This is a genomic window from Nocardiopsis baichengensis YIM 90130, from assembly GCF_000341205.1.
Lineage (GTDB): Bacteria > Actinomycetota > Actinomycetes > Streptosporangiales > Streptosporangiaceae > Nocardiopsis_A > Nocardiopsis_A halophila.
On record NZ_ANAS01000006.1, the window covers coordinates 115,119 to 324,349 of the forward strand.

A 209,231-nucleotide genomic window follows, 5' to 3' on the forward strand; every position below is an offset into this window, starting at 1 on the left:
GCTCGCAGTCCTGCAGCCGGCGGGGTACATGGCGATGAGCGGCCTTCAGTGCTCTTCCGACCCCGCAGCGCAGCAGGCTCAGAGCAGCGGATATGCGGAGGACTCCATCCCGCAGAACTACCTGGAGCTGTACAAGGAGTGGGGCGACGAGAAGGGGATCCCCTGGAACATCCTTGCCGGAGTCGGGCAGGTGGAGAGCAAGCACGGGCGCTGGGACGGGCCGGGGATCACGGAGGGGCACAACGACTGGGGCGCTGCGGGGCCGATGCAGTTCGGCGCCTTGGACGGGTCCGCCGCCGGCAACAGCTGGGGCGGCGAGCCGATCATGGACGCCGATGACCGCCCGGAAGAGGGCTACGGCCAGGACGGGAACGAGGACGGTGTCGTCAGTGTGTACGACCCTGAGGACGCGATCCCTGCGGCCGCCGACTACCTGATCGCTCACGGGATCAAGGACGACGTCCGCGAGGCCATCTACGGCTACAACCACGCGTGGTGGTACGTGGACGATGTCCTGGAGTGGGCTGAAAGGTACGCCGATGGCGACTTCAATGCCAGCGGAGCGATCGAGACCGCGGTGAACTGCACGGTGGACGCCAAAGGGGCTCCGATCGGCGAGGCTCCGGACGAGGCTTCGCAGGCCGTCGTCGATTGGGCCCTGGCGCAGCGCGGCAAGTCCTACGTGTACGGAGCGACGGGGCCGGACACCTTCGACTGCTCCGGTCTGACGATGAAGGCTTATGCGAGCATCGGCGTTTCCATACCGAGGATCTCCCAGGACCAGTGGACGTTCGGACCGGAGATCCCACAAGGAGAGGAACAGCCGGGAGACCTCGTGTTCTTCGACGTGAGCCGCTCCAATGAGCCCCCGGGGCCGGGGCATGTCGGAATGGTCATCGGCGATGGCTTGATGGTGGAGGCATGGTGCACCGACTGCGGACCGATCGCGACGCGTGAGTATGATGACCCGAATCGTGCGGACATCCTCGGCTTCACGAGGCCGTTGGAGCACCCGGACGTGAAGGCGCAGTTGGAGCAGCAGAACCCCTAGGTGAGGTTCAGAGAGAACATGGCCGAGGAGACAGCGAGCAGGCGCCCGCGGAAGAAGGGGCTGCACGGTTGGAAGGCGTTCCTCGTCGTCTTCGTTTCGGGAACCGCGGCCGCTTTCATCGTGATGGGCGTGATCGTCGGTGTTCTCCGCCTTTTTGTCTCCACGATCACTGGAGGGGAAGAGGAGACACCGCCGAACGCCGGCGGAGGAGCCGTCAGTGACGAGACAGGTGAGCCGGTTGCAGATCTAGAGCCAGGCGAGTTGGATCTCTGTGTCAAGTCGGTCCCCACGATCTCCGGGCTCAGCGTTGAGCGTACTGACACGGACGACGATTTCGTGGATACTGCCCAAGATGGTGATGGGGGTAGGCGTACCGTCTCGGACAACTGTCAGTGGCTGCTGAACCCTGACTTCAATTCGATTGAACGGTGGGACTTCTCTTTCTCTTACAATGCCATCATCGATGGTGAAGGTGGCGACTCTCCGGATGACGTGGCCTCCGGGGACCTTAGGGAGCAGAGAAGCGGGCTTGAAGAAGGTCTGGAAGAGGTCGAGGTGGCGGAGCCCGCTGACTACTCGGATGAGTCGTACCACGTCTATGGTTCTCCCGGCCCAGGAGAGACCGCGTACAGGGCATTGGTGAGGACCCGTGGCGCGGTGTACGAGATCCAGCTCACGGCGAAGAATAATGGGGAAGAACTGGTCCCGCGGAAGGCCTTCGAGCATGAGGTCGATAAAATCGTGAGCCGTCTCGATATCGACCTTGGGCTCTGGATTCCGGAATACTGACTATTTGAGGAACTCGGTGAAAGCGATCCAGGCGTGTTTCGGGAAGCACAGGATCGTCGCTGAGGGGGCCTTGGAATCTCGGACTCGGACGAGTTCGGTCGGTTGATCGCTGGGTCTCCACGGGCCTGTGACTTCGACGCACTCTTGTCCTTCGGGGCTGCTGTAGGAGCTCTTGTGCCATTCGGGTGTGAAGTAGGTGTGCACCTCATCCCCCTCTGAGATCGTCCACGATCCGGGCCAAGTGGCCATTCGTCTCCTCGGGCGTCAAGGCGAGCGATGACAGGCCGTCGAACTTCGCTTCGTAACGCCCGATCTCTTCCGGTTCCTCCATGAAGATACCGTCTCGCGAAATATCGATGAAGACGACGGTGGACTGTTGGGCAGCGACGAAGTCGAGGATCGCGAACTGACCGGTCACCCCAGGGTGACCTCCGGCGCTGTCGGGGATGATGCGTACTTCCGCCGTCCCCTGCTCGTTGAAGAGCATGAGGTGGAGGAGCTGCTCGCGCATCGTGAGGGCACCGCCGACGAGCTTGCGCAGGGCCGCTTCGTCGATGATGGCCTGGACGGCGGGACCGTCTGAACGCTCCAGCAGCTCCTGTCTTGCCATGCGCGCCTCCACGCGGCGTTTGATCTCGGATGGTTCCGAGAACCCACCGGCGCGGATCAGAGCGCGTGCGTACGCCGGCGTCTGCAGCAGTCCGGGGATGACGAGGGCGCCGAAGAAGCGGATGGTGGATGCCTGTGATTCGAGGCTCACGTAGGAGCCTGGCCCTAGGACGTCGTGGTACCGGACCCACCAGCCCTGCTCCTTGGCCTGCTTGGACATGGCGATGAGTGCGGCGATCCGACCTTCGTCGGTGAGTCCGTACAACGCGCACAAACTTCGGATATCCGCCTCTTTCAGGCGCTTCCACTGGCTGCGCTCGATGCGGTTCACCTTCGACCGGTCCCAGTTCAGCGACCGGGCCACGTCGAGAGTGTCGAGGCCGGCCGCCTCCCGGAGCCGCCTCAACTCGTTCGACAAGCGGCGGTGCCGCACCGTCGGGCCGTGCTCTTCGATCACACCCACCTCCAGTCGCTGCCGTGACGTGATCATACGGGGGCAGGGTGCCGTGAGAATCTACCTCCGAGTTGACAGAATCGCTTGAAAAATACCTCGGAGGTAAATCACACTCACAGTGAGAGGTCGACCAACCACGGAACGGTCGGCCCTGCACCTCAGGTGGTGACCTCATGCCCGTTTCCGTCTACACCGGCTCGCCCCTCCACCCGCTCTTCGCTCTGGCCAAGGAGATCGAAGCCCGCGGCCTCGGGGCGGCCGTCGACACCTCCGTCTCCGTCGTCGATGCCTACATCCTCGACCCCGACGGCGGCGACTCCGCACGCATCCGCAACTGCCCCTTCGGCTTCCAGCGGGCCGTCCTCCGCCCGGACGCCGTCTCCGCCCGCCCCTGGTGGTGGCTGCTCTGGCCCGGTCAGCGCTTCGAGCGCGAGATCGCCGAGCCCGAGATGACCCGCCTCCTCCCGGTCGAGGAGTACGCCGACCTCGCCCGGCGGATCGAGTCCATCCTGGCGGCCTCCCCGGACCGGCCCACACGAGCCGCGAAGTAGCCGCCCCCGAAACGCGCTCCGCCCGGAAGGAGGGGGCCGGGCGGAGCGCCCCCAGAGTCGTACGAAGCCCCAGGGCCCGCGCCCCTCGGTGACGACACCTCTCCCCGCCGGGACCTGTTCCCTCCCGGACATGGGGACGACCGCCATCACCCGCGGGTCCCTCCCGACCGCTCAGCTCGGAGACCCCCCCATGAGCAACAGCCACCCGGCGATACCCGCCGGCTCCAGCCCACTCGCACAACAGACTTCCACCAGCCCGACAACGCCGGCCGCCAGCCGCGTCCGCCTGGTCCTCTCCCGGGACCACGGCCGACGCTTCAACCGTGCCCCAGCGCCCACACGGCAGGACGGGGCGAGCCCCCCACTGCCGCGCCCACCATCGACGCCTCCGACCACCGCGCCCCGCCCGGGGTCTGCCGGAGACGGGCCGCCGCTCCTCCGCTCCCCGCACGCCCGTGCGAGCCACGACATCCCGGAGGCCGACCTCCCGCCCTGGCTCCTGGAGACGACCCGCCAACTCAACCCGGCGGCCCGAGCCGCGACACCGACCACCGGCGACGTCCGCATGACCCACGCCGACAGGCGTGCCCGCAGGATCGACACCGGCGCACTGGACCTGCGCAACCTCCCGCCCACAAGGCCGGCGCCCCACCTGGAGGCCACCCCTGGACGGCCCCACCACAGAACACGCCGCCCCCGCCTCCTCCCGCCCGGCCGAACCCACGGCGAATGGATGCTCTTCACAGCAGGCGAGGCCCTGCCCTACTCCTGCACGGTCATCACCGTCGTCCTCCTGGCCCACCTGCTCGGCCTCTTCGGCTGAGGAGTAATCTCGGGGTCGGCTCTACACGCCGACCCCGAGAAGTGTTTCCGGAAATCCCCTCCTTAATTATTAGGAGCCTACTTTGTTGGGTATCGAGAGGAGATGGTTTTCCGTTATGGAAATATATTTCCCTGAAAATTTGGTCCGGTGTCACTGACCACTTGATTCCGGAGGTGATTGAAATAGCGCTCCTAATTTCATATCAATACGGTGGTTCAAAATCACTGGTATGCGTCAATTCTCGCAATCAAGGTATGCGGGGATGTCTTCTATGTAAAAATTCTCGTCTTTGTTTCTGTCGTAATTTGTGTCAAGGTACCGAAAAGAGAGGTCAGTGGCGCTCATGTCTTCACCGCAATGCTCTAGCTGGGTCGTTGACGTGAAATCATATAGAGCTTGATCAAGTTGGTTTAGACGCTCATTATCACTCCACTCTTCGCGAAAAATATCCCAATCGCTTTGTTTTGTGACGATGGAGTAGTCAGTCCCGTCTACGTTGATCACACCTGCCTCGGACAATATATTTCCGTATATTTGCTCGAGGTTCTCGATACTGTCGATTGAATCCTGGTCCTGCTCGACCTGAACCTCTCTGTGCATGATCTGTACTTGTACCTGTCTAGTCACCCACTCACGACCAGGGGAATCTGCCTCGGAAGCCGAGTTATATGGAGGGGAGGGCTGGGGATCTCCTTGACTTGCGTCCGGTTCGGAACAAGAGTTCAGGATCAGGCCAGCTATTGCAATAATTACTCCCCGGAAAACAATACAGGCTTTCATCTCAACTCCCCGAAGCCGGCTTCCGCTTTTCTAGGAATCCATTTTTCATATCCGACTCTGAGTACTTGAGGTTCTCTGTGACCTCTTCGTACCTGTTGTGATAAAATCTCGAGTAGTCGCCAGATACGGTGTCCCCTGATTTTTGGGTCCCGTCAACGGTGAAGTTCAAGTCCCCAACTACCGCATTGACAGAGTCGTCCAGATCCGATCTTTTATATTTGTCTCGGTCCCAATTACTTGGATCGGTATCAACGTGTAGACGGCCATCCTCCCCTTCCACAATGACTTCAGCATCAATGAGGTCTTGGGTTTCCTTTGGGCGTTCCTTCCTTATCGTTTCCCATTCTTCTTCGTTGATGTAGCGGTCATCACCATCCCGTAGCCCTTGGTCCAATGTTCGGGCCTGCATTCTACGGAGTACTTCTTCGTTTCCTGTGCTACTACTATATGACGACGCCGGATTGTAATCTCTCTCGAATACCTTATCCAGATCTTCGCTGGTGGCATAGGAGATTGATTTCTCCAGAGCGAACCCGATGACTGGAATCCTGCCTGCGAGTCCGCTGACTTCTGTGGCAGCAATCTTGGCAAGTTTCTGATCACGCTTTTCTGCTGCGTCTACATCGAGACTTCTCGAGGTGTTTTCATTGCTTATTGCTGAATCGAGCAGCCCTTTGACGGAACCTCCATCCCGACTTGGCTCGATGTTCCTTCCTGTCTCGAGGTGAACATCGAATAGCGCCGAATCGTATCTTTCGGAGAATGCGATTGCCCTCCCTGCCGTTTCATCATCGGCCACAACGTACTGCAAGAAGGAAACGGCCTCGTACCCTCCCATTCCAATGAGATGCCTATCGGAATCGTAGCCGGTCATGCCGTCATCTTGGAGTGAAGAATCGTCATCAATATAAGGGGCCCGAGCGAAGCTCGTAATGTAATTCTCGTAAATATCGGCCAAGCCTGGAGCGAGTTCCGAGTTGTAGTATGTGAATGTTGCGTCTGGATACTCGTTCTCGACTTCTTTTCCATCCTTACCTTGTTCTGTTTCAGTAACACTCACCCCCGTGTTGGTTAGAGATTTGTACATTTCTGGAGAGGTGATGCTATTGATTAGGCCGGCGCTCGCTTCCCCCGCGCGTTGGCGCTCTTCTAGGTCGTCACTTTGAGCATCATGATCGATCCATTCATAGAGACCTGATACGACTTCACCTTCGTCCTTCCATTCGTATGTGAATAGGCCCTCGAGAGTGTCGTCAAGGTCGTGTTCTGGGTGTTGTGGGCCGTTTCCGGTGAGCAGGTTGTAGTTGGCATCTTCATTGCGAAGAGAGACATCCAAAATAGGGCCGACTGCCTCATCAACGTCAAAATCCATGGCGCCAATTATAGGCTTCCCGTTTACTCCATCGAGCCCCGCCCCCAGGGAGGCAGTCAACCTGATGGAGAACTCCTCGCCCGCTTCTGAAACGGGACGCACGTTGCCCATCAGGTAGGAGAGGTCTTCGATGTCCTCCTCCCACGCATCAACTGAGTAGTCTCCGAGTTCATCCTCCCCCAAAGAATGAAGGATCATGTCGTCCGTCGAAGGCCCGGTAGCGGCTAGCTGGACGTCTTCTGGAAGTCTCTCGAATGATCCACCGTATTCTTCGTTAGACAAAACGAGAAGACCCTCGCCAATTATTTGTGCGCTGGTCGGGTCGTCCGCACCGCCTACGAGGTAGGATAGTAGGCTTGAGTCACCAGACAACTCATCGAGACGGGCAAAGAAGTTGTCAACATAGTCTATTGCGGGGTCGCTCGTCTTGTTGTTGGTTAGCAAGCCAGATCCAGCCCCTGTAATGAGTTGAAGTGTGGCCATTGCCTCCCAGTATTCGCTATCCTTCTCTTTCGCTCCAGGCCCGTAGTATTCTGCGACCTTTTCAGCATCTTCCTCGGCTTTTTCGGGATCCAGTGGAATCAACCCATGGTCCAAAGACCACTCGGGCTTCAGGTTATAGGCGCTCCATCCCATGTATCCTGAATCAATCAATCGGCGGACATTTTCAGGTGTCAGTCCCTCTGAAAGCCTGTTTCCATGAGCTTCGGCTTCATCGATCAGCTTTTCGTGATTCTTTTGCGCTCTCTCGATCAAGTCACTGCGCTTCTCAGTGACTTCATCAATGATTTTTTGAACTCTACTTCGATCGCTTTCGTGGTAGTCGTCCAAGTATCCACATGCGGGATCGTCTTCACCAAAGCTAATCAAAGGCTTTTGTTTTTTTAGGGGAAGCTGAGAAAGTTTAGCCTGTACGAAGGTGCACCACTCGTCCACTTGGTCAGATCGTTTCTTTTTGAAAGCTCTGACTGCGTCCGCCCAGGATTTCGTTTCTCCTGAACAGTACTTGACTGCAAGAGCAGTGTTGCACCAGAGGCCACGGTTATAGCTACTTTCACTTGTAATCTGCCATGCGACGGACGCTGTCACGTCATAGATGGTACTGTCGAATTCATCACTCAGTTCTTCGGAGTGGCCGAGAATTCTTTCCTGGAATGTTTCAAGATCTTCCGCGTAATCTTCAATGGTACCCGCCTTTGCGCCAGTCTTTTCTGGAGTGAAACCCATGAGCCCGAATTCTTCGGAGACTCGCTTATTTGCCTCTTCGAGATCCATCTTTATTAACCTCTCCTAATCATGTGCAGCGTTGTGTATGTCAGTTCATGTATGACCCGCGTCCCGGCCACGCGTCAGAATAGGAATCTTCAGCTTCCGCATCTGTGCGGCCGATTTCAGCACCGGCGGCGTCGATATTTTCGGCTATGTCCAGCCCCTGCTTTTCTATTTCTCTGACGTTTTCTTCGTAGGTTGACCAGAAATCTGAATAGCCTTTTTGGACATCATCCTCGCTCGCCGCTATTTTTGCCCCCTCTAGGATTGTGAAAAATGAATCTTTCAATCCCGACATTGCATTCGCCAATTCTGCGGCGTTCTTTCCTGTTTGATGTAGGGCTCCAGGATTTCCGCCGGCTTCTTCCATTGATTCTCCTGGTGAAATGGTGGCTATTTTTGGAGTGTGTGAAAGGTTGACGCCTTGGTTGTTCTGGCGCCACAATGCTAAACTACACCTTGAGTCGATGTGGTTACGCCTCGCGCTCACTCGGCTGAAAGGCCAGATCCGGCCAATGCACGTCCGTCTAGGAGACTCGCCCTCCGGTTGGCCTGCACGGCGACTGTCGGGCACGTGGAAGAGGGCCACAAAGCCGCACCGTGGCGACCATGTACTAGCGCACATGTTGAGTCAGCCGAGGCGGTCTAGGGGCTAAATGGGGGGCGTACGCAGCATCCTTCTCCAATGCTTCGCTGGAACGTCAGCTGGCCGTGATCACGGTCAGGATCATGACTGTGGTCAGGCTGTGGCGGAGCGACCAGCTCCACGTGCGCGCTGTGGCCGGGATGGCGGCCTCGAACTCTCCCGTGACGGCCGTGCTCAAGAGCGCTCCGTCCCACCTCGCCGTGCTGAGCGAGGGGAATGGAGCCGCGAGGAGCGCGACCGCGAACACCGGCCATAGCGGGAGTCGGCTTATGCTCGCCGCCGCCGGTGCTTGAACGGCTTGAGAAAAGCCACGGGGGAGGGCTAGAGCAGTCGCTCTTCTTGCACCGCATCGTTCTGTCTCTGGTGTGGGGCCCTCATGTGTCACATGAATCCGACCGGGTTCGTCAAGGGAGTGGACCCGAGCGGGGCGCGACGGCTGCCCTCAGGCCTGGGTGGGCCGGGGAGTGTGTCTGATCGCGTGGTCGACTCGCCGACTCTGATCCTACGGCGCGTCGATCGACACGTCGGCAGATGAACGAGACGGCCCTGAGGAACGGAGCATGTCCATGACCGCACATGACATATCCTGAGGTCCCTTACGACGACGAGAAGGGCGAGGTCAGCGCGACCGTCCGTCCGGCGTGTACTCCGCCCGATCTGACGGCTCCAGGCGGCGGGCGCTTCCACCCAGTGACCTGACGAGCGGCGCGGACTCGCGGCCCGGTCCAGCGGCTTCTTCAGGACTCCCATGGGCCCGTCGGCCGCACGCGCCCTCACCGCGTGGTGCGCGTCGGCCGTCGGAACGCAAGCCAGCCGGCCGCGATCACGGCCAGGATCATGACCGTGTTGTGGGCGTACTTCGGCACCGGGGCGACGTCGCCGAGGAGCGGGAAGTAGGTGAACGCCAGCGCTCCGCGGCCCAGGAGGAAGGCGAATGCCACGGTCGCGCTGTGGCGGAGCGACCATCCCCAGGTCCTGGCCACGACCAGGATGGCGATCCCGAACCCTCCGGTGACGGCCGCGCTCATGAGCACTCCGCCCCAGCTCTCCGTGCCGAAAGAGGGGATCAAGCCCGCGAGGAGCGCGACTGCGAACACCGGCCAGAGGGGCAGTCGGCCCGCGGTCTTTGTGATCACGTGCGCCTTGGAGGATCGCCGCCGGCCGACCAGCGTGGCGGCCACGATGAACGCGGCGACGATGCCGGCTGAGACCAAGAGCTGCGCCGGTGTGCCAGAGCGTGACTCCGGATCGGACAGGATCATCGCGGCGGCCCCTCCGTAGGCCAGTACGGCGACCACCGTCCCGATCGGCCCGAGCCACGGCTTCCGCGCGCGCTGCGGGGCCCACGCCTCGGCGAGGGCGACCGGGGCCGCGAAGCTATAGATCACGTGGCCGGTGACGAAGTTGTAGGCGTTGGACGCGCTGATGCCCAGAGCCGGGATGAGGGTGCCCTGCCGCATCTCCTCCCAGCCCTCGTATCCCTGGTAATCGACGCTGAACATCGACTGGTCGATCAGACAGGCCTGGGCCGTGCCCAAGGCCGCGAACACCAGGAGCAGGCTGGGCCAGCCCCATCCGAGCCTGCGCACGAGATCGCGGGCCACCAGCGCCGGAGCGCCATAGAGCGCACCGAAGAAGACCAGCGCGAATGCGACGGCGCCTGGATCCCCGGTGTTGTCGCTGTAGGCGGTGAGGAGTTCCGCACCGATCCCGCACATGCAGAGCAGGCCGACGATCTGGGCGGGGCGGGTCCAGTCCCGGCTCGGGCGGTCGGTGTCCGGCCAGCGCGTGATCAGCTGCCGGACTCCCGCGAAAGCGGCAACGCCCAGTGCGGCGAACTGGATGACACGGATCCCGAGCACGATCGCGGTGCGTGCGCCGTCCGGCTCCGTGCTGAGTGCCGTGATCGCAGCCGCGACGGCGATGGCGACCGCCAGGAGCGCGATTCCCGCGCCGATCCGGCTCGGTAGCACCCGAGCGGCCACGGCGGCTGCCAGCAGCACTGGTGCCGTCAGCGGGAGGCTGATCGGACCGTCGAGCGGCGGACCGACGACGACCAGCATCCCGCTGGCAAGCGCGGCGATCACCAGGCATGCGGGCAGCAGCCAGGCGGCTCGTACTCCAGCAGTGAGACTCATGAGCGCCAGTTTGACACATCAATGTCGCAAAAAATGACGCGCAGGTCCTGCTCCGTGGTCACGGCGACCTACAATCGCCCCATGTCCCGGACCAACACCGACCCGTCCCCGACTGCGCGCCGGACCCGCAGACTGATCGTTGAGGCCGCGATCGAGACGCTCGCGGGGAACCCTGCGGCCACGCTCGCGGAGATCGCCGACGCCGGCGACGTCAGCCGGTCCACCCTGCACCGGCACTTCACCGACCGGAGCGACCTGCTGGCCGCGATCGACGAGGAGTGCCGCGTCCGGTTCGCGCATGCGGTCGAGGCGGCACGGCTGGGTGAAGGAGGCGCGCTGAACTCGCTGGACCGCCTGGCGCAGGAGTACCTGGGACTCGGGTCGGTACTCGGGCTGGTGTTCGCCGACAACGCGCCCGTCGACCCCGACGTCTGGGAGGACAGCGAAGAGCGCGATCAGACTCTGAGCGCGGTGATCGAACGCGGGCAGCAGGGCCATGAAATCGACCCCGAGGTCTCCCCGACCTGGGTGATCACCACGTTCTGGGTGATGCTCTTCGGAGCCTGGCTGGCGCAGAAGAGCGGGATGAGCCGTAGGGACGTCAGCGTCCAGCTGTCACGCACGTTCCGCAAGGCAGTGGGGCCGGGCGAGCCCTGAGGTTGGTCCTGGAACTCCGACTCCACTTGAGGGTGCTTCCCAAGAATCTTATGGGACATATTTGCGGTGGCACGAGGATGTAGCCGGATCCTTGAAGTGTGAAAATTATGAGGATCTGTCTACTTGTCTTCCGGATGGGGAATCCGCTGATGATAGAGCCGAGGGCGAGGGATGAGAGTCGAGCAGGAGCGCTACGGACTACTTGAACGAGGGCTTGCTCTGGCGTGCGCAATGTTCGTCGCGGGCTGCACGCCCCTTGATGTGGGGAACGGGCAACACGCCCCTGCAAGCCCGGCCGAAGAAGAATATACCCCCCTAAAGAATGTCTGGTTCACTCGGCAGATTAAAGTTCAGATTCTTGAGTATGAGCTTGTGGAGATTGGTAGCCCAGAATGGAGGAAGAGGCTGTCGTACGCAACGGATGAACACCGGCGGTACTTGGAGCGTGCAGGGATCCTCGCCGTGGAGGAGGGTGGGGTCAACGTTGAAGTTGATCAGAGTGCGTGGAGGGATATGGGGAAGTTGGCCGAAAAGGAGGATATTCCTTACTCAGTGCTCCTGTCCAGTATCGATCAAGGACTGTCGGACATAGTTGATTCCGGCATCGTTGAAGTGTGCGGTAATGAAATGACCGGAAAAGAACTTGTGGATGAGTACCTAGAGGGGCGGAAGGGGTTATTCGACGAGAGAAGTGACTATATTGCAGATATAGATGCATTCATTTCCTGTGATTACTCTGAGGAAGTGATGGGCGAGATCTTTTGAGCAGCAGATCTCGACGTCGGCGAGCTGGCAGATATCGCTTCTGTTCGTTCCGTTGTGGGGAGAGAGGAAGGTGATCTTCTGCCTTCCGGATCCCTTCCACTCTCCGACCAGATCATTGCGTTCGGTCCTGTCGGGCACGACGATATTCGTCGTAGTGGAGGTCGAGACGTTGCCCGCCCCTCCTTCTAGGGCCCCTATTTAAGACACCCACCAGGCTGATCGGCTCCGGCAGCTCCAAGGGCCATCCTGTGGTGTCTGCCTTCTAGCTCTCTCCTGACACGGGTTCGATCACGATCCCTGTGATCTCAGTCGTCTGGACGTCTCCTTGGGGAGTATATTCGCCTCGCGTGCCGACCAAGAAGGACACATCGCTACTCGCAAATTCGCTCTGATTGCCAAGCGGATGAATCTCTCCTTGAACCTCTAGAGAACGTGTGAGAGAAAGTGATTGCCTGTCGAAGACTGACACTGTGAGGTCAGTGTTCTTCTGGTCTTCGGAGGCTCGAGGGACGACGACGTGGTCAGAGGACAGGTGTATGCCATTTGAAATGTAGCCCTTCACGTCACCGATCGATGCACTTCCATCACCACTGAGGCTCTTGATGTGAATCTCTTTCGTTTCCGTTCGTTCTACTACTGTCTGCCTTGAGTCGAAGTCAATGATGTGTTCCCCTGCAGATTGACTCCTCGCCTGTCCCAGTACCTCCCCCTCCTCGGGGGAGAAGACCGGCGCTTGACGTTGCCCCTTGAAACTCTCCAGGAGAAACTGCGATGGATCGTAGCCGAGGAGGCTTGCCTCGTCGGAGCCCGTCAGGACATTGAGTCCACTGCCTTCGGAATCGAGGCCGGTCGCCCAATCGTCGGTCCACATGGTCCTTCCACTGCCCGCATCTAAAGCGACTATCTGTACTGTCCCGGATTCTGACTCGGTTCCACTCATGGAGGTGGAATCCCGAGTGCAGTAGAGGGAGACGATCACCGTATCCGAAACCGCGGCTATCGGACTGCTCTCATTCTCCTCGGAAGGAAGCATGCAACCTGCTGGGATTTCGTAGCGCCAGTCACCCGAACCGGACGATGAAGCTATCGGATCGGAGGATATGATCCGGCCTTCCTCCGCTGTCGATATCACACCATGCGGGGTCAGAGGGGCAGATGGTCTTTCCAGTAATGCTCCGAGAGCACGAGCAGTTCCCGTATCCTTCATAATTCCAGATTTGGGGTCCAAGACCCTCAGCTCCCAGCGGTCTTCGTTCCTGCGTTCCGGAAATGCTAGATCAGTGCCGTCGCTACTCAAAGCAGGCATGGCTATTTCCGATGAGCGATACTGCCACTCGACTTCGCCTGTCGCTGAATCTACACCGAACAATTCTCTGATTTCTAGGCCGTCCCCGACCCCAACGACCATGGTGCGTCCGGCCGACCATACATCTGAAATGTATTCGCCATCCGGTGTTTGCCAAGTCCATGTATCACTGTCGATCGTCTGTCCCGAGGAGCCGGCAGAGGAAACCACATGTTTGGGGAGATCATCGCGGAGGACGAATACAGTTGATCCCCCTATGAGCATGATTGCGACAGCGCATCCCCCGGTTAGTAGAGCTGCCCGGCCTAACGGGAGGCTTGAGGCTGGGATTCCGACTATAGCAACGAGGAGCGACGTAGTCAGTACCGTGCAAAGGCCGACTGATGTAAGCGCAGTGGGATACATGTAAATGTCTCCTGGCGTCGCCGCCTCAAGAGGCGGACCCGTAGGAAAACAAACGAATAGGAAGCAGGTCGCCCCGATTGCGCCCATCACCCCCGCAAGGACGACCCTCCAGCCCTTAATATCCCGACGGTGTCGGCCTGAGTAAATTGCTCCCCAGAGAAGACCGCTAGAGAAAACTACTCCGAACGCGTTGGCAAGGAGATATGGTGCGGCATCCTCAATAAGGACTGTAAAAAGAAGAGCAAGTGTGGCGCTTCCAAAGAAGATGAATTGCGCCAAGGCTGTCCCCAGGAGAGTCCCGCGTAGGATTATGGGGGCCAACATCATAAACCCATCTCTCTAGCCCTGGCCTTCGGTTAGGCTGTTTTCCCTCTTCCGGTCGTTAGGCTGATGTAGTCTCTGTCCGCGGAACGGCAAGGCATGGCGATATGAATACATTGAAGGGTGAGTCTCTCCTGGATGAATAGCTTGAAGCTCAAGCGACGTCTTTCTATTGTATCGTCGATCGCGGGTGCCGTGATAATTGTTTACCTCTTGGCATTTCCTTCTTCTGGTTTTCAGTCGAATCATGCAGAATGGGGGTGTCTGAGTCTAAAATCACGTGCTCGTCTGCGATGATGGCCGGACCGGGGTTGCATGAAAGCCGGGTCTGAGACGTGGACGACGGAGTGTCTGGAGATGGAGCATATGCGGATAATTTCTGTATCGCTCGTCGAGTTCAACGGCTATCCCTGGCATTGCTAATTATGATCCCGACTATATTCACCGGTGTCCTGGCTCTGACCCGCTACAGGGGGGATCCTGGCGGGAGATAAAGGGGGTCCGAGCCTCTGGTGGCGGGTCCGGGGAGGACTGAATCGCGACCTTGGGACGCTGATACGGGAGTTGCTGAGGATAAGGGGTATGTTCACAATCTGTGTGACGCGCGCCGTGTGCAGCGATTGTCGATCGCTGTCATTGTCGTGATTCCAACAATCTTCGCTGGAGTCGTGGCGGTGACTCGTTATAAGGCGTTGCCCCACGAAGAAGCGGGGAGCGGCGGGAACGGGTAGTTTCCAACTGTCCGGGGTGTCGCGTTGGTCGGATTAAGGGTGGCGAGTTGCCAGGACGCAGAACTCATTGCCCTCGGGGTCGGTGAGGACGGTCCAGGTTTCCTCTTTCTGGCCCATGTCGGTGTGCCGGGCGCCGAGGGCCTGTAGGCGGGTGACTTCCTCTTCCTGGGATCTGTCGGTGGGGTTGACGTCGATGTGCAGTCTGTTCTTGACGGTCTTGCCCTCGGGGACGGCGGCGAGGGTCAGTGCCGGCGGGATCGGGCCGGGGCGCTCTTTGAGGTCGGGCTGTGTGCTGGGGACGATGGTGACGACTCCGTCCTCTTCGTCCAGCACCTCGTAGTCGAGCACCGCGCACCAGAAGCGGGCCAGGCTCCCGGGGTCGGCGCAGTCGATCGCTAGTTCCGTGAACCTGCTGGCCATGGCAGGACCTCCCAGGTGTACAGACGGTCGGAACGCGGGTTCAGTGTTTCGGAGAGGGGCCTGGTGCTCCAACGGTTTTCGGAGTGGGTGGCGCCGGAGCCAGGGGCGGAGTGAGGGATGGACGCGTATCCGCGGCGCGTGGCACACTGCCGACGAAAATTCAGGACAAGCATTGTCAGCGCCCGGTGGTCGGTGGAGCGCGCTGGCCTGCTCGCTCGGTGCGGGCTCGGCCAGTGACCCCCGGGAGTGGGATCGCGGTCGTGTGCGTGCCGAGCCGTACACGGAAGGACCGTCATGTCCACTGACCAGTTCGGGCTCGCCGAGGACACCTACGTCCCCGACCCCGACCGCGATACGACGCTGCTCCTCGACGCCTTCTACGCGGCCCTGAGGGAGCACACCCGCCCCCGGGACCTCACCTCCGCCCTGCGGGCGCGCCAAGCGTCGCTCGAAGAGGCGAACCGCTCCCTGATCGTCGATGCGCCGGCCCGGCAGAACCTGCGCTTGGCGACGGCACTGGTGGCCGCCTATGAGGTGCTCCGGCCCGGGGTCGGTCGGGAGGCGGCCGTCGAAGCGGTCGGCGCCGCCCTCAACGAACCGTTCGGTGACGCCGTCAGGGAAGGCACCAGGGCGCGCCTGGACGAGGCTGAGGACGCGTTCCTGTCCATTGTCGAGATGAGCAAGGCCCGCGAAGAGCACGCCTTTGGGAAGGGCTTCGTCTTCGACCGCACGGTCGACGATGACGAGCGCTACCACGTGGAGGTCCGCCGCTGCTTCTTCCATGACGTGATGGCGGCCAACGGGACACCGGAGCTCACCCCGATCCTGTGCGCCTTCGACGCCAACTGGATCGACGCCATCGACCCGGACGAGCACGGGTTCCGCTTCGAACGTCCCACCACCATCGGCACGGGAGGGACGCACTGCCCCTTCCACTTCGAACGGACCGCACGGTAGGGCGGCCGGGTCGGTGCGTATCGGCTTGTTGAGGGCCGGGGGAGGAACCGTGGGGTGTCGCCCTGCCGAATGTGCGGCTGAGGGGTGGTGCCCCATCCTTGCTCAACCCATGAGGGGCTCCCAGATGTGGGTTGGCGGGTCCTGCCGCGCGCGGGCCGTCGGGGAGACGGTGCCGAACGTGCCTCACCCCTCTGGCTCAGCGCCCAGACTGGAGGGGAGCGTGTACTGGAAGCCTTCTGGGCCGATCGCAGCGTTTGGGCATGGGGCCTCGACTCCAGGCTCCCCGCGACGACCAGGTCCCGGAAGAAGGAGCGTCCCCACCCCGCGCCATGGGCCCGCGGGCGCTCGCCGAAGAAGTGGTCCCCCTGCTGGGCCGGCCACCGGAGGAGCGCGAGGCCCTGATCGAGGGCGTGGCGTCCGAGGACGGCGGCTTCACCGGCGAGCCCGGTGCCCTTCTCCCCGGTAACGAGGTGCTTCGGCTGCCCGGTGGCCCGAGCCACCCCTTCACGCCCCCGTCGCTGGGGGTGCGGCCCGACGCCCCCAAGGTCGCGGCCTCTCGTGCGGGGCTGCGTGACTGGGAGGTGCCCGCACTCGTCCTGCATCCCGGCGACGCCGCGCCCCTCCTGCGCACCTTTCGCACCTCGGCCTCGGGGGCGGGGAGCGTCTCCCTGCCCCATGTGGAGGTGCTGCTGCGCGCGGCCGAGTCCTTCGCTGCCGCGCGCCGGGTCGTGCCGCAGTGGGTGGAGGAGGCCGATGAGGACATGGGCACCACCTCCTTCGCTCCCCGGGCTCGGTGGCGCCCCGTGCTCGACCCGCAGGCACTGTCCTGGCTGCGCTCCTACGCCGGGGCGGTCCCTCCGCTGCTGCGTGCCCACCATGCCCCAGAGGACGATGACCCCTGGGAGGCGGGTTCGGCCGTGGTCGTCGACGCGTTGGAAGCGCTGTGCGCCTTCACCGACCAGGCGGTGCGCGAGCGCCTGCACGGCCGGGAGTTCCGCCTGCCGGCCGGCCCGCGGCTGTACGCGGACTGGGTGAGAGGGCTGCTCCTCGATGACGGGGCGGTCCCCGAATACGTCTGGGGGCGGGAGCAGAGCCTCTTGAGCGAGCGGCTGTCGGAGTGGTTCGGCGTCGTTCACCGTCAGGCGGGGGCGGTGCGGCCGGCCCTGCGGCTGGTCGAGCCCTATGCCCTCCTGACGGACGGGGACGGCGAGGAAACAGAGGGCGCGGAGCCCGGTGGCGAGCCGGAGCTGCTCATCGCCGATGAGGACGCCTCATGGAGGCTGGAGGTCTGGGTCCAGTCGGTCGATGAACCCTCCCTGATGCTCACCTTGGAGGATGCGCGCGCCGGAGAGGGCGCCGACTGGCTGCCCCGCGACCACGCTTCGGCCCTTGAGGCCGCGCTGGTACGGGCGGCGGACCTGTACCCGCGCCTGGAGCGCGACGACGTCCGGGAACGCGGAGTCTGCACGCTCGACACGGCACAGGCCTGCGAGTTCCTCACCCGGTTCGCCCCGTCCTTGGGAGAGGCCGGTATCGGTCTGCTGCTGCCCCCGTGGGCGGGCACCCGGGAGACGGCGGCCGTGCTGCGCCTCGATGAGCCCCATGAAGGGGCGATCGACGGCGACCCGCTCCTGCTCCTGGGGTGGCACGGGGTCTCGCCTTCGCTGCTCATGGAGGAGCTGGAGTCGGCCCTCGGCGGTCGCGTCCGCCCACGAAGGGAGCTCGAGGTCGAGCTGGTGCCGCTGCCGGAGCAGACCGCGGAGTTCTGGGCCCCGTCGGAACCGCTGCCCTTCCCCGCTCCGGTTCGCCCGTTCACCCCGCTCGCCCACTGGGAATCGCCCATCCCCGTGTTGGCGGAGGCCTTGGAGCCGATTTATGAGGCGATGGGCGAGACGGTTCCCGGGGACGAGGACCGTGCCGTTCGCCCCGGGGCCGGCCGCTCGGGGGAGAGTGGGGCCGGTGTCGGGGAGTGACCGACGCCCCTCTGGGCGCGGTTCCACGGCGGGGGTGTCCGCGACGTGGCGGCGGTCGGTACGGGATCGGTGCCGGCCCGGCGCCGAGTTGCCTGTTTCGAGAGTGGTCGAAGGGCATTGCCGGGCGGGTACAGGGGCGACGACCATGGGATCGCTTCCGGCCCGATGCGTCGCTGGATGGCGCTGAGGTCACTGCCGTTCGTCACCCTGGCGGTCCGTTCCCGCCAGGGCGGCGATCCCCCGTTCCCCGGTCGCGCCCTCAGCCCATGAAGGACTCCGGCCCGAACCGGCCCCAGGCCACGAAGGCCGCCACCGCGAGGTAGAAGACGTTGCCTACGATGCTCACCGGCTCGCGGCGGCGTGCGTGCACGATGATCGCCCCGATCATCACCAGGGCCAGGCCGACGGCGGCCAACGGAACGAAGACCGTCCCGAACCCCACCAGCGGAGGCACGACGAGTCCCACGGCGGCCAGGACTTCGAGTGCGCCGATCGTCTTGATCGCGGACGGGCTCCAGTTCTCGGCCCACCTTCCGAAACTGAGCGCAGTGATCTTCTCCTTGGGGACGACGACTTTGGCCGCGCCTCCGATCGCGAACGCGAGGGACAGGAAGCCGGCGGCGATCCACAGTGCGAGGTCCATGTCATCTCCTTGAGGGCGGATGAGGTCCTTCACCGTGATGACGGAGGGCCGGCGGTGTGTGTGACAGCTTCGCCGTTCCGCCGTCGCCAGGGCGCGTCACACGGCATTGGGGTGCCGCGTCTAGAGGAGGAGATGGCCGCCAGGCGAGAGGAGCACGCAATGGTCGACCCCCGACCGGACCCCGCGACGGAGTCCTTCGTCCGCCACCGCAACCTGCTCTTCACCGTCGCCTACGAGATGCTCGGCTCTGCGGCGGACGCGGAGGACGTGCTTCAGGAGACCTGGATGCGGTGGTCCGGCGTCGACTTGGCGGAGGTGAGGGATCACCGCGCATACCTGGTCACCATCACCACGAGACAGGCGCTGACGCGCCTGCGCATTCTCGGCCGCCGCAAGGAGACCTACGTCGGCCAGTGGCTGCCCGAGCCCCTTCTGACGGCGCCCGACGTTGCCGAGGACGTGGAACTGGCGGACAGCATCTCGACGGCGATGCTGCTGGTCCTGGAGACCCTCGGCCCGACCGAGCGCGCGGTGTTCGTGCTCCGCGAGGTTTTCGACGTGGGGTACGCCGAGATCGCCGAGGCGGTGGGCAAGTCCCAGGCCGCGGTGCGGCAGATCGCCCATCGGGCGAGGGTGCACGTGGCCGAGCGGCGCCCGCGCGGTATCGCTTCCCCCGAGGAGACCAGGAGCGTGACCGCGGCCTTCCAACGGGCGGTCGAGACGGGCGACCTCCAAGGACTGCTCGACATCCTTGCCCCGGATGTCGTCGTCCTGGCCGACGGGGGCGGAGTGAAGCAGGCGGTCCCCAAGCCGGTCGTCGGCGCCGATCGGGTCGCACGCCTCTTCAAGGCCGGCCTGAACCGGCTGTGGGCCGAGGTGTCCGTGGAGACGTCCTGCGTCAACGGGCGGACGGCACTGCTGCTCCGCGTGGACGGAGAGGTCGACAGCGTCGTGACACTGCGGATTGAGGACGGCCTGATCACCGGCATCTACACCGTGCGCAACCCGGAGAAGCTGTCCCACATGGAGCGGGAGTTCACGGTTCAGCGCTGAGGGCGCCCGCTCTCGTGGAGGACGCCGCCGTCGCGGTCGAGGACGTACATCGCGTCGACGTTCGGCGATTCCTCAAGGTGTGCGGCGACGTCGGGGATGTTCGCGTAGAACTCGTCGTGGAGTTCCGGGGGCACCCAGCGTGCGTAGCCTTCCCGGTCCCGCTGGCGCTGGTAGCGGTGCAGGATCCCCAGGCGGCTGTTCGCCTCATGCGTCGACACGAAGGCGACGCTCACGTGGTATCCGTGCCGCTTGAACCCTTCGACCCAGGAATCGGCCCACTCCCTCCGCCCCAGAGGGTGACTGGCGATGACGTCGTACTTGACCTCACCGGCCCTCAGGTGCTCCAGGCACCTGTCGTGGAAGTCCTCGGGCAGCTGATGCGCTGCGGTCGTGTGGCCGAGATGGGGGTCCTGGCGGACGATCTCCTGGAAGCGCGGATGGAAGAGCGCGTTGTCGTCGCCGTCGTAGACGGCGGTGTGGTCGGGGAAGGCGCGGCGTGCGATGTCCTGGGTGAGGGTCTTGCCGGAGCCGGGCTGCCCGCCCAGGATCAGGGCGCGGGGCGGTGAGCCGTCCGGGCGCTGGGGGCCGCTGGGCGGGGTCAGATCGCGGATGCGCAGGTCCAGTGCCCGGGCCATTTCAGCCGGTTCAACGGGGGAGGGGGCCGTCGGTGCCGCGTTCTCTCCGCTGGGCGCGTAGCGGCGTTGCAAGGCACCGCAGATCCCCGTGTAGTCCTGCACGGTTCCGATCAGCTCGTCCCTGCTGAGGAACGGGATCCGGCGTCTGGCAGCCAGGTGGGGGAGCGGGTCTGCGGCGAGAGCGTTCGCGAGTGTGAAGGCCTGGGAGATCATGGCGCGGGCATCTTCGCGGAGCTGCCAGTCGGGGAGCTCGACCAGTGGGTGGCCCCAAATGTCGGAATCAGCACTCATACGCATTCGCTCCCGCGTCGGAATTGGTGGGTGAGGACGCGCTCAGCGTGGCGAGGGGTGACAAGGGTGTCAATGCTCAGGCCACAGGTGGCCCATGGGTCAGGTGGTCGGGTCCCAGAGGCCCTCGGCTTCTCCGCGGGACAGGTGGTCGGTGTAGATGCCGACCTTCCAGGAGATGAGGGAGCGGCACTCTTCGAGCGCCTGGATGCGGGCCTCGACGCGGCGCTGGTGGGCGTCCAGGAGGTGCAGGCGTTCGGCCTCGTTGCCGGGGCCGGCGCGGACCAGTTCGGCGAAGCGTTCGAGGTCGGCCAGGGGCATCCCGGACTCGCGCAGCTTGACGCAGATCCGCAGCCACTCGACGTCGGCCTCGGTGTAGCGGCGCCGCCCGCCCGCGGTGCGGTGGACGGGGCCGACCAGCAGGCCCTCGCGCTCGTAGAAGCGCAGCGCGTGCACGCTGAGGCCGGTCCGCTCGGCCACCTCGCCGATGCCCAGGGAGCCCGCCCGGGATCCGGTCGTCGCCATGCCCGCCACCTTAGGGCTTGATCTAGAGTTCGCTCTAGTTCCTAGGGTCGCCGGCATGACCACTGGACATCAGCGGCCGCTCGGGTCGCCCTTCTCCGCCGACAGCACCGCCGAGGACGTCCTGGCGGGCCTGGACCTCACCGGGACCACCGCCGTCGTCACCGGGGGCTCCTCGGGGCTCGGACTCGCGACCGCGCGGGCCCTCGCCGCGGCCGGCGCGCGCGTCATCGTCCCCGCACGCCGCGAGGGCGCAGCCCGGGACGCTCTCGCGGGCCTGGGGTCCTGCGAGGTCGTCCCGATGGACCTGACCGACCTGGCGAGCGTTCGATCCGCCGCAGCGCGGATCGGTGAGGCCGTCGAGCGCGTCGACCTCCTCATGGCCGTCGCCGGCGTCATGGCCACCCCCGAGCGGCGTATCGGCCCCGGCTGGGAGGGCCAGTTCGCCGCCAACCACCTCGGCCACTTCACGCTGGCCTGCGAGCTCTACCCCCTCCTGGCAGCGGGCGGCGCGCGCGTCGTCGTCAACAGTTCGGCCGGGCACACCCTGACCGGCATCCGCTGGCGCGACCCGCACTTCCGTGCGGGTTACGACAAGTGGCTGGCCTACGGGCAGTCCAAGACCGCGAACTCCCTGTTCGCCGTGGGGCTCGATGCCCTGGGGCGCGACGACGGCGTGCGTGCCTTCGCCCTGCATCCCGGAAAGATCATCACCGGACTCCAGCGCGAGATGTCCGTCCGGGAGCAGATCGAGCGGGGATGGATCGATGAGCGGGGCGAGGTGGTCGGAGACGGTTTCAAGACGCCGTCCCAGGGTGCCGCCACGGGGCTTTGGGCGGCGACCTCGCCCATGCTCAAGGGGCGGGGAGGGCTCTACCTGGAGGACTGCGACGTCGCACGGGTCTCAGAGCCTGAGGAGCCCATGGACGACGGCGGGGTGCGGGAGTACGCCATCGCCCCTGAGGCCGCCGCGCGCCTGTGGGAGGTGTCGTGCGCGGCGACCGGGGCGCTCCCCGTTCCCTAAGCGCCGGTGGCCTCGCTGCCGTAGCGGTAGTCGGAGACCAGAATCTTGCCGGTGTCGCGCAGCTCGGCGACGTCGCCCTTGTCGTTCCAGATGGCGCGCCCGCTGCCGAAGGACAACCCGCCCCATTCGGGGCGGACCTCGTTGGTGTAGACCCGGAACCGTCTGCCGGGACCCACGATGTACTGGGGGAGCGTGAGCTCCTGGCCTGCGTCGCCGGCCGAGACCGTCCAGCCTTCGACGTTCACGGCGAGCGCACTGGAGTTGAGGATCTCGACGTACTCGTCGGACTGCATGCGCGCCACCTCACCCTTGTACTGCACCGTGGTGATGCGCAGCTCGGGGCGGTCGGCCCGGAGCGCCACCGCCATCAGCCTGGCCGTGGTGTCCCGGCCCTCCGGGCAGGGGAAGTGCGGTGTCCACGGTGCCACTTCGGAGGCGTCCTTGTGCTCTGGCACGCACCTGGAGAGGAAGAAGCGGTAGGGGAGCCCCTCGACCTGTACCTCGTCCTCGATCATGTCCCACACGGTGACGACGTCGTCGACCGGGCCGTTCAGGTCGGGGGTGTCCTGTCGGGAGAACCCCCACCGGAAGGTCTGGGCCGACGCCCCCTCGAACGCGATCGTCATTTCCAAGGGCAGGGTGAAGCCCATGGTGTGCTCGCTGAGACGGTTCTCGTGGGTGAAGGTCGAGAGGAGGAACTCCGAGCCGTCCAGAGGGACGTCGCCCCTGCGGCCGTGGAACTGCAGTGCGCTCTGAGGGCCGGACGGGTCCGGAGCCCCCCAGGCGATTCGATCCGTTCCGAACCCTTGGAAGTCGATGGTCCGGTAGTTCATCGATGGATCCTGCCAGGTCCCTGAGATCGCGGCGATCGGCATCGGCAGTCCCTTCCCAGCGCGCATGGCCTGTGAGGCCGGCAGTGTCGGTCCGCGATCCGGCCACAGGCCCGACTGTGAGGGAGGGGCGGAGCACTGGCAACGGCCGGTGGCGGGCCTGCTCCGGCCACGGAAGGAGACCAACGGCCCACGACATGCGTGCGGTGATCTGCTCCGCTGAGCGGCGGCCTGTGGAGCGGTCAGTGGAATTCAGGTCGCCGCTTGGCGGTGAAGGCGGCGACGCCCTCGGCGAAGTCGGCGCTGGCATAGCCGGCGTCGTAGAGCCCCCGCACCTCGTCGTCCTCCTCGTCGGCGCCGTCCTCGATGCGTTCCAGGATGGTCTTGGCGGCGCGGAGCGTCACCTGGGAGCGTTCGGCGATGGTGCCGGCCAGCTCGGCGACGCGGGCGTCGAGGTCGTCGGCCACCTCGTTCACCAGCCCGATGCGCAGGGCCTGCCCGGCGTCGAGCTGCTCCCCGGTGAACAGGATCTGCTTGGCCCACGCCGGCCCCACCAGGTCCGCGAGGCGCTTGGTGGGGCGGTGGGTGTAGACCACCCCGAGTTTGGCCGGAGTGACGGCCATCCGGGCGTCGTGTGCGGCGATGCGCATGTCGCAGGCGACGGCCAGCTCGCACCCGCCCCCGATGCAGAAGCCCCGCACCGCGGCGATCGTGGGCTTGGGGAAGGAGGCCACGGCGGCCTCGGCCGCGTCGGTGACCGCGTTGAAGCGGCGGCCGTCGGCGGGGCTTCGGACGGCGCCGAGTTCGCCGATGTCGGCTCCGGCCGAGAAGTGCCTCCCGCCGCGGAGCACCAGGACCCGGACGCCGTCGTCGTCGGCCGCCTTGTGGAGCAGTTCCGGGATCAGCGACCACATCTCGACGGTCATGGCGTTGCGCTTGGCGGGGCGGTCGATGGTCAGGAAGGCCACCGGGCCGTCAACGTCGAGGCGCACGTTCTCACTCATCGGGACGCTTTCATGATCGCGGACTGCGGTCCCGTCAGTATGCCGTCGTGCCGTCCCCACGGAACGCCCAGGGCCGGGTCAGACGGTCTCCCGCCGGGCGGCCTGCTCCTTGAGGGCGGCGACCAGCGTCCGGACGTGCGGAAGGTCATGGCGGGCGCGTGTGACGACCCCGAAGAGGCGGGTCGGCGCCGGCGGCGCGATCGGTACGGTGCGCACCCCCGGGACCGGCGGTGCGAGGGCGATGGAGGGGACCAGCGAGATCCCCGTGCCGGCGGCCACCAGGGAGCGGGCGAAGAAGTAGTCGGTGGTGGTACCGCGGACCTCGGGGGCGAACCCCGCCTGCTCGGCGAAGCGGCGCAGGTAGGCCTCGGTCTTCAGACACCCCAGCACCCAGGGCTCGCCCGCCAGTTCGGCCAGGTCGACCTCCTCGCGGGCGGCCAGCGGGTGGTCCTCGCGCAGCACGGCGTGCAGCGGGTCCTCCAGCAGCCCCTCCCAGGCCAGCCCCGAGTCCGGCCCCAGGCGCCCGGGCAGCGGACCGTCGAAGCGGTAGGCGAGCGCGAGGTCCGCCGTGCCCTGGCGGACCAGCGGCAGGCTGCTCTCTGGCTCGGCCTCCCTGATGTGCACCTCGGTGTCGGGGTGGGCCGCCGTGAGGCGCGCCAGCGCGTCCGGCAGCAGGAGCCGTCCCCCGCTGGTGAACGTGGCCACGGTGAGCCGGGTGCGGCCGCCGGCGAGCCGGTCGACCTGGCGCCGGGCGTGTTCGAGCTCGGCGGCCACCGATTCGGCGGCGCCCACCATGACCCGCCCCGCGCGGGTGAGCGTGGCCCCGCGGGTGCTGCGCGCCACCACCCGGGCGCCCAGGCTCCGCTCCAGGGCGGCGACGTGCTGGGAGACCGCTGAGGGGGTGAGCCGCAGGGCGTCGGCCGCCCGGTTGAAGCTGCCGTGCTCGGCCACCGCCCGCAGCACGCGGAGCCGCTGGACGTCGATCAACAGTTCTCCTTAATACCCGTGCAGTGAATGGGCACTTCTGCTGATGACAGTAGGCGGCCACGATGAACGCGTGCACAACATCTGTGTCATCGGCGGAAGCCGCTACTTCGGCAGGCTCATGGTGGAACGACTGCGGGACGCCGGGCACCGCGTCACCCTGGTGAACCGGGGGTCGGCCCCGGCCCCCGCCGGCGTCGAGCACGTCGTCGCCGACCGGAACGACGGGGCCGGGCTCGCCGCCGCGCTCGGCGGCCGCACCTTCGACGCGGTCGTCGACCAGGTCTGCTACACGCCCGTGCAGGCCGCGATCGCCGCGCGGGTCTTCGGCGGCCGGACCCCGCGGTACGTCATGGCCTCCACGATCGAGGTCTACAACCCGGCCGGGGGCGCGCCGGACGCGGGGCCGGTCGGCGGACTCGTGCGGGAGGGCGCCGTCGACCCGGCGGCCTGGCCGGTCCACCCGGACCGGCCCTGGCACGACACGGCCTACCTGGAGCCGAACTACGGCGAGGGCAAGCGGCAGACGGAGGCCGTCCTCACCCGGTCCGGCGCGTTCGACTTCGCCTCCGTGCGCTGCGCCCACGTCCTGGGCGGCGGCGCGCAGGAGTTCACCGGCCGCCTGGCGCACTACGTCGAGCGCATCGCCCGGGGCGAGGAGGTCGCCGTGCACGCCGAGGCGCTGCCGTCGGTGTTCATCGACTACCGGGAGATGGCCGACGTGATGGTGTGGGCGGCGACGGACGCGGGCGTCACGGGCCCGGTCAACGCCTGCTCCGACGGCCTGCTGGACGCCCGGGACCTGGCCGGGGCGATCGCCGGGCAGCTCGGTCGCGAGCCGGTGTACCGGGTCGTGCCCGCAGGGCAGGAGGCGTCCCCGTTCTCCTTCGACCGCCATTACGCGATGAGCAACGCGCGCGCAAGGGAGCTGGGATTCGCCTTCTCCCACGCCGACGAATGGCTGAACCGCGCCGTCGCCGAGGCCCTCGACGCGTTCGCGGCTTCCACCGCCTGAGCCCGACGGAGGATCACCAGCCATGCGGTACCGCAGCATCGGAGGCCGGATCGTCAGTGCCGTCGGCCTCGGGGCCATGCCGTTGTCCATCGAGAACCGGCCGGACGAGAGGCGTGCCCTCGCCACGGTCCACGCGGCCTTGGACGCCGGAATCACCCTCATCGACACCGCCGACAGCTACTACTGGCACGCCGACGAGACCGGCCACAATGAGCTGCTCGTGGCGCGTGCCCTCGCGCGCTACGGCGGTGACACCTCCCGGGTCCTCGTGGCGACCAAGGGCGGCCGCGGCCGCTCCGGTGACGGGGGCTGGACGGTCACGGGAACGCCCCATCACCTCAAGCGCGCGGCCGAGGCCTCTTTGAAGAGGCTGGGGACCGAAGCGATCGGCCTCTACCAGCTGCACAAGCCGGACCCGGACGTGCCCTGGGCGGAGTCCGTGGGAGCCCTACGGGAGCTGCTGGATGCGGGGACCATTCGCGCCGCAGGCATCTCGAACGTGACCACCGGACAGATCACCGAGGCCCACGGCATCCTGGGCCCGCACCTGGTGTCCGTACAGAACCGGTACTCGCCCGCGGTGCGCGCCAGCGAACCGGAACTGCGGCTGTGCGAACGCCTCGGCCTGGCGTTCCTGCCGTGGAGCCCCCTGGGCGGCATCTCCCGCAGCTCCCTGGAGGGGCCGTCGGGTCCGGCGTCCGAGGGCACCGCATTCCACCGCATCGCGGCCGAGCGCAGGGTCAGCCCCCAGCAGGTCGCCCTGGCCTGGCTGCTGTCCCGCTCCACCGCGGTGGTCCCGATCCCGGGCGCCGGCCGCCCGGCGTCGATCCGGGACTCGGCCAAGGCGCCCGGTCTGGACCTGAGCGGGGAGGAGCTGGCGCGCCTGGAAGAGGCGGTCCCGCGGTGATCAGTTCTCCGACCGGCGGTCGGCGGCCCCGGCCGCCTCGGCGCGCCGGTTCAGGATCGTCTCGAACACCTGGGCCAGTTCCGCGGCGTCCTCGCCCGCGTGGTGGGTGTGCGGGAGTCCGGTGAGCCCGAGCGACTGCTTGATGTCGCTCTTGCGGGAGGAGGACCATTCCCGGCCTGTGAGGCCCATCCAGTAGCTGCGCAGGTCGACGCCGGCCCCCGTCACTCCGAACGGGCTCTTGCCGATGTAGCGCATGAAGTACCAGTGGAGGAACATGCCGTCCCATACCGCTGGGCCGGCGAGGAAGACGGGGCGGCCGACCGTGCGCAGCCCCTCGACCCACGTGGCCGCGCGCTCCATCGCGTCCTCAGGGGCGGGCGCCTCGCGCAGGAGCCGGTCCCGGTCGAGCCCTGAGACGGCGAGCGCTTCAGGGACGAAGTCGTCGGAGATCGGACGCAGCTCGGTGTAGAAGGAGTGCTCGGGCCGGGAGACGACGGACATGCCCAGGGAGATCATGCTGTAGGGGCCGGGGATCGGTCCGTCGGCCTCGATATCGACGGCGACGTAGAGCTCGGGGGGTCGTGGTGGCTTGGCCATGGGCGACAACGTAATCGCCCACGGCGCGCACCACCACCCTTTTCCGGCAGAGGGGTGCGCGCGGCCGTTCAGGGGCCGGGGGCCGTCCTGGTGCGGGGACGGCGGGGCGAGTGGAAATGTCATGGGGCCGTGGGAGAACCGTGGGGAAAGGTACGGCTCCCGCGCCTGAGAGGACCCCCGAGATGACCATCGCCGTCACGACTCCGACCGGCCGTGTGGGATCGCGTGTGCTGCGGATGCTGTTGCAGGCGGGCGTGCGGCCGCGGGTGCTGGTCCGCGACCCGGCGCGGCTGGACACGGCGGTCCGGGAACGGGTCGACGTCCGCCAGGGCGACCTCACCGACGGCGCCTTCGTGCGCGAGGCGGTGGCGGGTGCGCGCTCGGTCTTCTGGGTCGACCCCACGCCGCACACCGACGCCGAACCGGTCGCGACCTCGCGCCGGACCGCGGCCCCCGTCGCCGACGCCGCCCGCGAGGGCGACATCGCGCGGCTGGCGCTGCTGAGCAGCATCGGCGCTGAGAAGCGGCACGGGGTCGGCCACATCGACGGCCTGGCCGGGATCGAGGAGGACTTCGACGCCACCGGGGCGGACGTGCTCCACCTGCGCTGCGGCTACTTCTTCACCAATCTGGCGATGGAGGCCGGGTCCCTGGCACAGGGGGTGCTCTCCACCACGGCCGACCTCGACGCGCCGCTGGCCTGGGTGGACCCCCGCGACATCGGCGACGTCGCCGCCGCCCGGCTGCTGAACGAGGAGTGGAAGGGGCGCGTGGTCCAGGCCGTGCACGGCCCGGAGGACCTCAGCTTCCGGCGCGTCGCCGAGATCCTCACCGGCGTGCTCGGCAGGACCGTCCGGGCCGAGGCGGTGGCCGACGACGATGTGCGGGGCGCCCTGCGCGCGGCCGGCCTTCCGGAGGGTGCCGTCGAGGGCATCGTCGGGATGATGGCGGGCACCCGCGACCTGGTCCGTGAGCAGCCCCGGGACGTGGTCACGACCACCCCGACGACCCTCGCGGAATGGGCCTACGCGCACCTGCGCCCGATCGTGCCCGGCAGCGCGTGAGCCGGGCCGTGCGGGCCTGCTGGAGGCACTGCTAGAGGCATTCGTCGAAGTCGGTCGAGAAGACCTGTTCCGGGAGGTCGTAGCAGATGCCGACGGTGGGGAAGCCGACGATGTCCTCGCGGAAACCGGGATCGGAGATCGCGAGCAGCCCCTGGTCGGGCGCGTCCGCGAAGGAGACCTCGTACGGCGAGAAGGACGTCTCCGACGCCGGCGCGAGCCCGGAGTCGTACGGTGCCTCAGGAGAGACGTCCCCCTCCCCGGTGGCGATGGTGAGAACGGCCCCGGTGTCCCCCAGGGACCCGCGCCCGGTCCTCTGCAGGGTGAAGGTGAGTGTGTCCCCGGAACGATCGGCTTTGAGGACGTCGATGTAGGAGTAGTCGATCGTCGATTGGGAGAGCATGAACTGGGCGGGCTCGGACCATGCACCGCCCACCTCTGTCGTCTGGGCTTCATCGCGGAGCCCCGCTTGGGCCGTAGCGCGGTATCCGGCGTTCTCGCCTTCCGCGAGGGCTCCCGGGGGCGGTGCGGAACCGCTCTCGGCGCCGTTCCCCGCGTCTGCTCCGTCTCCTGACCCGCTGGAGGCCGCGTCGGAGGCCCCACCGCGCCCGTCAGCGCCCTCGTCGCCTTCCCCGGTGCCGTCAGCCCCGCCGTCGGTTCCGTTCTCTTCCCCGGCCACGTCACGGGGGGCCCGCGCTTCTCCGTCCAAGGCGTTCACCGCCACCACGGTGCCCGCCGCTCCCAGGGCCAGCGCGGCGGCCGCTCCGGCCGCGACGAGCAGCGGGCGGCGCAGGCGCCTGGGGGACCTGAGCATCTGCTCCGGGGGCTTGTCCGGGACGAATCCCGTCCAGGAGCGGGTGACGACCGACGTCGTGAGCTCGGTGTCGTCGTCCGCTTCTCCGCCCGGTGTCCGGTCGCCCGTGGAGAGCCGGAGGGATGCCCGGAGGACGGCGGCCGCGGTCGGTCGCAGATCGGGATCTTTATGGAGGGCAGGGATGACGAGGTCGTGGAACGCGGGCGGGAGCCCGTCCACGTCGGGTGCGGATTCGGCGACCCGGTGGGCGAGCACGGCCGGGTTGCCCGTACCGAACGGAGGGCGTCCGGTCCCGGCGAAGGCGACCAGGCCGCCCCAGGCGAAGACGTCGGAGCGGTCGGTCGCGGAGGCGCCCCGGTAGCGCTCCGGGCTGGTCCACCCGGGCGTCCCCACGAGGCCGCCGGTGCGGGTGAGGCCGGTCTCGTCGGGCAGGTGCGCGATTCCGAAGTCGAGGATCTTGGGCCCGTCCGGCGACAGGATCACGTTGCCCGGTTTGAGATCGCGGTGGACGACCCCTGCCCCGTGGATGGCCCGCAGCGCCTCCGCAGAGGCGGCGGCGAACGCGGCCAGGCGCGCCGGGTCGAGCGGCCCGTTCTCGCGCACGTGGGACCTGAGGGTGGGGCCCGAAACGTACTCGGTCGCGAGCCAGGGCGTCGGTGATTCCAGATCGGAGCCGAAGAAGAGCGGGACGTAGGGACTCCGGACGCGGCGGATCAGAGCGATCTCCCGCGCGAAGCGCGCGCGGAACTCGGGATCGCCGGCGTACTCGGGATGGACCGTCTTGACCGCGATCAGCGGTCCGCCGTTCGTCCGTGCGGCGTAGACGGTCCCCATGCCGCCCGCGCCGATACGCGCGACCAGCCGGTGGGGCCCAAGGGCCCGCGGGTCCTCCGAGTCGAGCGGCTTCACTGCGAATCCTCGGGTTCCGCCCAGGTGTGCGAGTCAGCCGGGTCGCGGTCAGGGCCGGCGTGGTCGGGGCTTCCCGGCACGGCGGTGGCGTCGCACATGTATCCGCCGTGCAGGTGCGTCAGTCCCCAGCTCGACCCGTCATCCGTGTAGCACAGGGCGGACGGGATGTCCGGGTCGGGGGTGAAGCCCCAGAAGTCCATGCCCGCGATCGAATAGTGGATCTCCCCCACCGGGGGCGCTTCGGGAACGGTGAAGGAGAATTCGGCCTGAGGGGCGTCGGCCGTGACCACCGCCAGCGGTTCGTCCTCGGCGGCCGGGTACTCGTCGTACGACCCCGAGAAGAGGTGCACGTCCGCGTCCGGGTCCGATTCCGGGGAGCCCTCCAGGTCGCGGGGCCACATGAGGCGGAAGTCGCTGCCGTGCACGGTGTAGCTGCCGGCATCCGCGGCGAAGGTGACCGTGCCGGTGAACCGGATCCCGGCCCCGGTCGCCTCGGCCGAGTCCAGGGTGATCGAGGCGAGGATGGCGTCATTCTGGAAGAGCCCGTCCTCCGCCCCCTCGACTGCGCGGACGGTGAAGACGCCCGGTTCCTGATGCGCGGCGGCGAACGTGATGTCCCTGTCCGGCTCCGGGACCTCCCCCACGAGGCCGGGGCCTCCGTGCCCGACGTCGGACGCGGTCGGACCGGGGACGTCCGGCGGCCCTGCCTGCCCGCCGTCCGTACCATCGGCGGCTTCCTGCTCGGAGGCCGTTCCGGGGGAGCGCTCAAGCATCCCTGAGCGCTCCCCGACGATCCAGCCGCCGGCGACGGCGAGCACGAGCGCCGACACGGCGGCCGCGGAGACCAGGAGGCGCCGTTTCCTGCGTGGCGCTGGAGCCCCCGCCGGTGCGTACGAGGGCCACCGGGAGGTATCGGCCGTGGTGTGGTCCGGCAACGGCCGCCAGTCCTCGGCGAGGGTCGCGGTGAGGGCTGTGAGGGTCGGCTCCGGGGCAGCGGAAGGCGGAGAGCCCAGAACGCCCTCCAGCGCCTGGAGCGCGGTGGGCCGCCGCTCCGGGGCCTTGTCGAGGGCGGCGGAGACCAAAGGGGCCAAGGCCCCGGGAAGGCCGCCGGTCTCCGGTGGCTCGCTCATGACCCGGTAGGCGAGCACATCCGGTGGGCCTGACCCGAAGGGCGCGTTGCCCGTCGCCGCGAAGGCGATCAGGCCGCCCCAGGCGAAGACGTCGGCGGCGGGGGCGGGAGGAGCGCCCGCGTACAGCTCCGGGGCGATCCACCCGGGTGTCCCGAACAGCGCACCGGTGGAGGTGATCGCCGTCTCCTCAAGGGCACGGGCGATACCGAAGTCGAGCACCTTGGGACCGGTGGGCGCGAGGATCACGTTCCCGGGCTTGAGGTCGCGGTGGACGATGCCCAGGGCGTGCAGGGCCTGGAGGGCCTCGGCGACCCCGGCTGCGAACGCCCGCAGCGCAGGGCCCTGGAGCGGGCCGTGCGTGCGGACATGGGCGCGCAGGGTGGGACCGGCGACGTACTCGGTCGCGAGCCACGGGCGCGCCGCCTCGGTATCGGCGTCGAAGAAACGCGGGATGCAGGGGCTTTGCGCACGCCGGACCAGGGCGACTTCGCGGGCGAAGCGCGCGCGGAAGTCGGCGTCCTCGGTCAGTTCGCGGTGGACGACCTTCACCGCCGCAGGCTGGTCCTGGGGGGTGAGCGCGGCGAACACGGTACCCATGCCGCCGGCTCCGAGGCGGCCGAGAAGACGGAAGGGGCCGATGGTCCGAGGATCGTGCGGACCGAGCGGGGGGATGCCGGGGGGAGGGGCCACGGTCGACTTTCGTGCGGGGTTGAGTTGTCTGTAGGGATGATAGGGCCGTGGGGCCCCTAGCGCGATCCCTTCACTCATGCGTGCTCTCCCCCCGCTCGCGGACGTAGGCGCGCCGCTCGGTTCCGGTCGACGCCGCTCGGCGCGGTCGGGTACCAGGGCCGGTGCGGACGGAGAGGGGTAGGCGGGCAAACGCTTTCCGGTTATGGTGTGGCCTCCGTGCGTCGTGAGGAGGCAGGCTCGTGACCGTCGTGCAACGGACCCTGGGGAGGGTCACCGCCGTCGCCGCAGGGGTTTCGGTGCTGTTCCTGGTGGTCGGGATGGGGGGTGTCGCGGCTGATGGGAAGCCGGGCGGCCCTCGGGCGGAGGTGCTGGACCGAGGGCTCGTCGCCGTCGACACTAAGGAAGGCGTTTTCCTGAGTTGGCGCCTGCTCGGAGACGAGGTCACCGGGCACTCCGATACGGGGATGGTGGGCCCCTCCTTCGCCGTGTACCGGGACGAGGAGAGGATCGCCACCGTCGACGACAGCACGAACCACCTCGACGAGGACGGCGATCCGGACGCGCGCTACACGGTCGTGCCGACGGGGCAGGACCGGAAGGGGGCGCCGCAAGGGCAGGCCTCGGTCCGGGCCGACGGGCACTACGACATCCCCCTGCAGAAGCCCGAAGGCGGCGTCACCCCCGCCGGCGAGGAGTACGAGTACAGGGCCAACGATGCGAGCGTCGGGGACGTCGACGGTGACGGGCGCTACGAGTTCGTCGTGAAATGGGACCCGACCAATTCCAAGGACGTCTCGCAGGTCGGCTACACCGGCAACGCCTACGTCGACACCTACACGCTCGACGGTGAGCTGCTGCACCGCATCGACCTCGGGGTGAACATCCGCGCCGGGGCCCACTACACCCAGTTCGTCGTGTACGACCTCGACGGTGACGGACGGTCCGAGATCATGCTCAAGACCGCACCGGGCACCAGGACGCTGACCTACGACGAGCAGGGCGGGCAGGCCGCCGCCGAGTACGTGACCATGCCGAAGAAGGACCGCAAGGCCGGGTACTCGCACGAGGACGACTACCGGCTGAGCGCCGAGGGGTACCGCGAGCACCTCGTGGAGACCTTCCTCGGCTGGCATGAGCACACCGAGGTCCGGGCGGGCCACTGGCCGGAGACGGTGGAAGAGGGGCTGGGGGAGGACCCCCGGTACGGCTATCCGCTGAAGCGCGAGGACGCCGAGGCGCTCGCGGACTTCTTCATCGACGAGTACGCCCCCGGGCGCAGTGAGCGGAACGATCTGAGGGCCTTCGAGGGCTTCATCTTGGACGGTCCGGAGTACCTGACCGTCTTCGACGGCGAGTCCGGCAAGGAGCTCGACACGGTCCGGTACGAACCCGGCCGGGGCGACGACGGCCTCATGTGGGGCGACTATGCGATGTCGCGGATCGAGCCCGGAAACCGCGTGGACCGCTTTCTGGCCGGCGTCGCCTACCTGGACGGGGAGTCGGCCTCGGCCGTCTTCGCCCGCGGCTACTACACCCGCTCGGCCATCGCCGCCTATGACTTCAACGGCAAGAAGATCCGGAAGCGCTGGCTCGCCGACAGCGGCCATGTCCCGATGGAGAACCCGTTCAACGACTCTCCGCACAATAAGGACGGCACCGATCCGAAGATGGGGGCGCTCGCGAGCCAGGGCTTCCACCACATGAGCGCGGCCGACGTCGACGGCGACGGACGCCAGGAGATCGTCTACGGCTCGGCGACCGTGGACGACGACGGGACCCTGCTCTACTCCTCCACCGGTGAGGGGCACCCGGACAGCGAGGTGTCCGGGGAGGAGGTCAAGTTCGGCCACGGCGACGCGATGCACGTGGGCGACTTCGACCCCGACCGGGACGGCTTGGAGATCTGGACGGTCCATGAGAGCGGTACGGCCCCCTACGGCTATGCGATGCGCGACGCGGCCACCGGGGAGTTCCTCTTCGGCGGCTACACCGGGACGGACACCGGGCGGGGCATGGTCGGCGACATCGACCCGGACGTGCCCGGCGTCGAGGCGTGGTCCTCGGTGACGCACACCGGCGAACGGACGGGCCTCTGGAGCGCGAAGGGCGGTTACCTGGGAGAGGAGACGCCCGGCACGAACATGGGCATCCGCTGGGCCGCGGACATGACCACTCAGGTGATCGAAGGGATCGACACTGAGGACAGGACGGAGGCTCCGCGGATCGAGGGCTGGCGGCGGGGCACGCTCCTGACCGCCGATGGGACCCTCACCAACAACGGCACCAAGGGCAATCCCTCGCTTGTGGCCGACGTCTTCGGCGACTGGCGGGAGGAGCTGGTCCTCCGCACGGAGGACAGCTCCGCGCTGCGGATCCACACCAGTACCGAGGTGACCGACCGGAAGCTCTACACGCTCATGCACGACCCGCAGTACCGCGTCGGTGTGGCGACCCAGCAGACCGCGTACAACCAGCCCGCCTATCCGAGCTTCATGCTCGCCTCGGACACCGACTGGTCGGCGGTTCCGGTGCCCGAATGAAGGGTGGCGCCTGAAGGGCGGTGGAGGGGGGCGCCGGGGAGTGCCGGTGAGCGTCCTCGGGCCCGTGCCGCTGCGCGAAGGCGCACGGCGCGGGCCTTCCGCATCTCGGGGGCCTCGGGCCGGGTCTCGGGGGCGGGCCGGAACCGTGCGGATACGGACGCTAGGTGGCGGGTTCCTACTGCCCGGCTTCGGTCCCGGTGTCGGAGGGATCGGCTTCGGAGCCCGCGGCCCGGCCTCCCCTGTGCTTGCGGGCGTAGGCGCGGGCGGCGCGGACGCGGTCGCCGCAGCGGGTGGAGCACCAGTGGCGGCGCGGGTGCGTCCGCAGGAGGTAGCGGTCGCACGGGGGCGACCCGCAGGCCGCCAGGCGATCCGCCTCCGGGGAGGTGAGCAGTTCGGCGGTGTTGTCGGCCAGCGCCGCCAGGGCGTGGTCGACCGCCTGGTCGATCGGGTGCACCGCGGTGCGGTGCAGGCCCCGCACGGGGTCCCAGGCCAGGGGGGCGGCGGAGGCCACCTTGGTCATGGCGGCGTTGACGGCACTGAGCGCATCGCCGGGGGCGGGGCCCCGCTCGATGCGCGCGGAGAGGAGGGCGCGCACCTGTCCCCGCAGCGACCGCAGTCGTACGGCGCAGGGCTCGTAGAGCACGGTGTCCGCGGGGACGAGCCCGCGCTCGATCAACCACCGCGCCGCATCCCCGGGCTCGGCGAGCAGGTCGATCCGCCGCCCGCCGGGCAGGGCGAGGGTGCTGTCGGCGAAATCGAGCGCCGGGTACAGCTCCGCCCCGGGAGCGGGCGTGACGTCCGCGACGTCCGTGCGAGCGGCGTCGGCGGTCAGGGCGTCGTCCATGCCGCTCATGTTAGGAGGCCTGTCCAGCCGTGAGAGGGCGGGTGTGGGCGCCGGTGCCCCAGGGGTTTGTGAACGACATCCTCAACCCCAAGGCGCTGGTGTTCTACATGACCTTCATGCCGCAGTTCATTCGGCCGGACGGCCCGGTCGCCGCACAGACGTCGGTGCTCGGTCTTCTCGTGGTGGGGTGTGCCGCCCTGTGGTGGGGGCTGTACGTCACGGCCGTCACGAGCCTGAGCGGCCTGCTCGCCCGTCCCCGGGTGCGCCGGGGCATCGACGCCGGTGCGGGAACGGCCCTGGCCGGCCTCGGGCTGTGGATGGTCGGCGGTCCGGCCCTCGGCTGAGCGGGGCGGGCCGTGCGGGGAGCAGGAGGAGTTGACAGTCCACTATGGACGGTTCATTCTTGAGTTATCCGTCCACAGTGGACACTCGGAGGTCGCCATGAGCCGTACCCCTTCCAGCGCCGGGTCGCCCGGCCGGTCCGACCTGCGGGTCGGCGACGCGGAGCGGGAGCGGACCGCCGCGGCCGTCAGCGACGCCGCTGCCGCCGGCTACCTGCGCATCGACGAATTGGACGGCCGCCTCGAAGCGGTGTGGTCCGCGCGTACCGCGGGCGAGCTCGAAGGGGTGGTCGCCGACATCCCTCCGGACCGGGCCGAGCGCCCCGCCGAGCCCCCGGCGGAGGACCGCGGCGAGGCCGGGGAGCGCCGCCGCGCGCCCGGGACCACCGGCTTCCGCGCGCACCTTTCCTCCTACATCGGGGGGATGACGCTGCTCGTCGGAATCTGGCTCGTGGTCGGCATCACCGCCGGCGCCTGGTACCCCTGGTTCATCTGGCCCGCTCTCGGCTGGGGGATCGGAGTGGCGGCGAAGGGCATGGGCGTCCGTCGGCGCGAACGGGGCGGAGAACCGCACCGGTCGCGGTGCGGCTCGCGCGCCCGGGCATGGGAGCGGCACCACGTCGCCGCCGACCGCCACCGCGCCGCGGCCATGCAGCACGCGCTGGGGCAGAGCAGTCCGATGGACCGGGGAACAACGGTGGAGCGGAACTGACCGGCCCCTCCTCACCAGTGCCGAATCCTCACCAGTTCCGGGGCGAGCGCGGCGACGAGCGCAGCGCCTCGGCGATCGCCTTCACCGCCTCTTCGAGGTCGAGCAGGTCCCTTCGGCCGAAGCGCAGGAGGCGGATCTGGGGGTGCGCGTCGAGGACCGCTTTATGGCGATCGCAGTCGGCGCGTCTCAGCGGGGTCGATGACGCCTCGACGGCCAGAGGCCCCTTCTCCCACCAGAGGTCGGCGTAGGCCCGGCGTCCGTTCGGCAGGGGGAGGGCATGCTGGAGGTCGTCCGGCGGGATGCCGGTATCGCTGCACAGCAGGCGGAGCCGGGTCTGCAGGGGGTTCCGGGACCGGCCGTCGCTCAGTGGCCACCACGGGCGCGACTTGCGGCTGCCCGGGCGGGCGGTGTTCTGGTCGGCAAGGACGGGCAGGCGGTCCGCATGCACCAGCCCTTGGTGGACTGCGGAGTCCATCAGGCTGACGGCGGTCTCGCGGTCGGTCTGCAGGGCCGCGTCCCTCAGTGTTCGTCCAGGGCAGGTGACACGGACGCCGTGCCGGACGACCACGTCCCCTCGGTCGATCCGCCACCTGTTCGTCCGGACGCCCCGCACGGGGCGGGATCGCAGGGAGCGGGGGAGGGTGAACTGCAGCGGCCCCGGCTCCGCCGGGTGGGCGAGTCCGTGCAGGCCCCACAGGCGGGCGGCCGTGAGGCCGGAGGCCACCGCGTGCGGGCCGAGCGCCAATTGCGCCGCCTGGGCGTGCCGGAACAGAGGGAGGAGCGGCGCCCGCTCGGCGCACGGGAACGGGCGGACGCTGTAGACGCCGGGGACGGCGAACGCGGGCCGCCACCGGTGGCTGTCGACCAGGGTGCGGATGTCGGTGCGGGACAGCCCGCAGGCGCGGGCTTGGGCGGTGGTGATCAGGCCGTACTGGCAGGAGGCGGTGCGGTGAACGCGGCGGAGGTCCGTCCGGAGCAGTGCCATGACCGCACTGTGGACCGCCGCGGGGCGGAGCGGGGGAGCGTTCGCCCGCCTGTGGACGGGGCGGAGGACCGGGGACCTCTGGGGCTCGGACCCGGTGTGCAGGGCCGGGCCCGAGCCGGCGGGATCAGGCCGCGGCCGCCGCGAACTGGGCGCGGTGCAGGCGTGCGTAGGCGCCGTCCGCCTTGAGCAGCTCCTTGTGCGAGCCCTGTTCGATGATCCGCCCCTCCTCCATCACGAGGATGACGTCGGCGTCGCGGATCGTGGACAGCCGGTGGGCGATGACGAAGCTCGTCCGTCCCTGCCGCAGGGTGGCCATGCCCTGCTGGACCAGCATCTCGGTCCGCGTGTCCACCGAGCTGGTCGCCTCGTCGAGCACCAGGATCGACGGTTCGACCAGGAAGGCGCGGGCGATGGTGATCAGCTGCCGCTCGCCGGCGCTGAGACCGTCGCCCTCATCGTCGACCACCGTGTCGTAGCCGTCGGGCAGCGTGCGGATGAGGTGGTCGGCCTGGACCGCGCGCGCGGCGTCGACGACCTCCTCGCGCGTGGCGTCCGGCCGTCCGTAGGCGATGTTCTCGGCGATCGTGCCCCCGAACAGCCAGGTGTCCTGCAGCACCATCCCGATGCGCCGGCGGAGGGCGTCCCGTGCCATGGACGCGATGTCCGCGCCGTCCACGGTGATCGTGCCCGAGCGCAGCTCGTAGAAGCGGAGCAGGAGGTTCACCAGGGTCGTCTTCCCCGCGCCGGTGGGGCCGACGATCGCCACGGTGGTCCCGGGCTCCACGGTCAGCGACAGGTCTTCGATCAAAGGCTCGTCCTCTTTGTAACGGAACGAAGCTCCATCGAAGGCGACCCGGCCGGCGGTGGGCGACGCCTCAGGCCGGACCGGTCGGGCCGCGTCGGGCTCCAGCTCCTCGGCGTCGAGCAGCCCGAACACGCGCTCGGCCGAGGCGACCGCCGACTGGATCTGTCCGGCCGTGGACGCCAGGGTCGTGATCGGCTGGTTGAACTGCATGACGTACTGGATGAACGCCTGGATCTCGCCGATGGTGAGAGCGCCCGAGGCCACCCGCAGGCCTCCGATGACGGCGACGAGGACGTAGGCGATGTTGCCCAGGAACGTGGTCGCCGGCGCCATCAGCCCCGAGACGAACTGCGCCTTGACCGCGGAGGTGTACAGCTCCGTGTTGTGCTCGTGGAACTCACGGGCCGACTCCTCATGGCGGCCGAACGCGGTGACCAGCTCGTGCCCGGTGAAGGTCTCCTCGATGTGGCCGTTGAGGCGGCCGGTGGCCGCCCACTGGCGTTTGAAGTGCGGCTGGGCGCGGCCACCCACCCAGCGCACCGCCCACAGCGTCACCGGAACCGTCGCCAGGACCACCGCTGTCAGCAGCGGGGACAGCACCAGCATCATGGTCACCGACCCGACGAGCCCGAGCGTCGATCCCAAAAAGCGCGTCATGATGCCCTGCGCCGTCTGGGACAGGTTGTCGATGTCGTTGGTGACCCGGGACAGCACCTCCCCGCGGGTCCGGGTGTCGAAGTAGGACAGGGGGAGCCGCGCCAGCTTGGTCTCGGCCTCCTCCCGGAGCCTGAAGGCCGCGCGCTGGGTGACCGCCGTCGTCGCCCGCCCCAGGAGGACCTGGCACAGGCCTGCCACGAGCGCCATCGTGCCGACCGCGCCGAGGATCCACCAGGCGGTCGCGGCCGAGGGGGCCTCCCCGCGGGCGAAGGCGAGGAAGGCGTCGGTCGCCTTCCCCAACAGCATGGGGGTCGCGGTGCTCAGCACGGACACGGCCAGGACCAAGGTGAGGACGCCGATGACCGGTCGGCGTTCGCGGCCCAGGCGGGCGAGGAGCCGCCGCGCCGTGGCCGAGAAGTCGGCGGGGCGCTGTCCGGGCGCCTGCTGCATGGTCACACGGCCTCCTCGGTGACGAGCTGGGAGTCGACGATCTCGGCGTAGGTGGCGCTCGCGGACACCAGCTCCTCGTGGGTGCCCACCGCCTCCACGCGGCCGGCGTCGAGCACGACGATGCGGTCCGCGTCGCGGATGGTAGAGACCCGCTGGGCGACGATGAGGCGTGCGGCCTGGCCGAGGTGCGCGTCGAGGGCGGAGCGCACGGCGGCGTCGGTCGCGGTGTCCAGCGCCGAGAACGCGTCGTCGAACAGGTAGATGCGCGGGCGCGCGACCAGCGCGCGGGCGATGGCCAGCCGCTGGCGCTGGCCGCCGGAGACGGTGGTGCCGCCCTGTCCGACGACGGTGTCCAGGCCGTCGGGGAACCCCCGTACGAAGTCGGCGGCCTGGGCGGTCTCCAGCGCCTGCCAGAGCCGGGCGTCGTCGGCGCGGGGGTCGCCGTAGCGCAGGTTCGAGGCGATCGTCCCGGAGAACAGGTGGGCGCGCTGGGGGACCAGGCCGACGGCGCCGGCGAGGGCGCGGCGGTCCATGTCGCGCACGTCGGTGCCGTCGATGAGCACCGACCCCGCGTCGGGGGCCAGGAGCCGGGCCGCCAGCCTGACGAGGGTCGTCTTGCCCGAGCCGGTGGAGCCGACGACCGCCGTCGTCTCGCCGGGCCGGGCCCACAGGTCGACGCCGTGCAGCACCGGCTGCTCGGCCCCGGGGTAGGAGAAGACGACGCCGCGGAGGTCCAGCCGGCCCGGGCGGGGCCCCGGTGCGGCCCCGACGCCTTCCGCGGTCCTGTCGGTCCTGTCGGTCCTGTCAGACCTGCCAGACCTGTCGGGCCGTGTGGGCGCGACCGGCCGCACGGGGTCGGCGATGGCCGGCTCGGCGGCCAGGACCTCCCGGATCCGACCGGCCGCGACGCGGGCGCGCGGGGCCAGGATGAACACCGTCATCGCCATCATCACCGCGACGAGGATCTGGGCGAGGTAGTTCAGGAAGGCGATGAGCGCGCCGACCTGCATCTCGCCCTCGACGACGCGCGGCCCGCCCAGGGCGACGACCGCGACCGAGGCCAGCGTCGCCACGGTCATCGCCGACGCCCCGAAGTAGGCCTGGAGGCGGCCCAGCCTCTGGGCGACCTCCATCAGGTCGGTATTGGCCCGCATGAAGCGCTCGTGCTCGCGCCGTTCGCGGACGAAGGCGCGGATCACCCGGATGCCGGTGATCTGCTCGCGCAGCACCCGGTTGACCTCGTCGATGCGGCCCTGCATGAGCTGCGAGGGCGCCGTCATCGCGGCGATGACCAGGCCGACCGCGACCACCAGGACGGGGACGGCCACCAGCAGGACGCCGGTCAGGGCGACGTCCTGGCGCAGCGCCATGACGATCCCGCCGACGCCCATCAGGGGAGCGGAGACCAGCAGGGTCAGCAGCGTGAACAGCAGGAGCTGGATCTGCTGCACGTCGTTGGTGGTGCGGGTGATCAGGGAGGGCGCGCCGAAGCGGCCGAACTCCTCGGCGGAGAAGCGCTGGACGTGCGCGAAGAGCGCGGCGCGCAGGTCCCTGCCCAGGGCCATGGACACGCGCGATCCGAGGTAGACGGCCGCGGTGGCGGCGGTGACCTGCACCAGCGTCACCGCCAGCATGGCGCCGCCCAGCCGCAGGACGGTACCGGTGTCGCCCGAGGCGACCCCGCGGTCGATGATCGCGGCGTTGAGCGCGGGCAGGAGCAGCATCCCCAGGGCCTGGACCAGCTGGAGAACGAGCAGGAGGGCGATCGGCACGGCGTAGGGCCCGAGGCGGCCCCGCAGGAGGGGGACCAGCGCCGGGGGCGAGGCCGTGCTGGAGCGGTTCGGCATGGGCCCGAGCCTAGCCGAGAGGGTACTCCGGGTGTAATTTTTTATTCGGTTGAATCTTCGCCTTGGTAGAGTGCCGTTGTGGACGAGCCCCTCACCCTGCGCGAACGCAAGAAGCGAGCGACCCGCACCGCCCTCGGCCTCGCCGCTCTGGACCTCTTCGAGGAGCGGGGGTTCGACGGCGTGTCCGTGGCCGAGGTCGCCGACCGGGTCGAGGTCTCCAAGAAGACCGTGTTCAACTACTTCGAGGTCAAGGAGGACCTCATCCTCGGCTTCGGGGCGCACCACATCGACGAGCCGGCCGAGGCCGTCCGCAACCGCGGGCCGGGCCTCACGCCGCTGGACGCGATGCGGGACTACGTGATGACCGCCCTGGAAGAGCGCCAGCCCTTCCTCGGCATGAGCGACGCCCCCGTGGCGATGCGCGTTCAGGAGCTGATCAGAAGGACGCCCGCGCTCCAGGCGCGGCACATGCAGTACATGGAGATGACGCGCGCACGTCTGGCGGAGGCCCTCATGGAGGAGAAGGGGTCCCGCCTGTCGGCGCGCCTGGTGGCCGCACAGCTCCATGCGGCCCAGCAGGTCCTCGCCGCCGAGAACGCCCGGCGGCTCCTGGAAGGGGAGTCGCCCGACGACATCTACCCCGACGCGGTGGCCAACGCCCGCCACGCCTTCGACTGGCTGGAACGGGGGTTCGGGGACCTGCTGCGCCGCCCGGTCGAAAAAGGTGCGTCACGGCATGCGGAACGCAGCGGGGACAGGGCGTAGCGTGGCGCCGACGCCACTTACCCCCTCATCGGAGGACCCTGTATGAAACTCGGCTTCTCCCTTCCGCAGTTCGGTGCGGCGGCGCACCGGCCCCAGGACATCGCGCGGTTCGCCCGGCAGGCAGAGGAGATGGGCGCCGACAGCCTCTGGGTCGGCGACCGTCTCCTCGCCGCGGTGGACCCCCTGGTCGGATACGGCGGCGGCGACACCATTCCCCGGCAGTTCCGAGCCGCGCTCGACCCTTTCACCGTCCTCACCGCCGCGGCGGGCGCCACCGAGCGCGCGCTGCTGGGCACCAACGTCATCAACGCTCCCTGGTACCCGCCGGCGCTGCTCGCCCGCTCCTTCGCCGGGATCGACCTGCTGAGCGGCGGGCGGCTGCTCCCCGGGCTGGGCACCGGCTGGTCGCCCGAGGAGTACGAGGCCGTGGGCGTGCCGATGGCCGAGCGCGGACGCCGACTGGACGAGACCCTCGACGTGCTCGACGCGTTCTGGTCCGACGGGACCGTCGCCCACAGCGGCCCGCACTGGTCGGTGGCGCACAGCCACGTCGAGGTGAAGCCGGCCCAGCGCCCCCGTCCGCCCATCTACCTGGGCGGCTTCGCCCCCGCCGCTTTGGAGCGCGTGGGACGGCGGGCCGACGGCTTCCTCCCGATCACCACCGTCCCCGGAGGTCCCGACCTCGGCCGGGCCGTGGACCGCCCGCTGGCCGCGGTCCGCGAGGCGGCCGAGCGCCACGGGCGCGACCCGAACGCGCTGGACGTGGTCCTGCGCATCAACCCCGACCCCGAGGCCCGGGTGGAGGACATCGCCACCACCGTGCTGGAGGCCGGGCGCGAACACGGAGTGGGCCACGCCTTCGTCGACCTGATGTACCTCGCCGAGGACGTCGACCGGACGCTCGACCTGGCCGAGCGGATCCTGGAGAAGGTGCGCGGACGCTGACGGCAGTGGAAATCCCCCCCCGGCAAAGGCTGGGGCGGGGGATCGCCGGTCCGTGCCGCACAGGTGAGAAAGGTGGGAATGGCGCGCCAGAGGAAACTCGGGCGTGACGCGCTTCACCTTTCTTTCGAGTGCGTGTCCACACTGGGATTTCGCGCCTTCGGACAGGTGGAATCGCTCTTGTGGGTGCTGGCACGGGTCGATAGCTTCCGGAAGTGTCGTTTCCCTTCAGGGGGACAACCGGTCCCGCCCCTAGGCGCGAGGGGGCGGGACCATCCCGTCTGCGCTGGCAGAATGGACGGGTGGCCGCCTCGGGGGAAGAAGTACGTCCATGACCAATGCCGGGCAAGGCGAGCAGGTAGATGCGCAGAAGGCCTCAGAGCTGATCGGTTCCGCGGTGCAGGGTGTGCACGGCGGTGACGAGGCGGCCGTCGATGCCGCGGTGGCGCAATTGGCGGAGTCCTCGAGTCCTGGATGGAAACGGGCCGTGGACCAGGCCCTGCTCGGACTTCTCACCGCCACCGTCGCCCATGCGTGGCGGCTGTACTGGCAGCCGGCCGAGCTGGTCCGCCACGCCCGTCGTGTCCAAGGCGAGGACGCCGGGCGGATGTGCGCCGAGGCGGTCCTCGCAGAGCACCAGGGGCATGCGCCGGACGCGCTCGATCCGCGCTGGCGGGAACAGGTCCGGGTGCTCGGGCAGGACCGGCCCGACCGGGGCGGCGCGTTCACCCTGGACCACCGGCCGATCCGCTTCGAGGCCGTCGAGCTCGCCGTGCACCTGGGCGCGCTCCTGGAGAGCCTGCCGCCGCTGCAGCGCCTGTGCCCCCGCCCCGGTGAGGCCGCGGCCCAGGATCCGGGCCCGACCGGGTCGCCCAAGCTCGACCGGGTGCGCGCGCTCCTGGCCAAAGCCGAGTCGACGGACTTCCCCGACGAGGCCGAGGCCCTCACCGCGCGGGCCCAGGCCATCATGGCCCGGCACAGCATCGATGAGGCGCTCCTGGCGCCGGGCCGGGCCCCGTCGGAGGCGGTCGGTATCCGGCTCCCCGTCGACGCCCCTTACGACGACCACAAGGCCGCGCTGTTCAACGTGGTCGCCGAGGCCAACCACTGCCGGGCCGTGTGGCACCAGGAGCTCGGGCTGTGCACGGTCGTCGGCCGCCCCGCCGATGTGGAGGGGGTCGAGCTGCTGGCGACGTCCCTGCTCGCGCAGGCGTCCTCGGCCATGGTCGCCACCGGCCGCAAGCGCGACCGGGCGGGGCGCGGGAACCGGAAGGCGTTCCGGGCCTCGTTCTGGGCGGCCTTCGCCGACCGCATCGGCGAGCGCCTGGAGCGCAGCGCCCAGGAGGCGGAGCGGGAGGCCGCCGCCGAGCACGCCGCGCAGGGGCGCGACCTGGTGCCGCTGTTCGCCGAGCGCAAGCGCGAGGTGGACGCCGCCGTGGACCGCATGTTCGAGGAGCTGACCTATTCGAGGGTCCGCGGGCCGGCCGACATCGAGGGCTGGCACGCCGGGCGTGCCGCGGCCGACAGCGCCGCCCTGCGCGCCCGCGAGCGGGTCTCCGACGGATGACCCGCAGGTGCCGGGGGACCGAGCGGCCGAGGGGCGAGGGCGAGGGGACGAATCGCCGCCTGACCCTGTGTACGTCCCGCGGTCGCCCCTGGTTCACCCGTCACGCGTACTAGGGTTGTCCGGTCGTCGGTGAGGAGAGAAGGGCGGGACGGGCGTGGGACCGGCTGATCTGGACACCGCACTCGGGCGCAGGGTGGCCGGTGCCGCGGACGCCGCGGTCTCCCGGCGCGGGGCCGTGTCCGTGCTCGACGTGTTCGCCTCCCTGGGGTGGGTGACCGACAAGGCGGTCGACCGGTGGCGCCGCGAGCAGGTCCCGGCGCTCCAGCACGTGGCCCAGGCCCCGCCGGAGAAGCTGCGCACGGCCGTCGCCCTTCTGGAGGCATGGGCGCGGGGCCGGGGCATGGAGTGCCAAGAGGGCGGCTACCTTGCCGCCGCCCGCGGACAGCGGCCCCTGCGGTTCATCGAGGGCGCGGACGGCGCCGAGGAACGGGCGTTCCGCGCGCACTGGGTCGCGGCCGAGGCCACCGCGGCCCAGCGCAGGCGGGAGGAGAACCGCCGCACCAAGGTCCCCGACCTGGTCGTCGGGGAGGCCGTGGGCGCATGGGAGTGCGCGGACTGCGGGGCCGAGAGCCAGGCCCTGCGGTTCATGGAGGGTGCGGCCGCGCACTGCCTGGAGTGCGCGGACATGGACCACCTCGTCTTCCTCCCGTCCGGCGACGCGGCGCTCACCCGCCGGGCCAAGAAGGAGAGCGGGCTCTCGGCGGTGGTCGTGCGCTGGATCCGGTCCCGCCGCAAGTTCCGGCGCATCGGCCTGCTGGTGGAGGAGTCGGCCCTTGAAGCGGCGGAGCGCCAGTGCCTCGCCGACGAGGACGCCCGCGCGCTCCGGAGGGAGCGCGACGCCGAGCGCAGGGCGCTGCAGGACGTCGACTTCCAGAAGCGCTTCGCGGCGGAGATCCTGGACCGCTTCCCGCGCTGCCCCCGCGACCGCGCCGAGCGCATCGCCCTGCACACGGGGGCGCGGGGGAGCGGCCGCGTGGGGCGTTCGGAGGCCGGACGCGACCTCGACCCCGGGGCCGTGCGCCGCGCCGTGGTCGCCTCGGTCCGTCATGAGGACACCCCCTACGACGACCTCCTGATGAGCGGGGTCCCCCGCGAAGAGGCCCGCGCGCGCATCGCCTCCCAGATCGATCGCGTCCTGGAGTCGTGGGCCTGAGGGCCCCGCTCATCGGCCCGGGGCAGCGCCCGGGGGACGGCAGGCGGCCCCCGGGCGGCGAATGGTCTTCCCGGGGGCGCCCGCGGGGTGTCAGCCGCGCACGGCCAAGGCGTCGATCTCGAAGAGCATCCCGGGAAGCGCGAGGGAGGCCACGCCCAGCAGGGTCTGCGGGGGCGGCCGGTCACCCCAGATCCCTGTGATGTGGCGGGCGAGGGTCTCCAGCCTCTCGGGTGAGTGGTCGACGATGTAGGTGTTCAGCTTGATGACGTGCGAGTGGTCGACGCCTGCAGCCCGCAGTGCCGTGCCGAGGTTGGCCAGGGCCAGCTCGACCTGGGCCGCGAAGTCCTCGGCGGCCACGCCTCCCTGGGCGTCCGAGGCGTACTGGCCGGCGATGGCGACCACTTCGCCGCGGGCGGTCGCCACGTGGCTGTAGCCGAAGCGCGTCGGGGCGTGCAGTCCGTCGGGGTTGGTGATGGCGATGGTCATCCGGGGTCCCTTCCGTTCGTTCTTTATCTGGATGTCGAATATCCAGGATTACTGTCCAAGGAAGGCCCCTCCTTTAGAGGGGCCGCCGGCGTCGCTGGAGTGCCGTCAGCGCTGTCAGCGCTGTCAGCGCTGTCAGCGCTGTCAGCGCCGTAGTGCCGGGTGCGCTGGTGCTCAGGCCGCCAAGTGCCTGCGCGCATGGGCCGGGACGTCAGGGGCGGTCCGTTCGACCTGTTCCTTGACATCGGCCAGTGTCTGTGCGGCCAGCTCCTTTCTCCAGGCCAGTTCGGCCCTGCGCATGGACTGGTCGATGAGGCAGGGCCCCCGGAGGGAGGAGGGGGATGCGTCGGGGGTGCGCTTGCGGATCTCGGCGCACCGGAAGGCGTCCTCGGGGCCCTCGATCGCCGCTACGACGTCCATGAGGGTGATCTGCTCCGGCCGCCGGGCCAGACGGAACCCGCCGCCCGGGCCCGGGGTGGAGAAGACGAGGCCCGCGCGCGCGAGCGCCTGGAGCTGCTTGTTCATATAGGCGGCCGGCAGGTCGTAGTACGCGGCGAGCCGCGTCGCGGTCACGGCCTTCTCCGGCCCCGTCCACGCCAGGTTGAGGCAGCTGTGCAGGGCCCACTCCACGCCTTCCGCCATCCGCATGGAACTGGATGCTAGATGTCCAGAATCGCATCGGCAAGGGGAAAGGGGGCGGCGCGCGGTGGCCGCACCCGGCCCCCGAACCCTCGCCCCACCTCGTGCCGTACCCCTTGCTCTACCTCCTGCGCTACCTCGTGAAGGGGGTCCGCCATCTCCGGCGCGGCCGGGGCTCCGGGTCCTCCTGGGGCGGCCGCATCCAAGGGCCGCTCTCGGCGCAGACCACGGAGGCGAGCCCCGAGGCCTCGGCGATGTCGGCGGCGCGAAGCGGGGCGGGGTCGTCTTCGGGGACGTAGGCCAGCTCCTCCGGGGAGCCGACGATCCGGGCCCCGCAGGCGCGCAGGTCGTCGAGGTCCTCGGCGCTCCACCGGGCCACCTGTTCTCGGAAGCGGGGAGGGACCGCGGGTCGGGGGCCCCGTTCCTCCCGCTCCCGGAACGCTTCGACGATCCGGTCCCGCAGGAGCGCCCCCTCCTCGTGCGTCCACCCCCTGGCGGACAGGTTGGCGTTGAGCGCCCGCAGGACCTCCACCTCAGGGCCGGTCACTCCGCCGTGCACCGTCGTGCCCTCGGAGGGGGCGGGGAGCCGCTCGGCCTCCTCGGAGAGACCGCAGGCCTCCATGAACCGGCGCCACAGGCTGCCCGACCCCGACCCCGGATTGCAGACGACGGCGACGTCGTCGGCGCCCACCAGAGAGGCCCAGCGCTCAGCGAGCCGACCGAGGCCGAAGGCGCGCCACATGTGGGCGTCGAGTTCCTTCTCGATCTCCTCCCATCCCCGAGCGCGCTGGCCGGCCAGGCTCTCGATGAAGCGGGGGAAGCCCGCCGAGCGGCCGTTGCGCACATGCTGCTGCCACGACGAGGGGAGCAGGCGACCGAGGCTCCGGGCGGTGACCACCACCCGGACCTCGTCGGCCTCAAGCTCGTCGATCACCCGCTGCCCCGCGTCGGACCGCAGCACCGACAGGGCCTCGGCCGAGACCACGGCCGTCCCGGGGCATGCGCGCACGCGGTCGCGCAGGCGGATCCACCACTGCTCCTCCGCGGCAGCCCTGCGCGCGCCGACCCACGGGTACTCGCCGCCGAGAAGGCCGTAGGTGGCCGCCTCATGGGCGTTGACCCGCACGGGGCCTTGGTCGTCCGGCAACGGGTAGACCACCCCCAGCTCCTCAAGGGCGGCCGCGCGTTCCTCCAGCATCCGCTGCAGGTAGGTGGTGCCGGACTTCTGGACGCCGATGTGAAGGACGAGGCGCTGCGCCAAGGCCGGTCACTCCTGTCGGGGCGTGTGGCGTGCGGGGGTCGGCGCAGAACCTACCGGCGGCCAAGGGACGCGCAGGCGAACGCCGGGCGAATTCCCCGGACCCAAGGGGAGGGGGAGACGGGGAGGGGAGACACCACGGGCGGGAGTGGTGTCAGCGTCATCGGAGGGGGCCGTGCCCCCGGTTTAGCGTCAGGCCATGCATCGAACCCCCGAGCACCCCCGGTACCGGGCCTTGGTCGCCGCCGCGGCGGGCGCGGCCGTCGTCCTCACCGCGGTCGCCCCGCCCGCACACGCGGCCCCCTCCGCCCCGGACGAGATCACCTACGAGCTGCCCGCGCCCACCGGGCCCTACGACGTCGGCACCGCCGACCTCCGCTTGGTCGACGACGAGCGCACCACCCCGTGGACCGACGACGAGCGGGAGCTGGCGGTGAGCGTCTGGTACCCCGCCAAGCCGCGATGGTGGGACGAGCCCGCGACGCATGTGGACCAGGACGTCGGCGACCTGTTCACCGAGTACCAGACCGGGCAGCGCTTCGAGGGCGTCGACGGGGAGGGCGCCCCGGTGTCGGCCTTCACCGGGGCCCGTGCGGACCGGAGCGCGGGCCCCCTCCCGGTACTCCTCTACTCGCCGGGCGCGGCGGTCCCCCGGGGCTTCGGGACGTCGATCGTGGCGGACCTGGCCTCGCACGGCTATGCGGTGGTGACCGTCGACCACACGGGCGAGGCGCCGGTCCGGTTCCCCGACGGGCGCCTCGACGACGGGGAGCGCCACTGGGAGGACGAGCCGGACGTCATCCCCACCCTCCTGGAGACACGCCTGGCCGATACCCGGTTCGTCCTGGACACCGTTGAGGAGGCGTCGGAGAAGGGATGGCGCGACGCCGACGGGCGCAGGCTGCCCAAGGGGCTCGCCAAGGCCCTCGACCCCTCGGCCGCCGGCATGTTCGGCATGTCGCTGGGCGGGGCGACCAGCCTGCACGCGATGTACGCCGACGACCGCATCGACGCCGCCGCGGACCTCGACGGGAGCGTGGAGTTCACCGGGGACGAGGACTTCCCGGAGCGCTTCCCGGCCGCGCGGGAGGGGCTGGACCGGCCCTTCCTGTTCATGGGCGGGAGCATGGAGCGCGACGGCGGCCTGACGCCGAACACGCACCGCACCTTCGACGACTGGGGCCGGATGTGGGACAACTCCACCGGCTGGAAGCGGGACGTGAACCTCCCTGAGGCGCGGCACTTCTCCTTCACCGACTTCCAGGCCGTCCTGCCGCAGGTCCAGGACGGACTGGGGATGAGCGACGAGCAGGCGGAAGGCGCGATCGGCACCGCGGAGGACCCGTTGCGGCTGCACTCCTCCCAGCGGGCCTACGTCCAGGCCTTCTTCGACCGCCATCTGAGGGGCGAGCCGCAGCCCATCTTGGAGGCCGACTCCCCAGAGCACCCCGACGCGCGCCTCATCTTCTGAGCGGACCCGCTGCGGGACCGTTCAGTGCTCCCTCTCCTGCGCGGTGCCCCTGGTGTCCCCGGCGTCCCCGTCCTCTCCGGTGGCGTCGGGGCCGTCGGAGTCGTCGCGCAGGGCCTCCTCGGCCAGGCGGAGGACCTCCGGGTCCATGTCGGGGACGGCACGCACCAGGTGGGCGAAGGAGTCGAGGACGGTCACCGCCCGGGTGCGGGCCGCCTCCATGGCGAGCAGGAACCGCCACGCCACCAGGCCGGCGACGTCCTTCCGGGCCTCCGGGCGTACCCAGGCCGTGGCGGCCATCGACAGCAGGGCCGCCTCGGCGGCCCAGTCCTCCGGGCCGAAGGCCAGGTCGATCAGGGCGGAGCGGCGCTCGGAGCCCTCCCAGGGCTGGTCGGCGCGGTGGTGGGCGATGCCCAGGCAGGCCCAGGCCTGCACCCGGCGGATCCAGGCCGGCCATACGCCCGCGGCCACGTTGGGCGGCGCCGGCGGGTGCGCCATCACGCCCAGCAGGTCCTCCAGCGGCAGCGCCGACAGCCGTACCGCGTCGTCGTAGGCGGCGGGCAGGTGCCGCCACGGGTAGGAGGCGAGCGTGCGCAGCGCCTCCTGGGCCTGATCGGACGGCGGCCCCACCGCGGGCTCGGCCGTGGTCCCGCGGTAGCGCCAGAGCCGCCGCTCGACGGCCCGGACCGGGCCGCGGTCGGCGACCTCGGGCACGGTGAGGCGCGGGTCGGGTTCGGGTACCGCGCCCACCTCGACCGTGCAGCCGGGCGCGGCCAGGCGCAGCGCCAGGAGCGCGCTGGGCGGCTCCGGGGCGGAGACGGTGAGCGCGAGCCGGGAGCCCTCCGGGGCGCCCCCCTGCTCCTGCAGCCGGTGGAGCACGTCGACGACGGCCTCGGTGGGAGGCGGGATCGGACCCAGCCAGTGGCGGGACTGCGAGCTCTGGGTCAGCACCCGGTCGGGGTGGTCGCCGCCGGGCCGTTCGCGCAGGTGGTCGGCGAGTGCGACCAGGTGCTCCAGCCGCCCGTCGAGCGAGAACCGCATGCCGCAGGCGGTGGGGAAGGCCGTGGGGTCCTGCGGGTCCTGCTCGAGCGCGCGCTCGACCCAGGCGAGGCCGTCGCGCGGCCGGCCCGCGGTGGCCAGGAGCTCACCGATGTCGGTGTGCAGGGCCAGGTTGCCCGGGTCGAACTGCAGGGCCCGCAGCCAGGCCCTCTCGGCCTCCTCCCAGCGCTTCTCGGCGCGGAAGGCGTAGCCGGCGGCCATGGCCGCGTGGAAGGAGGGTTCGACCGCCTCGGCCCGCAGGGCGAGCGCGACGGCGTCCCCGGCCCTGCCGCAGCGGCGCAGCAGCATCGAGGCCGCCCAGAGGAGCTGCGGCTCCTCGGGGCGGGCCTCCAGGCACAGGTCGACCAGGGCGAGGTAGGGGCGCAGCGCCGACAGCACCTGCTCGCCGACGGGGTCGCCGAGCGCGCCGGCCAGGCGCAGCAGGCTGTTGCGCACCAGCTCGGGCTCCAGCCGCTCGGCCGTCCGGCGCTCGTACATCCACGCGGCGTCGGCCCAGGCCCCGTCGGGGCGGTGGCACTGGGCCGTCACCAGCAGCGGGAGCGCCTGGTCGGGGTGGTCGAGCACGGCGAAGGTGTGCGCCCGGGCCACCACGTCGCCCAGGTAGGCGGGCTGGTCGACGGGGTAGAGGCCGGGCCCGCCGTCGGGGTGGACGGCGAGCCGCGCCAGCAGTTCGTGGACTTCGGGCAGCCGCGGGTCGAAGGCGAGCGCACGGGCGACGTGGCCGGCGGCGTGCCGCAGGTCCCCGCCCTCCAGCGCGAGCCGCGCCATGCTCAGCTCGCCCTCGGCCTCAAGCCTCGGATCAGCGGTCCCCTCGTGGCCCTCGGCCATGTTCCCTCCCGCACAGTGCGCGGAAAGCCTCTGAGACGAGGCCCCCTAATGCCGGAGACACTGCCACAAACCGGTGACGCCGGGCTAATCCCTGTGCGTTTCGACCGGTCAGGGGGCGGGAGGGAGCAGCGACGCCAGGTCAGCGCGCGCGAAGCGCCCGAACCGTCCGGGCGCGAGGCCGGCCCGCTCGGCGGCGACCTCGAACCGGCCCACCGACCATCCGGCCTCACGGGCCGCCTCCTCGGGGGCCAGGCTGTCGGCCAGCCAGGCCTCCCGCTCGGAGACGACCGCGCGGACCGCCTCGCGGGGCAGGGCCTCCAGGGCGCCGCGCCCGAACATGGGGTGGCCGCGGAACTCGCCCACCGGGGCGAGGAGACCGCGGTCGTGCAGGTCGAGGACGTCGTCCCGGCGCACGTCCAGCCCGGTGCGCTCGGCCAGGACCTCCGCGGCCCGCACCGACCCGTGCCCGGGATGGTCGCCGATCTCGGCGCGCAGCACGGTGACGCGCTTGAGCAGCGCCTGCGCGGTCGGCCGCGACCACTTGCCGTCCTCGGTGTCGGGCGCGGGGAGCAGGCCGCGCTCGGCGGCGCGCTCGACCTGCCAGCGCTCCAGGCCGAGGAAGCGCGCGAGCTGTACGGGGCCGAAGGGGCGGCCCTTGTTGGCCCGCTCCTGCGGGTCCTCGGGCGGAGGGGCGGGCGCGGTGCGTTCGGCCAGTTCGGCCTCGATCTCCTCGACGCGGTCGGGAAGGGTCTTGGCCAGGGACTCCGACCAGTAGGTCCCGCGGATGTCGGGCGGCGGGACCAGGGCGAGCATGCAGGCGCGCTGGAAGTCGCCGTAGCGCATGCCCAGCCACTTGGAGAGCTGCATGGGACCGAATTCCCGTTCGGCTGCCATGGTTCGGCTCCTCTCATGGGGGCGGGCCACAAAGCTAGGCCGGAGGAGCCGCCGCCGGGGGCGCCGTTCACCGGGCTGTGGACGACCGCCTGCGGGCGGGAGCGGGGCCGGGGCGGTGAGCGTCGAACGTGCCGTGGACGGGGAGGGGAGGGCAGAGGAGCCGGCGGGGAAGGAGTGGACCGATGCGCACGGGCACCGCGAAGGGGACCGCGGTGGTGTGGGTGGAGAGTCTGCGGTTGCAGTGCTGCGGGGACCCGTTCTCGGTGGGGGCGCAGGTCGAGTGGTACCTGCTTCCCGCCGAGCCCGGGGACCGCGCCTGGCTGGGCGAGATCCTGGACCGGCGCACGCTGGCGGGGATCACCCATCGGCAGGAGCACCACGCCGGCAGCCAAGAGCCGGAGGCGGTGGCGGGGACGGTCAGGAGGATCCGCGTCGTCCGCTGCCGCTATGCGGAGGTGCGCGGGAGCGCCCCGAGGGCCCTGCGCCCCGTGCCCGAGAGCACGGAGCTGGCCGAGGCCTCCCACGTGCACGGCTGGGAGTCCTCGGCCGAAGGGGCGCAGGTGGTCGGCTACCTGGTCGACCTGGAGACGCCCGACTGACGGCGGCGCCCGCGCCGGGGGTTCCGGCGCGGGCGCCCCCGGGGGGGGATCAGCCCAGGACCGCGAGCGCGTCGACTTCGACCAGCAGGCCCTTGGGCAGCCCCACATAGACGGTGGTGCGGGCGGCCGGGGCCTCCTGCAGGCCGGCGAAGAACTCGTCGTAGATCCGGTTGAACTCGGGGAAGTGCGCGGTGTCGGTCAGGTACACCCGCACCATCATCACGTCCTCCCAGGAGGCCCCGCCCTCCTTGAGGATCGCCTCGACGTTGGCGAAGGTCTGCAGCGTCTGCTCGCGCAGCCCCGGCCCGACCGGCTCGGGCGCCTTGCCCTCCTGGGCCGGGCCGAACCCGACCTGCCCGGCGACCTGCAGGATGTTGCCCTTGCGGACGCCGTGGGAGAACCGGGCGGGCGGGGTGGTGTGGGTGGCGGGGGTCAGGGCGGTCTTGGGCGTGGACGCGCTCATGCGTTCGGCCTCCTGGTGTCGGTGCGGTTCGGTCGGTGCAGTCGGTTCGGTCGGTGCAGTCGGTGCAGTCGGTACGGAGTGCGGCCGGTTCGGGGCGGTCGGGTCGGTTCGGGCGGTGCGCGGGTCAGCCCCCGCCGGGGGCGCGTCCGCAGTAGTCGGCGCTGACCGCCTCGGCGGTGCGCCGCACCTGGGGGAGGAGCGCCACCAGGGCGTCGGCGCCCACGACCACGTTGGGCGCGGACAGCGACATGGCCGCCGCGACGCGCCCGTCGGGGCCCCGGACGGGCGCGGCGACGCAGTTGATGGACTCCTCGTGTCCCCCCAGGTCGGTGGCCCACCCCTGCTCGCGCACCCGGGCGAGCTCGGCCAGGAAGGCCTGCGCGTCGGGGGTGGACCGGGGCGTGTAGGCGGGGTAGTCGAGCCGCTCGGCCAGCGCGCGGCGCTCGTCCGGGGGCAGGTCGGCCAGGAGCAGCTTGGCCACGGCGGCCACGGTGATGGCGACCGGTCTGCCGATCCGGGAGTACATCCGCACCGGGTAGCGGCTGTCGACCTTGTCGATGTAGACGACCTCGCCCTCCTCGTACACAGCCAGGTGCACGGTGTGGCCGGTCTCCTCGTTGAGGGCGACCAGGTGCGGGTGGGCGATCTCGCGGACGTCCAGCCCCTCCATGGCCTCCTGGGCCAGGGAGAACAGCCGCGCGCCCAGCCGGTAGCGCTGGTCGGGGCGGCGGTGGACCAGCCCGTGTTCGCACAGCGGCCGGAGCAGCCTCAGGGCCGTCGACTTGTGCACCCCCAGGCGCCGGGCGACCTGGTCAAGGGTGGCCGGCCCTTCGGCCAGCAGGGGCAGGACGCTCAGCGCGCGGTCGACGGTCTGGCTCATGGTGCGGCGGCCCTCTCTGCGCACGGTCGGGCCCCCTCGGTCCAACCGGGGGCGAGACGCAGTGTGCCCCAGGCGTCGTCGGAGAGCCCCGCCAGGGTGTCGGCGTGCCGCCGGGACGGGGGTGCCGCGAGGTCGCCGGGAACGGTGAGGGCGGCCGCGGCGGTGAGGTGGCCGTGGCGCAGCCGGGCCGCAAGCTCCAGCCCGCGCAGGGAGGCCGAGAGGAACCCGGCCGCGAACGCGTCCCCGGCGCCCACGGGGGTGACGACCTCCACGGAGGGCGCTGGGGAGAAGACGCCGGTCGGCGCGTCGCCGGTGAAGGCCGTCGCGCCCGCGGGGCCCTGCTTGACGACGAGCGCCGCGGGTTCGGGCAGGGCCGAGCGGATCGCCCGCGGGCCGCCGGTGATGCCCCAGGCCGCCTCGGCCTCGTCCTCGCCGACGAAGACGAGGTCGCAGCCGCGGGCCAGCTCCAGCAGGACGTCGGGGGTGTCCGGCGCTTCGCGCCACAGTCCGATGCGGAGGTTCACGTCGAACGAGACCAGGGGCCGCCCTGGGCGCGGGGCGGTGAGCGCGCGCATCAGGGCCAGGCAGTCCTCGGACAGGGCGGGGGTGATGCCGGTCAGGTGCAGGACGCGTCCGGCGTCGGTGTCGGCGGTGTCGGTGTTCTGGGGTGATATGGCCGAGGCGGCCGACCCGCTCCTGTAGTAGAGGACCTCGGCCTGCCGTGCGCCGGAGGCGCCGGGGACACTCGGGACACTGGGGGCGATCCCGGTGGGGCGTTCGCCTCCGGTCCTGAAGTAGACGCCGGTGCGGCGCTCCGGGTCGCGTGTCACCGCGGAGGTGTCCACGCCGTAGGAGGAAACGGCCTGGACCAAATAGTCGCCGAAGCCGTCGGCGCCGACGCGGCTCACCCAGCGTGCGCTGTGGCCGGCCCCGGCGAGGGTGCAGGCGACGTTCGATTCGGCCCCGCCGAGCGCGCGCTCGAAGGAGGGGACTTCCGCGAGTCCTCCCGGCCGGGAGGGCAGGAAGGTCACCATGGACTCGCCGAGGCAGACCGCGTCGAAGCGCGGGTCCGTCGCAGGCGAGGCGGAGGCAGCCGTGAGGGGGTGCATGGGCGAGCCGCTCCTCGTCCACCGGCGGGGCCGGGATCGTCAGGTCGCACGGGCGGGCGGTCCCAGGGGCGCCGTTGACCGCCGTTCCCCCGGATGGTAGACAGCCAGATGCGCTACGCGCAACGCCCATTGCACATGTTGCAACGCATGACCCGGGAGCCGCGATGACCCCCTCGCCCCAGCACCGACTCAGCGGCCTGGACCGCCTGGCCGACGAGGTCGTCGACTTCCGGTTCAAAGGGCTCCCCCCGGACGCGGACGGCAGGAGGGCCGGTGAACTCGCGGCCGAGAAGCGCAACCTGTTCACCGGCGGTTTCACCACCCCGGTCCTGGCGCTGTCGGCCGAGCGCACCGAGCACAACCTCGCGCTCATGGAGGAGTACACCCGGCGCCACGGGCTGGCGTTCGCCCCGCACGGCAAGACCTCCATGGCCCCGCAGCTGTTCGACCGCCAGCTGCAGCACGGCGCCTGGGGCATCACCCTGGCCGTCCCGCACCAGGTCCGCGTCGCGCGGGCCTTCGGCGTCCGGCGCGTCTTCCTCGCCAACGAGCTCACCGACCCGGCCGCGCTGCGCTGGCTCGCCGCCGAGCTCGACGCCGACCCCGGCTTCGTCTTCGCCTGCTACGCGGACTCGGTGCGCGGGGTGGAGCTGATGGACCGGGCCCTGCGCGAGGCGGGCGCCCGCCGCCCGGTGGACGTGGTGGTGGAACTGGGCGCCGGCGGGGGCGCCCGCACCGGGGCGCGCGGTGCGGCCGCGTGCGCCGAGGTCGCCGACGCCGTCGGTGCCGCGCCGGCGCTGCGCCTGGTCGGGGTGGCCGGGTACGAGGGCGAGGTGCCCGGTGCCGACCGCGAGCGGGTCGCCGCCTGGCTGCGCCGGCTGACCGCGCTGGCCGCCGACTTCGACCGGGCCGGCCGCTTCGCCGGCCTGGGGCCCGACGAGCCGGTCCTGGTGACCGCCGGGGGCAGCGCCTGGTTCGACGCCGTCGCCGAGGTCTTCGCCGAGCTGGAGGGGCTGAGCCGGCCGGTGCTCAAGCTGCTGCGCTCGGGCGCCTACGTCTCCCACGACGACGGCCTCTACCGTGAGCGCACCCCCTTCAACCGGATCCCCGAGGAGGGCGCGCTGGAGGCGGCCTTCACCCTGTGGGCGCAGGTGGTCTCCCGTCCCGAGCCCGGCCAGGCCTTCCTCAATGCCGGGCGCCGCGACGCCGCCTACGACCAGCACCTGCCCCGGCCCCGCCTGGTGCGCCCGTCCGACGGCGGACCGGTGCGCGCGGCCGAGGGGATCGAGGTGACCTCCCTGTCCGACCAGCACGCCTGGGTGAGCGTGGCCGAGGGCGTGGAGCTGGAGGTCGGCGACTGGGTGGGGATGGGCCTGTCCCACCCCTGCACCATCTTCGACAAGTGGCCGATGGTGCCCATGGTCCGCGAGGACGGGACCGTCACCGACCTGATCCGCACGTTCTTCTAGGGGGCCGCCATGGACCTGGTCATCAGAGGCGCTCGGGTCGCCGACGGCAGCGGCGCCGCCTCCTTCACCGCCGACGTGGGCATCAGCGAGGGGCGGATCGCCGAGATCCGCCGCCGGAGCGGCGACGCCCCCCTCAGCGGCGCGCGCGCACTGGACGCCGACGGTCTCGTGCTGGCGCCCGGCTTCATCGACATGCATGCCCACTCCGACCTGGCCCTGCTGCGCGATCCCGACCACTCGGCCAAGGCGGCCCAAGGGGTCACGCTGGAGGTCCTCGGGCAGGACGGACTGAGCTACGCCCCTGTGGACGAGCGCACCCTGCGGCAGGTGCGCAGCGCGATCACGGGCTGGAACGGCGACGGATCCGACATCGACTTCGACTGGCGGTCCGTGGGCGGGTACCTGGACCGCCTCGACCGGCAGGGCATCGCGGTCAACGCCGCCTACCTGGTGCCGCAGGGGAACGTCCGCATGCTCGTCATGGGGTGGGAGGACCGCGAGCCGACACCGCAGGAGCTCGACCGGATGCGCCGCCTGGTCGCCGAGGGGATGGACCAGGGCGCCGTCGGCATGTCGTCCGGACTGACCTACACACCCGGCATGTACGCATCGCGGGGCGAGCTCACCGAGCTGTGCAAGGTCGTCGCCGAGTACGGCGGCTACTACTGCCCCCACCACCGCTCCTACGGAGCCGGAGCGCTGGAGGCCTACGACGAGATGGTCGGCCTGTCCCGGGAGGCCGGGTGCGCCCTGCACCTGGCCCACGCCACCATGAACTTCGCGCCCAACAAGGGGCGCGCTCAGGAGCTGCTGGACCTGCTCGACCGCGCGCTCCGGGACGGCGCCGACATCACCCTGGACACCTATCCCTACACGCCCGGGAGCACGACCCTGGCGGCGATGCTGCCCAGCTGGGCGAGTGAGGGCGGACCGGAGGCGGTCCTGGCGCGCCTGGCCGACCCGGACCGGACGGCGCGCATCCGCCACGTGATGGAGGTGGACGGCTCCGACGGCTGCCACGGCGTGCCGATCGAGTGGGACACCATCGAGATCTCCGGGGTGTCCGACCCGGCGCTGGCCCCCTACGTGGGCAGGACGATCGCCGAATCGGCGGCCGAGCGCGGGGAGGAGCCCTTCACCACCGCGCACCGGCTGCTGGTGGAGGACCGGCTCGGGTCCACGATCCTCCAGCACGTCGGGCACGAGGAGAACGTGCGGGCGGTCATGGGCCACCGGGTGCACACCGGGGGCAGCGACGGGATCCTCCAGGGCGACAAGCCGCACCCGCGCGCCTACGGCACTTTCCCGCGCTACCTCGGGCACTACGCGCGCGATGAGGGGGTGCTGTCGCTGGAGGAGTGCGTCGCCCACCTGACCTCGCGCCCGGCGGCCCGGCTCGGCCTGGCCGACCGGGGGCTGGTGCGCGAGGGGTACCGGGCCGACCTGGTCCTGTTCGACCCGCGGACCGTGGCGGCCGGGTCCACCTTCGAGCGGCCCCGGGCCCTGCCCGAGGGGATCCCGCACGTGCTGATCGACGGCGCGTTCGTGGTGCGGGACGGCGTCCGCACCGGCGTCCTCGCGGGCCGGGCGGTGCGCCGCGGCTGACCCGCCCGGCCCCGTGGCCGGATCCGGCCACGGTCCGGAACGCGGCGTCGGGGCCGTTTCCGGGGCGCGGACGCCCGTCCCGGTGCGCGATCGGCGCGAACCGGTCACCCGGCCGTGGTTGGCTTCCCCTGCGAGGAGGTGGTGCATTTGTGGCATGCGCCCCCGAACGGGGAAAAAGGTGCGGATGCAATTCCGGAAAACCGCCTGTCCGAATCCGGGCGGCCCCTCGCCGCGCACATGGTCGCGGCGATGGACGCGGCCGACGCGCTCTGGGACGGCCGCCTCTCCCCGGCCTTTCGCGACGGACTCGCCGAGGGCATCGGCGCGGCGGCCGGCGGCGCGGGCGGCCACGACGCCGCCCGGGCGCTGTTCCGCTGGCTGGCGGCCCTGTCCGGCCTGGGGCGCTGCACGCCCGGCTACCAGGCCCTGTGCGGCGCCCGCTTCTCCGGGGGCGGCGCCGCACCGGTGCCCATCGGCCCCCGCCTCGCCCGGCACGACCGCGCAACGTCGCTCCTGACGGCCTGGTTCCTCAGACAGGAAGGGTGGACGAGTGAAGCGGCGGAGTGGGCCGGATATGCCGCCGGAGGGTGGAAAGCCGATTCCGCGTACGCCTCTGAGCACGCCTCTGAGCACGCCTCTGAGTACGCCTCTGACCCCGGGGTGGATTCGCGGGCCGAATTGGGCGGTGAAGGATGGCGCTCCGTCCAATGGGAGCTCTTTCAGAGCATGACCAGTGCGGCGGGGGTCCCGCTGGAAATGCTCGCCCGACACGTTCCTCCTGTCGGCGTGCAGCTCGCCTGTTCCGGGGCCGTCATCCTCGCCGACCGGCTCGCCGCTCAGGAGGAGCCGCCCACAGTATTCGGCGCCTCCCCGGGTCCCCCGTCGTACACGCCGCGTCCGGACGCCCGCGCGGATCGGTCCCCGGTCCGGGCCGCGGCCCTGGAGGCCGCGTTCGAGGCCGAGTCCCCGTTCTTGATGGTGGTCGACCTGCCCGCGGACGAGGGCGCCGCAACGGCCTCTAAGACCGCCAAGACCGCCAAGGCCTCCGTGCCTTCGGACGCCCTCGCGGGCTCTGAGGTGTCCGAGGGCATCGATGCGGCCTTCGCGGCCGCAGAGGTCATGGCGGCGAAGTTCGGACTCGACGGCTTCTTCTATGCCCTGCCCACCCGCACGGCCCTGGAAGCCGCGGTCGATCGCGCTTTAAGGGAGCACCCGGGGAGTCTGAAGGGGGTGGGCACCCTCGACCAGCTCAGGCTGGACCAGGCCGACACCGGCGACCCCCGCGCGATGCTCCGCCAGCTGACCCTGGTGACCCGGGCGGTGATCATCGACGCGACCGCCGTGCCCCGCGGACCGCGGTCGGTGCCCTGGGGCGTCCCACCGGTCCTGGGATGGCTCGGACGCAACCGCGTCCCGGCGGTCCTCATGGTGGCCGGCCTGCCCGAGGGGGCGAGGGGCGCGCTCTTCGCCGCCTACACCGGCGACGGGCGGGTGCGCCCCAGGAGGGCCGCCCCCTCGCCGGTATTCTGGGCGCCGGCGTCACAGGGCGGGGCGCGTGCCGCCTGAGCGCCGCACGGTCACGGGAGCGGCACCGTCAGCCCGGGGCGGGCGACGGTCGTCGGGCCCTGGAACCCCTTCGCCGCGGCCCTCTCCGCCTCGATCGCGGGCGTCCCCGGCCACAGATGGGTGAGGATGAGGCGGGCCGCGCCGGCCTGGGCCGCGTACCGGCCGGCGAGCTCCGCGGACAGCAGGTAGGGCGCTTCGAGGACCGGTACGCGGTCGATGAAGGTCGCCTCGCACAGCAGGAGGTCGGCCCCTGCGGCGAGCTCGCCGATGTGCGGGCTCGGCCCGGTATCGCCGGTGTAGGCCAGGACCGTCCCCGAGGCGGTCAGCCGCATCCCGGCGTTGGGGACGTGGTGCGGCAGCCGCCGGGTCTCGGCCAGGAAGGGGCCGACGGTGAAGTGCTCCCCGGGCTCGAACGCGCGCAGGTCGTAGGCGGTGTCCACGGCGGTTCCGCGGTCCAGCGCGAGGACGGCGTCGACCGCGCCGTGCGGGGCGTGCACGGCCAGCGGCGGCGCGGGCGGGTCGGCGTAGGCACGGGCCCGCAGCAGCGGGGCGAGGTCGGCGCAGTGGTCGGGGTGGCCGTGGCTGACCAGGACGGCGTCGACGCCGCCGGGCGGGACGTGCCCCAGCAGCCGCGGAAGGACCGCGAACCCGGGGTCGATGAGCAGGCGGAACCCGGCGTGCACGAGCAGGTACCCGCTGCAGGCCTGGGCGGCCGTCGGCCAGGCACCGCACCCGCCCAGAACCGTGAGCCTCATGCACCGCGACCCTATCCCGCCCGCGGGTCCGCGGCCACGGCCACGGACCGGGGCGGCGCGTCGGGCACCGGGCCCTCGACGGCGCAGCACCGGGGGACGCAGTACCGGCGGCGCAGCGCCCGACGGCCCCGACGGTCCGGACGGCCCCGTCGGCCCGCACGGCCCCGCCGGTTCAGCCCTCGATCACGGCCAGGCGCGCCAACTCCGGGTGGTGGAGCAGGTGGCCCGGACCGTGGGCCAGGTAGGACACGGCCACCGACAGCCACGGCACGGCCGGGCCCTGCCAGCGCAGCGGCTCGGTGTCGTTGAACAGCTGCACCAGGGCCCATTGGTCGAGCACCGGGTTGACCTGCATGTTCCCCGCGTGCCACCAGGAGAGCCACCGGGTGCCGTCGATGAGGGCCAGCAGGCGCCGACTGGTCACATAGACGGTGACGCGCTGGAACTCCCGCCACTGGGGCGCGGCCATGGCCTGGGCGCGGGAGCGCGCCGAGGCGTTCCCGATGGCCTGCGCCGTGAGCCCGGCGGCGACGAACAGCGGCGAGCCGAAGTAGAGGCCGTTGGACTGCTGATAGGTCACGTCCATGGCGTAGAAGCGCGAGTAGTCGGCCACCACCTCGGCGTGGGGCACCTCCCCGGGCTCCAGGCGGACCGGGACGAACGGCAGCTCCGGCAGCTCCATTCCGGACAGCAGGGCCTCACGCAGGTCGACGCCGCTCTCCCAGCCGGTCTGCCACATGTCCGACGCCTGCCGCCCCTGCGGCGCGTAGGGATCGCTCACCGGCGCTCACTCCCAGACGGTGGCCTGCACGGTCGCCGTTCCGGTTCCGCCCGGCGATGACACGGCCTCGATGTAGGCCACGCGTCCCTGGTCGGTCTGGACGCAGAAGCGGGAACCGTTCGAGAAACCGGTACCGGTGCTCCCGTTGGTCTCGACGGCGTCCAGGCAGGCCGCTCGGTCCGGAGCCTCCCCGCCCTCGGGGAGCGGAGCGATGCCGCCGCCGGAGTTCTCGAACGCCACACCGTTGATGTTCGGGCGCAGGACGAAGTCGTACCCGTCGACCCTGTCCTCGACCACGAGGGGCGGATCGCCGTCCAGGTCCACGTAGGTCTGGGGGCTGACGACCTCGATGCTCAGCTCCTCATCGGGGCCGAACACCACGGTGTCCTCCTGGGGCTCCTCGGCCGAGCCCTCGGCCTCTCCTTCTCCGGCCGCGGCGTCCTCCGCGCCGCCCGCGCCGCCCGCGCCGCCCGCGCCGTCCCCGCCTCCCTGCGCGCCGGCGCCGGCGTCCTGGGAGGCGGACCCTTCATCCGCGCCCCGCCCCGCCACGACGAACACCACTGCAGCGGCGACGAGCACGGCGAAGCCGAGGAAGACGACCGCCACCACGAGCGCCTTGTTGCCGCCGCTCCCGCCGCTCGTGCCCTTCGGCGGTGCGGATCCCGGAGGGGGAGGCGGCGCGGGGTAGGAACGGCCGCCCTGGCCGGAGGAACCGGTGGAAGGGGGGTAACTCAACGGGATCTCCAACCCAGATCTTCGAGAGCGGCGCGTCCGCTCGCCCGCAGTCGCGGGCATTCTACGCAGCACGCCGTGCGGGGCCGAACCCGTGTCCGACGCCGCATCCCCGGCCCGGACACGGTCTCTCATCGTCCGAACACGGCGCTTGAGGGGGCGATACCGTACGGAACATACCGTTGCGGGCGTGCCGGTCCCCGGTGGCGGTGAAGCGAACCTGTTCCCTCGGGAGTTCATGCATGTTCACGGTCCACGTATCGAGGTCCGCCCGGGGGGCGGCCTCCGGACTCGACGAGATCCTGCGGCACCCCTCGTGTGCGGGCATGGACCTCTACCTCCACGTGGACCCGGGGCACTACACGGCCGACGGCGCGCACCTCATCGACCGGCATGTGATCGTGGTGCCGACCCAGGGCCCGGGGACGGTGTCGGTCTCAGTGGCCGACGACTCGGTGTTCGAGGTGCGCAGCGGGCGCCTGGAGCTGTACGGGGTCGACGTCGCTGGCCCCGCGCCGGGGCGGCCCGGGATCGAGCTGTATCCCGGGACCTCGTTCAAGGCCATGGACTGCACCCTGGACCTGGCGGTCGGGGTCATGGCGGACGCCGCCCCCGTCGACATCGAGAACTGCCGGATCACGGGCGGCACGGTACTGCTGCGCGGCGGGGGCGGCCGCGTGGTCGGCACCGAACTGGACAAGGCCTCCCTGGAGGTGGCAGGGGAGGCCCGCGCCGAGCTGCACCGCCTCCGCTTCACCGGTGCGGCGCCCGGCCCCGCCCTCGCCGCCGCCGACCGCGCCGCACCGGACATCACGGAGTGCTCCTTCGTTTCGGCAGGAGGAGAGGAGGCCCCGGCCCTGGCCGCGGTCGGAGGATCCTCCCCGTCCGTGTCCGACTGCTCGTTCGAGGACCTCCAAGGGCGGGCGGTCTGGGTGGGGCAGAAGTCGTCGGCGGCCTTCGCCGGACTGCGGATCACCGGGGGCGCCCCCGAGTCGGAGGTCCTGCGCGTCGCCGAGGACTCCAAGGCCTCCTTCCGGGACTGCCGGGTCAAGGCCGCCAAGAGCACCGTCCTGCACGTCGACTCCGGCGAGGCGCGCGTGTCCGGCCTGGAGGTGGAGGGCGCCGCGGGGGACGCGGTCCAGGTGGCCGGAGGGCGCCTCACCGTCGAGGGCGCACGGCTCCGAGAGGTGTCCGGCGTCGGGCTCAACCTCTACAACGCCCGTGCCGAGGTGCGGGACTTCGATATGCGCTGTGCCCCTGCGCCGGCGGGGCAGGAGCCCAGCCCCGCCATCCGTCTGGCCGGAGCGCGCGCGGACATCGAGCGGGCCACCGTCACGGGGACCGGCGCGAACGTCGGGGTGATCGCCCGCGACGGCAGCGCTGCACTGCGGTCGGTGGAGATCACCGGGGTACTGGCCGGGGTGCGGGTGCTGGAGGACGCCACGCTCAAGGCCGAAGAGCTGACCGTCTCCCGCTGCCACCGGAGTGCGCTGATGGTCGAAGCGGGAGGCTACTGCGAGGTCTCCGGAGCCGACCTGAGGGTCCTGGGCGGAGGGACCAACGGGGTCACCGTGGGCGAGGGGGGACGCGCAAACGTCAAGGACTCGATCGTCGCCGGGGGCGAGAACGGCCTCGCGGTCATGGACGGCGGCACGGCCACCGTCGAGGACACCACCATCACCGGTGCGAACCGGGTCGGCGCCGGCGTCCAGGGCGGCGGCCGCCTGAGGCTCCTCCGCTGCACCCTGCGCCGCAACGGCGAGCGGGACCTGTACGCCGACTCCGGCGCCGTCCTCCAGGTCGATGACACCGAGTACGAGAAGGGCCCGCCCGAGCGGCCGGTGCGGGCCGCGGCCGACCCGGCGCGGAACGCGCCCCCCGCGCAGGCCGCGCCGCCCGCCGAGGGCGGCGTGCGCCCGCTTGAGGACGTCATCGCCGAGCTGGACGCGATGGTCGGGCTGGAGGGGGTGAAGAAGGAGGTGCGCGCGCTGGTGGACCTGCACCGGGTGAACGCCAAGCGCGCCGAGGCCGGTCTGCCGAGCCTCGACTTCAGCAGGCACCTGGTCTTCTCCGGCCCGCCCGGCACCGGGAAGACGACCGTCGCCCGCATCTACGGCCAGGTCCTGCGGTCCCTCGGGGTGCTGGACAAGGGCGGGTTTATCGAGGCCTCCCGGGCCGACCTCGTCGGCGAGCACCTGGGCGAGACCACGCGCAAGACCACCGAGCTGTTCCAGCGCGCCCGCGGCGGCGTGCTGTTCATCGACGAGGCCTACGCGCTCTCCCGCACTTTCGGCAGCGGCGCCGACTTCGGCCAGGAGGCCATCGACGCCATGATCAAGCTGATGGAGGACGCGCGCGACGAGGTCGTCGTGGTCTTCGCCGGCTACTCCGACGAGATGCGCGGGTTCCTCGCCGCCAACCCGGGGCTCAAGTCGCGGGTCTCGCGCACGGTCGAGTTCGAGAACTACACGCCCGAACAGCTGGCCACCATCTTCACGGCCGCGGCCGAGGGCAAGGGCTACGTCCTGGGCCGGGGGGTGCGGGACCTGGTGGTCCGGCACTTCCAGGGGCTCACGCGGGACGCGAGCTTCGGCAACGGGCGCGAGGCGCGGCGCATGTTCGAGCACGTGGTGCAGCGCCAGGCGAGCCGGCTGGTCGCCGACGGCACCACGTCGGCCGCCGACCTCACCCGGATCGTGCCGGGGGACCTGGAGGGCGCCGTCGACCCGGGGCTGACCGCCCGGGTGGGGGCCCCGCGCGACGAGCGGCAGGCCCAGGCCCTGATGGGACGCCTGGAGGCCATGGTGGGCCTGGAGGGCGTCAAGCGCGAGGTCGCCGAGGTGACCAGCCTGATCTCGGCCGGGCGGCGCCGCCAGGCCGCCGGCCTGGAGGCCCCGCTGCCCTCGCGCCACCTGGTCTTCGCGGGCCCGCCCGGCACCGGCAAGACCACGGTGGCGCGCATCTACGGTGAGCTGCTGGCCGCTTTGGGCGTGCTCGCCCAGGGGCAGGTGGTGGAGGCCGCCCGCGCCGACCTGGTGGGCCGCTACGTGGGGCACACCGCGCAGCAGACCCGCGAGGTGTTCGAGAAGGCCCGCGGCGGGGTGCTGTTCATCGACGAGGCCTACGCCCTGGCGGGCCGCGGCGGCGGGAACGACTTCGGGCACGAGGCCGTGGAGACGCTGCTGAAGCTGATGGAGGACTACCGCGACGAGGTCGTGGTGATCGCGGCCGGCTACACCGACCGGATGCGGGACTTCCTGGCGGCCAACCCGGGGCTGGCCTCGCGCTTCTCGCGGACGGTGGACTTCGCCCCGTTCACGCCCGCCGAGCTGGTGGAGATCTTCGCCGCCACGGCGGCCGCCGCGGACTTCCTGGTGCCCGACGCCACGCGCGAGGCGGTCGCCGCGGTCGTGCGGGCGGGGCGGGAGCGGTTCTCCACCGGCAACGCACGCGAGATCCGCAAGCTCTTCGAGGACGGCGTCGCCCGCCACTCGCACCGGATCGAGCAGCAGGCCTCGGACGGACGGGAGCCCACACTCGAAGAGCTGCAGAACCTGCTCCCCGAGGACGTCGCGCCCGGTGCGGGGGCGACTTCGGACACCGCCGCCGAGGGGGGTCCGTACACGCTCGGGCGGCGATAAGGTGGCGTTCCGTCCCCAGCACGACCACTCACAGAGAGCAGGCGGAAGAGGTGCGGGCGTCGAGTCTTCGCCGAGGTCCCCAGAGGTGCGGCCCTGAGCGGCACGGCCCCGAGCAGCACGGATCCGGTCCCCCGGCCGGGGGCGGGGTGCGCGGGCGGCCCTGGCGGGTGCCGCTGGCGGTGTGCGGTGCGGGCCTTCCCGCCGCGGTGCTCGCCGCCGCCTACCTGCGGGGCCACTCCGCCCCCGGCGCGCCCCTGGTCACGTCCGTGCTCCCGGACTACATCGAGACCCTGCCCTGGTTCGCCCACGGACTGTGGGCGGGATGCCTGATCCTCCTGGTCAGCAGCGTCCTGGTGTCCCTGCACGAGCGTGCGCGCATCCGCTGGCTGATGTGCGCGGCGGCCGGGGCCGCCGTGCTCGCGACGGCCCTGGCCGGCGCCATCACCTGACCGGGGCCGCCGCGGACGCCCCGTCGTCGGGCCCGTGGCCGCCGGACCGGTCACCCCGGACCGGCCGCCGGGCCGGTCACCAAGGCGGTCACCGGGCCGGCGGCCGGATCAGCCGCAGGGCGGCCGTCGGATCAGCGGTCGGACACCGACAGCACCAGCTTGCCCTGGACGCGGCCGGTATCGCCCTCGCGGTGGGCGTCGGCGGCCTTCTCCAGCGGGAAGACGCCGGCGATCTCCGGGCGCAGGGCGCCGGAGTCCGCAAGGGCGCCGATGGCGCGCATCCCCGCCTGGTCGTGCTCGACCACCATCTCCGTGCCCCGCACGCCGCGCTCGCGGGCCTCGGAGGCCAGACGGTCGGTTCCGGTGGGCAGGATGCTGACCACGATCCCGCCCGGCCTGAGGACCTCCAGCGACCGCGGCGCAGTGTCCGCGCCCACCGTGTCCAGGACGACATCGGCCCCGCTCACGGCCTCGGCGAAGTCCTGCTCCCGGTAGTCGATGACCTCGTCGGCGCCCAGGCTCTTGACGAAGTCGTGCTTGGGCGCGCTGGCGGTCCCGACGACGTAGGCGCCGCGCGCCTTGGCGATCTGGACCGCGAAGTGTCCCACCCCTCCGGCGGCGGCGTGCACCAGCACCTTCTGCCCGGCCGTCAGGTCGGCGGTGTCGACCAGGGCCTGCCAGGCGGTGAGCGCGGCCAGCGGCACCGCCGCGGCGTGCACGTGGTCCAGCGAGGACGGCTTAGGGGCGAAGGCCCGGGCCGGCCCCACCGCGTACTCGGCGTGCGAGCCCGCGCCGTAGGCGTAGGGCAGCATGCCGAACACCTCGTCGCCCGGCCGGTACAGGGTCACCCCGATACCGACCGCCACCACGACGCCGGACACGTCCCAGCCCAGGACGTACGGCGGATCGCCGAGGAACCGCCGGCCGCTGCGGTGCTTGTAGTCGGTCGGGTTCATGCCGGCAGCGCGCACCTTCACGAGGACCTGGCCCAGTCCAGGGGAGGGGACCTCCTTCTCCACAAGGTGCAGTACTTCCGGGTCGCCGTGAACGTCCTGGGAGACCGCCCGCATGGTCGCCGGGATCTCCGGCCTCGTCGTCGTTTCGTTGCTCATGGACACCAGAGTGGCGCAGGACGCGGGAGAAGGGAATGGCGGAAACGCCAACATCCGATACGATCCTGCCATGCACCACGTGGCCGTTCTCGCGCTCCCCGGCGTCTACCCCTTCGAGCTGGGGATCCCCGCGCGGGTCTTCGGCGCCTTGGGCCGCCTGTACGAGGTCGTCACGTGCGGCACGGGCGCCGGGAGCGTCCCCACCCGCGAGGACTTCGCGATCGCCCTGGAACACGGCCCTGAAGCGGTCGCGGAGGCCGACACCGTCATCATCCCGCCCTTCGACCTGTCGTCCCTGCTGCAGACCGGCGAGCCCCCGGCCGGGGCGGTCGAGGCGCTGGACAGGATGCGCCCCGGGGCGCGGCTGGTGTCGATCTGCACGGCCTCCTTCCTGCTGGCCTCGATGGGGCTGCTCGACGGGAGGCGCGCGGCCACCCACTGGCACCAGGCCGACCTCATGCGCCGCCTCTACCCGCGTGTGGAGGTCGACCCCGACGTGCTCTTCGTGGACGAGGGGCGCGTGCTCACCTCAGCCGGGGCGGCCTCGGGGGTCGACGCCTGCCTCCACCTCCTGCGCCGGGACCACGGCGCCGAGGCCGCCAACCGGGCGGCGCGGGCCTGCGTGGTCCCGCCCTGGCGCGACGGAGGGCAGGCCCAGTACATCGAGCGCCCCGTCCCCGAGGACGGCGAGGCCGGCACCTCGGCGACCCGCGAGTGGGCGCTGCGGCGCCTGGACCGGCCGCTCTCCGCGGCCGAACTGGCCCGGCACGCGCGGATGAGCGAGCGCACCTTCGCCCGCCGCTTCCGGCAGGAGACCGGGACCAGTCCGGGGCGGTGGCTCACCGCCCAGCGCGTCGCCCGCGCCCGGGACCTGCTGGAGGGCACCGACCTGCCGGTGGACCGGATCGCCGCCGATGTCGGCTTCGCCACCGCCGCCTCCCTGCGGCGGCACCTGCACGCCGCCATCGGCGTCGCGCCGCTGGCCTACCGGCGGACGTTCCGCGCCGCCTCCCCGGGCGGCCCCGAGCGGGACGGCGCCGCCCCGGGGGCGGGTCCGGCGCGGCGGACTATCGTGGAGGCATGAGCGCCGCGCCGCCGCCCGCCGACCCCGTCCTCCGCCGCCGCGATGAACTGCGGGGGTTCCTGCGCTCCCGCCGCGCCCGCCTCACCCCCGAGGACGTGGGGATGCCGGCGGCGGGCCGGCGCCGCACCCCCGGGCTCCGCCGCGAGGAGGTGGCCGTGCTGTCCGGGGTGGGGGTGTCCTGGTACACCCGCCTGGAGCAGGGGCGCGACATCAACGTCTCCGGCGGGGTCCTGGACGCCCTCGCGCGGACGCTGCGCATGGACGCGGCCGAACGCGAGCACCTCTACCTGCTGTCCGGGCTCAACCCGCCGCAGGCCGCGGCCGAGCCGGGCGCCCGCGTCCCCGACGAGCTCGTCCGGGTGCTGGAGTCCTGGTCGCCCCGGCCCGCCTACATCCGCGACCGGTACTGGAACCTGGCGGCGATCAACGACGCCACCGCCGAGGTCCTGGGGTACGGCGACGGCGACCACAACTGCCTGGTCACCTTCTTCACCAGCGCCCGCTACCGGGCGCTGGCCCGCCAGTGGTCCGCCGCGGCGCCCCGGGTCGTGGCCCGCTTCCGCGCGGACGCCGCGCGCCACCCGGACGACCCGGAGTTCTCCAGGATCGCCGCGGACCTGATGTCGGTGAGCGCGGAGTTCGCCGAGCTGTGGGAGCGCCACGAGGTCGCCGCCGCGACCCGCGCCGTCAAGGCGCTGGTCCACCCCGACGTCGGCGACCTGGTGTTCGAGGCGACGATGCTCGGTGTACCCGAGCTTCCGGGGCATTTCCTGGTGCTGTACAACCCCCGCCCCGGGACGGGCACGGAGGAGGCGCTGGAACGCCTCGCGGCATCCGGGCGCCTTGCCACGGCGGGGCGGGCCTGACCGAACCCGACCGAGCCCGACCGAGCCTGACACTGCCAGTGTCAGGACCGCCAGGGGCTACCTGGCACACGGGGGCCGCGCCATGCTGAACCCATGAACGACACGTCCGCAATGCGCACGCGAGGATTCCAAGGGCACGACGTCGGGGCGGTCGGCCTCGGCCTGATGGGGATGAGCTGGGGCTACTCGGCCTCGGAGCGGGATGACGCGGCGTCTGTGGAGCTCATCCGCAACGCCGTCGGCATGGGGGTCTCCTTCATCGACACGGCCCAGGTCTACGGCTCCGGCCACAATGAGGACCTGCTCGGCCGGGCGCTGAAGGGGATCCGCGAGCAGGTCGTCCTGGCGACCAAGACCGGCCTGGTCGTCGAGGACGCCGCGAGCTACACGCTCAAGCGCGACGGGCGGCCCGAGCACGTCAAGCGCTCCGCGGAGGAGAGCCTGCGGCGCCTGGGGACCGACACCATCGACCTGTACTACCTGCACCGGATCGACCCCGAGGTCCCGCTGGCCGAGACCTGGGGAGCGATGGCCGAGCTGGTGGACGAGGGCAAGGTGCGCTACCTGGGGCTCTCGGAGGTCACCCGGGCCCAGGCGGCGGAGGCGCAGGGGATCCACCCCGTCGCGGCCGTCCAGTCGGAGCTGTCGCTGTGGACGCGCGACGCCCAGGGAGCCGAAGGCGGCACGGCCGGTGGCGGGGGCGGCCGCGCCGGGAGCGACGGGCCCGGAGACGTGGTCGGCTGGTGCGCCGAGAACGGGGCCGCCTTCGTCCCCTTCTCCCCGTTGGGGCGCGGGTTCCTCACCGGTGCCGTCAGCACCTCCTCCATCGAGGACGGGGACTTCCGGTCAGCGCAACCGCGCTTCCAGGAAGAGGCCATGAAGCAGAACATGCGCATCGTCGACGTGGTCAAGCGCGTGGCCGGGCGCAAGGGCGCGACGCCGGCGCAGATCGCGATCGCGTGGACCCTGGCCCAAGGGGAGCACGTCATCCCGATCCCGGGCACCAAGAAGATGCGCTACCTGAAGGACAACATCGGCGCCGCCGGCGTCGACCTCACCGAGGAGGACCTGCGCGAGCTGGACGCCGTCCCCGCGCCCGTCGGATCCCGGTACTGACCGGCGGTATCCGGGGGCGGCCCGGCCCTTTGGGGCCGCTCCCGGCACCGCCTCAGCGCCATCCGCGGACGATCAGGGCCAGCGCTCCGGTAAACCCCGCGCCCACGGCCGCCAGGTAGGCTGGGTAGTGGCGCCGCCGGCCGCGGGCTGCGGCGCCGAAGGCCGCCAGGGCCAGGCCGGCGGTGAGGATCCTGGTGCCCCGGGCCCGGGCGCTCGCCTTGGCGAATTCGGCCGCTCCGAGGCCGTCGCGCCCGGCCCGGGCCGCGTACAGCTTGTAGGGGATGCCCGCCAGCGGCTGGTGGCGTACCCCGTGCGGGCCTTCGGCCGCCATCTGTTCCGCAACGGCCGTGCGCATCCTGTCGGTGGTCAGCGGCGCGGGGACGTCCACGCCCGCGCGCGCGAGGCTGTAGGCCACGGCGCCCCCGGCGACGCTTCCCGCGGCGGCGGACGCCGCCAGCCGCGGCCCCGACCGGGGGTCGGCCACGCACAGCGCCGCCAGGGCCACCTCGGGGAGCACCGGCCACGACAGGGCTTCGGCGAAGCCCCACCCCGCCGCCAGGGCGGTTCCATACGGCGAACTGGCCAGCCGCGCCGCCCGCACGCGGAGCGCGGAGTCGTCGGCCGCACGGGCGCCCTTCTTCAGCGGTTCGGCCTTCAGCGGTTCGGCTGCACGCGGCTCACGCATGGGTCCGGTCCCCTCCCGTACACTTCTCTTCGGTCCGCCCCCGGATCCCGGCGAGCATCCGACTGATCTGTTCCCTCGCGGCTCCGGTCCCCTCGGCAGGCGTGCCGAACCGCACCGTCACACGGGTGCGGGTGATGCCGCCGCCCTTGGGAAGCAGCGCGCGCGTGCCATCGATCGCCACCGGCACGAGGGGGACCCCCGCATGGGCGGCGAGCCGGGCCGCCCCGGAGTGGAAGCGGCCCAGGTCATCGTCGACCGAACGCGTCCCCTCCGGGTAGACGATCACCGGGCGCCCTGCATCCAGCACCGCACGCGCGGCCAGGAGGTCCGCACACCCGCCGCCGTTCCGCCGGACGGGGAACGCCCCGGTGAGTGCCTTGGCGGCCCAGGAGCGCGGGCCGTGGGCGAACCAGTAGTCGCCTGCCGCCGCGACGGCGGGGTTCGTCCGGGCGGGCAGGGCGGCGATCAGCGCGGCCGTGTCCGCGTGCGAGGAGTGGTTGGCCACCAGGACGCAGGGGCCCTTTGGGGGCCGGCCGACTGTGCGGAAGCCCCCGGTGGCCGACAGGGCCAGCCGCCAGAGGACGGCGCGGCCGACGGCGCCGGCGGAGAGAGGAGAGGCGGGTGTTCCGTTCAAGACAGCACCAATCCGACGGGAAGGGCGAGCAGGAGCGAGTCGACGCGGTCCAGCAGGCCGCCCATGCCGGGCAGCCAGCCGCCGGCGTCCTTGACCCCCGCGTCCCGCTTGACCAGGGATTCGAGGAGGTCGCCGAGGGGAGCGGCGACGGCGACCGCCACCGCCAGGCCGGGCGTGAGCGCACCGAGCAGCGCCAGCACGGCGATACCGGCGGCGGCGCCGGCGATGACGCCGCCCCAGCGCTTGTTGGGGGAGAGCGGGGACAGCGGCGGGCCGCCGAGGAGGCGCCCGCCGAACCAGCCGCCGACGTCGGCGGCGGCGACCGCCGCGCACAGCGCGAACGCGGCCGGGCCGAGCAGCACCAGGCCGGCGGGGGCCGACAGCCACACCACGCCGAACACGGCGCGGCAGGAGCGGTGCGCCCCGGTCGCGGTGTCCCCGGCCGCCACCGGGACCAGCGCGGCGGCGAGCGCCCCGGCGGCGGCCGCACGCCACAGCTGCTCCGGCGCCAGCCAGGCGACCAGGGGCAGTGCCGCCACGGTCGCGGCGGCCACGGCGGTCTCGGGGGCGCGCAGGCCGGCCATGCGCCCGTACTCGGCCATGGCGACGGCGGCGATGGCCGCGGCGAGCACGGCGGTCGCCGGGGCGCCGAGGGCGAACGCGCCGCCGGCCACCGGGGCGATCACCGCCCAGCTGGCCCAGCGCCGGACCAGCTCGCGCCGGCGCGAGAGCCACACCCCCGCGCCGCTCACCCCCAGGGCCCCGGCCACATAGGGGGCCGCCTCCACCGCGCCGATCACCGCCGGCCCCCGGCCGTCGCGGCGTCCGCCGGGTCCGCCGTGTCCAGGGCCCGCAGCGCCCGTCGGACGCGGACCAGCCGGACGGCGGCCGTGACCAGCGACCCCGCGATCATCAACGGGAAGACCAGGGCCGTGAACCCGGTCAGGGCCAGTAGCACGAACTGGGCGCAGCGCTCGGTCTTGCCCGAGGGGCCGCCCTGCAGGCGCGGCGCTCCGGCGGCGGCGCCCGCCAGGGACACCCAGGAGGGCAGGGTCGCCGCGAGCGCGGCGCCCAGCACCGGCGCGGCCGGGTAGGCGGCCAGGCACCCGGCCAGCACCGCGAACTCGGCCGCGCGGTCGCCCACCTCGTTGTCGACGGCGCCGGCACGGGTGCTGCGCCCGCTCTCCCGGGCGACGCCCCCGTCCAGGTTGGCGCAGGCGAGCCGGGCGACCAGCAGCGCGGCTACGGCGCCGGCGCACAGCGGGCCGGGCGGCACCGCGGCGACCACCGCCCCGGCGGCGCCGCCGAACGCGACCCCGCCCCAGGTGAGCACCGAGGGGGACACGCCCCGGGCGACCAGCGCCCGGCGGACCGAGGCCAGACGGTCGGCGAACCAGGGCTTGAGTGCGTAGAGTCCGTCCATGCCGACAGACTCACCCGAAGGGGGCTTCCGCGGCATCGTCGCCGAAGCTCAGGCGCCCTGAGTAGAGCTACTCAGTACCCGCGTCGACGCTCTTCAGGGAGGTCGGGGTTATACCGGCCGGTACAAGGCCGACTTCCCCGAGAGCAACGCAATTCTCTGTGACGGTGTCGACCGTTTCCCACGGCCTGCTCCGTCACGGGCTCCCGGAGCGGCTCAGGGCGTCCACGTAGGCGTAGGCCCGTTCGGGGTGGAGGAACCAGGTGATCAGGTCGGCAGGGTCCTCGAAGGCCTCGGCGAACCTGTCGGCCAGCCCCTGGTCGCTCCCGGCCGCTCGGAGGACCTCCCACACGTGCGGGGGACCCTCCAGCATGACCTCGCTCCACGCCGCCACATGGCGGGCGTGCCTCCAGTAGGAGGCGAACGCGGCGTTCATGAAGTCCTCGTCGAACGGGCGCATGCCGTGGTCGACGATGGCGCGCCGGTAGGTCTCCGCGCAGGCCGAGGCGGCGTTGGCCCCCTGAGAGGTGATCGGGTCGTTGGCCACGATCGCATCCCCCATGCCCAGCACGGCCCCTCCGCCGGGCAGGTGCCCCACAGGCTTGCGCACGTGCGGGGTGTAGCCGCCGCGCGCTTCGGCCATCGCGTCGGTCAGCTCCACGTCGAGGCAGCGCTCGTACATCCACGGGGCGTGGTCGCGCATGACCGAGAGCACCCCCTCCAGCACGTCGCCGGTGCGGCGCCAGCTCGGCACGGGCAGGTCCATAGGGCCGCCGGGCACGGCCTCCACCAGCAGGGCGTGGCAGGGCCCGGTCAGGGTGAGGGAGGGGACCGCGAGCACCTCGCCGACCCCCGGCACACAGGTGCGGTGCAGCACCTTCCCGGACGGGTGGTCCTCCATGCCGCGCACGTAGGCCAGGGCCAGGGTGCGCTGAGGGGCGTCGAAGCGGGTGCGCTCGGTGTCGACGGGGAAGAGCCCCGCCAGCTCGCTCTTGCCCGTGGCCAGCACCACGAGGTCGTAGGAGGAGCTGAACCACTGCAGGTCCGAGAGCGTGGCCCCGTGCAGGACGGTGCGGCCCCCGCGGCGCTCGAACTCCTCCAGCCAGGCGGCCATCTTCACGCGCTGGTCGACCGACTGGGCGGGCTCGCGCAGGGCCCCCGTCCACTGGGTGTCCAGAGCGCCGTGCGTGTCGGCGACGCTCATCGCCACGCCGGTGATCGCCGGTGCCGTGGGCCCCCAGAACGCCAGGCGCCGGCGGCGCTCGCGCCTCAGGGCGTCCCCGAACAGGCACTGGGTGGACATCACCCGCCCCGAGCGCAGGTCGGCGGGGGACTGCAGGGTGAGCAGGGTGACGTCGTAGCCATCGTCGCGCAGGCCGAGCGCCAGTTGGAGGCCGGACTGCCCGGCGCCGACGATGAGGATCTTGCGCATGCCGCTCCCGTCGTTGGAAGGACCGCAATTGGGGAGTGTGGGGAGGAGAGGGGGCACGTCAAGGCCCGCCGGACAGCGTCCGGCGGGCCGAGCGGAGCGAGGCGGCCGCCGCCGTCGTCCGCCGGGGGCGCCTCGGTCGACGAGGCGGGCGCCCCGGTGGCTCAGCGGTCGGTCTTGGGGCCGTCGTAGGTCTTGGTGAAGAAGGTGCCGAGGATCCCGGCGATGAGCATCAGCGGAAGGCTGACGAACATCAGCACGGCGGCGACGGTACCGACCATAGGTGTTGTCCTCCGTTGTTCTGACCTGCGGCCGGGGAGCGGGCCGTGTCCCGCGCTTGCCGCCCCGGCGCTGTCGCCTCCGAGCATAGATCGCCTCGCGCGCGGGCGTGTTCGGCCCCCGGGGTTCGGCGTGGTGACCACGGGCACACGTGACCGGGGCCACGCAGGGCCGCGGCTTCGGGGCCGCGCCCTGTTGGATACCGTCGACCGCGTTCGGGGAGCGTCGGGACCGTGGAGGCGGCATGGGCGGTGTCATCACGGGCTTCGGGGTCATCGCGAGCATCATCGCCGCCGGGTACGTGCTCGGCCGCAGCGATGCGCTCGGGGCCAACGGGCGGGAGGTGCTGACCAGGGTCGCCTTCTCCGTGGCCACCCCGGCGCTGCTGTTCACCATCCTGTCCGGGGCCGACCCCTCCGCGCTCTTCTCCGCCCCGCTGGCGGTCACCGCCCTGAGCATGGCGGCGGCCGCGGCCCTCTTCGTCGCCGTCGCGGTGGTCCGCCGCTGGGGCGCGAGGACGGCCGGGATGGGGGCCCTGTGCTCGGCGTACGTGAACGCGGGCAACCTGGGCATCCCCATCGCCTCCTACGTCCTGGGGGACGCGGCCCTGGTCGCGCCCGTGCTGCTCCTGCAGCAGCTCGTGGTCACTCCGATCGCGGTCACCCTGCTGGACGCGGGGTCGCGGAGCCCCGGGGAGCGCGTCGGCGTGCTGACGGTCCTGACCACTCCGCTGCGCAATCCGATCGCCGTGGCGTCCCTGGCGGGCGTGGCGGTCGCGCTCTCAGGGCTGACCGTCCCCGACCCGCTCATGCAGCCGTTCGAGCTCGTGGGGTCGATGTCGGTGCCCGCCGTGCTGCTGGCGCTGGGCATCTCCCTGCACGGCAGCCCGTTGCCCGGGCGCGGCCCGGAGCGCGGGCCCGTGGTCCTGGCAGTCGTGCTCAAGACGCTCCTGCAGCCCGCGGCCGCCTGGGCGATCGGGACGTGGCTGTTCCAGCTGGACGGGGAGATGCTGTTCGCCGTCGTCGTCCTGGCCGCACTGCCGACGGCTCAGAACGTGTTCACCTACGCCTCGCGGTACGGGGCGGCCACCACGATGGTGCGCGAGGCCGTCCTGCTGTCGACCATCGCCACCCTGCCCGTCCTGGTGGGCATCGCCCTGCTGCACGGGTGAGCGCGCGTCCGCGCTGCCCGGCGCCTGAGCGCACCTGAGAGCGCATCAGTGCGCGCCTGGAGGCGGCCGGGCGTCGCCGGTCCTACCATGGTCGCCCCGCCGCCCTGGGAAGGAACCCATGACCGTCCTGAAATCCGTCGCCCTCTTCGCCGTCGCCGCGCTCTTCGAGATCGGCGGGGCCTGGCTCGTATGGCAGGGGGTCAGGGAGCACAAGGGGCTGCTGTGGGTCGGGGCGGGGGTGATCGCCCTGGGGCTGTACGGGTTCGCGGCGACTCTGCAGCCCGATGCCCACTTCGGACGCATCCTGGCCGCCTATGGGGGCGTCTTCGTCGCCGGTTCACTGGCGTGGGGAATGGTCGTGGACGGGTTCCGGCCGGACCGCTGGGACATTGCGGGAGCAGTGATCTGTCTTCTCGGCGTCGCGGTCATCATGTACGCACCGCGGGGGAACTGATCGTGTTTTCCGGGCGTTGAGCCGAGAACGATTCCGCTGATAGCCGCACTCTTCATCCTCCCGGAGGTGCGATGGTGCCCCTCGACCCCCATTTCGGTTCCCCCACAGGCGTTCGGAACACCGGCGCCGCTGAGTACATCAACCCGTACGCGGCCACCACGACGGCGGAATTCCTCCAGGCCATGCGCGACTACCGGGCACGTGCGGGCGACCCCACGTTCGAAGAGATGGAGCACCGCTCGGGCGGGGTGTGCACCGCCCAGCGCTTCCGCTCCACGCTCGCCGGAAGGGCGATGCCCACCGTTGCCCTGGTAGGAGCGTTCATCACGGCCTGCGGGGGTGACGCCGAGGCCTGCGGTGAATGGACCGCGGCCCTGCGCTACCTCAGGGACAGGCTCACGTCCTGATCCTGCAGGGGTGCATCCGCCGGCGGGGCGCGGAGGATTCCGCGCCCCGCCGTCCTCATCGCCTGGGGCCCGTCTTCCGACCCCTCAGTGCGCGTGAGTGCGCGTGCGGTCAGTCCAGTCGGGTGATGCGCCCTGCGCCGCCCTCGGGATAGTCCTCGGCGGTGACGGTGCCGTCCAGGTCCTCGCGCAGGTACTCCGAGAGCGCCTGCTGGTGCACCGTGCCCACCACGGTGTAGTCGGCGCCGCGGAACGGGTACTGGTCGCCGCCCGCGGCCGAGAAGTCGACGGTGGCCACGGTGATCGGCGGGCCGTCGACCATCTCCCCGTCGCGGACGATCGGCGTTCCGTCGGCCAGCTCGGCCTCGCGCACCCTCTCGCCCTCGGTGAGCACGTTCCCCTCGTCGTCGAGCTCCTGGGCGGTGCGGGAGGCGTCGTAGTCGAAGGAGACCCCGGCGACCTGGGCGAACCTGCCGTCGGCCGCGGGCATGCGGGAGACCCCGTTCTCCAGCAGCTCCTTGACCTGCGCCCGCGGGATCTCGGGGACGACCGCGACCTGGTTGGTGAACGGGACGATGGAGAACGTGTCCAGCTCGCTCACCGGACCGGAGGGGATGACCGAGTTGTTCCGGATGCCGCCGCCGTTCTGCAGGGCGATCTGCGGTTCGGGGACCCCGTACTCCCCGGCCTTGGCGCGTCCGGCGGCCAGCACGGCGTCGGCGACCAGGTTCCCCAGGTTGGTCTCCCGGGTGCGCACGCCCGGATCGCGGACCCCGTCCAGCGGGACCTCGGAGTCGGCGGCCACCTGCTCGGCCAGGTCGTCCACGTAGGCCTGGACGGGTTCGTGCACCTCCTTCTGGACGGCCGGGTGCGGTTCGACCGCGTCGCCGCCGGTGCCCGAGACGCGCACCGGCCCCGAGCGGTCGGCGACGCCGATCAGTTCCCCGTCCGAGTCGAAGTCGGCGACCAGCCGCCCGACGTACTTGTAGTCGGAGTTGGCCTGGACGACCGGCACCTGCACGCCGCCGGAGTCGTCCACCCAGAGGGGGTAGCCCATGGGCTCGCCGGTCTCGGGGTCCTCGGTCACGGTGTCCCCGGGGACCAGCGGGGTGTCCGGGCCGGCCTGGACCTCGCCGCCGCCTCCCGCGATGACGATGTCGACGTCGCGGAGTTCGCGCACCAGCGCGCGCTCGTTGCCGATTCCCTGCAGGTGCGAGAGGAGGATGACCTTGTCGACGCCGTCGTCGGTGAGGTCGTCGACCGCGCCCTGGACGGAGGCGCGCAGGTCGGGGTCGATGGTGACGTCCCTGGGGCTGGAGATGGACGGCAGCTCAGGGGTGATCGCCCCGACGACGCCGATCTCCTCGCCGCGCTCCCTGAGGATGGTGCTGGGGACGATGGCGCCTTCGCCGGCCAGCTCCGCCAGGCGCTCCTCACCGGACACGTCGGCGTTGGCCGACAGGAAGGGCGCCTCGCCCCCGGCGTCGCGGTAGGCCTCGATGTAGTCGGCGTAGAAGTCGGGGCCGAAGTCGAACTCGTGGTTGCCGAAGGCGATGGCGTCCCAGTCCGTGTGGGCCGCGGCCACGGCGTCGTAGAAGGGCGCCCCTTCCTGGCGGGCCGCGGAGAGCTCGGGGCCGGCCAGGTACATGTCCCCGGACGAGAGGGTGACCACGCCGCGGCGCTTGGACTCGCCGGGGCGGGCGGCCCTGGGGGAGGACTCCTCCGCCCGCAGGTCCTCGACCAGCGAGGTGAAGCGGGCGGCGCCGCCGTAGTCGGGGTCGGCGGGTGCGCCGAGCAGGGCGGATTCGAGGTCGTTGGCGTGCAGCACGGTCAGGGTGTAGTCGGCCTTGTGGCCGCCAGGGCCGCGGCCCGGGTCCGCGGCCGCGGGGGAGGCACCGGCCGTGAGGGCGGCCGCGGTGAGCAGCGCCACGGGGGCGGCGGCGCGGCGCAGGGGATGGTCGGACATGCGCTCACTCTCGATGGAAAACGATTACATACGCACTGTCGGTCCGGAATTCTAAGCTGGCGGTATCGGCGGGGGAAGGTATCGGGAGGAGAAGATCCGGTGACACCGGGGCAGTTCATCGATGCGGCGCTGTGGTTCCCCGAGACACGGGAGACCGAGCCCTTCGGGCCGGGGGTCCTCGTGTACAAGGTGCGCGAGAAGGTGTTCGCGCTGCTCATGCCCGAGTCGGGGGACCATCCCGCGCGCGTGTCCCTCAAGTGCGAGCCGGGGCTCGCCCTGGAGCTGCGCGCGCAGTTCCCCGCCGTGGTCCCCGGCTACCACCTGAACAAGCGCCACTGGAACACGGTGCCCGTCGACGGCGTCGTCCCCGACGAGGAGCTGGCGGAGATGCTGCGGCACTCCTATGAGCGCGTCGTGGCCGGGATGCGCCGGGCCGACCGCGACCGGCTCACGGCCGCCCTGGGCGAGGACCTGCCCCCGGTGCCCGGCGGCACCGGGTCGTGAGCCGGAGCCGTGGGCCGGCGCCGTGAGTCGGAGCCGTGCGTCAGAACAGGCGGCGGGGCGGCTTGGGCGGGTGGACCGCGACGTCGGTCCAGTCCCGGGCGAGCACCGCCCGCACCGCCGCGGGACGGTTCGGGTGCCGCCGCAGGTCCTCCCCCAGCGCGCGGTCCAGCGCCTCGGGCGCCGTCGGCCGCGATCGCGGGTCCTTGGCCATCGCCGCCTCGACGAGGCCCTCCAGCTCCGGCGGCAGGTGGTCCAGGTCGGGGGCCTCGCGGACGGTCCGGCGGGCCAGCTCCGCCGGGCCGGCGACGCCGAAGGGATCGCGCCCCGCGGCGGCGAACGCGACCAGCGCGCCCCACAGGAACACGTCGGAGGCGGCGGTGACGGGGCGGCCCCGGTACTGCTCGGGGCTGGTCCATCCGGGCGTCCCGAGCCGGTCGCGGGGGCCGGGCAGCTCCTCGGGCGGTTGCGGTCCGGCCGGCTCGGGCAGCCCGATGTCGCGCACGGCCCGCCGGTAGCGGCGGACCCGGATCCAGCGGGTGGCCTCCTCGCGCAGCCCCAGGTGCGCGATGCCGAAGTCGAGGAGCTTGGGGCCGGAGGCGGACAGCACCACGTTGCTCGGCTGGAGGTCCCGGTGGACCACCCCGGTGCCGTGCACGGCCCTGAGGGCGTCGGCGGTCCCCACCGCCAGCGCGCGCACCATCGCCGCGCGCAGACGCCCGTGGCGGTCGACGTGGTGGCGCAGGGTCGGCCCGGGGACGTACTCGGTCGCCAGCCAGGGGAGCTCGGCCAGTACGTCGGCGCCGACGAAGCGCGCGACGCAGGGACTGTTCACCCGGGCCAGCAGCCGTGCTTCAGCGGCGAAGCGTTCCCGGAACCGGGCGTCCTCGGCGTGGCGCCGGTGGACGACCTTGACGGCCAGATAGCCGCGCAGCCCTTCTCCGGTGGCGGCGTAGACGGTGCCCATCCCGCCGGAGCCGATGCGGCCCACCACGGTGTAGGCGCCGATGCGCCCGGGGTCGTCGGGCAGTAGGCGGCCCAGCCTCCGCGGCCCGCGGGCCTTCATCGGCGGACCGCCGGGGGCATGCGACCAACTCCCAATGTCCGGGGACGGCGTCAGCGGCATCCTACGGCCAGGGAGGCGCGGCCCACAGCCCGATCTGGGCGCCCAGCAGGGCGGCGGCGAAGACGGCGCCGAGGAGGACGTAGAAGACGAGACAGCCCATGCAGCAGGAGTGGCGGGAGGTGCGGGCGGCGAGGGCGGACAGGATGAGGAGGAGCAGGAGGACGCCGAGGGCAGCGACTACCATTCACGGTTCCTACCCGTGGGCCCGGCCCGGCCACCGGTCGTGGCCCAGTCGTTACCGGTCCCGCGGGTCCGGCCGCTTCGATCGCTCCGGCCGGGCGAACCCCTCGGTGATCTCGACGGCCAGCTCCAGCAGTGCCAGGGCGGAGGGCGCGCGCAGGTCCGCCAGGTCGATCGGGCGGCCCGAGCCCAGGTGCTGGTCCTCGGGGAGCTGGAGCGCGCGGGCACAGCGCTCGCCCATCTGCCGTTCCAGGTCGTCGGTCTCGGGCGAGGAGCCCGGCCCGCCGGAGGGGCCCTTTGCGAGCACCACGACGGCCGACTCCGCCAGCGTCCCCGGGGCGGTCCCCTTCACCTCCTCCAGGACGTTGGCGGCCGCGATCGCGCCGTCGCGGGTGGCGGGGGTGACCAGGACCAGGCGGGTGCAGCGCCCCAGGAGCACCGGGACGCCCGGGCGCTGCAGGCCGCTGCCGGCGTCGACCAGCTGCAGCGGGTAGTGCCGTTCGACGGCGTCGGAGATGCGGCGCAGGCTCTCCATGCCCAAGGGGCGCGAGGCGGTGTCGTCGGGGGCGGAGGCCAGCACGTCCAGGCCATAGGTGGTCTGCGCGGTGAAGCGGTTCATCTCCGAGTAGCGCACGGCCGCGTCTGGTGAGGCGATCAGCTCTTGCATCGGGAGCTCGGCGTGCCACTTGAGCGCCATGCGCTCGGTGATCGGCGCGCGCTCAGGGTCTCCGTCGACGGCGATCACCCGGTCGCCGCGGTGGGCGGCCAGCACCGAGCCGAGCCCCAGCGCGACCGTGGTCGTACCCACCTCCGCGCCGGTACCCAGGACCACGATGGACTGGTGCTCGTCGGGCAGGGGGGCGCGGCCGACGGCGGCTTCGAGCTCTTGGCGCCGCTGTTCGGTCTTGGAGTCCCCCGGATTGATCCTGCCGCCGGTGACGGTGTACAGCGCGCGGCGCCAGCCGCCCTTGGGGGCGGGGCGCTCCCGGCGGATCAGCGTGTCCGCACTGAGCTCGGAGTACGGCACGGAGGCGGACGCGCCGGAGTCCTCGCCGTCGGCCGCCGGCTCGGGTTGGGGGGATCGAACTGACACCGCTGGACTTCCTAGGGATCGACTGGTGAACGGGCCCTGTCCGACGGCATTTTACGCAGTGTCGCGGATGGGGGACCGGTCGGGTTCGTCCCGACTTCGCCTCCGGGGCGGCCGGGGGCGAACCGGAGCGGTCCGGCGGCCGTCGGAGGGAACGGGCCCGAAACGGCGGCCGGCGTGGCCGCCGCACTCGGGCGAGAGAGGACGGTCGAATGTACCCGCAGTACCCCGGACACCACCAGTACGCCTATCCGGCACCGCCCCAGGAGCCGCCGCCGCTGCCCGGCACGGTCACCGCCGTGCGCGTGCTGATGTTCCTGGGAGGCGGCCTGGGCGTGCTGGCCGGCGTGGGCGTGGCGGTGCTCTTCGGCGCCCTGCTGGGCGTGGACCCCAGGCAGGTCGAGGACCTCTCCGAGGCCCAGGAGACGGTGCTGCAGGTGCTGAGCGAGGAGGGGATCGACCCGGCGGCCATGGCGGTCGTCCTGGGGCTGGCCATCGGCGTCCCGCTGGTCACCGGGCTGATCTCGCTGTTCCTGTCGGCGGTGGCCGGTCGCCGGTCCCGGCTGTGGCTCTGGTCGATCGTGGCGTTCCAGGCGCTGCTCGCGCTGGGGTGGGCACTCCAGCTGCTGCTTTTGAACCTGCTCGCGCTGGTCCCGCTGGTGCTGTGCATCGTGAAGATCGCCCTGATCACCGGGGCGGACGCACGGAGGTACTACGCGTCCTGAGCGGGGCCCAGGCGCCGGCGCGCCTCGGCGAGCCTGCGGTCGTGCTCGGACTCCTCGGGCAGGGCGGCCAGCATCGCCGAGGCGCGCTCCTGCAGGTCCGCTTGCGCGGACCGGTCGGTGAAGACGTAGAAGCGGTCCTCCCGGACGGCGGTGAGCACGAGTTCCCCGACGTCCTCGGGGGCCAGGCCGCACTGTTCGACGACGGTCCGCATGCGCTCGTCGTCGATCCGGGTGCGCTGCCGCTCGGAGGTCCCGCCCGGCATGCCGGCGATGCCGTGGTCGATGATGCGCGTGCGTACGCCGCCGGGGCACAGCACGGTCGTCCGCACGTCCAGCCGGGCCAGGTCGGGGTCGGCGTGCAGCGACTCCGACAGGGCGATCACGGCGGCCTTGGCGGCGCTGTACTCGAAGAGGCGGCCGCCGCGGACCCCGGCGGTCGAGGCGGTGTTCACCACGTGCCCGGGGCTGCCGCGGGCGATCATCCGGGGCAGGAACACGCTCACCCCGTTGAAGACCCCGCCCAGGTCGGTGCCGAGGATGTGGTCCCACACCGCCGGGCTGGGGTCGGTGACGGACGCGGTGCCCAGGACCCCGGCGTTGTTGCAGAGCACGGTGACGGGGCCCAGACGCGCCTCGGCGTCGTCGGCGGCCTGGGCGAAGGCGTCGCGGTCGCGTACGTCGAGCGGGAAGGTCTCGGTACGGGCGGTGGCGGAGAGCTCGTGGCGGGCGGCGTCTAAAGCGTCGGCGTCGATGTCGGCTAAGGCGAGATCGGCCCCTGCCAGTGCGAAGGCGCGGGCCATTCCCAGACCGATCCCTTGTGCGCCGCCGGTGATGAAGATCGTCTTTCCTGCGACGTCGGTCATGCCGCTCCCTGTTCCGGGTTTCTTGGCAATTATGGGAGAGGCGGAGGGGGAGGGTCGTTCGGAGGCCGACTTCGTCTGTTATGGGAGAGGCGGAGAGCGGCTTCTTAGGGATGCGGTATTCGGAAGTGACACCGGCCGAATGAGGACAGGGGCACGGTTATGGGGCGGCCGCAATTGCGGCCGCCCCGTCGTTCAGGAGTGAGGGGCGGTCGGCGGTCCGGCCGGGCCTGGCGGCCGTGGCGGACCTGAATGCCCGTGCGGCCCCGGCGGCATGGGGTGCCCTGGCTGCCCTGGCGGAACGGGCGGCTGCTGTGGCGGCCGCGGGGGGTACGGAGCGTTCGGGGGACCGGGCGGCCCAGCAGGGCCAGGAGGCATCGGACCCGCTGCAGGAGAGGGGGGAGACTGCCCCTCGGCCCTTCCGCTTCCGGCGAGCGAGACCAGGATCAGGACGACCGCGGCGGCCCACAGGAGCAGTGAGGTGACCGTCTGGACGGCGGCCGCCGCTTCGACCGACTCCGGCAGGAGCAGTGTGTCGTACAGGAAGACCATGGTGTAGACCCGCCACCCGGCGAAGACCAGGGCCGCCACGATCAGCAGGGCCCCCGCCGTGCGGACCGGCCCGGTTCCGGACGGCGCCTTGCCGCCGCGCGCGAGGGCGATCACCCCGACCACGGCCGTGAGGGCGTCGAGGAGGAAGTACAGGACGGATTGGAGCATCATCGGCCTCTCCGATCGTCAGCGCGCGGCCGGCGGGGGCGGTACGGCGGGGGGAGGTCCGGCAGGGGGCGGCGGGGGACCGTAGCCGGCGGGCGGACCATAGTGCGGCCCGCCGGGCGATCCCGGAGGCCCGGGCGGCACCGGAGGCCCGGGCGGCACCGGGCCCGTGGGCGCGGACGCCCGGGCGCGCGGTGCGCGGGTGGCGGCCAGCACCAGCAGCAGGATCCCCAGCGCCCATGTGCCGTGGCCGAGCAGTGCGTTGAGGACCGAGCCGGCGGTCGCCATCCACATCGGACCGGCGATGAACTCCTTGTACAGGACGAACGTGTGCAGGAGTGTCCAGACGGCGTGAACGAGGAGCAGCACCATCCCGGTGACGGCCATGCCGCGCCGGTGCGGGCTGATCCTGCCCAGAAGGACCAGGCCGGCGACCGCCAGCAGGGCGGCGGTGACCGGCGGGGCCGTCGATAGCGCCATGGACAACGTTCCTCCAGTGGGCCGGGGCGGATGGACCGGGGCGGGCGGCCGCCATCGGGTCGGTCCCCGGGCGGCGGGGGACAAAGGTACAGCAGGCCCCGGGGCCGGGGGACGGGCGGAGACGGCGGGGCCGTTCCCGGCCCGGTTCGCGCCGGGGTGCATTCGACGGGGTGATTCCACAAGGGGAATCCGGGGGACCTATCGCGCGGATGGCCGCATAGCGCCACTTTTCGATTCGGCCGCGCCGTGATTTTCCGCATCTCCGGGGAAAGACCACTGGCCCGTCCCCTCGATGCGAGAGGATCCCCCCATGGAACGCCTCTGGGATGCCGACCCGTCCGCAGGGTTCCGCCGAAGGCTGGGAAAGACCGCCGCGGAGCTGGACAAGAGCCGCCTGGACGACGACTGCCCGGAGATCTGGGAACTCGACAACGGCGACATCGCGGTGGTCGGCAGGGACGCCACCGATCGCTATGCGGACCGGCTTCCCAGCGGGGTCACCGTCGGCCCGGACGAGCGGCTGGTCGTCATTCCGGGGATCATGCTGCGAGCGGCGAAGCCGGACATCCCCAATGCCTGAATCTCTGACGGCCGACCCGCAGGTCTTTGACGAGGTGCGCGCATCCGACGGCAGGCTCCTCGACCGCGCGGCCTACCACGCCGACGCCAAGGCGCTGCGGGAATCACCGGAGCTCACCGGCGACGTATGGAAGCTCGAACGGTCGCAGCGCTTCGACGAATCGGGGGACGAGGCCTGGGAGGCCTACCTCGCCGGGGACATGGGGCGCGCCATCGCTATATTCGAGGGCGAGCGGGAGCGGCTCCGGGAACAGGTCGCGCGCTATCGCGCCCTGGGCCTGCGGATGCGCAGGCTGCGGGTGGCGGAGGCGCCTCCGAGCCCCTACCTGCGATGGGAGATGCACAGTCACCGGGTATTCGTCGAGAGCGGCTATGACATCGCCGTATTGGACGCCGAACAGATCCGCTCCTGGGAACGCGGGCGGCCCCTGCCCGAGACCATGGTCTACGGAGGCCGGGTGGTCTACCAGGTGCTCTACGACCGGGAGTGGGCACCGGCCGGTGCCAAGCGGATCGACGACGCCGCCCTGGCCGTCCGGGTCGCCGCGGCGATCGCCGGGCTCTACGAGCGGGCCGAGCCGTTCATGGACTTCTACCGGCGCGAGATCGCCGCTGAGGGTGCGGGGCGACCGTGGGGCCGTGAAGGCCTTCCCGCTCGCAGTGGTGATCCTCTCGCTCGCCGCATTGGCCCTGGTGCTGGCCTCACCTCTCGCGTTGAGGGGGTTCGGCGGCGGTGACGGGGAGTGGGAGCGGCTGAGCCTCATCGGCCAGACCTACGGGGCGGTGTCCGCGCTGATCGCGGTCCTCGCCCTGGTGGGGGTGGCCGTGACGCTGGTCTTCCAGGCGCGCGAGACCCGGCGGGCCGTCGAGGAGGGGCGGCGCCAGGCGATGGCCGAGCTGCTGCGGATGGCCATGGACGACCCCGATCTGGACGCGTGCTGGGGGCCCGTGCCCGAGGGCGAGGACCGCACGGAGCGCAGGCAGCAGCTCTACACCAACATGATCGTCACCCAGTGGGGCACGGCGTTCCGGGCCGGGGCGATGCCCGAGGCGCGGCTGCGGGCCGCGGCCGAGGAGATGTTCCGCGGTCCGGTCGGTCGCGCCTACTGGGCGCGGGCACGCGGGCGGCGGCTCTCCGCGCCTGCGCGCCGGGCGGACCGGCGCTTCAACGAGGTCCTCGAAGAGGCGTACCTGGCGGCGACCCCGGTCGTGCACCAGGCACGCCCGTCCGAGGGCACCGGCGCACCCGTCGCCGGTGCCGGGGACGGGCGCCGGCGCTCCCTGCCCCTCGTCGCGGCGTTCGGGACGGGGGCGGCCGTCGGAGCCGCCGCGGCCGCCGGCGCCGTGGCCCGTCGGCTCGCCCGTCCGGCGCGGCGCGCCCCCGGCGGGCGGCTCCGCCGTGCCAGGGGACGGTGGAGCCGGGTCCGCAGGAGGTAGGAGAGCAGCAGAGCAGGACCCATCGGCCCCGTGGCGGGAAAGGTGGCGGGAAAACCCATTGACCGTCCCGCGGCCGGATGGTGAAGAATCCCCGAATGCCTCAGATGTTCGACAGCACCGACAAGGACCCCCGGGTCGCCCTTCCCCGGCTCGGCGGGGAGGGGCAGGTCCTCGCCGGGTACCTCCGCCACCAGCGGCAGACCCTGGAGCTGAAGTGCTCCGGGCTCGCCCCCGAGGACCTGGCACGCAGAGCGGTCGACCCTTCGACGCTGTCCCTGCTCGGTCTCCTTCGGCACATGGCCGACGTCGAGCGCGACTGGTTCCGCGTCGTCATGGCAGGCACCGGGGCCCCTCCGTACTACTGGACGGAGGAGGACCCGGACGGCGATTTCAACGGAGCGCAGGCGGCCGAAGCGGTCGTCCGGGACGCCTGGAACCACTGGCGCGAGGAGGTCGCCTTCGCGGAACGCTTCGTCGAGGACGCATCCGGCCTCGGCGTGACGGGAACGGACCCGGAGCGGGGAGAGGTGTCCCTCCGGTGGGTCCTGGTGCACATGATCGAGGAGTACGCACGGCACAACGGCCATGCCGACCTCCTCCGCGAGCGCATCGACGGAACGGTCGGCGGCTAGGCGCGGGGCAGGGTAAGGCAAGGGAGTGCTCTAAGGACCCTGTCGGACCCGCGGCCGATGCCCGCGAGCCGTTCCCCGAGAAGTGTCGCCCTGGGTTCGGCCTGGGGCGGCGGGGCGCCGGAGTCCCCCACACCAGCCGACGCCGTCCCCCTGAGGAACGGGGCAGGCTCCTGGCGCTGCTGGGCGCTTTGGAGGGCGAGGGGCGGCCCGCGCCCACGGTGGGCCCGGGCTGAGATGCGCACGACGTCGCAGTGCACCTCGCACCTCGTGTACGACTTCGTCCGCCGGCTCTCGGGGAACCGCGACGACCACCTTGGACCGCACTTCAGGCGGGACGAGAAGGCGGCGGGCTTCGTCGGCCGGGCGAACGGGGAGTCCGTGGCGGCCGTTCGCTGAGCGGGGCCCAGGGCGCCCAGGGGGCGGCCGGGGCTCAGCTGTGGGCGTCGACCGCTACCAGCCAGGTGTCGTCGGTCAGTTCGTCGATGTAGGCGTTGGCCATGGCACGGTAGCCGGCGGCCGCTGAGCGGACGTCCGGGGTGCTTCCGATCCAGCCGCCGAAGGGCTCGTCGATCCACTCGCCGTCGAGCGTCAGCAGCGACGCGCCCGTCACGGCGCGGGACCTGCGGTCTTCGATATAGCCCTCCTTGGAGGCGCCCGGTGCGTCCAGTGCGTAGTCCATGACTCGGTCCAGGCCGGTCCTGGCCAGGGCCTCCACGAGGGGCTGGCTCTTGTAGTCGGCCTCGGCCCGCTGTCTGCCGTAGTCGGGCGAGACCAGGCGGGCGAAGGAGGACCAGCCCAGGGCCGGCGGGAGCGACGCAGCCCGCTCCTGGAAGATGTCCCACTCCAGTTCGGCCTCGCGTGCCGCGCTCTCCCGCATCGATCCCAGGGCGAGCAGGCCTTTGCGCCCGCCGTCGGCCCGCGCCCCCTTCTCGGAGGTGTGCGGCTGCAGCAGGCCCGAGCCCCTCTCGATTCCCGGAAGGACGTGGAAGTACCCCTTCCAGCGTCCCCCGGTCTCCCAGCGGTCCCATTCGCCTCGGGGGTTGAACGTCGAGGCGAAGTAGGGCCGCCCCACCCCGTCGAACAGGATCGGCGGCTCCCCGTCGGCCGGCGCGAGGTCCCGGTTGTAGGCCTCGGCCACGTCCTGCCAGGTGAGATCTTCGTCAGGGACCGCGAAGCCGAAGCGCGCGCGCAGGTACTTGACCGCCCAGAAGTCCGCGGGCCGCGACTGGAACTCGGTGTAGTCCGGGTACGGGGCGACCTCCAGCTCCTGGTCGAAGGGGGCCATGGCCTCCTTGAGCGCCGGATAGTCGCACCCGGCGGCGCCGTCGCCGCGGGGCCCCTCGGCCAGCGCGACGATCACGCAGCTGTGCACCATGGGAACCTGCCTGTCCGGAGGGTCCTGGAGGTCCCGGCGCGCACCGGGCCCGTGTGCGATGGTGCCACGTCCGGGCGGCGTCGGGGTGTCACTGGAAGCGCACGTCCACGCGGGTGACCCGCCAGCCCAGGTGGCGCAGGGCGGATTCGCGGACCGCCCGCCGCAGTTCGTCGGCGAGGCGCGGCGCGGGCACCTCTCCGGTGAAGCGGGCGGTCAGGTCCACGGCGACCCCGTCGGGACCGGTGGTGAACCGGCAGCGGCCCACGGCGGCGCCCGGGACCGTGTCGCATGCGGCCCTGAGGAGGGCGGCCACCGCCTCCCTGCGCATCCGCGTCCACCCGCGCCCCCCGGCGTCCAAGGTGACGAACCCGCCGGAGCGGACCTCCGCGCGCACGGTGCGCATCACCTGGTCGACGAGGTCCGGCGGGGCCGCCACGGTCTCCTGGGCCGCCTCGTCCTGCGCGGCCGAGAGCACCCGGAACTCCTCGGCCGCGGCACGGCAGTGCGGGCACGTGCGCTCGTGCCCGCTCGGCCGTCCGGCGCGGAGGCGGCGCAGGAGGGTGTCGACGGACTCCCCGCACGGCAGGAGGTCCGGGTCGTCCGGGTCGTTCACCGCCATGGTTCGAGCGCCTCCACGAGACGGGTGCGCGCGCGGTGGATGCGCCCGCGCACGGCTGTCGGGGTCGCGTCGACCACCTCGGCTATCTCCTCGTATCCCAATCCTTCCATCTCCCTGAGGATCCAGCAGATGCGCTGGGGAGGCGGCAGCCCCGCCAGGGCCTGGTCGAGCGCTTGGCGCAGCCCGCTCCCGATGGCGTGTCCGGCCGGTCCGGGGGAGCGGTCCGGGACGTCCGCCTCCTCGGGCAGCGGCCCGCTCGCGGCGCGGGCGCGCACGGTGTTGAGCGCGCGCCGGGCGGCGATCCGGTAGAGCCAGGGGCGGAAGCGGTCGGCGTCCTCGAGGTCGGGGAGCCGGCGCCATGCGGTCACGAGCGCCTCTTGGGCGGCGTCGGCCGCCTCGTCGTGGTCGGCGAGCGTGCGCAGGGCGATGCGGAAGACGGCGTCCTTGTGGCGCAGGACGAGGGCCTCGAATGCGGCCGTATCGCCGTCCTGGGCGCGTTCGGCCAGCACCCCGTCGGGTGGGCCCGGACGACCCGCCACGCTCCGCCCCCTTCCGGTTCCGCTCCCCGGCGCGGTGCCGGGGCCACGTTGCAGAGGGGAGTGGTGACGCAACGTTACCCCTTATGACCTGGGAATGTGCGGTTGTGTCGAATGTGGGACACGTCACATACTGGGGAGCGTGAGCGGAACCGGAGGAGAGGTGTCTCAGATGTGACGGGCGCCGCGGGCGAGCGTGCGGCCCGCTGACCGGTGAGGGGGGCCTGGTCGGCCTGGGCCCGCCGCCTCGGCGCCCGTCCTGAGGCGCTCGCACCGAGAGGGGACCATATGACCGCGTTGCAGGGAGGGGCGGCGGCCCCCGGCCGCACGGGATCGGGCTGGCGGCGCAGGTCCTCCGAAGGCCTGCGCAGGGCGCGGGTCCCGGCGCGGGCGGCGGTGCCGCTCGCGGCCGCCGCGGCGGTGGCGGCCGGTGCGGCCGCGCTCGTGTCGGCGGCCGAGGTCATCACCGTCCTGGCCGACGTCCACGTCTTCATCCCGGTCTACGGGATGGCCGACCACGGGGGCGCCCGGTGGGACGATCCCGGCCTGCGCGCCGCATCGGCGGTGCTGCTGCTGATCGGCGGCGGGACCGTCGTGGCCGCCGGGGCCTGGGCGCTGCGCGGCGGGACGGACGCGCGGACGCGCCTGCACGCGGGCGACGGAGGCGATCCGCTCCCGGGGGTGCGCAAGGCCATCGAGGAGTCGGCCGTGACGGTGTCCGGCGTGGACGGGGTCCGGGTGCGCTTCGGCGCCAGGAGCGTGGTGGTGCGCGTCGCCGTCTCCTCGGTGAGGAAGGAGTCCCGGCGCCGGGCGGTGGAGGGCGCGGTCCGGGCCCGGCTCGATTCCCTCTCCCTGGGCGAGGAGTTCACCGTCCGGGCGCTGGTGGACGCGCAGGACGAACCTGAATGAGGCGCCACACGGCGTCGGCGGCCGCCTCCGGCGCCGGTGCCGTCCCCGGGTCGGCGGTGACGTGGGCGATGGTCCCCACCAGCGCCCCGGCCAGGAACGACGCGTGCAACGCGGCCGGGACCTCCTCTGACCCCCGGGGCCGTTCACCCCTGTCGAAGCGCGCGGCGAGCTCGTCCCCCGACCTGGCCCGGAGTGTCGAGGTGCAGCCCGGACTCCCCTCAGGGCCGAGCATGCGGCCGTACGGGGCGAGGCCGAACCCCACATGCGGGGCTGACGGCGGCGATGGACGCCGAGTACGCCTGATCGCGTCTGAATGGCGTCTGAGCGGCCTCCGCTCAGACCTCGTCCTGGGGGACCGACGCATAGGCCTCGCGGAGGCGGGCGAGGAGGGCCGTGGGCTCGGGGAATGTGCGGTCGCCGATCCTCGACACCGGGCGTACGCCGACGGCGGCATTGGTGATGAAGGCGCCCTCCATCGCCGGGACCGATGCCACCGGGACGGGGGCGGTGCGGTGGGGGTGCGCCGCCTCCTCGGCCCGGGCGAGCAGGCGCATCGTCGTCCCCTCCAGGACCTCGCCCTGCGGCCACAGCACCTCGCCGTCCCGGACGAAGCCGATGTTCCACGTCGCCCCCTCGGTGACACGGCCGTTCCGGTCGGCGAAGAGCACGTCGTCGAAGCCGCCGAGCTGGGCCGCGCGGCGCTGGCGGAGGACGCCGGCCAGCGAGGTGGTCTTCACCGCGGCCGGGTCGCGCTCGTGCTCGCGGACCTCCAGTGACAGCGGCGGTGCCGGGACCGGCGGGGCCGGCCGCGTGGACACCAGCAGCCGCGGCCGGGCCGGGCGCGCCGGCAGGCCGAGCTCCAGCCCCGGGTCGAACACGGTCACGCGCACGACGACGGGACCGTCCGCGTCCGCGGCCGCCTGGCGGACCCGGGAGCGGACCTCCTCCGGGTCGAGGGAGGCGCCCATCATCGCCGCGCAGTCCGTCCGCAGGCGGTCGAGGTGCAGGGCGAGTCCGCGGACCCGGCCCCCGTGCACCCGCATCGTGGTGAAGTGCCCGTAGCCGTAGAGCGCGAGGGCTTCCAGCTCATCCGCAGTGACCGGCCGGCCGTCCAGCAGCATCATGGGGAGCATCTTCGCACTCCGGGCCGCTGAGGCTCAGGAGGAGAGGAGCTCCACGGCCTCGGCGGCGGTGAGCCGCCCGGCGGTGGTCATGTCCAGGTTGGCCAGGGACACCTCGTGCACGGCCGGGTCGTCGGCGGCGACGCAGTCGGCCACCACGTGCACCGTGAAACCGAGGTCGGCGGCGCCGCGCGCGGTCTGCTCGACCGTCAGGTTGGTCGCCACCCCGGTGATCAGCAGGGTGTCGATGTCCCGCGCGCGCAGGCGGTCGGGCAGGTCGGTGGCGGCCAGGCCGGACAGCCGCTGGTTGTCCGAGAGCTCGTCGTGGTCGCCGAGCACGGACATCTCCGGAATCAGCGCGGCCCCGGGAGAGTCCGGGCGGAACGACTTCTGGGCGTCGGCGACGGCGTTCATGAAGTCGGTGTTGCGCACCAGGGCGCCTTCGCCCTCGGGAACGGTGAAGCGGGTGAAGATGATGGGGACGCCGGCCGCGCGCGCGTCGTCGTGGAACCGCACCGCGCGCTCGACGACTCCGGAGACGCGGACCGGTTCGGCGAGCATCCCGCCGAAGAAGCCCTCGGGCTTGATGACGTTCACCTGCCAGTGGAGGGCCAGCACGGCGGTGCGGTCCGGGGCGAGCCGGGTTCTCCCCGTCGTTCTCTCCGTCATGCCTTGGATCCTGTCACGGAGGGGGTTCCGCCTAGTGCTCGACCGCGTACCCCGGGATGGAGGGCCAGCGCACCGTCATGACCACCGACTCCTCCTCGGCCACCCACGAGTGGTCGGTCCCCGGGCCCCACAGGACGTAGTCGCCCTGCTCGTGCAGGACCACGTCCCCCGTGGGGAACTTCAGCCTGAAGCGGCCGCTGATCAGGACCAGCAGAGCGGTGCGCTTCTCACCGACGGCCCACTCGGCCCGCTCGTCGCCAGGAGGGTGGGTCCCCCACTTGATCTCCACGTCGGTGCTGTGCCGCGGGTCGTCCTCGGGCTTGAAGTGCCCGAGGAGCCAGCCGCGGTCCATGGGCGCGTCCGCGCCCGCGTTGCCCACGTGGACGCCGTCGGGTCCGGCGCCCCCGCGGCCCCTGTCAGAAGCGTTGTCGGTCACGGGGGACGAGGGTAGCCGTCCGCCGCCTGTGGACGGCGCACGGCCGCCGCCCCGCCCGTCGCACCGGGACGGCATGATGGGGGCGGGAGGCGAGTGCGAGGAGGGTGAACCGTGGGCGGTGCGGACCGGGCGCAGGGCGGCCAGGGCTTCCGGTACGCCGAGCTCGAAGGGGTCCTCGAACGCATCACCTACGCCAACGAGGAGACCGGCTACACCGTCGCCAAGGTCGACACCGGGCGCGGGTCCGACGACCTGACCACGGTGGTGGGAGCGCTGCTCGGCGCCCAGGTGGGCGAGTCGCTTCGGATGCGCGGCCGCTGGGGCTCCCATCCCCAGTACGGGCGGCAGTTCACCGTGGAGGACTACACCACCGTGCTGCCCGCCACCGTCCAGGGCGTGCGGCGCTACCTGGGGTCGGGGCTGATCAAGGGGATCGGCCCCCGCCTGGCCGAGAAGATCGTCGACCATTTCGGGGCCGGCGCCCTCGACGTCATCGAGGAGGCCCCCGAGCGGCTGATCGAGGTGCCCAAGCTGGGCCCCAAGCGCACCCGGCGCATCACCGAGGCCTGGGAGGAGCAGAAGGCCATCAAGGAGGTGATGGTCTTCCTGCAGGGCATCGAGATCTCCACCTCCCTGGCGGTGCGCATCTACAAGAAGTACGGCGACGCCTCCATCGGCGTGGTGCGCGGCGAGCCCTACCGGCTGGCCACCGACGTGTGGGGAATCGGTTTCAAGACCGCCGACACCATCGCGCGGGCGGTGGGCATCCCGCACGACAGCCCCGAGCGGATCAAGGCCGGGATCCAGTTCACCCTGTCGGAGTCCACGTCGGAGGGCCACTGCTACCTGCCCGAGGAGCGGCTGATCGCCGACGCGGTCACGATCCTCCAGGTCGACTCCGGGCTGGTGATCGAGGCCCTGGCCGCGCTCGCCGAGGAGGAGGGCGTGGCCACCGAGAAGCTGCCCGGCCCCGACGGCGCGACCGTCACCGCCGTCTACCTGGTGCCCTTCCAGCGGGCCGAGGCCTCGCTCGCGGCGCGGATGCGGGCACTGCTGGAGGACCCGGCCGACCGCCTGCCAGCCTTCGCCGGCGTCGACTGGGACCGGGCCCTGGAGTGGCTGCGCCGACGCACCGGTGCCGACCTGGCGCCCGAGCAGCAGGAGGCGGTCCGCCTCGCGCTGACCCGCAAGGCCGCCGTGCTCACCGGCGGCCCCGGGTGCGGCAAGTCCTTCACGGTCGCCTCGGTGATCACCCTGGCCGCGGCCAAGGGCGCGAAGATCGTGCTGGCCGCCCCCACCGGCCGGGCCGCCAAGCGGATGACCGAGCTCACCGGGCACGAGGCCTCAACGGTGCACCGGCTGCTGGAGCTCAAGCCCGGCGGGGACGCCGCCTACGACCGCGACCGCCCGCTCGACTGCGACCTGCTGGTAGTCGACGAGGCCTCCATGCTCGACCTGCTGCTGGCCAACAAGCTGGTCAAGGCGGTGCCGCCCGGCGCGCACCTGCTGCTGGTGGGCGACGTCGACCAGCTGCCCTCGGTCGGCGCCGGGCAGGTCCTGCGCGACCTGCTCGACGAGGGGTCGCCGGTACCGGCCGTGCGGCTGAACCGGGTGTTCCGCCAGGCGCAGAAGTCGGGCGTGGTGACCAACGCCCACCGGGTCAACGCGGGCGAGCCGCCGCTGCTGCAGGGGATGGACGACTTCTTCCTGTTCCCCTGCGAGGACACCGAGCAGACCGCGGAGCTGACCGTGGACGTGGTCGCCAACAGGATCCCGCGCCGGTTCGGGCTGGACCCGCGCAGGGACGTGCAGGTGCTCGCCCCGGTGCACCGCGGCCCGGCCGGCGCGGGCAACCTCAACACGCTGCTGCAGCGTGCGCTGACCCCGCCGCGCGAGGGGGCCGCGGAGCGGCGGCTGGGCGGCCGGGTCTTCCGGGTGGGGGACAAGGTCACCCAGGTCCGCAACAATTACGAGAAAGGGGCCAACGGGGTCTTCAACGGGACGATGGGCGTGGTCGCCGGGATCGACCCCGACGAGCAGCGGCTGACCGTGCGCACCGACGAGGACGAGGACATCGGCTACGACTTCGCCGAGCTGGACGAGCTGGCGCACGCCTATGCGGTGACCGTGCACCGGTCGCAGGGGAGCGAGTACCCGGCGGTGGTGGTGCCGGTGACCACCAGCGCCTGGATGATGCTCCAGCGCAACCTGCTCTACACCGCCATCACCCGGGCCAAGCGGCTGGTGGTGCTGGTGGGGTCGCGGCGCGCGGTGGCCCGGGCGGTGCGCTCGGCGGCGGCGGGACGGCGGTACACCGGACTGGCCCACCGGCTCCAGGGTGGCAATTTCGTCGGGTAATGGCATATTTGCCGGATAATGGCATCGATGTTCGGTTTGAAGTTCGCGGAATGTCGGGGCCCCGGCAAATTCCGGGAAATTTCGTCCTTGTCGGCGGCAGAACCGAGCGGTAGTTTTCCCTACGGTGGAGCCGGTGGCCCGGCGGGCAGGATCCCCTCTCCCGACCCGTCGCACTCCTCCACCCCGGGGCCGTGCCCGAACCCCCTCCCGGGCGCGGTCCCGCCCGCGTTTTCCGCGTTTCGCCCCCAAGGCGGCCCATGGCTGAATAGGCTCCCCTTATGAGGCCGAAACCGGCGGTGCGGACGCGCGCACGACCCCTCTGGCGCGCATCCCGGCCGCGTTGCGGTCTCGTGCCATTCGGGGCGTGCCCGCAGCGCCGACTCTCCTCCTCGCCCAGGCGAGGGGCCGAGGCAACGCCGACCCCAATGGACGCTGACGCTCTTTCCACTCCCCCCGGAGAGCGTCGGCCCCCTCGGGCGCCGGCACGCGCCGGCGCCCGAGGGCTTAGGGCCACGCCTCAGGGCCCGCCGCCCGCGGCCCCCGGTTCGGGGTCCCTGGTCCGGTGCAGGAGCACCTTTCCGCAGGTCACCGCGAGCCCCGAGGCCTCGCCGCCGAACGAGAAGTCCAGCCGCAGGGAGTCCTCGTCGTGCTCGGACTGCACGTCGCCCACCTCGGCCCCGCCCCAGGGGGCGGCCTCCTCGTCGAAGAAGCTGAAGTCGGTGACCCCCTCCAGGACGAGGGTGTAGGTGACGGCGGGGATCGTGCCCGCGGGCGAGCGCAGGGAGAGCGTGACGCTGTGGCCGGGAACGTCCACCCAGGTCCCGTCGAGCGAGCACCCCTTGAGAGCGTTGAGAGCCGACATGCGCACTCCTCCGTCGCGTCGCCGTCGCACCGGGGTCCGTGCCGAACAAGGTGCCCCGATCGCTGCGATCCCACACGACCCCGTCCGGTTCCGGGCAATGCCGTCCGTGTCGCCCCTGTCGGTCGTTTCGGTCGTCCGGAGCCGCCGCGCGCCGCCGCGCCTGGAGTAGCGTTGTCGACCGTGACTCGGACTCAGGGCGGCGGCCCCGCCGCGATCCAGATCGTCGTCGGCGCCGCGATCATCCGCGGCGGCGAGCTGCTCGCCGCCCAGCGCGCGGACCCGCCGCAGCTGCGCGGCCGCTGGGAGCTGCCCGGCGGCAAAGTGGACCCCGGCGAGGCCGACACCGAGGCGCTGGTCCGCGAGTGCCGCGAGGAGCTCGGCGTGGAGATCGCGCTCGGCGCGCGGCTGGGCGGCGATGTGGCGATGCCGGTGCGCCCGGGCGCGGTGGGGGCGGTGCTGCGGGTGTGGGCGGCCCGGGTCGTGGAGGGCGAACCGCGCCCGCTGGAGCACATGGCGCTGCGCTGGCTCGGTCCCGAGGCGCTCGACGAGGTGGACTGGCTGCCGGCCGACGTTCCCTTCCTGGACGCCGTCCGCCCGCTTCTGCAGAGCGACGGCCAAAGGGGCGGCAACAGGGGCGGCAACAGGGACGGCGCCGCCCCGACCCGCTGACCCCCTCGCGGGGCCGCGGTCCGGGACGGCGCCGCCCGCCGTCGCCGCGCGGCCCTCAGGCCTCGCCCTCCACGGCCGCGGACAGGTCCTCGGCGACGTCGTCCATCACCCACGGGATGCTGAGGGGGTTGGGCGAGGAGATGGCCATCGAGGCCGCCCGGTCGGTGTATCCGATGAAGCCGCCGTTCTTCACGGCCTCCACCTCGCCGAAGACGGCGCTGTCCTCCAGGCTCTTCTGCTCCTCCTCGGAGTTGAACCACATGACCAGCACGTCGGCGTCGATGTCCTCGGCGTTCTCCTGGCTCATCGTGCCGTAGAAGGCGTTCTCCTCGGCCTCGACGTCCTCCAGGAACGGCGCCGGGGTCAGGCCCATCTGCTCCAGCAGGGCGTTGCGCGGGTCGCCGTTGATGTAGAAGCCCAGCTCCCCGCTCTCGGGCATCAGCGTGCCCGCGGCGAAGGTGGCGTCGGCGAACTCGGGGTGCTCCTCGACCAGGCCGTCCAGGTACTCCTCGGTGTCGGCGACGGCCTTCTCGGCCTCGTCCGTCCGGCCGACGGCCTCGCCGATGGTGCGCACCTCGTCCTGCCACGGCGTCATCCACGGCTGGTCGAGGTAGGCGATGGTGGGGGCGACCCCGGAGAGCTGCTCGTACTCGTTCTCCTCCATCCCGGACTGCACGCCCAGGATGAGGTCGGGCTCCAGGGCGGCGATCTCCTCGACCGGCAGGCCGTCGTCGGTGTTGATCAGCTCGGGCTTCTCGCCGCCCAGCTCCTCGATCTTCTCCAGGTCCCAGGGCAGGTAGCCCTCCTCGTCGCCGGCGTAGGTCGAGGCGGCCATGCCGACCGGGACGATGCCCAGCTCCAGCAGGGCGGCCTCGTCGGACCAGCCGACGGTGACGATGCGCTCGGGCTCGGAGGTGATCTCGGTGGAGCCGTGGGCGTGCTCGACGGTGACCGGGGTCCAGTCGCCGCCGCCCTCGGCATCGGGCTCGGCGGAGCCGGAGGTGCAGGCGGTGGCGGCGAGCGCGACGGCCGCGCACAGGGCGGCGGCCCGGGCGGTCGGGCCGGTGCGGCGGGACAGGGTGACGGACATGGAGGATCCCTGGTGGTTCTCGGGCGCGGCCCTGGGGGCGGGCCGCCGCGGACGGGACGGGCCGGGTGCGGCCCGCAGTGGTTAGGCGCGCCTATCCTAAGTCCGAAATGTGGGGGGTTGTCCAGTGGGGGTGGTGGAGAGCACCCCGTCGACCTGGTCGTTTCCCGTGGTAACCGGCGCAAGCGCCTAAACTGGTCGTGGCCGCGGGTGTCGCGGTTGTACCCAGTGAATGAGAACGAGACCTTTTCGCATGTCCACCGCCACTCCCGCTGAGGGCTCCGCACGCCGCACCGATCTCCGCAACGTCGCCATCGTCGCCCACGTCGACCACGGCAAGACCACCCTGGTCGACGCCATGCTCTGGCAGTCCGGGGCGTTCCGCTCCAACCAGGACGTCGACGAGCGCGTCATGGACTCCAACGACCTGGAGCGCGAGAAGGGCATCACCATCCTCGCGAAGAACACGGCCGTGCACTACACCTCGCCCGAAGGCGAGGACGTGGTCATCAACATCATCGACACGCCCGGCCACGCCGACTTCGGAGGCGAGGTCGAGCGCGGACTGTCGATGGTCGACGGCGTCGTGCTGCTGGTCGACGCGAGCGAGGGGCCGCTGCCCCAGACCCGCTTCGTCCTGCGCAAGGCCCTGGAGGCCAAGCTCCCGGTCATCCTGTGCATCAACAAGGTGGACCGGCCCGACAGCCGCATCGCCGAGGTCGTCGACGACGTCTACGAGCTCTTCATGGACCTGGGGGCCGACGAGTCCCAGATCGAGTTCCCGATCGTCTACGCCTGCGCCCGCGACGGCAAGGCCTCGTTCGAGCGCCCCGAGAACGGCGGTGTGCCCGACAACGACGACCTCACCCCGTTCTTCCGCACCCTGCTGGACACCGTCCCGGCGCCGGAGTACAGCCCCGGCGCCCCGCTGCAGGCGCACGTCACCAACCTGGACGCCTCGCCGTTCCTGGGCCGCCTGGCGCTGTGCCGGGTACGCCAGGGCGAGATCCGCAAGGGCCAGCAGGTGGCCTGGATCCGCGGCGACGGCTCCGTCCAGCAGGTCAAGATCACCGAGCTGCTGATGACCGAGGCGCTGGAGCGCAAGCCGGCCGACCAGGCGGGCCCCGGCGACATCATCGCCATCGCCGGCATCCCCGACATCATGATCGGCGAGACGCTGGCCGACCCCGAGGACCCGCGGCCGCTGCCGCTGATCACCGTGGACGAGCCGGCCATCTCGATGACCATCGGCACCAACACCTCGCCGCTGGTCGGCAAGGTCAAGGGCGCCAAGGTCACCGCGCGCCTGGTCAAGGAGCGCCTCGACCGCGAGCTGATCGGCAACGTCAGCCTGCGGGTGCTGCCCACCGAGCGCCCCGACGCCTGGGAGGTGCAGGGCCGCGGCGAGCTGGCGCTGGCGATCCTGGTGGAGCAGATGCGCCGGGAGGGCTACGAGCTCACCGTCGGCAAGCCGCAGGTGGTCACCCGGGAGGTCGACGGCAAGCTGCACGAGCCGGTCGAGCGCCTGACCGTGGACGCGCCCGAGGACTACATGGGCGCCATCACCCAGCTGCTCAACGTGCGCAAGGGCCGCATGGAGCAGATGACCAACCACGGCACCGGCTGGGTGCGCATGGACTGGCTGGTCCCCTCGCGCGCGCTCATCGGCTTCCGCACCGAGTTCCTCACCGAGACCCGCGGCACCGGCATCGCCCACCACGTGTTCGAGGGCTTCGAGCCCTGGGCGGGCGACCTGCGCACCCGGGCCAACGGGTCGATGGTGGCCGACCGGGCAGGGCAGGCCGTCGCCTTCGCGATGTTCAACCTGCAGGAGCGCGGCGTGCTGTTCGTCGAGCCGGGCACCGAGGTGTACGAGGGCATGATCGTCGGCGAGAACTCGCGCATGGACGACATGGACGTCAACATCACCAAGGAGAAGAAGCTCACCAACATGCGCTCGGCCACCGGTGATGAGCTGGTGCGCCTGGTCCCGCCGCGGAAGCTGTCCCTGGAGCAGGCGCTGGAGTTCTGCCGCGAGGACGAGTGCGTGGAGGTCACCCCCGAGGCCGTGCGCATCCGCAAGGTGGTGCTCGACCACAAGGAGCGCGGGCGCATGGCGGCGCACAAGAAGCGCGGCTAGCACCACCCCGCCCGCCCGGCGGCCCCGCAGGAGCACGGCTCCCGCGGGGCCGCCGTGTGCGGCGCCCCTGCTCCGGGCCGGGAGTCGCGGGCGGGGCCCGAGGGAACCGGGCTGCGCGCGGTCGGTTCCCGCGGCGGTCGGACTTCGCGGGGGCGGGCCTTGCGGGGTCGGGCCTTGCGCGGTTGAGCCTCCCGGGGTCGGGCCTCCCGGGGTCAGGCCTCGCGCGGGACCAGGCGGAACACCCGCGGCTCGCGTCCGGAGCGGGCGGCGTAGGACTCGTAGGGCCACATCGCGTTGAGCCGCTTCCAGGCCTCGTCCCGCTCCGCGCCGGTCAGCAGGACCGCCCGGACCGGGAAGTCGGTGCCCTTGTAGTTGGCCACCGCCTCCGGGGCCGCCAGCAGGTTCCCTGTCCAAGCGGGGTGCTTCTCGCGGCCGAAGTTGCTGCCGACCACCAGGAAGCTGCGCGGGGTCCGCTCCCGTTCCGGCAGGCAGGCCACGGGCGCGCTGCGGGGCTCACCGCTGCGCCGGCCGGTGGTGGTCAGCATCAGGCTCGGCACCGCCCAGCGCGCGACTTGGACCCGGCCGCCGGTGAGGCGGTGCAGCAGGCGGTCCAGGCGCGGCAGGACGGGCGGGGCGAGACGGGCGAAGAGTGGTGCGGCGGCGGCCCTGCGGGCCAGGAGCAACAGGAGGGGCGGGGGCGCGGGGCCGCCGGGGCGGCGCGGCGATGGGGACACGGGCGGGCTCCCTTCGGCAGGGCGCGTGCGCGGCATCCAACCTAGCGCCCGCTTGCTGGCAGGGGAAGGGACCCGCGCGGCGCCGGACGGCGCGTTTGCGCGACACCGGACGGTGGGGGTGGGCCCGCGTAGGCTGGCCCCTTCCGGCCGATCGCCCGCGTCCTCCGAGGAGGGACCGCCATGATCGACACCGCCTCCGTCCACGCCGGGGCCGCCTACGCCCAGGCCCGGATCCACGGCATCGGAGCCGCCCCGCCCGACACCCCCACCCCCTGCGCCGACTGGCCCCTGCGCAGCCTCGTCGACCACCTGGTGGCCGTGGTGGACCGCACCGCGCGCGGGCTGTCCGGGGAGAAGGTCGCCGGCCTGGAGACCGACCCCGCGCTCGCCCCGTCCGCCCCCTGGCCCGCCGGCGACGCCTTCGCCGAGGCCGCGGAGCGGCTCCGGCGGGCCGCCGCGGACCCCGCCGCCTGGAACGCGGTCGTCGACGCCCCCTTCCCGGGGACGTCCGGCGACGTGGCACTGTCCCTGGCGCTCACGGACATGCTCGTGCACGGCTGGGACATCGCCCGGGCGACGGGGCAGAGCGAGGATATGCCCGAGGACGTGGCCGGGCAGGTCCTGGAGTTCTCCCGCCTCGCCCTGCCCGACGATGCGCGGGCCGGATTCTTCGACCCGGAAGTCCAGGTTGGGCCAGAGGCCACGAATACCCGGCAACTCGTGGCATTCCTCGGCCGCCGACCCTAGCCTGAGGGGGCAGGGCCCCTGTGCAGCCGGGCGCGCGCGGGCCGCCGAGCAGGTCCGGAGGAAGCAGTTCATGGCACAACCGCACGCCGTCGTGGTCGGGGGCGGCATCGGCGGCCTGGCCGCCGCCGTCGCACTCGCCCGAACGGGGTGCGCGGTGACCGTGTACGAGAAGGCACCGGTGCTCGACCCGGTCGCCGCCGGCCTGGCGCTGGCGCCCAACGCCCTGCGCGCCCTGGACGCCCTGGACCTGGGCGAGGAGGTGCGCAAGCGGTCCGCGCCGCACGGGATCGCTGCGATCCGCCGCCGGGACGGACGGTGGCTGCTGCGCACCGGCCCGCACGAGACCCAGGTGCGCTTCGGCGACGCGGTCTCGGTGCTGCGCTATGCGGACCTGGTGGACGCGCTGCTGCAGCGGCTCCCGGCCGGAACCCTGCGCACCGGCTCGGCGGTGACGGCGGTCGAGCCGGGCACCACCCGCCAGCCGGCCCGGGTGGCCACCGAGACCGGGGACGTCGCCGCCGACCTGGTGGTGCTCGCCGACGGGGCGCGCTCGGCGCTGCGCGGCGAGCTCTTCCTGGAGCACCCGGGAGCGGTCTACGCCGGCTTCACCTGCTGGCGCGCGGTGGTGCCCTGGCGCCCGGAGGACCCGCTGGACTTCGGCGAGACGTGGGGGCGGGGCGGGACCGCCGGGGTGCTCCCGCTCAGCGGCGACGAGGTGTACTGCTACGTCACCGGGAACGTGCCCGCCGGCGGGCGGGCGACAGACGAGCGCGCCGAGGCGGTGGCCCGGCTGGAGGACTGGCACGAGCCGCTGGCGGACCTGTTCGCCGCGGCCCGCCCCGAGGCGGTGGTGCGCAGCGACGTCTGGCACGTGGACACCCCGCTGCCCGCCTACCACAAGGGCCGGGTGGCCCTGCTGGGGGACACCGCGCACGCGATGACGCCCAATCTGGCCCAGGGCGCCTGCCAGGCGATCGAGGACGCGGTGGTGCTGGCCCACCACGCCAGCGGTTCGATGGCGTACGTGCCGACGGCGGTGCAGTCCTACACCGCCTCGCGGCGGTCCCGGACGGCCGCCCTGGTGCAGCGCTCGGCCCAGCTGGCGGAGGCGGTGCAGAACGAATCACCGGTGCTGACCGGGCTGCGGGACACTGCTGCGGGCCTGGTGGGCAAGGTGGCCCCGTGGCAGCTGGCCCGCTACACCCGCCCCGTCGACGACTGGCGCCCACCCGGAGATCCCCGCCCGGCCCGCCGCTGAGAGGCGACGGGACGGCAGGTGCCCCGCTCGCGGGCCCCGGCCGTGCGCCAGGGACCTCCGGCGCAGGGAGATGAGCAGCGACGACAAGGGGAAGCGGTTTCCTGGTGCCGCCTGTCGGCCGCCGGGTGGTCGGTGGTCCGGGGAGCTAGCGGCGACGGAACGGCCGGTGCCCCGCTCCGGCCTGCTTGCCGGGCGGCGGGCCGCCGGAGTGCGAGGAGATCGGCGGCGACGACGAAGCAGGGCGGTTCCCCGGCCTTGGCAGTCGAGTGCCCGGCCTCTCGCGGTCCGGGAACAGCAGCAGCGACGGAACGGCCGGTGCCCCGCTCACGCCTGTCGGCCGGGCGGTGGGCCGCCGGGGTGCCAGGGGGATCGGCGGCGACGACGAAGCAGGGCGGTTCCCCGGTGCCTCCGGTCGGCCGCCGGGCCTCCCGTGGTCCGGGCCGGGGGCCCGATGGGGCCCGGTCGCCGCCCGCCCGCGCCCGCGGCGCACCCGCCCGGCCCGCGCCGGGCGCCCCTCCGACCAAAGACCCCCTCTGACCTGGGCGAATACGCGCCGTCACAGGGGCGGGGCGAGCGGAAGCGCGCTGATCGACGCCCCACGGCGGCCCCTGGGTGCGATGTCAGCCGGACCAGAACGGGGTTCGGCTCCCCGGTGTCCGTATCGCCCCTGTTCGTCCGTGCATCGGGGAGGCCGGGGCGGCGCAGGAGGGGCAGGGCACCCGCCCGCGCCGGGCCTCGCGCCGGCATCGGCCCGCCCCCGGTCACCCGGAGTGACCGAGAGCGCCGCAAACGGGTCCTGAGTACCGGCAGGAGGGGCGCCGGGTACCGAATCCCGTTCTGGTCTGGCCGCCACCGCGCGCCCGCCCGGCCCGCGGGGCCGCTCCGGGCGCGCGCGAGGCCCGCACCCCCTCCGATCCGGACAAACGGGACGCCCGGCGGGCCTGATCCGCCGGAGACCGGCCCAGGAGGGCCGGTTCTCCATCGAGAGTGGTGATATCGCCACCCAATTGCACATTGGGTGGCGATATCACCACTCTCGATGCCCGAGCAGCGCCTCACGCGCCCGGTATGCCCGGAACGCGAAAATGTAGGGCCCCTCCAGGGGCGGCAGGCCGCCCGGCCAGCCCCGGCCAGCAGCCTGAGCTGGGCACCTGCCGTGCCGTGGCCGCCGCTGTTCCCGGGTGGCGAGAGGCCCGGCGGTCGACCGGCGAGCCCGAGGAACGGTCGTGTCCGCCGGCGTGGTGGAACTATTGGGACTCTGCGGGCCCCGGCCGCTCCCGGGGGCGCTGCCCGCCGCCCGCACCGACACCCCCGTTGATCTCGGGAGAGTCGGGGTAATACCGGCGAGTATTACCCCGACTTCCCCGAGATCAACGACAAGGAAGGCGGCGCGCACCCGGGGGCGGGGCCGCCGATCGCGCCGCAGCGGTCGCACCGCTCACAAGGACGCGGCCGAAAGCTCCACCACTCCAACGGACACGACCTGGGAAACCGCCCCGCTTCCTCGTCGCCGCCCGTTCCCCTGGCACCGAAGGGCCCCGCCGCCCGGCCGACAGGCGTGAGCGGGGCACCAGCCGTGCCGTCGCCGCCATCGCCCCGGACCACCGGCCACCCGGCGGCCGACCGGCAACACCGGGGAACCACCGCCCCGCTTCGTCGCCGCCTTCCTCCTGGCACTCCGGCGACCCGCCGCCCGGCCAGCAGGCCGGAGCGGGGCACCGGCCGACCGTCGTTGCTGCTCATCGCCGGTACCGCCGGGGCGCCGGCACCCGGCCGCGGCGAGTGAGCGGGGCACCGGCTGCGCCGTCGTTGCCGCTGATCACCCGGACCGTGAGAGGCCCGGCGGCCGACCGGCAACACCGGGGAACCGCCCCGCTTCCTCGTCGCCGCCCTCTTCCCGGCACTCCGGCGACCCGCCGCCCGGCGAGCAGTCGACGAGCGGGGGCCTGCCGCTCCGTCGCCGCTCTTTCCGGTGGCCGGCCGTATGTCGTGTCCCGCTGAAGAGCCGGTCCCGCCGGGGCGGACGGGGCCCACCGTGGTGCCTGGTCAGGGGCCCTTCGGGCCCCTGACCAGGGGCGCTATTCCTGCCCGTCGCCGGGGCGGGTGTTCGGGACGCGGGGGGTGTCGGCCCCCTTGCGCAGGCCGATGGTCGAGCCCAGCCACACGAGGGGGTCGTACTTGCGGTCGGCCACGCGCTCCTTCAGCGGGATCAGCGCGTTGTCGGTGATCTTGATGTGCTCCGGGCAGACGTCGGTGCAGCACTTGGTGATGTTGCAGTAGCCCAGCCCGAACTCGTCCTGCGCCGCCTTGCGGCGGTCGGCCGTGTCCTCCGGGTGCATCTGCAGCTCGGCGATGCGCATCAGGTAGCGCGGCCCGGAGAAGGCCTCCTTGTTCTCCTCGTGGTCGCGGACCACGTGGCACACGTTCTGGCACAGGAAGCACTCGATGCACTTGCGGAACTCCTGCGGCCGGTCCACGTCCTCCTGCCGCATCCGGAAGCTCCCCGGCTCGGCCCCCTCGGGCGGGGTGAACGAAGGGATCTCCCGCGCCTTCTGGTAGTTGAAGGACACGTCGCACACCAGGTCCCGGATCACCGGGAAGGTCCGCATCGGCGTCACGGTGATCGTCTCGTCGTCGGCGAAGGTGCTCATCCGCGCCATGCACGACAGCCGCGGGCGCCCGTTGATCTCCATCGAGCACGACCCGCACTTGCCGGCCTTGCAGTTCCACCGCACGGCCAGGTCCGGGGTCTGCGTGGCCTGGAGGCGGTGCAACACGTCCAGCACCACCTCGCCCTCGTTCACCTCGACCTCGTAGGACGCGAGCTCCCCGTCGTCCCCGCCGCCGCGCCACACGCGGAACGTCCGCTTGGCGGTCATCGGTCCTCCTTCTCAGAGCTGTGCTCAGGCCTCTGCTCCGGCTGCTCAGGGCTGTGCTCGGACGCCCCGGTGTCCGGGGCCGGAAGCTCCTCCTCGGTCAGGTACTTGGCCAGCTCGTCCCGGTCGAAGAGCGCCATCAGGTCCGGGCGCAGCGGGTCGACCGGGCGGCTGCGCAGCCGGATCCCGCCGCTCGCGGTCATCGACGCCACCAGGTTGACCTTGCGCCACTGCGGCGACATCGCGGGGAAGTCGTCGCGGGTGTGCCCGCCGCGCGACTCCTCGCGCTCCAGCGCCGCGCGCGCCACCGCCTCGGAGACCAGCAGCATGTTGGGCAGGTCCAGGGCCAGGTGCCACCCCGGGTTGTAGGTCCGCCCGCCCTCGGCGCGCACCGCGGCGGCCCGGTCGGCCAGCTTGGCCAGCGACTCCAGCGCCTGCTCCATCTCCGGGCCCCGCCGGATGATCCCGACCAGGTCGTTCATGGTCTGCTGGACCTCCTGGTGCAGGGCGTAGGGGCTCTCCCCACTCTCCCGCTCCAGCGGCGCCGTCTGGCGGGCCAGCGCCTCGGCGACCGCCTCGCCCGCGGGCGCGGGGCGGTCGCCGAGGCCGTCCAGGTACTCGGCGGCGCCGAGCCCGGCCCGCCGCCCGAACACCAGCAGGTCCGACAGGGAGTTGCCGCCCAGCCGGTTGGAGCCGTGCATGCCCCCGGCCACCTCGCCTGCGGCGAACAGCCCCGGCACCACCGAGGCCCCCGTGTCGGCGTCCACCTCCACCCCGCCCATGACGTAGTGGCAGGTGGGGCCGACCTCCATGGGCTCGGCGGTGATGTCGACGTCGGCCAGCTCCTTGAACTGGTGGTGCATGGACGGCAGCCGCCGCATGATCTCCTCGGAGGGCATCCGGCTGGCGATGTCCAGGAACACCCCGCCGTGCGGCGAGCCGCGGCCCGCCTTGACCTCGGCGTTGATCGCCCGGGCCACCTCGTCGCGGGGCAGCAGCTCGGGCGGGCGCCGGTGGTTGCGGGGGTCGGTGTACCAGCCGTCGGCCTCCTCCTCGGACTGGGCGTACTGGGCGGCGAAGACCTCCGGGATGTAGCCGAACATGAACCGCTCGCCCTCGGAGTTGCGCAGCACACCGCCGTCCCCGCGCACCGACTCGGTGACGAGGATGCCCCGCACCGACGGCGGCCAGACCATGCCGGTGGGGTGGAACTGCACGAACTCCATGTTGAGCAGCCCCGCCCCGGCGCGCAGCGCCAGCGCGTGCCCGTCGCCGGTGTACTCCCAGGAGTTGGAGGTGGTCTTGAACGACTTGCCGATCCCGCCGGTGGCCAGCACCACCGCCGGCGCCGCGAACAGCATCGGGGCCCCGGCGGCGCGGTCGTAGGCCAGCGCGCCGGAGACCGTGCCCTCGTCGGTCTTCACCAGCTCGGTGACGGTGGTCTCGGCGAACACCCGGAGCATCGCGTCGGGGTCGCCGTGCTCGGCGGCGTCGGCCTGCTGCAGCTGCACCACCCGCTGCTGCAGGGTGCGGATCAGCTCCAGGCCGGTGCGGTCGCCCACGTGCGCCAGGCGCGGGTACTCGTGCCCGCCGAAGTTGCGCTGGCTGATCCGCCCGTCGCCGGTGCGGTCGAACAGCGCCCCCCACATCTCCAGCTCCAGGATGCGGTCGGGCGCCTCCTGGGCGTGCAGCTCGGCCATCCGGGGGTCGTTGAGGAACTTGCCGCCGCGCATGGTGTCGCGGAAGTGCACCTGCCAGGAGTCGGCGCCGTTGACGTTGCCGAGCGCGGCCGCGGCGCCCCCTTCGGCCATGACCGTGTGGGCCTTGCCGAACAGGGACTTGGAGATGATCGCGGTCCTCTTGCCGCGCTCGCGCGCCTCGATGGCGGCGCGCAGTCCGGCCCCGCCGGCGCCGATCACCACCACGTCGTAGTCGTGCCGGGTCAACTCGCTCAGATCGGGCATGCGACTGCCCTCCTCACCGGGGTCGGGTTCGCAGGGGAGCGGCTCACGCGGGTGCGGGCGGCGCTCAATTGACGATCCTCAGGTCGGTGAGGACACCGCTCGCCACCAGGGCCACGTACAGGTCGGTCAGCACGAGCGTTCCGAGGGTGATCCAGGCGAACTCCATGTGCCGGGTGTTGAGCTTGGAGACCGCGGTCCACATCCGGTACCGCACGGGGCGGGACCCGAAGCTGCGCAGCCGGCCGCCCACCACGTGGCGGCAGGAGTGGCAGCTGAGGGTGTAGCACCACAGCAGCACGACGTTGGTGAACAGCACGATGTTGCCCACGCCGATGCCGAACCCGCCGTCGGCCCCGTGGAAGAGCGCGACGGTGGCGTCGTAGGTGTTGATGAGCGAGATGAGGAGCGCGGCATAGAAGAAGTAGCGGTGCAGGTTCTGACCGATGAGGGGGAACCGCGTCTCACCGGTGTACCTGCCGTGCGGTTCGCGGACCGCGCACGCGGTGGGCGATTGCCAGAACGACCGGTAATAGGCCTTCCTGTAGTAGTAGCAGGTGAACCGGAACAGCAGGAGCAGCGGGAGGCTGAGGACCGCGAACGGGAGGAACCACGGGAAGTCCCACGGGAGCCTCCCGAACACCGCCGCGTCGGGCGCGCACTGGCCCGCGACGCAGGGCGAATAGAACGGGGTCAGGTAGTGGTACTCCTGCACCCAGTAGTGGTCCTGCTGAAGGGCCCGCGCCAGGCCGTAGACCAGAAAGGTGGTCAGCCCGAGCACGGTCAGGACCGGGCCCGACCACCAGCGGTCGGTGCGCAGCGTCCGTTCGCTGATCCGCGCGCGTTCGAGGCCGGGCTGTTCCGGCGGGGGAAGAGTCGATGTCATGGCCGCACATCTCCCTAAGGATCGGTGGAGCCACGCTAGGACGACGCGATCACGAATTCAGCAAGAAATCACAGCGCAATGGATGTGAAAAACCCCACTCCCGGAGTGGAGGGAAGTGCGGTTTATCGATAAAGGATGTATTGCGGTTTATCCGGGTATTTGCGAGTTTTGTCGCCGCGTGGGGCGCATGTTCCCTGTGTGGCGGCCGGACGCGTGATCGTGTAAGTCCAGCCTTCATTGTGGGAATTTATCGCAGCACTGGGAAAAGGGGGCGGAAGGCGTTCGGGGAGGGGGCGGGTGTTCGGGCGTGCGCGGTCCGGGCGCCGCCGTCCAGGGCCTGCTCGGGGCGCCGCGGTCAGACCGGCGCGGCCGAGACCACCTCGAGGTCCTCGCCGAGCTCGTCGCGGGTCAGGTGGGACAGGTAGGCCGTCAGGTGCCGGCGGAAGGCCTTGGCGCTGTTGGAGGGTTCGACGTCCTTGCGGTGGGCCAGGGCGATGGTGCGCAGCAGCCGCGGCCGGGCCAGCGGCGTACCCCGCAGCCCGGGGCGGTTCTTGAGCACCATGCTCGGCACCACCGCCAGCCCCAGGCCCGCCTCGACGAACCGCAGCACCGCGTCCATCTCCCCGCCCTCGACCGCCAGGCGCGGCTCGAACCCGGCCTCGCGGCACGCCGTCAGCGTCGCCTCCCGCAGGTCGTAGCCGCGCCGGAACATCACCAGCGGCCGGTCCCGCAGCTCGGCGATGCGCATGCCGGGCCGCGTGGTGGGCGGCGGGTCGCAGGCCGCGCTGACCACCACCAGGTTCTCCCGCAGGATGGGGGTGGTGACGAAGGCGGGGTCGCTGCTCTGCAGCGGCAGGATGATCAGCGCCATGTCCAGCTCGCCCTTGCCGAGCGCGCGGATCAGGTCGCGCGAGCCGCTCTCCTCCACACCCAGCTCGATGCCGGGGAAGCGGGAGTGGAACCCGGCCAGCGCGTCGGCGACCAGGCCGCCGCAGAGCGAGGGGGTGGCGCCCAGGCGCACCCGCCCCTTGCGCATCCCGGCCAGCTCGGCCACCTCCCGGCGGGCGGTCTCCATGTCCGCGACGATGCGCTGGGCCAGCGGAAGCAGCGCCTCACCGGCCGGGGTGAGTGTGATATTTCCCCGGGCGCGGCTGAACAGGGGGGCGCCGAGGTCGTTCTCCAGGGTGCGGATCTGCTTGCTCAGACTGGGCTGGGCGACCTGGCAGAGCTCGGCTGCGCGGGTGAAATGCCGCGTCTCGGCGACCGCCAAGAAGTACGCGAGCTGCTGAAACTGCATGCCCTATAGCCTACGGCTATCGACACCAGGGCCGTCATGACTTAGACGACTTTCTTTATCAAGTCTTAAAGTGACAGGTCGTGGCGAACAGTACCCTGACCAAGCAGCGCTCGGAGGCGCGGCGGTCGACGGTGGCCCTCAAGTCCGCGATGGCGGTCACCGGTCTGATCCTCGTGCTCTTCCTGATCGCGCACATGTACGGCAACCTCAACGTCTTCGCCGGGCAGGAGACGTTCGACGAATACTCGCACCACCTGCGCGTGCTCGGCGAGCCGATGCTCCCCTACGGGGGCTTCCTGTGGATCATGCGGATCGTGCTCCTCGCGGCGGTCCTGATCCACATCGCGTCGGCCGTCGCGCTCACCATGCGCGCCAACAAGGCGCGCCCGGTGCGCTACCAGGCCAGGAAGCCGGTGCAGCAGACCTACGCCTCGCGCACCATGCGGTGGGGCGGTGTCATCATCGCCCTGTACGTGGTCTTCCACATCCTCCACCTGACCACGAACACCATCGCTCCGGGCGGGGCCTCGGACAGCCCCTACGAGCGGCTGGTGCGCGGCTTCCAGCCGGAGAACTTCTGGGTCACCGCGATCTACGTCCTCGCGGTGCTCCTGGTCGGCCTGCACCTGCGCCACGGCATCTGGAGCGCCGCGGCCACCCTCGGGCTCAACCGCGAGGGGCGCCGCCGCACCATCAACACCGTCGCGATCATCGTCGCGGCCGTCATCACGGTGGGCTTCCTGCTGCCCCCGTTCTCCGTTCTCTTCGGGCTGGTGGGATAAATGACCGAGCTCTACACCGAGGGCGCCCCGATCGCCGACGAGAAGGCGCCCGCAGGCCCCATCAACGAGCGCTGGGACAAGCGCCGCTTCTCCGCGCGCCTGGTCAACCCGGCCAACCGCCGCAAGCTGTCGGTCATCATCGTGGGCACCGGCCTGGCCGGCGCCTCGGCCGCGGCGACCATGGGCGAGGCCGGCTACCACGTCAAGTCGTTCTGCTACCAGGACAGCCCCCGCCGCGCGCACAGCATCGCGGCCCAGGGCGGCATCAACGCGGCCAAGAACTACCGCAACGACGGCGACAGCATCCACCGGCTGTTCTACGACACCGTCAAGGGCGGCGACTTCCGCTCGCGCGAGTCCAACGTCTACCGCCTCTCCCAGGTCAGCGTCGAGATCATCGACCAGTGCGTGGCCCAGGGCGTGCCGTTCGCCCGCGAGTACGGCGGCCTGCTGGACAACCGCTCCTTCGGCGGCGTCCAGGTCTCGCGCACCTTCTACGCCCGCGGCCAGACCGGCCAGCAGCTGCTCATCGGCGCCTACCAGGCCCTGGAGCGCCAGGTCGCGGCGGGCACGGTGGAGATGAACACCCGCCACGAGATGCTGGAGCTGATCGTGGTCGACGGCCGCGCCCGCGGCATCGTCGCCCGGGACATGGTCACCGGCGAGATCGAGACGCACTTCGCCGACGCGGTGGTGCTGGCCAGCGGCGGCTACGGCAACGTCTTCTTCCTCTCCACCAACGCCATGGGCTGCAACGTCACGGCCTCCTGGCGCGCGCACCGCAAGGGCGCCCACTTCGCCAACCCGTGCTACACGCAGATCCACCCGACCTGCATCCCGGTCAGCGGCGAGTACCAGTCCAAGCTCACCCTGATGAGCGAGTCGCTGCGCAACGACGGCCGCATCTGGGTGCCCAAGGAGACCGGGGACCAGCGCGACCCGCGGGAGATCCCCGAGGACGAGCGCGACTACTACCTGGAGCGCATCTACCCCTCCTTCGGCAACCTGGTGCCCCGCGACATCGCCTCGCGCGCGGCCAAGAACGTCTGCGACGAGGGGCGCGGCGTGGGCCCCGGCGGCCTGGGCGTCTACCTGGACTTCGCCGACGCCATCAAGCGCATGGGGCGCCCGGCGGTCGAGGCCAAGTACGGCAACCTGTTCGACATGTACCAGCGCATCACGGGCGAGAACCCCTACGAGGTCCCGATGCGCATCTACCCGGCGGTCCACTACACGATGGGCGGCCTGTGGGTCGACTACGACCTGCAGTCCTCCATCCCGGGCCTGTTCGTCACCGGTGAGGCCAACTTCTCCGACCACGGCGCCAACCGCCTGGGCGCGAGCGCGCTGATGCAGGGCCTGGCCGACGGGTACTTCGTGCTGCCGAACACGATCAACGACTACCTCGCCGACGGGCCCTTCGACGCGCTCGACGAGACCACGCCCGAGGCCAAGGAGGCGGCGGACTCGGTGCGGGCGCGCATCGACAAGCTGCTCTCCATCGACGGCGAGCGGACGGTGGACTCCATCCACAAGGAACTCGGCCACATCATGTGGGAGTACTGCGGCATGGAGCGCAGCGAGGAGGGCCTGCGCAAGGCCATCGACCGCATCCGCGAGCTGCGCGAGGAGTTCTGGACCAACGTCAAGGTCCTGGGCTCCAACGACGAGCTCAACCAGGCCCTGGAGAAGGCCGGCCGCGTCGCCGACTTCCTGGAGCTCGGTGAGCTCATGTGCATCGACGCGCTGCACCGCCGCGAGTCCTGCGGCGGGCACTTCCGCGCCGAGAGCCAGACCGAGGACGGCGAGGCGCTCCGCCACGACGACGAGTTCGCCTACGTCGCGGCCTGGGAGTTCACCGGGACCGGTGAACCGCCGGTGCTGCACAAGGAAGCACTGGAGTACGAGTACGTCGAGATGAAGCAGCGGAGCTACAAGTGAACATCACCCTGCGCGTTTGGCGCCAGAAGGGCCGGGACGACGAGGGCCGGATGGTCACCTACAAGGTCGAGGACGTCAACCCCGACATGTCCTTCCTTGAGATGCTCGACGTCCTCAATGAGAAGCTCACCCTGTCGGGCGAGGACCCGGTGGCCTTCGACCACGACTGCCGCGAGGGCATCTGCGGCGCCTGCGGCGTGGTCATCAACGGCGTGGCCCACGGCCCGGAGAACACCACCACCTGCCAGCTGCACATGCGCAGCTTCAAGGACGGCGACGAGATCACCATCGAGCCGTGGCGGGCCAAGGCGTTCCCGGTCGTCAAGGACCTGGTCGTGGACCGCGGGTCGTTCGACCGCGTGATCCAGGCCGGCGGCTACATCAGCGCGCCGACCGGGACCGCGCCCGACGCCCACGCGACCCCGGTGCCCAAGGCCGACGCCGACCGGGCGTTCGACGCGGCCACCTGCATCGGCTGCGGCGCCTGCGTGGCGGCCTGCCCGAACGCCTCGGGCATGCTCTTCACGGCCGCCAAGATCACCCACCTGGGCAGCATGCCCCAGGGCCAGCCCGAGCGGGAGGCGCGGGTGATCAACATGATCAACCAGCACGACGCCGAGGACTTCGGCGGCTGCACCAACATCGGCGAGTGCGCGGCGGTCTGCCCCAAGGGCATCCCGCTGGACACGATCTCCCAGCTCAACCGCGATCTGCTGGGCGCTCTGGCCAGCAGCAAGCCGGAGTAGCAGGCGGAGGAGCACGCCGGATCGGCGCGCACGGCCCTGTGCGACGGGCGGGGCCGTCCCCTCAGGGGGCGGCCCCGCCGCCGTGTCCGGGCCCCTCGGCCGGGGCCCTCAGTCGCCGGGTTCGCGGATCATGCTCTGGAAGGACGGGCGGCCCGCCTCCTCGACCTCGCCGCACACCTTGAAGCCGAACCGCTCGTAGAAGGCGCAGACCGCCGGGTCGGTGGTCTCCAGGTAGACCGGTGCGCGGTCGATGTCGGCCCGCACCAGCCCCGAGCGCAGCAGCGCCGACCCGATGCCCGTGCCCTGGGCGACCGGGTCGACCGCCAGGGACTGCAGGTACCAGTACGGCCGCTCGGGCGCCGCCTTCTGCAGGTCGGACATGAACGCCGCCAGCTCCGGGAACCGGGAGAGCGGGAGCAGCCCCAGCGTGTGCGGGAGCGTGCGCAGCATCGCGGCCCCGCCGGGCAGGGAGACGCCCGGGGGCGCCCACACCGCCGCGCCGCGCACCACGGGGCGCGGGCCGGCCGACACGGCCACCGTCACGGCTCCGGCCGGTACGAAGGCGAACCCGGCCTGGGCGGCCCACCACCGGGCCGACCTGGCCATCCGGGTGTGCGGGTCGGGGAAGAGCCACGTGAACAGCGGGTCGTCGAAGAAGGCCCGGCTCAGCACGCGCGCCACGCCCGGCACGTCGTCCTCGGTGGCGGTTCTGAGGGTGTAGTCCGGCTTTTCGCTCATGGGTTCCGCCTTGCTCCCTGGAATGGAATCGGCTCGTGGGACGCGTCGGACCGTGCGGGCGCGGGATCGCACCAGAATAGGCGCCCCGCCCTCCTGTCGGCCGGTCCTCACAGAGAGTGGCCGGATGCGGCCGGGGCCCTTCCCCCGGCCGGTCCTACTCGCCCGTCGCGCTGCTGCGGGGGACGGGCACGCGCATCGGATCCGGTCCGGTCTCGGGTTCGCGGACCATCCCGTACAGGGGAGGAACGCCCGGCACATCGATCTCCCCGGTCGCCTCGAACCCGAAGCGCTCATAGAAGGGGAGGTTCTCCTTCTTGGAGGACTCCAGGAACACGGGCACAGCGTCGGCATCGGCGCGGGCCAGCCCCGAACGCAGGAGCGCCGACCCGGCGCCGGTCCCCTGCGCGGCCGGATCGGCGGCGAGTTCGGCGAGGTACCAGTGGGGCCGTGTGGGGCCGTGCGCCGCGATCCGCCGGTAGGCGGCGAGGATCTCCGCGGTGCGCCGGAGCCCGAAGAGCGCCGCGAAGTGCGGGGCCCCGCGCAGCAGGGCGAGCGGGGAGGTGCCCCGCGACCCCGGGCCGCGCCAGGTCGCGGCCCCCACGACCCTGCCGTCGGCGACGGCGACCTCGGCCAGGCCCTGCGGGACGTAGTCGAACCCGCTCTCCAGGGCGAACAGGCGCGCCGACCGCTCCAGCCGGTCCGCGGGGTCGGGGAAGAGCCAGGCGGTGTAGGGGTCGTCGGAGAAGGCGCGCGCGATGGTGCGGGCGATCGCGGCGACGTCCTCCTTCACCGCGGGCCGCACCCGGACCTGCGGCTCGGCGGTCTTTCGGGACGCCCCCTTCTGAGCGCCCTTCTTCTTCGCCCCCTCGGCCTTCGAGCCCCGGCGCTTCTGCGGTGTCGGGCGTGCCCCGTCGTCCGTGCCCATGACGTCCCCCCGGTCGTGCGGTTGCGGATGCCCTGGAAGCTACCAGCGCGAACGCGCTCAGGCCCCTGGCCACGCGGGGTGTCGGCGGGCGGGGCGCAGGGGGCCGGGAGCCGATCCGATGGCGCGGCGCGCCGGGTTAGGGTCCGCACACGACCCGAACCCACGAGGGGGTTGCCATGACGGACGAGACGGACCGCCGGGACCAGCTCAGGAAGAGGTTCTGGACCTCCATGAACGGGGGCGTGGGCGCCGTGCTGCGCTCCCGCGCCCACCCGGTGCTCAGCGGCCTGTTCATGCTCCTCACCTACGAGGGGCACAAGAGCGGCCGCACCTACACCATTCCCGTCGCCTACTACCTCCGGGAGGGCGGCGAAGTGTGGGCGCTGAGCGAGCAGGGCGGGTGGACGCGGAACATGCGCGGCGGCCACGAGGCCACCCTGCTCATCCGCGGCCGCGAGTTCCGCGTCTCGGGCACCGCCGTGGAGGAGGCCAAGGAGGTCGCCGACATGATGAGCGAACTGCTGCAGGAGCGCGGGCCGCGCGCCCTGCGCGGGCACGGGCTGCGCCTGCCCACGGACCGGCAGCCCACGCACGACGAGATCATGCACGCGGCCGAGGGCGCCTGCATGGTGCGCTTCCGCGTCCTGCACGAGACGACATGAGGGCCCGGGCCCCGGGCCGCTGAGGCCCCGGCGGCCCCGGCAGGGCGGCCGACCGGTCAGGCGGAGGGCGTCCGTCCCTCCGCCGGCTGGTCGAACACGTGCGCGCGCACCCAGGCGTGCATGGCGATCGCGGCCGCGGCCCCCGCGTTGATCGAGCGTGTGGAGCCGAACTGGGAGATCGACAGCACCGCCGAGCACACCTTGCGCACCTCCGCCGACAGGCCGGGCCCCTCCTGGCCGAACACCAGGACGCACGCGCGCGGCAGCGGATGGGTCTCCAGCGGGACGGCTCCGGGCAGGTTGTCGACCCCCACCAGCGGCAGCCCGCGCTCCTCGGCCCAGGCGGTCAGCGCCTCGGGGCCGGGGTGGTGGTGGACGTGCTGGTAGCGGTCGGTGACCATGGCCCCGCGCCGGTTCCACCGCCGCCGGCCCACGATGTGCACCGCCTCGGCGGCGAAGGCGTTGGCGGTGCGCACCACCGAGCCGATGTTGAGGTCGTGCTCCCAGTTCTCCACGGCCACGTGGAAGGGGTGGCGGCGGGTGTCCAGGTCGGCGACGATCGCCTCGCGGGTCCAGTACCGGTAGCGGTCGACGACGTTGCGGCGGTCGCCCTCGGCCAGCAGCTCGGGGTCGTACCGGCCGTCCCGGGGCCAGGGGCCCTCCCAGGGGCCGACGCCCACCGCGGGGCCGCCGTCGTGCCCGGTGCCGCCGCCGGTCAGGCCATGATCGTCCACGCGCCCCAGCTTAAGGGGGCGCGCGGGGCGGGCGGTCCCGGCGGCGGAGGCGGGGCCTCAGCCGCGGGAGCGGCCGATGTTCACGCCGCCCTCGATGGTCCCCGCCTGGACGAGGGTGCCCGAGACGGTCCCCGAGGCGTTGTTGTTGACGACGGTGTCGCCGTCCTGCTCGGTGAAGTGCGGGGCGACCTGGACGACGAGGCCGCGGACCGTCTCGTCCTGCTCGGCGGCGTCGCGGATGTGCCCGGCGAGCCGGCCGACGAGTACCTCGTCCTCGCCGTCGCCGTCGCGGGCCTCGTCCAGGGCCTCCCGTTCGGGGGTGCCCTCGGCGAAGCGCCTGCGCAGGGCCTTGCGCAGGGCCGTGACGGAGTCCTTGGCGCCCTGGGTGAGCATCTCGGTGGCCTTTCCGGCGACCGCCGCGGCCATGGCCAGCATCACCTCGTCGCCCATGGGGGCTTCCTCCACTCGTCGGCAGCGGGGTAGGGGGCGCCGTCGGCCCCGGCTCAACCCTCTCACCCTCGCACAGGGGAGAGGAGCCAGGGACGCGAACGGACTGTCCGTATCCGGTCACCGGCGGCAGGGGGGCACGGGGGCGCCAGGGGACCGTGCGTAGGATCGGGCCCGACCCCCTACCCCCCGGACCGCTGAGGAGCTCAGGCCGGTGTCGGCAACCGACAACACGTCGCACGGCAACCAGGGCGGCGCGCACGTACAGGCGGGCCGTATCGACACGGTGGTCGTTCAAGGCGCGCTGGAAGAGGCCGCGCGGACCGTCGAACCCCAATGGGACGTCTCCCGGGTGCTGCGCGGCAGATTCGTCAACCACGACGAGGGGCTGGCCTACACGGGACGCGTCTACCGGGAGACGGCGCTGCAAGGGCGCCCCGGGAACCTGTTCGTGGTCGCCCCCAGGGGAGCGGGAAAGTCGGCCTTCAGCGTCGAGGCGGCGTACCACCTCCGCTCCCTCTACACAGGCTCCGTGTCCGGTTCCGCGTCCGGTCAGGAAACCGAGGCCGGAGGGGAGCGCACGCGCGGCGTCTGGGGGCTGTACGTCGACCTCGACGAGCAGCGCGCGGCGGCCGGCGGCGACGCCGAGGAGCACGCCCACCTCGCCGACGCACTCGCCTCGCTCCTCGGGGACCTGGGGGTGCCCGCCGAGAGGATGCCCGCAGGCCTCGCCGAACGCTCGGAGGAGTTCCGCAAGGCCACCGGGCGTGAGCCCTGCATCGTGATCGTCGAAGGGATCGCCTCCGCCTCTGAGGCCGGCCTTTTCACCGTCGGCACGGGGAGCATGGTGATCCTCACCGGCCGCACGGAGCTTCCGGGGCTGCGGCGCCGCGGCGTGCCGGTACTGCGCCTCCCCGCACTGCGCACCGAGCATGCGCTGGCCCTGCTCTGCGGCTTCGACGGCCCCGAAGAGCACCTCAAACGGCTCGTCGAGGCCGACCCCGACGGCGCGCAGGCGCTGGTGGACCGCTGCGGCGGCCTCCCGCAGGCGCTCCAGATCGCGGGCGCCCATCTGGCCATGAGGCCCGAGGAGACCCCCGCATCGGTGGTCGAGCGCCTGGACGCCGCCGGGGCCGGCCTGCCCGGGGAGCTGGACCGGCTCGTCGAGCCCGAGGACGGGGACCCGCGCTTGGACGAGGTGATCGCGCTCGGCTTCGGCGACCTCCGCTCGGAGGCGGCCCGGCAGCTCTACACGGCCCTGGGGGAGGTTCCCGGGCGCCGCGTGCACGAAGGGCTGGCCGCCGCGCTGCTGGGGTCGCGCCGGCAGGCGCGCGAGGCGCTCGGAGAGCTGGTCCGGGCCTGCCTCATGGCCGCCGAAGGCGGCGGCCGGTACCGCTGGGAGCCCCTGATCCGCCACGACGCGCACGGGCGGGCCCAGGCGCGGCCCGACGCGGAGCGCCGCCGGGCCGCCGAACGCGCCGTCGACTGGTTCACCACGGCCCTGGCCCGGGCGGACCGCGAGATGGGCGGCGGGCGCAGCAGGGCGACCCGGGAGCACGGGGACCGGGCCGCGGCCCGGGAGGCCCAGGTGCCCTTCGGAGGCGAGAAGGCCGGCGCCGAGGCGCAGGAATGGGTCGCCGAGGCCGTGGACGCGGTCCCGGCCCTGATGGCCGTCGCCGTGGAGACCGGACGGGACCAGGATGCACTGGTGATGGCCGAGTCGTGCTGGTACGTCGTCCATGAGCACCGGCGCGGATCGGTCGGGGCGGAGATCTTCCGCTACGCGGGCGAGATCGCCCGCCTGGGGCAGAACCCCGTCGCCGTCCACAGGATGGACAACTACCTGGCCCGGGTGCTCGTTGAGGGCGGCGAGGCCGACCGGGCGGCCGCGGTGCTCCACGAGGTGCTGGAGCCGCCCGAGGCGTCCGGGGAAGAGCGGCCCGCGCCCCGAGAGCGCGCCGTCCTGCTGGAGACGCGCGCTCTGGCGCACGCTGAGCGCGGGGAGTACGGCGCGGCGGAGGCCGACTTCCAGGAACGGCGACGCATCGATATCGAACTCGGCAACCGGCGGGCCCAGGTGATCGACGGTTACCAGATCGGCGGCCTGCGCCTGCGCGTCGGCGACCCCACCGAGGCAAGGCGGGAACTGGAGGCCGCCAGGGCCGCCGTCGCAGAGGAGCTGGGCGGGGACGGCCGCAGCGATGACTGGCGCACGCTCGCCGCCAAGATCGAGGTCCGCTTGGGAGAGGTCTATCTCCGCGCTGATGAGCCGGAGGCCGCAAGCCGGACGGGGAAGGCGGCGCTCGAACTGTTCGCAGAGGAGGGCGAGGAAGGGCGCGCGGTGTGGAGCGCCGACGCCCTCGCCCTGATGGCGCGAGCCGAGGCGTGCCTGGGCGGTACCGACAAGGCCCGCGCATACGCTACGGCGGCGGCGCGGCTCTACCGGAGGCACCACCAGACCGAGAGTGCACGAGGGCTGGCCGACCTGATCGGCTGACCCGGAGTCGTCCGAGTCCCATTGAGGAAGCCCAGGACGGGCAGGGGTGAACCCCTGAGGAGCAGGACCAGGGACGCCGATCCGCCTAGCGGGGGAAGCTCCATGCTCACGGCCTGGCCCGACCCGCATACCCGCCCCGGGTCATCTCCGCCCCGGCGTACGTCGTCCGGGTGGGCGCCGGCTTCGATGGTTTCGATCCGGAGGCCGGGGCGGATCAGTGGGCAAGCCCCGGGAGGTAAGGGGATCCCCTGCTTGGGCAGGGGACGTGGCGACTCAACCACACGCCTCCGAGGTCCCCTCACCGCGCCTCCGGTGAGGGCGCCGATCACCCGAGATCAGTCGGGGGGGGGGTACGCTCAACCGCGTCTCCTCCAGGAGACCCCTGACGACCGCTCCCTTCTCCCGCCATTCGGTGAGGGAGCGGCCCCTGTGGAGCCACGCGGTCGCGGCCGCCGCGACCGCGACGGCGTCCGGACCGGAACCCGTCCCCTGAGCGGCCACACGGGTCCACGGCGCCCCCGCCTCCGCCAGCAGGAACTCGTCCCCGCGCAGCGCGGCCACCGCGACCGCGGCACCCGGCCGGCGCTCCAGCGCCGTGCGGGCCCACGCCACCGCCTCGGCCTCGCCGACCGCGTGCGGCCGCACCAGTCCTTCGGCGCCCGCGGCCCGCGCCGGCGAGGGGTCCTCCACGCTCACCAGCAGCGCCCCGGACTCCGGCCCGCACAGCGCCGCCGGCCGCAGGCGCGGGCGCAGCACCGGCGCCCCCAGGTCGCTTCCGCCGTCCTCGGCCGCCACCCGCCAGGCCGTGGTCTCGGCGGCGTGCACGAGCGGGTCGGGCAGCGGCGGGGGGTCGACCGGCCCCTCCGGGGGGTCCAGCCCCAGCAGTGCGTAGCACTGGGCCCGCAGCCGCTCCGCCGCTTGGCCGACGCGGTCGATCAGTAGGCCGCGGGTCCGGGGCCGGGGCGCGTCCACGACCTCCTCGATCCGGCGCAGCGGGTCCTCGTCCGGGGCCAGGACCGGGCAGGCGGCGCCGAAGGCGTGCAGCGGGGAGGCCGGGTCCAGCTCGTCCCGCCCGAAGGCGGCCAGCAGCACCGGCCGCCCGAGCGCGGCCGCGTAGTAGGTGGTGCTGCCGTGGTCGCCCACCACGGCGTCGGCGGCGATGAGCGCCGCCCGCCACCCCTCGTGCGGGTCCACCAGCGCCAGCCCGGCGGCCCGCTCCCGCCGCAGCAGCAGTTCGAGGCCCTTGCGCCGGCCGTGCCGGTGCCAGACGTTGGGGTGCACGACCAGGGCGGTGCGGTACTCCTCGCACGGGAGCCGGCGCAGCACCCGGCGGATCCCCTCGCGCACCGAACCGACCAGTGAGTCGCGGTTCCAGGTGGAGGAGAGCACCACCAGCCGCCCGCCCTCGGGGACGCCGAGCGCCCGGCGGAAGCGGTCGCGGCGGCCCTCGTTGTCCCGCATCCGGTCGAACGAGGGGTCGCCCACCACCTCGGTGCGGATGCGCTCCAGCGGGCCCCTCAGCCTCCCCCGCTGCTCCGGATGGGACAGGGCGAGCACGGTCGGGACCGGGACGCCGGCGTGCAGGAGCTGCTCCGGCGCCAGGCCCGAGGCCGTCCGCAGGGGGCCGTCGGCCTCCTGCACCAAGCGGTTGTGCCCGGCGCCGTGCGGCATCAGCAGCAGGGGCGGTCCACTGGGCGCGGCCGTCCCGCCCGCCGTGGACAGCCGGTGCAGCCCCTCCTTCGGCGAGGCGGCCATGGCGAGCGCGAACTCCCCGCGGCGCGCCACCGCCTCCTCCCAGGACAGGACCTGCTCCACCCCGGCGGAGGCGAGGACCGCACGGATCCCGTCCTCAGAGACCGATCCGGGGTTCAGGGCGAACTCGACGGCGATGCGGTCGTCGTCGCCGAAGACCTCGACGGCGTCGAGGAGCCGTCCGGCCGCGGGCACGCTGCGCACGACGATCAGGACCTTGCGCTCGGGAGGGGGAAAGGTCCCACTGGCTTCGCGGGGGAGGGGCATCGCTCGGACGCTAGGAGGCCGGAGCCTCCTCGCCGTTCCCGCCGGACCGCCCGTCGGCACGGTCGGCTCCCTTGCCGCGGCCCATGGTGAAGGGGCGGGCGAGTTCGCGCCAGCCCACCATCGAGGCCCCCAGGAAGACGGTGGTGACGATCGCGAACGACAGCGGGGCGCCGTCCTGCGTCAGGAAGGCCCGCAGGGCGAGGCCGAGGGGCACGGTCACGACCCACACGAGCACACCGGTCCACACCGCGCGCATGGGCGAGCGCCAGGCGCGCGCCACGAGCCACCCGGCGGCCAGTCCGGCGGCGAAGGGCCAGGCGGTCCCGAGGAACCCGGCGATACCGGCGGCCTCATCGTGCGAGGCGCGTCCGACGGCGACGAAGGCGCCGACGCAGAGCAGGTCCAGGACGGCGGCGACGGCGATGGGGACGAAGCGCATGCTTCCAGGCTATGGCCGGTCCGGCAGTCCCCCATACGGGGGCGGCCCCGGGGAGGACCCCGGGGCCGTGTGGGACGCGTGCCGCATGGCAGTGCCGTACGACGGTGCTGCATGAAGGAGGGCCGACCGGCGAGGGGGGATGGGGACCTGCGCCGGCCGGCCCGGGTGCCGCGGGGGCCGCGGCGTGGACGGGGTGGGGTCAGGGCCCCGTTCGGGGCCCCGGGGTCACCCCGTCAACAGGGTGACGCCGTAGGTGTCGAGGATCGGGTTGACCGGCTGGAAGAAGGTGGTCCCGCCGGACGTGCAGTCGCCCGAGCCGCCGGAGGTGACGCCCTGGGCCTGGTCGTCGCTGACCCACGAGCCGCCCGAGTCGCCGGGCTCGGCGCACACATCGGTCTGGGTCAGTCCGTTGACCGTGCCCTGGGGGTAGGACACCGACTGGTTCTTGGCCTGGATCGTGCCGCAGTGCCAACCGGTGGTGGAACCCGACCGGCAGACGGACGCGCCCTCGGGCGCCTCCTCGGAGCCGGCGACGGCCACGGTGCCGCCCGCGTAGTCGTTGACCGCGGGGGTGGGGTTCCAGCCGGCGTCGGCCTGGACCGCCGCCATGTCGGCGCCGGGGAACTCGGCGTCGGTCACGGTGCCGGTGCCCGAGCCGTCCTGCGAGCTCACCTGCGTCCCGGTGCTCCCGCAGTGGCCCGCGGTCACGAACCCGGACTCGGTGGCGAACCCGATGGAGCAGCGCCCGCCCCCGGTGGAGTAGGCGTCGCCGCCGACGATGTCGGCGTACAGCCGCGGCTCGTCCCGGGTGCTCTCCACGGTGTAGGCGTCCTCGGGGACGCCCGCGGCGCGGGCGAACTCCCCGGCGGCGGCCTCCTCGCCCTCCAGGGCGGTGATGACCACGCTGTCCTGCCGGATGTCGGGGTACCACCCGGCGACGCCCTCGGACAGCCCGGCGCCCTCGGCGTTCAGGTCGTCGATCATGGCGTCCAGGCCGTCCCGGCCGTTCTCGACCACCTCGGCCTCGGCCCCGGCGGCGGTCACCTCCGGCGCCGCGGAGGCGTCGGTGACCGCGACGGTCAGGGTGCCCGAGTCGATGTCGAACCAGCTGCCGCCGAAGTCCTCGCCCAGCGCGGAGCGGAGGGTCTCGTCGGTGCTGCGCGCCTGTGCCTCGGTGTCGACCAGCTCCAGCGCCTCGGCCTCGCTCAGGCCCAGGTCGCGCTGCATCGCCTCGATGCGCTCGGAGTCAGGGCCGCCGGCGGCCGCGCCGCCGGCGGCCGCGCCGCCGGTGTCGGCCGCCACGGTGGCGGCCTCCTGGGGGGAACCGTCGGACAGGACCGCGACCCCGGCCCCGACCAGACCCAGAGCGAGCGCACCGCCTCCTGCGGCGCGCACGATGGTGGATTTACGCATCCATCCGCCCTTCTCGAATCGTTGGGGGTTGTGAAGGACGGGTCCGCGTTGAAGAGCGGGGGCTCAAGGCGGACCCGGTGCCGGCCGCCCGGAACGGGGACGGGCGTCGGCACTCCGTTCACCCAGTGCTTTGGGTGAACGATGGGAAACCTTAGGTCATGGTGTCCGAGTGGCGACAGATGCGGCCGACCTTCCGAAATGGAGGGAAGTTACCGGCTGGTCGGGAAAGCCGGGCCGCCCTCGGCGGGCGGGGTGCGGCGGAAGCGCGACGTGGAGCCGGGGATGACCGATGATCCGATCATCCGATGTACACGTGCAGCGGTGAAAATCAAGGGCCCCTGTCTGGCCGGATCAGGACAGTTCGGCGAGCGGAAGGATGAGCTCCGGTTGGCTCGGTGCGGTACGGAGTTCAGTCGAACTGATCAATGCGGTGGGGGTCGGGTGAGCGGGATGTCGAACTCCGGTGCCGCACATGCCGTCCGCTGTCCAGACGACGGGCGGCCCTCCCGCGCGCACCGAAGGGCGGGGCCCTCCGCGGCCCAGCGCGGCGAGCGCGTGCGCCGCCCCCGCCCGGCAGTGGAGCCGATTCCCCTGACCGGCTGCGGCGGGGGCACGCCCCGGAGCTCCCCGGGGCGGGGGGCGGCTTCGACACGAGTGGCCGGACCGGGCGACCTTCGGACCGGATGCCCCGCCGCGGAGTCCCCCGGGCGGGGCGGTGGCACGCCGGCCTTCCCCGCGCCACCGCCCCGCCACCCGTCCGCCTCTCAGGCGCCGCCCTCCTCGGCGGTGATGCCGAGGGAGGAGCGCAGGAAGTCCACCTGCAGCAGCAGGAGGTTCTCGGCCACCGTCTCGTCGGTGGGCATGTGCGTCACCCCCGACAGCGGCAGGACCGTGTGCGGGCGCCCCGCCGCCAGCAGCGCCGAGGACAGGCGCTGGCTGTGCGCGAACACCACGTTGTCGTCGGCCAGCCCGTGCACCAGCATCAGCGGCCGCTTGAGCCCCGGCGCGTCGTCCAGCAGCGAGCTGCGCCGGTAGTCCTCGGCCCGGTCCTGGGGCAGCCCCAGGTAGCGCTCGGTGTAGTGGGTGTCGTACAGCCGCCAGTCGATCACCGGTGCGCCGGCGACCGCCGCGTGGAAGACGTCCGGCCGGCGCAGCACCGCCAGCGCCGACAGGTAGCCGCCGAAGGACCAGCCGCGGATCCCCACCCGGTCCAGGTCCAGGCAGCCGTACCGCTCGGCGGCGTCCCGCAGGGCGTCCACCTGGTCCTCCAGCACCGGGCCGGCCAGGTCGGTGTGGACCGCCTGCTCCCACTCCACCCCGATGCCGGGGGTACCGCGGCCGTCCGCCACCAGCACCGCGAACCCCTGGTCGGCGAACCACTGCGAGGTGAGGTAGGCGCCGCGGGCCCGGAGGACCCGCTGGGCGTGCGGACCGCCGTAGGGGTCCATCAGCACCGGCAGCCGCCGCCCGGCGTGCGCGCCCTCGGGGTCGAACCAGGACGGCAGCACCAGCGCCGAGGGGATGCGGCGCTCCCCGGCCCGCCACAGCCGCGGCCGCGGCGCGGGCAGCTCGGGCTCCTCGGCGTGCGAGGCGATCTCGGCCGCGACGGCGGGCGTCTGGCTCCAGGCGTCGGCCACCACGAGAGTGCGCACCCCGAACCGGTCCGGCGAGCGGCGCTGGACCACCAGGGTGCCGCCGCGCATCCGGCCGGCGTCCACCCCCGCGCCGTCCCCGCCGGGCACCTCCACCGGGCCGGCGAAGCCGTCGGAGGCGTCCACGAGCCACAGCTCCACCGTGTCCGGGCGGTCGGCGGGCGAGACCGAGCACAGGATCCGGTCGCCGTCGACGTCGCCCACGCCGCGCACGTACAGCCCGGGCGGGCCCATCGGGCGGCCGCCGACGAACAGCCGCCGCTCACCGCCCTCCTCGCGGCCGATCCACACCGTCTCGCCGCTCGCGGTGAAGTCCGGAACCCCCGGCATGATCTCCACCCACACCGGGTCGGTCTCGGTGCGCACCGGGCCGGTCAGCCCGGTGGCGGGGTCGGCGCTGTGCACGATGAGCGTGCGCTGGTCGCGGCTCTGCGCGCCGAAGACCGCGGTGGGGGTGCCGTCCGGGCCGGTCGTCCATCCGGCGGTGGCCAGGTAGGGCAGCGCCTCCCGGTCCCACTCCAGCCACTGCGGCTCGGCGGGCCCCCGGTCGCCGCCGCGCGGGTCGAGCACGGCCAGGCGCACCTCGGCGTTGGCGGTCCCGGCCGCCGGGTAGGCCATGGACTGTCCGGCGGCCGCGGGGTCCCCCGGGTCGGACAGGTGCCACCGGGCGACCATGGACTCGTCCACCCGGGCGGCCAGCAGGGCCGAGGCGTCCGGCGACCACCACATGCCGCGGTGGCGCCCCATCTCCTCGGCGGCGATGAAGTCGGCCAGCCCCCAGGCCACCCCGGGCCCGTCGGGCTCGGCGACGGCGCGGTCGGCGCCGCTGTGCACGTCCACCACCCGCAGGGCGCCCCGGCAGGCATAGGCGACCCGGTCCCCGCGCGGGCAGATGCGCGGGTCCACCGCGGGCGCCGCCGCGGGCAGCTCGTACGGGACGGCGCCGTCGCCGACCAGGTCCACGCAGTACAGCCGCCCGGACAGGGCGAACACCGCGCGGGTGAAGGCCTCGTCGGTGCTGTAGGCGACGATGCCGCCGCTGCTCACCCGCAGCCGCTCGCGCCGCGCCCGCTCCTCGGGCGGCAGGTCCTCCTCGGCGCCGCCGATCGCCCGCGGGTCGGCCAGCAGCCGCTCGGTGCCGGTGTCCAGGTCGAGCAGCCACAGGCAGGCCGCGCCGTCGGTGCCGTGCCTGCTCCGCAGGAAGGCGACCTTCCGGCCGTCGGGGGAGAGGGCGAATGACCGGGGGACGCCCAGCGTGAACCGCCGCGTCCGCGCTTCTTGCCGTGGAAAGCTCATGCCGCGATTGTCGCCCATGGCGAGGGCAGGCCGCGCGGGGCGGCGGCGGGTCCGCGGTTCCGGGGGAATCGCCGGGTCGGCCCCGGTATCGTCTGGAGTCATGACCGACCGCCGACTTCTGCTGGTGCACGCCCATCCCGACGACGAGACCATCGTCACCGGCGCGACCATGGCCAAGTACGCCGCCGAGGGGGCCGAGGTCACCCTGGTCACCTGCACGCTCGGCGAGCGGGGCGAGGTGATCCCGCCCGACCTCGCGCACCTGGCCGAGGAGCGCGAGGGCGGCCTGGGCGAGCACCGCATCGGCGAGCTCGACAAGGCCTGTCTGGCGCTGGGGGTGCGCGACCACCGCTTCCTGGGCGGCGCCGGGCGCTACCGCGACTCGGGGATGATGGGCGCGCCGACCAACGACGACCCGACCTGCTTCTGGCGTGCCGACACCGAGGAGGCCGCTCTCGCGCTGGCCGAGGTGATCCGCGAGGTGCGCCCGCAGGTCGTCGTCACCTACGACGACAACGGCGGCTACGGGCACCCCGACCACATCCAGGCCCACCGGGTGACCCTGCGGGCGTTCGAGAAGGCGGGGGAGCGCGCGCTCGCGGGCCAGCCCTGGCAGACCCGCAAGCTCTACGCGATCGCCCAGCCCGAGTCCCGCCTGGCCGAGCAGGTGGCGCGGCTGCAGCGGGAGCCCGGGCCCTTCACCGCCCCCTCCGGGGTCGCCGACATCGCGCCGGGCACCCCCGACGCGCGGGTGACCACCCGCGTCGACGCCTCGGCCCACTGGGCCGCCAAGGCGCTGGCGATGCGGGCGCACGCCACGCAGATCTCCGTCGACGGGGAGCGGTTCGCCCTGTCCAACGGGATCGCCCAGGAGATCGACGCGGTGGAGCACTTCACACTGCTGCGCGGTCCCACGCCGCGGCCCGTCGCGGACGGCTTCGAGACCGACCTGTTCGCTTAGGCTTCCCCCGTGTCCGAACCTGCAGCGCCCGGTACCGGAACCGGGCCCACCCGCACCGCCCCGTTCGCCTCGGCCGTCGATTTCGCCGTCCACCCCGCGCTGTTCTGCGCCTCGGTGGTCGCCGGGGTGGTCGGCGGCGTCCTCTCCGGCTGGCTGGCCTGGCTGTGGCTGAGCGGCCCCGTGGGCCAGGTGGTGGCCGGGGCGGCCCTGCTGGTCGTGCTGTGCCTGCTGTACCTGGCCGTGCGGGCCGCCGGCTGGGCGACCCGGTCCCGGATCGGGGCGGGCGTGTGCGCGGTCGGCTGGACGCTGGCCCAGGTGGCGCTGCTGCTGGCCGGGGAGTCGGGCGACGTGTTCTTCCTCCTCGCCGCCGCCGGGATCAGCAACACCTACCTGTACGGCGGGGTGGTCGTGATGACGCTGGCGGTGGTGTTCACCCCGCCGGCCCCGCCGGACCGGGACCGGGAGGACCCGGTCAGCTGATCCAGAACCGCATCAGCAGCTCGCCGAAGAAGATGTCCATCTGCGGCATGCCGATCTGCCGGAAGAGCCCGGTCATGGCGTTGATGTAGGCCAGGTTGACCACGTTGAACCAGAGCACGCCGAAGACCGCGATGGTGCCGAACAGCCCGAAGGACCGCGCCGCGCGCTCCATCCCCTCGAAGCGGCGGGGGCTGGCGGTGGCCGCCTCCAGCAGCGGCACCAGGACCGTGTAGCCGTCCAGTCCCGGGATGGGCAGCAGGTTGACCAGGGCCACCGTCAGGTTGAGGTAGCACAGGAACATCAGGCCGCCGATGAGCCAGTTGTCGGTGACCATGCCGGCGGGCACCAGCAGCATGACCGCGACGGCGAACCCGGCGGCCAGCACCAGGCTGGCGACGATCCCGGCGAGCGCGGCCAGGATGCGGCGGCCCCGGCCGCCGAGGGCGTCCCGGTCCACGTAGGAGGCGGGGCCGGTCAGGCCGATGCCGCCGAGCACGACGAAGACCGCGGGCATGAGCAGCCCCGTGAAGAAGCCCCCTCCGGTCTCGCCCTTGCCGGAGACCCGGCGCTCCCGGTAGGCGAACGGGTTGAGGCGCAGGTAGCCGCTGCCCCGCAGGCCGCGGTCGCCGGACAGGTAGGCGACCAGCGCGTGCGCGAACTCGTGGACGGCGACGCAGGCGATCCAGGCGCCCAGGATGAAGACGAAGGGCGCGTAGGGGGTGCCGCCGTACTCGTAGAGGTCCTGGGTCTCCTCCCAGCGGGTCCAGGAGAACCAGCCGGCGAATGCGGTGATGCCCAGGATCAGCAGGAAGACGGGGCTGGGAAGGAGGTCGAACACCGAGGAGCGGGAGCCCTGCGCGCCCCGGTCGCCGCCGTCCCCGCTGTTCTCCCTGTGCGTGCTGTCGGCGTCGTCGGCGCTGTCCGAACTGACGGCACTGTCCGTGCGCTCCCCACCGTCCGTGCCTTCCCCGCCGTCCGTGCCGTCCTTCGGCTCGGCCCCGTCGTCCTCGCGACCGGCCGGCCCGTCGGGCGCGGACGGCTCCTCAGACTCCGCCCGCTCCTCAGACTCCGTCGAATCCGCGGGTTCCGCAGGCTCTGCCGGGGCGGACGCCCCTGAGGCCGCGTCCGCGTCCCCGCCGACGGCGACGGCGCCCTGCGGCTCCTGCCCGTCCGGGTCCGGGCCGCCCTGCTCGGTGGGCGTCTGGGAATCCGTACCGGACGGATCGGGCGTGGACATGCTGCTCCCACAGGATGCTCGAAAGTGCTGACGAATGCACCGGCCGCACGGGCGGCGGGGGAGGCGCCCGGGCCGACGCCTCCCAGGCTAAGGGGCCCCTGGCGCGGGCGGCGCTGAGGGGGCCGGGGCGGGCGTGCCGGACGGAGCGGCGTCGGTCACAGGGCGCCGCTCACGGACCCACAGAGGCACTTCCGGAGGCCCGCGGAGCGGCCCCGTGCCTCACAGCGACGTGCTGGGCGAGGTGGCCGAGCGGTGCATGGCGGTGAGTGCGAACGCCTGCCCGGTGCGGGTCAGGTCCGGGGCGCCCACACCGCCGACCAGCTCGCTGCGCTGGGCGAACCCCAGCGTCTCCAGCAGCCAGGTGACCTGCAGCAGGACCGCGTGGACCTGCGCGGTGGCGGGGGAGGAGCCGGACTCCTCGCCGCCCCAGCCGGCTTCGGCCAGCACCTGGCGCGCCTCCTCCATCACGTCGGTGCGCTCGGTACGGGCGTGGTTGCCGGTGGCCCGCGGGGAGCGCTGGAGCAGCAGCCCCAGCAGCGTCTCAGTGGCGGCCTGGGCGAACCCGTCGGAGTCCAGCACCGAGTCGGCGGCCGCGCGCCAGAGCTCGGTGTCGTCGCCGTGCAGCCGCCGCCCGCGCCGGGTCAGCACCATGCGGCGCCCCGATCTGCGCACCGCGCGCATCCCGCGCAACAGCTTGTGCAGGGAGATCAGCTGCATGGCGTCGGTCTCGCTGCGCGGCGGCGAGGGCGAGGTGGCCCAGCCGAACTCCGAGCACAGCTCGCGCACCACGGTCGGTGAGATGTAGCCGATCTGGGTGAGCCCGATGCCCTCGTCGGCGAAGTCGAGCAGGCGCCGCGCCGGCGCCAGCGCGGCCGCCGCGTCCGGCGGCGGCTCGGCGCCCACGATGAGCTGGCCCAGCAGCGGCCACAGCCGCTGGCGGTGCGCGTGCGAGGGCGAGCCCAGCCAGCCGCGCACCCGCTCCTCGCGCACCCGGTCCAGGCGGCTGCGGCCGTGCGCGTCGGGCTGGGTGAGGAAGGCGCGGGCGAACCGCTCCTGGGCGGTGCGCCAGCCGCGCGCGCCGGGGCGCACGTCGCCGGCGGCGATGGCCAGCTCCAGGGCGGCCGAGGTGTCCTGGTGCGCGGCGATCTCGGCGGTGCCCAGGACGGTGCCCCAGGTCAGCTCGGACAGGTCCGGCGGCTCCACCCCCGAGGCGCGCATCGCCCGGCGGTAGGCGGCCAGCCCGCTGTCGTGGCCGGCGGAGTGGGCGTCCAGCACGGTGCGGGTGGTGGTCGATGAGCAGATCGCGGCGTAGCGGTCCAGGTCCAGCAGGGAGAACAGGCGGCCCAGGGAGCGGGCGGTGAGCATGCGCTCCCCGGTCTCCCCGGCGAACCGCACCGGCAGCACGTACCAGCAGAACTCCTGGACCGACCGCTGCGTCAGGTCCTCCAGGTTCCCGCCCCCGGTCAGCGAGGACAGGGCGTTCTCGGCCAGGCGCGCGGCGCGCGGGTCCAGGCGGGCCAGCTGCGCGAGCGCGGACGCGACGGTCTCCTGCATGGCGTGGGTGGGCACCTCCCCCTGCCGGGCACTCCGTTGCCGGTCCGGCTCCGCTGTCGTCCGTTCCTACCGTCCCCTGTCGGCGTCGTTCGCGGCCCGCCTGCGCTCGGGCGGCCGCTGCGGCACCAGCCTGCTGCCGACCACATCGGCCTCGGCCACTTCGGCCGGCTCCCCGTCGCGCCTGCGCACCCGGATCGTTCCGCCGCTCCACCGCTCCAGGACACCGACGATATCCCGGAAGCGTCCGTCGGGCAGCCGCACCCGCAGGACGGCGCGCCGTCCCAGGTCGGCAGGGGAGGCCTCAAGGGCCATACGCGCCCCGTTTCCCACTCGATCGACCCCCAATTGGGCACGTGAGCCCGGTGAGCGCAATACTGGAAGCTGCGAATCGTCTGACGTGAGCCCGGCGAGTCCGCGTGCCGGATGCCCGGCGTCGCCCAGGCTACGACAGCGAAGACCCTTGCACGCGGTCAACGTGGCGAAGACCGAAGAGGAGTAACGACGTGACCTACGTCATCGCGCAGCCGTGCGTCGATGTGCTCGACAAGGCCTGCATCGAAGAGTGCCCTGTCGACTGCATCTACGAGGGCGAGCGCATGCTCTACATCCACCCGGACGAGTGCGTCGACTGCGGCGCCTGCGAGCCGGTGTGCCCCGTGGAGGCCATCTACTACGAGGACGACCTGCCCGAGCAGTGGTCCGAGTACTACAAGGCCAATGTCGAGTTCTTCGACGAGATCGGCTCTCCCGGAGGTGCGTCCAAGGTCGGCAAGTACGACACCGACCACCCGATCATCGCCAAGCTTCCGCCGCAGGCGGAAGGCGAGTAGCCGTACGGCGGCCGCGCCCGGACCGCGGGCGATCCCGGGGCGGCCGCCGGCCCGCGCCGCCCTGTGCCCCCGTGCGCCGCATGGGGGCGCAGAGGCGCGGGTACGGCCGTTCTGGAAGAGGGGACCGGGCACCGGCAGGACCGGACCCGGCCCCGCGAGCGCCCGTCCCCGGCCCCCGGGGGCGGGCCCAAGCCGTGTGGAGCAGAAGTGATGGCGGAACGACGACGCCTCGCCGACCGGATGCCGGTCTTCCCCTGGGACCGCCTGGCGCCGCACAAGGCGACCGCGGCGGCGCACCCGGACGGGATCGTCGACCTGTCGATCGGCACCCCGGTCGACCCGGTGCCCGAGGTGGTGCGCCGGGCGCTGGCCGCGGCCGCCGACGCCCCCGGCTATCCGGCCACGCACGGCACCCCGGCGCTGCGCGCCTCGGCCGCCCGGTGGCTGGAGCGCCGCCACGGCGTGCGCGTCGACCCCGAGGCGGTGCTCCCGGCCATCGGCACCAAGGAGCTGGTGGCCTGGCTGCCCACCCTGCTGGGCCTGGGCGAGGGCGACACCGTCGTCCACCCCGAACTGGCCTACCCCACCTACGACGCCGGGATCCGGCTGGCGGGGGCGCGTCCGCTGCCCGCCGACGGGCTCACCGCCCTGGGCCCCGAGCGCCCGGGCCTGGTGTGGATCAACTCCCCGGCCAACCCCACCGGCCGCGTGCTGGGCGCCGACCACCTGCGCAAGGTGGTGGCCTGGGCCCGCGAGCAGGGGGTCATCGTGGCCTCCGACGAGTGCTACCTGGACCTGGACTGGGAGGGCGAGCGGCCGCTGTCGGTGCTCCACCCGGACGTGTGCGGCGGCTCGCACGCCAACCTGCTGGCGGTGCACTCCACCTCCAAGCGGTCCAACCTGGCCGGGTACCGGGCCGGGTTCGTGACCGGCGACCCCGAGCTGGTCGCCGAACTGCTGGCGGTGCGCAAGCACGCCGGGATGATCGTCCCGGCGCCGGTACAGGCCGCCATGGGCGCGGCGCTCGACGACGACGCCCACGCCCAGGAGCAGAAGGCGCGCTACGGCGCCCGGCGCGAGGCCCTGCGCGGGGCGCTGGAGGCCGCCGGATGGACCATCGACCACTCCGAGGCCGGGCTCTACCTGTGGGCCTCCCGCCCCGGCCTGGACGCCTGGGGCGCGGTGGCGGCCCTGGCCGAGCAGGGCGTTCTGGTCGCGCCCGGCGCGTTCTACGGCCCCAAGGGGGCGAACCACGTCCGCATGGCCTTCACCGCCACCGACGAGCGCATCGCCGCGGCCGCCAAGCGCCTGGAGGCCCTGGCCGGCTGAGCAGGGGCCCCTCGCCCGGCGGCGTGGTCCCCGGATCCCGTGACCCTGCACTGGCGCCGCCGCTCGGCGGCGCCAGTGCAGGGTCACGTGTCGATCCCGGGGCCACTGAGGTGGTCGGCAGCCGTGCGGGGCCGCCCGCAAGGCCGTCGGCTCCTCAGCGCGCATCGGGAGCGGTGGATTCACCACTCGACGTGGGTGGTTTCTCGTGGTCGTCGCAACACCGGTGGCCGGTTGCTGTTGTTGGGGAGTCGTTCCAGGCGCTCGGCCGGGGTCCCGGTCCAGGGTCTTGCGGGGGCGGCGGCCCCTGGGGGCGGCGGTCGTCGCGGATCTCGAAGGGGTCCATGGCACCCCTTCGGGGTCGGAGTGGTGCAACGACCGATAGAACCCGCACCGCCCGAAGCGGTGATTCCCCCACTCCCGACACTCCCGACCACCGGCCCGCTCCCCGGCGGGTCGATCGCAGGGCGCAGGGCGATGGCCCCCACGGAACCGGCAGCGACCTCAGTCGGCCCCGAACGGGTCGCCCGGGTCGTTGCACCGGGGCCGGGACCGGGCGCGCGGGTCAGCCCAGGACCACCTGGCCGTCGGGGGCGTGGTCGGGAACGCTCTGCCAGCCCTCCTGGCCGTCCTCGGCGGTCCAGCGCTGGTCCTGGTAGCCGACCGACGTCAACCCGTACTCCTCGGAGTTGGCCACCGCCCACAGCGCCATGGCCCACCCCAGGTCGCCGGTCTGCGGCTGCGCGCCCGGCGCGGGCAGCGCCCCCGGGTCGGCGCCGAACACCCGCTCCATCTCCGCCGCCGCGGCGTCCACGTCCGCCGGGGCCGACGGCGACGGGGCCGGCGCGGGCTCCCCGGGCGTGCGGGCCGGCTCCTCGGGCCAGCAGGTCACCGCGGGGCCCTCGGCGCCAGTGAAGGCCCGCGCCATCAGCCGCGAGCGCTTCTCGTGCTGGTCGTAGGCGAAGCCGTCGGCGCTGCGCTGCACCGCCTGGGCCGCCTCGTAGACCGGGATGTCGGCGTAGCCGTCCACCTCCTCCAGGTGGGCGTAGAACTCGTTGCTGGCGTAGACCGGGTCCATGATCTGGTCCGGCTCGCCCCACTCCTGGGAGGGGCGCTGCTGGAACAGCCCCAGCGAGTCGCGGTCGCCGTAGTCGATGTTGAAGAACTTGGTCTCCTGCCACACCGTCGCATAGGCCACCACCACCGCGTGCTCGGGCAGGTCGCGGCTGAAGGCCACGCCGCCCACGGTGGCGGCGCTGGCCGCCTGCTCCGGGTCCAGGGGGTCCTCGGTCCCGTCGACGGTCACGGTGCAGCCGGCCGCCACCGGGGGATCGATCTCCACCGGCTCGATCGAGGTGATGACGTAGTAGCCGGCGGCCACCAGGGCGCCGCACACGGCGGTCAGGACGGCGAGGATCTTGACGAAGGCGGAGGTCCTCCGCCGCTTCGGACGGGTCTTCTCGTGCACAGGCAGGCCGTTGGACTCATGGGGCGCGGCCGCGCGCCGCGCGGTCCGGCGCCCCGACGGACAGGGACCGGCCCCAGACGTGACGCAGGGGATGAGCGAGGGTCTCGCACGCCGTTGAACCGGGGTGTTCGCTACCCGAATGGTAGAGGGTCTCCGGGGGCGCCGCCGTGGAAGGCGGCGCCGCGCCGGAGCGTACCGTCCCCGGTGGCGGGGCTGCCAGCCGACGCCCCCGGTCGGCGGTGCGCCCGGTTCGTCGGTGGGCCCGCGAACCGTTAGGCTCACCGGACATGACCACCTCGTTCACCAGTCCGCTCCCCGAGGAGATCGACGAGCTCTGGGAGCGCCGCTCCGAGCTGACCCCTGACGACACCGCCGCCCGCGACACCATCATCGGCGCGGTCGACGAACTCGACGCCGGCAAGGCGCGCGTCGCCTTCGTCGACGGCGACACGGACCAGGTGGTCGTCGACGAGCGGGCCAAGCGCTCGATCCTGCTGAGCTTCCGGGTCCTGGGCATGGAGGAGTCGCAGGTCGGCGACTTCTACCACCACGACCGCATCCCGCTGAAGAAGCGCTTCGAAGGGGTGCGCGTCGTGCCCGGCGCCATCGCCCGCTGGGGCGCCCACCTGGCCCCGGGCGTCGTGCTGATGCCCTCCTTCACCAACTTCGGCGCCTGGGTCGGCTCGGGCACCATGGTCGACACCTGGGCCACCGTGGGCTCCTGCGCGCAGGTCGGCGAGAACGTCCACCTGTCCGGCGGCGCGGGCGTGGGCGGCGTGCTGGAGCCGCCGCAGGCCTCGCCGGTGGTCATCGAGGACGACGCCTTCCTCGGCTCGCGCAGCATGGTCGTCGAGGGCGCCCGGGTGCGCCGCGGCGCCAAGCTCGGCGCGGGCACCATCCTGACCTCCTCCACCCGCGTCTACGACGCCGAGACCGGCGAGGAGCTGCCCCGCGGCGAGGCCCCCGCCTGGTCGGTGTGCGTCACCGCCAACCGGGTCAAGAGCTTCCCCGGCGGCGACTTCGGCATGCCGGTGCTGCTGGTGCTCAAGCGCCTGGAGGAGGGCCAGGAGCACGACAAGCTGGCGCTCAACGACATGCTCCGCGAGCACGGCGTCAACGCCTGACGCGCCCCGCGCGAGCGGGTCCGGGCCGCCCCGTGCCGCGGGGCGGCCCGCCCGAGCGCCCCGGCGCCCCCGCCCGCCCCTCGTCCGCGTCCCCGATCCCGAAGGTTCCGGCCATGCTCAACCTCGCCGACGACGTCCGCACGCTCACCGCCCGCCTGGTCGACACCGAGTCGGTCAGCGGAGGCGAGCGGCCCCTGGCCGACATGATCGAGCAGGCGCTGTCGGGCCTGCCGCACCTGCGGGTGGACCGGCACGGCGACGCCGTGGTGGCCCGCACCGAGCTGGGCCGGGCCAGGCGGGTGGTGCTCGCCGGGCACATCGACACCGTGCCGATCGTGGGCAACGTGCCCTCGCGGCGCGAGGGGGACCGCCTCTACGGCTGCGGCTCCTCCGACATGAAGAGCGGGGTGGCGGTGCAGCTGCGCCTGGCCGCCGCGCTCACCGAGCCCGTGCACGACCTCACCTTCGTCTTCTACGACTGCGAGGAGGTCGACGCCGAGCGCAACGGGCTGCGCCGGCTGGCCCGGGAGCACCCCGAGTGGCTGGCCGGGGACTTCGCGGTGCTCATGGAGCCGACCGGGGGCGTCATCGAGGGCGGCTGCCAGGGCACCATGCGGGTCGAGGTCATCGCCCGGGGGGAGCGCGCCCACAGCGCGCGCTCGTGGATGGGCAGCAACGCCATCCACGGCGCCGGGCGCATCCTGGACGTGCTGCGCGCCTACACCCCCCGCGAGCCCGAGGTCGACGGGCTGCGCTACCACGAGGGGCTCAACGCGGTCTTCGTGTCCGGGGGAGTGGCGGGCAACGTCATCCCCGACGAGTGCGTGGTCACCGTCAACTACCGCTTCGCCCCCGACCTGAGCGTCAAGGACGCCGAGACCCACCTGCGCGAGGTCTTCGACGGGTTCGACGTGCGCGTCACCGACGCCGCGCCGCCCGCCCGGCCCGGCCTGGACGACCCGGCGGCCGCCGAGTTCGTCTCCGCCGTCGGCGGCGGGCAGGCCCGCGCCAAGCTGGGCTGGACCGACGTGGCGCGGATGTCGGAGCTGGGGGTGCCGGCGGTCAATTACGGGCCGGGCGAGCCCACCCTGGCGCACACCCGCGACGAGTGGGCCGACCTGGCGCTGGTGGACGAGGCCGAGCGGCGGATGACCGCCTGGCTGACCGGTGGCGGCGCCTGATTGAACGCTGCGCGGCCCGGCCCCGCCGCGCGGGCGCGCACCCTGCTCCTGGGGATATTTTGGCCCCATGACCGATGCTGAGAAGATCCGCCGCGCGGGACCCCTCACCTACCGGGGCAGCGCCATACCGGAGACCACCACCGACCAGCGCCTGCTGGACCGCCGCGGTCCGGCCGACTGGGTGCACACCGATCCGTGGCGGGTGCTGCGGATCCAGTCGGAGTTCGTCGAGGGCTTCGGACTGCTCTCCGAGGTCGGGCATTCGGTGAGCGTGTTCGGCTCGGCGCGCATCCGGCCCGGGTCGCCCTACTACGAGCTGGGCGAGACCATCGGCGGCGACCTGGCGCGTGCCGGGTACACGGTCATCACCGGCGGCGGACCCGGCCTGATGGAGGCCGCCAACAAGGGCGCGCAGAAGGCGGGCGGGCCGTCCATCGGCCTGGGCATCGAGCTGCCCTTCGAGCAGTCCCTCAACGACTACGTCGACATGGGCGTCACCTTCCGGTACTTCTTCGTCCGCAAGACGATGTTCGTGAAGTACTCCCAGGCGTTCGTGGTGCTGCCCGGGGGCTTCGGCACCCTGGACGAGCTGTTCGAGTCGATCACCCTGGTGCAGACCGGGAAGGTGACCCGCTTCCCGGTGGTGCTGGTGGGCACCGAGTTCTGGGGCGGCCTGGTGGACTGGATCCGCGACCGGCTCCGCGCGGAGGCGGTGATCTCCCCGGACGACCCGGACCTGATGTACCTGACCGACGACCCGGGCGAGGTCGTCGACATCATCGCCAAGGCCCACGCGGACATGGCGGCCCGCCGCGAGGTCGAGGCCCGCGCCGTCGCCGAGGCCGCCGAGGAACAGGGCGAGTAGGCACCGCCCGGGGCCCGGTCGGCGGCCGCGCCGCCTGCCCCGCGGCCGCCGCCCGTGCCGGGCCGTCCCCGTCGGACCGCACCGACGGCACGGAGCCGGACCGGTACGGCCCGGCGCGGGGGCCGGCCGTCCTCGACGGTGCAGCGGGCCGGGACCAGGCGCCCGTCGGTGGCCGGTTCGGCGTCGGCGTGGGCAGTTTGGGCCGCGGAGGGCCTCCTGACCTTCATCAGGTGTCGATCTCGACGAGCCACACCTGTGTCGGAGGCCCCCCTCCTGCTGCCGCACCGCTGCCGGTCCGTACCTGGCCTCCGTGGTCAGTACACCTAGGCCAGCCCGCGGCGTACCGCCGCGGGGCGACGGTCGCCGCGGACCGTCAGGACCATGTCCAGCGCCTGCCGGGCGGCGCGGGGGTGCGCACTGGTGAACAGCCGCGCCCCCAGCCAGGCGTAGACGGCCACCAGGGCCGCGCTCTCGGCCGGGTCGTCGGCTTCACAGCGCACCAGGACCGGGGCGCCGTCGGCGGCCAGGGCGCGCACCCGGTCCGGCGGCGGCCGGTGCCCGGCGTCCGCGGCCCCCTCCGGCCGCGCCCCGGGGGCCAGCACCTGGGCCGCCCCCTCGTCCGGTCCCGCCTGCCCGCACGTGTGCATACCGCCGAGTCTGCCATGCCGGGGCCCGTTCACGGTCCGCCGCGATGTGGCACGATCGGAACCGTGAATCCAACGATCCTCATCCTCATCTCGCTGTCAGCGGTCGCCGTGCTCGCCGGCGTCGCCTACGCGGTCATGGGGAAGGGCGGCCAGCTGGCGCGCTTCGAGGCCGACCACCCGCCCCTGGACCTGCCGGAGGACCGGCCGGTGACCCCGTCCGACGTGGGGCGCATCGCGCTGCCGCTGGCCCTGTGGGGCTACCATGTGCGCGGTGTCGACGAGGTGCTGCGCAGGCTCTCGGCGGCGCTGGCCGAGCGGGACGAGCGCATCGCCGACCTGGAGCGGCGCCTGGCCGAGGCGGGCGCGGCCACCGGGCCGCGGGTGCTCTACCCCCGTCCCGGGCCGCAGCCCGGCACCGCCGGGCCCACCGCGATCCGGCCCCCGGAGGCCGGGCCCTCCGAGCTCCGGACGCCCGCCCCCGCCGACCAGGAGCCCGCCCCGCGGCAGGACGCGCCCGCCGGCCGGGCCGCCCAGGGCTGAGCGCCGCCCCCTCCCGGCGCCCGACAGCGACCACCGCCGGGAGGACCCCCATGACGCACGAGACCGCCGCCCCGCACGCCCCCGCCGGCCCCGACGGGCGCCCGCGCTGCACTTGGGCGCTGGGCACCGAGGACCTGACGGCCTACCACGACACCGAGTGGGGCCGCCCCGTCCGCACCGACCAGGGCATGTTCGAGCGCGTCAGCCTGGAGGCGTTCCAGGCGGGGCTGTCCTGGCTGACCGTGCTGCGCAAGCGGGAGGCCCTGCGCGAGCACTTCGCCGGCTTCGATATCGCGGCGGTTGCGGCCTTCGGCGGGCCCGACGTGGAGCGGATGCTCGCCGACGCCCGCATCATCCGCAGCCGCGCCAAGATCGAGGCCGTCATCGGCAACGCGCGCGCCGCCCTGGAGCTCCCCGGGGGCCTGGCCGCGGCGGTCTGGGAGCACGCCCCGGCCCCGGGGCGGCCCGCGCCGGCGGGCGACTCCGAGGTCCCCGCCTCCACGCCGGAGAGCGCCGCGCTGGCCAAGCGGCTGCGCGCGGCCGGGTTCCGGTTCGTGGGCCCCACCACCGCCTACGCCGCGATGCAGGCCACCGGGGTGGTCGACGACCACCTGGCCGGCTGTTTCCTGCGGGGAGGGGACTGAGCACCGGTCCGGTCGCCGGGTCGCTTATCCTCAGTCGCTGGACAGGCGAGCCGGCCCCACCCCGGCTCGCGGGAGGAAGGGTGAGAGCGATGCACGGAAGGCCGGACCCCGCCGCGCGCCCCGGGGGTGCGCGGTGAGCGGCTCGTCGACCCGCCGCGAGGAGGAGGGCGGCTCCTCCTCGCCGGTGCGGGGGATGTCGCTGTACCCGCCGCCGCGCTCCACACGGCACACCGCCCGCCGCCGCCGGGGCGGGATGATCGCCGCCGTCGCCGCGGGCGCGGCCGCGCTGCTGGTCGGCGGCGTCCTGGTGGTCCTGGCGCTGCGCCCGGACCCGCAGGAGACCCCTGCCGAGAGCGCGAGCGTGCCCGACTCCTTCGCCGGCACCTGGCAGGGCAAGATGATCCAGGAGGACGAGGCCGGTGAGCACGTCACCGACTGGGACGCCCGCGTGCGCCTGGAGACCGGCGAGGAGCGGGGCAGCTCGGAGTGGTACACCCTGGAGTGCCGCGGCAGCCTCACCCTGCGGGAGCGCGGGGAGTCCCGCCTGGTCTTCGACTACGTGGAGACCTACGACGCCGAGGACCGCTGTGTGGACGAGTCGCGGCTGGTGCTGACCACCGGCGGCGCCGACGGCACCCTCGACGCCCGCTGGGAGGCGACCTCCCACGACGGGACGACGATGATCTCCACCGGGACGCTGTCCTGACCCCCGTTCGGGCCTGAGGCCCGGCACCTTCGCCCGCTCCCGCACGAGCCGTGCGGGATGCTCCGGGCGGATTCATGCTCTGCCGTGGTGGGCGGGAACGCGCGTCCGCCCTATCCGCCCTATCCGCGCTCCACAGGCCGGTACCGACGCGGCCCCTGGCGGTGCCCGGCCGCCGCGTCGGTATCCCGGTCCAGGACGGCCCCGCCCTCCCCTCACGTCCCCGCTGGGACGCCGAGGGGCGGGCCCCTCCTGCGCCGTGGAGGCGGCACACCTGGGAGGCCGATTCGATTCGGCCGACAAGTCCGGGCCCGGCCGACAAGAACGGGGCGCACTCACCGGAGCAGGTGTCCTTTGCGGGGCGCCCCCGGCGCCCCGCCCAGGGGCGCCTTACCGGAGGCCGGTCACTGGCCCTCGAACTCCGGACGCTCCTTTTCCAGGAACGCCAGGGTGGCGTTCTTGTGGTCGCGGGTCTGGGCGCACTGGTCCTGAAGGCTGGCCTCCATATCGAGGGCGCTCGCCAGGTCCAGGCCCGACCCGAAGGCCAGCTCCGCCTTGATCGCCGCGTAGGCCACCGTCGGCCCCTGGGCGAGGCGCACCGCCAGCTCGCGGGCCTCTGCGGCCAGGTCGTCGGCGGGCACCACGCGGTTGACCAGGCCGATCTCCAGAGCCCTGTGGGCGTCGACCGGCTCGGCCAGCATCAGCATCTCCGCCGCGCGCGCGTGCCCCACCAGGCGGGGCAGCGTCCAGGAGGCGCCCGAGTCCGCGCCCAGGCCCACGCCCGCGAACGCCATCGAGAACTTCGCCTTGTCCGAGGCCAGCCGGAGGTCGCAGGCGAAGGCCAGGGCCGCGCCCGCTCCGGCCGCCACCCCGTTCACCGCCGCCACGACCGGCTTGGGCATGCTCGCCAGTGCGGTGACGATCGGGTTGTAGTGGCCGCGCACCGTGCCGTCCAGCCCCTTGCCGTCGCGCAGGTTCTCGGCGTGCTCGCGCAGGTCCTGCCCGGCGCAGAAGGCCCGGCCCGACCCGGTGAGCACCACCGCGCGGGCGCCGGCGTCGGACTTGGCGCGCTCCACCGCGGCCAGCAGCTCCTCCTTGGCGGCCCGGGTCAGCGAGTTCATCGCGTCGGGGCGGTCCAGCGTGATGGTCGCGACCCCGTCGCTCAGGTCGTAGGAGAGGCTCTCGGGTGCGCTCGTGTCGGCGTCGTTGTCGGCCACGTGGAACTCCAGATCGGCTCGGGTGAACGGTGCCGGCGCCCGCGTTCCGGCGCTGCGGCTATAACCTTACTGTTCGGATTCCTCGGAGCCGATGGCCCGGCGGCTGTCCGATCGTTCCCATTCCGGTCGCAAAACCGAGATAATGACGGAACGGGGATCGAAACCCTGAGTCGCGCGGACGAGACCCGGGTTCGGGACCGGGTGCGCCCCGGGCGCACGGCACGGTGCCGGTGGAGTTCCCTCCGCGAGAGTTTCCTTATGAAAGGGGATACGGCATGGCGGCGATGAAGCCGAGGACCAGCGATGGTCCGATGGAGGTCACCAAGGAGGGCCGCGGCATCATCATGCGGGTCCCGCTGGAGGGCGGTGGGCGCCTCGTCGTCGAGCTCACGCCGGACGAGGCCAAGGAGCTCAAGGACGCCCTGGACGGCGCCGTCGGCTGAGGCCGCCGGCGGCCGACGCCGCATCCGACACGTCCCCTAGATTGCGAGCGAGCGTGCCTTTCCCAACCCAGATCCACCCGGTGGCCGGATCCGTCGCCGAGGCCGGCGCCGACCTGGCGGTGGTGGCCGTGCGCGCCGGGGCCGAGGGCCCCGAGCCGGTCGCCGGACCGCCCGGCGCCCTCCCGGACGGCCTGGACGCACGGCTGCCGGCCCCCCTGGCCGAGCTGATCGCCCACTATGAGCTGACCGGACGCGCCGGGGAGACGGCGCAGTTCGCCGCCGACCTCGGCGGCGGGCTGGTGCGGGTGGCCCTGCTGGGCGTCGGAGAGGGCACGGCGGCGGACCTGCGCACCGCCGGAGCCGCCCTGGCCCGCCTGGCCAAGGGCAGGAGCAGGGCGGCCGTCCCCGCAGGGCTCCCGGGCCCCGGCGGCGACGGCGGCACCGGCGGCGACGGAGGCGAGGCGCTCGCGGCGTTCGCCGAGGGTGCGCTGCTGGCCTCCTACCGGTTCAGCCTGGCCAGTGACCCCAAGGGCCCGGAGCCGGTCGGCGAGATCGTCCTGGCCTGCGGCGACGGCGGCGGCGAGGCGAAGCCGGTGGAGGCGGTGCGGCGCGGGACCGCCCTGGCCGGGGCGGCGGCGCTGGCCCGCGACCTGATCAACACCCCCTCGGCCCGCAAGGACCCGGCCTGGCTGGCCGGCCGGGCCACCGAGGTCGCGGCCCGGGCCGGACTCCAGGCCACGGTCTGGGACGAGGCCGACCTGGAGCGCGAGGGCTTCGGCGCCATCCTGGCCGTGGGCCAGGGGTCCTCCCGTCCGCCGCGCCTGGTCCGCCTGGACTACGCCCCGGAGGGCGCCGAGTCGCACGTGGTCCTGGTGGGCAAGGGCGTCACCTTCGACACCGGCGGGCTCTCCCTCAAGCCGAACGACAACATGAAGCTCATGAAGACCGACATGAGCGGGGCCGCCGTGGTGATCGGCGCCATGTCGGCCCTGGCCGAGCTGGGCTGCCGAACCCGGGTGACGGGGCTGCTGGCGGTGGCCGAGAACGCGGTGTCGGGCTCGGCGCAGCGCCCCGGCGACGTGCTCACCACCTACGGCGGCCGCACGGTCGAGGTGCTCAACACCGACGCCGAGGGCCGCCTGGTGATGGCCGACGCCCTCGACTACGCGGTGGCCGAGCTGGAGCCGGACGCCCTGGTGGACGTCGCCACGCTCACCGGGGCGGCCAAGGTGGCCCTGGGAACCGGAACGGGCGCCCTGTTCGCCACCGACGACGCGCTGGCGGGGGCTCTGCTGGAGGCCGGGGACCGCTCCGGCGAGCCGCTGTGGCGCATGCCGCTGACCGAGGAGTACGCCCCCACCGTCTCCTCGCCCGTGGCCGACCTGGCCAACATCGGCACCAGCGGCGACTACGGGCACCCCGGCGCCACCGAGGCGGCGCTGTTCCTCCGGGAGTTCACCGGGGGGCTGCCGTGGGCGCACCTGGACGTGGCCGGTCCCGGCCGCTCCATGTCCGAGCAGGGCCTGCTCACCAAGGGCGGCACCGGGTTCGCCGCCCGCACCCTGCTGCGCTGGCTGGAGGCCTGAGCACCGGGCGCACCCCCGGCGGCGGGGGTGCGCCCGGTGCCCGTTCCCGTCCGTCTACCCGGCCGGACCGTGCGGCCGGTGCGGGCCGTCTCCGCCCTCCTCCGGCGCGTGCGCGGCCGAAAGGTGCGGGGCCTGAGGTGCGTGGCCGACAGGGGCGGGCGGTGCGCCGGTCAGGCCTCGTCGTCCCCGCCGCGGATCGCCGCCAGCAGGCCGCCGCCCACCGGGAGCATCAGCGGCACCAGTGACTCGTCCTCGTGCACGGCGCGGGCCGTCTCGCGCACCGCGGCCGCGCCCGCGTCCGTGGCGCTGAGCGGGCCGTCCGGGGCGGCGTCGACGGCGCCGTGGAAGAGCACCACCCCGCCCGGGCGCAGCAGCCGCAGCGCGGCCCGCAGGTACTCGGGGTACTCGGTCTTGACCGCGTCGGCGAAGACCATGTCGTAGGCGCCGTCGGTCAGCCGCGGCAGCACCTCCAGGGCGGCGCCGCGGATCAGCCGGGTCCGGTTGGCCGAGAAGCCGGCGGCGCGGTAGGCCTCGCGCGCGGCCTCCTGGCAGACCGGGTCGACGTCGACGGTGGTGAGGATGCCCTCGGGGTCCATGCCGCGCAGCAGCCAGATGCCCGAGCCGCCGCACCCGGTGCCGATCTCCACCACGGCGCGCGCGCCGATGGCGGCGGCCAGGAAGCGCAGCGCCGAGCCCGACTCCTCGCCCACCGGGCGCACCGGCGCGGTGCGCGCCGTCGAGCGCACCCCCGCCAGCGCGGCCTCTGCGGCGGCGGCGCCCGACCGTCCGGCCCGCGCGGGGGTGTGTTCTGTGCCGGTGATGGCGGCCTCCTCCAGCCTCCGGGCGGTCTCGTCAGGGCAAGCGTAGCCCGAAGACCGGCCGGAACGTGCGCACGAAACCTGGCCGAACACGATGGCCGGACAGGAACTTATTCGGGGCCGCCCGGCGTTGCAACGGAGGAAGGCACCGACGGGACCGAAGCCGGTGGGCGACGTGAGCCCTCCCCGGAACCGGCGAGGAGACCGCGGGCCGTCCCCGCGGCACCGTGCCCGGTGCGCGGGACGAACCGAAAGGAGTAGCGGTGGCCGACCCCGACGCTGCCGTGGACTTCGAGCAGTGGGAGCCCCCGAGCTGGGAGGACGTGGTCGCCAACCACTCCGCCAGGGTCTATCGGCTCGCCTTCCGCCTCACCGGCAACAAGCACGACGCCGAGGACCTGACCCAAGAGGTCTTCATCCGCGTGTTCCGGTCGCTGTCCACCTACACCCCCGGGACCTTCGAGGGGTGGCTGCACCGGATCACCACCAACCTCTTCCTCGACATGGCGCGCCGCAAGGCCCGCATCCGCTTCGAGGGCCTGGCCGACAACGCCGACGAACGGCTCCAGGGCCGCGAGCCCTCGCCCGCGCAGTCCTACGACGACCGCCACTTCGACGCCGACATCCAGGCCGCGCTGGACGCGCTGCCCGCGGAGTTCCGCGCGCCGGTGGTGCTGTGCGACATCGAGGGGCTGTCCTACGAGGAGATCGCGGCGACGCTGGGGGTCAAGCTCGGCACCGTCCGCAGCAGGATCCACCGGGGCCGGGCGCAGCTGCGCAAGGCCCTGGAGCACCGCCGCAGGCTCGCCGCACGGCGCTCGTCCGCGGCCCCGGAGACGGGGCCCGAGCAGGACGGTCCCGCGGCGCACGTTCGGACCCGGGAGGTGGAATGAGCACGGAGCACTTGGGCGAGCGCGTCTCCGCCCTGGTCGACGGCGAACTGGGGGCGGCCGAGCGGGACAGGGCCCTGATCCACCTGGCCTCGTGCGACTCCTGCCGCTTCGAGGCCGACATGCTGCGCCGGCTCAAGCGGCGCCTGCACGGCCTGGACGGCCCCGAACCCGCGGCCGACCTGCTGGGCCGGCTGTCAGCGCTGGGGAGCCCGTCGGCGGAACCGCCGCACGGCCCCCCGGACGCGGGCGGGGGGCCGCCCCCTTTCGGCGGGTCGGCGCCCCTGGGATCGGGTCCGGCGCTCGGTGACGGCCCGGGGCTGGGCGAACGCCCGCCCCTGGGCCCCTGGCGCCCGCAGGCCTCCGCGCTGCGCGCCGCGGCGGCATTCTTGCCCCTCCGGTCCTCCGCGCAGGAGGACCGGAGGGAGTTGGAAGCCGCCGAAGGCCGCCCCCGCCCCGCCCGGCCGCGCCGGCGCGTCCCCCGCTACGCGGTCGCCGGCGCCTCGCTGCTCGCCCTGGCCGTGGGCGGCGCCTTCGCCGCCGGCGGCGACGAGGAGCCCGCGCCCGTGGTGCGGCCGTCGCTGCCGGACTACGCGATGGAGCACGCGCTGACCGCCGGGGAGGCCGCGGTGCCGCCCGACGGCGGGCGCGAAGAGGGCCGCCAGGCCCTCCCCGCCCTGCACGATCCGGCCTACGGGCACGGCGACCCGGTCGACGGGCACGGCGACGGGTCCTGGGAGGTCCGGCCCGGCACCCCGCGGGCGTGGTGAGCGCCCCGGACCCAGCCCTGGACGCACGGCGGACCGGCGGTGCGGCGGCCCTGCGGCCCCGCGCCGCCGCGCTGGTCCTGGCCCTGTGCTGCGCGGTGCTGCTGGCGGTGCTCCCGGCGGCCTCGGCCGCTCCGCAGGCCGCCGAGCGGCCGGCGCCCGGCACCGACGACGCCATGGGGCTGCTGCGGCGCGCCGCCCAGGCCGCCGAAGAGCTGCCGTACGCAGGGGTGCAGTCGATCAGCACGACCGGGCCCTCGGGGACCGAGCACCGGATGGTCGAGGTCGAGCACGTTCCCGGGTCGGGCGTGCGCGTGGGCGAGGTGGCCGCGCCGGGCGGCGAGCACCCGCTGCCCCCCGGCCGCTCCCAGGCCTTCCCGGCCCTGGCCGAGGGCATGCTCGACGCGCTGGCCGCCAACTACCGGGTGACCGAGGAGGCCGGGGGCGGTTCCGTCGCCGGGCGGCCGGTACGCCTGGTGGAGGCGCGGCGCGCGGACGGCAGCACGGCCGGACGGTTCTGGATCGACCGGGAGAGCGGTCTTCCGCTGGGACGGGAGAGCGTCGACGGGGCCGGGCGGCAGGTGCACTCGGTGGAGTTCACCAGCATCGGCGAGCCCGGCGCGGACGGGGACGAACCGGGCGGCGGGGCGCCGGAGGGGGCGGCCGCCGCGGCGGAGGACCCGTGGGGGAGGCTGCTCGGCGCCGACGAGCTGCGCGGGCTGCGCGAGCGGGGCTGGAGCCTCCCGGAGCGGGTCGGCTGGAACATGCGCCTGGTCGAGGCGCGCTCGGCCCGGGCGCCGACCGGGCGGGTGCTGCATCTGGGATACTCCGACGGGCTGTCCGTGGTGTCCGTCTTCGTCCAAGAGGGTCGGCTCGACGCCGAATCGCTGGGAACCGTCGAAGGGGTGCGCGAGGTCCAATACCGGGGTGGAACCGTCTATGTGGGTGATTCGGGCCGGCAGCTGAGGATGTGGGAGTCGGACGAGCACGTCTACACCGTCCTGGCCGACGCGCCCCGGGACTCGGTCGCCGCCGCGGCCCAGGCCCTGCCGCCGCCGGAGGCGCCGGGGTTCTGGGGCCGGGTGCGGCGCGGCTTCGACCGCTTCGGAGAGTGGCTCGGGATGTGACCCGCGGGCAGGGGGCGGCACGCACGGCCCCGGGCGGATGGGGTATACCGCCTCTCGGAGGCGTAAGGTGCGTCGCCGGAGGTTCGGGGCGCCGCCGCGGGCACCGGCCGGACCACCGCCATACCGACGGTTTACGCCACCTCCCCCACAATCGGGGGCGGCAGCGACAAACGGAGACTTCATGACCGACGAGACCGGACCCCCTCCTCCGGACGGCCGCGGGACGCCGCACCGGCCGCAGCCTCCGGGAGGCGACCCGTCCAGGCCCTGGCCGAGCGCGGCCGGGACCGGCCCCCAGCCGCCCGGTCCCGCGGGACGGCCTGCCCCGGGGGCCGGTGCGCCCGGCGGCCCGCCCCCGGGGCCGCATCCGGCCGGCGCCCCCCGTCCGGGGGGCCCACCCCCCTGCGGCCCGCACGCAGGGGGCCCACACGCGGGCGCCCAGCACCCCGGGGGCACCGGACCCCAGCCGCCCATGCCCGGGCCCGGTGCGCCCGGTGCGCCCGGTGCCGCCGGCGCGGGGGGCGCCGGGCCGCCGCAGTTCCCGCCCGGCCCGGAGGGCCATCCGGCGCCGCCGCCCGGGCCGCCCCCCAGGCGGCCCCGGCGCGGGATGCCGGTGTGGGCGGTGCTGGCGACGGTGCTCGTGGTCTCGCTGGTCTCGGCGGGGGTCGGCGGGTACGTGGGCGGCATCGGCGCCCCTGCGCCCGAGCCGACCTCCGACGGGCCGAAGCTGAACACCGCGCTGCCCAGCGACGCCCCCAGCCGCGCCCCCGACACCATCGCGGGCGTGGCCCAGCGGGTCAGCCCCAGCGTGGTGTCGATCCAGCCGACCGACCGCGGCCAGGGCGGCAACGGGTCGGGCTTCGTCATCGCCGACGACCACGTGGTGACCAACTTCCACGTGGCCGGCGCGCTGGAGGACGGCATGGAGGTCGTCTACGGCAACGGGCGCTCCAGCCCCGCGGAGATCGTGGGCACCCGGCCCGAGTCGGACCTGGCGGTGGTCAAGGTGGAGCGCCCCCAGCAGGTGGAGCCGCTGGAGTTCGGCCCCTCCGAGGACGTGACGGTGGGGGACCAGGTGATCGCCATCGGCGCGCCCCTGGGCCTGGCCGGCACCGTGACCACCGGGATCATCAGCGCCAAGGACCGCTCGGTGGCCCTGGGGGAGGAAGGGGCCCGCACCGACATCGACGCCCTGCAGACCGACGCGGCGATCAACCCGGGGAACTCCGGCGGCCCGCTGGTCGACCTGGAGGGGCGGGTGATCGGGGTGAACACCGCCATCGCGACCATGGGCGCGGCGCCGGGCGAGCAGAGCGGCAGCATCGGCCTGGGCTTCGCCATCCCCTCCGAACAGGTCGAGGCCGTGGTGCAGGAGATCATCGACGGCGCCGGACCGACCGGCGGCGCCGACGACGAGGACGCGGACTCCGGTTCGGGCGCCGGGGCGGACGAGGAGACCCCCGGCGACTGACGAGGAGCGTCCGAAAGGGCCGCGAACCCGCGACGGGGGCGCCGCGGGCGCCCCCGTCTCCGTTCGGGGCGGTGCGGCGTGCAACGGGCCGACGAGCGGGCGGCCGCAGGTCCCCGGATGCGTGTGGGCCCCGGCCGGGACTTCCCGGCCGGGGCCCACGTATGTCCGTCCGCGGGGCGGCTATTCGCCGTCCTCGCCGATGTCCTCGTTCCACAGGGCGGGCTCGGCGGCGATGAAGCCGTTCATCAGGCGCACGCACTCCGGGTCGTCGAGGACCACCACCTCCACACCGTTCTCGGCCAGCCAGTCCTGGCCGCCGGAGAAGGTGCGCTTCTCGCCGATCACCACGCGGGAGATGCCGAACTGGCGCACCAGCCCGCTGCAGTACCAGCACGGCGCCAGCGTGGTCACCATCGTGGTGCCCGCGTACGAGCGCTGCCGTCCGGCGCTGCGGAAGGCGGCCGTCTCCCCGTGCGCGGACGGGTCGCCGTCCTGCACCCTGCGGTTGCGGCCGCGGCCGAGCACCTCGCCGCCGCGGCCGATCAGCGCCGCCCCGATCGGGACGCCGCCCTCGGCGCGGCCCGCGCGGGCCTCCTCCAGGGCCACGCCCAGCCACGCCTTGTCGTCCTCGGTGCCGGGCACCCGGACCTCCCTCTGCTCGCTCCGTCCGCCCGACCGCGGTCCTACTTGCGGGTGGGGCTGATGCCCAGCTGCATGCCGGAGAGGCCGCGCGGCTTGCCGGTGAGCTGCTCGGCGATGCCGGTCAGCACGCTCCCCGCATCGGAGTCGGGGTCGGACAGCACCAGCGGCTTGCCCTCGTCGCCGCCCTCGCGCAGGCGCACGTCCAGCGGCACCTGGCCCAGCATCGGCACCTGGGCGCCCAGGGCCGTGGTCAGCCCGTCGGCGACCGTCTGGCCGCCGCCCTCGCCGAACAGGTAGGTGCGCTCCTCGCTGCCGGGCGCCACGTAGTACGACATGTTCTCGATGACCCCGGCGACCCGCTGGTGGGTCTGCGCGGAGATCGCGCCGGCCCGCTCGGCCACCTCGGCGGCGGCCTGCTGCGGCGTGGTCACCACCAGGATCTCGGCGCTCGGCAGCAGCTGGGCCACGGAGATCGCGATGTCGCCGGTGCCGGGCGGCAGGTCCATCAGCAGCACGTCCAGGTCGCCCCAGTAGACGTCGGCGAGGAACTGCTGCAGCGCGCGGTGCAGCATCGGGCCGCGCCACACCACGGGCTGGTTGCCCTGGGTGAACATGCCGACCGAGATGACCTTCACATCGTGGGCCGACGGCGGCAGGATCATGTCCTCGACCTTGGTGGGCGGCATCTCCACGCCCAGCATCCGGGGCACCGAGTGGCCGTAGATGTCGGCGTCGACCACGCCGACCTTCTGCCCCTGGGCGGCCATGGCGGCGGCGAGGTTGACGGTCACCGAGGACTTGCCGACGCCGCCCTTGCCGGAGGCGACCGCGAAGACCTTGGTGAGGGAGTTCGGCTTGGCGAAGGGGATCTCCTTCTCCGCCTGGCCGCCGCGCAGCTTGGTCTGCAGGGCCTTGCGCTGCTCGTCGCTCATCACGTCGAGTTCGACGGTCACCCGGGTGACGCCCTCGACCCCGGAGACGGCCTCGGTGACGTCCTTCTCGATCCGGCCCTTCATCGGACAGCCGGCCACCGTCAGGTAGATGCCGACGTGCACGACGCCGCCGTCGGCGATGTCGACGCTCTTGACCATGTCGAGGTCGGTGATGGGGCGGTGGATCTCGGGGTCCTGGACGTTCGCCAGGGCCGCGTTCACCTGCTCGGTGGTGGGAGTGGAGGACATGTACCCCATGGTAGTGACGGCGGACGGTGCGGAGAACACCCGGGGATACCTGGTAAGGGTACCCTTATCCGCAGGTCAGCAGGGTATTCCCGGTCCGCGGGCGGGTGTGTCCCACACGGCGGCCGCACGGGCGTGCAGGTCGGCGCGGGTCCCCGCCGCCTCCCGCCGCTTTTTCGGGGCTTTTCGGCGCCCGGGCTGTCACGGATCGCCCCCGTAACGTGTCCTGTGCTGTGGCGGCGCCCGCCGCCGGGAGAAGCGGCCACCGGGACCGAGGAGGAGACCGCCATGGGCGAGGCCGGGACGCCGGACACGGCGCGTGGGCCCGACGCCGGGAGCGCCGAGCGGGAGGAGGTGTTCGAGCGGCACCGGCGGCTGCTGTTCGGCGTCGCCTACGACATGCTCGGCAGCGTCCACGACGCCGAGGACTGCGTCCAGGAGACCTGGATCTCCTGGGACCGCCGCGACCGCTCGGACGTCGCCGAGCCGCGCGCCTACCTGGTGCGGTCGGTGAGCAACACGGCGCTCAACCGGCTGCGCGCCGCCCGCGCCCGCAGGGAGGCCTACGTCGGCCCCTGGCTGCCCGAACCGGTCGACACCGCGCCCGACGCCGCCCAGGAGGTCGAGCGCGCCGACGAGGTCTCCTACGCGATGCTGGTGGTGCTGGAGACGCTGGGCCCCGTGGAGCGGGCGGTGTTCGTGCTGCGCGAGGTGTTCGGCCTGCCCTACGCCGAGATCGGCGAGGCGGTGGAGCGCGAGGAGGCCGCCGTGCGGCAGATCGCCCACCGCGCCCGGGACCGCGTCCGACGGCGGCGGCCCCGCTTCACCGCCGACGAGGCCGAGCGGCGGCGGCTGACCCGGCGCTTCCTCGAGGCGAGCGCGGTCGGCGACGTCGGCGCGCTCAAGGAGATGCTCGCCGAGGACGCGCAGCTGGTGACCGACGGCGGCGGCAAGGTGCGGGCGGCGCTCCACCCGATCCACGGAGCGGAGAAGTGCGCGCGCTTCATGGCCGCGCTCGGGCCGAAGTACCCCGGGATCCGGGCCGAGGAGGTCGCGGTCAACGGCGAGGCCGGGGTGCTGCTCTCCATGCCGGACGGCGCCCTCGTGGGCCTGGTCGTGGTCGAGGTCTTCCAGGGGCGCTTCACGAGCCTCCTCATCCAGCGCAATCCCGACAAGCTCAGGGCGTTCGCATCCGCCGCGGGACGGGCGCCCCGAGGCGGAGAAGGGGAGGCGTCGGACACCCTGGGAACGGATGCGGGCGGTTCTTAACAGCGGCAATACATGGCCGGATAGTAATCTCGGCAAACGATGAGAAATACGCCACCGCCGTCGGACGCGTCCTGGTCGTCCGAACCGTCGGGCCGGGAGCAGGGCCGGGAGCCGCCGGACCGAGGGCCCCAGGCCTGGGCCGGGCCGCCGGACGGCGCCGCCGCGGAGGGCGGGCGCCCCGTGTGGGCGTGGCCGCCTCCGGAGCCGCCCCGCCCCGCGAACGGACCCGCGCGGGCCCGGCCCGGCACGCCCTACCACCGGCTCGCCCGCACCTGGCGCTTCCGGTGGTGGATCCCGCCGCTGGCGCTGCTGGTCGGGGTGCTGCTGGTGCTGCTCACCCAGATCGTGATGTACATGGCCGCCGCCGTGTACATGGTGCTGCAGGGGCGCCCGGCCACCGGCGAGTCCCCGTTCGGCGCGGAGGTCCCCGACCTGGCCTTCATGCTGATCGTGCTGGCCACCATGACGCCGATCGCCCTACTGGTGGCGCGCACCGTGCAGTGGCGGCCGTTCGGCTCCCTGATGTCGGTCGAGGGCCGGCTCCGCGGGCGGTGGCTCGGCGTGTGCGCGCTGGTGGCGCTGCCGGTTCTGGCCCTCTATCTGGGGATGCTGTACACCCTCCAGCTCTTCTCCGGAGGGGACGAGGGGTTCGTCGGGGCGTTCGCGGGCATGGAGCGGTTCCTGCCCGCGCTCGTGGTGATCCTGCTCCTGGTGCCCTTCCAGGCCTCGGCCGAGGAGGTCGCGCTGCGCGGCTTCCTCATGCAGGCGGTCGGCTCCTACGGCCGCCCCGCCGACCACCCGCGCGGCGGCTCGGCGCTCTCCCGCCTCCTGCGCACACCGGTCCCGGCCATCCTGGTCAGCGGCACCGTGTTCGCGCTGATGCACGACTACACCGACTGGGCGCTGCTGGACGTTGCGGTCTTCGGCGTGGCGGTGGCGTGGCTGACCTGGTACACGGGCGGCCTGGAGGCGGCGATCGGGCTGCACGTGGTGCACAACCTGGTCGCCTTCGTGCTCACCGCCTACGAGGGCGGACTGGCCGACGCCGCCACCGGGTCGGGGTCCTGGGCGGGCGTGGCCGGCACCACCGCCGAGGTGCTGGTCTACAGCCTCGTCGTGGCCCTGCTGGCGCGCCGGATGGGCATCCGGCGCACGGTGCCCGGCGACCCGGACGACCATCCGGAGCCGCCCGCGCGCCGCCGTCTGCCGCACTGGGTGATGCAGCCCCCGCCCGCCGGACCGGCGAGTGCCCCCGGTGCCCCCGGTGCCTCCGGTGCCGTCGGCGGGGTTCTCCCGCGGGCCGCCCTGGGCGACGGGGCCCCGCACGGAACGCACTTCCAGACCCCTCCGCCGGGGCCCTACCCGGGCGGGCACACCGCCGGCCCCTACCGGGACCCGCCGCCGTACGGCGGCCTCTGAGCCCGATGAAGCCGTGCGGCGCCTCCACCGCGCCGCCCGCCGCCGACCTGCACGGGTGGAGTTTCCGTGCAGGTCGGCGGGGTATCCCTCGGGATGACCATGTTGCGAGAACCCTCGTGTCCCCGGTGCGGGCGCCGCGTACGGCCGCCGAGCCTGTGGACGAGCGCCTGGCAGTGCGCCGCCCACGGGCCGGTCGCGCCGCTCCAGCCGATCCGGCAGCCGGGAGAGACCCCGCTGGACCTGCTCTTGGACGCCGCCCAGGTCCCGGTGTGGCTGCCGTGGCCGCTGCCGGTGGGATGGGTGGTCACCGGATTCGCGCACGCGGGCGACGAGCGCAGCGGTGCGCTGGGCATCGCGGTCGCGCTGTCGGGGCCCGCGCCGCTGGGCGGCGTGGGGGAGATGGTCCTCGTCGCCGAGGACCCCGGCATCGGGCTGGGCGCGCGGCTGGCGGGCCTGCTCGGCCCCGACCCGGGGGCCGGGTTCGACAAGGGGCCCCCGGAGCTGCGCGTGCGCCACGACGGGCACGACATCCCGATGTGGAGCGTGGACACCGGCGGCGAGCGCACGGCCGTCTATGCGGGCGAGGCCTACGCCAGCTGGGTGTGGCTCGTGCTCAGCCCCGCCGACGCCGGCGTCCTGACGTGCGAGCTGTCCGGCCTGCGCGACCTGCGCGACCGGGTCGACGGGGTGTCCCTGCCGCCGCCCTTCGGGGCGCCGTCGCCGTTCCTGGAATCCGCACTCCAGCCGGTCGAGGACGAGTAGGTCCCTACAATCGGTCCGGTGACGGGCACACGCATCGACTTGCACACGCACAGCTCGGTCTCCGACGGGACCGACGCCCCTGCCGAGGTCATCGGCTACGCACACGCGGCGGGGGTGAACGTGCTCGCGCTCACGGACCACGACACCGTCGCGGGCATCGCCGAGGCCGCCGGGGCGCTTCCCCCGGGGCTCACCCTCGTCCCCGGCATGGAGCTGTCCTGCGCCTACCGGGGCGCCAGCGTGCACCTGGCCGCCTACCTGTTCGACGCCGAGGCGCCGGAGCTGGCGGGAGAGCTGCGCCGGATCCGCGACGACCGGGTCGAACGGGCGCGCGAGATGGTGCGCCGGCTCCGGGAGGCGGGGCTGGAGGTCACCTGGGACCGGGTGCGCGAGATCGCCTTCGGGGGCGCGGACGGCGCCGGGGACGGGGCGCGGGAGGCGGGGGTGGTCATCGGCCGCCCGCACATCGCCCGGGCGATCGTCGAGGCCGGGGGAGCCGCCGACGTGCAGGACGCCTTCGACCGGTGGATCGGCTCCGGCGGGCCCGGGTACGTGGCGCGCTACGCCCTGGACCCCGTGCGGGCGGTGGAGGCCGTGCGCGCCGCGGGCGGGGTGTGCGCGCTGGCGCACCCGGCGCGGGCGGAGGGGATGCTGACCGGGGCGGTCCCCGAGGACCTGGTGGAGCGGATGGCCCGCGCGGGGCTGGGGGCGGTCGAGGCGGACCATCCCGACCACGACGAGGCCGAGGCCGGGCACTGGAGGGGGGTGGCCCGGGATCTGGGGCTGGCGGTGACCGGGTCGAGCGACGACCATGGGGAACTGACCGGCCACAGGATCGGGGCGAGGACGACGGCGCCGGAGGAGTTCGAGCGCCTGACCGCTCCGGCCACCGGGGCGCGGCCGATCACCTCGGGGTGAGTGCGGCCGCTTATGGACGGCTTAGCGGCCGGCTGCCAGGCTGGCCGGCCGCGTGCGCGGGGTACCGGCGCACCTGCCGGGGCCGCCACAATGGTCCCGCTACGTATCGGAAGTTCGGACGCGAATCGAAGGGTCGGCACCGTGTTCTGGAAGCGGAAGGGCAAGAAGAAGGGGACCGGCGAGGCCGAGGAGGCCGCCGCGGTGGCGACCGACGAGTCGCAGGAGGAGAAGGAGGAGAAGGAGCCCGCCGAGGACACGGCCGCCGACGCGGAGTCCGGTGAGGAGACCGCCGGTGGGAAGGCCGGGGACGACGCCGGCAAGAAGGCCGCCAAGGCCGAGAAGGCCGACACCGACTCCGACGACGACGCCGCCGACACCGACGACGAGTCGGACGAGGACACGGACACCGCCTCTGAGACCGCCTCCGACGACGCGAAGGACGAGGAGTCCTCGGAGTCCGAGAAGAAGGACGGCGAGAAGTCCGCCAAGACGGAGAAGGCGACGAAGGCGACGAAGGCCGCCAAGGGCGCCGGGGCCGGTAAAGCCGCCGACGAGGACGAGGACGGCGAGGACGCGGAGACCGCCGCCGCGGCCGACGAGTCCGACTCCGATGAGGACGGCGACTCCGACAAGGACGGCGCCGGGGACGAGGACAAGTCCGTCGCCAAGAAGAAGCGGGAGATCGAGCCCGAGGAGCCGGGCATCGACGAGCCCGACGGCGACGGCGTCCAGCGCGTTCGCACGGCCGGGGTGCTCCAGGTCGACGGCGAGGACTACAAGGTCGTCAGCAACACCTGGGTGGTCAAGGCCGACGACGAGGGCGTCATCGTCATCGACCCCGCCCACGACGCCCAGGCGATCATGGAGGCGGTCGGCGACCGCGAGGTCTACCTGGTGGCCTGCACCAACGGCTACAACACCCACATCGGCGCGGCGATCGAGGTCGCCGAGCGCGACGAGGCCCCGATCGCCCTGCACCGGCGCGAGCTGCGTCCCTGGCGCAAGGTGCACGGCGCCGAGCACCAGCCGGAGATCGAGATCGAGGCGGGCGGGTCCTTCTCCGCCGGCGACCTGGAGATCGACGTGCTCGGCCTGCCCGGCACCTCATCGGGCACCGTGGGCTACTACATCTCCCAGCTCGGCGTGGTCTTCAGCGGCGACACCCTGCGTGCGGGCGAGCTGGGCACGGTGGGCGACGGGTACATCGACTACACCCGCCAGCTGCACTCGGTGGGCGAGGTGCTGCTGTCGCTTCCGCCGGACACCCGTGTCCTCCCCGACCAGGGCCCCGAGACCTCGGTCGAAGAGGAGTCGGGCAACTTCGACTCCTGGGTCTGATCACCACGGTGATAGCGAGTGGGCCCGCCCTCGAGGTGGAGAGAGGGTCGGGCCCTCCGCTCCCGGGGAGCGGGCGCCTCCACGGGGGCGCCGTCTCCGGTGTCGGAGCGAACGGGCACGCCTTACGCCCTCACCGCGCTTTCCGCTGGGTCCGGTAAGCGAATGGCAAAGTCGATCAGGTAGTCAAGGTCAGAGCTCGTCTTCGTCGCTTGAGTTGTAGTGCCTGATGTCCTTGCCACTCGCACAGCGCTTCATGACCGTGTAGTTCCAGGAAATGCTTGAAAGTGCGGGGGTGGCGTCCGACTCCCTGTAGGCCTTTTCTGCCGCTTCCGCCGTTGCGCTGGCGATCTCGTGAGAGCGCTGCTCGGGTCGGCGGAACCGGGTGTTGTCGTCTTCGAGCTCCAGGTTGACCTGGATGCTCAGCACCCGCTGCCCCATGTCCTCCCCCTTGAAGATCCTTCAGTGTCCAATCTGGCACGTCCTGACGTAGGGGGCAATACGCCTGATGGCCACCGGGTGATCGAGCATCCGGCGTCGTGCAAGCGGGATTCCGTACCTGAATCCCGCCCACATGGTCGGAGTAGGGGGAATCTATACGCTTCTCTCCGGCGTCTCCACGGCGTTCCAGAAGCCTGTCAGGGCGCTCGCGGTGGTCTCCGGGGCCTCGACGTTGGGGGAGTGCGCGGCGCCGGGGACGACGACCTTGCGGGCGGACAGCTCGTCCGCCATCGCGGCCTGGACCTCCGGGGGCCAGGCGTCGTCGTTCTCGCCGTACAGCACCAGCTTCGGCAGCGCGGTCGCGGCGAGTTCGGCGGTGCGGTCCCCGGCCGAGAGGATCTCCTCGCACATGCGCACCAGGCTCCGGGGGCTGTTGGCCAGCATTCTCCGGCGCAGGAAGTTCAGGATGTCGTCGGCGAGCCCGCTCTGCCGGGCCGGGCCGTCCAGGAACCGTTCCCACAGGTCCGCCAGCCGCTCGGGCGTCGGTTCGGCCCCCAGGTAGGCGATCAGCCTCTGGGCGTCGGCCACACGCTCCACGGACGGCACCGCGGCCGGTCCCGAGCTCATCAGGGTGAACGAGAGCAGGGGGGCCTCGTCCTCCAGCACGGTCTCGCGGGTCACCAGGCCGCCGTAGGAGTGGCCCAGCAGGTGCACCGGCCCGCCGTCGCCGACCTCTTCGGCCAGCTCCGCGACCGAGCGGCCCAGCCAGGCCGTCCCGTAGCCGTCGAAGTCCGCGGGGCCGGGCGACTCGTACTGGCCCGGCAGGTCCACGGCGAACACCGTGCGCCCCGCCTGCGCCAGCGTCTGCAGCAGGGCGATGAAGTCCTCTTTACTGCCGGTGAGCCCCGGTACCAGGACCGCCGGGCGGTGTTCGCAGCCGCCGGAGGTGGGCATCGCGCGCAGGGCCGCGAAGGTGCCCGCGGCGGTCGTCACATCGGTCCGCCGCACGCCGGGCGGGAGTTCCAGAAACCGGGGAGTGCTCACGACGGTTCACCCTAGACGATCTCGCGTCCGCCCAGAATCCGCAGGGTGCGGCGGGGCGGACGCCGATCGGTGGCGGGGCGCGGACCGCGCCCCGGGGGGAGGGGGTCCCGGTGGGCCGCCCCCTCCTTCGTCATTCGGCGGCGGAGGGGATCAGCCCTCCTGGCCCTTCTCCTGCGGGGCGCCCTTCACATCGACACCGCTGCGGGTGCGGCGCCGCCTGCGCCGCCGGGGCGTGGGAGCGGACCCCTCGTCACCGGATGCGGCCGGGGCCTGGGCGCCGCCCTCTGCGGCAGGGGCGGACGCGCCGCGCCCCCCGCGGGTGCGCTTGCGGTTGCGGTTCCGCGAGCGCGACGGGCGCTCGCCCTTCTCGCCCTTCTCGTGGCGGCGCGGGCCGCCGGTGTCGCCGATGTCCTCGACCTCTTCGGCCTCCAGGCCGGCCCGCTCCTGGCGGTCCTTGGCCAGGCGCCCCTTCGTCCCTGCGGGGATGCGGAGGTCCTCGAAGAAGTGCTTGGAGGTGGAGTAGGTCTCCTCCGGGTCGGCGTTGTCGAGTTCGAGCGCGTTGTTGATCAGCTTCCAGCGCGCCATCTCCTGCCAGTCGACGAAGGTGACCGCGGTCCCCGAGCGCCCGGCGCGGCCGGTGCGGCCGATCCGGTGGGTGTAGGTCTTCTCGTCGTCGGGGCACTCGTAGTTGACGACGTGGGTGACGTCGTCGACGTCGATCCCGCGCGCGGCCACGTCGGTGGCCACGAGCACGTCGATCTTGCCGTTGCGGAACGCCCGCAGCGCGCGCTCGCGCTGGCTCTGGCCCAGGTCCCCGTGGACGGCTGCGGCGGCGAAGCCGCGCGTCTTGAGCTCGCCGGCGACCTTGTCGCACACCCGCTTGGTCTGGCAGAAGACCATGCTCAGTCCGCGGCCCTCGGCCTGCAGCAGACGGGCCAGCATCTCGGCCTTGTCCATCTGGTGCGTCCGGTAGGCGAACTGCTCGATGTGGCTCGTCGTGGTGGCGTCCGGATCGTCGTCGTCACCGGCGCGCACGTGCGTGGGCCGGGTCAGGTAGTTCCGGGACAGCGCCACGATCTCGCTGGGCATGGTCGCCGAGAAGAGCATCGACTGGCGCTCGTCGGGGATCTTGTTGAGGATGCGCTCGATGTCGGGCAGGAAGCCCAGGTCGAGCATCTTGTCGGCCTCGTCGAGGACGACGGCGCGCACCCCGGCCAGGCTGAGGTGCTTCTGCTTCTCCAGGTCCAGCAGGCGGCCCGGGGTGCCGACGACGACGTCGACCCCCTGCTTGAGCCCGTCGATCTGGGGCTCGTAGGCGCGCCCGCCGTAGACGGTCAGGATCCGCGCCTTGGTGCGCTTGCCGGCCGTGGTCAGGTCGGCCGCCACCTGGATCGCGAGTTCGCGGGTGGGGACGACGACCAGGGCCCGCGGGCGCTTGGACTCGCCGGGCGACTCCTGGGCCAGCTGCAGCAGCGGCAGGCCGAACGCGAGCGTCTTGCCGGTGCCGGTGCGCGCCTGTCCGATGATGTCGGAGCCGTTCAAGGCCAGGGGGAGCGCCAGGGACTGGATCGGGAAGGGCTCGATGATCCCTTCGGCTTCGAGGGCGTCGGCGATCTCGGTGCTGACACCCAGATCGCGGAACGTCCGTCGGGGTTCGCTGGTGGTCTCTGTGTTCGTCAGGGCTCATGCCTCCATCTGGGCGGGCCGCGCGCTCTCTGCGGCGGCCTCGGCGGCGGTGCGGTCGGCCTTCCCGGCGGCACCGCGGCCGCGCGGTCGTGTGCGCCGGTGCGGCGCCTGGGGCGGGTTCCGCCGCCCTCCTCGGCGCGGGCCGGGTCCGTCCGGCGCGGCCGGGTGCCGCGCGGGGCGCCCGCCGTTCGGGCGCGCCGGTCCGTCCGCTCTCTGTTGTCCTGGTGCGCGGTGCCCGGCACCACGCGGATTCCTCCGCTGCGGGGCGCCTCCCGCGCCCGGCCGGGGCGGCCGGTGCGCGGCGGCGGAACCGGCCGCAGCCGGGGGGAGCGTCCGCGCCCTTGGCGCTCGGCCGCCGATCACGGAGCCGAGTCTATCGCGGCGCCCCGCCGCTGGACATGCCGCTTGCCGCGGCACCGTCCGGCGGGTCCGCGCGGATCGGGTGCGGGCGCCCCTGAGGGCCCGGTGGTGGAACGCCGCGCGGGGGCCGGAATAATCCCCGCGCGGTCACCGGCGTCCGGACCGCCCTGCTCCCGACGGGGCGGGACGGCCGGGCGGGACGGGTCCGCGGGCTGGTTAACCTTGCCTGCATGACCAATCCCTCCGCTCCCTCCGCGCCCGCGCCCGGCGGCGTCATCGACCTGCTGGGCCTGCTGGCCTACGCCGAACTCGTGTCCTTCTTCCGCCTCGCCGACGTCGCGGGCCTGGCGCCGGACCTGGTCGCCAAGGGCGAGCTGGCGGGGGTGGCCGCCACCGAGTACCGGCACTACCGGATGCTGCACGCGCGGCTGGAGGAGCTGGGCGCCGACCCGGAGGCGGCCATGGAGCCGTTCGTGGAGCCGCTGGACGCCTGGCACGCCGGTACCGAGCCGCAGAACTGGCTGGAGAGCCTGGTCAAGATCTACGTCGGCGACGGCATCGCCGGCGACTTCTACCGCACCATCGCCGACCACGCCGATGCCGGAACGGCCGAGGCGGTGCGCGGCGCGGTCTCGGAGAGCGAGCGGGCCGAGCCGATCGCGGCCCGGGTGCGCGCCGCGGTGGAGGAGGACCCCAAGCTCGCCGGGCCGCTGTCGCTGTGGGCCCGGAGGCTGGTGGGCGAGGCGCTCAGCCAGGCGCAGCTCGTGGCCGCCGCGCGGCCGGAACTGGCCGGGCTGGTGGCCCGCGGGGCGACCGGGGAGGCCTCCGGCGGCGGCGAAGGCGGGGGGCGCGGCGACCTCGCGGCCGTCAGCAGGGTCTTCGCCGGCCTGACCGAGGCGCACACGGCGCGGCTGGAGGCGATGGGGCTCAGCGGCTGAGGCCCCGGAGGCCCCGATCCCCGTCCGTGTACGGCGTTCGGGGGCGGAAGCGCAGGTCAAGGAGGGGCGCCCGGGAGGGTGAGGCCGGTCACTCGGACACGGGCAGGTCATGTTTCGGTCCCGAATTGACATATAGTCGGACAGGTTCCCGACCGTCCCCGGCCGTGAGGTAGTACGTCCATGCGCAGTGGGTTCGACGCGCAGGGCCCGCTGGCCCGCCTCTCGCGAGAGTTCGATGTCTTCGGCCCCCTCGGCGGGGGTGCCGACCCCTGGCTCACCGCTGAGCTGGACCAGCACGCCGCCGCGGTGCGCGACTCCATCGCCGCCGGCGGTACCCGGCTGAGCCGCCGCAGCCTCACCGGCTACCTCCGCGGGTTCGTGGACGGCTGCCGCGAGCGCGGGTGGCACAGCACGTCGGCCGGGTACGACTGGGAGACCCTGCGGCTGCTGGCGATCTGCCGCCTGGCCAAGGAATGCGGATTCGTCCGCTAAGTTGGTCTGGCCCCAGTGGAACCTCAGGCGCAGGAGCGCGCGCCGATCCGCGAAGTGATCTCACCGAGGCGCTCACGGGGCGTACGCTGATCCGTACCCGGGGTCACGTATCGGCCGCGGGCCCCTCACCTGGGTGGGGAGCCCCCCGCAGCCGGCGCACACGGAGCGGAATCCGAGAAGCCCCCTCGATCGAGGACCCGCCCCGGGATCGAAGCTGCGGCCGAGAGGCGCCGCGAGAAAGGAAGAGCGCATGAGGAGCGGTCGGCACGGGGCCGTTCGGCCACCCGTCGGAGTCCTGATCCAGCAGGACCGCACCGACTTCGTTCTCTTGGCCGTGATCCTGCTGGTGTCCGTGGCCGTCATGGCCGTGACCGGGTGGAGCAGCCCGGCCTTCTGGATCTCGGTCCTGTCCCTCATGGCGACGGTGGTCCTGGTGATCCGGCGCATCGACCGCCTGTCCCGCGACGAGCTGCGCGCCGAGGAACTGCTCTGACCTGAACGTGCGAAGGGGGCGGGACCGGAAGGTCCCGCCCCCTTCAGGAGCGCCCGAGGGTGTCTCCGGGCGCGCCAGGGCGTCGATCAGGTCTCGTCCGGTCCGCGGCGCTCACCCCCCGTGGAGTGCCGCCCCGAGGACATCCCGTGCGCGGCGTGCTCGGCGCCCTCCTCGCGCTGCTGCGGCATGCCGCCGGCCATCGCGTCCGAGCGGCCCGAGGAGTAGCCCTCGGCCCCCTGGATGCGCGACGTCTCCCGCTCGGCCGCGTCCAGCCAGCGGGACCACCGCTCCTGCATCGGGCGGATCATGCCGCCGCCGACGCCCACCACGAGGATGCCGCCGACGGTGGCCAGCACCGCGATCAGCACCGGCTGGGTCACCGTGGTGGCGACCCCGATCTGGTTCAGGGCCGCGATGACGCCCAGCGCCATGATGAACACGCCCGCCAGGTTGGCGACCAGCCGCCCGTAGCTGAGCCCGCCCATGGCCCCCGAGACGACGTCCCGTGCGGCCTTGGCGATGATCCCGGCCACCACCACGATGACCATCGCCACCACCGCCTGCGGGATCCAGGCGACCACGGCGTTGAGCATCTGGGTGATCGGGTTGGTCGGCCCGAACACGCTGAAGGCCAGCTGCAGGGTCACCAGCAGACCGGCGTAGTAGACGATCTTGCCGCACAGTTCGCTCGCCGAGTACCGGCTGCGCTGGAAGTACTCGCCGACCCCCGTGCGGTCCAGCCCGCGGTCGAGCCCGACGCGGGCCAGGCCCTTGCCCACGACCATGCCGAGGAACTTGGCCACCAGCCAACCGATGATCAGGATGGCCAGGAACGCGGCGAATCTGGGTACGAAGGCCGCGATGGCGGTCCACGCCGTCGTCAGCCCCTGCCCGATGTCCATGTCGTCTCACCCCCGATGGCGCCCCGCCCGGTACCCGGGTGCGCGCCCCGCGTACGCTCGGCGAAACCGAAACGAATCGCTTCTCACCACCGCGATTACCCGTTATGAGCAGGGCCGAATCTTCGGAGAGTAATGAATCGCGACTCTGGGTAAAGGGTGGGTCAAACGCCGGTCACCCCGGCCTGTGGTCCGGGCCGGGGTGGGTGCGGGAAGGCCGACGCCTTAGGGCTCCTGGCCCTCCCGGGTCAGATCCCAGCCGGCCAGGCCGCGCCAGGCCAGGCGGGCCACCAGCTGCTCGGCGGCCTCCTTCGGGATCGACCCGCTCAGGCTCAGCCAGTAGCGGGCGCTCGTCTCGGCCATGCCGACCAGGCCGATGCTCAGGATGTGCGCCTCGTCCTCGGAGATGCTGGTGTCCTGGCGGATCACCTCGCTGATCAGCGCGGCGCAGCGGTGCAGCGTCTGCTCCAGCTTCTCGCGCACCGCCGGAAGGTTGCGCAGGTCCGACTCGAAGACCAGGCGGAAGGCCTCGCCGTCGCCGGCCACGAAGTCGAAGAACGCCTGGAAGCTCGCCTGCACGCGCTCCCGGTTGTCCGTCGTGCTCTCCAGCGCCTCGCGCTGCTTCTCCACCAGGGCCTCGGAGTGCTGCTCCAGCAGTGCCAGGTAGAGCTCCAGCTTGCCCGGGAAGTGCTGGTAGAGCACAGGCTTGCTGACGCCGGCGCGCTCGGCGATCTCGTCCATGGCCGCCTGGTGGTAGCCCTGAGCGACGAACACCTCCTGGGCGGCGGCAAGCAGCTGCCGCCGGCGGGCGAGCCGGGGGAGGCGGGTCCCCCGCGGCCGGGCGTCTGAAGGAGCTGTCACACCCACACCCTCCGAACTGGTGCGGCACAGCGGGCGCCGCAGTCGACGGTCGAACAAGGAACGCGTCGCGGAGTCGCGGAGTGGGGAGCCGTTCCGACGCATATTCCTTCTGGTCATCTTACTGGGACGTAGGTTACGCCCGCCCGTCGCCCACCACCACCCTCAGCGGACGGAGCTTCGCCCCGCAGCCTGTCTGCCCGTCGCCCACCACCACCCTCAGCGGACGGAGCTTCGCCCCGCAGCCTGTCTGCCCGTCGCCCACCACCACCCTCAGCGGACGGAGCTTCGCCCCGCAGCATGTCTGCCCGTCGCCCACCACCACCCTCAGCGGACGGAGCTTCGCCCCGCAGCATGTCTGCCCGTCGCCCACCACCACCCTCAGCGGACGGAGCTTCGCCCCAGCCCCTGACGCCCGTCTCCCTCAAGGGCACGGAGCTTCGCCCCGGCCCTCGCCGCCCGTCGTCCATCCCCCTTAAGGGCACGGAGCTTCGCTCTACGGCCTTCCCGCCCGCCGCACTGCGCGCGACCTTCCCGCGGTGTCCCGCCTTCCGCCTTCCGCCATCCGCCATCCGCCATCCGCGCTACGCGTCATTCGCGGTACTCGTCGTCGTCCAGGCCGACTTCCAGGTGCTGCTCGACGGCGTCGCCCTCCGGGACCTCGTCGGACACCCCGAGCGGCTGGTCGGTCGACCACGACTGCTCCTCTGCGCCGAGCTGGGCGCGCTGCTCCGCCCGGTCGGCCTCGGAGGACTCGAACTCCTCCTGGAACTCGGCGTCGCTGTCGGCCCCGGCGGCCCCCTGGGTGTTCTGACCGTTCTCCTGCTTCTCCTGCTGCCACTGTTCTGCCACGAGTCCCCCTGGATCGTCGCGGAGCCTTCCCTCCACGCTACTCGCGCACGTCGCCGCAGAGCCTGCGCGGACGGGTCGGCGGGCCTTCACCCGCCACCGGATCACTACCCGCCCACGGGCCACCACACCCGCCCGTCTCCCTCGCCTGCGCACCTGCGCCGTGCCCTCCTCGAACCCGCCCCGCGTCCGCCCTTCAACGGAAGGACGCGGAAGGCCGCCGGAGTCCGTAGAGTTTCTGCACAACAGACCAGCGAACCCGTGAGGGGGTGTCCGTGACCGAGCCCATCGACCTGTGGCCGGGCGAACTGCGCACCGTCGGCGGGCGGCGGCTGCACGTGCGCTCCGGCGGGGACGGCGGCAGCCGCGTCGTCTACCTCCACGGACTCGGCGGCTCCTCCACCGACTGGACCGACCTGATGGGCGGCCTGGCCGAAGGCCACCACGGGGAGGCGCCCGACCTCCCCGGGTTCGGCCTGTCCCCGCCGCCCGACGACGGCGACTACTCCGTCGACGCCCACGCCGCCGCGGCGGCCGCGCTGATCCGCGCCGGGGACCACCCGGTGCACCTGGTCGGCAACTCCCTCGGCGGGTCCGTGGCGGTGCGCCTGGCCGCCGACCACCCCGAACTGGTCCGCACCCTCACCCTGATCTCGCCCGCCCTGCCCGACCTGCGCCCCCGGCTGGTGCCCTACCAGATGGTCGGCGCCCTCGTCCCGGTGCTCGGACCGGCCGTCTACACGCGTATCCAGAGCCGCCCCGCCGAGGTCCGGGTGCAGGACATGCTGGACGCCACCTACTTCGACCCCGCCTCGGCCCCCGCCCAGCGGGTCATGGAGGCGCTCGAGGCCGAGCGGGAGCGAGAGAACCACGAGCACGCCGTGGAGTCGGTGCTGGAGAGCCTGCGCGGGCTGGTCGCCGAGTACCTGCGCCGAGGCCCGCGCGCGCTGTGGCGCCAGGCCGCCGGGGTGGACGTGCCCACCCTGCTCGTCTACGCCACCGGCGACCGGTTCATCGACCCGCGGGTCGCCCGCCGGGCGGCCCGGGTGTTCCCGCGCAACCGGCTGGTGCTGCTGAAGGAGACCGGGCACGTGGCGATGATGGAGCGCCCCGAGGCGGTCGCCCGGGAAGTGCGCCCGTTCCTCACCGGGGCGGACGCCTCCCGTACCCGGCCGGCCTGACGGCGGGCCCGGCGCCCCGGTCGAGGCGGAGCCCCCGCGACCTCGCCCGTTCCGTTCCGCCCGCGTCCGCGTGAGTCCGTTCGAGCCGGGTCCCCGAACGGGGAATGCAAAACCCCACCCCGTAGGTTGGGTATAAGAGCAAGCTCGTCACGTGCCCGAACCGAACCTCCGGCCGGCTCCCGGCCCCTTCCGGAGGGACCGCGGGCGCCGTGGCGCCGACGAGAACCAATGAGGAGCCGCTGTGTCGCTGCCGCCGCTGGTCGAACCAGCCGACGAGCTGACCGTCGACGAGGTGCGCCGCTACTCTCGCCATCTGATCATCCCCGACGTGGGCATGGACGGCCAGAAGCGCCTGAAGAACTCCAAGGTGCTGGTCGTGGGCGCCGGCGGCCTGGGGTCGCCCGCCCTGCTCTACCTGGCCGCCGCGGGCGTGGGCACGCTCGGCATCATCGACTTCGACGTGGTCGACGAGTCCAACCTGCAGCGCCAGATCATCCACGGCCAGAGCGACGTGGACCGCCCCAAGGCGGTCTCCGCGCGCGACTCCATCCGCGAGGTGAACCCCAACGTCGAGGTGGTCCTGCACGAGGAGCGGCTCGACTCCGACAACGCCTTCCGCATCTTCGAGCCCTACGACCTCATCGTCGACGGCACCGACAACTTCGCCACCCGGTACCTGGTGAACGACGCGTGCGTGCTGCTCGGCAAGCCGTACGTGTGGGGATCGATCTACCGCTTCGACGGCCAGGCGTCGGTGTTCTGGGCCGAGCACGGCCCCTGCTACCGCTGCCTGTACCCGGAGCCGCCGCCGCCCGGCATGGTGCCCTCCTGCGCCGAGGGCGGCGTGCTCGGCGTGCTCTGCGCCTCGATCGGCTCCATCCAGGTCAACGAGGCCATCAAGCTGCTCGCCGGGTTCGGCGACCCGCTCGTCGGCCGCCTGATGATCTACGACGCCCTGGAGATGAACTACCGCGCGGTCAAGGTCCGCAAGGACCCCGAGTGCCCGCTGTGCGGCAAGAACCCCACGGTCACCGAGCTCATCGACTACGAGGAGTTCTGCGGCACCGTCTCCGACGAGGCCCAGGAGGCCGCCTCCGGGTCCACCATCACCGCCGGCGAGCTCAAGCAGATGATGGACGCCGGCGAGGACTTCCAGCTCGTGGACGTCCGGGAGAAGAACGAGTACGAGATCGTCCGGATCCCGGGCTCGGTCCTGATCCCCAAGGGCGAGTTCCTGAGCGGGGAGGCCTTCGCCAAGCTGCCCCAGGACAAGAAGGTCGTCCTGCACTGCAAGTCGGGCGCCCGCTCGGCCGAGGCGCTCGCCGCGCTCAAGGGCGCCGGGTTCTCCGACGCCGTCCACGTGGGCGGTGGCGTCCTGGCGTGGGTGAACCAGGTCGACCCGAGCCTTCCCACCTACTGACCGGCCGGCCACCCGGCCACCCGGCCACCCGGCCACCCGGCCGATCGACCGGTCCCGTCGGGCGCTGTCCCGTCGCCACAGGGGCCCGGCCCGCCTTCGGCGGGCCGGGCCTTGGCGTGTCCAGGGCCCCTGCCCCCGGACTGGGGGTGAGCGGGTTGTGATCTGTGCCACGCATGGGTATCTACCGAGTGCCGACGTGACGATCGGCGGTGTCGGCGGTGAGGGAGGTGCGGCCATGCAGGGCAAGGGGCGCTCGGCCGACTGGATCGCGGTCGCGGCGGGTGTGCTGCTGTCGGTGAGCTGGATCTGGGACGCGATGGTCGGCCCGCCCAGGGCGGCGATGTTCGTCCTGGGCCTGCTGATCGTCCTCGCGGCGACGATGTCCATCACACGGCCCGGGCTGATGGCCAGTGAGGCCGTCGTGTTCGCCCTGGGCGCGCTGGTGTTCGTGCTGCCGTGGCTGATGGAGTTCACGCTGAACACCGCGGCCGCCTGGACTTCGTGGAGCCTCGGGCTGGTCGCGATGATCGCGGGGGTCGTCGGCAGCCTCCAGGCCTCGGGGATGCACCGCCACCGCGCGGTCCCGCACTGAGCGGTCCCGTTCCGAGCGGTAAGGAGGCGCTCCGGCCCGCCCTTGAGGGGAGCGGGCCGGAGCGCCCCTGTGCGCCCGGGGCGCTAGGGTCCCCGGTATGCCCCGACCCGACAGCCATCCCACCGAGTACGCCGAGCGGGTGCTCGACGTGGTCGACCGCATCCCGGCCGGGAAGGTCATGTCCTACGGCGACATCGCCGAGCTCCTGGGGGAGGGCGGGCCCCGCCAGGTCGGGGCGGTGATGTCCTCCTGGGGCGGCGGCGTCCCCTGGTGGCGGGTGCTTCGCGCCGACGGCACGCCCGCGCCCGGCCTGGAGGTCCGCGCGCGGTCCCACTACGCGGCCGAGGGAACGCCGCTGCGCGCCTCCGGCCGCGTCGACATGGCCGCGGCCCGCTGGGAGGGCCCCGGTCCCGGAGACCCGGTGTGAGGGGGCCGTCCGGTGGCGGACCGGGGTCGCGTGTGCGCGCAGGGCGTGCGGTGTGCGCCATCTCCCGTAAAAAACGGGTACGGATGTTCGAGTCCTCGTTCCCGGAGGCGGGTGGGCATGTGGTGAACTGGGTCGGGTGAACCCGTCCCCGTACCGTCTCGTGCGGCGTGCGCACACCGAGGCGCCGCCGCCGGTGCTGGACGAGAACCAGCGGCGCGTGGTCGCGCACAAGGGCGGGCCGCTGCTGGTGCTCGCCGGACCCGGCACAGGAAAGACCACCACCGTCGTCGAGGCCGTGGTCGACCGCATCGAGAACCGCGGAACCGACCCCTCGGCGGTGCTCGTGCTGACCTTCAGCCGCAAGGCCGCCGAGGAGCTGCGCCACCGCATCACCGGCCGGCTGCGCCGCACCACCCGCGAACCGCTGGCGATGACCTTCCACAGCTACGCCTACGCGCTGATCCGCCGCGAGTTCCAGCGCATGGGCGACCAGGCGCCGCGCCTGCTCTCCGGGCCCGAGCAGCTCATGGAGATGCGGGAGATCCTGGCCGGGGAGGACGCCGACGGCGCCGAGATGTGGCCCGACCGGCTCCGGCCCGCGCTGTCCACCCGCGGTTTCGCCGAGGAGCTGCGCGACTTCCTGATGCGCGCCCAGGAGCGCGGACTGGGCCCCGAGGACCTGGACCGGCTCGGGCGCCTGCGGGAGCGCGACGACTGGGTGGCCGCCGGCGACTTCATGGACCGCTACACCGGCCGCTTCGACGTGGCCCCGGTCCCCACCTTCAACTACGCCGAGCTGGTGCGCATCGCCGCCAACCTGCTGAGCGACCCCGAGGTGCTGGCGCGCGAGCGGGCCAGCCGCGAGGTCGTCTTCGTCGACGAGTACCAGGACACCGACCCCGCCCAGGAGGAGCTGCTGCACGCCCTGGCCGGGGACGGGCGCGACCTGGTCGCGGTCGGCGACCCCGACCAGTCGATCTACGGCTTCCGCGGCGCCGACGTGCGGGGCATCCTGGAGTTCCCGCAGCGCTTCCCCGCCCCCGACGGCGCCCCCGCGCCGGTCGTCGCCCTGACCACCTGCCGCCGCAGCGGCCCCGCGCTGCTGCGCGCCTCCCGGGGCGTGGCCCGCCGGCTGCCGGCCGCCCCCGCCCCCGGCGGCGGTCCGGTCAACGCCCACCGCGAGCTCGCCCCCGTTGACGGCGCCGCCGAGGGCGAGGTCCGGGCGATGATCGCCGAGAGCCCCACCCAGGAGGCGGCGGTCATCGCCGACCTCCTGCGCCGGGCCCGGCTGGTCGAGGGGCTGGACTGGTCGCGGATGGCGGTGCTGGTGCGCTCCTCGGCCCGCCAGGTTCCGGTGCTGCGCCGCGCGCTGATGGCCGCCGGGGTGCCGGTGGCCGTCGGCGGCGACGAGCTGCCGCTGGCCGCCGAGCCGCTGGTGCGCCCGCTGCTGCTGCTCCTGCGCTGCGGGCTGCATCCCGACACCCTGGACGCCGACGCCGCCCACGAGCTGCTCATCTCGCCCTTCGGCGACGCCGACACGGTGCGGCTGCGCCGGCTGGGCCGGGCGCTGCGCCGCCTGGAGCTGGACCGGGTCGCGGCCGGGGACGCCGGGGGCTCCGGGGACGGGGAAGGCGGCGGCCCGGCGGTGCCGCGGGCCTCGGCGGTGCTGGTCGCCGACGCCCTGCGCGACCCCCGCGAGCTGACCCTGGTCGACCCCGCGGTGGCGGCGCCCGCCCGGCGCGTCGCCGGTCTGCTGCGCACGGTCGCCGACACCGCCGCCTCCGGGGGCAGCGCCGAGGACGTGCTGTGGGAGGTGTGGCGCACGGCCGGGCTCGGCGACCGGCTGCTGCGCGCCAGCCAGGCCGGCGGCTCCCGCGGCGCCGCCGCCGACCGCGACCTGGACGCGGTGGTGGCGCTGTTCGAGAACGCCGCCCGCTACTGCGACCGGCTTCCGCCCGGCACCCCGGACGGGTTCCTGGAGGACCTGGAGGCCCAGGAGATCCCCGGGGACACCCTGGCCGAGCGGGCCCCGGAGGGCGAGGCGGTGCGGATCCTGACCGCGCACCGGTCCAAGGGCCTGGAGTGGGACCTGGTGGTGGTCGCCGGGGTGCAGGAGGGCGAATGGCCCGACCTGCGGCTGCGCGGATCGCTGCTGGGCGTGGAGGCGCTGGTGGACGCCGTCTCGGGGTTCGGCGGCGACGGCGACCCGGCCGCGGGTGCGGCGGCCGCCTCCAAGATGCTGGACGAGGAGCGCCGGCTGTTCTACGTCGCCGCCACCCGCGCGCGTTCGCGGCTGGTCGTCACCGCGGTCGGAGGCGAGGACACCGAGGAGCGCCCCTCCCGGTTCCTGAACGAGCTGGGGGTGGGCGAGCCCGAGAAGGTCGGCACGGGGCGGCGGTGGCTGTCGCTGCCGGCGCTCGTGGCCGACCTGCGCTCGGTGGTCACCGACCCCGAGCGCCCCGACGCGCTGCGCCACGCCGCCGCCGTGCACCTGGCCCGCCTGGCCCGGGAGGGGGTGCGCGGGGCGGCGCCCGCCGAGTGGCACGGGCTCACCCCCTGGTCGGACGCGCGGCCGCTGGCCGAGGACGGAGAGGGGATCCGGGTCTCGCCGTCCCAGGTGGAGCTCTTCGGCACCTGCCGGCTGCGGTGGCTGCTGGAGAAGGGGGCGGGGGCGTCGTCGGCCGAGACCGCCTCGGCGCTGGGCAGCATCGTCCATGCGGTGGCGGTGCTGGTCGCCCAGGGGATGCCCAAGGACGAGATCGACCGCCGGATGGACGAGGTCTGGTCGGAGCTGGACTTCGGGGGCCGGTGGTACGCGGGCAAGCAGCGCGAGGCCGCCGACCGCATGGTCGGGCGGCTCATCGACTGGCACCGTGCCGACGCGCGGGAGCTGGTCGTCACCGAGGAGGGGTTCACCGTCGACGTCGGCGGGGTGGAGATCACCGGCCGGGTGGACCGCCTGGAGCGCGACGAGCAGGGGCGCGGGTTCGTCGTGGACATCAAGACCGGGGCGTCGGCTCCGCACAAGGACGACATCGCCCGCCTGCCGCAGCTGGGGGTGTACCAGCTGGCCGTGCTCAAGGGCGCCTTCTCCCGGCTGGGGCTGGTCGAGCCGGGCGGGGCCTCGCTGGTGCACGTCGGCAAGGGCGGCTTCGCCCAGCGGGCGCGCGAGCAGGAGCAGGCGGCGCTGGGCGAGGACGGCGAGCCGGGGTGGGCCGAGGACCTGGTGCGCGAGACCGCCGAGGGCATGGCGGGGGCGCGGTTCACCGCGACCCGCAACGACCGGTGCGACTCCTGCCCGGTCAAGTCCAGCTGCCCCGCCCACGACGAGGGGAGGCGGGTGTGAGCGGGGTGCGCTCGGCAGAACCCGTGGGGGCGGGGGCGCCTGGACCGTCGACGGGGGCCGTGCGCCCTGCCCGGTGGAGGCCGCCGAAGGAGGGGCGGTCGGTCGGCCGTGCCGGATGCCGGTGGCGGAGCAGGCGCGGCCGCCTCGGCCGGCGTCGTCGCGCGGCCCCTGCCGCCACTGTGGCCGCCGCCCCGGGAGGGCAGAGGGCGGGACGCCGGGAGGACGGCCCGTTCGCGTTCGCCGGAGCGGTGCCCCCCTCCGGTCGCGGCCGCCACTCGGCCGAGCGGAAAGAGGGGGCGGACCGGACGCGGCTGAGACCGCGTCGGCGGACACGGCCCGGCGGCCGGTGCCCGGGGGCGTGCGGGATCCACAGGGCGCACGGCGCGAGGCGGGACGGCACGACGGCGCCGACGGCGCCGACGGCACTGGCGGCACTGGCGGCACTGGTGGCACCGACAGAAGCGACGGCACCGGAGGCCGCGGCACGGGAAGGGGGTCGGCGATGAGCGACGCGCAGGACACGGACGGGCCGGAGGCCCCGGTGCGGCCGCGGCGGATCCTCACGCCCGCCGAGATCTCCCGGCTGCTCGGACAGCCCGAGCCCACCGCCGAGCAGGCGCAGGTCATCGCCGCCCCGCTGGGGCCGTCGGTGGTCGTGGCCGGAGCCGGGTCCGGCAAGAGCGAGACCATGGCCGGCCGGGTGGTCTGGCTGGTCGCCAACGGGTACGTCCGGCCCGAGCAGGTGCTGGGCCTGACCTTCACCCGCAAGGCCGTCTCCGAGCTGGCCGAGCGGGTGCGCAAGCGCCTGGACCAGCTGCGCGCGGTGGACCAGGTCCCGGCCGAGGTCCTCGACGGCGAACCGGAGGTGGCCACCTACAACTCCTACGCCGCCCGCCTGGTCGGCGACCACGCGCTGCGCGAGGCGGTCGAGCCCTCCACGCGGCTGCTGAGCGTGGGGCAGAGCTGGCAGCTGGCCGCCCAGGCCGTCGCCGCCTACGACGGCCCGATGGACGCGGTCGACGTCGCCCCGGCCACCGTCACCGACCGGGTGCTCGCCCTGGCCGGCGACCTCGCCGACCACCTGCGCACCCCCGACGACGTGCGCGGTGTGGGGCGCTGGATCCGCGAGCGCGCGGCCGTGCTCCCGGCCCGGGAGCGGACCAAGGACACCACCGGCGCCCTGGAGGCGGCCCAGGCCACCCGCGAGCAGCTGCTCCCGCTGGTGGAGCGGTACACCGCGGCCAAGGCGGCACAGGAGGCCATGGACTTCGGCGACCAGGTGGCGCTGGCCGCCCGCATCGCCGAGCGCCACCCCGAGGTCGGCATGGCCGAGCGCAGCCGGTACCGGGTGGTCCTGCTCGACGAGTACCAGGACACCAGCCACGCCCAGCTGCTCCTGCTGCGCGCGCTGTTCGGGGGCGGCCACCCGGTCACCGCCGTGGGCGACCCCTGCCAGTCCATCTACGGCTGGCGGGGCGCCAGCGCCGGGAGCCTGAAGAGCTTCCCCACCGACTTCCCGGAGGGGCCGGGGCGCCCGGCGCCGGTGCGTGTGCTCGCCACCAGCTTCCGCAACGGCGAGCGGGTCCTGTCGGTGGCCACCCGGGTCTCGGAGCCGCTGCGGGCCGAGGGGGCCGAGGTGCCGGTGCTGCACCCCGGCCCGGCACGGCGCGGGCGCGGGGCGGTGACCTGCGCCCTGCTGCCGACCGAGACCGAGGAGGCCGCGTGGATCGCGCGGACGGTGGAGTCGGCGATGCAGGAGGGCGCCCAGGGCGCGGCCCCGGACGGGCGCCCCTGGCCCGAGGGCGAGGGCGGCTCCGGGCTGACGCCCGGCGGGGTCGCGGTGCTGTGCCGCAAGCGCTCCCAGTTCGCCGCCGTGCGCGAGGCCCTGGAGGCGCGCGGCATCCCGGTGGAGATCGTCGGGCTGGGCGGGCTGATGACCGTGCCCGAGGTGCGCGACGTCATCGCGGCGCTGCGGGTGGTGCACGACCCGTCGGCCGGCAACGAGCTGGCGCGGCTGCTGACCGGCCCGCGGCTGCGGCTGGGGCCGCGGGACCTGGTGGCGCTGGGGGAGAGGGCCGCCGAGCTGGTGCGGGAGGCCCGGCGGGACCTGACCGGTGCGGCGTCCCGGGCGCCCGAGCGCGGCGGCGCCGACGGGCCGGCGGAGGCGGAGGGCGAGGGGGCCGGTCCGGGCGCGGCCCCCGGCGAGAACCTGCTGCGCGACACCGTGCTGGACCTGACCGCCGAGAGCGGCAGCCTGGTGGACGCCCTCGACGACCTGGGGTCCGCCGAGCGGTACTCCGAGGCCGGGTACGAGCGGCTGGCGATGCTGGCGGCCGAGCTGCGCGGGCTGCGCAAGCTCGCCGGGCAGCCGCTCCCGGACCTGATCGCCGAGGTCGAGCGGGTGCTCGGGCTGGACATCGAGGTCGCGGCGCGGCCCGGGCGCGACCCGATGGCGGCGCGCGCGGACCTGGACGCGTTCATGGACGCGGCGGTGCGCTTCGCCGGGAGCAGCGACGACCCCACGCTGGCGGCGTTCCTGACCTACCTGCGCTCGGCCGAGGGGGCCGAGCGGGGGCTGCAGCCGGGGGAACGGGTCGGCGCCGGCGACACGGTGAAGCTCATGACGGTGCACGCCGCCAAGGGGCTGCAGTGGCCGCTGGTGGTGGTACCCGGACTGGCCGGCGGAGGGGGGCGCTCGTCCGTCTTCCCGACCAGCCCCCGCGAGTCCGGGGGGTGGGTGCGCCACGCCCACCAGCTGCCCTACCCGCTGCGGGGGGACGCGGCGGGGCTGCCCCGCCTGGACGACGTGGACAAGGCCTCGGTCAAGGCGTTCAAGGAGGCCGAGAAGGAGCGCCACCTGATGGAGGAGCGCCGGCTCGCCTACGTCGCCGTGACCAGGGCGTCCTTCGCGCTGGTGTGCACGGGGCACTGGTGGGGGCGGGACAGCGCCTCCAAGCGCGGGCCGTCGCCGTTCCTGGAGGAGGTCCGGGAGGCGTGCGAGGCCGGTGCCGGTCGGGTGGCCGCCTGGGCGCCGCCGCCGGAGGAGGGCGAGGAGAACCCGCAGACCTCGGGCGCGGAGCCGGTCGAGTGGCCGCTGCCTCCGGAGGAGCTCTCCGGCGCGGAGGCGCGGCGCCACCGCGGCCTGGAGGCCGGGGCCGCGCTGGTCGAGCGGGCGGCCGAGGAGGGCGCGGCGTGGGCGGAGGCCCTGGAGCGGTCGCCGCTGTCGGCGCGGGCGCGCCGGCGCCTGGACGGCTGGGCGCGCGACACCGAGCTGCTCTTGGCGCACCGGGCGTCCGAGGCCGGGGGGCCGGACCCGGTGGAGGTGGAGCTGCCCGCGCACCTGTCGGTGTCGTCGCTGGTGGTGCTGGCGCGCGACCCGGAGGCGCTGGCGCGCCGGATCCGCCGGCCGATGCCGCGGCCCCCGGCCCCGCACACCCGGCGGGGGACGGCCTTCCACTCCTGGCTGGAGCAGCGGCACGGGCAGCAGAGCCTGCTGGGCCCCGACGAGCTGCCGGGGGCCGCGGACGAGACCGCCGGGGAGGACGACGAGGACCTGGAGGAGCTGCGGCGCCGGTTCGAGGAGAGCGAGTGGGGCGGCCGGGTGCCGCTGGACGTCGAGGTGCCGTTCGAGACGGTGATCGGCGACCGGCTGGTCCGGGGGCGGATGGACGCGGTGTTCCGGGACCCGGGGACCGGGCGCTACGACGTGGTCGACTGGAAGACGGGGCGGCCCCCGGAGAGCGGCCGCGAGCGCGCGGCGGTGGCGGTCCAGCTGGCGGCCTACCGGTTGGCGTGGGCGGAGCTGGCGGGAGTCCCGCTGGAGGAGGTCGGCGCGGCGTTCCACTACGTACGCGCGGGCGAGACGGTCCGCCCGTCGGACCTGCCGGACGCCGACGGCCTGGCGGCCCTCCTGGACCGCATCCCCGACCCGGGCGACGGAGCCTGAGGACCGGGCGGCCCGCCCGGCTGGAGGCGGCGGCCCCGCCGCCCCCGTCCCTGCTGAGGGACGCCGAAGGCCCGTCCCGGGAGAGAAGCCGACCGAGCCCGCCAGGCGTCAGTGGACGAGCGGCGTGCCGACCGGTACGGCCGGAGGCCGGGCGTGTCCTGTCGGTGGACGAGTGGGGTTCCGACCGGCACGGCCGGAGGGTCCTTTCCCGTGGAGGCATGTGACGGGCGCCGGTGTTGGAGCCGCGTGGTGGAGGCGGGGCGCCCGTTCGGTCCTGATCGGGTCCTGGGGCCCAGGTGTCGAGGAGCTTGTGGGGACCGGTCTCGCCGGGGACGCCTCGTCAGCCGGTGCCCAGACAGTGGACCTGCGGCCCCGGTGTGCGGGGGGCCGGGTCGGACGGTGCCGCGGGGAACGCCACGAGGTCGCCCGGGCGCAGGCGTTCCACCGGGGCCGGGGGGAACCGCGCCGTGTCGGGGCCCGACCCGCGGAAGGCCACGGTCACCGGCTCGTCCACCAGCTCCGGGCGGTTCCACGGCCGGTCCCAGACGTCGTCCCGCGGCACCACCGCGAACCCGGCGGCGTCGGGGGCGGGGGAGCGCCCGGCGGCCACCAGGGCGTAGGCGCGGCCGCGGCGGTGCTTCACGTCCAGCACCGGGGTCAGGAACCAGCCGGACCAGGCCGCGCCGGGCGCCGACGCCAGGATCGCGACCCGCTCCCCCGAGGGCGCGCGTCCCACCGGGACCGGCGACCGGCCCCCGCCGGCCGCGTCGGGCGCACCGGGGAGCGCCGCGGTGAAGGCGTATTCCGGTGCGGAGATCCCGAACATCGAGCTCCACGGGCGCAGCGCCTCCACAGGGGCGGCGATGTCGGGAGGGCGCCCGACGGGTGCCGTGGCGGCGAACCCCAGGACCCGCACCGCAGGGTCCGCCCCGAGCACCTCGGCGCACTCCACCAGCGCGGCGGCGTCCATCCCCGCCCAGGGGGCGCCGGGCGCGGTGTCGGGGTCGGGTTCGGCACGGTCCCCGGGGGAGGGGTCGGCGCTCAGGAGTACGCCGACCGGGTACCCCGCGCGGCGTGCCAAGTGCTCCAGAAGGCGCAGCTCGCCCGGGCTGTCGGCGAGCACCACCGCTTCGGCGCGGGCGGCGTCGGCGACCACGGACTCCAGGTCGGCCGCGGTCTTGCCCGCGCCGGTGAGCACGGTCCGCCGCCCCGGGCACTCGCGCAGCACGGTGCGCAGCGCGGGGACCGTCTCGACGAGGAAACCCGTGGTGTGCGGGGCGAGGGCCCCGGCCGCACCGGGCGGCGGGTCGGGCAGGGGCAGGTAGAGGTCGAACGCGCCGGGCAGGAGCGCCCGCAGCGCGCGGGCGTGCCCGGTCATGAGGGGGAGGTCGTGGACGCACACCGGGAGGCTCTCAGGGGAGAGCTTCAGGGCGTGCTCGTGGACGCGCTTCGGCAGCTCGATCATGGGGGCTCCAACGATGGCCGGTCGCTGGTGAGGTCCTACCCCGGGGAGCCCCGACATACTGGCCGGTTCGGCCCGAACCGAGCGAATGCGAACGGCGGGGCCCGCCCCTCCCCGGGGCCGGGCCCCGCCGTCCTGCGGCGCGGCCTCAGGGGCGGTACTTCGCGGCGCCGGAGAACTCCGCGATGGAGCCGCCGTTCGCGATCGACTCCCGCGCCGGGGCCTCGGCGTCCTCCTTCGCCTTCAGGAGGGCCCCGAGGCCCACGGCCTCCCCGGGGGAGAGGAACGCGGCCCCGTCGGAGTCGGCGAACACGACGTCCCCCGGGTGCACGACCGCGCCCCCGACGGTGACCGGCACGTTGATCGCCCCCTCGATCCCGGCGATGCGGGTGGTCAGCGGGCTGTACCCGCGGGAGAGCACCGGGAAGCCGTAGGCGCGGGTCTCGTCGTGGTCGTTGACCGCCCCGTCGATCACCGCGCCCACGGCGCCGCGGGCCTTGGCGGTGAACGAGACCAGGCCCCCGAAACAGGAGCGGGCGCGGTCGCCGGACTGGTCCACGACGAGGACGTCGCCGGGGCGCAGCATGTCGACCGCCATGTGGACGGCGGTGGAGTCCAGGTGGGGGATGCGCACCGTGACGGCCGTGCCGGTGAACCGCAGCGGGCGCCGGTTCGGCTGCAGGCCGAGGGCGAAGCCGTGGTCGCGCAGGTGGCCGAGGGTCGAGACGCACACCCCGCCGAGCTCGGCGGCGATGTCCTCGTCGATCTGCCGGGGCATGTCGTTGACGGTGAACACGGCGGTTCCTTTCGAAGGGCGGACAGGGGAAGGGGAACGGCGGCGCGGAGGCGGCGGGCTACCGTGCGCTCGACAGGGACGGGATGAGGGTGACGATCCCGGGGAAGGCGATGAGGGCCGCCACGACCACCGCGTCGGCGGCGATGAACGGCAGGATTCCGCGGAAGATGCGGCCCAGGCCGGCCTCGGGGACCGCCCCCGAGTACACGAACGCGTTCATCCCGACCGGCGGCGTGATCAGCGCCATCTCGGCGACCTTCACGATGAGCACGCCCAGCCAGATGCCGTCGAAGCCGTACCCGACGAGGATCGGGTGCAGCAGCGGCGCCGCGACGAGGATCATCGAGATCCCGTCGAGGAACATGCCCAGCGGCAGCAACAGCAGCAGGCACAGCACCAGCACGGCGTAGGGCGCCAGGTCGGCGCCGATGACGGCGTCGACCAGCGCGGTGCTCGCCCCGGACAGCGCGAGGAAGTACGTGAACACCCCGGCGCCGACCATGAGCAGGAACGTCATGGCGGTCAGCCCGACCGCCTCGCCGACGGAGTCCCCGACGGCGCGCAGCCAGCGGGGCGGGCGGGTGCGGATGAGCAGGATGACCAGCGCGGACAGCGCCCCGAAGGAGGCGGCCTCGGTGGCGGTGGCCAGACCGAGGTAGATCGTCCCCACGGACACCAGGAAGATGACCACGAGGAACAGGAACCCGGTGATGTCCGGCCGGGGGTGCGGAGCGTCCCCACCGGCCCGATCTCCGGCCCCGGCGGCGGGCGCCTGCTCCTGCGCCTCCGGGGTCTCCTCCGCCCCCCGAGCGTCCGGGGCCCCCTGTGCGTCCTGCGCGCCCGCGCGGGTCTTCCGGCGCCGGCGGACGAGCACCGTCAGCACGATGGTGGCCGCGTAGAGCAGGACCGTCAGCAGGCCCGGGCCGATGCCCGCGAGCAGCAGGTGCCCGATGCTCTCCTCGGTGACCACGCCGTACAGGACGAGCACGATGGACGGCGGGATGAGGACGCCGAGCGTCCCCCCGGCGCACACGACGCCGGCCGCGAGGCGGATCCCGTGCCCGGCCCTGGTGATCGCGTCGGTGGACACCCGCGCCATGGTCGCCACGGTCGCGACGCTGGACCCGGTGACCGCCGCGAACAGCCCGGACCCGGACAGCGACGCGAGCGCGGTCCCGCCCGGCAGGCGGCGCAGCACCCGCGAGGCGAGATCGAACCCCGCCTGCGCCAGCCGCGCCCGGACGGCGAACACCCCCATGAGGATGAACAGCGGGATGATCGTCAGCGAGTAGTCGGCCGCCGTGGAGAACGGCTGGTTGGCGACCGTGCTGACCGCCGCCTCCGGTCCCCGCAGCAGGACGATGCCGGCCAGACCCGCCGCCATGAGCGCGATGCCGACGTGGAGCCGGATCGCGAGCAGGGCCAGGAAGAGCGCCAGGACGGCGATGACGATGACGAGCGTTCCGGCGGTCATCGGTCGCCCCCTTCCTCGCGGTGCGTGTGGTCGCGGTGCGTGTCGTCGTGGTGCGCGGTCCGGGGCCGCTCCGGTGCGGCGCCGGCCCCCTCCGCCTCCGGCACCTCGCCGGAGCGGAGGGCGCGCAGCTCCAGGGCCGCCTTCCCGACCGCGACGGCGAAGAAGAGCAGGAAGGACGCGAAGAGCACGAGCTTGGCGGGCCAGGTGGCGAGCCGGAGGATGTCGTTGGTCGTCTCCCCGCGGTCGACCGCGGAGACCAGGACCTCGCCCAGCCCCCAGACCATCAGGGCCCCGAGGGCGGCCAGGAGCACCACCCGGACGCCGGAGAGGACGGCGCGCGCCCGCAGGCCCAGCCGCATCTCGACGAGGCCGACCGAGACGTGCTGCCCGCCGATCTCCGCCGAGGCCAGGCCGAGGAAGGCGATGGCCACCAGGAGCAGCGTCGAGATGTCCACCGTCCCCAGGACCGACTGGTCCCGCAGGTTGCGGCTGACGACGTCGGCGACGGTCAGCAGCATCAGGGCCAGGAGCAGCAGTCCGGCGGCGAGGTTGAACGCGGTGGCGACCGCCGCGGCCGCCCGGGGGATGCGCAGGCGCCTCATCGCTCCGCCCCTTCCATGCAGTCGACCAGCGGGGCGGTGTAGTCGGAGGCCGCGGTCTCCTCGTCGATGATCCGCCGGTAGTCGTCGAGCACGGACTGCGCGTCGTAGCCGCGCTCCTCGTAGCGGGCGACCCACTCCTCGGCCACCCCGGCCTCCTCCTTCCAGGCCGAGACCTCCTCGTCGGGGAGGGAGGTGAACTCCGCACCGGCGGCGGTCAGCTCCTGGCACGCGGTGTCCCCGAGCGCGTCCATCTCCTCCAGTCCGTTGGCGATGCCGTTGCCGGCGGCGCCGGTCAGCGCCTCCTGGTACCCCTCGGGCATGGACTGGAAGAGGTCCTCGTTGACGACCACGATCGAGGACGAGTACGCCCCGATGCCGGGATCGGTGATGTAGGGCGTGGTCTCCGACAGGCCGAAGGTGGGCAGGTTGGCCAGGGCGAGGGCGGTGTAGCCGTCCACGACGCCGCGGGTCATCGACTCGTAGATGTCGGTGGCCGTCATCGCGACCGGGTTGGCGCCGGCGGCGAGCATGACCTCCGAGGTCAGCCCGCCCGAGCGGATGCTCGTGCCGCGCAGGTCCTCCAGGCTCCCCACCCTCTCCTGGGTGCCGATCGCGTTGAGGCCCAGCGGGAGGGGGAAGAGGAGGCGCACGCCCTGCCGGTCGAAGTCCTCCCGGTAGGTCGCGTTCTCCTCGTAGAGCCGCTCGATCGCCCTCATCTGCACCTCGGGGTTGCCGGTCTCGAACGGCAGCTCGACCACCGTGAACATCGACAGGTCCGATGCGGCGTAGATGGACCCGACCTGGGCGGCGTCGGCGCGCCCGTCCAGCGTCGCCTGGACCGCCTCGTCGGCGTCGACGAGGCTCTGCGAGTAGTGGAGGCGGACGGTGACCCCGCCGCCGGTCCGCTCCTCGACCTCGTCGGCCCAGCGCTGGGCCGCGCGCGACTGGTCGGAGGTCGGGCTGGAGTAGGTCGTGTAGTGCAGGACGTAGGTGTCCGCGGTGCCGCAGGCGGTGAGTCCGACCGCGGCGGCCGCCAGCGCGGTGCCCGCGGCGGCGGCCGCGGTGAGCCGCCGCGCGCCGCGGCGGGGGTGGTGCGCACGTGGCCTCATGGTCAGCCTCCTGCGGGTGCCACGCGGTAGCGCCGCAGGGACAGGGCGGGGTTGACCGTGCGGACGTGGTCGATCCGGTCGCGCTCCAGGGCGGCCGTGCCGATGCCGGGCGCCTCGCCGAGCGCGGCGACGGCGACGCCCATCGGGTCCACGATGGCGCTGTTGCCCGCCCCGGCCGGTCCGCTCTGGCCGGCCGCGAGCACGTAGACGGTGTTCTCGATCGCCCGGGCGCGCACCAGGGTGTTCCAGTGGTACTCCTTGAGCGGGCCGGGCACCCACTCGGCGGGCAGGGCGACGGCGTCGGCCCCCGCGTCGGCCAGGACCCGCGAGGTCTCCGGGAACCGCAGGTCGTAGCAGGTCTGCATGCCCACGGTGAAGCCGTCGACCTCCAGCAGCCGCGGCTCGCGCGGGTCGGCGGGGATGACCCGGTCGGACTCCCGGTAGCCGAATGCGTCGTAGAGGTGCACCTTGCGGTAGACGGCCGCGATCCCGCCGTCCTGGAGGCCGACGAGGGTGTTGTGGATGCGCCCGTCGCCGGCCGCCTCGTTGACCCCGGCGATCACGGTGAGGCCGAGGCCGGCGGCGACGGTGCGGATGCGGGTCACGGCGGGCCCGTCGAGCGGCTCGGCGCTGTCGACGAACCGGTCGTCCATGGCGGGCGCGGTGAAGACCGCGTACTCGGGGAGCACGGCCAGGCGGGCGCCGCGTGCGGCGGCCTCGCCCAGCAGCGCCTCGATCGACGCCAGGTTCGCGGCCTTGTCCTCGCCGGGCGCGAACTGGACGACGGCGGCGGTCAGGCTCATCAACGGCTCCTCTGCTCGTTCTCGATCTTCCGCAGGGCGTCGAGCGCGCCGGTGAACCCGGACAGCAGCGCCCCGTACTGCATGGTCGTGACGATGGTCCCGGCCCCCTCCTCCACGGCCAGGCGCTTCTCCGCCTCGCTCCAGGCGGGCAGGGTCCACGGCTTGCCCGCGGCCCGCGCGGCGCGGGCCAGCCTGCGCAGATCGGCCAGGTCGTCCCCGCCGACGGTGTAGGCGCCGCGGCCGCGGCGCAGCGACAGGTCGGAGGGGCCGATGAAGACGCCGTCGACGACGGGCAGGGCGAGGATCGCCTCGACCTCCTCGAACGCCGAGGCGTCCTCGATCATGGGGTAGCAGCGCGTGCCGGCGTCCTGGTCGGCGACCCAGGCGTCGGTGAACCCGCGGTAGCCGGAGGTCCGGCCCCCGGCGAAGGAGCGGTCGCCGAGCGGGGGGAACTTGGCGTAGCCGCAGACCCTCCTGGCGTGCTCGGCGGACTCGATGTGGGGAATGGCCACGGCGTCCGCGCCGAAGTCCAGGGCCTGCTGGACGGGTCCCCGCTCCGGGCCGAGCACCTTGGCGACGACGTCCATGCCGGTGCTGCGGGCGAACGGGATCAGCCAGTCCAGGGCCGCCAGGTCGAACAGGCCGTGCTCGATGTCGAGGACGACGGTGCCGTACCCGGCCAGGTGCGCCATCTCCACGGCGGCGGCGGAGGGCTCCGTCAGCCAGACGGCGTGTCCGGTGTCCCGTTGTTGGGGCGTGCTCTGCTCGGGCATGGTGCGGGTTCCCCCTGGTCGTGCGCTTGCGGATGCGGACGGATGTGACGCGCGGCATCGGTGCGCGTGGTGTGGACGACATGTATACACGTAGTATGCCGAGGTTGTAAAGGTAGGCTGAGGCCGTGTCAGACCAAAGGAACAGCGGCAAGGACAGCGGCAACGGCGGCACGACCGGTCAATCGCGGCCTTCGGCCCGCGACCGCGCCTACGACTGGATCGGCTCGGCCATCCTGACCGGGGTGTACGCCGAGGGGCAGTTCCTCGACGAGGTCGCCCTGGCCCAGGAGGTCGGGACCTCCCGGACGCCCGTGCGCGAGGCCCTCCACCGCCTGCAGGCCGAGCGCTTCGTCGAGCTCGTCCCCCGCCGCGGTGCCCAGGTCAGGGTCGTCAACGCCAAGGAGATGAAGGAGATCTACCAGGCGCGGTTCGTCATCGAGTCGGACGCCGCGCTCCGGATCTGCGAGCGGGGCCGCGGCGCCCCCGCCGGGTTCACCGAGCTCATCGAGGCGATGGAGGCCGCCGGCCGCAGGCGCGACTGGAACGAGATGGCCCAGCTCGACCAGGCCTTCCACGCCTCCCTGGTCCGGCACCAGGGCAACGCCGTGCTGGCCGAGATGTACGACGCGATGCGTCCGCGGCAGGTCCGCCTGTCCGTGCGGACGATCACCGAGGCCCCCGAGCGCCTGCCGGTCATCGAGCGCGAGCACCGCGAGCTCGCCGCGGCCCTCGCCGCGAACGACGGGGAGCGCAGCGTTGACCTGCTGAAGGTCCACCTCCGGGAGGTGCCCGAGCTCGTCCGGGCCTTCTCCGAATAGCGCGGACCAGGGCGCGGCGCCGATCAGGCCAGGTGGACCGCGGCCAGGGCGAACGCGGCGGCGCCCGCGCCGACGACCGCCCGGAAGGGGAGCGAGGCCGCGATCCCGCGCCATGGGCCCTCGAAGCGCCGGAGCGCGATCGAGCACGCGGCCAGGAGCAGCGCGAACACCGGCAGCCAGGCGAGCCGCGCGGCCACCCACCCCGCGCCGTCGGGCGCCGAGGTCAGCCCGGGGACGGGTGGGCCGGCCGCCGCGGCGGCCAGCGCGGGCAGGGACGCGGCCGTCAGGTGCCAGCAGAAGACGGTCAGCGCAGCGAGGTTCACCGCGGCCACGGGCGCCCACGCGGCGGGTCGGCGCAGCAGCCGCTCCAGCGGGCCGCGCAGCAGGACGGCGGCGCTGATCTGGACCGCGGCCAGGGCCGGGACGAACAGCGACGGCGGGTTGAGGTTGGAGCGGTCGGCCCCGGGCAGGCCCACCGCGCTCGCCGGGTAGCCCAGGACGGCCACCAGTACCGCGAGGGCGGCGGCGCCGCCGGCGAGCAGGGCCCAGGCCCGGCCGCGGGCGAGGCGGCCGCGGGCCCAGGAGATGCCCAGCAGATAGGCGAACAGCCAGGCGGGCAGCACCGAGGCCAGGCCGGCCCAGGCGGGGACCGGCGTCGTCCACGGGCCGTACAGGAGGAGGTCGACGGCGGCGACGGGGAGCACCAGGGCGGCCGCGGCCCCGAGGCCGATGCGGCGCTCGACGGCGACCGCGACCGGGGTGAGCAGGGTCGCGGCCGTGTACACGGCGATGAACCACAGCGGTTGGAGCACCAGCAGCACCAGGCTGCGCACGGTGGCCTCGGGGACCCCGGCGACCGGGAGGAGCGCGGCGGCGGCGCCCCAGGCGGCGGCGACCAGCACCACGGGGCGGCCGAGCCGGCGGGTCCGGGAGAGCAGCCAGGAGCGCTCGGGCTCCCCGCGCTCACGGGCGCGGTCCAGCGCGAGGGCCGACACGTAGCCGCCCACCAGGAAGAACAGGGCGAGTGTCTGGAGGACCCAGCTCAGGGGCGCGAGTCCGGGCAGGTCGCGCAGCGGGCTGGAGATCCGCAGGCCGCCGTCGGCCCAGAGGACGAGGGCGGTGACGAACCAGTGGCCGAGCACGATCCCGCACACGCCGAGGGCGCGCAGCCCGTCGAGCGCCCGTTCGCGGTCCGGCGGTGTGGCGGCGTCGAACCGGTCGGCGGTCCTGGTCAGGGAGCGCCGGACCGAGGCGGCGGCGCGCACCGGAAGGCGCGTGAACGCGTGTGCCGTCCTGCCACCGCCCATGACCTCCCCCGAACCGGTCGCAAGCGCCGCTCGGCGCCCTCGTCGTCCTCATCTCCATTGATGCCCGCCGGGGCCGCCGTCGTCGTCGCCCGTGAGAGGGATGTGCCGGATGCCCCCGGAGGGCGGGGGCGGGGGTCCGGCACGTGCGGTGGAGGGGGTGGTGGAGGGGGTTTTCCCGGTCGGGTCAGGTCGTTGCCGTGTCGGTGTCGCCAGGGGCGGGCGAGGGTCGGCGGCAACGGGGCCGTTGGCAACGGGGGAGGAGTCATGGGCCGAGGCCGGTCACCACTGCTACTGCCGCCCGACGGACCACGCGCCGGGGCCCCTGGTCACGGGGCGGGTCAGCGGCCACCGGGGGGGCGGCGACGGCCCCTCACGACGCCCTCGTCGATCTCGGGGAAGCCGGGGTAATACCGGCCGGTATTACCCCGGCTTCCCCGAGATCGACGGCGAGGAAGGGGGTCCACTCCGGTACCGGCCGGTTCCTGGTCACCTGGAGTGAGGGGGAGGTCGGTAAAGGGTGCCGGTGTTCCGGTTGCTGGGGTGTCAGGTACCGAATCCGGTTCTGGTCTGGCCGCCGCCGCACGCCCGCCCGGCTCCGGGCCCCGATCCGGGGCGCCCACGGGCCCGGTCCCCGGCGTCTGCTCCGCGGGGGCCTTGGCATGTGCGCCGGGGAGCGCGCCCCCGGCTTCCGGGCGTCGCCCCCCCGGCGTCCCGTCGGCCCGGGGCCCGGCCGACACCCCGGAGCGGGGTACCCGCTGTCCCGTTGTCGCCGCCTTGTCCTGGGCCGCGAGGAACCAGTCGGCCGACCGGCGACGCCGGGGAACCGCCCCGCTTCCTCGTCGCCGCTTCCGCCCGGCACCCCGTCGGCCCGCCGCCCTGCGAACAGCCCGGAGCGGGGTACCCGCTGCTCCGTTGTCGCCGCCCTCACCGGCGACCATTCGTCGGCCCTGCGCCTTACTCCGCCACCCGTCAGGGGCGCCGACCTTTTCCGTCGTCGGCCGAGCCATGCTCTGTCGGCGGGCGATGGACGATGGGCGGCGGTCGGCGGGCGGTGGTCGTTGCGGCAGGGAGGGGAACGGGAAGCGCCTCGGACCGTTCACGGCCCTGGCCTCTGTCCGGGCCCCGAGGGAGGTCAGACGATGCCGTTCTCGTAGGCGAACACCACCGCCTGGGTGCGGTCCCGGAGGTCGAGCTTCATCAGCAACCGGCCCACGTGGGTCTTGACCGTCTGCTCGGAGACCACCAGCTCATCGGCGATCTCGCCGTTGGACAGCCCCTTGGCCACCAGCCTCAGGACGTCGGCCTCGCGCGGGGTCAGGTCCGCGTAGGCCTCCGGGCGGGCCGTCGCCCGCTCCCTGCGGCGGGCGGCGATGTCGGCGATCAGGCGCTTGGTGACCGACGGCGCCAGCAGCGCGTCCCCCCGCGCCACCGTGCGCACCGCCGCGCGCAGGTCGTCCACGGGCGCGTCCTTCAGCAGGAACCCGCTGGCCCCCGCCCCCAGCGCCTCGTACACGTACTCGTCGAGGTCGAAGGTGGTCAGCACCAGCACCCGGGCGGCGTCCTCCCCGTCCTGCGACGGGGCCTGGGCGGTGATCCTGCGGGTGGCCTCCAGGCCGTCCATCGCGGGCATGCGCACGTCCATGACGACCACGTCCGGCCGGTGCTCCTCCACCAGGCGCACCGCCTCCCGGCCGTCGTCGGCCTGGGCCACCACGCTGATGTCCTCGGCCGCGTCCAGCAGCGCGGCGATCCCGTCGCGCACCATGGCCTGGTCGTCTGCGACTATCACGGTGATCGGCACCGGACCACCCTACTGCGGACCGCCCGCCTCCAGCGGCAGACGGGCCACCACCTCGAAGCCGCCGTCGGCCGTCGGCCCGGTCCGCAGCGACCCGCCGAGGACCGCCGCCCGCTCCCGCATGCCGACCAGGCCGTGCCCGCCCGCCCCGAGGCCCTCGGCGTCCTCGTGCGGCGCCCCCTCGGCGGGCCCGTTGGCCACCCGCACCTCCAGTGCACCGTCCACCGGAGACAGCGCGACCTCGACCCGCGCCCCCGGGGCGTGCTGGGCGGCGTTGCTCAGCGCCTCCTGGACGATCCGGTACGCCGAGCGCTCCACCGCCTCGGACGGTTCGACCTCCCCCGAGCGGTCGTCCAGCTCCACCCGCATGCCCGCCGTCCGCGCGCCGTCCACCAGCTCGCCGAGGCGGTCCAGCCCGGGCTGCGGCGCGCGCTCGGCCTCCTCGCCCTGCTCCCGGAGCAGCCGCACGACCCTGCGCATCTCGGTCAGCGCCTCGCGCGCGGCGTCGCGCACGGTGGTGAAGGTCTCCGCGGCCCCCTCGGGCAGCCCCGGGTACTTGTAGGGCGCCGCCTCGGCCTGGATGGCGATCATCGACATGTGGTGCGAGACCACGTCGTGCAGCTCCCGGGCGATGCGCGAGCGCTCCTCCAGCGCCGCCTGCCGGGCGTGCTCGCGGCGGCGCAGCTCCGCCTCGCGCGCCAGCTCCCGCTGGGCGGCCAGGCGCCCCCGCACGTTCGCCCCCAGCGCCGCGATGCCCGCGGCCAGGGCGCACGGCCACAGGGTCTGCAGCAGCGGGGCGCCCGCCAGCGGCGCGGCGGGCAGGAACGCGGCGAGCGAGGTGGCGGCGGCCACCCCCGCCGCCACCCGGCCGCCGTGCGCGACGGCGACCGCGTACACCAGCACGGCCATGACCACCAGCCCCGCCGCCGGCCACGGCCACAGGTCGTGGGGCGGGGCCCCGAACGCGCCGATGGAGGCGACCGCCAGGACCAGGCCCCCCAGCCCCAGCCGCCACGCCAGGAGAGGGGCCACCGGAACCAGCGCCAGCGGGAGCCCCGCCGCCGCCCCCAGCGTCCACGCCAACGGGTGCGGCAGCTGGTGGAACAGGGCCAGCTGCACCCCGGCCACCGCCGAAGCGCCGACCGAGGCCGCGACCAGCACGCCCCAGGCGATCCACTCGCGGGCCAGCACCTTCGGCCCCGGCCGCGCGCCGGAGGCGGGCGGCGGCGGGTCCCCCTCGGCGGGCATCAGCAGCCACAGGCACGCGTACACCCCGAGCGCGACCACGGCCGTGCCCGGCGTCAGCAGCACCGCCGCCGCCCGCAGGGCGATGCGCCCCGACCGGGAGTGGGGGACGAAGGCCGCGCACACGCCCGCGATCAGCCGGGTGTCCCGGGGGCGCCGCGGCCCGCCGAGCAGCCGCATGGGGCCGCCGGGCCTGCGCACCGGGGTCCGCCACAGCGCGTCGACGACCCCGTCCACCACCGGGATCGAGGAGCGGTCGGGCGGCGGCGGGGACGGCGCGGCGCGCAGACCGCTCTCCTCGCGGCGCACCCGCACGTTGTCCCCGACCACCAGGGCGGCGACGGCGGTGAAGGCGTACACCAGCGCGTCGGAGAGGTCGCGCCCGGAGAACATCCCCTGCACGAGGAAGACGACGGCGGTGCCCCCGACCACGATCGCGACCCCGCGGTGGTACTGGGCGCCGATGAGGAAGAGCACGATCAGCAGCGGCGGCAGGGCGAGGTCGGGGACGCCCGTCTCGACCGGGATGTCGCGCGGCAGGAAGAACGCCGTGGCCATTGCGGGCACCATCAGCCGCCACGTCAGCAGCGGAGAGCGCGCGAGCAGCAGCATGGGGGCGCCGGAGGCGATGCCCACGGCCAGCGCCGTCAGCCGGTCGACGCCGAGGTCGTGCAGTTCGGGCCCGATCGCCCAGGCGGTGAACAGCGCCGCGGCGACCAGGATGAGCTGCCGGTTCGCGGCGGCACGCCCGCGGGCACGCGGCCGCCCGGCGGCGTGCACCAGCCACAGCAGGGGGTACAGCAGCACGGGGAGCACGGTCAGGACGAAGAGCCGGCGCACGCGCCGCACCGGCCGCCCGGACCGGGCGGCCGCCTCGGCGCAGACGCCGCCGACGAGGGGGCGGGGGACCGGTTCGGGCGCGGGGGCGGGCAGGATCCGCTCCAGCTCGGAGGGGGCCCGCCACAGGGCGTCGTAGAAGGCCCTCCCGAACCGGGACGGTGCGCCCGCCCCGCGCTCGTCGCCGACCGCGCCCTCGCCCATGCCGCTCCTGCCCGTGAAGCCTTCGTGGTGCACGCCGTTCCCTGCCCCGAAGCACAGGCTGCCCCGAAGCACAGGGGTGCCCGTCGAACGTTAGGCCGGGACGGGGGACGGTGCCATCACCCCACGGCGTGACATCGCGTGTGCGCTCTCGGGGGCGTCCCCGTGGAGGGAGGGCCGCGTCTGAGCAAGGTGCCTGGGCACGACGCCCTGCCGCGGCCCGGAACACGCCACGTGCTTGCCTCCGGTGCCGTTGTCCGTGTCAGCGTCAGCCCCGTGTCGTCACTGCGCTGGGCGGCCTCAGGCCGCTCGATCCCGGGCGGGGCAGGCCGCCTGCCGCGCCCCGACCGGGGCGCGGCGGCCGTGTCGGATCGGGCGGATGGCAGCGCCGCCACTGAATGCGACGTCCCTCCGGCAGGTACGGGCCCGGTGACGGCGTCCCGCGGCCCCGCCTGGTCGCGAGGGGCGGGGCCTGCGTCCCGGCCCTGGGCGGGGTCGCCGGGTTCGCCTCGGGGCCCTGCCTGGCTCCTGGGGCGCGGGTGGGGAGCGGTCGTCGCGTGCCCGTGTCGGGCGGGGATCATCGGAGGACTACCCTCGTTAACGGCCCACAAGGCCGGAGTCGGAACGGAAAGGCAACGGTGCCGCCGCATGGACGCACGCGGATACATCGAGGAGCACCGCGGCGAGTTCGTCGCCGCCCTCAAGGAATGGCTGGCCATCCCCTCGGTCTCGGCCGACCCCGACCGGCACGGGGACGTCCGCAGGTCCGCCGAGTGGCTCGTGCGCCACCTCGAACGGACCGGGTTCCCCACGGTCGAGGTCTGGGAGACCCCCGGTCTGCCCGCCGTATTCGCCGAGTGGCCCGCCGCCGACCCCTCCGCGCCCACCGTGCTCGTCTACGGCCACCACGACGTCCAGCCCGCCGACCCGGCCGAGGAGTGGGACACCGCCCCCTTCACCCCCGTCGAGCAGGGCGACCGGCTCATCGGCCGCGGCGCCTCCGACGACAAGGGCCAGGTCCTCTTCCACGCCCTGGGCGTGCGCGCCGGCCTGGCCGCCTCCGGGGCCGGTGCCCCGCCGGTCACCCTCAAGCTCCTCATCGAGGGCGAGGAGGAGTCCGGCTCCCCGAACTTCGCCGACCTGCTGCGCGACCGCCGCGACCGCTTGGGCTGCGACGTGGTCGTCGTCTCCGACACCACGATGTGGGCGGCCGACACCCCCTCCATGTGCGTGGGCATGCGCGGCCTCACCGACTGCCAGGTCGACCTGTACGGCCCCGACCGCGACCTGCACAGCGGGTCCTTCGGCGGCGCCGTGCCCAACCCCGCCGCCGCCATGGCCGACCTGCTCTCCGGCCTGCACGACGCCGACGGCCGCATCGCCGTGCCCGGCTTCTACGACGACGTCGTGGAGATCGGGGAGGAGGAGCGCGACCTCATCGCCCGGCTCCCCTTCGACGAGGCCGAGTGGCTGGCCACCGCCTCCAGCTTCGCCGCCTCCGGCGAGGCCGGGTACAGCACCCTGGAGCGCACCTGGGTCCGGCCGACGGCCGAGATCAACGGCATGTGGAGCGGCCACACCGGCTCCGGCGGCAAGACCATCGTCCCCAAGTCCGCCCACGCCAAGCTCAGCTTCCGCCTGGTGCCCGACCAGGAGCCGCTGCGCATCCAGCAGGCCGTGCGCGCCTACGTGGAGGCGAACGTCCCCGACGGCGTGTACGCCGAGGTGTCCTTCTCCGGCCCCGGAGTGCGCCCCTGCGCCTCGGACCTGTCCTCGGCCGCCGTGCGGGCCGCCCGCGCCGCCATGTCCCGCGCCTTCGGCACCGAGGTCCTCTACACCCGCGAGGGCGGCAGCGGCCCCGAGGCCGACCTGGCCGACATCCTCGGCGCCCCGCTGGTGTTCGTCGCCGTCGGGCTCGACGACGACCGCATCCACGCCCCCAACGAGAAGGTGGAGGTCCCCCTCCTCCTCAAGGGCGCCGAGAGCGCCGCCTACCTGTGGGAGGACCTGGCCCGCGGCGTCTGACCCCCGCCCGCCGCCCTCCCCGACGCACCCCTTGGACCCAGGAAGGCCCGGATGGACACGCCCGACCCCACGCCCCTGCTGTCACGCAGCGCCGTCGACATGGCCGGCCACCGGCGCGGCGACCAGGAGTGGCTGGACAAGGCGTGGGCCGACCCCGCCACACGGGTGCTGGTGCTGGAGGGCGGCGACGCGACCACCTACGGGTGGCGCAACCTGCTGGCCCGCCAGTCGCGGGCGCTGGTGCGCGACGAGGGGGACCGGGTCGGGCTGGTGTACACCGGCACCGGCCAGGCCCCTCCGGGCGAGCGCTTCCTGCTCGGAGCCGACGACGAGGGGCGCGCCTACTTCGCTGTGCTGGCCCAGGGGGAGAGCGGCGCCTTCGACCGGGCCGGACGGGAGCCGGGCGTGCGGGAGGCGTCCCTGCGCGAGGCCGGGGCGGTCCTGGACGACGCCGAGGCCGGCCTGCTCACCCACGCCGTCGCCCTGGCCAACTGGCACGCCGCGCACCCGTTCTGCCCCATGTGCGGGGGGCCGACCCGCACCTCGGCCGCCGGGCACGTGCGGGTCTGCGAGCGCGAGGGCACCGAGCAGTTCCCGCGCATGGACCCCGCGGTGATCATGCTGGTGCACCGGGAGCGCGACGGGGAGGAGCAGTGCCTGCTCGGGCACAACCCCGCCTGGCCGGAGAACCGCTACTCGGTGCTGGCGGGGTACGTCGAGCCCGGGGAGTCCCTGGAGCAGGCGGTCGTGCGGGAGGTCGCCGAGGAGGTGGGGGTCGCCGTCGAGGACCCGCGCTACGTCTCCTCGCAGCCCTGGCCGTTCCCGCGCAGCCTGATGCTCGGTTTCACGGCGCGCGCCGTCGGCGAGGCCGAGCGCACCGACGCCGAGGAGATCACCGACGTGCAGTGGCTGTCCCGCCGGGAGCTGCACGCGGCCGCCGAGAGCGGACGGGTCGTGCTGCCCGGCCGGGTGTCCATCGCCCGGCTGCTCATCGAGCAGTGGTACGGCGGGCGCCTTCCCGGCGCGTGGTGAGCGGGCCGGTCCGCGCCGGACGCCGGTGTGCGGCCCGGACGCGGGCCGCGCTCGGATCAGCTCCGGCCGTTGCCCGCCTCGGCCGCCGACCCGGCGCTGGCGAGCTCGCCGGGCAGCGGGGTGAGCGGGTTGGTGCAGCTGGAGACCACGTCCCGGGACAGCTCGGCGACCTTGCGCCCGCGCGAGCGGGCCGCCGAGCGCAGCCGCTCGAAGGCCTCCCGCGGGGCGAGCCGGTGGCGCTCGGCCAGCACCCCGATGGCCTGCTCGACGACGACCCGGGTCTGCAGCGCGTGCTCCAGCTGCGCCACGGTGATGCGCAGCCGCTCGACCTCGGTGGCGTCGTCGCTGGCGCGCGGCGGCGCCGGCGGCGCCGGGGCGGCGCCCTGTTCCTCGGCCCCCAGGATGTCGGCCAGGACCATGGCGTTGACCAGGTCGGGGACCTCCTCGCCCTGCACGCTCCAGCCGCCGGGCGTGCGCCGGATGACCCCCGCCTCGGCCGTCGTCTCGTCGCCGTCTCTGATCTGGCTGTGTGCTGCCACGTGGTCCCCCTTGTGGTGTCTGCCCCGGCCGGCCCGTGCGGTGCGGGCCGGCCGGGCGGCGCGGCGCGCCCGGGAGGTGCCGCCCGGAGGCGGCCCGCCTCAGGCGAGCGCGGCGATCTTCTCCTTGACCTGCTTGGCGGACGGGTTGGTCAGCGCCGTGCCGTCGCCGAACAGCACGGTCGGAACCGTCTGGTTGCCGCCGTTGACCTGCATCACGTACTCGGCCGCGGACGGGTCCTGTTCGATGTCCACCTCTGTGAGCGTGATGCCCTCCCGCGCCAGCTGGCTCTTGAGCCGTTTGCAGAAGCCGCACCAGGGCGTGGTGTACATCGTGATCGGATCGGTGCTCGGGGTGGTCATCGAACCTCTCCTCATTCCGTCGAACAGGTCGTCGCCGGTGCACGCCGCCCGAAGGCGATCAGAACACCGCCTAGTGACAACGCGGCGCACCTCCCCGAGCTTCCCCGTATCGGCTCCGTCACCTCGTGGGACGCCCGCAGAATGCGGGTGGTTCCCACGGGAACGCCCGCCGCGGGGGGCTTCGCGCGCGGCGCCGGCCGTCCACAGGTGCGCCCGCGAACTGCGCTCACGTCCGCCGGCGCCCCCGATACTTGAGAGACTCGACGGGCGGAGTGGGGCGCCGGTGGCCGGAGTCGGCCGCGGCGCGGCCGGGCGGCGGCCCGGCCCCGGGCGCCCGGCCGGCGCCGCCCACGGAACGGACCCCCGAACGGATCAGGGAACGGAGGATGCGCATGGACCCGGACCGCGTGCTGGAGGGGCTGGACCCCGAGCAGCTGGAGGCGGCGCGCGCCCTGCGCGGACCGGTGTGCATCCTGGCGGGGGCGGGGACCGGCAAGACCCGCGCCATCACCCACCGGATCGCCCACGCGGTGGCCTCCGGGGTCGCGGCCGAGCAGCAGATCCTCGCGGTCACCTTCACCACCCGCGCCGCCGGCGAGATGCGCGGCCGGCTGCGCGCCCTGGGCGCCCCCCGGGTGCAGGCCCGCACCTTCCACGCCGCCGCCCTGCGCCAGCTCTCCTATTTCTGGCCGCAGGTGGTCGGCGGCCCCGCCCCCACCCTGATCGACTCCAAGCTCCAGGTGGTCGGCCGGGCCGCCCGGGACTGCGGGGTGGACACCGACCGGACCACCCTGCGCGACCTGGCCTCGGAGATCGAGTGGTGCAAGGTGACCCAGGTCCGCCCGGCCGACTACGAGCGCGCGGCGGCCAAGGCCGGGCGCACCGCCCCCATGGCCCCGGTCGAGGTGGCCCGGGTCTTCGAGGGGTACGAGGAGATCCGCCGCGAGCGCAACCTGCTGGACTTCGAGTCGATGCTGGAGCTGACCGCGGCGATGCTGGCCGAGCGCCCCGAGATCGCCGAGCGGGTGCGCGACCAGTACCGCTACTTCGTCGTCGACGAGTTCCAGGACGTCAACCCGCTGCAGAAGCTGCTGCTGGACGCCTGGCTGGGCGACCGCGACGACCTGTGCGTGGTGGGCGACCCGGGCCAGACCGTCTACTCCTTCGCCGGAGCCACCCCGGCCTACCTGACCCGCTTCGCCGCCGCCTACCCGCACGCCACCGTGGTGCGGCTGGTGCGCGACTACCGGTCCACCCCCCAGGTGGTGCGGGTGGCCAACGAGGTGCTCAAGCGCGGCCGCCCCGCCACCGGCGGCACCGACCAGCCGCTGGAGCTGCTGGCCCAGCGCCCCGACGGGCCCGACCCCTCCTACACCGAGTACGACGACGAGCCCGCCGAGGCCTCGGCGGTGGCCCGGCGCATCGCCGCGCTCATCGACGCGGGCACCCCCGCGCGGGAGATCGCGGTGCTCTTCCGCACCAACTCCCAGTCCGCCGCCTACGAGCAGGCCCTGTCCGACGCCGGGATCGCCTTCACCGTGCGCGGCGCCACCCGCTTCTTCGACCGCCAGGAGATCCGCCAGGCCGTGCACACGCTGCGCGGCGCCCGCCAGGGCGGGGGCGGCGACCCGCTGGCGGGGTCGGTCCGCCCGCTGCTCGCCTCCCTCGGGCTCACCCCCGAGGCCCCGGAGGGCCGCCAGGCGCGCGAGCGCTGGGAGTCGCTGTCGGCCCTGGCGCAGCTGGCCGACGACGTCGCGGTGCAGCGGCACCGGGGCGGCTGCGCGGCCCCCGGGCCGGACGGGGCGCCGCCCCGGCCCGCCGCGGGGCCGCTGCCCGAGACGTGCGCCTGCGGCCGCCCCTACACCGCCACCCTGGACGACTTCGTCGAGGAGCTGGAGGCCCGGGTCGCCACCGAGCACGCCCCCGAGATGGAGGGCGTCACCCTGGCCTCGCTGCACGCGGCCAAGGGGCTGGAGTGGGACGCGGTCTTCCTGGTGGGCCTCACCGAGGGGACGCTGCCCATCGTCTACGCCGAGACCGACGAGCAGGTCGAGGAGGAGCGGCGGCTGTTCTACGTCGGCGCCACCCGCGCCCGCGAGTACCTGGCGATGTCCTGGGCGCTGGCGCGCTCCCCGGGCGGGCGCAAGGGCCGCCGCCCCAGCCGCTTCCTGGACGGGCTGCGCCCGGCCTCGCCCTCGCTGGCCTCCGGCCGCCGCGACCGCGCCCGCCCCGGCCGCACGGTGCGCTGCCGGATCTGCGGGAACACTCTGACCGACGCCGCCGAGCGCAAGGTCGCGCGGTGCGCCGACTGCCCCGCCGACTACGACGAGGCGCTGCTGGAGCGGCTCAAGGAGTGGCGCAGGAACACGGCGCAGCGCCTGGGCGTCCCGGCCTATGTGGTGTTCACCGACGCCACCCTGCAGGCCGTCGCCGAGCTGGAGCCGTCCGATGTGTCCGGGCTGTCGCGGATATCCGGTGTGGGGGCCGTGAAGCTCGAACGCTACGGTGAGGCGGTGCTGGCCCTGTGCGCCGGGGAGGAGCCCCCGGCACCCGAGGAGGAGGGGGAGCACGATGGCGGATGAGAGCGCGGCGCCGACCGCGGGGGAGCGGGCGGGCGGACCCGCCGGCCCTGCGGAGGGGCAGTCGCTGGCCGCCCTGCTGGACATCCTCGACCTGGAGCGGATCGAGGACGACATCTACCGGGGGTCCAGCCCCGACCACGGCCCCCAGCGGGTGTTCGGCGGCCAGGTCGCCGGGCAGGCGCTGGTCGCCGCCGGGCGGACGCTGCCCCCGGACCGGGCGGTGCACTCGCTGCACGCCTACTTCATCCGCCCCGGCGACCCGGCGGTCCCGATCGTCTACCAGGTGGACCGGGTGCGCGACGGGCGCTCCTTCACCACCCGCAGGGTGACCGCGGTGCAGCACGGCCGGGCGATCTTCACCCTGTCGGCCTCCTTCCATACGACCGAGCCGGGCCTGAGCCACCAGGTGCGCATGCCCGAGGTGCCCGGCCCCGAGGAGCTGCCGACCGCCCGCGAGCGGCTGGAGAAGGCGCTGGGCAGGGTGCCGCGGTTCGCCTACTGGCACCCGATCGAGATGCGCCCGGTGGGCCCGCTCTCGTTCGAGGTCAGCGCCGACCCGGCGCTGCGCACCACCGAGAACCTGGTGTGGATCAGGGTCGACGGCCGGCTGCCGGACGATCCGATGCTGCACGTGTGCCTGATGACCTACGCCTCGGACCTGACCCTGCTGGACACGGTCCTGCTCCGGCACGGGCGCTCTTTCGAGGGCATCTCCATGGCCAGCCTCGACCACGCCATGTGGTTCCACCGCCCGTTCCGTGCGGACGAGTGGCTGCTGTACGCCCAGGAGACGCCCTCGGCCGAGGGGGCGCGCGGGCTGGCGCGCGGCCTGGTCTACACCCGCGAGGGCGAGCTGGTCTGCTCGGTGGTGCAGGAAGGCCTGATCAGAGTGGTCGGCGACGGTGACTGATCCGGCCCCGGTCCGCCGCGGTCCCGCCCGTACGAGGAGCGGCCGGGGCGGGGCCGGGGGAGAATTCCCCGGGCCCACGGCCGGATCCGGACGAAATCGCAGGTCAAAAATAGGTTGCCGGTTCTGTGCGGCCGCGTCTAATGTTGTCTCCCGTCAGCGACCGCGCACGGTCCGCGGCGAGAGCCGCGTACCTGACCGAGAGGAGGTGTCCCATCTGATGATCGTTATGAAGAGCGAATTCGGCGGCAAGTCCGGCGATGCCGCGCGCTTCATGGTGTCCGCCTGCGATCTGCGGGGCACCGAGCGCGGCGCGCACCGGTTCGGCCGTACCGGCTATTCCGCCCGTACGGGCTTCGACCAGTCCCTTGCCATCGGCGGCGGCGTCCGGCGCCTCCGCTCGATGAAGGGCGGCCTGATCACGGCCGGCGTCGGAGCCGCTTCCACGGGTGGAGTGCGTCCGGTCGCCGAACGCGGACTGCCCGGGTTCGTTCACGCAGCAACCCCGCGCCCGCAGGGCGCAGCGGGGGCGTGTCCATGGAGGAGACCGGCGTAGAGAACGCCGAGCGAGTCTTCCGTGGCCGCGGCCCCGCACAGGGGCCGCGGCCTTATTCGTCTCCGCAGTAGCGGGTCCTCGCCGTCCGGTGGGGGTCCGGACTCAGCGGGCGCGGCCGAGGCGCCGGCCCCGGATCGAAGATCCGACCGTCGAACGCGTAGACGAAAAGATCAGGAGGACACCGATGCTCGCGTCGGTCCTGGAGACTCCGTGGCTCGGTGAGGCCGAGGTTCCCTGCCGGAGGGAGCCGGACCTCTTCTTCGCCGAGTCGCCGGCCGATGTCGAGGCGGCCAAGGCCGTCTGCCGGACCTGCCCGTTCCGTGAGCAGTGCCTGGCCGACGCCCTTGAGCGCCGTGAGCCGTGGGGGGTCTGGGGCGGCGAACTGCTCGTCGCCGGAAAGGTCGTCCCCCGCAAGCGTCCGCGGGGCCGTCCCCGCAAGCACCCGCAGCCGGTCGCGGCCTGAACCGCGCCCGCCGCTGCCACGGCACCAAGCCCGACATCCCGGAACACCGCAGAACCCGAGAGGAAACCCGAACGGATGCTGAACGAACTCATGGCCACGATGAAGACCGCCCCGCGTGCTGAGGGCGCCGAGCAACGCGACCGCGAACGGCGCAGGCTGTCGGCACGACAGCTGCGGGCCGAGATGCGCGAGCGTTCGCGCATGGAGCGCGCGCTCATGGAAATAGGGTGGTCCCGCCTGTGTTGATGGCGCGACGGCGCTTCGCCGGAGGCCGGTGTCCCTGCGGGGGCGCCGGCCTCCGGCGTGTCGGGCTCGGGGACGCGGAGGGCGTCGAGGGGCGCAACCAGGGGATTAGGGATGCCGAGTCCCTAAAAAGAGCAATCTCCCCCTGTGGTATGAGTCAACTCTGGGATACCGTGACGTTGTGCCTCAGAACACAGAGATCGAGGTACGGCGAAGTCCCCGCCGACGGCGGACGGTGTCCGCCTACCGCGACGGGAACAAGACGGTCGTCCTCGTCCCCGCCACGTTCTCCCGCGCAGAGGAAAAGCGCTGGGTGAGCAGGATGCTGGACCGGCTGGAGGCCAGAGAGGAGCGCCGCCGCCCGGGCGATGCGGCCCTCTACGAGCGCGCCATCGAACTGGGGGAGCGCTACCTGGACGGTCTCGCCGTTCCGGACAGCGTGCGGTGGGTGGACAACCAGAAGACCCGCTGGGGCTCGTGCACCCCGGACACCGGTGCGATCCGCCTCTCACGCAGGCTCTCGGGCATGCCCTCGTGGGTGGTGGACTACGTGCTGGTGCACGAACTGGTCCACCTGGTGATCCCGCACCACGGCCCCGAGTTCTGGGAGATGGTGCACCGCTACCCCAAGGCCGAGCGGGCCCGGGGCTACCTGGAGGGCGTCAGCGCGGCATCCCGCCTGGCCGACGGGGGGACCGCCGAGGAGGCGGCCGCCGAAGAGGACGACGTCCTCGGCGAGTGACCGCATCCGGCCCCGTGCTCGTCTCCGCCTCCGCTTATGGCCCCCACCTCCGGTCGCGGCCGCGGCCGCCCGACGCGCCGTCATGCGCGGACGGCCGGTGGACAGGTCGTGTCCGCTGGAGTGGTGGAACTTTCGGCCGCGTCCTTGTGAGCGGTGCGACCGCGGCGGCGCGATCGGAGACCCCGCCCCGGATGCGCGCCCCCTCCTCGCCGTTGATCTCGGGAGAGTCGGGGTAATACCGGCGAGTATTACCCCGACTCTCCCGAGATCAACGGGGGTGTCGGTGTGGGCGGCCGGGGCCCGCAGAGTTCCACCGCGCCGGCGGACACGACCGGTGGACAGCGGCGACGACGGATCAGCAGGTGCCCCGCTCACGGCCCCGGCCGGGGGCAGGCCTTCCGTGGGCCGGGCGGGGGCCGGTCTGCGCCTGACGTCCCGGCGGGGCCGTCGGGTCAGGCCGCTCCGTGTGCTCCGGTCGCTCGGGTGGATCCGGCTGCTCTGTGCGCCTCGTCCGTGCAGTTCGGGCGCTCGGGGGAGGCTGCGGGGCGAATCCGTACGGTTTCGGGGGATTGACGCGCTGTAGACGCGAAATTACCTTCGCGTAACGGTCGGAAACACCGGCCGGTATCCCCCGCACACGGAGGTAGGCGCAGTGACCCGTATCTCCCGCACACCCGTCGGTGTCCTCCTGGGGGCCCTGGCCCTGGTCGGCATGGCCGCGAGCCCTGCCGCAGCGGCCGAGGGCTCGCTGGACGGCTCGATCTCGGCCGAAGGCCGGGAGTGCAGCTGGACCGACGGGGTCACCAGCGACCAGGCCCCCAACGACCTCACCGTCGACCGAACGACCATCAACCCCGGACTGTCCTGCTCCGACGGCACGACCGCGACCCTCAACAACGACCCGAACGTCGTCTTCGACGACGCCGCGGGCACCATCACCGCGGACATGCTGGACATCACCGTCTCGCAGCTCGGCGTCGACTGCCGCTACCAGGCGGCGGACATGTCGGCCGACCGCGACGGGGACACCCGCACCTACCGGGCCAGCGTCGACATCCCCCTGCACGAGGGCGGCTTCTTCTGCCCCGACCCGGCGTCGGTGGACGCCGAGTTCGTCTTCCACTGACCCTGTCCCCCGACCCCGCCGCCGCACATGCGGTGACGCGGCGATGACGATCAATGGTGATCACCGACGGTGACGGAGGCGCCACGTCTGAAGAGCGCTCCCGGCGCCTCCGCCGCCAACCGCCCGGTGGGGCCCTGTCCGGAGCCCCGCCGGGCGGCCGTCGGAGAAGGGTCAGGCGGCCTGCTCGCGGACCGCCGCCGACGCGGCGGCGAACAGGGCGCGGCACGCGTCGTCCGTGGGCTCGGGCAGATCGTCGACGGGGAACCAGCCCAGGTCGGACGACTCCTGCGGGTCGATGGTCAGGGCGGCGCCGTCCGGGGCCACCGCCGCGTACTGCACGTCCAGATGCCAGGTACCGCCGCAGCAGCCCACCCAGTGCCGGTCCAGCCGCACCGGCCCCGGAAGCACCACCACGCCGCGGATGCCGCTCTCCTCCTCGGCCTCCCGCGCGGCCGCACCGGCCAGCGTGGCGTCGCCGTCCTCGAGGTGGCCGCCGGTCTGCAGCCACAGCCCGACCTTGCCGTGCAGCGTCAGCACGCCCTTGGCCCCGCTCGGGTCCAGCACGGCGGCGCTGGCGGTGATGTGCCCGGCCGCGCACGACCGGTGCAGCGCGTCGGGGTGGGCGTCCATGTGCTCCAGGTAGGCCCGGCGCAGCTCCTCGTTGCGCGCGTCGGGCGCCGCCCAGGCCGACAGCGCGGCCCGGACGTCCTCGGCCAGGCTCATGCGCCCCCGTCCCCGCGGCCGCCGCTCCCGTCGTCCTTCTTCCCCTCGCCGCTCCCGTCGGTCCCGTCACTCCGGCCCTCGGAGTCCGCACCGCGGCCGAGGTCCTCGGTGAGCCGGGACAGGTCCAGGTCGAGGTCGCCGTCGGTGCCGCGGCCCGCCACGAAGGCGTCCGGGTCGTCCAGGTCGGCGCTGGTGGGCATCAGGTCGGGGTGCTCCCAGACCGCGTCGCGCCCGTCGGCGCCGTGCGCCTCGGTCAGGGCGGTCCACAGCCGCGCGGCCTCGCGCTGGCGGCGCGGGCGCAGCTCCAGGCCGACCAGGGTGGCGAAGGTGTGCTCGGCCGGCCCGCCGGTGGCGCGGCGCCGCCGGACCGCCTCGGCCAGCGACGGCGCCTGGGGCAGGCGGTCGCGCACGGCCTCGTCCACGACCACCGACACCCACCCCTCGATCAGCGCGATCGCGGTCTCCAGGCGGGCCAGGGAGGCCTTCTGCTGCGGGGTGTCCTGGGGCTGCAGCAGCCCCTCGCCGCCGGACAGCGCCTCCTGCAGCGCCGCGGGGTCGGACAGGTCGATCCCGCCGAGGCGCTCCTCCAGGGCGCTCATGTCGAAGGACATGCCGGCCGCGTACTCCTCGATGAGCCCGAGCACGTGCGAGCGCAGCCACGGCACGTGGCCGTAGAGCCGGTGCACCGCCGCCTCGCGCGCGGCGAGGAACAGCCGCACCTCCTCCTCGGGCAGGCCCAGGCCCTCGCCGAAGCTCTCGACGCCGGCCGGGATGAGCGCCGCGCGCCCCTCACCGGCCAGGGGCAGGCCGATGTCGGTGGAGCCGACGACCTCGCCGGCCAGTTCACCGATGGCCTGCCCGGCCTGCTGGCCCACCAGCATGCCGCCCATCTGCCGCACCATGCCCATCAGCGGGCCGGCGACCGACTGCATCTCCTCGGGCATGTTGGCGCCCATCGACTCCACGATGCGGGAGGTCAGCGGGTCGCACAGGCGGGTCCAGGTGGGCATGGTGCGCTCCACCCACTCCGAGCGGCTCCAGGCCTGCGCGGTCTGCGCGCCGGAGGGGAGCGGGGTGGCGCCGTCCAGCCACAGGTCGGCCAGGCGCAGCGCCTCCTCGACCTTGGCGCCCTCGACGGGCCCGACGCTGGCGTCGCCCTTCTCGGACACGGTGTGCCGGGCGATGTTCTTGGCCATGTCCCAGTTGACGCCGCTCTGCGACGTCTCCTGGGAGCCGGGTGCGGGCTGGGCGGCCATCATGTCGGCGAACTGGCGCAGCATCTGCGCCATCTGCTGCGGGTCGCCGAGCGGGAATCCGCCGGGCATCCCCGGGGTCTGCCCGCCTGGGCCGCCGCTCCCGGAGCCGGTGTCGCCCGAGCCGCGACCCGACTCGTCGTCGGGGTCGTTGGGCATGCTGAAACCAAATGGCAGGTCGCTCACGATCAGACCTCAGGCAGGATAGGAATGTCTCCACTGTCACGTTAGCTGGGAGCAGGCCGGAGTGAGTACCCGAAACAGCCAGGTTCGCCCTGAGCACAGTCCGCAGGGTGACGGGCCGGTGGTGGCCGTGACAGGGGCCGCCTCCGGCATCGGCCGGCTGCTGGTGCAACGACTGGCGGCCGCCGCGGGTTCCGGGGCCCCGGTCCAGGGGTGCGCGGCGCCCGCGCGTGTCGTCGCCGTCGACGACGGCCCGGCCCCCGAGGACCTGGTCGGCCTCGCCGGGCCCCCCGGCCTGGACTGGCGCTCGGCCGACGTGTGCGACCCGGCCCTGGCCTCCCGGCTGCGCGGGGTCGACGTGCTGGTGCACGCCGACACCGACCGCTCGGCCGACACCCCCCGCCGGGAGCGCCGCGCCCGCGCGGTCCGGGCCGCCCAGACCGTGCTCACCGCGGCCGCCGCCGAGCGGGTGCCGCAGGTGGTCCTGGTCACCGGGACCGCGGTCTACGGCGCCGCCCCGGACAACCCGGTCCCGCTCCACGAGGACGCCCCGGTGCGCACCGAGGGCGCCGACGGGCTGGCCGGGGACTTCGCCGAGGTCGAGGAGCTGGGGGAGCGGGCGCGCCGTGCCCACCCCGGGCTGTCGGTGGCGGTGGTGCGTCCGGCGCCGCTGGTCGGTCCGGACCTGGACACCGTGGTCGGACGGCACTTCGCCGCGCCCCGGCTGATCTCGGTCAAGGGCGTGGAGCAGCGCTGGCAGTTCTGCCACGTGGAGGACCTGGCCTCGGCGCTGGAGCTGGTGGCGCTGGGCGGCGCGGGCGGCGGCGACACCGCCCTGGCCGTGGGCTGCGAGGGCTCGCTCGGCCAGGAGGAGGCCGAGGAGATCGCGCAGATGCGCCGGTTCGAGGTGCCCGCGGGCATCGCGTTCGGCGCCACCGGCCGGCTGCACCGCGCGGGGGTCACCCCCGCCGCGGCCGGGGACCTGAAGCACCTGGTGTACCCGTGCGTGGTGGACTGCGCGACGCTGCGCGGGGCGGGGTGGAAGCCCTCCTACGACAACGCCGAGGCGCTGCGGGCGCTGCTGGAGGCGGGCGGGGAGGCGACCGCGATCGTCGGCCGCCGCCTGGGAAAGAAGGAGGCCGCGGTCACCGCGGCCGGCGCAGCGGGTGCGGCCGTGGCCGCGATCGGCACGGCCGCCGCCGTCCGCCACCTGCGCAAGCGCCGGAAGGGCTGAGGGCGGCCTTGAGCCGAGGGCCGAGGGGCGGGGCCGTCGTACCGCGCCCGTCACTCGGATCCCGAGGGACGGCCTCGCCGGTGGCAGGCGGGCGACCTGGGAACGGTGGACGTCGGCGGCCGGGGCCGCTCGTCCGGTCGTGCCGGGTCTCGGCACCGGAGGGGGCGGGGACGGCCTCCTCGGCGCGGGTCCGGGGTGCGAGGGAGCCCTTCGACCTGCGGATGGACACGGAGTGCGGACGGGCATTCGACCCTGCAGCGGCCCACCGGCCATGGACGCCTACCGTCGCGCCCGGCGGCACGTCAGAAAACCCCCGTCAGTGCGATTCGGTCGACCCCTTCGATGATCGAGGCGGACGGACGTTCCGCCCCTTCACCCGCCACTTCAGCGGGCGTGGGCCCCGGCATGCCCGAGGACGTGCCGGGGGCGCGGTCGGAACCGGTGCCTGGCCGGTGTCGGCCAGAGGGCCCCGCCCCACTTGCCCGGTGTGCGGGCCGGTCGTTCCTCTAGGAAGGAAGGCCGAGAGGCGTGGCCCGCCCATTTCGGTTCGGTTCGGTCCAGTGCGGTCCGGAACAGGCGTCAGAACGTGCAACGGCATGGACCACATGCTCGTGCAGTGGTCTAATGCGGGAACACAGCCACCACCGGGTCGCGGGAGGGGACAGTCAGGAGGCGACGGGGCGTGGCCGACCGGGTCGTAGAGGTCTCCAAGCACCCGGCGTGCCGTCCCTGAGCTGCTTGGACGTTCCTCCCGCCGTCGTAGGGCGTTGATACGGTCATGCATGTGGAAGCCATCACTCTCGTAGGACTGCGCGACACCTCCATCACCGTCGACGAGGTCGTCTCGGCCGTCGCCGACCCCAAGGCGGGCGGCACCGCCTTCTTCGTCGGCACCGTGCGCGACCACGACCACGGCCGCGGCGTCACCGAGCTGGCCTACTCGGCGCACCCGAGCGCGGAGGCCGAGATGCGGCGCGTCATGGAGAAGGTCGTGGCCGACACCTCCCGTGACGGCCGTCCGGTGTGGCGGGTGGCCGCACTGCACCGCGTCGGCGACCTGCGGGTCGGCGACAACGCGGTGGTGGTCGCCGCCGCCGCGGCGCACCGTGCCGAGGCCTTCGACGCCTGCCGCAGGCTCATCGACGACATCAAGGCCGAGGTCCCCATCTGGAAGCACCAGCGCTTCACCGAGGGCGACGCCGAGTGGGTCGGCGCCTGCTGATCCCCTTCCCCGGGGGACCCGGGCGTGATCCGGCCGGCCTGCGGGGCGGCCGGGCGGCGCGCCCCCGGACGTGCGGCATGCCGGAAACGGGCGCACGTTCCGGGGTCGTAGTCTGGTGCCCATGCTCCGTCGCGCCAAGACGCTCATCACCGCGGTCATCCTGCTGGTCGGCCTCGCGGTGGGTTCGGCATTCCTGCCGGTGCCCTACCTCGTGGCATCACCGGGCATCACACTGAACACCATCGGCGACGACGCCGACGGGGACCCGGTCATCGAGGTCGAGGGGCGGGAGAGCTACCGCCACGAAGGCGACCTGTCGATGGTCACGGTCCAGTACGCCGGGGGCCCGGGGCGGCGGATGAACATCCTCACCGTGATCAGCGCCTGGCTCTCGCCCACCCAGGCGGTGCTTCCCGAGGCAGCGCTCTTCCCGCCCGACCACAGCGTGGAGGAGGTCAGCGAGTCCCAGACGCTGGCCATGGACGAGTCGCAGACCTCGGCGGTGGCGGCCGCGCTCACCGAGATGGGCGTCGACTACGACCTGCGGCCCGTCGTCGCCGGGGTCACCGAGGACGCCCCGGCCGACGGCGTGCTCGAGGCCGGGGACGTGGTCCTGGAGGTGGACGGCGAACAGGTCGCCGACAAGGGCGAGGCCGCCGAGCGGGTCGGCGACCGGGACCCGGGCGACGCGGTGGAGCTGACCGTCGAGCGCGACGGCGAGCAGGAGACGGTCGAGGTCACCACCGAGGAGGACGACGAGGGCGGCGCGGTCGTGGGCATCATGATCGCCGACGACCCCGACTTCCCCTTCGACGTGGACTTCCAGATCGAGGACGTGGGCGGCCCCAGCGCCGGGATGATGTTCGCGCTCGGGATCATGGACCGCCTGGACCCCGACGGGCTGACCGGCGGCCACGATGTGGCCGGAACCGGCACCATCGACGCCGAGGGCAAGGTCGGCGGCGTGAGCGGGGTGGCCCAGAAGATGGTCAGCGCCCGGGACGAGGGCGCCGAGTACTTCCTGGTGGCCGACGAGAGCTGCTCCCAGACCTTCGAGTCGGCGGCCACCGGTGACATGGAGGTCTTCAAGGTCGAGGAGCTGGGCGACGCGGTGGCCGCCCTGGAGGCCATCAAGACCGGAGAGGGCCTGTCCGACCTGCCGCGCTGCGGGCCCGGAGCCTGAGCCACCGGCGGAACCGCGGCGCCCGGGCGGTCCGGCCGCCCGCCGGCCCGGCACGGATCCTCTGCGCGGCCCACCGTCCCCGGAACACGTCAACGCCCCTTTTCAGGGACCGCCGCAGAGGAGCGCGTGAGGAGGGCCTCAGGGACGGCGATCCAGCGGCGGAGGCCGCTCCCTGGCGCGGGTGTACCGCCGGAGAGGCGGTCCGCACCGAGGGGCCGGACGGGTCCGGACCCTCTTCCCGGGGCGACCGGAGACCGGGCCGACGCCCGTCTTGCAGCCGCATCGGCCCGCATCGGCCCCGCGCCCGCGGCGCCACACCCGTCCGGCGCGCACGCGCCGGACGGGTCAGCCCTGGTCCTCGTCCTCCTCCTGGAGGGTCAGTTCCAGCGCCGATGTCAGGGCGGGCACCAGGTCGGGCCCGTTCAGCACCTGGTCCTCGGTGTCATGGGCGCGCATCCGCAGGGCCGCGTGGCGGCCGCCGTCGCGGAGCACCCCCGCCACCATGCGGACCTCCTCGGCGCTCTCCTGGGAGCCGGCGGCCGCGCCGCCGTCGCCGCGCGGCGGGTCCAGGGTCTCGTCGGACCCCTTGACCACCAGGCGCTCCATCACCAGCGCGCACCCCGCGACCGCCTCGGGCCAGGCCATCCGGCCCAGCGCCTCCTCCAGCGGCACCCCCTCGGGCAGCGGCTCCTGCTCGACCGGGGTCAGCTCGGCCGGGTCGGCCGAGGCGTCCAGCCCCAGCATCGACGCCAGCGCGGGCTCGCGCCGGGCCAGCTCGGCGGTGGGCACCAGGGCGTAGACCCGGGGCGGCTGGTCCCACCCCTGATCCGAGGCGTGGCGCTCCAGGTCCATGACGGCTTCGCGGATATTGAGAGTCACCCGTCCATGGTGCCCGATCGGGCCCCCTGACGCCCCCGCTCCCGCCGAGTAGGGTCAGGGGGCACCACGCACCGATACACCGCCGATGCCGCGCCGATGTGATGTTGTCATCCCCCCGGCGCGGGGTTTCGGGAACCCGGCGCGCACACAATAAGTTGCCGATACAGAGGGGCCCTGCCCCTCGCCGTCCAATGACGAACATGACGAGGGGGAGGCGTGAGCTTCCGAACGCCCGGCGCACCTTCCGCGCGCATGCCTCGACGAAACCGGCTGCTCGCGCCTGTCGCGGTGGCCGTCGTCGTGATAGTCGCGGGGTTGCTCGTCGCCGCCAATTTCGTGACCGACTACAAGTGGTTCGCCTCGGTCGGCTACACCTCGGTCTTCTGGACCGAGATCCGCACCCGCGCGCTGCTCTTCGCGGGCGCGGCCGTCCTGATGACCGCTTTCGTCGGCGCGAGCGTGTACTTCGCCTACCGGAGCCGCCCGCTGACCCGCCCCGCCAGCCTGGAGCAGCAGGGGCTGGACCGCTACCGGATGGCGATCGACCCGCACCGCAAGCTGTTCTTCTGGCTGATCGCCGGCGGCCTGGGGCTGCTCACCGGCGCCTCGGCCAGCGCGGAGTGGGGCACCTTCCTCCAGTACGCCAACCGCAACCCCTTCGGTGAGACCGACCCGCAGTTCGGGATCGACATCTCCTTCTTCGCCTTCACCTACCCCTTCCTCCGCGTGGTGCTGGGGTACCTGTTCGCCGCGGTGGTCCTGGCGTTCATCGCCGCGGTGATCGTGCACTACCTGTACGGCGGGGTCCGCCTGCAGACCCAGGGCCAGCGGGCCACGCCGGCCGCGCGGGTGCACCTGTCGGTGCTGCTGGGCGTGTTCGTGCTGCTGAAGGCGGGCGCCTACTGGCTGGACCAGTACGGCCTGGTCTTCTCCGACCGCGGCTATACCTACGGCGCCTCCTACACCGATGTGAACGCGGTGCTCACCGCCAAGGTGGTGCTGGCGATCATCGCGGTGGTGTGCGCGGCGCTGTTCTTCGCCAACATCTACTTCAAGAACGCGATGGTGCCGCTGGTCAGCCTCGGCCTGCTGGTGCTGTCCGCGGTGCTGATCGGCGGCGTCTACCCGGCGGCGGTCCAGCAGTTCCAGGTCAGCCCGAACGAGCAGCGGGCGGAGAACCCCTACATCACCCGCAACATCGAGGCCACCCGGGACGCCTACGGCATCACCGACGCCGAGACCCAGACCTACGACGCGGAGACCGAGCTCACCCCCGAGCAGCTCTCCGAAGAGGCCTCCACCATCCCCAGCGTCCGCCTGGTCGACCCCTCCGTCGTCTCGCAGACCTTCCAGCAGATGCAGCAGGTCCGCGGCTTCTACCAGTTCCCCGACGTACTGGATGTGGACCGCTACGAGGACGCCGAGGGCAACTCGGTGGACACCGTCATCGCCGCGCGCGAGCTCGACGGCCCGCCCGAGGGGCAGGACAACTGGCTGACCCGGCACACGGTCTACACCCACGGCTTCGGCGTCGTGGCGGCGGCCGGCAACCAGGTCGACGGCGAGGGCCGCCCGGTCTTCACGCAGTACAACATCCCGCCGACCGGTGAGCTCTCCGAGGTCACCGGCGAGTACGAGCCGCGGATCTACTACGGCCAGCAGGGTGCCGACTACGCGATCGTCAACGCCGAGCCGGAGTACGACTACCCGCTCGACGCCGACGAGAGCACCGAGGACATCACCACCTCCGAGGACGTCGAGGGCGAGGGCGCCGGCGAGGGCGCCGGGGCCGACGAGGCCCGCGCCCCCGCCGACGGCCAGGAGGAGGGCTCCGGCGAGGAGGGCTCCGGTGAGGGCGCCGAGCAGTCGCCGGAGTCCTCGCCCGAGGCCACCGAGGGCGGCGGCCAGGGCGGCGAGGACCCCGGCAGCCAGGCCACCAACCACTACGACGGCGAGGGGGGCGTGCAGCTCGGCTCGTTCTTCGACCGGATCCTGTACGCGATGAAGTACCGCGAGCCGGACATCCTGCTGAACACGGCCATCACCGACGAGTCCAAGATCATGTACGACCGGGACCCGTCGCAGCGCGTGGAGAAGGTCGCGCCGTTCCTCACCGTGGACGGCAAGCCCTACCCGGCCATCGTGGACGGGCGCGTGCAGTGGATCGTGGACGCCTACACGACCAGCTCCGGCTACCCCTACTCCACGCCGATCGACTTCTCCCAGGCCACCGAGGACACCTTCAGCGAGGGCGGCAACAACGCCACCGCGCTGCCGGGCAACCAGGTGAACTACATCCGCAACTCGGTGAAGGCGACCGTGGACGCCTACGACGGCTCGGTCACCGTCTACGGCTGGGACGAGGACGACCCGGTCCTGGAGACCTGGTCGGACGCGTTCCCCGGCGTGGTGACGAACAGGTCGGACATCGGCGATGAGCTCGAAGGCCACCTGCGCTACCCGGACGACCTGTTCAAGGTCCAGCGGGAGATCCTGAAGCAGTACCACGTGACCGACGCCGACGCCTTCTACGGCGGGCAGGACTTCTGGGACATCCCGGCGGACCCGACCAAGGAGGGCGACAACCCCGAGCCGCCGTACCGGCAGACCATCCGGTACCCCGGCGACGAGGACGCCCACTTCTCCCTCACCTCCACGTTCGTCCCGCGGGGCAGGGAGAACCTGGCGGCGTTCATGTCGGTGGTCAGCGATCCGGCCTCGGAGGAGTACGGCAGGATCCGGATGCTGGAGCTGCCGCGCAGCAAGGTGATCCTCGGGCCGGGGCAGGTCCAGAACGCCTTCCAGTCCGAGGCCAGCGTCCGTGAGGTGCTGCTGCCGCTGGAGCAGAGCGATTCGACGACGGTCACCTACGGCAACCTGCTCACCCTGCCGTTCGGCGACGGGATGCTGTACGTGGAGCCGCTCTACGTGCAGGCCCAGGGCGAGGCCAGTTACCCGCTGCTGCAGCAGGTGATGGTGGCCTTCGGTGACGAGGTGGCCATCGGCGAGAACCTCCAGCAGGCCCTGAACAACCTGTTCGAGGGCGAAGAGGCGCCGCTGGAGGAGGGCGCCGAGGACGCCGATGAGGACGCCGGTGAAGGCGGCGGCGGTGGCGGTGGGGGCAGCGACGCGCTGTCCCAGGCCCTGGACGACGCCGCGAAGGCCTACGAGGACAGCCAGCAGGCGCTGCAGGACGGCGACTGGGAGGCCTACGGCAAGGCCCAGGAGGAGCTGGCCGACGCGCTGGAGCGCGCCGAGGAGGCCCGCAACGAGCAGGAGGAGGGGGACTAGCCCCGCCCGGGGCTCCGGCGGCCGTGCGCCGTCCCGAGGGCACCGCCCTCGGGAAGCGGCCCGGCCGCCGGAGCGCCTCCGATTTGGTCCCCGTCGGAATCCGCGCTAACGTGGGGAACACACCGACGCGGGGTGGAGCAGTTCGGTAGCTCGCTGGGCTCATAACCCAGAGGTCGCAGGTTCAGATCCTGTCCCCGCTACCAAAACGAAGGGGCCCGGTACTCGATCGAGTACCGGGCCCTTTTCGCGTCCCCTGAGCGGGACGTGGTGCGCCGGCCGACCCGTGGCCGGCCCCGCGTGTTCGACCGGGCGCCTCGGGCGCCTTCCGGGCTTTGCGTCGGCCGTGCGGGGCCGTCGGCAGGTCGGGCGAACCTGAGTGCATCGAGAGCGGTAGGGGAACCGCGCCAGGCCGCCGATGGTGGCGATTCCGCCGCTGTCGCTCGTCGGCCCCGGCCGTCCCCCCCCCCCGGGGGGGGGGCACTGCCTGCCGTCCGCACCGACACCCCCGTTGATCTCGGGAGAGTCGGGGTAATACCGGCGAGTATTACCCCGACTCTCCCGAGATCAACGGCGAGGAGGGGCGCGCACCCGGGGCGGGGCCTCCTGCGCTCCTGTGCCGGGATCCGGCGCGACCGGGCCGTCGCCGCTCCGGTCGGGCGGAGCAGGCCCCGCCGTCCCCGCCGACGATCCGGGGCGCCTCGGGCGGTGCCGGAGGGGCGGGCCAGGGCCCCGCCGCGCGCATTCGGCTCCGATTTGGTGTGCGGTTCGGATTCGCGCTACTGTGAAGACACACCGACGCGGGGTGGAGCAGTTCGGTAGCTCGCTGGGCTCATAACCCAGAG

General features: G+C 73.0%; 189 protein-coding genes and 1 tRNA gene (1 of these 190 only partly in view). 93 read left to right on the plus strand and 97 right to left on the minus strand.

Annotated elements, in window-relative coordinates:
• Together C892_RS0106680 and C892_RS0106685 are read left to right on the plus strand one after the other, a co-directional pair.
• Nucleotides 1-1,051 carry the 3' portion of a C40 family peptidase gene (locus C892_RS0106680; protein WP_017556588.1) on the plus strand. Its footprint begins 119 nt before the window's first position, so the window shows 1,051 of its 1,170 coding nt (coding positions 120-1,170); its start codon lies beyond the left edge, outside the window; it ends in the stop codon at nucleotides 1,049-1,051.
• An 18-nt stretch (nucleotides 1,052-1,069) separates the two neighbouring features.
• A complete protein-coding gene (locus tag C892_RS0106685; RefSeq protein WP_239647286.1) occupies nucleotides 1,070-1,840 on the plus strand; it encodes a hypothetical protein in 771 nt (256 codons plus the stop codon).
• Here the strand turns inward: C892_RS0106685 and C892_RS30390 are convergent, their stop codons facing one another.
• Nucleotides 1,841-2,089, minus strand: a complete 249-nt coding sequence (locus tag C892_RS30390) for a DUF397 domain-containing protein (RefSeq protein WP_083934330.1) — start codon at nucleotides 2,087-2,089, stop codon at nucleotides 1,841-1,843.
• Entirely contained in the window at nucleotides 2,046-2,906 is an 861-nt protein-coding gene (locus tag C892_RS0106690) for a helix-turn-helix domain-containing protein (protein ID WP_239647287.1), read from the minus strand. The genes C892_RS30390 and C892_RS0106690 overlap by 44 nt, the downstream gene beginning before the upstream one ends.
• A gap of 170 nt (nucleotides 2,907-3,076) precedes the next feature.
• Between C892_RS0106690 and C892_RS0106695 the strand changes: the two genes are divergently transcribed.
• Complete coding sequence (locus tag C892_RS0106695) at nucleotides 3,077-3,454, plus strand: hypothetical protein (RefSeq protein ID WP_017540172.1); 378 nt, start codon at nucleotides 3,077-3,079, stop codon at nucleotides 3,452-3,454.
• A gap of 1,057 nt (nucleotides 3,455-4,511) precedes the next feature.
• Here the strand turns inward: C892_RS0106695 and C892_RS31215 are convergent.
• The 4 genes from C892_RS31215 to C892_RS0106710 all read right to left on the minus strand — a co-directional run bounded on the left by C892_RS31215 (nucleotide 4,512) and on the right by C892_RS0106710 (nucleotide 10,482).
• Nucleotides 4,512-5,057, minus strand: a complete 546-nt coding sequence (locus C892_RS31215; protein WP_152513352.1) for a hypothetical protein — start codon at nucleotides 5,055-5,057, stop codon at nucleotides 4,512-4,514.
• Between the two features lies 1 nt (nucleotide 5,058).
• Nucleotides 5,059-7,704 carry a TPR repeat domain-containing protein gene (locus C892_RS31220; RefSeq protein WP_152513353.1) on the minus strand — a complete coding sequence of 882 codons (2,646 nt, stop codon included), beginning with the start codon at nucleotides 7,702-7,704 and terminating at the stop codon, nucleotides 5,059-5,061.
• 40 nt (nucleotides 7,705-7,744) lie between these two features.
• Nucleotides 7,745-8,143 (minus strand): hypothetical protein, encoded by a 399-nt coding sequence (locus C892_RS31225; RefSeq protein WP_152513354.1) that lies wholly within the window; start codon nucleotides 8,141-8,143, stop codon nucleotides 7,745-7,747.
• Between the two features lie 974 nt (nucleotides 8,144-9,117).
• Entirely contained in the window at nucleotides 9,118-10,482 is a 1,365-nt protein-coding gene (locus tag C892_RS0106710; protein ID WP_239647288.1) for a hypothetical protein, read from the minus strand.
• An 81-nt stretch (nucleotides 10,483-10,563) separates the two neighbouring features.
• On the opposite strand from C892_RS0106710, the gene C892_RS0106715 reads away from it, so the two are divergent.
• Entirely contained in the window at nucleotides 10,564-11,139 is a 576-nt protein-coding gene (locus C892_RS0106715; protein WP_193374746.1) for a TetR/AcrR family transcriptional regulator, read from the plus strand.
• A 171-nt stretch (nucleotides 11,140-11,310) separates the two neighbouring features.
• Complete coding sequence (locus tag C892_RS0106720; protein ID WP_152513355.1) at nucleotides 11,311-11,904, plus strand: hypothetical protein; 594 nt, start codon at nucleotides 11,311-11,313, stop codon at nucleotides 11,902-11,904.
• Nucleotides 11,905-12,166: 262 nt separating this feature from the next.
• On the opposite strand, the gene C892_RS31230 is transcribed toward C892_RS0106720, so the two are convergent.
• Nucleotides 12,167-13,942, minus strand: a complete 1,776-nt coding sequence (locus C892_RS31230; protein ID WP_152513356.1) for a PQQ-binding-like beta-propeller repeat protein — start codon at nucleotides 13,940-13,942, stop codon at nucleotides 12,167-12,169.
• Between the two features lie 758 nt (nucleotides 13,943-14,700).
• Nucleotides 14,701-15,087: a VOC family protein gene (locus tag C892_RS0106725; RefSeq protein ID WP_017556596.1), complete on the minus strand. Its 387-nt coding sequence runs from the start codon at nucleotides 15,085-15,087 to the stop codon at nucleotides 14,701-14,703.
• Between the two features lie 294 nt (nucleotides 15,088-15,381).
• Between C892_RS0106725 and C892_RS0106730 the strand changes: the two genes are divergently transcribed.
• Nucleotides 15,382-16,044 (plus strand): L-2-amino-thiazoline-4-carboxylic acid hydrolase, encoded by a 663-nt coding sequence (locus tag C892_RS0106730; protein WP_017556597.1) that lies wholly within the window; start codon nucleotides 15,382-15,384, stop codon nucleotides 16,042-16,044.
• Nucleotides 16,045-16,304: 260 nt separating this feature from the next.
• Nucleotides 16,305-18,017 (plus strand): hypothetical protein, encoded by a 1,713-nt coding sequence (locus C892_RS0106735; RefSeq protein ID WP_152513357.1) that lies wholly within the window; start codon nucleotides 16,305-16,307, stop codon nucleotides 18,015-18,017.
• 259 nt (nucleotides 18,018-18,276) lie between these two features.
• On the opposite strand, the gene C892_RS0106740 is transcribed toward C892_RS0106735, so the two are convergent.
• On the minus strand, nucleotides 18,277-18,660 hold the full coding sequence (locus C892_RS0106740; protein WP_017556598.1) for a DoxX family protein: 384 nt from the start codon (nucleotides 18,658-18,660) through the stop codon (nucleotides 18,277-18,279).
• A gap of 159 nt (nucleotides 18,661-18,819) precedes the next feature.
• On the opposite strand from C892_RS0106740, the gene C892_RS0106745 reads away from it, so the two are divergent.
• Complete coding sequence (locus tag C892_RS0106745) at nucleotides 18,820-19,713, plus strand: RNA polymerase sigma-70 factor (protein WP_017556599.1); 894 nt, start codon at nucleotides 18,820-18,822, stop codon at nucleotides 19,711-19,713.
• Here the strand turns inward: C892_RS0106745 and C892_RS0106750 are convergent.
• Both C892_RS0106750 and C892_RS0106755 read right to left on the minus strand, forming a co-directional pair.
• Nucleotides 19,704-20,639: a zeta toxin family protein gene (locus C892_RS0106750; RefSeq protein ID WP_017556600.1), complete on the minus strand. Its 936-nt coding sequence runs from the start codon at nucleotides 20,637-20,639 to the stop codon at nucleotides 19,704-19,706. The genes C892_RS0106745 and C892_RS0106750 overlap by 10 nt on opposite strands.
• Before the next feature lie 99 nt (nucleotides 20,640-20,738).
• Entirely contained in the window at nucleotides 20,739-21,170 is a 432-nt protein-coding gene (locus C892_RS0106755; protein ID WP_017556601.1) for a MerR family transcriptional regulator, read from the minus strand.
• Nucleotides 21,171-21,216: 46 nt separating this feature from the next.
• Here C892_RS0106755 and C892_RS0106760 point away from each other — a divergent pair, with 46 nt between their 5' ends.
• Complete coding sequence (locus C892_RS0106760) at nucleotides 21,217-22,182, plus strand: oxidoreductase (protein ID WP_017556602.1); 966 nt, start codon at nucleotides 21,217-21,219, stop codon at nucleotides 22,180-22,182.
• On the opposite strand, the gene C892_RS0106765 is transcribed toward C892_RS0106760, so the two are convergent.
• The 3 genes from C892_RS0106765 to C892_RS0106775 form a co-directional block, all read right to left on the minus strand.
• Nucleotides 22,179-23,081: a lamin tail domain-containing protein gene (locus tag C892_RS0106765; protein WP_338040835.1), complete on the minus strand. Its 903-nt coding sequence runs from the start codon at nucleotides 23,079-23,081 to the stop codon at nucleotides 22,179-22,181. The genes C892_RS0106760 and C892_RS0106765 overlap by 4 nt on opposite strands.
• A gap of 173 nt (nucleotides 23,082-23,254) precedes the next feature.
• On the minus strand, nucleotides 23,255-24,016 hold the full coding sequence (locus C892_RS0106770) for an enoyl-CoA hydratase/isomerase family protein (protein ID WP_017556604.1): 762 nt from the start codon (nucleotides 24,014-24,016) through the stop codon (nucleotides 23,255-23,257).
• A gap of 78 nt (nucleotides 24,017-24,094) precedes the next feature.
• A complete protein-coding gene (locus C892_RS0106775; RefSeq protein ID WP_017556605.1) occupies nucleotides 24,095-25,003 on the minus strand; it encodes a LysR family transcriptional regulator in 909 nt (302 codons plus the stop codon).
• A 70-nt stretch (nucleotides 25,004-25,073) separates the two neighbouring features.
• On the opposite strand from C892_RS0106775, the gene C892_RS0106780 reads away from it, so the two are divergent.
• A complete protein-coding gene (locus tag C892_RS0106780) occupies nucleotides 25,074-26,015 on the plus strand; it encodes a Rossmann-fold NAD(P)-binding domain-containing protein (protein WP_017556606.1) in 942 nt (313 codons plus the stop codon).
• A gap of 22 nt (nucleotides 26,016-26,037) precedes the next feature.
• Nucleotides 26,038-26,922 carry an aldo/keto reductase gene (locus tag C892_RS0106785; protein ID WP_017556607.1) on the plus strand — a complete coding sequence of 295 codons (885 nt, stop codon included), beginning with the start codon at nucleotides 26,038-26,040 and terminating at the stop codon, nucleotides 26,920-26,922.
• Here C892_RS0106785 and C892_RS0106790 read toward each other — a convergent pair whose 3' ends face one another.
• The gene (locus C892_RS0106790; protein WP_017556608.1) at nucleotides 26,923-27,519 is read right to left on the minus strand and encodes a 3'-5' exonuclease; all 597 of its coding nucleotides are present in this window, start codon (nucleotides 27,517-27,519) and stop codon (nucleotides 26,923-26,925) included. It lies immediately after the preceding gene.
• Between the two features lie 182 nt (nucleotides 27,520-27,701).
• Between C892_RS0106790 and C892_RS0106795 the strand changes: the two genes are divergently transcribed.
• A complete protein-coding gene (locus C892_RS0106795) occupies nucleotides 27,702-28,583 on the plus strand; it encodes an NmrA family NAD(P)-binding protein (protein WP_017556609.1) in 882 nt (293 codons plus the stop codon).
• A gap of 31 nt (nucleotides 28,584-28,614) precedes the next feature.
• Here C892_RS0106795 and C892_RS0106800 read toward each other — a convergent pair whose 3' ends face one another.
• Together C892_RS0106800 and C892_RS28640 are read right to left on the minus strand one after the other, a co-directional pair.
• Nucleotides 28,615-30,303 carry a serine/threonine-protein kinase gene (locus tag C892_RS0106800; RefSeq protein ID WP_017556610.1) on the minus strand — a complete coding sequence of 563 codons (1,689 nt, stop codon included), beginning with the start codon at nucleotides 30,301-30,303 and terminating at the stop codon, nucleotides 28,615-28,617.
• Complete coding sequence (locus C892_RS28640; RefSeq protein WP_449406515.1) at nucleotides 30,300-32,123, minus strand: serine/threonine-protein kinase; 1,824 nt, start codon at nucleotides 32,121-32,123, stop codon at nucleotides 30,300-30,302. Before C892_RS28640 ends, C892_RS0106800 begins: the two co-directional genes overlap by 4 nt.
• Nucleotides 32,124-32,362: 239 nt before the next feature.
• Between C892_RS28640 and C892_RS0106810 the strand changes: the two genes are divergently transcribed.
• Nucleotides 32,363-34,663 (plus strand): rhamnogalacturonan lyase, encoded by a 2,301-nt coding sequence (locus tag C892_RS0106810; RefSeq protein ID WP_017556611.1) that lies wholly within the window; start codon nucleotides 32,363-32,365, stop codon nucleotides 34,661-34,663.
• A 175-nt stretch (nucleotides 34,664-34,838) separates the two neighbouring features.
• On the opposite strand, the gene C892_RS0106815 is transcribed toward C892_RS0106810, so the two are convergent.
• On the minus strand, nucleotides 34,839-35,507 hold the full coding sequence (locus tag C892_RS0106815; RefSeq protein ID WP_017556612.1) for a CGNR zinc finger domain-containing protein: 669 nt from the start codon (nucleotides 35,505-35,507) through the stop codon (nucleotides 34,839-34,841).
• A 29-nt stretch (nucleotides 35,508-35,536) separates the two neighbouring features.
• On the opposite strand from C892_RS0106815, the gene C892_RS28645 reads away from it, so the two are divergent.
• Nucleotides 35,537-35,851, plus strand: a complete 315-nt coding sequence (locus C892_RS28645) for a LysE family translocator (RefSeq protein ID WP_152513358.1) — start codon at nucleotides 35,537-35,539, stop codon at nucleotides 35,849-35,851.
• 97 nt (nucleotides 35,852-35,948) lie between these two features.
• A complete protein-coding gene (locus C892_RS29940; RefSeq protein WP_017556614.1) occupies nucleotides 35,949-36,560 on the plus strand; it encodes a DUF1707 domain-containing protein in 612 nt (203 codons plus the stop codon).
• A 28-nt stretch (nucleotides 36,561-36,588) separates the two neighbouring features.
• Here the strand turns inward: C892_RS29940 and C892_RS0106830 are convergent, their stop codons facing one another.
• From C892_RS0106830 to C892_RS0106840, 3 genes are all read right to left on the minus strand, one after another.
• Complete coding sequence (locus C892_RS0106830) at nucleotides 36,589-37,545, minus strand: type IV toxin-antitoxin system AbiEi family antitoxin domain-containing protein (protein ID WP_017556615.1); 957 nt, start codon at nucleotides 37,543-37,545, stop codon at nucleotides 36,589-36,591.
• 124 nt (nucleotides 37,546-37,669) lie between these two features.
• Complete coding sequence (locus tag C892_RS0106835; RefSeq protein ID WP_017556616.1) at nucleotides 37,670-39,463, minus strand: ABC transporter transmembrane domain-containing protein; 1,794 nt, start codon at nucleotides 39,461-39,463, stop codon at nucleotides 37,670-37,672.
• On the minus strand, nucleotides 39,460-41,304 hold the full coding sequence (locus C892_RS0106840) for an ABC transporter ATP-binding protein (protein ID WP_017556617.1): 1,845 nt from the start codon (nucleotides 41,302-41,304) through the stop codon (nucleotides 39,460-39,462). The genes C892_RS0106835 and C892_RS0106840 overlap by 4 nt, the downstream gene beginning before the upstream one ends.
• Nucleotides 41,305-41,382: 78 nt before the next feature.
• Here C892_RS0106840 and C892_RS0106845 point away from each other — a divergent pair, with 78 nt between their 5' ends.
• The 4 genes from C892_RS0106845 (at nucleotide 41,383) to C892_RS0106860 (ending at nucleotide 45,791) form a co-directional block, all read left to right on the plus strand.
• A complete protein-coding gene (locus tag C892_RS0106845) occupies nucleotides 41,383-42,069 on the plus strand; it encodes a TetR/AcrR family transcriptional regulator (protein ID WP_017556618.1) in 687 nt (228 codons plus the stop codon).
• Nucleotides 42,070-42,111: 42 nt separating this feature from the next.
• Nucleotides 42,112-43,014 (plus strand): TIGR03619 family F420-dependent LLM class oxidoreductase, encoded by a 903-nt coding sequence (locus tag C892_RS0106850; RefSeq protein ID WP_017556619.1) that lies wholly within the window; start codon nucleotides 42,112-42,114, stop codon nucleotides 43,012-43,014.
• 484 nt (nucleotides 43,015-43,498) lie between these two features.
• A complete protein-coding gene (locus C892_RS0106855; protein WP_017556620.1) occupies nucleotides 43,499-44,578 on the plus strand; it encodes a DUF2786 domain-containing protein in 1,080 nt (359 codons plus the stop codon).
• A gap of 154 nt (nucleotides 44,579-44,732) precedes the next feature.
• Entirely contained in the window at nucleotides 44,733-45,791 is a 1,059-nt protein-coding gene (locus C892_RS0106860) for a DUF2293 domain-containing protein (protein WP_017556621.1), read from the plus strand.
• A 90-nt stretch (nucleotides 45,792-45,881) separates the two neighbouring features.
• Here C892_RS0106860 and C892_RS0106865 read toward each other — a convergent pair whose 3' ends face one another.
• The 3 genes from C892_RS0106865 to C892_RS0106875 all read right to left on the minus strand — a co-directional run bounded on the left by C892_RS0106865 (nucleotide 45,882) and on the right by C892_RS0106875 (nucleotide 48,174).
• Nucleotides 45,882-46,277 carry a RidA family protein gene (locus tag C892_RS0106865; RefSeq protein ID WP_017556622.1) on the minus strand — a complete coding sequence of 132 codons (396 nt, stop codon included), beginning with the start codon at nucleotides 46,275-46,277 and terminating at the stop codon, nucleotides 45,882-45,884.
• 171 nt (nucleotides 46,278-46,448) lie between these two features.
• Nucleotides 46,449-46,922 (minus strand): RrF2 family transcriptional regulator, encoded by a 474-nt coding sequence (locus C892_RS0106870; RefSeq protein WP_017556623.1) that lies wholly within the window; start codon nucleotides 46,920-46,922, stop codon nucleotides 46,449-46,451.
• A gap of 124 nt (nucleotides 46,923-47,046) precedes the next feature.
• Nucleotides 47,047-48,174 (minus strand): Clp protease/crotonase-like domain-containing protein, encoded by a 1,128-nt coding sequence (locus C892_RS0106875; protein WP_017556624.1) that lies wholly within the window; start codon nucleotides 48,172-48,174, stop codon nucleotides 47,047-47,049.
• 196 nt (nucleotides 48,175-48,370) lie between these two features.
• Between C892_RS0106875 and C892_RS0106880 the strand changes: the two genes are divergently transcribed.
• Complete coding sequence (locus C892_RS0106880) at nucleotides 48,371-49,642, plus strand: alpha/beta hydrolase family protein (protein WP_051060489.1); 1,272 nt, start codon at nucleotides 48,371-48,373, stop codon at nucleotides 49,640-49,642.
• Between the two features lie 21 nt (nucleotides 49,643-49,663).
• Here C892_RS0106880 and C892_RS0106885 read toward each other — a convergent pair whose 3' ends face one another.
• Both C892_RS0106885 and C892_RS0106890 read right to left on the minus strand, forming a co-directional pair.
• Nucleotides 49,664-51,526, minus strand: coding sequence for a tetratricopeptide repeat protein (locus tag C892_RS0106885; protein ID WP_026124187.1), 1,863 nt, complete (start codon nucleotides 51,524-51,526; stop codon nucleotides 49,664-49,666).
• 108 nt (nucleotides 51,527-51,634) lie between these two features.
• Nucleotides 51,635-52,420, minus strand: coding sequence for a hypothetical protein (locus C892_RS0106890; protein ID WP_239647289.1), 786 nt, complete (start codon nucleotides 52,418-52,420; stop codon nucleotides 51,635-51,637).
• Between the two features lie 182 nt (nucleotides 52,421-52,602).
• Here C892_RS0106890 and C892_RS0106895 point away from each other — a divergent pair, with 182 nt between their 5' ends.
• Nucleotides 52,603-53,019: a DUF6578 domain-containing protein gene (locus C892_RS0106895; RefSeq protein ID WP_017556627.1), complete on the plus strand. Its 417-nt coding sequence runs from the start codon at nucleotides 52,603-52,605 to the stop codon at nucleotides 53,017-53,019.
• Nucleotides 53,020-53,068: 49 nt separating this feature from the next.
• Here C892_RS0106895 and C892_RS0106900 read toward each other — a convergent pair whose 3' ends face one another.
• The 3 genes from C892_RS0106900 to C892_RS0106910 all read right to left on the minus strand — a co-directional run bounded on the left by C892_RS0106900 (nucleotide 53,069) and on the right by C892_RS0106910 (nucleotide 55,471).
• The gene (locus tag C892_RS0106900) at nucleotides 53,069-53,482 is read right to left on the minus strand and encodes a RidA family protein (protein ID WP_017540130.1); all 414 of its coding nucleotides are present in this window, start codon (nucleotides 53,480-53,482) and stop codon (nucleotides 53,069-53,071) included.
• A 124-nt stretch (nucleotides 53,483-53,606) separates the two neighbouring features.
• Entirely contained in the window at nucleotides 53,607-54,362 is a 756-nt protein-coding gene (locus tag C892_RS0106905) for an IclR family transcriptional regulator (protein ID WP_026124188.1), read from the minus strand.
• Nucleotides 54,359-55,471 carry a sugar kinase gene (locus C892_RS0106910; RefSeq protein ID WP_017556629.1) on the minus strand — a complete coding sequence of 371 codons (1,113 nt, stop codon included), beginning with the start codon at nucleotides 55,469-55,471 and terminating at the stop codon, nucleotides 54,359-54,361. Before C892_RS0106910 ends, C892_RS0106905 begins: the two co-directional genes overlap by 4 nt.
• A 164-nt stretch (nucleotides 55,472-55,635) precedes the next feature.
• Here C892_RS0106910 and C892_RS0106915 point away from each other — a divergent pair, with 164 nt between their 5' ends.
• From C892_RS0106915 to C892_RS0106925, 3 genes are all read left to right on the plus strand, one after another.
• Nucleotides 55,636-56,940, plus strand: coding sequence for a type III PLP-dependent enzyme domain-containing protein (locus C892_RS0106915; RefSeq protein WP_017556630.1), 1,305 nt, complete (start codon nucleotides 55,636-55,638; stop codon nucleotides 56,938-56,940).
• A gap of 9 nt (nucleotides 56,941-56,949) precedes the next feature.
• Nucleotides 56,950-58,545 carry an N-acyl-D-amino-acid deacylase family protein gene (locus tag C892_RS0106920; RefSeq protein WP_017556631.1) on the plus strand — a complete coding sequence of 532 codons (1,596 nt, stop codon included), beginning with the start codon at nucleotides 56,950-56,952 and terminating at the stop codon, nucleotides 58,543-58,545.
• Between the two features lie 147 nt (nucleotides 58,546-58,692).
• On the plus strand, nucleotides 58,693-60,111 hold the full coding sequence (locus C892_RS0106925; protein WP_275041814.1) for an HD domain-containing protein: 1,419 nt from the start codon (nucleotides 58,693-58,695) through the stop codon (nucleotides 60,109-60,111).
• An 11-nt stretch (nucleotides 60,112-60,122) separates the two neighbouring features.
• On the opposite strand, the gene C892_RS0106930 is transcribed toward C892_RS0106925, so the two are convergent.
• From C892_RS0106930 to C892_RS0106940, 3 genes are all read right to left on the minus strand, one after another.
• The gene (locus C892_RS0106930; RefSeq protein ID WP_017556633.1) at nucleotides 60,123-60,866 is read right to left on the minus strand and encodes an MBL fold metallo-hydrolase; all 744 of its coding nucleotides are present in this window, start codon (nucleotides 60,864-60,866) and stop codon (nucleotides 60,123-60,125) included.
• Between the two features lie 172 nt (nucleotides 60,867-61,038).
• Entirely contained in the window at nucleotides 61,039-61,647 is a 609-nt protein-coding gene (locus C892_RS0106935; RefSeq protein WP_017556634.1) for a hypothetical protein, read from the minus strand.
• A gap of 6 nt (nucleotides 61,648-61,653) precedes the next feature.
• Nucleotides 61,654-62,382: a hypothetical protein gene (locus tag C892_RS0106940; RefSeq protein ID WP_239647291.1), complete on the minus strand. Its 729-nt coding sequence runs from the start codon at nucleotides 62,380-62,382 to the stop codon at nucleotides 61,654-61,656.
• Nucleotides 62,383-62,621: 239 nt separating this feature from the next.
• On the opposite strand from C892_RS0106940, the gene C892_RS32565 reads away from it, so the two are divergent.
• Both C892_RS32565 and C892_RS0106950 read left to right on the plus strand, forming a co-directional pair.
• Complete coding sequence (locus tag C892_RS32565) at nucleotides 62,622-66,020, plus strand: AAA family ATPase (protein ID WP_017556635.1); 3,399 nt, start codon at nucleotides 62,622-62,624, stop codon at nucleotides 66,018-66,020.
• A 146-nt stretch (nucleotides 66,021-66,166) separates the two neighbouring features.
• Nucleotides 66,167-66,469, plus strand: a complete 303-nt coding sequence (locus tag C892_RS0106950) for a hypothetical protein (protein WP_017556636.1) — start codon at nucleotides 66,167-66,169, stop codon at nucleotides 66,467-66,469.
• Between the two features lie 131 nt (nucleotides 66,470-66,600).
• Here C892_RS0106950 and C892_RS0106955 read toward each other — a convergent pair whose 3' ends face one another.
• On the minus strand, nucleotides 66,601-67,581 hold the full coding sequence (locus C892_RS0106955; protein ID WP_040685315.1) for an NADP-dependent oxidoreductase: 981 nt from the start codon (nucleotides 67,579-67,581) through the stop codon (nucleotides 66,601-66,603).
• Between the two features lie 70 nt (nucleotides 67,582-67,651).
• Here C892_RS0106955 and C892_RS0106960 point away from each other — a divergent pair, with 70 nt between their 5' ends.
• From C892_RS0106960 to C892_RS0106970, 3 genes are all read left to right on the plus strand, one after another.
• A complete protein-coding gene (locus tag C892_RS0106960) occupies nucleotides 67,652-68,665 on the plus strand; it encodes a GlxA family transcriptional regulator (RefSeq protein ID WP_017556638.1) in 1,014 nt (337 codons plus the stop codon).
• The gene (locus C892_RS0106965; protein WP_017540117.1) at nucleotides 68,662-69,531 is read left to right on the plus strand and encodes a helix-turn-helix transcriptional regulator; all 870 of its coding nucleotides are present in this window, start codon (nucleotides 68,662-68,664) and stop codon (nucleotides 69,529-69,531) included. The genes C892_RS0106960 and C892_RS0106965 overlap by 4 nt, the downstream gene beginning before the upstream one ends.
• Nucleotides 69,532-69,642: 111 nt before the next feature.
• On the plus strand, nucleotides 69,643-70,647 hold the full coding sequence (locus C892_RS0106970) for an aldo/keto reductase (protein WP_017556639.1): 1,005 nt from the start codon (nucleotides 69,643-69,645) through the stop codon (nucleotides 70,645-70,647).
• A 52-nt stretch (nucleotides 70,648-70,699) separates the two neighbouring features.
• On the opposite strand, the gene C892_RS29945 is transcribed toward C892_RS0106970, so the two are convergent.
• The 5 genes from C892_RS29945 to C892_RS0106990 all read right to left on the minus strand — a co-directional run bounded on the left by C892_RS29945 (nucleotide 70,700) and on the right by C892_RS0106990 (nucleotide 74,818).
• Entirely contained in the window at nucleotides 70,700-71,332 is a 633-nt protein-coding gene (locus tag C892_RS29945) for a hypothetical protein (protein ID WP_051060490.1), read from the minus strand.
• Complete coding sequence (locus C892_RS29950) at nucleotides 71,325-71,966, minus strand: lysophospholipid acyltransferase family protein (protein ID WP_051060491.1); 642 nt, start codon at nucleotides 71,964-71,966, stop codon at nucleotides 71,325-71,327. The genes C892_RS29945 and C892_RS29950 overlap by 8 nt, the downstream gene beginning before the upstream one ends.
• Nucleotides 71,963-72,766, minus strand: a complete 804-nt coding sequence (locus tag C892_RS0106980; RefSeq protein ID WP_017556640.1) for a phosphatidate cytidylyltransferase — start codon at nucleotides 72,764-72,766, stop codon at nucleotides 71,963-71,965. Before C892_RS0106980 ends, C892_RS29950 begins: the two co-directional genes overlap by 4 nt.
• Nucleotides 72,763-73,389, minus strand: coding sequence for a CDP-alcohol phosphatidyltransferase family protein (locus tag C892_RS0106985; protein ID WP_017556641.1), 627 nt, complete (start codon nucleotides 73,387-73,389; stop codon nucleotides 72,763-72,765). The genes C892_RS0106980 and C892_RS0106985 overlap by 4 nt, the downstream gene beginning before the upstream one ends.
• Before the next feature lie 193 nt (nucleotides 73,390-73,582).
• Nucleotides 73,583-74,818 carry a styrene monooxygenase/indole monooxygenase family protein gene (locus tag C892_RS0106990; protein ID WP_017556642.1) on the minus strand — a complete coding sequence of 412 codons (1,236 nt, stop codon included), beginning with the start codon at nucleotides 74,816-74,818 and terminating at the stop codon, nucleotides 73,583-73,585.
• A gap of 520 nt (nucleotides 74,819-75,338) precedes the next feature.
• Between C892_RS0106990 and C892_RS0107000 the strand changes: the two genes are divergently transcribed.
• From C892_RS0107000 to C892_RS0107010, 3 genes are all read left to right on the plus strand, one after another.
• Nucleotides 75,339-76,265 (plus strand): AEC family transporter, encoded by a 927-nt coding sequence (locus C892_RS0107000; protein WP_017556643.1) that lies wholly within the window; start codon nucleotides 75,339-75,341, stop codon nucleotides 76,263-76,265.
• Between the two features lie 118 nt (nucleotides 76,266-76,383).
• A complete protein-coding gene (locus C892_RS0107005; protein ID WP_017556644.1) occupies nucleotides 76,384-76,719 on the plus strand; it encodes a YnfA family protein in 336 nt (111 codons plus the stop codon).
• A gap of 71 nt (nucleotides 76,720-76,790) precedes the next feature.
• Nucleotides 76,791-77,126, plus strand: a complete 336-nt coding sequence (locus C892_RS0107010; RefSeq protein WP_017540109.1) for a hypothetical protein — start codon at nucleotides 76,791-76,793, stop codon at nucleotides 77,124-77,126.
• A 109-nt stretch (nucleotides 77,127-77,235) separates the two neighbouring features.
• On the opposite strand, the gene C892_RS0107015 is transcribed toward C892_RS0107010, so the two are convergent.
• A complete protein-coding gene (locus tag C892_RS0107015) occupies nucleotides 77,236-79,089 on the minus strand; it encodes a bifunctional metallophosphatase/5'-nucleotidase (RefSeq protein WP_017556645.1) in 1,854 nt (617 codons plus the stop codon).
• Nucleotides 79,090-79,188: 99 nt separating this feature from the next.
• Here C892_RS0107015 and C892_RS0107020 point away from each other — a divergent pair, with 99 nt between their 5' ends.
• Nucleotides 79,189-79,593, plus strand: a complete 405-nt coding sequence (locus tag C892_RS0107020; protein WP_017556646.1) for an MmcQ/YjbR family DNA-binding protein — start codon at nucleotides 79,189-79,191, stop codon at nucleotides 79,591-79,593.
• A 40-nt stretch (nucleotides 79,594-79,633) separates the two neighbouring features.
• Here the strand turns inward: C892_RS0107020 and C892_RS0107025 are convergent, their stop codons facing one another.
• From C892_RS0107025 to C892_RS0107035, 3 genes are all read right to left on the minus strand, one after another.
• Entirely contained in the window at nucleotides 79,634-80,656 is a 1,023-nt protein-coding gene (locus C892_RS0107025) for a serine/threonine-protein kinase (RefSeq protein WP_017556647.1), read from the minus strand.
• A 61-nt stretch (nucleotides 80,657-80,717) separates the two neighbouring features.
• The gene (locus C892_RS0107030; RefSeq protein WP_017556648.1) at nucleotides 80,718-80,900 is read right to left on the minus strand and encodes a hypothetical protein; all 183 of its coding nucleotides are present in this window, start codon (nucleotides 80,898-80,900) and stop codon (nucleotides 80,718-80,720) included.
• A gap of 51 nt (nucleotides 80,901-80,951) precedes the next feature.
• Nucleotides 80,952-81,989, minus strand: a complete 1,038-nt coding sequence (locus C892_RS0107035; RefSeq protein ID WP_026124190.1) for a MinD/ParA family ATP-binding protein — start codon at nucleotides 81,987-81,989, stop codon at nucleotides 80,952-80,954.
• 209 nt (nucleotides 81,990-82,198) lie between these two features.
• Here C892_RS0107035 and C892_RS0107040 point away from each other — a divergent pair, with 209 nt between their 5' ends.
• On the plus strand, nucleotides 82,199-82,711 hold the full coding sequence (locus tag C892_RS0107040; RefSeq protein ID WP_017540103.1) for a hypothetical protein: 513 nt from the start codon (nucleotides 82,199-82,201) through the stop codon (nucleotides 82,709-82,711).
• On the opposite strand, the gene C892_RS0107045 is transcribed toward C892_RS0107040, so the two are convergent.
• From C892_RS0107045 to C892_RS31580, 3 genes are all read right to left on the minus strand, one after another.
• Nucleotides 82,699-83,574 (minus strand): SDR family NAD(P)-dependent oxidoreductase, encoded by an 876-nt coding sequence (locus C892_RS0107045; protein ID WP_017556650.1) that lies wholly within the window; start codon nucleotides 83,572-83,574, stop codon nucleotides 82,699-82,701. The genes C892_RS0107040 and C892_RS0107045 overlap by 13 nt on opposite strands.
• A gap of 192 nt (nucleotides 83,575-83,766) precedes the next feature.
• Nucleotides 83,767-84,294, minus strand: a complete 528-nt coding sequence (locus tag C892_RS31735) for a hypothetical protein (RefSeq protein ID WP_026124191.1) — start codon at nucleotides 84,292-84,294, stop codon at nucleotides 83,767-83,769.
• A gap of 15 nt (nucleotides 84,295-84,309) precedes the next feature.
• A complete protein-coding gene (locus C892_RS31580; protein WP_017556651.1) occupies nucleotides 84,310-84,768 on the minus strand; it encodes a hypothetical protein in 459 nt (152 codons plus the stop codon).
• Between the two features lie 310 nt (nucleotides 84,769-85,078).
• On the opposite strand from C892_RS31580, the gene C892_RS0107060 reads away from it, so the two are divergent.
• The 4 genes from C892_RS0107060 (at nucleotide 85,079) to C892_RS0107075 (ending at nucleotide 87,416) form a co-directional block, all read left to right on the plus strand.
• Complete coding sequence (locus C892_RS0107060; protein ID WP_017540101.1) at nucleotides 85,079-85,348, plus strand: hypothetical protein; 270 nt, start codon at nucleotides 85,079-85,081, stop codon at nucleotides 85,346-85,348.
• Nucleotides 85,341-86,084 (plus strand): DUF6879 family protein, encoded by a 744-nt coding sequence (locus C892_RS0107065; RefSeq protein WP_017556652.1) that lies wholly within the window; start codon nucleotides 85,341-85,343, stop codon nucleotides 86,082-86,084. The genes C892_RS0107060 and C892_RS0107065 overlap by 8 nt, the downstream gene beginning before the upstream one ends.
• Nucleotides 85,987-86,784, plus strand: a complete 798-nt coding sequence (locus tag C892_RS0107070) for a DUF6082 family protein (protein ID WP_239647292.1) — start codon at nucleotides 85,987-85,989, stop codon at nucleotides 86,782-86,784. The genes C892_RS0107065 and C892_RS0107070 overlap by 98 nt, the downstream gene beginning before the upstream one ends.
• Nucleotides 86,785-86,888: 104 nt before the next feature.
• Nucleotides 86,889-87,416: a DinB family protein gene (locus C892_RS0107075; protein WP_017556654.1), complete on the plus strand. Its 528-nt coding sequence runs from the start codon at nucleotides 86,889-86,891 to the stop codon at nucleotides 87,414-87,416.
• Nucleotides 87,417-87,846: 430 nt separating this feature from the next.
• Here the strand turns inward: C892_RS0107075 and C892_RS0107085 are convergent, their stop codons facing one another.
• The 3 genes from C892_RS0107085 to C892_RS0107095 form a co-directional block, all read right to left on the minus strand.
• Nucleotides 87,847-88,791, minus strand: a complete 945-nt coding sequence (locus tag C892_RS0107085; RefSeq protein ID WP_017556656.1) for a hypothetical protein — start codon at nucleotides 88,789-88,791, stop codon at nucleotides 87,847-87,849.
• Nucleotides 88,792-88,879: 88 nt separating this feature from the next.
• Nucleotides 88,880-89,410 carry an Asp23/Gls24 family envelope stress response protein gene (locus tag C892_RS0107090; protein WP_017556657.1) on the minus strand — a complete coding sequence of 177 codons (531 nt, stop codon included), beginning with the start codon at nucleotides 89,408-89,410 and terminating at the stop codon, nucleotides 88,880-88,882.
• Nucleotides 89,401-89,919 (minus strand): RNA polymerase sigma factor, encoded by a 519-nt coding sequence (locus tag C892_RS0107095; RefSeq protein WP_017540095.1) that lies wholly within the window; start codon nucleotides 89,917-89,919, stop codon nucleotides 89,401-89,403. The genes C892_RS0107090 and C892_RS0107095 overlap by 10 nt, the downstream gene beginning before the upstream one ends.
• 315 nt (nucleotides 89,920-90,234) lie before the next feature.
• On the opposite strand from C892_RS0107095, the gene C892_RS0107100 reads away from it, so the two are divergent.
• The gene (locus tag C892_RS0107100; RefSeq protein WP_017556658.1) at nucleotides 90,235-90,855 is read left to right on the plus strand and encodes a hypothetical protein; all 621 of its coding nucleotides are present in this window, start codon (nucleotides 90,235-90,237) and stop codon (nucleotides 90,853-90,855) included.
• A 335-nt stretch (nucleotides 90,856-91,190) separates the two neighbouring features.
• On the opposite strand, the gene C892_RS0107105 is transcribed toward C892_RS0107100, so the two are convergent.
• Genes C892_RS0107105 through C892_RS0107115 form a run of 3 tightly spaced genes read right to left on the minus strand, consistent with a single transcriptional unit; the run spans nucleotide 91,191 to nucleotide 93,081 of the window.
• The gene (locus C892_RS0107105; protein ID WP_026124192.1) at nucleotides 91,191-91,979 is read right to left on the minus strand and encodes an aminotransferase class IV; all 789 of its coding nucleotides are present in this window, start codon (nucleotides 91,977-91,979) and stop codon (nucleotides 91,191-91,193) included.
• Between the two features lie 33 nt (nucleotides 91,980-92,012).
• Nucleotides 92,013-92,645, minus strand: a complete 633-nt coding sequence (locus C892_RS0107110) for a cysteine hydrolase family protein (protein WP_017556660.1) — start codon at nucleotides 92,643-92,645, stop codon at nucleotides 92,013-92,015.
• 31 nt (nucleotides 92,646-92,676) lie between these two features.
• Nucleotides 92,677-93,081 (minus strand): cupin domain-containing protein, encoded by a 405-nt coding sequence (locus C892_RS0107115; RefSeq protein ID WP_017556661.1) that lies wholly within the window; start codon nucleotides 93,079-93,081, stop codon nucleotides 92,677-92,679.
• A gap of 111 nt (nucleotides 93,082-93,192) precedes the next feature.
• Between C892_RS0107115 and recD2 the strand changes: the two genes are divergently transcribed.
• The gene (gene recD2, locus C892_RS0107120) at nucleotides 93,193-95,439 is read left to right on the plus strand and encodes an SF1B family DNA helicase RecD2 (protein WP_017556662.1); all 2,247 of its coding nucleotides are present in this window, start codon (nucleotides 93,193-93,195) and stop codon (nucleotides 95,437-95,439) included.
• A 517-nt stretch (nucleotides 95,440-95,956) separates the two neighbouring features.
• Here recD2 and C892_RS0107125 read toward each other — a convergent pair.
• Nucleotides 95,957-96,301, minus strand: a complete 345-nt coding sequence (locus C892_RS0107125; protein ID WP_017540089.1) for a hypothetical protein — start codon at nucleotides 96,299-96,301, stop codon at nucleotides 95,957-95,959.
• A gap of 171 nt (nucleotides 96,302-96,472) precedes the next feature.
• Here C892_RS0107125 and C892_RS28665 point away from each other — a divergent pair, with 171 nt between their 5' ends.
• Nucleotides 96,473-96,970, plus strand: coding sequence for a (deoxy)nucleoside triphosphate pyrophosphohydrolase (locus C892_RS28665; protein ID WP_017556663.1), 498 nt, complete (start codon nucleotides 96,473-96,475; stop codon nucleotides 96,968-96,970).
• A 55-nt stretch (nucleotides 96,971-97,025) separates the two neighbouring features.
• Here C892_RS28665 and C892_RS0107135 read toward each other — a convergent pair whose 3' ends face one another.
• The gene (locus C892_RS0107135) at nucleotides 97,026-98,060 is read right to left on the minus strand and encodes an iron-siderophore ABC transporter substrate-binding protein (protein ID WP_017556664.1); all 1,035 of its coding nucleotides are present in this window, start codon (nucleotides 98,058-98,060) and stop codon (nucleotides 97,026-97,028) included.
• 250 nt (nucleotides 98,061-98,310) lie between these two features.
• Between C892_RS0107135 and typA the strand changes: the two genes are divergently transcribed.
• On the plus strand, nucleotides 98,311-100,197 hold the full coding sequence (gene typA / locus C892_RS0107140; protein WP_017556665.1) for a translational GTPase TypA: 1,887 nt from the start codon (nucleotides 98,311-98,313) through the stop codon (nucleotides 100,195-100,197).
• A gap of 212 nt (nucleotides 100,198-100,409) precedes the next feature.
• On the opposite strand, the gene C892_RS0107145 is transcribed toward typA, so the two are convergent.
• A complete protein-coding gene (locus tag C892_RS0107145; protein WP_017556666.1) occupies nucleotides 100,410-100,931 on the minus strand; it encodes a nitroreductase family deazaflavin-dependent oxidoreductase in 522 nt (173 codons plus the stop codon).
• Nucleotides 100,932-101,111: 180 nt separating this feature from the next.
• Between C892_RS0107145 and C892_RS0107150 the strand changes: the two genes are divergently transcribed.
• Nucleotides 101,112-101,678, plus strand: coding sequence for a TIGR03086 family metal-binding protein (locus tag C892_RS0107150; protein ID WP_017540084.1), 567 nt, complete (start codon nucleotides 101,112-101,114; stop codon nucleotides 101,676-101,678).
• 70 nt (nucleotides 101,679-101,748) lie between these two features.
• On the plus strand, nucleotides 101,749-102,936 hold the full coding sequence (locus C892_RS0107155; RefSeq protein WP_017556667.1) for an FAD-dependent monooxygenase: 1,188 nt from the start codon (nucleotides 101,749-101,751) through the stop codon (nucleotides 102,934-102,936).
• 2,078 nt (nucleotides 102,937-105,014) lie between these two features.
• Here C892_RS0107155 and C892_RS0107160 read toward each other — a convergent pair.
• The 4 genes from C892_RS0107160 to C892_RS0107175 form a co-directional block, all read right to left on the minus strand.
• On the minus strand, nucleotides 105,015-105,815 hold the full coding sequence (locus C892_RS0107160) for a succinate dehydrogenase/fumarate reductase iron-sulfur subunit (protein ID WP_017541867.1): 801 nt from the start codon (nucleotides 105,813-105,815) through the stop codon (nucleotides 105,015-105,017).
• The gene (locus C892_RS0107165) at nucleotides 105,812-107,776 is read right to left on the minus strand and encodes a fumarate reductase/succinate dehydrogenase flavoprotein subunit (RefSeq protein WP_017541866.1); all 1,965 of its coding nucleotides are present in this window, start codon (nucleotides 107,774-107,776) and stop codon (nucleotides 105,812-105,814) included. The genes C892_RS0107160 and C892_RS0107165 overlap by 4 nt, the downstream gene beginning before the upstream one ends.
• 64 nt (nucleotides 107,777-107,840) lie before the next feature.
• The gene (locus C892_RS0107170) at nucleotides 107,841-108,659 is read right to left on the minus strand and encodes a succinate dehydrogenase subunit SdhC (RefSeq protein WP_017556668.1); all 819 of its coding nucleotides are present in this window, start codon (nucleotides 108,657-108,659) and stop codon (nucleotides 107,841-107,843) included.
• A 355-nt stretch (nucleotides 108,660-109,014) separates the two neighbouring features.
• Nucleotides 109,015-109,956, minus strand: coding sequence for a LysR family transcriptional regulator (locus C892_RS0107175; protein WP_017541864.1), 942 nt, complete (start codon nucleotides 109,954-109,956; stop codon nucleotides 109,015-109,017).
• Between the two features lie 80 nt (nucleotides 109,957-110,036).
• Between C892_RS0107175 and C892_RS0107180 the strand changes: the two genes are divergently transcribed.
• The 3 genes from C892_RS0107180 to C892_RS0107190 are packed head-to-tail and all read left to right on the plus strand — an operon-like array spanning nucleotide 110,037 to nucleotide 113,425.
• Nucleotides 110,037-110,738 (plus strand): succinate dehydrogenase cytochrome b subunit, encoded by a 702-nt coding sequence (locus C892_RS0107180; protein WP_017541863.1) that lies wholly within the window; start codon nucleotides 110,037-110,039, stop codon nucleotides 110,736-110,738.
• Nucleotides 110,739-112,679, plus strand: a complete 1,941-nt coding sequence (locus C892_RS0107185; RefSeq protein ID WP_017541862.1) for a fumarate reductase/succinate dehydrogenase flavoprotein subunit — start codon at nucleotides 110,739-110,741, stop codon at nucleotides 112,677-112,679.
• Nucleotides 112,676-113,425 carry a succinate dehydrogenase/fumarate reductase iron-sulfur subunit gene (locus tag C892_RS0107190; RefSeq protein ID WP_017541861.1) on the plus strand — a complete coding sequence of 250 codons (750 nt, stop codon included), beginning with the start codon at nucleotides 112,676-112,678 and terminating at the stop codon, nucleotides 113,423-113,425. The genes C892_RS0107185 and C892_RS0107190 overlap by 4 nt, the downstream gene beginning before the upstream one ends.
• A gap of 108 nt (nucleotides 113,426-113,533) precedes the next feature.
• Here C892_RS0107190 and C892_RS0107195 read toward each other — a convergent pair whose 3' ends face one another.
• Together C892_RS0107195 and C892_RS0107200 are read right to left on the minus strand one after the other, a co-directional pair.
• Nucleotides 113,534-114,163, minus strand: coding sequence for a GNAT family N-acetyltransferase (locus tag C892_RS0107195; RefSeq protein WP_017556669.1), 630 nt, complete (start codon nucleotides 114,161-114,163; stop codon nucleotides 113,534-113,536).
• A gap of 154 nt (nucleotides 114,164-114,317) precedes the next feature.
• Nucleotides 114,318-115,088: a GNAT family N-acetyltransferase gene (locus tag C892_RS0107200; RefSeq protein ID WP_017556670.1), complete on the minus strand. Its 771-nt coding sequence runs from the start codon at nucleotides 115,086-115,088 to the stop codon at nucleotides 114,318-114,320.
• Between the two features lie 176 nt (nucleotides 115,089-115,264).
• Here C892_RS0107200 and C892_RS0107205 point away from each other — a divergent pair, with 176 nt between their 5' ends.
• Nucleotides 115,265-115,750 carry a nitroreductase/quinone reductase family protein gene (locus tag C892_RS0107205; RefSeq protein WP_017556671.1) on the plus strand — a complete coding sequence of 162 codons (486 nt, stop codon included), beginning with the start codon at nucleotides 115,265-115,267 and terminating at the stop codon, nucleotides 115,748-115,750.
• Between the two features lie 56 nt (nucleotides 115,751-115,806).
• On the opposite strand, the gene C892_RS0107210 is transcribed toward C892_RS0107205, so the two are convergent.
• Both C892_RS0107210 and C892_RS0107215 read right to left on the minus strand, forming a co-directional pair.
• Nucleotides 115,807-116,484, minus strand: coding sequence for a TrmH family RNA methyltransferase (locus C892_RS0107210; RefSeq protein WP_017556672.1), 678 nt, complete (start codon nucleotides 116,482-116,484; stop codon nucleotides 115,807-115,809).
• A 57-nt stretch (nucleotides 116,485-116,541) separates the two neighbouring features.
• Nucleotides 116,542-116,934 (minus strand): hypothetical protein, encoded by a 393-nt coding sequence (locus C892_RS0107215; protein ID WP_017541856.1) that lies wholly within the window; start codon nucleotides 116,932-116,934, stop codon nucleotides 116,542-116,544.
• 211 nt (nucleotides 116,935-117,145) lie between these two features.
• Here C892_RS0107215 and C892_RS0107220 point away from each other — a divergent pair, with 211 nt between their 5' ends.
• The gene (locus C892_RS0107220) at nucleotides 117,146-119,428 is read left to right on the plus strand and encodes a MalT transcriptional regulator family protein (RefSeq protein ID WP_017556673.1); all 2,283 of its coding nucleotides are present in this window, start codon (nucleotides 117,146-117,148) and stop codon (nucleotides 119,426-119,428) included.
• A gap of 273 nt (nucleotides 119,429-119,701) precedes the next feature.
• Here the strand turns inward: C892_RS0107220 and C892_RS28670 are convergent, their stop codons facing one another.
• The 4 genes from C892_RS28670 to C892_RS0107240 form a co-directional block, all read right to left on the minus strand.
• Nucleotides 119,702-121,447 carry a CDP-glycerol glycerophosphotransferase family protein gene (locus C892_RS28670; protein WP_017556674.1) on the minus strand — a complete coding sequence of 582 codons (1,746 nt, stop codon included), beginning with the start codon at nucleotides 121,445-121,447 and terminating at the stop codon, nucleotides 119,702-119,704.
• A 10-nt stretch (nucleotides 121,448-121,457) separates the two neighbouring features.
• Nucleotides 121,458-121,886: a DUF3054 domain-containing protein gene (locus C892_RS0107230; protein ID WP_017541853.1), complete on the minus strand. Its 429-nt coding sequence runs from the start codon at nucleotides 121,884-121,886 to the stop codon at nucleotides 121,458-121,460.
• A gap of 225 nt (nucleotides 121,887-122,111) precedes the next feature.
• On the minus strand, nucleotides 122,112-123,299 hold the full coding sequence (locus C892_RS0107235) for a S1 family peptidase (protein WP_026124194.1): 1,188 nt from the start codon (nucleotides 123,297-123,299) through the stop codon (nucleotides 122,112-122,114).
• A 764-nt stretch (nucleotides 123,300-124,063) separates the two neighbouring features.
• Nucleotides 124,064-126,247, minus strand: coding sequence for a S9 family peptidase (locus tag C892_RS0107240; RefSeq protein WP_026124195.1), 2,184 nt, complete (start codon nucleotides 126,245-126,247; stop codon nucleotides 124,064-124,066).
• 100 nt (nucleotides 126,248-126,347) lie between these two features.
• Between C892_RS0107240 and mshB the strand changes: the two genes are divergently transcribed.
• Nucleotides 126,348-127,208, plus strand: a complete 861-nt coding sequence (gene mshB / locus C892_RS0107245) for an N-acetyl-1-D-myo-inositol-2-amino-2-deoxy-alpha-D-glucopyranoside deacetylase (protein WP_017556677.1) — start codon at nucleotides 126,348-126,350, stop codon at nucleotides 127,206-127,208.
• A gap of 9 nt (nucleotides 127,209-127,217) precedes the next feature.
• Complete coding sequence (locus C892_RS0107250) at nucleotides 127,218-127,688, plus strand: hypothetical protein (protein ID WP_017556678.1); 471 nt, start codon at nucleotides 127,218-127,220, stop codon at nucleotides 127,686-127,688.
• Here C892_RS0107250 and C892_RS0107255 read toward each other — a convergent pair.
• The 3 genes from C892_RS0107255 to C892_RS0107265 all read right to left on the minus strand — a co-directional run bounded on the left by C892_RS0107255 (nucleotide 127,681) and on the right by C892_RS0107265 (nucleotide 130,791).
• A complete protein-coding gene (locus C892_RS0107255; protein WP_017556679.1) occupies nucleotides 127,681-128,925 on the minus strand; it encodes a site-2 protease family protein in 1,245 nt (414 codons plus the stop codon). The two genes, C892_RS0107250 and C892_RS0107255, sit on opposite strands and share 8 nt — an antisense overlap.
• A gap of 219 nt (nucleotides 128,926-129,144) precedes the next feature.
• Nucleotides 129,145-130,479, minus strand: a complete 1,335-nt coding sequence (locus C892_RS0107260) for a hypothetical protein (RefSeq protein ID WP_026124196.1) — start codon at nucleotides 130,477-130,479, stop codon at nucleotides 129,145-129,147.
• A 66-nt stretch (nucleotides 130,480-130,545) separates the two neighbouring features.
• Nucleotides 130,546-130,791: a putative acetyltransferase gene (locus C892_RS0107265; RefSeq protein WP_017541847.1), complete on the minus strand. Its 246-nt coding sequence runs from the start codon at nucleotides 130,789-130,791 to the stop codon at nucleotides 130,546-130,548.
• Nucleotides 130,792-130,982: 191 nt separating this feature from the next.
• On the opposite strand from C892_RS0107265, the gene fdxA reads away from it, so the two are divergent.
• Nucleotides 130,983-131,309 carry a ferredoxin gene (gene fdxA, locus C892_RS0107270; RefSeq protein WP_017556681.1) on the plus strand — a complete coding sequence of 109 codons (327 nt, stop codon included), beginning with the start codon at nucleotides 130,983-130,985 and terminating at the stop codon, nucleotides 131,307-131,309.
• 210 nt (nucleotides 131,310-131,519) lie between these two features.
• Nucleotides 131,520-132,638: a succinyldiaminopimelate transaminase gene (dapC, locus tag C892_RS0107275; RefSeq protein WP_026124197.1), complete on the plus strand. Its 1,119-nt coding sequence runs from the start codon at nucleotides 131,520-131,522 to the stop codon at nucleotides 132,636-132,638.
• Between the two features lie 562 nt (nucleotides 132,639-133,200).
• On the opposite strand, the gene C892_RS0107280 is transcribed toward dapC, so the two are convergent.
• Nucleotides 133,201-134,103 (minus strand): hypothetical protein, encoded by a 903-nt coding sequence (locus C892_RS0107280; protein ID WP_017556683.1) that lies wholly within the window; start codon nucleotides 134,101-134,103, stop codon nucleotides 133,201-133,203.
• A gap of 287 nt (nucleotides 134,104-134,390) precedes the next feature.
• On the opposite strand from C892_RS0107280, the gene C892_RS0107285 reads away from it, so the two are divergent.
• The 3 genes from C892_RS0107285 (at nucleotide 134,391) to C892_RS0107295 (ending at nucleotide 137,273) form a co-directional block, all read left to right on the plus strand.
• The gene (locus C892_RS0107285; protein WP_017556684.1) at nucleotides 134,391-135,227 is read left to right on the plus strand and encodes a 2,3,4,5-tetrahydropyridine-2,6-dicarboxylate N-succinyltransferase; all 837 of its coding nucleotides are present in this window, start codon (nucleotides 134,391-134,393) and stop codon (nucleotides 135,225-135,227) included.
• A 113-nt stretch (nucleotides 135,228-135,340) separates the two neighbouring features.
• On the plus strand, nucleotides 135,341-136,408 hold the full coding sequence (gene dapE / locus C892_RS0107290) for a succinyl-diaminopimelate desuccinylase (RefSeq protein WP_017556685.1): 1,068 nt from the start codon (nucleotides 135,341-135,343) through the stop codon (nucleotides 136,406-136,408).
• A 67-nt stretch (nucleotides 136,409-136,475) separates the two neighbouring features.
• On the plus strand, nucleotides 136,476-137,273 hold the full coding sequence (locus C892_RS0107295; RefSeq protein ID WP_017556686.1) for an LOG family protein: 798 nt from the start codon (nucleotides 136,476-136,478) through the stop codon (nucleotides 137,271-137,273).
• Nucleotides 137,274-137,596: 323 nt separating this feature from the next.
• Here the strand turns inward: C892_RS0107295 and C892_RS0107300 are convergent, their stop codons facing one another.
• Nucleotides 137,597-137,920 (minus strand): hypothetical protein, encoded by a 324-nt coding sequence (locus C892_RS0107300; protein WP_017556687.1) that lies wholly within the window; start codon nucleotides 137,918-137,920, stop codon nucleotides 137,597-137,599.
• A gap of 108 nt (nucleotides 137,921-138,028) precedes the next feature.
• Between C892_RS0107300 and C892_RS0107305 the strand changes: the two genes are divergently transcribed.
• The 3 genes from C892_RS0107305 (at nucleotide 138,029) to C892_RS0107315 (ending at nucleotide 139,810) form a co-directional block, all read left to right on the plus strand.
• Nucleotides 138,029-138,460 carry a hypothetical protein gene (locus C892_RS0107305; protein ID WP_017556688.1) on the plus strand — a complete coding sequence of 144 codons (432 nt, stop codon included), beginning with the start codon at nucleotides 138,029-138,031 and terminating at the stop codon, nucleotides 138,458-138,460.
• Nucleotides 138,461-138,510: 50 nt separating this feature from the next.
• Nucleotides 138,511-139,104 carry a DNA-3-methyladenine glycosylase I gene (locus C892_RS0107310; RefSeq protein WP_017541838.1) on the plus strand — a complete coding sequence of 198 codons (594 nt, stop codon included), beginning with the start codon at nucleotides 138,511-138,513 and terminating at the stop codon, nucleotides 139,102-139,104.
• A 133-nt stretch (nucleotides 139,105-139,237) separates the two neighbouring features.
• Nucleotides 139,238-139,810, plus strand: coding sequence for a hypothetical protein (locus tag C892_RS0107315; RefSeq protein ID WP_017556689.1), 573 nt, complete (start codon nucleotides 139,238-139,240; stop codon nucleotides 139,808-139,810).
• A gap of 401 nt (nucleotides 139,811-140,211) precedes the next feature.
• Here C892_RS0107315 and C892_RS0107320 read toward each other — a convergent pair whose 3' ends face one another.
• Nucleotides 140,212-141,024, minus strand: coding sequence for an enoyl-CoA hydratase-related protein (locus C892_RS0107320; protein ID WP_017541836.1), 813 nt, complete (start codon nucleotides 141,022-141,024; stop codon nucleotides 140,212-140,214).
• A gap of 275 nt (nucleotides 141,025-141,299) precedes the next feature.
• Here C892_RS0107320 and C892_RS30400 point away from each other — a divergent pair, with 275 nt between their 5' ends.
• Together C892_RS30400 and C892_RS0107330 are read left to right on the plus strand one after the other, a co-directional pair.
• Nucleotides 141,300-141,467, plus strand: coding sequence for a DUF3117 domain-containing protein (locus tag C892_RS30400; protein WP_083932818.1), 168 nt, complete (start codon nucleotides 141,300-141,302; stop codon nucleotides 141,465-141,467).
• Between the two features lie 53 nt (nucleotides 141,468-141,520).
• Entirely contained in the window at nucleotides 141,521-143,053 is a 1,533-nt protein-coding gene (locus tag C892_RS0107330; RefSeq protein WP_026124198.1) for a leucyl aminopeptidase, read from the plus strand.
• Nucleotides 143,054-143,223: 170 nt separating this feature from the next.
• On the opposite strand, the gene C892_RS0107335 is transcribed toward C892_RS0107330, so the two are convergent.
• Nucleotides 143,224-143,964: an O-methyltransferase gene (locus C892_RS0107335; protein WP_017556691.1), complete on the minus strand. Its 741-nt coding sequence runs from the start codon at nucleotides 143,962-143,964 to the stop codon at nucleotides 143,224-143,226.
• Nucleotides 143,965-144,134: 170 nt separating this feature from the next.
• On the opposite strand from C892_RS0107335, the gene sigE reads away from it, so the two are divergent.
• The 4 genes from sigE (at nucleotide 144,135) to C892_RS0107355 (ending at nucleotide 148,126) form a co-directional block, all read left to right on the plus strand.
• On the plus strand, nucleotides 144,135-144,764 hold the full coding sequence (gene sigE, locus C892_RS0107340; RefSeq protein WP_017541832.1) for an RNA polymerase sigma factor SigE: 630 nt from the start codon (nucleotides 144,135-144,137) through the stop codon (nucleotides 144,762-144,764).
• Nucleotides 144,761-145,531, plus strand: coding sequence for an anti-sigma factor family protein (locus C892_RS0107345; RefSeq protein ID WP_026124199.1), 771 nt, complete (start codon nucleotides 144,761-144,763; stop codon nucleotides 145,529-145,531). The genes sigE and C892_RS0107345 overlap by 4 nt, the downstream gene beginning before the upstream one ends.
• A complete protein-coding gene (locus C892_RS0107350; protein ID WP_017556692.1) occupies nucleotides 145,525-146,655 on the plus strand; it encodes a sigma-E factor regulatory protein RseB domain-containing protein in 1,131 nt (376 codons plus the stop codon). The genes C892_RS0107345 and C892_RS0107350 overlap by 7 nt, the downstream gene beginning before the upstream one ends.
• A 607-nt stretch (nucleotides 146,656-147,262) precedes the next feature.
• Complete coding sequence (locus C892_RS0107355; RefSeq protein WP_239647294.1) at nucleotides 147,263-148,126, plus strand: S1C family serine protease; 864 nt, start codon at nucleotides 147,263-147,265, stop codon at nucleotides 148,124-148,126.
• 180 nt (nucleotides 148,127-148,306) lie between these two features.
• Here C892_RS0107355 and C892_RS0107360 read toward each other — a convergent pair whose 3' ends face one another.
• Both C892_RS0107360 and C892_RS0107365 read right to left on the minus strand, forming a co-directional pair.
• On the minus strand, nucleotides 148,307-148,768 hold the full coding sequence (locus C892_RS0107360) for a nucleoside deaminase (RefSeq protein WP_017556694.1): 462 nt from the start codon (nucleotides 148,766-148,768) through the stop codon (nucleotides 148,307-148,309).
• 41 nt (nucleotides 148,769-148,809) lie between these two features.
• Nucleotides 148,810-149,949 (minus strand): Mrp/NBP35 family ATP-binding protein, encoded by a 1,140-nt coding sequence (locus tag C892_RS0107365; protein ID WP_026124200.1) that lies wholly within the window; start codon nucleotides 149,947-149,949, stop codon nucleotides 148,810-148,812.
• Nucleotides 149,950-150,174: 225 nt separating this feature from the next.
• On the opposite strand from C892_RS0107365, the gene C892_RS0107370 reads away from it, so the two are divergent.
• From C892_RS0107370 to C892_RS0107390, 5 genes are all read left to right on the plus strand, one after another.
• Complete coding sequence (locus C892_RS0107370) at nucleotides 150,175-151,215, plus strand: RNA polymerase sigma-70 factor (protein WP_017556695.1); 1,041 nt, start codon at nucleotides 150,175-150,177, stop codon at nucleotides 151,213-151,215.
• 39 nt (nucleotides 151,216-151,254) lie between these two features.
• Nucleotides 151,255-152,634, plus strand: a complete 1,380-nt coding sequence (locus C892_RS0107375; RefSeq protein ID WP_239647296.1) for a CPBP family intramembrane glutamic endopeptidase — start codon at nucleotides 151,255-151,257, stop codon at nucleotides 152,632-152,634.
• A gap of 93 nt (nucleotides 152,635-152,727) precedes the next feature.
• Nucleotides 152,728-153,396: a DUF6758 family protein gene (locus C892_RS0107380; protein ID WP_338040836.1), complete on the plus strand. Its 669-nt coding sequence runs from the start codon at nucleotides 152,728-152,730 to the stop codon at nucleotides 153,394-153,396.
• An 18-nt stretch (nucleotides 153,397-153,414) separates the two neighbouring features.
• Nucleotides 153,415-154,314 (plus strand): PHP domain-containing protein, encoded by a 900-nt coding sequence (locus tag C892_RS0107385; RefSeq protein ID WP_017556698.1) that lies wholly within the window; start codon nucleotides 153,415-153,417, stop codon nucleotides 154,312-154,314.
• A gap of 141 nt (nucleotides 154,315-154,455) precedes the next feature.
• The gene (locus tag C892_RS0107390; RefSeq protein ID WP_017556699.1) at nucleotides 154,456-155,652 is read left to right on the plus strand and encodes an MBL fold metallo-hydrolase; all 1,197 of its coding nucleotides are present in this window, start codon (nucleotides 154,456-154,458) and stop codon (nucleotides 155,650-155,652) included.
• A gap of 189 nt (nucleotides 155,653-155,841) precedes the next feature.
• Here the strand turns inward: C892_RS0107390 and C892_RS0107395 are convergent, their stop codons facing one another.
• From C892_RS0107395 to C892_RS0107405, 3 genes are all read right to left on the minus strand, one after another.
• Nucleotides 155,842-156,090: a hypothetical protein gene (locus C892_RS0107395; RefSeq protein ID WP_017556700.1), complete on the minus strand. Its 249-nt coding sequence runs from the start codon at nucleotides 156,088-156,090 to the stop codon at nucleotides 155,842-155,844.
• A 153-nt stretch (nucleotides 156,091-156,243) separates the two neighbouring features.
• The gene (locus C892_RS0107400) at nucleotides 156,244-157,134 is read right to left on the minus strand and encodes an alpha/beta fold hydrolase (protein ID WP_040685316.1); all 891 of its coding nucleotides are present in this window, start codon (nucleotides 157,132-157,134) and stop codon (nucleotides 156,244-156,246) included.
• A 150-nt stretch (nucleotides 157,135-157,284) separates the two neighbouring features.
• Nucleotides 157,285-158,721, minus strand: a complete 1,437-nt coding sequence (locus C892_RS0107405; protein ID WP_193374751.1) for a DEAD/DEAH box helicase — start codon at nucleotides 158,719-158,721, stop codon at nucleotides 157,285-157,287.
• Between the two features lie 689 nt (nucleotides 158,722-159,410).
• Here C892_RS0107405 and C892_RS0107420 point away from each other — a divergent pair.
• The 3 genes from C892_RS0107420 (at nucleotide 159,411) to C892_RS0107430 (ending at nucleotide 161,103) form a co-directional block, all read left to right on the plus strand.
• Nucleotides 159,411-160,118 carry a ferritin-like fold-containing protein gene (locus tag C892_RS0107420; RefSeq protein ID WP_017556703.1) on the plus strand — a complete coding sequence of 236 codons (708 nt, stop codon included), beginning with the start codon at nucleotides 159,411-159,413 and terminating at the stop codon, nucleotides 160,116-160,118.
• A 180-nt stretch (nucleotides 160,119-160,298) separates the two neighbouring features.
• Nucleotides 160,299-160,610, plus strand: a complete 312-nt coding sequence (locus tag C892_RS0107425; protein WP_017541779.1) for a DUF6401 family natural product biosynthesis protein — start codon at nucleotides 160,299-160,301, stop codon at nucleotides 160,608-160,610.
• A 250-nt stretch (nucleotides 160,611-160,860) separates the two neighbouring features.
• Nucleotides 160,861-161,103 carry a hypothetical protein gene (locus C892_RS0107430; RefSeq protein WP_017541780.1) on the plus strand — a complete coding sequence of 81 codons (243 nt, stop codon included), beginning with the start codon at nucleotides 160,861-160,863 and terminating at the stop codon, nucleotides 161,101-161,103.
• A gap of 86 nt (nucleotides 161,104-161,189) precedes the next feature.
• On the opposite strand, the gene C892_RS0107435 is transcribed toward C892_RS0107430, so the two are convergent.
• From C892_RS0107435 to C892_RS0107450, 3 genes are all read right to left on the minus strand, one after another.
• On the minus strand, nucleotides 161,190-162,005 hold the full coding sequence (locus tag C892_RS0107435) for a mechanosensitive ion channel family protein (protein ID WP_017541781.1): 816 nt from the start codon (nucleotides 162,003-162,005) through the stop codon (nucleotides 161,190-161,192).
• A gap of 222 nt (nucleotides 162,006-162,227) precedes the next feature.
• Nucleotides 162,228-162,863 (minus strand): TetR/AcrR family transcriptional regulator, encoded by a 636-nt coding sequence (locus C892_RS0107440; protein ID WP_026124202.1) that lies wholly within the window; start codon nucleotides 162,861-162,863, stop codon nucleotides 162,228-162,230.
• A 588-nt stretch (nucleotides 162,864-163,451) separates the two neighbouring features.
• Nucleotides 163,452-163,712, minus strand: coding sequence for a hypothetical protein (locus tag C892_RS0107450; RefSeq protein WP_017541783.1), 261 nt, complete (start codon nucleotides 163,710-163,712; stop codon nucleotides 163,452-163,454).
• Between the two features lie 272 nt (nucleotides 163,713-163,984).
• Between C892_RS0107450 and C892_RS0107455 the strand changes: the two genes are divergently transcribed.
• The 6 genes from C892_RS0107455 to C892_RS0107480 all read left to right on the plus strand — a co-directional run bounded on the left by C892_RS0107455 (nucleotide 163,985) and on the right by C892_RS0107480 (nucleotide 174,621).
• A complete protein-coding gene (locus tag C892_RS0107455) occupies nucleotides 163,985-164,890 on the plus strand; it encodes an alpha/beta fold hydrolase (RefSeq protein ID WP_083934336.1) in 906 nt (301 codons plus the stop codon).
• 241 nt (nucleotides 164,891-165,131) lie between these two features.
• The gene (moeZ, locus tag C892_RS0107460; RefSeq protein WP_017541785.1) at nucleotides 165,132-166,310 is read left to right on the plus strand and encodes an adenylyltransferase/sulfurtransferase MoeZ; all 1,179 of its coding nucleotides are present in this window, start codon (nucleotides 165,132-165,134) and stop codon (nucleotides 166,308-166,310) included.
• 196 nt (nucleotides 166,311-166,506) lie between these two features.
• On the plus strand, nucleotides 166,507-166,902 hold the full coding sequence (locus C892_RS0107465; RefSeq protein ID WP_239647297.1) for an SPW repeat domain-containing protein: 396 nt from the start codon (nucleotides 166,507-166,509) through the stop codon (nucleotides 166,900-166,902).
• Between the two features lie 97 nt (nucleotides 166,903-166,999).
• The gene (locus C892_RS0107470) at nucleotides 167,000-167,329 is read left to right on the plus strand and encodes an MGMT family protein (RefSeq protein ID WP_017556706.1); all 330 of its coding nucleotides are present in this window, start codon (nucleotides 167,000-167,002) and stop codon (nucleotides 167,327-167,329) included.
• A 160-nt stretch (nucleotides 167,330-167,489) separates the two neighbouring features.
• Nucleotides 167,490-170,675, plus strand: coding sequence for an ATP-dependent helicase (locus C892_RS0107475; RefSeq protein ID WP_017556707.1), 3,186 nt, complete (start codon nucleotides 167,490-167,492; stop codon nucleotides 170,673-170,675).
• Between the two features lie 502 nt (nucleotides 170,676-171,177).
• The gene (locus tag C892_RS0107480) at nucleotides 171,178-174,621 is read left to right on the plus strand and encodes an ATP-dependent helicase (protein WP_017556708.1); all 3,444 of its coding nucleotides are present in this window, start codon (nucleotides 171,178-171,180) and stop codon (nucleotides 174,619-174,621) included.
• A gap of 340 nt (nucleotides 174,622-174,961) precedes the next feature.
• Here C892_RS0107480 and C892_RS32570 read toward each other — a convergent pair whose 3' ends face one another.
• The 7 genes from C892_RS32570 to C892_RS0107515 all read right to left on the minus strand — a co-directional run bounded on the left by C892_RS32570 (nucleotide 174,962) and on the right by C892_RS0107515 (nucleotide 181,640).
• A complete protein-coding gene (locus tag C892_RS32570; RefSeq protein ID WP_017556709.1) occupies nucleotides 174,962-176,086 on the minus strand; it encodes a type III PLP-dependent enzyme domain-containing protein in 1,125 nt (374 codons plus the stop codon).
• A gap of 145 nt (nucleotides 176,087-176,231) precedes the next feature.
• Nucleotides 176,232-176,879 carry an RraA family protein gene (locus C892_RS0107490; RefSeq protein ID WP_017541793.1) on the minus strand — a complete coding sequence of 216 codons (648 nt, stop codon included), beginning with the start codon at nucleotides 176,877-176,879 and terminating at the stop codon, nucleotides 176,232-176,234.
• A gap of 58 nt (nucleotides 176,880-176,937) precedes the next feature.
• Nucleotides 176,938-178,353: a TRAP transporter large permease gene (locus tag C892_RS0107495; protein WP_017556710.1), complete on the minus strand. Its 1,416-nt coding sequence runs from the start codon at nucleotides 178,351-178,353 to the stop codon at nucleotides 176,938-176,940.
• Nucleotides 178,350-178,955, minus strand: coding sequence for a TRAP transporter small permease subunit (locus C892_RS0107500; protein ID WP_017556711.1), 606 nt, complete (start codon nucleotides 178,953-178,955; stop codon nucleotides 178,350-178,352). Before C892_RS0107500 ends, C892_RS0107495 begins: the two co-directional genes overlap by 4 nt.
• Nucleotides 178,952-180,064 carry a C4-dicarboxylate TRAP transporter substrate-binding protein gene (locus C892_RS0107505; RefSeq protein ID WP_017556712.1) on the minus strand — a complete coding sequence of 371 codons (1,113 nt, stop codon included), beginning with the start codon at nucleotides 180,062-180,064 and terminating at the stop codon, nucleotides 178,952-178,954. The genes C892_RS0107500 and C892_RS0107505 overlap by 4 nt, the downstream gene beginning before the upstream one ends.
• Nucleotides 180,065-180,066: 2 nt before the next feature.
• The gene (locus tag C892_RS0107510) at nucleotides 180,067-180,867 is read right to left on the minus strand and encodes a carbon-nitrogen hydrolase family protein (RefSeq protein WP_017556713.1); all 801 of its coding nucleotides are present in this window, start codon (nucleotides 180,865-180,867) and stop codon (nucleotides 180,067-180,069) included.
• Entirely contained in the window at nucleotides 180,867-181,640 is a 774-nt protein-coding gene (locus C892_RS0107515) for an HpcH/HpaI aldolase family protein (protein ID WP_017556714.1), read from the minus strand. Before C892_RS0107515 ends, C892_RS0107510 begins: the two co-directional genes overlap by 1 nt.
• 125 nt (nucleotides 181,641-181,765) lie before the next feature.
• Here C892_RS0107515 and C892_RS0107520 point away from each other — a divergent pair, with 125 nt between their 5' ends.
• Nucleotides 181,766-182,458: a GntR family transcriptional regulator gene (locus C892_RS0107520; RefSeq protein WP_017556715.1), complete on the plus strand. Its 693-nt coding sequence runs from the start codon at nucleotides 181,766-181,768 to the stop codon at nucleotides 182,456-182,458.
• Nucleotides 182,459-182,481: 23 nt separating this feature from the next.
• Here C892_RS0107520 and C892_RS0107525 read toward each other — a convergent pair whose 3' ends face one another.
• The 3 genes from C892_RS0107525 to C892_RS0107535 all read right to left on the minus strand — a co-directional run bounded on the left by C892_RS0107525 (nucleotide 182,482) and on the right by C892_RS0107535 (nucleotide 187,882).
• Nucleotides 182,482-183,765 carry an acyltransferase family protein gene (locus C892_RS0107525; protein WP_051060493.1) on the minus strand — a complete coding sequence of 428 codons (1,284 nt, stop codon included), beginning with the start codon at nucleotides 183,763-183,765 and terminating at the stop codon, nucleotides 182,482-182,484.
• Between the two features lie 1,132 nt (nucleotides 183,766-184,897).
• Nucleotides 184,898-185,566 carry a response regulator gene (locus C892_RS0107530; protein WP_083932817.1) on the minus strand — a complete coding sequence of 223 codons (669 nt, stop codon included), beginning with the start codon at nucleotides 185,564-185,566 and terminating at the stop codon, nucleotides 184,898-184,900.
• Nucleotides 185,567-185,575: 9 nt separating this feature from the next.
• Nucleotides 185,576-187,882, minus strand: a complete 2,307-nt coding sequence (locus C892_RS0107535) for an ATP-binding protein (RefSeq protein WP_239647298.1) — start codon at nucleotides 187,880-187,882, stop codon at nucleotides 185,576-185,578.
• A 612-nt stretch (nucleotides 187,883-188,494) separates the two neighbouring features.
• Here C892_RS0107535 and C892_RS0107540 point away from each other — a divergent pair.
• Both C892_RS0107540 and nudC read left to right on the plus strand, forming a co-directional pair.
• On the plus strand, nucleotides 188,495-189,871 hold the full coding sequence (locus tag C892_RS0107540; RefSeq protein WP_017556718.1) for a dipeptidase: 1,377 nt from the start codon (nucleotides 188,495-188,497) through the stop codon (nucleotides 189,869-189,871).
• A 51-nt stretch (nucleotides 189,872-189,922) separates the two neighbouring features.
• Complete coding sequence (gene nudC, locus C892_RS0107545; RefSeq protein ID WP_017556719.1) at nucleotides 189,923-190,903, plus strand: NAD(+) diphosphatase; 981 nt, start codon at nucleotides 189,923-189,925, stop codon at nucleotides 190,901-190,903.
• A 56-nt stretch (nucleotides 190,904-190,959) separates the two neighbouring features.
• On the opposite strand, the gene C892_RS0107550 is transcribed toward nudC, so the two are convergent.
• Nucleotides 190,960-191,442 (minus strand): ANTAR domain-containing protein, encoded by a 483-nt coding sequence (locus C892_RS0107550; protein ID WP_017556720.1) that lies wholly within the window; start codon nucleotides 191,440-191,442, stop codon nucleotides 190,960-190,962.
• A gap of 99 nt (nucleotides 191,443-191,541) precedes the next feature.
• Entirely contained in the window at nucleotides 191,542-191,802 is a 261-nt protein-coding gene (locus C892_RS0107555) for a mycoredoxin (protein ID WP_017541807.1), read from the minus strand.
• Between the two features lie 392 nt (nucleotides 191,803-192,194).
• On the opposite strand from C892_RS0107555, the gene C892_RS0107560 reads away from it, so the two are divergent.
• A complete protein-coding gene (locus C892_RS0107560) occupies nucleotides 192,195-194,384 on the plus strand; it encodes an ATP-dependent DNA helicase UvrD2 (protein WP_017556721.1) in 2,190 nt (729 codons plus the stop codon).
• Nucleotides 194,374-195,294 (plus strand): acyl-CoA thioesterase II, encoded by a 921-nt coding sequence (gene tesB / locus C892_RS0107565; protein ID WP_017556722.1) that lies wholly within the window; start codon nucleotides 194,374-194,376, stop codon nucleotides 195,292-195,294. Before C892_RS0107560 ends, tesB begins: the two co-directional genes overlap by 11 nt.
• 103 nt (nucleotides 195,295-195,397) lie before the next feature.
• Here the strand turns inward: tesB and C892_RS31740 are convergent, their stop codons facing one another.
• Nucleotides 195,398-195,787, minus strand: a complete 390-nt coding sequence (locus C892_RS31740) for a hypothetical protein (RefSeq protein ID WP_193374749.1) — start codon at nucleotides 195,785-195,787, stop codon at nucleotides 195,398-195,400.
• 244 nt (nucleotides 195,788-196,031) lie between these two features.
• On the opposite strand from C892_RS31740, the gene C892_RS0107575 reads away from it, so the two are divergent.
• The 4 genes from C892_RS0107575 (at nucleotide 196,032) to C892_RS0107590 (ending at nucleotide 198,421) form a co-directional block, all read left to right on the plus strand.
• Nucleotides 196,032-196,310 (plus strand): WhiB family transcriptional regulator, encoded by a 279-nt coding sequence (locus tag C892_RS0107575; RefSeq protein WP_017541811.1) that lies wholly within the window; start codon nucleotides 196,032-196,034, stop codon nucleotides 196,308-196,310.
• Nucleotides 196,311-196,385: 75 nt separating this feature from the next.
• Complete coding sequence (locus tag C892_RS31745; protein ID WP_017541812.1) at nucleotides 196,386-196,556, plus strand: hypothetical protein; 171 nt, start codon at nucleotides 196,386-196,388, stop codon at nucleotides 196,554-196,556.
• Nucleotides 196,557-196,734: 178 nt separating this feature from the next.
• Nucleotides 196,735-197,295 carry a M48 metallopeptidase family protein gene (locus tag C892_RS0107585; RefSeq protein WP_204366448.1) on the plus strand — a complete coding sequence of 187 codons (561 nt, stop codon included), beginning with the start codon at nucleotides 196,735-196,737 and terminating at the stop codon, nucleotides 197,293-197,295.
• Between the two features lie 652 nt (nucleotides 197,296-197,947).
• On the plus strand, nucleotides 197,948-198,421 hold the full coding sequence (locus C892_RS0107590) for a hypothetical protein (RefSeq protein WP_017556724.1): 474 nt from the start codon (nucleotides 197,948-197,950) through the stop codon (nucleotides 198,419-198,421).
• Between the two features lie 171 nt (nucleotides 198,422-198,592).
• On the opposite strand, the gene C892_RS0107595 is transcribed toward C892_RS0107590, so the two are convergent.
• Both C892_RS0107595 and C892_RS0107600 read right to left on the minus strand, forming a co-directional pair.
• Nucleotides 198,593-199,144: an NUDIX domain-containing protein gene (locus tag C892_RS0107595; protein WP_017556725.1), complete on the minus strand. Its 552-nt coding sequence runs from the start codon at nucleotides 199,142-199,144 to the stop codon at nucleotides 198,593-198,595.
• A complete protein-coding gene (locus tag C892_RS0107600; RefSeq protein ID WP_017556726.1) occupies nucleotides 199,141-200,556 on the minus strand; it encodes a zinc-dependent metalloprotease in 1,416 nt (471 codons plus the stop codon). Before C892_RS0107600 ends, C892_RS0107595 begins: the two co-directional genes overlap by 4 nt.
• A 145-nt stretch (nucleotides 200,557-200,701) precedes the next feature.
• Here C892_RS0107600 and C892_RS0107605 point away from each other — a divergent pair, with 145 nt between their 5' ends.
• The 3 genes from C892_RS0107605 (at nucleotide 200,702) to C892_RS0107615 (ending at nucleotide 204,219) form a co-directional block, all read left to right on the plus strand.
• A complete protein-coding gene (locus C892_RS0107605; protein WP_017556727.1) occupies nucleotides 200,702-201,814 on the plus strand; it encodes an NAD-dependent epimerase/dehydratase family protein in 1,113 nt (370 codons plus the stop codon).
• Nucleotides 201,815-202,592: 778 nt separating this feature from the next.
• Nucleotides 202,593-203,036 (plus strand): molybdenum cofactor biosynthesis protein MoaE, encoded by a 444-nt coding sequence (locus C892_RS0107610; RefSeq protein WP_017541818.1) that lies wholly within the window; start codon nucleotides 202,593-202,595, stop codon nucleotides 203,034-203,036.
• Between the two features lie 121 nt (nucleotides 203,037-203,157).
• The gene (locus tag C892_RS0107615; RefSeq protein ID WP_026124207.1) at nucleotides 203,158-204,219 is read left to right on the plus strand and encodes a YlbL family protein; all 1,062 of its coding nucleotides are present in this window, start codon (nucleotides 203,158-203,160) and stop codon (nucleotides 204,217-204,219) included.
• Nucleotides 204,220-204,564: 345 nt separating this feature from the next.
• Here C892_RS0107615 and C892_RS0107620 read toward each other — a convergent pair whose 3' ends face one another.
• The gene (locus tag C892_RS0107620) at nucleotides 204,565-205,098 is read right to left on the minus strand and encodes a PPA1309 family protein (RefSeq protein WP_239647299.1); all 534 of its coding nucleotides are present in this window, start codon (nucleotides 205,096-205,098) and stop codon (nucleotides 204,565-204,567) included.
• Nucleotides 205,099-205,350: 252 nt separating this feature from the next.
• On the opposite strand from C892_RS0107620, the gene C892_RS0107625 reads away from it, so the two are divergent.
• Both C892_RS0107625 and C892_RS0107630 read left to right on the plus strand, forming a co-directional pair.
• Entirely contained in the window at nucleotides 205,351-208,389 is a 3,039-nt protein-coding gene (locus tag C892_RS0107625; protein WP_051060494.1) for a UPF0182 family membrane protein, read from the plus strand.
• Nucleotides 208,390-208,515: 126 nt separating this feature from the next.
• Nucleotides 208,516-208,592: transfer RNA gene (locus C892_RS0107630), tRNA-Met, on the plus strand.
• Nucleotides 208,593-209,231 lie beyond the last annotated feature (639 nt).

What these genes read in the sequence shown, in the direction of transcription:
- C892_RS0106685 (WP_239647286.1), top strand. Translation starts at nt 1,070, where the DNA reads ATGGCCGAGGAGACAGCGAGCAGGCGCCCGCGGAAGAAGGGGCTGCAC.
- C892_RS30390 (WP_083934330.1), bottom strand. Translation starts at nt 2,089, where the DNA reads ATGGCCACTTGGCCCGGATCGTGGACGATCTCAGAGGGGGATGAGGTG.
- C892_RS0106695 (WP_017540172.1), top strand. Translation starts at nt 3,077, where the DNA reads ATGCCCGTTTCCGTCTACACCGGCTCGCCCCTCCACCCGCTCTTCGCT.
- C892_RS31215 (WP_152513352.1), bottom strand. Translation starts at nt 5,057, where the DNA reads ATGAAAGCCTGTATTGTTTTCCGGGGAGTAATTATTGCAATAGCTGGC.
- C892_RS31220 (WP_152513353.1), bottom strand. Translation starts at nt 7,704, where the DNA reads ATGGATCTCGAAGAGGCAAATAAGCGAGTCTCCGAAGAATTCGGGCTC.
- C892_RS0106710 (WP_239647288.1), bottom strand. Translation starts at nt 10,482, where the DNA reads ATGAGTCTCACTGCTGGAGTACGAGCCGCCTGGCTGCTGCCCGCATGC.
- C892_RS0106715 (WP_193374746.1), top strand. Translation starts at nt 10,564, where the DNA reads ATGTCCCGGACCAACACCGACCCGTCCCCGACTGCGCGCCGGACCCGC.
- C892_RS0106720 (WP_152513355.1), top strand. Translation starts at nt 11,311, where the DNA reads ATGAGAGTCGAGCAGGAGCGCTACGGACTACTTGAACGAGGGCTTGCT.
- C892_RS31230 (WP_152513356.1), bottom strand. Translation starts at nt 13,942, where the DNA reads ATGATGTTGGCCCCCATAATCCTACGCGGGACTCTCCTGGGGACAGCC.
- C892_RS0106725 (WP_017556596.1), bottom strand. Translation starts at nt 15,087, where the DNA reads ATGGCCAGCAGGTTCACGGAACTAGCGATCGACTGCGCCGACCCCGGG.
- C892_RS0106730 (WP_017556597.1), top strand. Translation starts at nt 15,382, where the DNA reads ATGTCCACTGACCAGTTCGGGCTCGCCGAGGACACCTACGTCCCCGAC.
- C892_RS0106735 (WP_152513357.1), top strand. Translation starts at nt 16,305, where the DNA reads ATGGGGCCTCGACTCCAGGCTCCCCGCGACGACCAGGTCCCGGAAGAA.
- C892_RS0106740 (WP_017556598.1), bottom strand. Translation starts at nt 18,660, where the DNA reads ATGGACCTCGCACTGTGGATCGCCGCCGGCTTCCTGTCCCTCGCGTTC.
- C892_RS0106745 (WP_017556599.1), top strand. Translation starts at nt 18,820, where the DNA reads ATGGTCGACCCCCGACCGGACCCCGCGACGGAGTCCTTCGTCCGCCAC.
- C892_RS0106750 (WP_017556600.1), bottom strand. Translation starts at nt 20,639, where the DNA reads ATGAGTGCTGATTCCGACATTTGGGGCCACCCACTGGTCGAGCTCCCC.
- C892_RS0106760 (WP_017556602.1), top strand. Translation starts at nt 21,217, where the DNA reads ATGACCACTGGACATCAGCGGCCGCTCGGGTCGCCCTTCTCCGCCGAC.
- C892_RS0106765 (WP_338040835.1), bottom strand. Translation starts at nt 23,081, where the DNA reads ATGCGCGCTGGGAAGGGACTGCCGATGCCGATCGCCGCGATCTCAGGG.
- C892_RS0106770 (WP_017556604.1), bottom strand. Translation starts at nt 24,016, where the DNA reads ATGAGTGAGAACGTGCGCCTCGACGTTGACGGCCCGGTGGCCTTCCTG.
- C892_RS0106785 (WP_017556607.1), top strand. Translation starts at nt 26,038, where the DNA reads ATGCGGTACCGCAGCATCGGAGGCCGGATCGTCAGTGCCGTCGGCCTC.
- C892_RS0106790 (WP_017556608.1), bottom strand. Translation starts at nt 27,519, where the DNA reads ATGGCCAAGCCACCACGACCCCCCGAGCTCTACGTCGCCGTCGATATC.
- C892_RS0106795 (WP_017556609.1), top strand. Translation starts at nt 27,702, where the DNA reads ATGACCATCGCCGTCACGACTCCGACCGGCCGTGTGGGATCGCGTGTG.
- C892_RS0106815 (WP_017556612.1), bottom strand. Translation starts at nt 35,507, where the DNA reads ATGGACGACGCCCTGACCGCCGACGCCGCTCGCACGGACGTCGCGGAC.
- C892_RS29940 (WP_017556614.1), top strand. Translation starts at nt 35,949, where the DNA reads ATGAGCCGTACCCCTTCCAGCGCCGGGTCGCCCGGCCGGTCCGACCTG.
- C892_RS0106830 (WP_017556615.1), bottom strand. Translation starts at nt 37,545, where the DNA reads ATGGCACTGCTCCGGACGGACCTCCGCCGCGTTCACCGCACCGCCTCC.
- C892_RS0106840 (WP_017556617.1), bottom strand. Translation starts at nt 41,304, where the DNA reads ATGCCGAACCGCTCCAGCACGGCCTCGCCCCCGGCGCTGGTCCCCCTC.
- C892_RS0106850 (WP_017556619.1), top strand. Translation starts at nt 42,112, where the DNA reads ATGAAACTCGGCTTCTCCCTTCCGCAGTTCGGTGCGGCGGCGCACCGG.
- C892_RS0106865 (WP_017556622.1), bottom strand. Translation starts at nt 46,277, where the DNA reads ATGACCATCGCCATCACCAACCCCGACGGACTGCACGCCCCGACGCGC.
- C892_RS0106870 (WP_017556623.1), bottom strand. Translation starts at nt 46,922, where the DNA reads ATGCGGATGGCGGAAGGCGTGGAGTGGGCCCTGCACAGCTGCCTCAAC.
- C892_RS0106880 (WP_051060489.1), top strand. Translation starts at nt 48,371, where the DNA reads ATGCATCGAACCCCCGAGCACCCCCGGTACCGGGCCTTGGTCGCCGCC.
- C892_RS0106885 (WP_026124187.1), bottom strand. Translation starts at nt 51,526, where the DNA reads ATGGCCGAGGGCCACGAGGGGACCGCTGATCCGAGGCTTGAGGCCGAG.
- C892_RS0106890 (WP_239647289.1), bottom strand. Translation starts at nt 52,420, where the DNA reads ATGGCAGCCGAACGGGAATTCGGTCCCATGCAGCTCTCCAAGTGGCTG.
- C892_RS0106895 (WP_017556627.1), top strand. Translation starts at nt 52,603, where the DNA reads ATGCGCACGGGCACCGCGAAGGGGACCGCGGTGGTGTGGGTGGAGAGT.
- C892_RS0106900 (WP_017540130.1), bottom strand. Translation starts at nt 53,482, where the DNA reads ATGAGCGCGTCCACGCCCAAGACCGCCCTGACCCCCGCCACCCACACC.
- C892_RS0106905 (WP_026124188.1), bottom strand. Translation starts at nt 54,362, where the DNA reads ATGAGCCAGACCGTCGACCGCGCGCTGAGCGTCCTGCCCCTGCTGGCC.
- C892_RS0106910 (WP_017556629.1), bottom strand. Translation starts at nt 55,471, where the DNA reads ATGCACCCCCTCACGGCTGCCTCCGCCTCGCCTGCGACGGACCCGCGC.
- C892_RS0106915 (WP_017556630.1), top strand. Translation starts at nt 55,636, where the DNA reads ATGACCCCCTCGCCCCAGCACCGACTCAGCGGCCTGGACCGCCTGGCC.
- C892_RS0106920 (WP_017556631.1), top strand. Translation starts at nt 56,950, where the DNA reads ATGGACCTGGTCATCAGAGGCGCTCGGGTCGCCGACGGCAGCGGCGCC.
- C892_RS0106930 (WP_017556633.1), bottom strand. Translation starts at nt 60,866, where the DNA reads ATGAGGCTCACGGTTCTGGGCGGGTGCGGTGCCTGGCCGACGGCCGCC.
- C892_RS32565 (WP_017556635.1), top strand. Translation starts at nt 62,622, where the DNA reads ATGTTCACGGTCCACGTATCGAGGTCCGCCCGGGGGGCGGCCTCCGGA.
- C892_RS0106955 (WP_040685315.1), bottom strand. Translation starts at nt 67,581, where the DNA reads ATGAGCAACGAAACGACGACGAGGCCGGAGATCCCGGCGACCATGCGG.
- C892_RS0106960 (WP_017556638.1), top strand. Translation starts at nt 67,652, where the DNA reads ATGCACCACGTGGCCGTTCTCGCGCTCCCCGGCGTCTACCCCTTCGAG.
- C892_RS0106965 (WP_017540117.1), top strand. Translation starts at nt 68,662, where the DNA reads ATGAGCGCCGCGCCGCCGCCCGCCGACCCCGTCCTCCGCCGCCGCGAT.
- C892_RS0106970 (WP_017556639.1), top strand. Translation starts at nt 69,643, where the DNA reads ATGCGCACGCGAGGATTCCAAGGGCACGACGTCGGGGCGGTCGGCCTC.
- C892_RS29945 (WP_051060490.1), bottom strand. Translation starts at nt 71,332, where the DNA reads ATGCGTGAGCCGCGTGCAGCCGAACCGCTGAAGGCCGAACCGCTGAAG.
- C892_RS0106985 (WP_017556641.1), bottom strand. Translation starts at nt 73,389, where the DNA reads ATGGACGGACTCTACGCACTCAAGCCCTGGTTCGCCGACCGTCTGGCC.
- C892_RS0106990 (WP_017556642.1), bottom strand. Translation starts at nt 74,818, where the DNA reads ATGCGCAAGATCCTCATCGTCGGCGCCGGGCAGTCCGGCCTCCAACTG.
- C892_RS0107000 (WP_017556643.1), top strand. Translation starts at nt 75,339, where the DNA reads ATGGGCGGTGTCATCACGGGCTTCGGGGTCATCGCGAGCATCATCGCC.
- C892_RS0107005 (WP_017556644.1), top strand. Translation starts at nt 76,384, where the DNA reads ATGACCGTCCTGAAATCCGTCGCCCTCTTCGCCGTCGCCGCGCTCTTC.
- C892_RS0107010 (WP_017540109.1), top strand. Translation starts at nt 76,791, where the DNA reads ATGGTGCCCCTCGACCCCCATTTCGGTTCCCCCACAGGCGTTCGGAAC.
- C892_RS0107015 (WP_017556645.1), bottom strand. Translation starts at nt 79,089, where the DNA reads ATGTCCGACCATCCCCTGCGCCGCGCCGCCGCCCCCGTGGCGCTGCTC.
- C892_RS0107025 (WP_017556647.1), bottom strand. Translation starts at nt 80,656, where the DNA reads ATGAAGGCCCGCGGGCCGCGGAGGCTGGGCCGCCTACTGCCCGACGAC.
- C892_RS0107030 (WP_017556648.1), bottom strand. Translation starts at nt 80,900, where the DNA reads ATGGTAGTCGCTGCCCTCGGCGTCCTCCTGCTCCTCCTCATCCTGTCC.
- C892_RS0107040 (WP_017540103.1), top strand. Translation starts at nt 82,199, where the DNA reads ATGTACCCGCAGTACCCCGGACACCACCAGTACGCCTATCCGGCACCG.
- C892_RS0107045 (WP_017556650.1), bottom strand. Translation starts at nt 83,574, where the DNA reads ATGACCGACGTCGCAGGAAAGACGATCTTCATCACCGGCGGCGCACAA.
- C892_RS31735 (WP_026124191.1), bottom strand. Translation starts at nt 84,294, where the DNA reads ATGATGCTCCAATCCGTCCTGTACTTCCTCCTCGACGCCCTCACGGCC.
- C892_RS31580 (WP_017556651.1), bottom strand. Translation starts at nt 84,768, where the DNA reads ATGGCGCTATCGACGGCCCCGCCGGTCACCGCCGCCCTGCTGGCGGTC.
- C892_RS0107060 (WP_017540101.1), top strand. Translation starts at nt 85,079, where the DNA reads ATGGAACGCCTCTGGGATGCCGACCCGTCCGCAGGGTTCCGCCGAAGG.
- C892_RS0107065 (WP_017556652.1), top strand. Translation starts at nt 85,341, where the DNA reads ATGCCTGAATCTCTGACGGCCGACCCGCAGGTCTTTGACGAGGTGCGC.
- C892_RS0107075 (WP_017556654.1), top strand. Translation starts at nt 86,889, where the DNA reads ATGTTCGACAGCACCGACAAGGACCCCCGGGTCGCCCTTCCCCGGCTC.
- C892_RS0107085 (WP_017556656.1), bottom strand. Translation starts at nt 88,791, where the DNA reads ATGGTGCACAGCTGCGTGATCGTCGCGCTGGCCGAGGGGCCCCGCGGC.
- C892_RS0107090 (WP_017556657.1), bottom strand. Translation starts at nt 89,410, where the DNA reads ATGGCGGTGAACGACCCGGACGACCCGGACCTCCTGCCGTGCGGGGAG.
- C892_RS0107100 (WP_017556658.1), top strand. Translation starts at nt 90,235, where the DNA reads ATGACCGCGTTGCAGGGAGGGGCGGCGGCCCCCGGCCGCACGGGATCG.
- C892_RS0107105 (WP_026124192.1), bottom strand. Translation starts at nt 91,979, where the DNA reads ATGATGCTGCTGGACGGCCGGCCGGTCACTGCGGATGAGCTGGAAGCC.
- C892_RS0107110 (WP_017556660.1), bottom strand. Translation starts at nt 92,645, where the DNA reads ATGACGGAGAGAACGACGGGGAGAACCCGGCTCGCCCCGGACCGCACC.
- C892_RS0107125 (WP_017540089.1), bottom strand. Translation starts at nt 96,301, where the DNA reads ATGTCGGCTCTCAACGCTCTCAAGGGGTGCTCGCTCGACGGGACCTGG.
- C892_RS0107135 (WP_017556664.1), bottom strand. Translation starts at nt 98,060, where the DNA reads ATGTCCGTCACCCTGTCCCGCCGCACCGGCCCGACCGCCCGGGCCGCC.
- typA (WP_017556665.1), top strand. Translation starts at nt 98,311, where the DNA reads ATGTCCACCGCCACTCCCGCTGAGGGCTCCGCACGCCGCACCGATCTC.
- C892_RS0107150 (WP_017540084.1), top strand. Translation starts at nt 101,112, where the DNA reads ATGATCGACACCGCCTCCGTCCACGCCGGGGCCGCCTACGCCCAGGCC.
- C892_RS0107155 (WP_017556667.1), top strand. Translation starts at nt 101,749, where the DNA reads ATGGCACAACCGCACGCCGTCGTGGTCGGGGGCGGCATCGGCGGCCTG.
- C892_RS0107160 (WP_017541867.1), bottom strand. Translation starts at nt 105,815, where the DNA reads ATGACCGCCAAGCGGACGTTCCGCGTGTGGCGCGGCGGCGGGGACGAC.
- C892_RS0107165 (WP_017541866.1), bottom strand. Translation starts at nt 107,776, where the DNA reads ATGCCCGATCTGAGCGAGTTGACCCGGCACGACTACGACGTGGTGGTG.
- C892_RS0107170 (WP_017556668.1), bottom strand. Translation starts at nt 108,659, where the DNA reads ATGACATCGACTCTTCCCCCGCCGGAACAGCCCGGCCTCGAACGCGCG.
- C892_RS0107175 (WP_017541864.1), bottom strand. Translation starts at nt 109,956, where the DNA reads ATGCAGTTTCAGCAGCTCGCGTACTTCTTGGCGGTCGCCGAGACGCGG.
- C892_RS0107185 (WP_017541862.1), top strand. Translation starts at nt 110,739, where the DNA reads ATGACCGAGCTCTACACCGAGGGCGCCCCGATCGCCGACGAGAAGGCG.
- C892_RS0107195 (WP_017556669.1), bottom strand. Translation starts at nt 114,163, where the DNA reads ATGAGCGAAAAGCCGGACTACACCCTCAGAACCGCCACCGAGGACGAC.
- C892_RS0107200 (WP_017556670.1), bottom strand. Translation starts at nt 115,088, where the DNA reads ATGGGCACGGACGACGGGGCACGCCCGACACCGCAGAAGCGCCGGGGC.
- C892_RS0107205 (WP_017556671.1), top strand. Translation starts at nt 115,265, where the DNA reads ATGACGGACGAGACGGACCGCCGGGACCAGCTCAGGAAGAGGTTCTGG.
- C892_RS0107215 (WP_017541856.1), bottom strand. Translation starts at nt 116,934, where the DNA reads ATGGGCGACGAGGTGATGCTGGCCATGGCCGCGGCGGTCGCCGGAAAG.
- C892_RS28670 (WP_017556674.1), bottom strand. Translation starts at nt 121,447, where the DNA reads ATGCCCCTCCCCCGCGAAGCCAGTGGGACCTTTCCCCCTCCCGAGCGC.
- C892_RS0107230 (WP_017541853.1), bottom strand. Translation starts at nt 121,886, where the DNA reads ATGCGCTTCGTCCCCATCGCCGTCGCCGCCGTCCTGGACCTGCTCTGC.
- C892_RS0107235 (WP_026124194.1), bottom strand. Translation starts at nt 123,299, where the DNA reads ATGCGTAAATCCACCATCGTGCGCGCCGCAGGAGGCGGTGCGCTCGCT.
- C892_RS0107240 (WP_026124195.1), bottom strand. Translation starts at nt 126,247, where the DNA reads ATGAGCTTTCCACGGCAAGAAGCGCGGACGCGGCGGTTCACGCTGGGC.
- mshB (WP_017556677.1), top strand. Translation starts at nt 126,348, where the DNA reads ATGACCGACCGCCGACTTCTGCTGGTGCACGCCCATCCCGACGACGAG.
- C892_RS0107255 (WP_017556679.1), bottom strand. Translation starts at nt 128,925, where the DNA reads ATGTCCACGCCCGATCCGTCCGGTACGGATTCCCAGACGCCCACCGAG.
- C892_RS0107260 (WP_026124196.1), bottom strand. Translation starts at nt 130,479, where the DNA reads ATGCAGGAGACCGTCGCGTCCGCGCTCGCGCAGCTGGCCCGCCTGGAC.
- C892_RS0107265 (WP_017541847.1), bottom strand. Translation starts at nt 130,791, where the DNA reads ATGGCCCTTGAGGCCTCCCCTGCCGACCTGGGACGGCGCGCCGTCCTG.
- dapC (WP_026124197.1), top strand. Translation starts at nt 131,520, where the DNA reads ATGGCGGAACGACGACGCCTCGCCGACCGGATGCCGGTCTTCCCCTGG.
- C892_RS0107285 (WP_017556684.1), top strand. Translation starts at nt 134,391, where the DNA reads ATGACCACCTCGTTCACCAGTCCGCTCCCCGAGGAGATCGACGAGCTC.
- dapE (WP_017556685.1), top strand. Translation starts at nt 135,341, where the DNA reads ATGCTCAACCTCGCCGACGACGTCCGCACGCTCACCGCCCGCCTGGTC.
- C892_RS0107295 (WP_017556686.1), top strand. Translation starts at nt 136,476, where the DNA reads ATGACCGATGCTGAGAAGATCCGCCGCGCGGGACCCCTCACCTACCGG.
- C892_RS0107300 (WP_017556687.1), bottom strand. Translation starts at nt 137,920, where the DNA reads ATGCACACGTGCGGGCAGGCGGGACCGGACGAGGGGGCGGCCCAGGTG.
- C892_RS0107310 (WP_017541838.1), top strand. Translation starts at nt 138,511, where the DNA reads ATGACGCACGAGACCGCCGCCCCGCACGCCCCCGCCGGCCCCGACGGG.
- C892_RS30400 (WP_083932818.1), top strand. Translation starts at nt 141,300, where the DNA reads ATGGCGGCGATGAAGCCGAGGACCAGCGATGGTCCGATGGAGGTCACC.
- C892_RS0107345 (WP_026124199.1), top strand. Translation starts at nt 144,761, where the DNA reads ATGAGCACGGAGCACTTGGGCGAGCGCGTCTCCGCCCTGGTCGACGGC.
- C892_RS0107355 (WP_239647294.1), top strand. Translation starts at nt 147,263, where the DNA reads ATGCCGGTGTGGGCGGTGCTGGCGACGGTGCTCGTGGTCTCGCTGGTC.
- C892_RS0107365 (WP_026124200.1), bottom strand. Translation starts at nt 149,949, where the DNA reads ATGTCCTCCACTCCCACCACCGAGCAGGTGAACGCGGCCCTGGCGAAC.
- C892_RS0107375 (WP_239647296.1), top strand. Translation starts at nt 151,255, where the DNA reads ATGAGAAATACGCCACCGCCGTCGGACGCGTCCTGGTCGTCCGAACCG.
- C892_RS0107380 (WP_338040836.1), top strand. Translation starts at nt 152,728, where the DNA reads ATGACCATGTTGCGAGAACCCTCGTGTCCCCGGTGCGGGCGCCGCGTA.
- C892_RS0107395 (WP_017556700.1), bottom strand. Translation starts at nt 156,090, where the DNA reads ATGGGGCAGCGGGTGCTGAGCATCCAGGTCAACCTGGAGCTCGAAGAC.
- C892_RS0107420 (WP_017556703.1), top strand. Translation starts at nt 159,411, where the DNA reads ATGACCAATCCCTCCGCTCCCTCCGCGCCCGCGCCCGGCGGCGTCATC.
- C892_RS0107425 (WP_017541779.1), top strand. Translation starts at nt 160,299, where the DNA reads ATGCGCAGTGGGTTCGACGCGCAGGGCCCGCTGGCCCGCCTCTCGCGA.
- C892_RS0107430 (WP_017541780.1), top strand. Translation starts at nt 160,861, where the DNA reads ATGAGGAGCGGTCGGCACGGGGCCGTTCGGCCACCCGTCGGAGTCCTG.
- C892_RS0107435 (WP_017541781.1), bottom strand. Translation starts at nt 162,005, where the DNA reads ATGGACATCGGGCAGGGGCTGACGACGGCGTGGACCGCCATCGCGGCC.
- C892_RS0107470 (WP_017556706.1), top strand. Translation starts at nt 167,000, where the DNA reads ATGCCCCGACCCGACAGCCATCCCACCGAGTACGCCGAGCGGGTGCTC.
- C892_RS0107480 (WP_017556708.1), top strand. Translation starts at nt 171,178, where the DNA reads ATGAGCGACGCGCAGGACACGGACGGGCCGGAGGCCCCGGTGCGGCCG.
- C892_RS32570 (WP_017556709.1), bottom strand. Translation starts at nt 176,086, where the DNA reads ATGATCGAGCTGCCGAAGCGCGTCCACGAGCACGCCCTGAAGCTCTCC.
- C892_RS0107495 (WP_017556710.1), bottom strand. Translation starts at nt 178,353, where the DNA reads ATGACCGCCGGAACGCTCGTCATCGTCATCGCCGTCCTGGCGCTCTTC.
- C892_RS0107500 (WP_017556711.1), bottom strand. Translation starts at nt 178,955, where the DNA reads ATGAGGCGCCTGCGCATCCCCCGGGCGGCCGCGGCGGTCGCCACCGCG.
- C892_RS0107505 (WP_017556712.1), bottom strand. Translation starts at nt 180,064, where the DNA reads ATGAGGCCACGTGCGCACCACCCCCGCCGCGGCGCGCGGCGGCTCACC.
- C892_RS0107510 (WP_017556713.1), bottom strand. Translation starts at nt 180,867, where the DNA reads ATGAGCCTGACCGCCGCCGTCGTCCAGTTCGCGCCCGGCGAGGACAAG.
- C892_RS0107515 (WP_017556714.1), bottom strand. Translation starts at nt 181,640, where the DNA reads ATGCCCGAGCAGAGCACGCCCCAACAACGGGACACCGGACACGCCGTC.
- C892_RS0107525 (WP_051060493.1), bottom strand. Translation starts at nt 183,765, where the DNA reads ATGGGCGGTGGCAGGACGGCACACGCGTTCACGCGCCTTCCGGTGCGC.
- C892_RS0107540 (WP_017556718.1), top strand. Translation starts at nt 188,495, where the DNA reads ATGGACGCACGCGGATACATCGAGGAGCACCGCGGCGAGTTCGTCGCC.
- nudC (WP_017556719.1), top strand. Translation starts at nt 189,923, where the DNA reads ATGGACACGCCCGACCCCACGCCCCTGCTGTCACGCAGCGCCGTCGAC.
- C892_RS0107555 (WP_017541807.1), bottom strand. Translation starts at nt 191,802, where the DNA reads ATGACCACCCCGAGCACCGATCCGATCACGATGTACACCACGCCCTGG.
- C892_RS0107560 (WP_017556721.1), top strand. Translation starts at nt 192,195, where the DNA reads ATGGACCCGGACCGCGTGCTGGAGGGGCTGGACCCCGAGCAGCTGGAG.
- tesB (WP_017556722.1), top strand. Translation starts at nt 194,374, where the DNA reads ATGGCGGATGAGAGCGCGGCGCCGACCGCGGGGGAGCGGGCGGGCGGA.
- C892_RS0107575 (WP_017541811.1), top strand. Translation starts at nt 196,032, where the DNA reads ATGCTCGCGTCGGTCCTGGAGACTCCGTGGCTCGGTGAGGCCGAGGTT.
- C892_RS31745 (WP_017541812.1), top strand. Translation starts at nt 196,386, where the DNA reads ATGCTGAACGAACTCATGGCCACGATGAAGACCGCCCCGCGTGCTGAG.
- C892_RS0107595 (WP_017556725.1), bottom strand. Translation starts at nt 199,144, where the DNA reads ATGAGCCTGGCCGAGGACGTCCGGGCCGCGCTGTCGGCCTGGGCGGCG.
- C892_RS0107600 (WP_017556726.1), bottom strand. Translation starts at nt 200,556, where the DNA reads ATGCCCAACGACCCCGACGACGAGTCGGGTCGCGGCTCGGGCGACACC.
- C892_RS0107610 (WP_017541818.1), top strand. Translation starts at nt 202,593, where the DNA reads ATGCATGTGGAAGCCATCACTCTCGTAGGACTGCGCGACACCTCCATC.
- C892_RS0107615 (WP_026124207.1), top strand. Translation starts at nt 203,158, where the DNA reads ATGCTCCGTCGCGCCAAGACGCTCATCACCGCGGTCATCCTGCTGGTC.
- C892_RS0107625 (WP_051060494.1), top strand. Translation starts at nt 205,351, where the DNA reads ATGCCTCGACGAAACCGGCTGCTCGCGCCTGTCGCGGTGGCCGTCGTC.